This window comes from Nocardia jejuensis NBRC 103114 (genome assembly GCF_001613145.1).
GTDB lineage: Bacteria > Actinomycetota > Actinomycetes > Mycobacteriales > Mycobacteriaceae > Nocardia > Nocardia jejuensis.
Genome location: NZ_BDBU01000021.1, coordinates 1 through 163610, shown reverse-complemented (window position 1 = coordinate 163610; position 163610 = coordinate 1). Strand labels below are relative to the sequence as shown.

The window sequence follows — 163610 nt, the reverse complement described above, 5'->3', positions numbered from 1 at the left end:
CATGGGCTGACCGTTCGGGCCGCGCGGGGGCATACCGCCCTGCGCCGGACCACCCGGCTGCCCCGGACGACCGGGCTGGCGTTGCCCCGGAGGCGGGCCGGCCGGTCGGGGCGGCGGGTAGCCGCCGGGCCCGGATTGCGAACCGCCACGGGGGCGGCCGGCGTGCGGTCCGTCGTCATAGGGCGAATTCACAGCCTGGATCTCCAATAGCTACTCGAAAATACGGTCCTGGTGCCCGGGTGGCGCTCGGTGGTCGGGCTCGATGCGGCAGGGAGCCGCGGCGGGCACGCGTGTGCCCGTATTTCAGCAGTCGACGTGGCCTTTCACTCGGCCGCGGTGCGACGCGTGCCCGAACGGCGGCGTCCTGTCGGCGCCGGGGCCACGCCCAGCACATACGACTGCACCAGATGATTCCAACTGCAGGTACGGCATACCTCGACCACATGCACCGAGAACTCCTCGCGAGTCTCGGCCAGCCGGGTCAACTCTTCCGGGGTGCGAGCCGAGCCGGAGGCGGACCCCAGCCCGTCACCGTAGACCCACGATACGAGAGTCAACTGCTCTTTCCTGCAGATCGGGCATGTGACCTCGCTCCCGCGCCCGTGGAATTTCGCCGCACGCAGTAGATACGGGTTCGCATCGCACACCTCGGCGACGTCGACCCGCCCCGCATAGACATCGGCCAGCAGCGACCGGCGCCGAAGCGCATAGTCCACTACCTGCCGCTGAATTCGCACGGACCCCAGAGTACTTGCGGTGCCTACCCCCTCGCACTCCCCGGATCGACTCTCAGGGTTCCGTCAGGGATCCGCCGGGGGTGCAATCCGGCCGTGCCGAGCCGTCGAGGCCGCGCGAATGCGCGCAAACTATATCGGCGCGATATAGTTTGTAATCGCATCCATCGGTTAGGTCTGCAGACAAGTCAGGGGGTGAGGCCCGATGCTCGAGATGGCAATCCTCGGGCTTCTCCTGGAATCGCCCATGCACGGCTACGAGCTGCGCAAGCGGCTCACCGGCCTGCTGGGACCGTTCCGCGCCTTCTCCTACGGGTCGCTCTATCCGACCCTGCGGCGCATGCAGGCGGACGGCCTGCTCGCGGAGGAGAGCCCGACGGGGCTGGCCACGCGGCGAGCCCGGCGGGTCTACCACCTGACGGATGTCGGACGGACCAGGTTCGCCGAACTTCTGGCGGATACGGGACCACAGAACTACACCGACGACGGCTTCGGCGTTCATCTGGCCTTTTTCAGCCGCACCCCCGCGGAAGCGAGGATGCGAATCCTGGAGGGTCGGCGGCGGCAGGTCGAGGAGCGCCGAGAGGGACTGCGGGAGGCGATCAAACGAGCCAGCGGGCAGCTGGATCGCTATACCCGCCAGCTCCATCAACTCGGTCTCGAATCAAGCGAGCGTGAAGTGCGCTGGCTCAATGAGTTGATTGCCGCAGAGCAATCGACGAAGGCGGCACCACAGAAAGAGGGAAATGTCGGCCATGAGTGACATCAACAAGGCTGAGGGCACTGACGTTCGCGTAGCCATCGTAGGCGTGGGTAACTGCGCGTCGTCCCTGGTTCAGGGCGTGCAGTACTACAAGGACGCGGACGAGAACGCCACCGTTCCCGGGCTCATGCACGTCAAGTTCGGTCGCTACCACGTCCGCGATGTGAAGTTCGTCGCCGCGTTCGACGTCGACGCCAAGAAGGTCGGCTTCGACCTGTCCGACGCGATCTTCGCGAGCGAGAACAACACCATCAAGATCTCCGACGTGCCGCCGAGCGACGTCCAGGTGCAGCGTGGCCCGACCCTCGACGGCATCGGCAAGTACTACGCGGAGACCATCGAGCTCTCCGCCGCCGACCCGGTCGACGTGGTCGCCGCGCTGAAGGCCGCCAAGGTCGATGTCGTGGTGTCCTACCTCCCGGTGGGCTCCGAAGAGGCCGACAAGTTCTACGCGCAGTGCGCCATCGACGCGGGCGCGGCCTTCGTCAACGCGCTGCCCGTGTTCATCGCCTCGGACCCGGTGTGGGCGCAGAAGTTCGTCGACGCGGGCATCCCGATCGTCGGCGACGACATCAAGTCCCAGGTCGGCGCGACCATCACGCACCGCGTGATGGCCAAGCTGTTCGAGGATCGCGGTGTGCAGCTGGACCGCACCATGCAGCTGAACGTCGGCGGCAACATGGACTTCAAGAACATGCTCGAGCGTGAGCGCCTGGAGTCCAAGAAGATCTCCAAGACCCAGGCCGTCACCAGCAACCTGAAGAAGGAACTGGGCGCGGGCAACGTGCACATCGGCCCGTCCGATCACGTCGGCTGGCTGGACGACCGCAAGTGGGCGTACGTGCGCCTCGAGGGTCGCGCCTTCGGTGACGTGCCGCTGAACCTGGAGTACAAGCTCGAGGTGTGGGACTCCCCGAACTCGGCCGGCATCATCATCGACGCCGTGCGTGCGGCGAAGATCGCGCTGGACCGCGGCATCGGCGGACCGGTCATCCCGGCCTCGGCCTACCTGATGAAGTCGCCGCCCAAGCAGCTCGCCGACGACGTCGCGCGCGAGCAGCTCGAAGCGTTCATCATCGGCGCCGAGTAATTCGGATCGTCCGGTAAACCGGACAGCCTCAGGTGAGGGAAGCCCGGCCGGAAGAACTCCGGCCGGGCTTTCACGTGTCCCGGGCGCTCGCACACCGGCCGCCCGATTCCGCCCGGAACCGCGATGCCCGTGAGCGCGGAGCGGCCCCGCGATTCGAATCGCGGGGCCGCTCTGGGTCTTTCGCCGTTTCCGGCGGGTTCGTTCAGTCGAGTGAGACGTAGACCTCGACCGATGTCGGCCCGGTGTAGCGCTCGATCTCCGCGGTGTGCGACCGCGTGATGGTGCCCGCGTTCTCGGCCTTGGCCACCTTCGCCCAGGCGGTGCGCAGCAGATCGTAGGGCTTGTCCGACACCACGAACTTGGCGTAGCGGCCGGTCGGCACCAGGGTCAGCACATCGCCGATGTCCAGCTCGTCCAGACCGGCGAGCTCGTAGCCCAGCACCGCGACGGCGTGATCGTTCTGTCCGATGTACGCCGCCACCCGCCCGATGTTCTTCTCCCGCGCGAGGTAGCGATCCCAGGTGAAGTTGACCAGGTCCAGATCTCGTGCGGTCACCTCGCGCCCTGTCAGCGGGATGGTCAGCCCGCCGACGAGGAACGACTCGAGGGTGATGATTTCGAAGTCCACTTGGCCCCTACCCCTCCGCGCTCGTATTCAGCGCGACGAAAACCTCCACAGTCCGGGAATCCGGATACCGCTCGAAATCCCCGGTGTAGGCGCGCAGCAGCGAGCCCGATGCCTCCAGGTCCCAGACCGTCCGCCAGATGGAGGCGATGAGATCGCCCACGTTGTCCCCGCTGCGGGTGAAACGCGCGAACGTTCCGGCGGGCACCCGCGCGAGCACGTCGCCGGGCAGCAGATCCTCCAGCGTGCGGCAGCGGTAGCCGACGATATGGGTCAGATACGAACCGATCTCGGGAGCGTGATCGACATACGCGGTCGCGGGCGGCCCGGGCAGGCTGCGGCTGAGGTTGCGTTTCCAGGCCTCCTCGACCTTCGCGCGGCGTGGTCCTTCGACGGCGAGGGCCGGGCTGCGTAGCACCGTTCCGGCCACCAACGTTTCGTGGCGTTCAACGATAGTGAAATCCACCGGCGTAGCCCCTAAGTCTCGTGCTGTCTCCGACCCCACCCTGCTCCCAACCCGCATCCTGCCACCGTCATCCGGAGTCGCTGGCACCGGTGGCCGTTTCCACAATATCCGCGGCCGGCCGTGGATGGGTGCGGTAGCTGCTTTTCATGATCGTTTATCCCGGAACCGGGATGCTGAGACCGGGAAAGATCTCGACCTCGCGCGGCGGAGGTGCGGGCGGAATGATCACCATCGGCTCCTGTCGGTCGCCATTGCCCGGGTTGAGGATGTCGTAGTTGTTGGCGGGCGCGGAGCCGGGAAGCGGCTCCCCCATGGGGAATTGCTCGACGGGTGCGCCGTCCAGCGCGCCGTCCATGGTCTGCTTCCAGATATCGGACGGCAACCCCGATCCGTAGATGGCCGCGCCGCGCGCGGTCCGAATCGGTTGCGACTGTTCGGTTCCCACCCAGACCGCGGTGCTCAGCGACGGAGTGAATCCGACCATCCAGGCGTCCTTGTTCGCACCGGTGTCGCCCAGCTGGGTGGTGCCGGTCTTGGCGGCCGAGGGTCGCCCGCCCGCCAGATTGTGGCCGTTGGAGTAACCCGCGATCGGCAGCATGGCCTGAGATACGGTGTCGGCCACCGAAGCCTGGATGCGCTGTTCGGATTTCTGCGGGTTCGCCTCGCGATCCAGCAGCACCCGGCCGTCGCCGGTGATCACCTTCTGCACGAAGTAGGGCGCGCGATACGCGCCCGACGCCGCGAGGGTCGCGTAGGCGGAGGCCATGTCGATCGGCCGCACCGAATACGCGCCGAGCACGATCGACGGCAGCGGCGGTCCGTCCTCCTCGGTGAGCGTCTTACCCGCCACGCCCGCAATCTGCTCGGGGATACCGGCCTGGTGCGCGGCGTTCGCGATCGCCTTCGGACCCTCGAACAGTGCCTGGGTGAGCCGGTAGAAGCTGGTGTTGAGAGATCGCTTGAACGCCTCGCTGAGCGGACAGGTGCCGCAGGATTCGCCGGAGACGTTCTGGATCTTCTCGCCGTTCACCGTGACCGGTGCGCTGTCGAGCTGATAGGTCATCGGGATTCCCTGCTGCAGCGCGGCCAGCACCGCGAAAGTCTTGAAGGCCGAACCGGTTTGCAAGGGGGCTTGCGCGAAATCGAACCCGATCCCGTCCGGTCCGCCGTAATAGGCGCGCACCGCGCCGCTGCGCGGGTCGATCGACACCACGGCGCCGCGCAGCTCGCTCGGCTGCCCGCCCAGGACATTGCCGACCGAGTTCAGCGCGGCCTCCTGGGCGCGTGCGTCGATGGTCGTGAAGATCTGCAGCGCACCGGTATCGAGCTCGGCCTCGCTGATTCCCGAGGCGCGCAGCTCGCGCAGCACCTGGGTGCGGATGAGCCCCTCGGGGCCGTGCGGGGTGCTGTCGTCGAGTTCGGTGACGGGCACGATCACCGGGAATCCGAGGGCGGCGCGATCGGCCTGCTTCAGCACCCCCATCTCTACCATGCCGTCCAGTACGTAGGCCCAGCGGGCGCGCAGCTGGTCGAGATGGGTCTCCGGATCCAGGATCGAGGGGGTGCGGATCACCGACGCCAGCACCGCGCCCTCGGCCAGCGAGAGTTCCTGTGGCGCCTTGCCGAAGTACGCCTTGGCCGCCGCCGAGATCCCGTACGCGCCACGGCCGTAATAGATGGTGTTGAGGTACGCGGCGAGGATGTCGTCCTTGCTCCACTGGCGCGCCATCTTGGCGGAGATGATGAGCTCGCGCATCTTGCGGCTCATGGTCCGTTCCGAACTCAGGAAGGCGTTCTTCACGTACTGCTGTGTGATCGTGGAGCCACCGCCCGCGTCCTCACGGCCGAGCAGATTGTCCCGGGCGGCGCGGATGAACGCCGAGGTCGAGTAGCCGGGGTTGGTGTAGAAGTTGCGATCCTCGGCCGAGAGCACGGCCTGGCGCACCGGTTCGGGTACATCGCTCAGCGGTACCGGGATCCGATTGCCTTCCGGCGGAACGACCTTCGCGATCACCGTCGCGCCGTCGGAGGTGAGGATGGTCGCGATCTGATTGGTGGGCACCGCGCTCGGGTCCGGGATCTCCGCACTCCAGTACGCGAGCCCGAGCAGCAGGGACGGCATCACGAACAGGATCAGGAACAGCGCCAGTATCAGTCGCCGGATGCGCTGCCCGCGCGAACGAGGCGGGCGCGGCGGCGCGTTCTCCGGCTTGGGTGGTCTGGCGCGCCGTTGCGGGCGGCTGTGCCCCGGTGGCCGCGGGCGTCGAGCGGTGACCGATTCGAGCTCGTTCCATCCTGCCAGGGTGGCGTACGGCGCGGGTTCTTCGCGGCGCCGCTTTCGGGACGAGCTCACGATCATCTCCTTCAGGAGCGTCGATGAAGCCTGCGTTCACTGCATACCGCGAATCCTGCGGCGCGACCCATGCTAATGGAACGAGCGGACAGGTCGGCAGAATTGGGCGGGGTGACGCCGCCGCCGCAAACGAGAGCGAGCCCCGGACAGGCGCCCGGGGCTCGCTCTCGATACTCGGGGAGCCTCAGCTCTTGACGCCGCCCGCGGTCAGACCGGAGATGATGCGGCGCTGGAACAGCAGCACCATGATCACCAGCGGAACGGTGACGATCGTGCCCGCCGCCATGATCGCGGTGTAGGGCTGCACCAGCGGGTTGTTGCCGGAGAAGCGGGCGACCGCGACGGTCACCGGTTCGGTGGAATCGCTGGAAAGCAGTCGGGCCAGCAGGTATTCGTTCACCGCCGCGATGAAAGCCAGGATGGCGGTGGTGAAAACGGCGGGCGCGGCCAGCGGCAGCATGATCAGCCGGAACGCCTGGAAGCGCGAGGCGCCGTCGATGCGCGCGGCTTCCTCCAGCTCCCAGGGCAATTCGGTGAAGAACGAGGCCAGGATGTAGACCGTCATGGGCAGCACGAACGAGATGTTCGGGATGATCATGGCCTGGTAGTGCCCGATCCAGCCGATATCGGTGAACAGCTGGAACAGCGGCGTCACCAGCACCACGACCGGGAACATCGAGGCGCTCAGGATGAGGCCCGACACCACGTACTGACCGCGGAAGGTGAGCCGCGCCAGCGCGTACGCCGCCATGATGCCGATCAGCAGTGCGACGACCGTGGTGGCCGCACCGATGATCACGCTGTTGCCCAGGGCGCGCCCGAAGTCGTTGCCGCGGCTGGTGTCGAACGCGTCGCGGAAGTTGTCGAACGTGACGTGGGTGGGCCACGGGGTGTTGTCGAAGGTATAGGCCGGATCGCGCAGGGCGGTCACGACCATCCAGTAGAACGGGCCCAGGCCCCACACCAGCACGATGAGCGCGCCCAGGTAGACCCGGCCCGAGGCCAGTCGCTTGGTCCACGGAACGTGCTGCGCCACGGCCTGTCTCGGCTCGCCGGTGTGATCCGGTTCGGCAGTCTTGGTGAAGTCAACGCTCATCAGTTCGCCTTCCGCTGATCTTCCTGAGTGCGAACCGCGTTGGCGCCGAGCACCTTCACCAGCATGAAGGCGACCGCGAAGATCAGCAGGAAGGTGATGACCGACAATGCCGAGGCGTTGTTGGGGCCCTGGCGCACCTGATCGACCACCAGCATCGAGATGGTGCGGGTGGCGGGGTTGTTCTGGGTCATGATCGCGGGCAGGTCGTACATGCGCAGCGCGTCCATGGTGCGGAACAGGATCGCCACCAGCAGTGCGGGTTTCAGCAGCGGCAGGGTGATGTTGGTGAAGCGCTGCCAGGCCGACGCGCCGTCCACCTTGGCGGCCTCGTACACATCGCCCGGAATGACCTGCAGCCCAGCCAGAATCAGCAGCGCCATGAACGGCGTGGTCTTCCACACGTCCGCGGCGATGACCGCGAAGCGGGCCGGCCACGCGTCGGCGGTCCACAGGATGTGGGTGCCCAGCACCCGGTTCACGACGCCGTCGTACTGGAACATGAACTCCCACAGGCGCGCGGTGACCGCGGTGGGGATGGCCCACGGGATCAGCACGGCGGCGCGCAGCAGGGCGCGGCCCTTGAAGGTCTTGCCCATGATGACCGCCATGCCCAGGCCGATGGTGGCCTCGAGCGCCACGGTGACCACCGTGAACAGCAGGGTGATGCCGATGGCGGTCCAGAACTGGGAACCCAGATTGCCGGTCGGGCAGGAGACCGTCTCGCCCAAACCGTTGGTGCACTGCTGCAGCAGCCAGTGCGTGTAGTTGTCGAAGCCGGCGCTGCCGCCCGCGTTGAACATGCCGGTGGCGGGGTCGAGGCCGTCGTCCTTCTGGAAGGACATCCACAGCGCCCGCACCACCGGGTAGCCGATGACGACGGCCAGGGCCAGCAGCACCGGGGTGACGAACAGCCACGCCTTGGCCGATCCGCCGAATGCGGATCGGCGCTTGGACTGTGCCGGTGCGGGTTTCACGGACTGCTCGATCGGGTCGGGCGACGCGACCTCGGTCGCTCCCGAAGGACGTGACACCTTTTCTTCTCTCCTACGGGCTGTGCGTGCTGGAGCGCTGCGCGATCACGACGCGGCGGTCTCGATGCCCTTCTGCATGCCGACGATGGCGTCGTCGACAGACTTCGTTCCGGTCAGGGCAGCATATGCGTTGTCCTGGATGGCCTTCGACACCGCCGGGTAGAACGGGGTCACCGGACGCGGCACCGCCGAGGCGATGGATTCCTTGAGCGCCGGCAGGTACGGCATCTTGGCGATCAGCGCCGGGTCGTCGTACACCGAGGCCCGCACCGGCGGCAGCGCGCCGGAGGCCACGATGTGCTGCGCGTCCTCGCTGATCAGGAAGCGCAGGAAGTCCAGCGCGGTGGCCTTGTTCTTGGAGTACGAGCTGATGGCCGCGTTGTAACCACCCAGGGTGGAGGCGCCGACGCCGTCCTTGCCGGGCAGCGGCGCGACACCGAACTTGTCCTTCACCGAGGAGGCGTCGGAACCGGCGTCACCGAAGGAGGACGGCCAGCCGCGCATGAACATGAGCTTGCCGCTGACGAAGGCGTTCTGGCTCTCGGGCTCCTTGAAGGAAATCGCTTCCTTCGGGATGTCGCCGTCCTTGTACGAGTCCACCAGGGTCTGCAGGCCGGCGCGGGCCTGCGCGGAGTTCACCGTCGGGTTCTTGCCGTCCGGGCCCACGAAGCTGCCGCCGAAGGCGTTGATGACCTCGGCGGTGTTCACGGTCAGACCCTCGTAGGGCGCGAACTGCCCGGCGTAGCAGCCGATTCCGGCTTCCTTGGCCTTCGGGCACTGGTTCAGCAGTTCGGTCCAGGTCTTGGGCGGCTCGGGCGCCAGATCCTTGCGATAGAACAGCAGACCGCCGTTGGTGTTTCGCGGCGCGGCGTACAGCGTGCCGTTGTAGGTGGCCGAGGCCACCGGCGGGGACAGCAGCGTCGAGGTGTCGATCGCGAAGGAGTCCTTGAGCGGCTGGATCCAGCCCTTGGCGGCGAACTCGGCGGTCCACGGCACGTCCAGGGCGACCACGTCGTAGTCGGACTGCTTGGCCGTCAGATGCTGCTTGAGGTCGTCGTACTGCTGGGACGCGTCGTTCGACTGCTCCTTGAACGTCACCTTCTCGTCCGGGTGCGCGGAGTTCCAGCGTTCGATGAGCTGCTTGACCGCACCGGTTTCGGTGGTGTCCTTGCCCTCGACGTAGGTGATCGGCCCGCGCCCGGTCAGGTTCTGCGAGGTGGCGTTGCTACCACTGTCGCTGGAGCAGCCACTGGCGAACGTCGCCGCCAGCAGAGCCGTCGAGGTCACGGCCAGAACGGCACGCGGCACGAGCGACGATCGTAGGGTCGACACCTTCTTCAAAGCCATCGCAGATACTCCACAGGGGTCGGGACGTGAGCGGCAGCACACTCGGCCGGTTGCACAAGGGAAGATACATGGTGGGTGTCCGCTGTGCCCGGACTACCTCATGCTTCGCACCCGTAACAGCGTGCATCGGCACAGCTAGGCTGGGTGCCGATGTCTTCTCAGGACAAAATGCTCACGAGAATCGGTGGACTGCTCCGCCAGGCCGAATCCACCGACAACGAGCACGAAGCCGAAGCGTTCCTGGCCGCCGCCCAGAAGCTGGCGACCAGGTCCGCGATCGACCTGGCGGTGGCGCGGTCGCATGTCGCGAACCGGGAGCGGCGCCCGACGCCGCTGCAACGGGTGATCCCGATCGGGGAGCCCGGCAAGAAGGGGCTGCGCACCTACGTGCAGTTGTTCGTGGCCATCGCGGCCGCCAACGATGTGCGCTGTGATGTCGCCCGCTCCTCGACGACGGTCTACGCCTACGGGTTCGACACCGACCTGGACACCTGCGAGGCGCTGTACGCCAGCCTGCTGGTGCAGATGGTGCGGGCCTCGGATCAGTACATCAAGTCCGGGGCCTACCGCTCGGCGACCACCGAGAAGGTGGTGGCGGTCCCGGGTCGCTTCGGCCGCACGGTGCGGCGCACGGTGCGGACCCCGGTGGCCGGCGTCACCGCGCGCCTGAATTTCCAGATGGCCTTCGGCGCCCGGATCGGCAAGCGGCTGGCCGAGGTCAAGGCGGATGTGGAGACCGAGGCGCTGAAGGCCGAGGCGAACGAAACCGTGCCCACCGGAACCGCGTTGGCGCTGCGGAACAAGGAACTCGAGCTCACGGATTTCTACTCCCGCACCTCCGAGGCGCGGGGCACCTGGCGCGGCCCGCAGGCCTCGGCCGGATACTCCGCGGCCGCGCGCCGGGCCGGGGACCGGGCGGGCAAGGCGGCGCGATTGGGCAGCGCGCCCGAATTGGACGCCGCCCGAGGACAACTCGGGCGTGGCTCCGGGACGTGATGGCCGCCCGGGATTCGCAGCGCGCCCAGGTCTACGACGCGGAGGGGCTGGTGCGCGGCATGTTCGAGCGGGCCGACGAATTCGGCGCGCGGACGATCGAGGTGCACGGTTCGCAGCTGACGCTGCCGGTGGAGCGGCGCTTCGCCTCGGTCGAGTCGGTCCAGTCGTACGCCGATCGGGTGCTGGCGCTCAATTGGGTTCGGGCGCAATGGGATCGCGCCTCGACACCGATCACCGTGCGCGCGCGGGCCGGGGCGCGGGCCGCGCACTACGAGTCCGAGACGGCGGTGCTCGCGGTGCCGCTGCACGTACGCGGAACCGCGTGGGCGCTGCGCGAATTGGTGATCCTGCACGAGCTCGCGCATCACCTCGATCCGGATTTCGAGGACACCGCGCCCCACGGTCCGGAATTCTGTGCCCGCTATGTGGAACTGGTGGACGGTGTCATCGGTCCGGAAGCCGCGCTGTTGCTGCGCACCACCATGTATTCCTGTGCCGTCCGGATCGCGTGACGATGTGATGAAAATGATTTGCCAGATTCCGATTTCGATGTCATGATCGGAAACATGATCTCCTTCAACGGAAAGGCGGCCACCGCCTCGAAGCGGTGACCGCGGTCGCCTCCCAGCGCCCCTTCGGTGCGCGTGGGATTCCCCTGACAGAACGTATCGACGCCGCATGCCGACTGCGTGACCAGTGGTTACGAGTGGGTCTGTCCACCGAACCGGTGGATCGTGATGCCGCACAGAACGTCGTCACTCATTTGTATCGATCGGTCGGCGAATCGCCGCCGGAATTCATCTGGGTACCCTCGCCCGCCGATGCGGCACACTACCTGCGAGAAAATCCCGGTGCGTCGTCACCCGGTCTGTCCGTGCCGAATACGGATATCCTATTCCGGCGTTGGCCTTTCATACAAAGGCTCACCGCCACCAAACACGTGATGCGATTACGCCTGCTCGATAAAGTCGAGCCCACCCGGCTACCCAAAAAGAATGGCGTACGCCCGGTTCTGGGACAATCCTGGGGCACTATGTCGGTGCGCGAATTGGTCCGGGAGAAGGTCTCCGCGGCGGACCTGCTCCACGTCATGGTGCATCGCCCCCTGCGAGAGTCGCTGCGCGACAACATCTACCGGCCACTGCGCACCGAACTGCTCGGCCCGGACGGCTGCCGCACCGATATCGCCGGATTCGAGCAGTACGACCTGTGGACCATGGCCTTTCTCGATATCTGCCGGTCCACGGGCTTTCGGGATCATCTCCAGGGTGAGGATCGCCAGCTCGATCACTGGTTGACGCTGGTCCGCGCCGCGAGCTGGTGGTGGCCCGAACAGCACCGCTGCGTGCTGACCGAACGGCCGATCTCCGTGCACACCGAACCCGTGCCCGGCGCGAAGTACGGCCAGGTGCGTCTGCATCGCGACGATGGCCCCGCCGTCGAATTCGCCGGCGGCGCAACGCTGCCCGCCGTGCACGGCGTTACCGGGGCGACAGATCCCGCACGCGGCCCAGCCGCGAGTGCCACCACTCGGTCCGCTCCGGGTCGGGGTGGCGGTAGCGGCGCAGCAGGTCGGGGTCGAGCACCGCAGTGGCGCGGGGGACGGTGAGGTAACCGTCGACCGGCCGCAGCGGGTCGGCGACCACATCGCCGGTGAGCAGGGACAACGTGTCCAGGCCACAGGCGAAGTCGAGGTGAGGCAGAGCCCCGGCCAGGGCGACCTGGGCTGCCAGGCCGACGCTGGTCTCCAGAGCGGAGGAGACCAGGCACGGGAGCCCGGCGGCCGCGGCGACCTCCAGTGCGCGCCGAACTCCGCCCAGCGGAGTGCATTTGAGGACGGCGACATCCGCCGCGCCCGCCACCGCGACCCGCATCGGGTCCTCGGCGCGGCGGATGGACTCGTCGGCGGCGATGCGCACGTCCACGCCCCGGCGCACCTCCGCGAGCTCCTCGATGGTGCGGCAGGGTTGTTCGACGTACTCCAATCCGCCTGCGGCACGGTCGATCTGCTTGATCCGGTCGATCGCGGTCTCCACATCCCACAGACCGTTGGCGTCGATGCGCACCGCGCCACCGGGGCCGAGGGCCTCGCGCGCCGCCGCGACCCGGGCCAGGTCCTCCGCGAGCGAGTCCGGATGATCGGCCACCTTCACCTTGGCGGTGCGGCAGCCGGACGCGGCGACGATCTCGCGGGCACGCTCGGGCCCGACGGCCGGAACGATGCAGTTGACCGGCACCCGGTCCCGGACCGGTTCCGGCCAGCCGACGGTGGCCTGTTCCACGGCGGTGGCCAGCCACGGGGCCGCCTCCCGGTCGTCGTACTCGGGGAACGGGCAGAACTCACCCCATCCCGCGGGTCCGGGGATCAGCATTCCCTCGCGCACGGTGATTCCGCGGAACCGGGTGCGCATGGGAATCGCATAGACGATCGCGGAGTCGTAGTCCGGGGCACCGACGCGCTCGCTCACCTCCGGCAGCCTACTCACGGTGCTCGCCGGAATCAGGGTGGCGGCGCGCAGCGGCGGGGGTCAGAATGCCCAGAGAAGGCAGATCGACAGGGGGAGCCCGAATCATGAACCCGCACGAGGACCACAGACGGCCCGGTCCGAACCCTCCTCGATCGAATCAACCGCCCGCAGCCCCGCCCGGTTCGCCGGACCTGCCCGGCGCAACCCAGGCCCAGGGTCCGGGCGGGCAGCCGCCGCGACCACCCGGCGCCCCTCGGGATTCCGGCGGTGCCGGATATCAGGGGCCCGGTGGCCCACCGCCGCAGGGTGGTCGCAGCGGCCCACCCCCGCCGCCGGGGCCCGGTTCGTCGCGCGCCGCAGGTGGATCGCGCCCGCAGATTCCCGGCGGAGCAGGACCGCGACAGATTCCCGGTAGTCAAGGGCCGCAGCAGAATCCGGGTGGTCAGGGGCCGCAGCAGAATCCCGGTGCTCAGGGGTCCCGCCAGAATTCTGGTGGTGCGGGACAGCAGCCGAATCCGAACCGATCAGGGTCGCAGCAGAACCCGGGCGGGCAAGGGGCGCAGCGCGGTTCGGGTAATCGTGGACCGACTCGAGGACCGGGAGGTTCGGCACAGCCGCAGGGTGCGGGTGGTGCCTCGCAACCGCACACCGGAGGTAGTCCGGCGGTGCCGCAACCCGGCGGGCCGGGATATCCACAGGGGCCGGTCCAGTCGTGGGGTCCACCGGACACGAGTTATCCACAGGAGTCCGATGATTCGGTGGAGACCGTGCGCAGGCCGGTATCCGCCCCGATTCCCGAAGCTCCCGGGGCGGATGGCCCGACGTCGAAGCTCGGCAAACTGGGGCGATTCAGGAAATCCGGAGGGTCCGGTAAGGCGGCGGAATCCGGGACCTTCGGAAGAGCGGAGTCCTTCCCTGATCCGGGTCGGTTCACGGAGCCCGGGAAGTACGGCGAGCCCGGGCAATTCGGAGAAACCCGCGCATTCGGCGAGACCGGAACATCTGACGAAGCGGGCACGTCTCGGCGATTCGGGACGCCCGCGGGGCCTGGTGGGCCCGTCGACAGAGTCGGCGCACAGCCGTTGCGTCGCAAGGACATTCTGATCGCGGCCCTGGTTTACGTCGTGGACATCGGTGTGGTCGCGTTCTTCTCGTACGACCTGTTCGGAAAGTTGTTCCAGCTGGTCCACAACAAATGCACCCTCAAATCGGTGTCCTCGGTCCAGTGCGACCTGATCCGCCCACCGGCTTCGGCACTGACCGGCTTGCTGGTCGCCTTCGGCGGAATGACATTGGCCCTGTTGATCGCACTGGTGATCGCCGCGGCAGCGGCGGTGACCCGGCGCTCGGCGTGGATCTGGACGACCGCCGCCCTACCCGTGATCCTGATCGCGGGGGTGGCGGGCCACGTGCTGGTGACCAGCGCGATCGCGTGATCGCAGGTTCGGCGGGGGCGCGTGCTGGTTCCTGCCGCCATCGCCGCAGTGGCCGGACACCTCCGGTGGCAGGCGCCATTGCCTGACAGCGGGGTTGTGCGAACGGCTCGATCCGCTCCGCGAGCCCAGCGTTGTGGATGGTTGTGAGCGACAGTGCGCCTGCGGGATTCGGTCCGCCGGTGCAATGCCCAACTGTGCTCGTATAGCCGGGTTACCGGGCGCGGACCGGGTGCTGTTCGGTGCATCGAACCCGGCTGTGGACGAGTGTGAACAACCGTGCGCCCGATCGAGTCTGGTCGTCGAGCGTGCGCCGGATACGACGCGGGCGCGGGTTCGCTTCCGGACATCCTCCTCACCGAACCTCTGTGTAGGGTCGTACCGCCGCGGGCATGCTGAACGGGTGCCCGATTTATGGCGGCCGCCGGTGAACTGGCTGGATGTGGCTGTCGCAGTGACCGTCTACGTACTGGCGTGCGTCGCCGCCTGGCTGGTGGCGGGATTCGTGCTGGACTACGACCTCGTGGCGCGCGATACCGGCCGTACCGGGCATCTTCCGTACGCGTACGCCGTGGGCTGGCTGGGGATCGCGGTGACGGTGATGATCGTCCCGCTCTGGATGCTGCGCGCGGTGCGGCTGCGGCAACCGGCGTGGCCCACGGCGTTGCTGGCGTTCCCGATGCTGGCATTGGCCTGGGTGCTCGGCCTGCTGACCGCGATCTTCGCGGCCTGACGTCGCCGGACTCAGCCTGTAGCAGGCAGTTTCATGACCTGCTGCGCCTCGTGATCGGTGACGTACACCGCGCCCTCGTAGTCGACCGCGACCGCGTCCGGGTCCTGCAGATCGGTGAACGGCAGGACGGTCGACGCGTCAGCGCCCGCGGCCAGCTTCATCACCTGCTTGTTGCCGGTGCCGACAACGAACACGTCACCGCTGCCGCTGACCGCCACGCCGTCGGGATCCAGCAGTCCGCTGAACGGCAACTCGGTGGGAGTGCTGGTGCCCGCGGCCAGCTTCCAGATCCGCCCCGTCCGGTCGGCCACACCGTCGCGCGCCCGATCGGCGACGTAGATGTCGCCCGCCGAATCCGCGGCGATTCCCCACGGCCTGCGGATATTCGGGAACTTCAGCTCGACGGGCGCACCACCGGCGGCGGGCAGCCTGTAGACCTTCTCGGCATTGGGATCGGTGACATAGACATTGCCCGCGCCGTCCACCGCGACGCTGTCCGGGTGCGGGAGCAGCCCGTCCGTACGCAGCTCGACCGGGGTGTCGGTGCCCGCAGGCAACTTCAGCACCCGCTTGTTCTCCGCATCGGTGACGAAGATATCGCCGGACTCGGACACCGCCAGTCCATACGGACCGGTGAGTCCGGCGAAGGGCAACTGGGTCGGCGTGGTCTCGCCCGCACCGAGTTTCAGGATTCGCTTGGTCCGCGCGTCGGACACGATGACGTCCCCGACCAGGCTCACCGCCACCGCACGGATATCCGCCAACCCGGCGAAGCCCTCCACCGGAGCGGGAACCGCCGGCGTCTCCTCGCCGGAAGTCGCCTCCGACTCCGAGGAGGAAGCGGGAGAAGCGGAGCCGGCGTCGGACGCCTTGTCCGCCCCGCGGCCGCTGATCCACAGCACCAGCGGAACCGTCACCAACACGATCACCGCGAGCGCGAGCAGCACCAGCGTGCGCCGGCGCGGCCCCCGCGAATCATCCACAGGCGGTGCGGAATCCGCGGCGAAGCGGCCCGCACCCCCGTCGTCTGCGCCACCGCCCGCGTGCCACGCCCCTGGATGACCCGGAGCCCGCGCGGTAGGAATCCGCGACTCCCCGGAGGTGCCCGGCCCCCCATGTGAAAACTGTTCGTGCCCAGCCGGTATCGGCGTGCCACCTGCGGGAGTCGGCGCCCGTCCCCCCGTTCCCTGCCCGGGCCCGGTCGAAAACTTCTCGCGCTCAGCCGGTATCGGCATACCTCGCGCCGGAGTCGGTGGCCGCCCGCCCGCCCGCTCGGTCGGAATCTGTCCCTGTTCCGCTCTGCGTTCGGCGGGGCCCCGCTCGGACCGGCCGGGCGCGCGTTCGGTGGGGATCTGTCCCTGCCCGGACCGTCCCGGCGCCCGCTCGGTGGGTGCCTGTCCTCGGCCGGTTCGGCCGGGCGTCCGGTCGGGTGGAAACCTTTCGGGTTCAGCGGGATTGCCCGGTGGAGGAACCGGGGTGCGCCCAGGTGTGTTCGGTGCGAGGCCCGTCGGAATCTGTGCCTGATCGATCGGCCCCGGAGTGCGCCCGAGTGGGCCCGGTGTCCGGTCCCGTCCCGGTGCGCGCAGAGTGGAATCCGGCGCGGGGTCCTTGTCCGGCGCCTGGATCGTGGGTTCGTCCGATTCGGGGTCGGTGTAGGTATTGCGCGCGCGGTCGGTGCGGGGCGGGTTGAGGGCCTGGCGGGCGGCGACGGCGAGTTCACCGCAGGTGCGGTAGCGATCGTCCCGGTTCTTGGCGAGGGCTTTGGCGAAGACGGCGTCCAGAGCGACCGGCAGCCCCGGGCGCTCCCGGCTGACCAGCGGGATCGGTGCCTGCGTATGCCCCTGCCAGATCTGCGCGAGACCTGTTCCGGGATAGGGCACGTGCCCGGTGAGCAACTCGAACAGCGTGCAGCCCAGCGCGTACACGTCATAGCGCGAGTCCACCTCGGCGGTGTCGAAGCGCTCGGGCGCGGCATAGTGCAGGCTCGCGACCATCATGCCGGTGACGGTCAGCTGCTGCGAGACCTCGGCCAGCGCCTTGGAGATGCCGAAGTCGCTGAGCAGGATGCGCCCGGGATCACCGGGGGTGGAGTCCTCGATCAGGATGTTCGACGGCTTCACATCGCGGTGCAGCACGTGTTTGGAGTGCGCGAAGTCCAGCGCCTTGGCCACCTCGGCGATGATCTGCACCGCCCGCCGCGGTTCCACCGGACCCTGTTTCAGCAACGCCTGCGCATCGATGCTCGGCACGTACTGCATGGCGATCCACAGTCGATCGCCCACCCGTCCGCGATCGAGCACGCCGATGATGTTCGGATGATCGAGCCGGGCCGCGTTCTCAGCCTCGGATTCGAACCGCCCGCGAATGTAGTCGTCCGCGGTCAGGGCGGTGTGCAACACCTTGAGCGCCACCTGTTTCGGCAGCCGGGGGTGCGTGGCCAGGTAGACCGTGCCCATCCCGCCGGTGCCCAGAACTCGGCCGACGAGATAACCCGCCAGCTCGGACCCTGGTCCCAATTCGGTCCCCACCGCACCCGCCTACCGTCGTCGACCAGTCGAACTCTATCGAATACCGGCCGGTTGCGGAGTCTCGTTCACCAGGGTGACCACGGATTTCGGGATGGCGGGTCGAACGAGCTGCCGACCCCTCGCCGCACGGACGTGAGACGCCCGCGCCTTCCTGTAGAGGCACGGGCGTCGCATCGCCTGAACTGGATTACCTGGTTCAGAGCCGCTCGTAGACGGTGGCGTTGGCCAATCCGCCTGCTTCGCACATGGTTTGCAGTCCGTACCGAGCGCCGGTCTCCTGCATGGCGTGCACCAGTGTGGTCGCCAGGCGCGCGCCGGATGCGCCGAGCGGGTGGCCGATCGCGATCGCGCCGCCGTTGACGTTCACCTTGGAAAGATCGGCCCCGGTCTCCTGCGCCCAGGCGAGCACGACCGAGGAGAACGCCTCGTTCACCTCGAACAGGTCGATGTCGGACAGTTGAAGTCCCGCGCGCTGCAACACCTTCCGGGTGGCGGGGATGACCGCGGTCAGCATGAGCAGCGGATCGTCACCGGCCACGGAGAAACTGTGCAGGCGGGCCAACGGCCGCAGCCCGAGTTCGGCAGCTCGTTCACTGGTCATGATCAGCGTGGCCGCGCTGCCGTCGTTGATCTGGCTGGCATTCGCGGCGGTGATGTTCCATCCGATCTCGGGGAACCGAGCGGCCATCTCCTCGCTGTAGTAGGCGGGTCGCAGGTTCCCGAGGGTTTCCAGGGTGCTGCCGACTCGAATGCCTTCATCGGTGGTGAGTCCGGCGACAGGCGCGAGCTGTGCGGTGAACGAGCCGTTCTTCGTTGCCCGCGCGGCCTTTTCGTGGCTGGCCAGCGCGAACTCGTCGAGCTGGGTGCGGGACAGCCCCCACCGCGCGGCGATCAGCTCGGCGCTGATTCCCTGCGGGACAAGCCCTTCGGGATAGCGCTCGGCGAACCCGGCACCCGCGATGTCCTCCGCGCCGATCATGTTGGCCCCCATCGGAACCCGGCTCATGGACTCCACTCCGGCGGCGACCACGATGTCGTACGCCCCGGCGATGACGCCCTGTGCGGCGAAGTGAATCGCCTGCTGGCTGCTGCCGCACTGCCGGTCCACGGTGGTGGCGGGCACCGACTCGGGATATCCGGCGGCGAGCACGGCCCGGCGGGTGAGGTTGCTGCCCTGCTCGCCGACGGCGGTGACGACGCCGCCGATCACGTCGTCGATGAGTACCGGATCGACGCCGCTACGCTGGACGACCTCGCGCAGGCTGTGTGCGAGCAGGTCGGAGGGGTGCACGCCGTGCAGGGCGCCGGTGGGCTTGCCCTTGCCGACCGGAGTGCGGACCGCTTCGACGATGACTGCGTCTCTCATGACTGGACCCTTCCGAGTACCTAGCTTCGTTGCTCTATAGCCAGAGTAGAACCTGGCAATAGTTGGGGCAAGTCAGCATCTGTATGATGTACGCCATGTCCGAGACCCCCGCCGTCGTCCTGGAAGGCCCGCTCGCCGATCTGAGCGCGTGGCGGCCCGAGGGCTGCTCTATTGCCAAGGCCCTGGATATCGTCGGCACCCGCTCGGCGATCCTGATCCTGCGCGAGGCCTACTACGGCACCCGGCGGTTCGACGGTTTCGCCACCCGCGTCGGCATCACCGACGCCGCGGCCTCGACCGCGCTGCGCAAACTCACCGACGCGGGACTCCTGGAGAAGCGGCCCTACCGGGAGGAGGGCAAGCGCACGCGCAACGAATACGTGCTGACCCGAATGGGTGTGGACCTGCTGCCCGCGGTGGTGGCGCTGTGGCAGTGGGGTGACGAATACCTGCAGGACGGCAACGCGCCGCTGGAACGCGTCGAGGACTCGACCGGCGATCCGGTGCGCGTGCAGGTGCGCAGTGCCTCGGGAAGCGAAGTGCCGCTGGAGAATTTGCGGGTGCGCGTCAACAAGAAGTGGCGACGTCCCGGCAAGTGAAGGCTGCCGATCAGCGGAAAGCGCGGCAGCACAACGACAAACGACACCGGCGTCGTCTCCTGGAGAGACGACGCCGGTCGATGCTTCGCCGAAATCAGTTCAGGCGACGGCCGTCCGCCGGATCGAAGAAGTACGTGTGCTCCGGATCGGAGTTCAGCGTCAGGCGTGCGCCCTTGGTCGGCGGATTGCGCCAATCCGCGCGCGCCACAATGGTTTCCCCGAACCCGTCGCCCAGCGTGCGGCCGTAGATGTAGGCGTCCGAGCCCAGCTCCTCCACCACGTCGACCTCCATGCCGACGCCCGCGCCGTCACCGGTGAGTTCGAAATGCTCCGGCCGGATGCCGACCACCACGCTCGCACCGGCGGTGCCCGCGACCGAACGCGGCAGCGCCAGCCTGAACCCGCCGAGGGTGACCGCGCCGTCCTGCACGGGCAGCGTGAACAGGTTCATCGCGGGTGAGCCCATGAACCCGGCCACGAACAGATTCGCCGGATTCCGGTACAGATCGCGCGGCGAGGCGCACTGCTGCAGCAGCCCGTCCTTGAGCACGGCCACTCGATCGCCCATGGTCATGGCCTCGACCTGGTCGTGCGTGACGTACACCGTGGTGGTGCCGAGCCGGCGCTGCAACTGCGCGATCTGGGTGCGGGTCTGCACGCGCAGCTTCGCGTCCAGGTTCGAGAGCGGCTCGTCCATCAGGAACACCTGCGGCTGCCGCACGATCGCGCGGCCCATGGCCACGCGCTGGCGCTGACCGCCGGACAGCGCCTTGGGCTTGCGGTCCAGGTACTGCTCGAGATCCAGCAGTTTCGCGGCCTCGAGCACCCGCTGCTGCCGCTCCTCCTTGGCCACTTTCGCCATCTTCAGCGCGAAGCCCATGTTCTCCGCGACGCTCATGTGCGGGTACAGCGCGTAGTTCTGGAACACCATCGCGATATCGCGTTCCTTGGGCTCGGCATGCGTCACATCCCGCTCGCCGATCAGAATCCGCCCGTCACTGACCTCCTCCAGCCCCGCCAGCATCCGCAGCGACGTGGACTTCCCACACCCCGAAGGCCCGACCAGCACCAGAAACTCGCCATCGGCGATCTCCAGCTCCAACTGATCCACAGCGGGTGTGGGGTTCCCCGGGTAGAGCCGGGTGGCCTTCTCGAAAGTGACCGTAGCCATGCTGAATCAACAATCCCTTCACCGGCAGGAACGTGCCGGACGATCCGTAGTAGAGGGGGTTTCCGCGTCGATCCTAGGGAGTGCCGCTCACCCGCGCGCGACAAGCCTCCCCAGCTCGAAGGCAACGATCCCCACGGCCCGGTTGCTACGTCGAAAGTCGCAGTGCGGCCGGGAGGGCGGCGAATGCTTCGTGCAGGCGCTCGAGGAGGTCGGGGCGGCCGGCGGTTCCGTCGGTGGCTACCCAGCCGCGGCCCGCGATGCTCCAGGCGGTGGTGGTCAGTTCGGCGAGGATGCGGGGGCGGAGGTCGCCGTCGGGGAGGGCGAGTTTGGTGGTGAGTTGTTGGGCGACTTGGGTTTCCACGCCGGAGCGGGTGTAGTCGACGTGGCCCAGGAGGCTGGGGGCGGTGAGGATGAGCCGGCGGGTGGCGATGTAGCGCTGGTCCCAGTCCGGCGGTAGTGCGGTGGCGGTGTCGGTGAGGATGTCGCGCAGCGCGGTGAGGACGGGGCCGGTGAGTTCGCGGTCGGTCAGGGCGTCGAGATAGCCCGTCCAGAGCTCGTTTTCGGCCTCGACGGCGACGGCTTCCTTGGTGGGGAAGGTCCGGAAGAAGGTGCTGCGGGAGACCTCGGCCGCGTCGACCAGTTCCTCGATGGTGGTGGCGGCGAAACCCTTCTCGGTGAACAGCCGCAACGCCGCGTCGGCGAGGGTGCGCCGGGTGCGGAGCCGTTTGCGTTCGCGCAGCGGCACGGCGCGGTCGTCGATGGACATACCGGGATCCTAGCGGGAATCGAACCTCAGTCACGAAAGGAACTGAGTTCCAAATAGTACTTGCGCACGAATGAAACGGAGTGTCATAGTTGTGCACAGCAGACGGACACCAGCTCGAGGAGATCGACATGAGCACCACCGCCCCCACCACCCTGAACCCGGCGATCATCGGCCAGGCCGAGAAGCACCACACCGCGATCCTGGCCCGCGCGCTGGCGGGCACCATGCTCGACGAGAAGCAGTGGATCACCCTGAACCAGACTCTGGCCGCGGGTGATTCGGTCGAGCGGACCGCCCACATCGCTCGCATCGCGGCGATGACCCAGTGGAAAACCGCCGACGTCGACACCGCCCTGGCCGCCCTGCTCGACGGCGGCCTGCTGCGCACCGCGCCCGGCGATCAGGTCGAGGTCACCGAAGCGGGCAGGACCCTGGCGGGCAAGGTCCGCGCCGAATCCGGGGTGATCCTGCAGGCCGCCTACGGTGCGGTCGCCCCTGACGATCTGGCCACCGCGGCCCGCGTGCTCGCCACCATCACCGCCCGCATGGCGCAGGAACTGGCCCACGCCTGAACCGGATGCGCGGGGGGCACGTCGGCCGAGCGCGCCCGCCTGCCGGGCACGCTCGGCCGCGAGCCGCGCGTTTCGGTAGCCTCGATTCGGACTGTGCCCGCCGAAGGCCGCACGTGGGCCCGCGACGGGATTCCCCGACACCAGGAGCTGTCACATGAGCCGTCCGGTTCGCATCGGAGTGCAACTTCAACCGCAGCACGCCCCCAAATACGGCCTGATCAGGGATGCTGTGCGCCGGGCCGAGGACGCCGGCGTGGATATCGTCTTCAACTGGGACCACTTCTACCCGCTGTACGGGGATCCCGAGGGTGCGCACTTCGAGTGCTGGACCATGCTCGCGGCCGTCGCCGAGCAGACCGAGCGGGTGGAGTTGGGCGCGCTGGTCACCGGCGGCGGGTACCGCAATCCCGATCTGCTGGCGGATATGGCCCGCACGGTCGATCAGATCAGCGACGGGCGGTTGATCCTCGGGATCGGGGCGGGCTGGTTCCAGAAGGACTACGACCAGTACGGCTACGAATTCGGCACTGCGGGAAGCCGTCTCGCACTGCTGAAGGAGACCCTCGCGCGGATCACCGATCGGCTGCCGAAGCTGAATCCGCAACCGGTGCGCGACATTCCGATCCTGATCGGTGGCGGCGGCGAGAAGAAGACGCTGCGCCTGGTCGCCGAATACGCGAACATCTGGCACAGCTTCGCCGACCTCGAGGTGCTCACCCGCAAGTCCGGGATTCTGGCCGAGCACTGCGCGGCGGTGGGCACCGATCCGGCGACCATCGAGAGGTCGGTGGATTGGCCGGGGCCGGATCAGGCCGCGAAGTTCGTCGAGCAGGGCGCGACCCTGTTCACCGTCGGCACCGGCGGACCCGATTACGACCTGTCCGGCGTCGAGGAGGCCATCCGCTGGCGCGACGAGTACGCCAAGAGCACGGTCTGACGGACGCCTTCGCGCGGCGGTGGCGTGGACCGTGTTCCGGCGAGTTAGCCGGTCGGACGCTCCCGGCCTGGGCTCGAGTCGAGTGCAAGTCTGGTTTTGCCGACTGATCCCACTAGGGTGATTCGTCATGGTTTGCTTGCGCACGACCACGCCCCGGCGACCCGGTCGGCGATCCCGGATGTTCGCGGTCGCGGGAGCGTTGCTGGTCACACTGGCGGGGACCGCCGCCCTCGGTGCGGGACCCGTCACCGCCGCACCCGCGAACGGGGATCTGTGTTCGCCGCCCGGCATTTCCGCCGCCAGCGCCGCGCCCACGAATCTCGCGACCGGGCAGTCCGCGCCGAACGCGGATCGCTTCACCACCGCGACCACGACGTCGCTGGACAAGATCGACGTCAGCAAGCTCGGCCTCCTCACGCCGGGCAAGCTGAGCGTCGGCACGCTCTCGGACGCGCCGCCGAGCATCTGCGTGAACTCGCACGGTGATTTCACCGGCATGGACAACGAGCTGCTGCGGGCGATCGGCGCGAAGCTCGGCCTGCAGGTCGAGTTCAGCGGCACCGAGTTCGCGGGTCTGCTGGCTCAGGTCTCCAACCGCCGCTTCGACGTCGGCTCGTCCAACATCACCACCACCGATGCCCGCCGCAATCTGGTCGGCTTCACCAACGGCTACGACTTCGGCTACTTCTCGCTGGTCGTCGCCAACGGCGGTGGCATCGGGAGCTTCGACGATCTGAACAAGAGCAAGCGCATCGGCGTGGTGCAGGGCACCGTGCAGGACGAGTTCGTGGTGAACGAATTGCACCTGGATCCGGTGAAGTTCCCGGATTACAACACCGCGTACGCGAACCTCAAGACCGGTCAGATCGATGCCTGGGTCGCGCCGTCCGCGCAGGCCGTCGGCGCGATCAAGCCCGGTGATCCCACCACGATCGCGCAGAACACCTTCAGCCTCAACAACTTCGTCGGTTACGCGGTGCGCAAGGACAATCAGCCGCTGATCGACGCGCTCAACTCCGGGCTGGACGCGGTGATCGCGGACGGCACCTACGCCAAACTGTACGAGGACTGGGTGCCGCGCGAGCTGCCGCCGGGCTGGAAACCCGGTTCGAAAGCCGTTGCCGCGCCGGTGATGCCGGACTTCGCCGCACTCGCGGCCCAGAACGGCGGCGGCACGTCCAATGCCGGTGTGCAGCCGAAATCCACACTGTCGCAATTGAAGGACACGTTCTTCGATTGGTCGCTGTATCGCAAGGCGTTCCCGGATCTGATCAAGACCGGTCTGCCGAACACCCTGATCCTGGCGCTGACCTCCGGAGCGCTGGGCACGGTGATCGGCATGCTGCTGGCGGTCGCGGGTATTTCCAGGACTCGCTGGTTGCGCTGGCCCGCAAGGATTTACACCGATATCTTCCGTGGCCTGCCCGCCGTCGTGATCATTCTGATCATCGGTCTGGGCATCGGACCGGTGGTGAAGAACCTGACCGGGAACAATCCGTACTGGCTGGGCGTGGTGGCGCTGGGACTGCTGTCCTCGGCCTACATCGGTGAGATCTTCCGCTCCGGCATCCAATCGGTGGAGGCCGGACAGCTCGAGGCCGCACGCGCCATCGGGTTCGGCTATCGGCAGGCCATGACGCTGGTGGTGATCCCGCAGGGCGTGCGCCGCGTGCTGCCCGCGTTGATGAACCAGTTCATCGCCCTGATCAAGGACTCCTCCCTGATCTACTTCCTCGGGCTGCTGGCCACCCAGCGTGAGTTGTTCGCGGTGGGCCGAGACCTCAACGCGCAGACCGGAAATCTCTCGCCGCTGGTGGCGGCGGGTCTGATGTATCTGGTCCTGACGATCCCGCTGACCCACCTGGTCAACTACATCGACAACCGCATGCGCACCGGCCGCGCCGAGAAGGTCGTGAGCCCGGTCGAGCAGGCCGTCATCACCGAAGGACGTGGAGCATGAGCGCTTCCCTCACCGGCACCGGCCTGCATGTCACGCTGGGCGGCAACGAGATTCTGCGCGGCGTGGACATCCAGGTCGACGCGGGCAAGACCACCACCGTCATCGGACCGTCGGGTTCGGGCAAGTCCACCCTGCTGCGTGTGCTGAACCGGCTGCACGAGCCGTCCAAGGGCGACATCCTCGTGGACGGCAAGTCCGTCCTGAAGGACAACCCCGACGAGCTGCGCCGCCGAATCGGCATGGTGTTCCAGCACTTCAACCTGTTCCCGCACAAGACCGTCGCGGAGAACATCGCCCTGGGGCCACGGAAACTCCACGGCCTCTCCAAGGAACAGGCCCGGACCCTGGCGCTGGAACAACTGACCGCCGTCGGCCTGGAGGGTAAGGCCGACTCCCGTCCCGCCAACCTCTCCGGCGGTCAGCAGCAGCGCGTCGCCATCGCCCGAGCCCTGGCCATGAAGCCGCAGCTCATGTTCTTCGACGAGGCCACCTCGGCCCTGGACCCGGAACTGGTGAAGGGCATCCTCGCCCTGATGGCGGACCTGGCCAAGGGCGGCATGTCCATGATCGTCGTCACCCACGAAATGGGCTTCGCCCGTTCGGTGTCCGACCAGGTCGTCTTCATGGACCACGGCCAGGTAGTCGAAACGGGCACCCCCGCAGCCCTTTTCGACAACGCCGAAACCCCGCGCCTGCGGCAGTTCCTGTCCCAGGTTCTCTGAACCTGGTGAGCTCAGGTCAGGCCCTGACCACCACGGTCCCCGCGATCTTGTCGGCCAGGGTCTGGCTCTTGTCGTCCCAGATCGGCCAGAACCAGCCGAGGTGGCAGGCGAGGTTGTCGACCACGTGCAGGAGTTGGCGGCCGATGGCGAGGCCGAAACCTACCGGCTGCCCGGTGGATTCGCGGATCAGGCGAATGCCCACCACGCGCTTGCCCGGGCCCTGTCCGGTGGTGCCCTCGACGTAGGCGAGGTACAGGGCGATGGCGATGTAGCTGACTACGGCCAGCAGCACGAATATGCCGCCCGCGGTGTTGAGTACGGTGTCCGACTCACAGCTCTTGGAGTCGTAACTGGAGTAATCGCGCGCTGAATAGCGAGAGCAGGCGACAGTATCGCTGCCGACCGTGCTTGCCAGCACGAACAGCAGAAACGCCGGTCCCATCACGACCAGCATGTCGATGAGCCGGGCGCCGATCCGTAATCCCCAGTGCGCGTAGTTCGATGGAGGTACGCCGAAGGGCGAGTATCCGCCGGACCCCGGGTAGGCGGCCTGTGGGTAACCGAATCCCGGTTGTGGGCCTTGGGGATAACCGGGACCGCCCGGTTGCTGTGGGTAGCCCGCGCCGTACGGGTTCTGCGGATAACCACCGGGTTCAGCATGCTGGGGATAGCCACCGGGGTCGGCATGCGGGGGATAGCCGCTCGCGTCGGTCTGCGGGGGATAACCGGCAGTCTCGGGATGCTGGGGATCGCCGAAGCCGTTGGGCTGCTTGGTGTAGTCGTATTCGGGCTGCCCGGGCGGCGGTTGCGTCGGGTATGGGCTGTTCGGGTAGCTCATGTACTTCCTTGCACGTGGAACATGGTCGGTCGGTGAAAGTAAGCGGGGCGCGGTCAGGAGCCGCCGATCGGGCGGCTCCTGACGGTGCGATCAATCCCGTCGGGACGATTCCGGACGCGCGGCGGCGGCGATACCGCCCACGACCAGGCTCACCATGCCGATGGTGAGGAGGCCGTAGCCCACTCGCTGCATCCAGACCGATGCCGCCTCGGCGTCGGAGGCGCGCTCGGCGGTGCTTTGTGCACCGGAGCGCGAGGAGACGCAGGTGTCGCCGGCGCTCATCGAGTGGCCGTCACATCGCGGGTTCTCCGCGTCCCTCGCCGCGAACGTCGAAATCCCCAGGATGATCAGGCCGATCACCACCCCGGTAATCCCCAGCCCCACCCAGTTCGTTCTCTTCTGAGGTCCCGTCATGACCGATCAATCCTCCCCGATTCGAAACGCGACCAGATCAAGTCGCTGGTCCGAACTCTAGAGGGCTGATTCCTTCGGCATGAGGGGTGGCGTCCGGCTCCTCGTCGCCGGGAAGCGCGGAATTCTCGGATCACGCTGTCGCGCAGTTACTTCGGGCTGACAACCAGTATCAGCTATCGAAGACGTTCTGCTGGAACGGATTCACCCTGGAGGCCCGCTATGACGCGGAGCAATCGAGCTTGCCCCGTGTGATTGCACCGGTGAATACGTCCCAGTCCGCAGGTGCGAACACGAGGGCCGGTCCAGTGGGGTCCTTCGAGTCGCGCACGCCTACTGCGCTTTCCGTCAACCAGGCGACCTCGACACATTCAGTTTGGCCGCTGCTGTAGCTGCTCTTGAACCAGCTCACGAACGTTTCCCTTCTTGGCAGGGGCATCGAGTTGGACCCGTGTGAGGGCCGCGGTGAATGCATCCCAGGCGGCTGGTGCGAACACGAGTGCTGGACCGGTCTGGTTCTTGGAGTCGCGGACTCCGACTGCGCCGTCCGGAAGCCACGCGACTTCTACGCAAGCGCCGCTACTTTCGCTGTAGCTGCTCTTGAACCAACCGGCTCTGGATAGCTCGTCCATCACTGCTGATAACTCCTTGCTGCCTGTCTGAGCAGAGCTCGTGTGCGGTCCGCATCGAGAGCCGAAGCCCGAAGGGTCGCAGCCAATTCATGGTAACGCTGCAGGTCGGCAGGCTTCTCGAGATAGACGTCGTTACTCATTTGGATCTCGTGATAGACGACGGATGGTTCAATCGGTTTGCCTCGTGTATCCGTCCCGAAGTCGAGTATTACGAACGGCCCGTGCAGAAGTCCCCACGTGCAGCCAGCGGAGAAGGGATGAATACGCAACGTCACGTTCGGCAGTTTGCTGATTTCGGCGAGGTGCCTCAGCTGGGTTGCCATCGTCGGACGGTCGCCGATGACGCGGTGAAGAGCCGATTCATGAAGGAGCACATCGAGGTTCAGGGGTCGCGACTTGCGAGTGACGATTGCCTGACGCTTCATCCGCAGTTCAACTCGTCGACCGATGTCTTCGGGACTATCGTCGCGGTAGAAAGCGGCTATGAGCGAACGGGCGTAGTCAGCGGTCTGCAGTAGTCCCGGGACATGTTCGTGGTAGGTAATCAGCTGGCGCGCAGAGGCTTCCAATCCGACATACATGTTGAAGGTGTCGTTGAATAGACCGCCGAATGCGTGGTACCAGCTGGTCACCTTTGCTTGCTCGGCGAGATCCACAGCCCGCTGGGTGTTCTCGGCGCTGATCTCATAGATCTCGCACAGCGCCCGCACATCCCTGACGCGAACCTTCTTCACTCGGCCAGCTTCGATGCGCTGTAGTCCAGGTTCGCTGAGCTCGACCATCTCGGCCGCAACCTTTTGTGTCAGTCCTAGCGCTTCTCGGGCTTCGCGAAGGAACCGACCCAGCTGGCGACGGGGCAGAGTTGAGGGCTGATTGTCCTGGTCACTCATGGGGACTCCCTGGAAGTGAAGATGACAGCACTCGAAAAGTGAAGCCGTACGCGAGGCAAAATTGCCAGGCGTCCTGGCATTTTGAAGCGACTCAATCTGAAGCTTCAGTTCTCATCATATTTCCAGGCAGTCGGTGGTGTCCTGGAATCCGGGCACAACCGAGGAGGTCAGAAAATGTCCAGAACGAACCAATATTCGGTGCAAGCGATCATCGAACGTCTCGACCAGGAGAGACGGTCGGACACCGCTCTTGAAGGAGTGGCACGGCAGGCTCGCATCGCCGGATATGGGGCGCGGGAGTTGTGGTCTTGCTCTGCTGATCCCGGGGAATTGACTGTGGCGCAGGCGCATCGGGGGATGCAGTTGCATCGGGGGTGTGGGGTGGGGAGTTGTGAGGTTCGGCGGCGGGCTCGGGCGGTGTTGGTCGATGACGGGCGGATGGTGCTGGACTCGCGGACTGCGCGGGTGCCGGTGCGGGCCGCGCTGCGCGAGCTGGTGGGGGACATGGTCAGTGCCTGGCGGGCTTGGGGTTCGGGAGGTCGGCATGCCCATCGATGATCGGGACGAGGTCGAGATCCAAGTGATCGTGGATGTGCTGGGGATCGTGGAGGCGCGGCTTCGGGAGTGGGAGGGGTGCGGGTGGCGGCTGGTGGTTCCCCGGGCGCGGGTGTACGCGGTGGTGTTGCACGCGGTGATCGCGAGTGCGCGGGCTGGGCAGCGGTATCCGGCGACGTTGGACGGGGCGGACATTCTCGATGTGATTCTGGAGGGGACGGAGCCGGCCGGGGGCGGCGTGGGCGGGCAGGTGGTGAGGGATGCGATTCGCAGGCATACCGTGCCGGTCAATTGATCGATCTGTGCAGTTCAGGGGAGTGTTTCGGGTGGGAGTGAGGCGTCAGACAGACCCCGAGGGTTTTGCTATGTGAGATAGCGATCTAAGATAGCAATTATGCGCGATGATCAGGTTCGGGCTTTCCGGGAGCAGATGCGACTGCTGCAGCGGCGGCTGCGGCGTGAGGTGTGGCCCGCACCGGGGGCGTCGAGCGCGATGTCGCGGCCGGTCATGCAGGTGTTGTTCACGGCGGCGCGATGCCGCGAGGTGAGTCCCCGGGAGATCGGCGACGAGCTGCGGATGACCAGCTCCAATGTGGCTGCGGCGCTGCGGGAATTGGATGACGCGGGATTGGTGCGGCGCGAGCCGGATCCGGTCGACGGGCGGCGGGTGCGGGTCAGTGTGACGCCTGAGGGGGCGGCGTTCGTCGCGCAGTTCCGAGGCGAGCGGGACAGCTGGCTGGGGCAGGCGATGCGCGCGAAGTTGACAGCCGAGGAACAGCAATTGCTGTTCCGCGCAGGCGAATTGATGGCGCGGCTCGCCGAATTCGAGATCCCCGGAGGGCCGCAGCGCGAAAAGCTGGACGGCATCGAGCGCGGGAGCGATTCGTGAGAGCCCCGGAACTGGTAACCCAGGCGGCACCGATGCCCCAGCCGAGCAGAATGGACCGGATCGGATCCTCGCTGCGGGTGCGGAACTATCGGCTGTACTTCATCGGGCAGTCGATCTCAGTGGCCGGAACCTGGATGCAGACCCTGGCCCTGGCGTTCCTGGTGCTCGACTTGACCGGCAGCGGTGCGGATCTCGGCCTCACGACCGCGGCCCGATTCCTGCCGTTCCTGCTGCTCGCTCCGATCGGCGGCGTCATCGCGGACCGGGCGAACAAGCGCCGCCTGCTGTACTTCACCCAGACCGCTTCTGCCGCAGTGGCGATCGCGTTCACGGTGATGTGCGCGACCGGAACCGCCACGGTGCCTTTGGTAATCGTCCTGTCGCTCGCCGCCGGTGGACTGATGGTGTTCGACAATCCCGCTCGGCAGGCCTTGATTCCGGAGATGGTTCCACGCAGGCACCTGCTCAACGCGGTCACACTGGGTTCGGTGTCGATCAATATCGCGCGCGTGTTCGGCGCGGCCCTCGGTGGCACGATCGTCGCGACAGTCGGATTGACCTGGGCCTTCGCCATCAACGCGGTGTCGTTCATCGCTGTCCTGATCAGCCTGGCCATGATGCGCGCCGCCGAAATGCAACCCTCGGAGCGCGCGCCCCGGGCGAAAGGCCAGATCCGCGAGGGACTTTCCTACGCCCGGCACACTCCGGCCCTGTTCCTGCCGCTGATCATGCTCACCATCACCGGCACCCTGGCCTTCGAATTCCCGATCACCCTGCCGCTGGTGGCGCGGGGCGCGTTCCACGGCGGTGCGGGCACCTACGGTGCGATGTCGGCGGTGATGGCCTCCGGCGCGATCGTCGGCGGCCTCGTCGCCGCCGGGCGGCAGAGCCCCCGCCGCGCGACCGCGCTCGCCGTCGCCGCGATCGGCTGGGGCACAGCGATTCTCGCCACCGCGCTGGCCCCCAATCTCGTCCTGGCCTTCGTCGCCCTGGTGTTCGTCGGCTACGGCTCCATCACCTTCAACTCCTACGCCAAGACGACCCTGCAACTGGCCTCGGAACCCTCCATGCGCGGCCGGGTGATGGCGCTGTGGGCGCTGGCCTGGGGTGGCACCACCGTGGTCGGCGGCCCGCTGGTCGGCTGGGTCGCCGAAGAACTCGGCAGCCGCTGGTCCCTGGTCATCGGCGGCGTCCCCACCATCATCCTCGGCCTGCTCATGTACCCGGCTCTGCGCCGGATCGACCACTCGTCCAGCCGGAGTGTTTCCGCTGCGGCGTGAATTCGGTGCCAGGGCAACGGCTTCGGCTCGATAACGGACACGGCACGGGCATCGGGTTCGCCGTCGCCGCGCGCCTCACCGCGGGGTCGGTGGTGAACTCGGCGACGAGGCGGGCTCGGGTTGCGTCGTCCTCGAATCCCGCCGCGCCGTCCCCGTCTACTGCACGGACCAGGTAACCGGAAGTTCGTGCACACCATAGATGTTCATGTCCGTGCGCAGCTTCACCTCATCCGCGGGCACCGCCAACTCCAGCCCCGGGAACCGGCGCAGCAATCCCGCGAATCCCGCACGCATCTCGATCCGCGCCAGCTGTTGCCCGAGGCAGGTGTGGATGCCGTGCCCGAAGGACAGGTGCCCGCGAGCCGTGCGGTGCAGATCGATGGTGTCGGGGTTCTCGTACCGGGCGGGGTCGTGGTTGGCGGCCAGCAGCGACACCACGACGGTCGATCCCTCGGGAATCCGCTCACCGTCCACTTCGATGTCCTCGGTGGCGTAGCGGTAGAAGATGTCCGCGACCGACAGAAAGCGCAGCAGCTCCTCCACCGCCTCGGGCATCAGCTCCGGATCGGCGCGCAACTCCGCCAGCTGCTCGGGGTGTTCGAGCAGCGCGAAAGTGCCGAGCCCCAACATGTTCGCGGTGGTCTCGTGTCCGGCGAGCAGCAGCAGGAACGCGATGCCGACCAGCTCTTCGACGCTCAGATCCTCGTCGCGAGCCAGATCGGACAGGATGTCCTCGGTCGGCTCGGCGCGCTTGCCGACGACCAGTTCGGCCAGGAACGAGGTCATCGCGCCGTAGGCGGCCATCTTCTCCTCCAGCGCCTGATCCTTGATCAGGAATTTGAGGGTATTGACCTGGAAGGTCTCGCGATCCGCGTAGGGGACGCCGAGCAACTCGCAGATCACCAGCGAGGGAATCGGCAGCGCGAACTCCTTGACCAGGTCGATCGGCGGAGTCAGTCGCGACATCGCGTCCAGATGCTGCTCGGTGATTTCGACGATGTGGTCTTCGAGGGCCTTCATACGCCGGACGGTGAACGCGCCGGTGATCTTGCGCCGCAGCCGGGTGTGGTCGGGCGGATCCATCGCGATGAACAGGCCGGGGATCTGCGGGGACGGTTCGGTGGCGACCGGCATGCCCGGGGTCTCGTACGGCACATGCATCACGCCGAGGTCCTGGCGTGAGCTGAACCGGGTGTCGCCCATGACCTTTCGGACCGCCTCATGACCGGTGACCAGCCAGCCCTCGTGGCCGTCGGGGAAGATCAGCGGACTGACCGGGCGGGCATCACGCAGTTCGGTGATTCGGCTGGGCGGATTGAACGGTCCCGCGTCGCGGTTCATCGGGAGGCCGTGCGGGACGGGGACGGTGGTGCTCATCGAGATGCCTTTCGAGATGGCTGTGAACAGCGGAAGAGTCAGTGGCCGAGGGTGATTGCGCCCGACGGGCACAACTGGACGGCTTCGCGGACGGCCTGCTCCCATTCGGGCGCGGGGGTGATGCTCAGGGGAACCACCCGGCCGTCCGCGTCGTCCTGGTCGAATACTCCGGGGGCGCTCAGCGCGCACATACCCGCGCCGATGCAGCGATCCCGATCGACGATGAGCTTCATCGCTCGCTCCTTCCGGCGAAGGGCTCAGGCCGCGACCGCGTGGCGAACGATGATGTTGCCGAACGAGTTCCGCGCGTGGACCCGCACGACCTCGGCGTCCTTGCCGACCGGCTGCATGAGGTTCTGCACCGCGCCCTGCTTGACGTTGGTCTCCAGCGATGCCGCGCTGCCCGGGCGGATGCCGACCTCGAGCTCGCCGTACGAGGTCTCCAGTCGCAGCTCTCCGTTCGAGGCGTCGCTGACGCGGATGTCGCCCTTGGCGACCTTCGCGGACACCGCGCCGCGCGGGCTCTCCACGACGATGTCACCGGCGGCGACCTCCAGCGTGGTGCTGCCGAACTCGCCGACGCTCACCAGCTTGCCGACGCCGGCGGTGCTCTCGAGCAGCGATCCGACCGGCACCTCGATGAGGATCTCGATCGACGGGTTGCCGCCGAACGGGGTGTAGGTCCGCCAGTTCTTGGGAGTCGTCACGGTCAGCGCGCCGGCGGTGAAATCGACCAGGGTCTGCGCGGCGGCGCGCACGTCGGCTTTCTTGGCCGCATCGGCCGGGCGGATCTCGACCACGGAGTCGGTGCGCTCGGAGGCGATCACGGTGACGCTCGCGGAGAGCACGTCGACGGTGACGGTGATCGGGTTCGGGGTCTGCAAGACGGTCATGATGAGCTCCTGGGTGTGTGGATTCGGTGGTCGCCGTACCTGGTTCGCGTCCTGTGGTTCGCGGTACCGGTGCGGTTGATGTCACTACTGTGGGCGTCGCGGCTGATACGACCCTGACACTGACCTGATATGGCCACTGATGCGATGTATTGCCTGCTCAGGTCGGGTAACCGCGCTCTGTCGAGGGTTTGCGGGCAGAGGGTGGCCCCCTGCCCCTGACAGCTCACGGCACAATGGCCGGGTGCAGATCGGGATACTTGGACCACTGGAGATCCGCGAAGCGGGCGGCGGATCGATCGAGGTTCCGGGTGCCCGGTTGCGGGCGCTGCTGATCGCGCTCGCGCTCGAACCGGGCCGCGCGGTCCAGAAGTCGACGCTGGTCGATTGGATCTGGGGTGAACAACCGCCCGCCGACGCGGCGAACGCGCTACAGGCGCTGGTGTCGCGGCTGCGCAGGCTGCTGCCGGACGGATCGCTGGACGGCCAGGCGGGCGGCTACCGGCTCATCGTCGAACCCCGCGACGTGGACGCCGTGCGCTTCGAACAGCTCCTCGACCAGGCCCGCGGCGGTGACGACGCCCAACAGGCCGCGCTCCTGCGCGAAGCCCTCGAACTGTGGCGCGGTGCGCTGATGCAGGACATCGGCGTGCAGGACAGTGAGGCGTTCGACGCGGTGGTCACCAGGCTCGACATGCTGCGCCTGGCCGCCACCGAGGACCTCTACGAAGCGGAGATGCGGCTCGGACGAGGCCCGGACCTGGTGACCGAGCTGACCGAGCTGGTCGCGTCGAACCCGACGCGGGAACGGCTCGTCGCCGCGCTCATGCGCGCGCTGGGCAGCGCGGGCCGCAGCGCCGAAGCGCTCGGCGTTTATCAGCGCGCCCGCGAGGCGCTCGCCGACGAACTCGGTGTGGACCCCTCGGCGGAGCTGTCCGAACTGCACGTCGCGCTGCTGCGCGGTGAGGTCGGCGTGCGCGACCCCGATCGCAAGACCAACCTCCGAGCCGAATTGACCAGGTACGTAGGCAAATTCGCCGATATCGCGGTCGTGCGCGAACTCATCGCGGACCATCGGCTCACCACTCTGACCGGTCCCGGCGGCTCGGGCAAGACCCGGCTCGCGCTGGAGACCGCGCAGACCATGCTCGAGGATCTGCCGGACGGGGCCTGGTTGGTGGAGCTGGCGTCCGTCGGTGACAGCGGTGACATCGCGCAGTCGGTGCTGACCGCGCTCGGGCTCCGGGACGCATTGCTGGGCGGCACGTCCAACGCGGAACCGATGGACCGACTGGTCGCGGCCGTCCGTGACCGCGAAACCCTGCTGATCCTGGACAATTGCGAGCACGTGATCGAGGCCGCCGCGACCTTCGCGCACCGTCTGCTCGGCGAATGCCGGACGCTTCGCATTCTGGCCACCAGCCGCGAACCGCTCGGCATCACCGGTGAGGCGCTGTGGCAGGTCGGTCCGCTGGCCCTGCCGAGCGAGCACGCGAGCCCGCAGGAGATCGAATCCGCTGCGGCCGTGCAACTTCTGCGCGATCGAGCGGGCGCGGTCCGCAAGGACCTCGGCACCGATGCACGCACCCTGGCGACCATGGCGCGGGTGTGCCGCGCGCTGGACGGCATCCCGCTCGCGATCGAATTGGCCGCGGCCCGGTTGCGCACCATGTCTCTGGAACAACTGGCCAATCGCCTCGACGATCGCTTCCGCCTGCTGACCGGCGGCAGCCGCACCGCCATGCCGCAGCACCGCACCCTGCGCGCGGTGGTCGACTGGAGCTGGGAACTGCTCAGCGATGCCGAGCGAGCCGTGCTGCGCAGGCTCGCCGTATTCTCCGGCGGGGCGAGTCTCGAAGCGGCGGAACAGGTATGCGCCGGCAACTCCGACGAGCAGGGGTCAGGGTCGCACGGCGCCGAGCGTGCGGCCGGAGCGAGCGCCGCGGTCGAGCAATGGGAGGTGCTCGAGTTGCTCACCGCGCTGACCGAGAAATCGTTGCTGCTCACCACTTCCGTCGATCGCGTGCACGGTGGCGGGGACACCGTCGCCGACGGCGAACCGCGCTACCGAATGCTCGGCACGATCGCGCAGTATGCCCGGGACCGGCTCGCGGAATCGGGCGAGGCCGAAGCCGCGCGACGTGCGCACCTCGCGTACTTCACCGGTCTGGCCGCCACCGCCGAACCGCATCTACGCCGGGCGGAACAACTGGAATGGCTCGCCGTCCTCGAGGCCGAGCACGACAATATCGCCGTCGCCATGCGCGGGGCGCTGGCCGGCGGTGACGCGGCCGGGGCACTGCGGCTCGCGGCCGCCGCCGGGTGGTACTGGTGGCTCGGCGGGCACAAGGCCGAAGGCCAGGAGTTGATCCTCGCGGTCGCGGACCTGCCCGGCGAGATCGACGACGAGACCCGCGCCACGGTGTACGGGCTGGCGGTGCATTTCCTGAGCTCCGGGCGCAATGACGAGCACCAGGTGCAGGAGTGGATCCACAAGGGCTACAAGTTCAGTCGTGACATCACGCACGGCCATCCGGCGCTGGCCTTCGCCGCCGTCCTCGAACACATGCTGGCTGGACCGGACGCGCTGCTGAACGCCTTCGAACCGCTGCTGGTGGACGACGACCCCTGGGTGCGCGCGCTGGCCCGGCTGCAGATGGGCAAGATGCGGATCGTGCTCGGCCGCGACGGCCGGGAGGCGGACGAGTATCTCGAGACGGCGCTCGCCGAGTTCCGGGTCCTCGGCGAGCGGTGGGGCATGTCCTTCGCGCTCACCGAGGTGGCCGATCGGATGGCCATGCGCGGCGAATTCGCCGGCGCCTGTGCGCTGTACGAGGAGGCGAGCGCGGTGGTCACCGAGGTCGGTGCGATCGAGGACATCGTGCGCATGCGCTCGCGGCAGGCGCAGCTGTACTGGTTGCTGGGTGACCCCGAGTCGAGTGCGGCCGCCATCGACGAGGCGCAGCGCTACGCGGATCAGGCCGCCTGGCCGATCTCGCTGTTCGAGGTGGCGCTGTCGAAGGCGGAGTTGGCGCGCTGGAACGGCGACACCGAACAGGCACACCGGCAGATCGACATCGCCACAACGGCTTTGGGCAGCGAGGCGGAACAGGCGTACAACAGCGCGATGATCCATCTGCTGCGCGGCTATCTCGCGGACGACCACGAGGTGGCCCGGGCCGAGCACACGGCGGCCTTCGACGCCGCGGCCGATCTGGGCCACGCGGCGCTGACCGCCGGGGTGCTGGTCGCGCTCGCGGATCTCGCGCTGCGCTCGGATCGGAACGAGCAGGCCGCCCGCCTGCTCGCGGCGAGCGTCGGCGTGCGCGGGCTGCCCGATCGTTCCCTGCCGGACGCGGACCGCATCGAGCGGACAGCGAAAAGTCGCCTCGGTGAAGCGAGCTTCACCGAGGCGACGAGGGAAGGGACACAGGCGGATTGGCGTGAGCTGGCCGCGGCTACGCTCGCTTCGTGAATGTCGAGCGGGACCACACGTACCCGACGATGGCGAACCCGGCGCACCAGGCCAGCGCCGCCGCGGTGTAGCCCGCGGACGGGTTTCCGGTGAGAAACCCGCGCAGCGATTCGATGATCGGCGTGAAGGGCTGGTACTGCGCGAACTGCCGCACACCCTGGCCCATCTGATCAGCGGGCACGATCGCGCTGCTCAGGAAGGGCAGCATGATCAGCGGCACCACGGTCATGCCCGCGGCCTCCGGGGTCTTGGCGGCCATGCCCAGGGCGACGGTCAGCCACGACGCGGCGAACGAGGTCGCCAGCATGACGCCGATCGCGCCGAGCCATTCCAGCGCGCTCGCCGAGGTCCGAAAGCCCAGTGCGAAGGCCACTCCCAGCACGGCGGTGATGGCGACGGCATTGGTCAGGATGGTGGCCGCGACGTGGCCGGTCAGGACCGCGCCCCGCGAGACGTCCATGACCTTGAAGCGATTGATGATGCCCTTGGCCATATCGGAACTCACCGAGACGGCGGTGCCCGAGAGGCCGTAGCTCACGGCCAGCAGGATCATGCCGGGCGTCGCGTAGTTGATGTAGTCCCCGCCCCCGACGTCGAAGGCGCTGCCGAACACGTACACGAAGATCAGCATCATCATGACGGGCATCAGCGCGGCGTTGAACACCGTGACCGGAGTGCGGGCGATGTGTTTGAAGTTGCGGCGCAACATGATCGAGGCGTCGGTCAGGGGTGCGGTGATGGTGCTCATGGTGCGACAACCTCCGTGGTGGCGTGTCCGGTCAGGGAAAGGAAGACATCATCGAGATCAGGGGTGTGGACGGAGACCTCGTCCGCGTCCAGGGCGTGCTCGTCGAGCCGATCCAGCAGGCGGCGAATGGATTTCGAGCCGGCGTCGCCGGGCACTCGCAGCGTCAGGGCCTCGTCGTCGCGGGTGGATTCGGGCAGGACGCGCGCCGCGGCGTCGAGATCGGTCGCGGTCGTGAACCGGAGCCGGATATGGCTGCCGGGCACCTGGCGCTTGAGCTCCTCGGCGGTGCCCTCGGCCACGATGCGACCCCCGTCGAGCACCGCGATCCGGTCCGCCAGCTGATCGGCTTCCTCGAGATACTGGGTGGTGAGGAAGATGGTGACGCCGTCGGACGTCAACTCCCGCACGATCTCCCACATGGTGCGGCGGCTGCGCGGATCCAGACCGGTGGTCGGCTCGTCCAGGAAGACGATGCGCGGCTTGGTCACCAGCGTCATCGCCAGATCCAGTTTGCGGCGCATACCGCCGGAGTAGGTCGCGGCCCGCTTGCCCGCGGACTCGAGCAGATCGAAGCGCTCGAGCAGCCCGCCGATCACCCGTTTGCCCTCGGCCCCGCGCAACCGGTGGATGTCCGCCATCAGCTGCAGGTTCTCCGCACCCGTCAGCAGATCGTCCACCGCCGCGAACTGACCGGTCACTCCGATCGCCGCCCGCACCGCCTTGGTGTCCGCGGCGATATCGTGCCCCGCCACACTCGCCGTGCCGCCGTCGGCCTTCAGCAGCGTGGTCAGCACGTTCACCGTCGTGGTCTTACCGGCCCCGTTCGGGCCGAGCAGGGAAAAGATCGTCCCCGTACCGATATTCAGGTCGATGCCATCGAGAACCGTCTTGTCCCCGTACGCCTTCCGCAGTCCGGAAGCCGCGATTGCTGTGCTGTTCATGGGGACTACTGTCGCGGGCGCCGCTGATACCGCCCTGATACCGACCTGACGCCCGCTGACACAGCTCCGGAGTTGGTGTCGGGGCTGCTCAGCGGGGATGTCGAGCTGTCTGCCGACCGAGAATCAGTGGCAGACCACGGCGTTCGCACCACCGATCGGAACGGCTCCGATGAGCACTGACGGGAGGGCCGGTTGGCCGAAGCCGAAGGTGGCAACGGCCCTCGTTGTGAGTCAGCGTCTCGTGAAGGCGTCGGCGAAGTGTTCGGCGAGGTCGAGGTCCTCGGCCTGATCGGGAGTCACCCAGGCGTGGTCGTCGTGCTCGTCGGGGTTGAGAGTGACTGCGCGGCAGTCATATTCGGTGACATCGAAGATGCGCGCGTGGATCCGCAGGGGCCGTCCGGCGACATCCATCCAGGAGTACACGGACCGCTCGGCGATGACCTCGATCGAGAGCCCGGTTTCCTCGGCGACCTCGCGCACCGCGGCCTGCTCCGGCCGCTCACCGGGCTCGATGCCACCGCCCGGCAGTTCCCAGCGCCCGGCCAGGAAGACGCCGGGCGCGCGGCGCACCAGCAGGACCGCGCCATCGCGCTCGATTCGGCAGTAGACCAGGTGCTTGTCGCTCATCGAATGATCATGCGTGGCGCGCAACCGCTCGTGCCAGTGGCGGTGCGGTCCGGTGTGGCGCTGTTCCGAGCAATGGCGGCAAACCGGCGGACTGTCGAAACGCCGCCCGGTGGCCGCGCCCCGGACGATGCGGATAGCGAGGGCCATGATCGTGGTATGTCGATGACCGACCGCTTCCCGCTGCGCTTTCCCGTGGTCGCCCTGGTGACCTCCGCCGGAGGCCTGGACGCGCTCACGCAGGTGCTGGCACCCCTGCCCGCGGACCTGGGCGCAGCGGTGCTGGTGGCACAGCACATGAGCCCGGAATACCCGAGCGGACTCGCGGCCATCCTCGATCGGCGTACCGCGCTGCCGGTACGCGACGCCCAGGACGGTGACCTGCTGGTCGCCGGCACCGTGCTGATCGCCCCGAACGCGCGGCATCTGCTGGTCACCTCCGAGGCCCGGGTCGGGCTCATCGACAGCGGTCGCCTGCCCCCGGCACGGCCCTCGGCCGATCTGCTCCTGGCCACCCTCGCGGTGACCTGCGGGCCCCGAGCTCTGGCGGTCGTACTCACCGGCAGGGGCACCGACGCGCAAGCCGGGATCCGCGCCATCTCCCACTGCGAGGGCACCGTCTACGCCCAGGACGCGGCCACCTCCGCTCATTACGGGATGCCGGGGGCCGCGATCGACACCACGCTGGTCGATCGGGTGCTGGCACTGCCCGACATCGCCGCCGCCGTGCTGGCCCACATAGCCACACACTCCTGACCGGCACGCGTGCCGTCTCGAGTTCGAGCCGGTCCCGATGCCGGGCCTATGGGTGCGGTGGTGACCGGCGTGGACGTGCTCGGATCGCCAGGAGCGCGGTGTCGTCACTGGCGAAACCACCGTGGTACTCGGCCAGGACCGCGGCGATGTGTTCGATAGTCGCGCCCGCGTCGAGACCGTGACTGTCCCCGAGGGCGCGGGCCAGGTCGTCCTCGTCGAAGATCGGTTTGCGCGGCGACGGGCCGGCCGGGTCGGGGCGTGCCTCGCAGGCGCCATCGGTGTAGAGCAGCAGCAGGTCCCCGGGGCCGAGCCGGAAACGCACGTCGCTCAGACGGGCGTCGGCGAACACCCCCAGCAATGTCCCTGTTTTCCCGACCTGCTGGACTCGGCCGTCGGCCCGGCGTACCAACGCGGGGAGATGCCCGGCCAGACACAACCGGCCCGCCACCCCGGCCTCGGTGGTGCGGAAGGTGGCCTGCACCGCGGTGAGGAACCGGGGCGCGTTCTGGGTCAGCATCGCGGTGTTGAGCCGGTCGAGCACCACCGCCGGGGACAGGTGCTCCCCGGCGTCCGCGCGCACCGTGTAGCGCGCCAGCGCTGTCACTTTCGCCGCCTCGGTGCCTTTGCCGCACACATCTCCCAGCACCGCGGTCCACCACTGCCCGCGGGCCTGGAACAGATCATAGAAATCACCCATCACCGCCGCCCCGCCGGAGGCGGGCAGGTAGCGCGCGGCGCTGTCCACACCCGGGACCGGCCGCAATACCGGTGGCAGCAGGCTCTCCTGCAGACTGCGGGCCAGCTCCGCGGATTCGGCCAGCGCGTCCTGGGCGACTTGCAGTGCGACGCGGGTGGTTTCGAGCGAGACCCGATGATTGACCTCGTTGGACACCGCCCGGGTCAGGAGCGCGAGGGTGTCGAGATCCTCGGCTTTCCACGAACGTGGCCGCTCGTCGATCACGCACATGCTTCCGATCGGGAGCCCGTCGGGACTATGGATCGGAAATCCCGCCCACGCCCCCACTCCCCACGGCCCGATCGCGGGATGCCCTGCGGTGCGCGGATCCTCGGCCGCGTCCTCGACGATGAACGGCCCGTTCACCCCGACCGGGTAATAGCAGAAACTGTCCCCGACCGCGTTCTGCCACTGCTCGAACCCGCCGAACGGCAAGTGCGGCACCGATTTCCAGTAGGTGTGAGTGTCCCCGACGAACGTGATCGCGGCGATCGCGCACCCGGTCACCGACGCGGCCAGGCGCGCCAGATCATCGAAAACCTGCTCGGGCCCACTACCGATCTGGCCGCTGGCCGCCAACGCCGCCAGCCGAGCCGGATCCGACAACACTGCCGGTAGCCCGTCGGCCCGCACACCATCGGGGTACACACCACTCCATCCGCTTCAACCCACATCCTCGAGCGACTCACTGTACGCAGGACGGGTATCCCGGGAGACCTGAGCAGAGGCACGGGCAACGCCCGCAAGGTCACCTCGGCCGGGCCGGACGAACCACCCGGCGGTATCCCTCGGAAGGCCTGCTCTGTCGCCGCGCTGTGGTCGATACAGGCGGGCAGCTCGCCTGTCAGCGACGGGTCAGCTCTTCCGCCCGATGCATCGGCGGGCGTGCGCCGGGTAGTGCCGACAGATCCGATGGCAGCTGGTGCGGAGGATGTCGGAGCTGGTCAGGTTCGAGTGATCGGGGCGACGCGATAGTTCTGCTCCAGCACCGCCTCGGCGGGTTCGTACATTCGCAGCACGGGCCGGAATTCTCCGTCGGGTGCGGGCAGCCAGTTCGCGCGGGAGACCGGGTCGACAGGGGCGGTGTGGCTGATCGTGAGTGTGAGGGAGCCGTCGGTGTCGTAGACGATGCCGGGTGTGCGGTCCCCGATCGAATAGCGGTCGATCGGGTTCTCGACCAGATAGAAGTCCGGGACGGAATACATGGTGACCGACCAGAACGCACCGACGGGTGGGGTGGGATCCAGGCGCAAGGTGTAAGTACGGGCCCCGGTGAGCTGTTCACCCCGATCATCGACATAGGTCATGATGTAGGCGGCCTCATAGGCGTGATTGCCCCAGAGGCCGCCCTTGGCCGCGGCGGCGCGTTCGATGAGCCGCCGCGTGGGGTCGGTGATCTGGAATCGAGGGTCGTCGAGTGCCCCGACCTCGAAGTAGTCCAGGTTGTAATCGAAGGCGTGCAGGGTGAGCTTCCAGCCGTTGACTTCGGGGCTCGACCCGTGGGTCAGCGCGGTATCGAGGTTCTCCTCCCCGGCCCGCAACCCCTCGCGCAGCGCTGCGGCCGTCGGCTCGTCCGGCGCGGTGTAGGGCGAGTCCTTGTCACCGATCCCGATCGGGGCGAACGATTCCTGGAGTTCCCGGTCGCGCGGCGCGGGTGGAAACGCTTGCGACCACAGCCGCAGTTTCTCCCAGAACAGCAGGCTCGCCTCGACGCCAGGGTCCGGGCTGGGCAGACCGACCGGGCGTGCGCCGGGATCCAGCGGTGTCAACGTCGTCGCATCCTGCAAGGCATGCACCGCGGGCAGGTCCGCGGCGCCGGAGCAAGCCCACCTGCCCACGATCGAGGCGATCGTGGTGGGAAAGGTGATGACGGTGAACCCGTCGGGAGCCTGACCGGTCCACCCCGGTGGTACGAGCAGGAAGTCACCCGCAGCGGTGCCGGTGGCGCGATGCCCGACGTAGGCGAAGTTGTCGGTCCAGGCATCGACGAATTGCAGCACGTAGTACCGGCCCGCCGTGTCAGGAACGTGCAGGGCGACCGGCCCGACCGACAGGTCGATCTGGCCCATCGAATACAGGGTGTCGTTGTTGATCGTGACGAACGTGTCGGCCGGACCGGCCAGCGTCCGGGCATGGGAGAAGGTGTTGAACGGTGCCGCCGGATTCGCCCCGACTCCTTCGCGCACATAGCGATCGACCTGGTCGAGGTTGAACACGAGCGGGAATCCGTACAGGTAGGCGTGCGCGACGAGTGATAGTTCATCGTTGGTCATCGGTTTCTCCCTGTCTCGTCGGGCATGTCCAGCGGAACCGATCCCCGAGGCGACCGGCCAGGACACCACCGTCGGTCACCGCAGGGTGTGGGCGGCTCACCCGAAGAGGGTGAAATCGGGAGACCGCCGCCGTGAACTTCGCGGGACGGGTGTCGGCCGCCCATCCCCGAGCGGCACTCGGTATCGGTCGCGTCGGTCGGCGGAACCTCCACACCGCCGGCCGGCGCGGTCCCGAATCAGGCGCGCTGGGCCGTCCGGACCCGCGGCGGCGAGGTGATGAGATGCCGGGTGCGAAGGTCTTCGGCACCCCGGGGAAGATCGGGTGTCGTGAGCCTTGCCCCGGCATCCCCCCGGGGACAGCGGCCGGTGATCAGCCGCTGCCCAGGCTTCCGGCGTCAACGGCCGAGGCGCTGCTGCCGAAGTTGGGCATATTGGCGAAGCGGCCGAAATCGCCTTGGGCTCCGCTGTATACGTTGAGATCCGTGCCGCCCGCGATGCCGGGGATCGCACCGGAATCGGTGTATTGCCAGAAGGTCCAGGTGGGCCAGCCGCCGGGAACCTCGGGGGATTCGTTGCCGCGGTAGTCGGCGATCCAGAGCGGGTAGCGGGTGAACTCGTCGGTGTCGGCCATGGCCGTGCGCCAGAAGTTGGGATAGGTGTAGATGATCGGCGCGCGACCGGTCAGGGCCTGCACCGCATTGAGGTAGCGGTGGGTCCAGTCGATGAGCGCGCCCGGCGGCAGCCCGCCCGAATCCTCGAGGTCCAGCACCGGCGGCAGGTCCAGCGGGCCGTTCTGACCCAGGACGGCGGCCGCGTAGAGCGCGGCCTGCGGTTCGGGCGGCAGGGCCGGGCGCGCGTAGTGATAGGTGCCGCGTGCCACGCCCGCCGTGCGCATGAGCAGGCTGTCGGGGACGAAATACGGGTTGACGTAGTTCACGCCCTCGGTCGCCTTCACCATGGCGAAATGGTTGCCGGAGGCGCGGACCTCGAACCAGTTGATCAGGCGGCCGTCGATGTGCTGCCAGGACGACACGTCCGGGCCGGTCGCATCGGCCGCCGCGGGCGCGGCGCACAGTGCTGTCAGGATGCCGGCCGCCGCAAAGCTCATCAGCGCGAGACGGTTTCGTCGGGCCATGCACCGGGACGTTATGTGGGCTTTCGCACCTTGGCTATAGGACGCGGCCGCGTGTTGTCCAAGTGTTAGCTACGCCTCATATTCGACGCGTAGCCAACATTCGGCATCCCGACACCCGAATTCGCGACGTCCGGCCCACATTCGGTCGCTCGAGACGTGAGCCGATCGGCCGGGCCGGGACGACCCGGGCTCCAGCGTCGGGTCAGCCCAGCCAATCCAGAACGGATGCGGCAGTCCAGGATTGCTGCATGCTCCCCAGCGGCTCACCGGTATACGGCTCGTAGTACTCCGCGAACGTCCCGTCGCTGGCCTGCCGCAGTCCTTCGGCCCGCAGCATGAACGAGCGTTCCGCCCACCCTCGACGTGCGAAGACCCAGGAGAACAGCCAGCTCATCACCGGCCAGACCGGTCCGCGCCAGTACTCGCGCGAGCGGAAGTCCTTGGACACCGGCGAGGTGGAGGGCGGCAGCGCGTAGCGCAGATCCGGGTGACCGCACCAGCGCGGCCCTTCGAACAATCGCAGCAGCCTGCGCTCGGCATCGCGGGGGAGCCCGCCGCTCAGCAGTGGCGCGAAGGTCGCGAGGGTCTCGGTCTCGATCCACCTGTCCGCGCGCACGTCGAAGTCGCGGGCCGCGCCGGTGCGGGCATCGGTGGTCGCGACGACTCCCGCCCGGAAGTAGTCGGCCCACTCGTACAGTTCGCGCACATCCGCGAGCGGCTGCTTGTAGTCCTCGCCGATATTGGCCAGCACATCGCAGGCCAGCGAGAAGATGGCGGTCACGAACACGTCCTCGACCGCGAAGCTCATGGTCGAGGCGAGTTGGTAGTCGTCGTACCCGCAGCGGCGCATCTGCTCCACCAGCCACAGGTACCGGTCGTACTCACGATCGCTGGGCCGCTGGGTGGGGTCGCCGACCACCTGCAGATCGGCCCGCTCGTACGGCGGCAGATCCGATCCGGGAATCACGTTGGCGTAGGTGCGATCCCAGCGCGGGGAATTGTCCATCCCGGATTCCCACCCGTGGTAGAGCGTGATTCGCCCCTGCTGCTTGGTATCTCGCGCATAGGCCAGCCAGCGATGCCAGCGCATCAGATCCGGCCAGCGGCGCTGCAGGAACTCCTCGGCCACCGCGCGGGTGGACCGCCCGTGCCGACGCGAGTGATCCAGAATCCGTTGCACCGCAATGGCATGCACGGGCGGCTGGGTGATTCCGGAAGTGTCCGGCCCGTCCGGCGCGTCGGCGGCGAGTCGCCGACATTCCCAGCGTGAAGGCCCGGGGAAGTAGCCGTCGACACCGTTCGCGAACACGATGTGCGGAATCATGCCGTTGCGCCACTGCGCCGATAACAGTGTGTCCAGTTCGAGCGTCGCGCGCTCCACACTCAGCGGAGCCAGCCCGACCGCCACGAAGGCGGCGTCCCAACTCCACATGTGCGGATACAGTCTGGGCGCGGCGCTGGTCATGGTGCCCAGGTCGTTGCCGCGCAGCAGATAGGCGGCGCGGGCCGCGAGCTGGGTCGGCGTGAAACCCGGTTGTGTCATCGCCCTATTCTGCGCCGGAACCCGCAGGTATGCGCGGGCGGCGGGCTGCACGGGGTGGCGGGTGGACGGTGCCTGGTCGCCAGATTGCACTCTGTTCGCCTTCTCCTGGAAACGCGGTGGTGTGCTTCGCCCGGAGCATCGCCGCATCCGGTCCCCCGGTTACGGTTGTCGCATGGCCGATTCCGCGAAGACCAGCAATGTGCAGCCGACCGCGCTGATCACCGGAGCCAGTCGGGGACTGGGCGCGGCGATCGCACGGGAGTTGGCGCCCACGCACCGGTTGTTGCTCGGCGCGCGCACGCCGCAGGCCTTGGAGCCGATCCTGAGCGAACTGCCGGGTTCCGTCGGGTGGCCGGTGGAACTCACCGACTATCCGGCCGTGGCCCGCGCGGCGGAGTCGGTCGAACGGCTGGATGTTCTGGTGCATAACGCCGGTATCGCCGACTTGGGAACGATAGCCGATTCGTCCGTTGCACAGTGGCGGAATACCTTGGAAGCCAACCTGATAGCGGTCGCGGAACTCACCAGGCTGTTGCTGCCCGCGCTGCGGGCCGCCGGCGGTCACGTGGTGCTGATCAATTCGGGCGCGGGATTGCGCGCCAATCCCGGCTGGGGTGTGTACGCGGCGAGCAAGTTCGGCCTGCGCGCCTTCGGCGACGCGCTGCGGCTGGAGGAGCCGAGTCTGCGGGTCACCTCCATCCATCCCGGGCGCATCGACACCGATATGCAGCGCGAGATCATCGCGGGCGAGGGACGCGACTACGACCCGGGCGAATTCCTCGAGGCCACGACGGTCGCCGGGGTGGTGCGCACCGCGGTGCAGACTCCTCGCGACGCGCACCCCACCGAGATCGTGCTGCGGCCCATCGCTCGCTGAGCGCGTGGGCCGATCACTCGCTGCGCGCGGGTCGGTCCTCGGCGATCGGAATGCCGGTGCGAACGCCCCTGCGGAGATGTTCGTCGCAGTGCGTTCGAACTCACACTGAGAAGAGCCTGAACGTTTCATTTGAATTGCGATCGTTTCGCGCGGATGTCGTGCTCAGTTCACCCTGAGTCGATATAACCGGTGGAGCCGTGCCGGGGACGCACGGTCCATCCAGTGCGCCCAGCTCGTTGGGGCCGGAAAATCGGAGCGAACGACGACGATGGACAGACGACGGCTGCTCACCCTGCTGGCCGGCGGCACGGTGGCCGCGCTGGCGGGATGCACTCGGGCCCAGGGTGATCCGCTGGACACCGGGTCCACGGGTGGCGACGGCGGGTTCACGGTCCCCAACTTCCCGACCGCTCCTCGGCTGCCCGCACCGCCCACCGGCCCCAAGACGCAGATCAGCCCCGGAACGATCACCGCGCTGCCCGGGACCGGCACCAGTATGGCGCTGACCGTCGACGACGGCGCGGACCCGGCCGTGGTCGGTGCGTACATCAAGTTCGCCCGCGACACCGGCGCCCGCTTCACCTTCTTCGTCACCGCGTACTACGACTCGTGGAGCATCCACCGCGACGCCCTGCGCCCCCTGGTGGATTCCGGGCAGATCCAGCTCGGCAACCACACCTGGGACCACGCCGACCTGACCGCGATCTCGGCGTCGGCCGCCTCCTCCCAGCTGGAGCGGGCCAAGACGTTCCTGCGCAACAACTTCGGCGTCGACGGCGGCCCGTACTACCGTCCGCCCTTCGGCCGGCACAACGGCACCGTCGACAGGGTCGCGGCCGATCTCGGCTACACCGTCCCGGTCATGTGGTACGGCTCGCTCTCGGACTCGGGCGTGATCACCGAGCAATACCTGATCGAGTGCGCGCGACAGTATTTCAATCCGCAGACCATCATCATCGGCCACGCCAACGCGCCCGCCGTCACGCACTGCTACGACCAGCTCGTCGACATCATTCGCGAGCGAAACCTCAGCATGGTCACGCTGAACGATGTGCTGTTGCCGCCGCGATGAGCTGGTGACGCAGGCGGAGTAGATGTTCCGGCGTTCGCCGGTGCTCGTGATGTGAGTTGAAGTGGGTTCGACATGGACAGACGCAGGCTCCTGACCCTGCTGGCAGCGGGAACCGCCGCCACCCTGCTGGGCAACGGTGACGCGCACGGCGATCCCTTCCCGTTCGGCACCGGATCGGACGGCGGTCTGCTGCCGCCGTCGGTCCTGCCGCCCGATCCGCGAACGCCGATCGGGCCGGGCACGCTCACCTCGCTTCCGGGCGACGGAAACCACCTGGCGCTCACCATCGATGACGGCGCGAGCTCCCAGACCGTCGGAGCCCTCATCGATTTCGCGCGGAACACCGGTACGCGGTTCACCTTCTTCGTGACCGCCTACTATCCGTCGTGGACGGATCACCTGGGATCGCTACGGCCACTGGTGGATTCGGGACAGATCCAGCTCGGCAACCACAGCTGGGACCACCCCGACCTGACCAGGCTGCCGGCCGGTGCCGTGGCCGATCAGATCGACCGCGCGAAAGCGTTCCTGTGGAACACCTTCGGCACCGACGGCACGCCGTACTACCGCCCGCCCTACGGCCGCCACAACGCGATGGTCGACCAGGTCGCCGCCGATTCCGGCTACAGCGTCCCGGTCATGTGGACCGGTGATCTGAACGACGTCTCGACCGTCATCAACGAGGGCATGCTCCTGGACGCGGCCCGCCGCTGGTTCAACGGGCAGGCGATCGTCCTGGGCCACGCCAACCGCCCCACCATCGGCACCATCTACGGCCAGCTCACCGACATCGTCCGCGAACGCAACCTGACCATGGTCACGCTGAACGACGTGCTGATCCCGCCGCGCTGATCGTCTCGAACAGCGCGGGGTGCTGCGCTGCGAGGCATCGATTCGCCGGTGACAGCGCGCGTCGTGGACGGCATCGACTCTCGCACAGCGAGTTCGGGCCCGACTCGCGATCGCGTATCGGGCCCGACTCGTCTGCTCACACTCAGGCGACGATGTTCACCAGGCGGCCGGGGACGACGATGATCTTGCGAGGATCCTTGCCGCCCAGCAGTTCCGCGATCTTCTCATCGGCCAGGGCGATGGCTTGGACTGTCGCCTGATCGGCGTCGGCGGGGACGCTGATGCGGCTGCGGACCTTGCCGTTGACCTGGATGGGGTACTCCACCGAGTCCGCGACCAGCAGGGCCGGGTCGGCGGTCGGGAAGGGGCCGTGGGCCAGGGAAGCATTGTGGCCCAGGCGCTCCCACAGCTCCTCGGCGATATGCGGAGCCATCGGGGCCAGCATCAGGACCAGGGGTTCCACCACCGAGCGCGGTGCGCCCTCGGGGTAGTTCTTGGTCAGGTAGTTGGTCAGCTCGATCAGCTTCGCGCCCGCGGTGTTGTCCCGCAGGTTGGCGTAGTCGTCATCGACACCGGCGATCGTCTTGTGCAGCAGGCGCAGGACTTCGGGCGACGCCTCGGTGTCGGAGACCTTGACCTCGCCGGACTCCTCGTCTACCACCAGACGCCAGGCGCGCTGCAGGAAGCGGTGCGCGCCGACGACATCCTTGGTCGCCCACGGACGCGAGGTGTCCAGCGGACCCATCGACATCTCGTAGAAGCGGAAGGTGTCCGCGCCGTACATGTCGCACATCTCGTCGGGGGAGATGGCGTTCTTCAGCGACTTGCCGATCTTGCCGTACTCCTGGAAGACCTCGATCTCCACACCGGAGGTGTTGGTCCAGAAGAACTTTCCGTCCCGCTCCACGATCTCGGCGGCGGGCACGTACGCGCCACGCTCGTCGGTGTAGGCGAAGGCCTGGATGTAGCCCTGGTTGAACAGGCGGCGGTACGGCTCGTAGCTGGACACGTCACCCAGATCGAACAGCACCTTCTGCCAGAAGCGCGCGTACAGCAGGTGCAGCACCGCGTGCTCCACACCGCCGACGTACAGGTCCACGCCGCCGGGATCCTTCGGGCCGTGCTCCGCGGTGCGCGGGCCCAGCCAGTACCGCTCGTTCTCGGGAGCGCAGAAGGTGTCGGTGTTCGTCGGGTCGGCGTAGCGCAGCTGGTACCAGGAACTGCCCGCCCAGTTGGGCATGACATTGGTGTCGCGGCGGTACTGCTTCGGGCCGTCGCCCAGATCCAGTTCCACGTGCACCCAGTCGGTGGCCTTGGCCAGCGGCGGGGACGGCTCGGAATCGGCGTCGTCCGGATCGAAGGTGACCGGTGCGAAGTCCTCGATCTCCGGCAGCTTCACCGGCAGCATCGATTCGGGCAGCGCGTGCGGAGCGCCCTGCTCGTCGTAGACGATCGGGAACGGCTCGCCCCAGTAGCGCTGGCGCGCGAACAGCCAGTCGCGCAGCTTGAACTGGATCTTGCCGGTGCCGTGGCCGTTGGCCTCCAGCTCGGCGACCACCTTGGCCTTGGCGGCATCGATGTCCAGGCCGTCCAGGTAGCCGGAGTTCACCAGGGTGCCCTCGCCGCTGTACGCGCCCTCGGAGATGTCGCCGCCCGCGACGACCTCCACGATGGGCAGGCCGAACGCGGTCGCAAAATCCCAGTCGCGCGGATCGTGGCCGGGGACGGCCATGATCGCGCCGGTGCCGTAGCCGCTCAGCACGTAGTCGGCGATGAAGATCGGCACGCGCGCGCCGTTCACCGGGTTGGTGGCGTAGGTGCCCAGGAAGACGCCGGTCTTCTCCTTGTTCTCCTGGCGCTCCAGATCCGACTTGGCGGCGATCGACTTGCGGTAGGACGCAACGGCTTCCGCCGGGGTGTCCTCGCTGCCGAAGGTCCAGCGGGCATCGGTGCCGGACGGCCAGTTCGCGCCGGTCAGCCTGTCGACCAGTTCGTGCTCCGGGGCCAGCACCACGTAGGTGGCGCCGAACAGGGTGTCGGGGCGGGTGGTGAACACCTCGATGATGTCGCCGCCGGCCTCGAACTTCACCTGCGCGCCGCGCGAGCGCCCGATCCAGTTGCGCTGCATGGACTTGACGCTCTCGGGCCAGTCCAGCTCGTCCAGATCGTCGACCAGGCGGTCGGAGTAGGCGGTGATGCGCATCATCCACTGCCACAAGCGCTTACGGAAAACCGGGAAATTGCCGCGCTCGCTGCGGCCGTCGGCGGTGACCTCTTCGTTGGACAGCACGGTGCCCAGGCCCGGGCACCAGTTGACGATCGAATCCGTCTGGTAGACCAGGCGATACGAGTCGATCAGCGCGGTGCGCTCGGTGGGGGACAGGTCGGACCAGGAGCGGCCCTCGGCGGTGGCGCGGCGACCCTGCTCGAACTCGGCGATCAGCTCGGTGATCGGGCGGGCCTTGCGCTGCCCCTCGTCGTACCAGGCGTTGTAGATGCGCAGGAAGATCCACTGCGTCCACTTGTAGTACTCGGGATCGGTGGTCGCGAAGGAGCGGCGGCGGTCGTGGCCCAGGCCCAGCCGGTCCAGCTGACGCTGCATGGTCGCGATGTTCGACTCGGTGGTCACGCGGGGATGCGCGCCGGTCTGCACCGCGTACTGCTCGGCGGGCAGGCCGAAGGCGTCATAACCCAGGGCGTGCAGCACGTTCCGGCCGCGCATGCGGTGGAAGCGGGCGAAAACGTCGGTGGAGATGTAGCCCAGGGGGTGTCCGACGTGCAGGCCGGCGCCGGAGGGATACGGGAACATGTCCTGGATGAACAGCTTGTCCGCCGGGGTCTCGCCCTGCAGCGGGCCGACCGGGTTGGGCGCGTAGAACGTGCCGCGCTCCTGCCAGGTCTGCTGCCACTTGCGTTCGACGCGGCCGGCCAGGTCGGCGTTGTAGCGGTGTGCGGGAACGTCGCCGCCCCCCACCGCTGCGGTGGGTGTATCGGTTGCACGAGTGTCCTGCACGGTCCTGCCTTCGTCTAGCTGATCCCCGATAAGGTCGCTCACCAGGGTAAAGCGTGCGCACCCCAGGCCCCAAAAAGGGTCTGAACCTCGCACCCCCGACACGCTGCCACCTGTGACCTGCGCAATCCGGCCGCTGTGACCAGAGCGACTCGGTCCCTCGGCCTACCGGGTCGCGCCGCTGTGACTAGGGCGACGTGCTGTGGATAGTGACGCGCGCAACCTCGAGCCGGGGGTGCGGGGGAACCCGGCGCCCTGCGGAGTAGCCTCCACTGGGTGTTCGTGGTCGCGCTTCTCCTCTTCGTCCTGTCGGCGGTGGCCGTGGTCACCGGGGTGCTCGGGCTCACCGGAACCCTGCCGCCCAACCGCATCTTCGGCATTCACAGCGACCGCGCTGTCGAGACCGAGGAGAACTACCGGCTGGCCAATCGCGTCGCCGCACCCACCGGCATCGCCGCGGGCGTCCTGCTCGCCGCGGGCGGTGGAGTCGCCATGGTCGCGACCGGCGTGACCGCGTTCCTGGTTCCGGCACTGGCCGTGCTGATCGCGGTCTTCACCCTCGGTGCGGGCGCCGCGGCGGCGGAGAAGGCGCTGGTCGCCATCGCTCCCGCCGAGAAGACCGGCGGCTGCGGCAGCTCCTGCGGATCGTGCTCGCTGCGCGACACCTGCGCACCCGCGAACTGATCGGGCACCCGACGGCCGAGGCAGTCCCGCAACCTCGGCAGGTCCCGCAACGTCAGGCCGTGAGGTCCCGGCGCATCCAGATGTGCGGGATGCCCGCGTCCATTCCGATCTCCCCGTACGACTCGTAACCGAGCTTCTCGTAGAAGCCCTGCGCGTGCGTCTGCGAATGCAGCTCGACCGCTGTGAGTCCGCGTTCGCGACCACGCTCCTCGATGGCCCGGACCAGTGCCGCACCCAGTCCGGTGCCACGCGTCTCCGCCAGTACGGCCAGCCGCCCCAACACCCCCACCTCGCCGCGGACGACGAGTCGCCCGGCCCCGACCGGTTTCCCGTCGATCCGAGCCAGGAAGTGGTCGGCGGTGTCGTCCAATTCGTCGAGCTCCAGCTCCATCGGGACGTTCTGCTCGTCCACGAACACCCGGACCCGCACCTCGTACGCGTCCTTCAACTTCTGCTCATCGGCGACGGTGACGATCTCGATCATGCCCCCAGCATGCCCGATCCCGTCGGCTGCGCGGGCCGCGGCTCGACCGGGTACGTGAAGCGACGGTCGCGAGTTCGGTGTCGGCTCAGGGAGATGTGCCGAGAGCCTCGGAGGCGCCGGTGCACGGGGGCGGGGGAATGCTTTGCGAGAGCGGGCACCCCGATGGGTTGATGTAGAGGACCGTCAGCCGGACCGGCGCCGAGCCGGTGTTGCGGGCGAGGTGGGCGTGGTCGCGGCCGCTGGGTTCGCGGAAGCAGCGATAGGGGCGTTTGGTCACCGGGACACAGTCGGTGGCGGGGTGGTCGAGAGGGCCGCCGGTCACCAGGACCAGGAGGGTGCCGTCGTGGTAGTGCCAGCCGCTGTCACCGCCGGGGGCGAGGATGGTTTGGCGGAGCACGAATTCCCTTTTGCCCCAGGTGAATCGGGCCAGGACCCGGCTGGCGGTGCAGACCGCCGGGGCCGGGTTCGGGTGGAACTCACGTTTGGCGAACACCATGTCTCGAATCATTCCGCACCGGGACCTCGCAGTCCCGGTGCGGCACATGGGAAACGCCAGGGTCCGGCGTTGGAACAGCGTGTGACTCCGCGAGGGCGGGTGGCCCGCACCGGAGTCGGTAGGTCGCGTCGCCGCCGACCGGTCAGCCGATCAGTGGAACCGGGTGATCGACAGGTGTTGCGGCAGTGCGGCCGACGGAGTCGCGCAGGACCTCAGTGGTCGTCGTAGTGGCCGTCGTGCGCGGCGTGGCGGTGACCGTCGTGGAGGTAGTCGACGTGGTCGCCGTGCTGAACGGTGTCGTGGCCGCAGCCTTCGCCGTGTTCGTGGTCGTGGCCCTCGTGGGCGACATGGGAGGTGGGCTCGCACTCGTCCCAGTGGCCGTCGTGATCGCGATGCAGATGGCCGTCGTGGGCGTAGTCGACGTGATCGTCGTGGGTTACGGCAACGTGGCCGCAACTGGGGCCGTGCGCGTGGTCGTGATCAGTATGAACAGCATGTGCGGTGGTCACTAAAAGAATCCTTACCGAGGTCGGAGGGACTATCCAGCAAACTCATGCTGACATTAGCACTCACGCATCCGACCCCGAATTCGCTCCCCGGGACAGCGCCCGACGGTCCGGATCAGCGTCGGCGCAGGCGCCGGAATCAGCGTCGGCGCAGGCGCCGGAATCAGCGTCGGCGCAGGCGCCGGAATCCTCGGGGCCGACGGGATGCGGACCCCTGAGGCGGGAGGCCGACGTGCTTCGCGAACGCCGCCGCGTCGGCGGCAGTGGTGGTTTTGGGGCGGGTGGCGGCCCAGTCCATGAAGGTCGCGGTGAAGTCGGGTCCGCAGCCGTGGGCCAGCAGGGGGAAGCGGTTGGATACTTCTGCGGCCCGCTTGTGCAGCAGCGCATGCGCGGTCGCGGCGAGAGCGCCGACATCGAACCCCGGCGGCGCCGGAGCGCCTGCGACCAGCGCGCGCACCAACTCCGCCTGCTGTTCGGCCAGGGTGCCCGCGGCGGCCCTGTCCTGCTCGTCCGATCCGCGCGCGTGGTCGGTGGTCATGGGATGGCCGGGGTCGGACGGCGGGTGATGGTGGGCCGGTCGGCGGCGGTGGCTATGGCATTGAGTTCGGTGATCAGTTCTGTTGCGGGAGGGTAGTTTCCGTCGCGTTCGAGCATGAAGGGGACTCGACGCGCCGCGACCCCGGAGGCTGCGGTGAAGTCGGCCACCAGGGCGAGGACTTCGGCGGGGACCGGATGGACGTGGGTGTCGTGATAGCGGCCGCCGGATTCGTGGCCGCCCGCGATGTGGCAGTAGGCGAGTCGTTCGGTGGGGAGGGACAGCAGTTCGGTGAGGGGGTCGCGAGAACTGTTGCGGGCGTTGGCGTAGACGTTCGCGATATCCACCAAGAGGTGGACACCGGTGCGCTCGACCAGCTCGCGGAGGAACTCGGCCTCGGTGAATTCCGCGTCCGGCCACTCGAACAGGGTCGCGATGTTCTCCACCGCCAGCGGGACATCCAGTTCCCGCTGGGTGCGGGAGATGTTGCGGGTCAAGGCATCCAGGGCCTCGCGGGTCCGGGGAACCGGCAGCAGGTGCCCGGCCTCCACCCCGTTCGCGCGGACGAAGGCGATATGCTCACTCGCCAGCGGCGATCCGAGCGCCCGCGCGCACTCCGCCAAATGGATGACGCGAGACTCCTGGACGGGCTCCGCACCACCCAGGGACAGCGAGACGCCATGTGGCACAGCCGATATTCCGCGCGCGATCAAGGCGGAGAGTTCCTCGGGAACGACAACGCCGTCCTTGCCGCCGATGGCTTCCCGTTGCTCGGCCCGCTGCCGAGCGTCGAACGGCCATCCCCGCCATCCGGCCGCCCGGCGATCGCTCACTCCGCGGTCGCCGAGGCCCGGCTCGCCCTCGGTGTGGTGGCGCAGCCGGTCCGCTTCCCGCTGAGACCCGGGCCGCGCACTCGGCTGGGACGTGCGAGCGAGCGTCCCGCGCCGCCCCGTCTGCCAGGGCCGGAATCGTGCCCGCCGCTGTGAGCCGGACGCCGGGGGCAGCGCTTCCGCGATCACCTCGCAGAACCCGATGCCCTCCAATTCGGCGATGATGCCGCAGATTTCGCTGCGCCAGCCGACACCCACCGCGCCTTCCGGCAGCAAGGTCTCCCGGATCGGGCGGATAGTCGATGTCTCGTCGGCCGGTCGGCTCGATGTGCTGCCGGAGGGTGGGACAGAAGTCCCTTCGTGCGAAAGGTCCGTCGAGTCGGGCTGACTCGGTGCTCTGTCCGAGGGTGGCACCGGTGTCCTTTCCTGCCGCGAGGTCGCACGGCCCGTCGATCCGGGCGGCGTGCTCGGCGCCCGGTCGGGGCGGTGTGCGGGCGTGGTCATGAGCTACCGCAGCTACTGCTGCTGCTACTGCAACTACTGCTGCTGGAACTGCAACTGCTGCTACTGCAACTGCTGCCTCCACCACAGCTGCTACTACTACTGCCGCAGCTACTACTACTGCTCCCGCAGCTGACACCGCCACTGCCGCAACTGCTTCCGCCGGTGTAACCGCCACCGGTCCCGCCGCGAGGGCGTCGGGATCCACTCGCCCCACCGACACCGCCTGCCGTGTCCAGGGTTCCGATGGTGCGGGCGAGGCGTGGATCCACCAACCGCAGCACGTCCGGCCCGAAGAGGGCGACGCCCAAGGCTGCGCTGTCGGGTCCGTAGGCGGCATAGGCGGGGCGGTGCGCGGGAGCCAGATGGCTGTGGGTGCGGAGGGCTTCGTCGGCGGCGAGGCGGCCGCGCTGGGTCAGGCGCTGGGTGCGCAGGACGCGGCTGATGCAGATCAGCAGCACGATCGAGAAGAAGACGAGCCATCCGTACGGCTGGTCCGCGGACGCCTCCGCCGCGATCCGCGCGCAGCCGAGCAGCAGCACCGCCCACATCGGCAGCGAGGCCACCCAGAAGGCCCGTCGCTGCTTCGGTCCGATCATGTAGCCGCGCCGAATCAGCGTGTCGCGCAAGCGCTGTACATGCAGATGGGCGGCGCCGCCCAGGGCGATCAGATGCCGCCGACCGCGACTGAACAGGTAGGTCAGCAGGCTGCGCCCGACGGCTTCGAGCGAGGCCTCTTCCTCCGGACTCGGACTGCGCAGCGCCGAACCACTCGAATCGATGAGCTCACGCCCGCGCAGCAGCGCGACGGCGGCGAGCACGGGTCGGCGATCGTTGAAAAGCATCGCGGTCTCGGTCAGCGTCAGCGCGTCAGGTCCGATCGGCGCGGCACTCGTGGCGTGCACGATCTTGATCCGCCGCGTCAGGCCGTGAACGGTCGTGAGTATCGCCGCCACCACGTAGAACCCCAGGAAGAGCGGCCCCGGAATCCCCCACACATGGACTACTTCGGCGGTGTTCCCCGCGGCCCGCACCACCCCGTCGGCAAGCGTCATCCCCTTGACCATGCGATTCCCCCTCGCGAGTCGTCCCTACCCCTGGACCCTACTGGCACGGACCGCCACGCCACGGCCCGGCGAACGCGGATCACACTGAGCGGCATCGCGCGGGACCGGGGTTCGGGCGGTCCACTCACGGTCGCGGCCCGTTCCCGGCGCACCCGAGAGCGACCACTCGCAGCTGCCGTTGCCGCGTGCGGGCAGCGTCCGTCCGGCGGCTGCCGTCCATCGTCACCCGCCGCATCCGCCACCGCCGCCGCAACTGCTCCCGCAGCTACTTCCGCCACAGCTGCTCCCGCCGCTGTCCCCGCCTCCGGTGGAGCAGCTGCTGCCGGAACCGTCGGAGCCGCTGGATCCACCCGCGAGAGTGCCTGTCGCACCGGCCAATCCGGGATCGAGCGACCAGAGGGCCGCCGCGCCGAACAGCGCGATCGCGAGCGAACCGCTGTCGGGGCCGTAGCTGCTGTACGCCGGACGGTTGCCGGGGCGCAGGTGGCCGAAGCGGCGAACGGCGTCGGCGGCGGCGAGCCGGCCTCGGCGGGTGAGTCGCGACGGCCGCATCACCAGTCCGGCGAGGATCACCAGCACGATCATGGCGAGCACCAGGTACAGCACGGGCTTGTGGTTGGCGAGACCCGCGATCACCCGGATCAGTCCGAGCAACAGCACCGCACCCAGCGGCAACGCGGCGAGCAGGAACCCCCGGAGCTGACGCGCGCCGATCATGTACCCGCGTTTGGCCAGGGTGCGCCGCAGGTTCCGCACCTCGCCGCCGGTCGCCAGGGCCAGCTGCATCATGTGCCGCCGCGGGCTGGTGTGCAGGTGACCCAGCAGGCTGCGCGAGATCGGTTCGAGCGCGGCGTTTTCCGCCTCGGTCGGAGTCCGGGTGGGCGCGCCGGTCGAATCGATCAGCTGATAGCCGCGCAGCTGGGCCAGCGCGGCGAGCACCGGCCGTCGATTGTCGAACAGCATGGCGGTCTCGGCGGGGGTGAGCGCGTCCGCGGCGATCGGCGCTGCACTCGTCGCGTCGACGATCCTGGTGCGCTGGGTGAATCCGTAGGCCGCGGCCAGCAGCCCGGCGAACAGGTACAGCCACAGGAAGGTCGGGCCGGAGATGCCCCACGTGTCGGCGGCAGCCGGAACGGTCTTTCCGGCGAGGACGGTCCAAGGGACCATGGCGATTCCACCTCAGGTCATCCGATACTGATCGACATCAGTATCGCCCCGGGCCGGGTGCGGCGTTAATCCTCGAGATCCTGGGCGATTAGCCTGATTCGGTGCGATTTCTCAGCAAGTTCTATATCGACGGGTTCATTCTGTCGATCCTGGCGGTCTGCGTTCTCGCCAGCATCTTTCCCGCACGGGGTGAAGTCGCCGATGTGGTGAGCGTGCTGACGAAGGTTGCCATCGCATTGCTGTTCCTGCTGTACGGCGCGCGCCTGTCGGACCAGGAGGCGATCGCGGGCCTCAAGCACTGGCGATTGCACACCACCGTGCTGGCCTGCACCTTCATCCTGTTTCCGCTCGTCGGTCTGGCCGCGCGGGTGCTGGTGCCGAACATTCTCACCAGCGACCTCTACACCGGCGTGCTGTTCTTCTGCCTGGTCCCCTCGACCGTGCAGTCCTCGATCGCCTTCACCTCCATCGCCAAGGGCAATGTGGCCGGTGCGATCGTGAGCGCGACGGTGTCCAACCTGCTCGGCGTCTTCCTGACCCCGGCGCTGGTGATCCTGCTGATGAACACCACCGGTCAAGCGAAGGTGGACCTGTCCGCGATCGGCGACATCGTGCTGCAGCTGCTGGTGCCGTTCTTCATCGGCCAGCTGATCCGGCCCAAGATCAAGGACTGGATGGCCCGGCACGCGGAGCCGACCAAGCTGGTGGATCGCGGATCCATCCTGCTCGTGGTGTACTCCGCGTTCAGCGCGGGCATGGTCGAGGGCATCTGGCACGCGATGTCCCCGTGGCGGATCCTGCTGCTGGTCGTGGTGTGCTGCGCGATCCTGGCGCTGGTGCTCGCGGTGACCGCTTTCCTCGGCCGCGCACTGGGTTTCGAACGCGCCGACCGGATCGTGGTGGTGTTCTGCGGGTCGAAGAAGAGCCTGGCCACCGGTCTGCCGATGGCGACCGTGCTGTTCGCCGGTTCACCCGTCGGCTTGATCGTGCTGCCGCTCATGATCTTCCATCAGGTGCAGCTGATCACCTGTGCCGCGCTCGCACAACGCTGGGCTCGGACCGCACCGTGAGCGCGAGCACCCGGCTGTCCTCGTGTCGCAGCGGCCGCGCGCCCGCTCCGGCCCGAGATGCCAAGGCGCGCAGCACCGCCCGATCCGAAGCCGGATCACCGACCGCGATGCGGGCGCTCCCGTCCGGATAGCGCTTGGCCACGATCCCGGCATCGGCGAGGGCCGGTGCGATATCGCGCCCCGGTAGATACAGGAAGTTCGCGCTGCTGCGCGGCACCCGGATCCCACTGCGGCGCAGTGCCGTTCGCAGCAGTTCCCGCTCGGTCGTGATGCGCATGATCCGCTCGCCCAACTCCGACTCGGCCGCGTAGGAGGCCCGCACGGCCGCCACCGCGGTGGACGGGACGCCGAAGGGCAGCTGCAGCCGCTGCACCCGGCGCACCAGATCGGCCGACCCGAAGGCGTAGCCGATGCGCAGCCCGGCCAACCCGTACGCCTTGGAGAAGGTGCGCAGCACCAGTACGTTCGGGTGTCGTCGTACCAACTCCACGGTGTCGAGAGCGTCCGCCGCCCCGAGGAATTCGACGTACGCCTCGTCCAGGATGACCGGCACGGCGGCCGGGACCGCACACAGGAACGCCTTCAATTCGCTGGCCGGAACCACGGTTCCGGTGGGATTGTGCGGACGGCACACCGCCACCAGCCCGCTGCCCGCGTTCGTGGCGCGCGCCATCGCCCAGAGATCCTGGCGGCCGGTGGCATCGAGCGGCACCGGCGTGGCCCGCAGCCCGATCATGCCCGCCATGATCGGATACCCGTCGAAGGTCGGCGTCGCGTACACGAACGATGCCCCGGGCGCGGGCAACGCCTGCATGATCTGCATGGCCACCCCGGTCGCGCCGGAGCCCACCACCACCTCCTCCGGTCGCACGCCGATGTGCTCGGCGATGATCTCCGGCAGCCGGCGCGGCAGGAACTCCGGATAGCGATTCGCCTGCGCCAGGGTGTCGTCGAGCGCGTCCAGCACGGACGGCAGCGGCGGAAAGGGATTCTCGCTCAGGCTCAGGTCGTAGCGGACCCCGTCGAGCCGACGGTTCTCGATCAGGGTCGAATCATCGTGTCCCGCTTCCAGTTCCGCCGACCGCAGGCCGGTCGGCCAGTGCACCGGGGCGACCATCCGGGCGAGCGGGCGCGGCGCGGCCCCGACCGGCTCGGCGGGTGGCTCGTCCCCGATCGGCCTGCCGGTCATCGCGCCGCTCCCCACCGCACCGCGGCGGCCCCCGCGAAATCACCGGCGTGCGCGAACGCCGCCATCAGCACGACCGACCCCTCGGCCAATCGCCCCGCCCGGTTCTCGGCGTCGAGGGTGACGGGAATGCCCGCGGCGAAAAGGTTTCCGCAGTGGTCGAAGGTGTCGGGATGTCGCTCGGCGGGCAATTCCAGCGCGTCGTGCCAGTTGCGCAGGAACAGCCGATTGGGCTGATTGGTGACCAGGGTGTCGATATCGCTGCTCTTCACCCCGATCCGCTTGCACACCGCCTGCGCGACCTCCGGAACCAGCCGGTTTCCGCGCGAGAACACCTTGGCCACTTTGGATTCGGAGAAACTCACGCACCCCTGTCCCTCGCCGGGCTCCCAGTACTTGCGCTCGGACCCGGTGCTGAAGTCCATATCCCCGGCGAACTCCGGATAGGTGCGGCATTCGATATCGAGAATGGGCGCGCTGTTGTTCTTCACCAGGAGCCCGACCCCGCAACCGTCCCCCGGCACCGGAGCCTGGGCGAGCTTTCGGATATCGGGCTGCGTGAAGACCGGCCCGGCGCAGTTCTGCGAGCACGCGATGAGCGCGGTGCGCGCGTCGGTGGTCTGCATGATGGTGCGGGCCAGCCACATGGCGTGCACGAAGGCCGCGCACCCGCCGTTGTGCAGGTCGAAGACCCAGCGGGGCTTCATTCCCAATCGCCGTGCGACCTCGGGGCCGGAGCCCATCACCGGATTGTCCGGAAGCTGGGTGTGCGTGATCAGGATGTCGATATTCGAAAGTTCTTCGCGCCCATGACGTTCCACCAGCGGTGCGACGGCGCGCTCGACCATGTCCACCGCGGTTTCGTCGCGACTCACATGGTGGCGGCCCTTGGGCGCGCGGAACATGACGTTCTTGGCCATCCGATCGGAGCGCGAGAACTGGGTGAAGTACTCGGTGCCGACGGGATCCCCGGGCAGATAGCTCGCCACGTCGACCAAACTGACAGGCGGCGTCCGAAGGGCGGGATCGGTGAAGTCCATGGCGCACAACTCATTTCTGTTCCGGCTGGTCGAGCATCCAGCCGGGTTTGATGGGGAGGCCGTGCGCGGAGCGGTATTCGGCGATGGCCTTGAGGTTGTCCAGCTCCAGCTGATGTCCGGCGGAGAACATCTCCCAGAAGTCGCCGACCCAGACCTTGCGGCCCTCGGGCGCGGCGTCCGGGTAGGGGTTCTCGTCGTAGAACGGATGGTGGCAATTCGTCCACAGCACAACCGAACCCGGCTTGTCGAAGACCACCTGCGCGTCGACGATCCGGATCAGATAGATCATCCACAGGTGCTCGCCCTGATCCCACGCGCAGTGGTAATCCACCGTCATGGCATCGGGATTGGCCACGGTCCGGGTGAAGATGCGGGTGTTCGGGCCCAGCCGGTCGAACGACTCCCACAGCCCCGGCGTTTCGGTCTCGACGAATCCGCGCAGGCTGTAGGTCCACTCCTCCAGCGATCGGGTGTCGGCGAGGTACTCGTACAGGTCCCGGGGCGGCGCGTCGATATAGCCCTGGACCGGGCAGTACTCGCCGAAGATCTGATCGTGCGGGTACACCGATCGGAGCATGTCGAGGATGACCGGGGTGGTGGCATCACGATCGGAATTCTCGATGCGCAGCAGTCCCGGCACCCCGTCTTCGGGGATGTCGCTGAGTGCGGGCAGGGCGCTGGTGGTCACGATTACCTCCTGGGAGCCGTCAAAAACGGTGTGAACGGCGGGAATTCGTCGGGATCGCACTCGACGGCGATGAACGACGGACCGGGGCTGTCGACGCAATGCCGCAGTGCCGCATCGAGTTCGGCCGGGGTGGCGGGTGCGTGTGTGCACAATTCCGGGAACATGGCCGCCATTCCGGCGCCCGGATGCGCCGGCCGGAATCTGTTGAAGCTGTAGCGATCCCCGTAGTACACCTGCTCACGCGTGATGCACATGGCGTGCGCGTTGTTGTTGAGAATCACGAAGGTGATCGGCAGCCGATGCTCGACGGCGGTGTGAATCTCCATGCCGTGCATGAAGAACGCGCCGTCACCGGCGATGACGAAGGTGCGGCGCGAACCGCCCCCGGACCGCTCGCGCCGGGCGAACGCCGACCCGATCCCGGCCCCGAACGCGTACCCCATCCCGCCCATCCCCAGCGCGACCGTGAAGCGGCCGTCCCGGGGAAGTCGCAGGTGGTGTACCACCGCGGCGCCGGTGTTTCCGGCGTCCGCGAAGACATCGGCCTCGGGAGGGAGAGCCGCGTTCACGGCGTCTACCACCTCCCGATACCGCAGGCCCGGGCCGTCCGAGGTCGGCACGGTCAGGGGAGTGAGCGCCGCGTCGCGCATCGGAGCCGGACGCAGCGGCACGACTCGGCCGGGCGCGTCCGCGGCGGCGGCGAGTTCCTCCCGCAGTTCGGCGAGCGTGCGGGCGAGGTCGTTGCTGCGGGCGTGCGTCGAGGGCAGGAAGGGCGTCTCGGCCCCGATGCTGGCGATGGGCACGGACTCCAGGCAGGTCTCGAGTCCGGCGCGCGCGGTGACGGGCATTCTGGTGCCGATCAGCAGGCACAGCGCCGCACCGCGGATCGCATCGGTGAGTTCGGGGTGGCCCATGCTGCCCGCGACGCCGCAGAAGCCGGGATCGGCGTGGTGGTAGACGTCCTTGGCGTCCGGCGCGACGCCCACGGCGGCATCGAGCGCGGCGGCGAACCGGGCGAGTTCGTCGCGGGCGTCGTCACGGGCGATCTGATCCCCGGCGATGATCACCACCTTGCCGAGGGCGTGCGCGTCGCGCAGCGCGTGCCGCACCCGCCGCACCCCCTCGACATCACGGCGGTAGCCGCGCACCGGCTCGGTGAACGCGGGCGCGACCAGGTCGGCCTGCTGAACATCCTTGGGCAGCAACAGCACAGAGGGGCCGCCGCGCCGGGCGGCCGCGACGGCGCGTTCGAGGTGAGCGGGCAGGTCGGCGGCCGTGCCGACGCGGGCGCAGTAGCGCGTGATCGGCGAGAACAGCCGGACCGCGTCGAAGGAGCCGGCCTGCCCACTCGAATCCTGGAAGGCGCCCTTGCCCTCCAGGACGGTGGGGGGTTGCCCGACCAGGGCGAGCACCGGAACCCGGGAGGCGAAGGATTCGGCGAGTCCGGCGACCAGGTTCACCGCGCCCCCGCCGGAGGTCGCGCACACGACACCGAGTCCGGCGGTCGAACGGGCGTAGCCGTCGGCCATCGTGGCGGCCGAGAACTCATGGGCGGCCACGACGGCGGTGAGCTGTGCGCGATGATCGAAGGCGGCGTCGTACAGATCTTCTATGTTCGCGCCGCCGACCCCGAAGATATGTCGCACGCCCATCGCGGAAACCGCTCTGACCAGGTGGTCCACCACACGAGTTCGGTTGTGCATGGGCGGCTCCCTTCGGTACCCGACATGAGCTGCGCGAACTGTCGTTACCCGGGATACGACTCCGAGCGCTCGGCGGTTCAATCCGCCCGCTCGCCTCGCTCGCCGAGGCGGAGTTCGCATCGAGTCTTGCCATGTATGTATACGTCTACGTATAGTTGGCTCATGCCGAACAAGACGATCTACGTATCCGATGAGGACCTCAAGCTGTTTCAGCGCGCGCAGGAGCTGGTGGGGGGCAATCTGTCGGGCGCGATCGTGACGGCGCTGCGGCGTTTCATCGAGCTCGAGGAAGGCCGCATCGAGGGCTACGACGAGGTGGTCCTCAAGGTCGGCAAGGACGGGGTGCGGCAGGTTCGCTTCTCCGGCTCACTGCTGGCCGAATGGCACCAGATGGCCAACGAGCGCATCGAGGACATCCGGGTGTACCGCACACGCAAGGGCGCGTTCGCGGTGCACAGCCACTTCTCCAACTGGTCCGAGTTCCCGGCGGACACCAACCTGCTCAAGGACTGGCGGCAGTGGCGCCGGTTCCTCGGTGTGGGGGAACAGGATTGGGGCGATTTCTCGCTCGAGGTCTTCGATTCCGTCGGGGAGCTCGAGGGCAAGATCCCGCACCGCCTCTACGTCCGCGTCGTCGACGCGACCGAGAACCCGACCGTCGAGGATCTCGACATCTGACCCGAAGGCTTTGCCGCGCACCTGAATCGATGGACCCACCCAACTGAATCAACAGAACAGCAAGCGCTTTGACCGCACGCCTCGGCGGTCACGGCTCAGTCGACGCATGCATTCATGCGTACTCATATATGAAACAGGAAAGCCATGAACCATGCACGATGCCCGGCCATCTCGGTCGCGGGCCTCAGCAAATCCTTCGGCGAGCAGATCGTGCTCGATCGCATCGATCTCGAAGTGCCGCAGGGCAGTATCTTCGCCCTGCTCGGCCCGAACGGCGCGGGCAAGACCACCACCGTGCAGATCCTGTCCACGCTGCTGCGCGCGGACAGCGGCGAGATCAGCGTCGGCGGTTACGATCCCGGTGCGGATCCGGACGGCGTGCGCTCGGTGATCGGCGTGACCGGCCAGTTCTCCGCCGTCGACGAACTGCTCACCGGTCGTGAGAACCTGTTGCTGATGGGCGACCTGAATCATCTGCCGCGCAGCGAAAGCCTCGGTCTGGCAGAGGAATTGCTGCGCCGATTCGATCTCGCCGACGCGGCCGACAAGGTGGCGAGCGCCTACTCCGGCGGCATGACCCGCCGCCTCGATATCGCCATGACCCTGGTCGGCGATCCACGCATCATCTTCCTCGACGAGCCCACCACCGGGCTGGATCCGCGCAGCCGCCGGGTCATGTGGGACATCATTCGCGATCTCGTCGCGGGCGGCGTCACCATCTTCCTCACCACCCAGTACCTGGACGAGGCCGATCAGCTGGCCGACCGGATCGCCGTCCTGCATCAGGGCCGACTGGTCGCCGAGGGGACCGCTGATCAGCTCAAACGGCTGGTCCCCGGCGGCTACATCCGCCTCGATTTCACCGAGCGCGCCGACCTCGAGTCCGTGGCGCGGGCGTTCGGCGGGGCCGCGCAGGTCAACGGCGATCTGACGCTGGCCATCCCGAGTGACGGCGGCGTGCGCGCGGTGCGCGAGGTGCTGGACCGGCTCGACGCGGTCGGCATCGAACCCGATGGATTGTCCGTGCACACCCCCGACCTCGACGACGTCTTCCTCGCCCTCACCGGCGCACCCGATCAGGAGATCGCGCGATGACCACTTTCGCCCACACCCCCGAGCAGACCTCACGCACCCTGCATCGGCTCGCCGACGCGAAGACAATGCTGCGCCGGAACCTGTTGCACGCCAAGCGATATCCAGGTCTGGCCGGTGGCATCATCATCATGCCGGTGGTGTTGCTGCTGCTGTTCAACTACATCTTCGGCGGCGCGCTGGAGAAGGCCACCGACGGCGTGAAGTACATCGACTATCTGACCCCCGGCATGATGCTCATGATTCCGGCGTATATCACCGTGGGACTCGCGGTTCTGGTCGCCACCGATATGACCAAGGGCATCGTCAACCGGTTCCGCACCATGCACATCTCGCAGACCGCCATGCTGACCGGCCACGCCGTCGGCTCCTGGATCCAGGGCATGTTGGGCGTGACGCTCATGACCCTGGTGGCGCTGCTGCTCGGTTTCCGCTCGCATGACGCCGGCGTACTGGAATGGGTGGCCGCGTTCGGCCTGATCGGGCTGCTGGTCTTCTCGCTGAACTGGCTGGGCATCGCCTTCGGGCTGGCCGCCAAGACCCCCGAGAGCGCCTCCAACCTGCCCATGCCGATCGTCATGCTGCCCTTCCTGGGCAGCGGTCTGGTGCCGACGGGCACCATGCCGAACGGGGTGAAGCAGTTCGCCGAGTACCAGCCGTTCTCCTCCATCACCGAAACCCTGCGCGGGCTGCTCATGGGCACCGAAATCGGCCACAACGGACCGCTGGCGCTGGCCTGGTGCGTGGTGATCGCGCTGGCCGGATTCTTCTGGTCCACTTCGCTTTTCAAGCGCCGCACGCACTGATCGACGCCGCGCGACGCGACGACGGCACACCCGGACCCGGGTGTGCCGCCTTCGTGCGTTCGGGGTCGGGCGGTCAGTGCGTTCGGGTCGGGCGGTCACAGACCGGCCGAGAGCAGTACCTTGCCCGCGGAATTTCGGACCTGCACAGAGGTCAGCTGTGCCGCGTCGACGGAGGTGGTGCCGTCCGGGGTGAACTCCTGACCCGGTTTGGCCGTCCACTCCGCGAGTTTGGACTGGGTGCCGTCCTCGCGCACCACCCACAGCGACAGCTGCCAGGCGTACAGCTCGCCGTTGGGCGGGTACGTGCAGATCATGTCCACGCGCGTCTGACCGTTCACCGCCAGCACCTTGAAGGTGGCCACGATCGGGGTGTCGACCTGCGGTTGCAGCGGGCCCTCGGCCACCACCTGCTGGATCGTGGTGCTGTTCTGCCCGGCGAGCGAGGCCGTCACCGGCACCGCGATCAGGACCGCCGCCGCGGCGGCCGCCACCGCCCCGCCGACGGACCACACTCGCCCCCGCCGCCGTCGCTTCCGGGCCTGTTCGGCCAGGCGAGGCAGCAGCTGTTCCGGCGGCGGGGGCACCGCGGAGGGCGGATCCGGTTCCGCGGCAAGGGAAAGCGCGGTCTCCGGATCGACCATGGCCAGCAGCCCGGGCAGTCCGGCCAGCTTGCCGACCGCGACGCGGCACTCCTCGCATCCGGCCAGATGCTCCTCGTACTCCCTGCGGTCCTCCCGGGCGAGAGCGCCGAGCACGTAGGCCCCGTCCCAGGTCGTGTAGCCGTCGCAGAGCTCGTTGCCCGCGGTCATCTCGTCACCCCCATTTCCTGCAGCACCAAGCGCAATGCCCGCATGCCGTAGTGCATACGGGATTTGACCGTGCCTTCCGGGATCTCCAATTCCTCGGAGATCTGATGTGTGGAGAGCCCGCGGTAGTAGGCCCGCACGATCACATCGCGGTGATCGATGCTCAGCCGGGCCAGCGCGTCCGCGACCAGCCAGCCGTCCAGCGCCCGATCGGTCTTGTCGGGCTCGGACTGCTCCGGTGGATGATCGGTGCGGAACTCGCGGCGGCTGCGCGCGCTGCGATGCTCGTCCACTGCCAGGTTACGGGCCACCGTGAAGAGCCAGGCCCGCGCCGAGGTCGTGGACTGATCCAGGATGTTCGGCCGCTGCCAGGCGCGCAGCAGGGTTTCCTGCACGATGTCCTCGGCGCGGCCCGGATCTCCCACCAGGCCGTACGTGTACCGCCACAGCGCCGCCGCGTGCTCCTCGTAGAGAACCCGCAGCAGTGCCGCCTGGTCGTCAGTCATCGCCCGCTATTCGACGGGTGCGAACTGCCTGCGTGTGATCGGCCATACCGGATCCACGATTCTAGTTGCGATTCAGTTCGATCGGATGCGTGGCCAGCAGAGACAAGGGAAGGGGCTGGCGACGCAGAACATGCGCCCACAGATCGACTCGACCCGCGAGCGGGTCGCTGGGCAGCGCGGACAGGACTATCCAGTCGCCGCGATCGAGCTCGCCCTCCAACTGGCCGAAGGTCCAGCCGGAATAACCGGCGAATACCCGGACGCCTTCGACCAGTGGCGCGATCGCATCCGGATCGGAGTCCAGATCCACCAGGGCCACCCGACCGTCCACCCGCCGCAGGCCGGCGACTCCCGCGAAGGAGGTGCCCGTTTTCACGACCGCGAGACAGCGCGCGGTGTCGCGGCCCACCGGACCGCCGATGTACAGCGCACGCGGCGCGGCCGCCAGCTCCGACCAGTTCGGCAGGACGTCGTGCACCGCCGTCTCGCTGGGCCGGTTCAGGACCAGGCCCAGGCTGCCCGCGTCGTTGTGCTCGAAGATGTAGACGACGGTCCGCCGGAAAGCCGGTTCCTCGAGATCGATCGCGGACACCAGCAAAGTGCCAGGACGTATCACCTGGTCCTCGTTCCGGAACTCGCGACGAGAACGGTCGCCGTGATCCTCTGCGCGCGCCACCACGCCATCATCGCACCGTCGCAGGGGATTTGCGGTGCCAACTTCGAGCCCTGCGCATTTACGCCGCACGCGGCTAGGGTGACGACATGGAACGTCCCGAGGTGATCCTCGAGAACAGCGATGCCGTCTACGACTTCTACCGCGATCACCGGCAGAATCCGATTCAGGCCAAGGCCGCCTACTGGTTGCTGAGCAGGGGCTACCGGCCGCGCATCTCGTACGCGCCCGGAGCCCGGGAACGGCTGCGTGCGTTCATCGCCCAGGGACGTCCACTGCTCATCTCGATCAACCATCTCTCGCAGCTGGATCCGTACACGGTCGCGGCGACGGCCTGGGGCAGCGTATTGCGGCCGGTCATCGGCCGGACCCGGGTGCTGGCCAAGGACGAACTCTTCGTCGAGGACAAGCAGCGCCGGCGCATCGACATGATGGGCGGCATTCCGGTGTTCCGCGGCAAGGACCACGGCCTACGCGCGGTGAACGCCGCAGGTCAGCGCATGATCGATGTATGTGCCGAACGCATGGCGCGCGGCGACGGGGTGGCGGTGTTCCCGGAGGGCACCTGCAATCTTGTGGATCCCGCGCAGGTGCAGCAGGTCGGAACCGGCATCGGGCACATCGCCTTCCGGGCCAAGAAGCTCGGCGCGGATCCGGTGCTGGTCAGCCTGGGGCTGAGCTACGGGCCGCGCGCGGATCCCACGGTGGAACCGACCAAGGAGCAGGCCAAGTCGGCGTCCTTCTACTTCGGCGTCCCGGTGGGGGAACTGCCGACCAAGCCCGCCGAGGTCACCCGCATCGTGCGCGACGAACTGCAGACGGCGCTGACGGGAGCGGTCGCCGCGTACTGATCGGCGCTACTGCTGCGGCAGGTTGAGCCGCTGGCGCGACCACTGCGGGACCAGCGCCAGGTACTCGGGCCGCGCTTCCACGAAGTGGTGCACCATGGGGCACATCGGCAGAATTCCGAAGCCCTCGTTGCGGGTTCGGTCGAGCGCGCCTTGAACGAGCTTGCGACCGTAGCCGAGTCCCTCGAACTGCGGGTAGATCTCGGTGTGCACGAAGGCGCGTTCGTTGGCGGTGTCCTGGTAGGACGCGACACCGGCCAGTTGCCCGTCGATGTACAGCTCGAAGCGATCCAGTGCGACGTTCTTGCTGACCTCGATCGACTCGTTCGGCTCACTCGGCATGGGTTCGACGCTAGCCTTTTCGCCCGCGCCTATTTGTCCGTATTGACGATCGTGCACCTCGGCGTGTCGCAATTGTCATGTCGCGGCGCGGCCGCAGGTGCCATGCTGCGGCGCGGCCGCTGGTGACATGCCGCGCCACGGCCGCGGTGTCATGCCGCGCCACGGCGGTGTGAGCCGGACAACCGCTCCCCGACGGACTTTCCGTAACCACAGGACCCAGACTGTGTAGGTGACCGACCGCCCTCATCGAGTGATTCTCGCCCCCGACAAGTTCAAGGGATCGCTGACCGCCGCGCAGGTGGCCGCCGCGCTCGCCGCGGGAATCGGCCGTGCCGCACCCGACATCGAGATCCGGCAACTGCCGGTCGCCGACGGTGGTGACGGCACCGTCGACGCCTTCCTGGCCGCCGGCTGGGAAAGGGTGGACCTCGAGGCCCCCGGCCCGACCGGCATATCCGGACCCACCGCCTACGCGGTGCGCGAGAACACCGCCGTCATCGAACTCGCCGCCGTCGTCGGCCTCGCGAAACTGCCCGGTGGACAATTGGATCCGCTGGGCGCAAACACCTACGGCGTGGGCGTCGTGATCGCCCACGCCCTGAACCGGGGCCTGCGTGAGATCGTGCTCGGCCTCGGTGGCAGCGCCTCCACCGACGGCGGCGTCGGCATGCTGCAGGCCCTCGGATTCCGCTTCTACGACGAGCTCGATCGCGAATTCCCGGCCGGGCGAGTACTGCTCGGCGACGTGAACTGGATGGACCACAACCGCCTGCACCCGGCCCTGGCGGACACCCGCATCACCCTGGCCGGCGATGTGGACAACCCGCTGCTCGGACCCAACGGCGCGGCGGCGGTCTACGCGCCGCAGAAGGGGGCCGGGCCCGGCGAGGTCGCCACTCTGGAAGCGGCCCTGACGAATTGGGCGGGTCTGCTCGGCCAGGCCTGGGCGGACAAGCCCGGCGCGGGCGCGGCGGGCGGCACCGGTTTCGCGGCGATGGCGGTGCTCGGCGCGGTGCCGCGCCCCGGCATCGAGGTCGTGCTCGAACTCGTCGATTTCCCGGCCCAGCTGAGCGGCGCGGATCTGGTCGTGACCGGTGAGGGGTCGCTGGACGCGCAGAGCCTCAACGGCAAGGCGCCCACGGGTGTCGCGAATGCCGCACGCGGCGCGGGCATTCCGGTGGTCGCGGTCGCGGGGCGCCTGCAACTGACGCCCGAGGAACTGCGCTCGGCAGGATTCGAGTCGGCCTACGCCCTGTCCGATCTCGAACCCGATCCGGACCGCAGCATGGCCGAGGCCGCCGCGCTGCTCGAGCGAATCGGCGAACGCCTCGCCGGGGAGCACATCAACCCCTGACGCACGGAGACCGAAATACGAGGTAGGCCGCCATGATCCGCTCGCCGGTAATCAGGGCGAGGCCAACCGACCTGACTACGAACACCTGTATCCGCCGCCCTATCGGACCTGATCGACCAGCGTCGCGGGGGCCGGTGTGGTCGGGTGGCCGAGTAACTGGTGCTTGTGTCTGTCGCCCCAGGCCTCGAGCGGCCGCAGGGCGAGCGCCAGTTCCTCACCCAGCAGGGTGAGCGAGTACTCCACGCGCGGAGGGATTTCCGGATAGATCTCGCGATGGACCACGCCGTGCGCCTCGAGCTGCCGGAGGTTCTCCGCGAGCACCTTCTCGCTCACCCCGTCCAGCATCCGGCGGATCCGCCCGAACCGCTGTGGGCCCTCGCTGAGCACCCACATCAGGTGCAGCTTCCACTTCCCGCCCACCACGTCGACGGCGACGGACATGCCGCACACCTCGTGAACCGCGTCACCCTCGAGTCCCACCGCGTCCTCCTGACCAGATTTCGAACCTCCAGGTAAGCAACCCCACTCGAACGTGCGGTCTTCCCGCCGCTGCCGGGCCCGGCCACGATCGAATCCGGCGCCGACACCGACCACGCACGATTCGAAGGGCACACCATGTCTCAGCAGCAGAAATCCGTCACCGTCATCGGGCTCGGCCCGATGGGGCAGGCGATGGTCAGGTCGTTCCTGAAGGCCGGCGTCGAGGTGACCGTCTGGAACCGCAGCCCCGAGAAGGCCGAGGCCATGGCCGAACTCGGTGCGACCCGAGCCGCCACGGTCGCCGAGGCGCTGGACGCCAACGAGGTCGCGGTGCTCAGCCTCACCCACTACGCCGCCATGTACGACGTGCTCGGGCCGGTCACCGATCGGCTGCGCGGCAAGGTGATCGCGAACCTGTCCTCCGATTCCCCGGGGAAAGCGCGCGAGGGCGCGGCCTGGGTGCGCTCGCACGGCGCGGAATTCCTCTCCGGCGGCGTCATGTCGGCGGGCGACGATATCGAGCATCCGGCCTCGTACATCTTCTACAGCGGGCCGCGCGAGGTCTTCGACGAGCACGCGCGACTGCTGCTCCCGCTCAGCCCCCAGGAGTACCTGGGCGCGGATGACGGTCTGGCACAGGTCTTCTACCAGGGCCTGCTCACCATCTTCCATCCCTGGCTGCTGGCCTTCGACCAGGCGACGGCGATGATCGCGAAGTCCGGGCACGATATCGCTCGGTTCGTGCCGTTCGCGGTGCGCTCGAGCGCCGCGTTCCCCCACTTCATGCAGGAATTCTCGGTGGCGAACCAGAACGGCGGCTGGGCCGATGTGGCGAGCCTGAAGATGATGGACGCCGGTGCGCAGCACATCATCGACGCCAGCGCGGAGGTCGGAGTGGACGCCACCTTCTCGCGGACGGCACAGGAGTATTGGCGCAAAGCGGTCGCCGCCAGCGCGGACGCGGGCCGCGCGGTCTCGCCCTTCGAACTCCTGCGGGATGGATCACCCGCGAAGTGAGTACGCCTTCTCGGGCCGCGCCGCCGGAATTCTCCGGTGGCGCGGCCCGATCCGGTTGTCGTTCAGACGGTTCCCGGCAGGGTGCGCAGGCACAGGAATTCGATCGCGGCGGCGTAGCCCTGGATGCCCATCCCGGCGATCACGGCCGTGGCGATCGGGGACACGTAGGAGTGGTGCCGGAACTCCTCGCGGGCATGCACATTGCTGATGTGCACCTCGACGATCGGCACCTCGGGGATGACCAGCGCGTCGCGCAACGCCACCGAGGTATGGGTGAGACCGCCCGGATTGATGACGATCCCGGACTCGGCGCCGCGCGCCGCGTGGATGCGGTCGATCAGCGCGCCTTCGTGATTGGACTGGAACGCCACGACCTCTCGATCGAAGCGCGCCGCGGTCTTACGGCACAGCTCCACCACGTCGTCGAGGGTGTCGGAGCCGTACACCTCGGGCTGGCGGGTGCCGAGCATGTTCAGGTTCGGACCGTTGAGCACGAGGATCGGACCGGCGGGTTCAGCCATGGGGTCACTGTATCCGCCGGTCCGGGTGTTCGGTGTGTGCGTGTGCGCCGGAGATTCAGAGCCCGGCCGGGCCCTCGGAGCGCAGGTCGTCGACTTTGCGCATTGCGGAACGCAATTCCTCCAGCCACTCCTCGGCGTGCTGGCCGGCCAGCTTCACCGTCCAGGCGAGCGCGTCGGAGCGGGACCGGGCGACCCCGGCATCGACGAGGGTGTCCAGCACCTTGCGCTCGGGCTGGCGCAGTCGCGTCATGACCGGAACCGCCAGGTGGGTGAACATGATTCGCTCGCCGCCGACCAGTACGCCCCAGGCCACAGTGCGGCCGTAGCGGCCCTGGGCCTCCTGGGCGATCTGCATGCGGGCGGGCCGGGTGGATTCCCGGAAGCGGGCGATGAGCCCTTCGACGGTGGCGCGGGAAACGCCGTCCGGTGCGCCGGGCGGGCTCGAATCGGCCGGAGCCGGGTCTTTGCCGGACTCGCCGGACTCGCCGGGTTCGGTAGCGGGGAGGGGAAGTTCGCCGAGCACGACGATTTCGTCGCGATCGATTTCGAGGGTTGCGGGACCCGTGAACCAGTCGGCTGGCAATCTGCCAGCGAACCAGTCGGCGGCGTCTGCGGGGTCCGGAAGATCAGCTTGTTGCCAGCCGCCCGGACGCCCGAATCCGTGTCCGCGATGTCCGTGTCTCATATTGGTCACTCTCGCTCACTGCATGGAGTTGTAATGCTGATTACAAGATTACGTCGATTCTTCGCAGCGGGATTGCGCTCTGGGAGAACGGGGTTGGGATGAACCGGTCCACGGGGTGTCACCAGTGCGAACTACTCGGTACGGAACGACGCGAACGCGCCGGCTCCGTAACCGACCGGTGATCATGTAACTGGTCCCTCTCGACCAAAATCGGCACTATGGTGGTGCGGAGTACGAACACGCCTGGTGGAAAGGTGAGACCGCGGGGCTTCCGCACGCGGTACCGTGGTCCTGTTGCTGATGTGGCAAGAGTGAAGAGTGGGCGATATGGATGTGTGGGGATCCCGCCGCTTCCGGATACGCGGCGCCATCGTGCTCGCGGGCGTCATCGCCATCGCGATCGCGATGGGGTCATGCACTTTTCGGGAACGGACGACGGGCGCGGAAGCAGTCGTGGAACGGTTTGCCGCACTGCTCGACAAAAAGGACTACGACGGCGCAGCGGGACTGACGTCGTACCCGAGTGGTGCTTCGGCAACGCTGAAGCAAGTTTTCAGCGGACTCGATCCGGGTAAGCCCGATTACGACCTGGCCCAGTACATCGGGCTGGACGGCACCACCGGACTCTTCAGCATGACCGCCGCCTGGAACTTCGGCGAGAACCGCAACTGGAAGTACGACCTGCAGGGCACCGTGCGCAAACTCAGTGTCGGCTGGCGCATCTCCTGGGATCCGTCGATCATCATGCCGCAGCTCGACTCCAAGCGCACCGCGAAACTGGTGCGCACCTACGCCGTTCCGTCGCCGGGTGTCAACGACATCGTGGGCGCCCCGCTCATGGCCGAGCAGACCATCAATGTCATCAAGCTCGATCCGACGAAGACCGGTGATCAGGTCGGGTCCGCCAACGCGCTCGCTGACGCCATCGAACCGGTCGCCCCGCTCATCACCGGAGCGGCACTGATGCAACAGGTGTCGGCCTCCCAGGGCAAACCCGTCGTCGCGGTGAATCTGCGCGACGGCGACTTCAACATCCTCGAACCGCGCATGGCCTCGATTCCCGGTGTCGTCATGGAGAAGCAGCCGCGGCTCATCTCCACCGACCGCCGCGTGTGGTCACCCATGCTGGATTCGCTCACCAAGGTGTGGCAGGACAACCGCGAGAAGCATTCCGGCTGGGGCGTGCAGCTGTTCGAGCCCGACGGCAGCATGGTCACCCAGCTCGTCGGCGAACAGGGCCCGCCCGGACCCGATATCGCCGCGACCATGGATCAGCGTCTGCAGCGTGCCGCCGAGGACGCCGTGGTGAGCGTCGGTTCGCCCGCCTCGATCGTGGCCATCCAGCCGTCCTCGGGCGCGCTCGTCGCGGTCGCGCAGAACAGTCAGGCCAGTGCGCACGGATCGGTCGCCTTCACCGGGCTCTATCCGGTCGGCGGCATGATCGAGCTGTTCAAGAACATGGCCGCGGTCGCCAAGAACAAGGCCCCGCAGGACGTCTCGGTCAGCGATGCCGGCGAGGCGGCCAACGCGCTCGGGATCGGGATGGACTTCAAGGTGCCCGGCCTCGACGAGACCACCGGGCGCCTGCCCACCGGCAAGAACGGCGCGGAGAACGTGAGCCGCGGCAATGCGGCCGACTCGCTGCTGGCCAGCCCCTGGGGCATGGCCATCGCCGCGGCCGGCATCGCCAACGGTTCGGTGCCCAAGCCGATGATCGCGATCGGTCAGCCCGCCACCACCGAGGCCGAACTGCCCGCGCTCACGCCCGAGGTCACCGACCGGCTGCGCACGATGCTGCGTGACGGTGCGGCGGCTCCGGAGTTGGCCGGTCTCAACCGGTATCAGGGTGTGCAGGCCTTCGCCGCGACGGCGGGGCCGAACGGCTGGCTCGTCGCCACCATGGGTGACCTGGCCTTCGCCATTCACATCGACGACGTGGACAGCGCCGATATGACGGCCCGGATGGCGGCGCGACTGCTGCAGGCGCTCGCGACCCCGGACTAGCGGTCAGCGCAGCGCCTTCATGGCCACGCGCCAGCCGAGCAGGAACAGCGCCAGCACGGTCGCGGCGACGATGACGAAGCTCAGGGCCACGCCCTGACCGCTGACCGCGCGCAGCAGCATGCCGCCGATCAGGGTGGAAAGCCAGATGATCACACCGGTCGGGCGGAGTCTGCGGCCATCGAAACGCTTTGCGGCACTGGCGCCCTCGCGCCCGGCGGCGACCGCGACGGCGATCACCCAGCCCACTACCAGTCCGGTGGCGAACGGCCACACCGTGCGCAGCAGTCCCACCGCGACGGCCTCGTCGTGGCTGCGGCGCCCGATCGCGCAGAACACGATCACGAGCACGGCATCGACGACGAACGGAACCAGTTTCTTCACGCGCACACTTTAAATGCGCGCGGCCCGAGCGCTCGTGCCGGGACACCCGTCGGGCTTCACCGCGGAGAACCCGGATGAGGATTCACCGGCGCATGGGCGCGGGTCAGACGCCCGGATTCTCCTGGGCTGGTGGGGGATTGGGGCGCACCAGCGGTATGCCGCGCTGCTGCTCGAACTCCTGCTCGTACCCCGCGTCCTCGGCGTGCGGCTTGCGGAACAGGAACAGGAACACGATCCAGCCCACGATCGCCACCAGGATGAAGCTGACCAGCCGGTAGAGGAACGCGGCGGCCACGGCCTGCGCCGCGGGCAGTCCGGCCACCGCGGTCAGCGAGTAGATGAGCGTCGCGTCCACGTAGACGATGCCGCCCGGCGCCAGAGGAATGGTGCCCACGGCCTTTCCGGCCGCGAAGACCAGCATGAGCCCCGCGATCCGCGGCTCGGCCCCGACCGCGTAGCAGGCGAAACCCAGGCAGGCCACATCGGACATGCGGTGCACCACGGCCCACATCGCGACCAGCGCGCCGTCGCGTCTGCCCAGGTCCACCGACTCGAGCTGGCCCAGGATCTCGGCGACCTTGCCCATGCCCTCATCGGCGGGCCGGTGCCGAATCCGGTTGACCAGCTGCAGGATTCGCCGCAGCACGCCCTCGATGCCGCCGGGGTGGCGGGAGATGAAATTGAACGCCCAGATCAGCAGGACCACCGCGCCCAGCCACAGGATCACCTTGGTCGGGCCGATCCGGTCCCCGGCCAGCATCGCGCCGACCACGCCGAGCACCGCCAGTCCGGCGGCCGCGACCACGCCGGACATCACCAGCTGCCAGGACGCCAGGATCGGCGCCGCGCCCCACCGTCGCATCTGCCGATAGGTGAAGGCGGTCGAGAAGACCTGCCCCGCGGGCAGCGTCAGCGCCATTCCGGTCGAGCCGTAGACCACCGACACCGACTTGCGCTGGCTGACCTCCACGCCGCCGGCGTGCAGCAGTTGTTTCTGGATGCGGCCGTATCCGCTCATGGAAATCGCCTGCATCCAGACCGCGGCCACCACCCATCCCCAATGGATTTCGGTGAGGTTCTGCCAGGATTCGTGCAGTCGCGGATAGAGATATGCGCCTTCGGAAATCAGCAGCGCCACGAGCGCGACTCCGATAACCCATTTGGCCCACCAGAACCTGCCGCGGCGCGCGTTCTCCGCGGGCGGCGCTGGTTCGCCGGCCAGGTCACCATGGGCCGTCACGTCGTCAGCCTAACGAACCGATTGTGCCCTCGTCTTCATCCGCAGGGCCCATACTTTCCTTGGGCCAGGCCAGACGGGTTTTCCGCCGACGGCCGCGGAGCTGGACATCTTCACCGGTCACCCAATGGAACTGTTCGGAACGGTCCGCGAAATACAGAGCGCTCGACGATGTCAATACGCGTTCGGGACGATCTTTCGCGAGTTCGGTCAGACGTGAAGCCTCGTTGACCGGGTCGCCGATCACGGTGTATTCGAAACGATTCGCCGCACCGATATTGCCGGCCACCGCGAGCCCGGCCGAGACGCCGATGCCGATATCCAGCCCCTGCACCTCGCGCAGGGCTTCGCGCAGCTCACGGGCGGCGGCCAGGGCCGCGGTCGGTGCGTCGGGGCGGTCCAGCGGCGCACCGAAGATGGCCAGGGCGGCATCACCCATGAATTTGTTGATCAGGCCGTGATGCCGGTCGATCACATCGACCACGACGCGGAAGAACTCGTTGAGCAGGTTGACGACCTCGGTCGGCGGGCGTTCCGCCGCGGTCGCGGTGGAACCCACCATATCCACGAACAACACCGCGACGAATCGGGTTTCACCACCGAGTTCGGTGCCGTAGTCCAGCGCTCGCCGGGCAACATCCTCACCGACGTGCTGGCCGAACAATTCCTGGAGTTCACGGCGTTTGGCGGCTTCCCCCATCATTCGGTTGAAGCCGACCTGCAGCAGGCCGATTTCCGAACCGTCGAAAACTTCCACCTGAACATCCCGGGCGCCTTCCTGCACCCGGTCGATGGCCTGGCTGAGCTGGCGAATCGGATCGGAAATACTCGAACCGGTGAGCATGGAAAGAGCCAGTGCCTGCATGATCACCACACCGCAGAGCAGCAGAATCGAGACCGCCAGCGACTGCGCGGAAAATTGCACTCGCGAGGAAATCTGCGTGACGCACAGCAGCACGATGGCAATCGTCGGGGCGAAGGTGCCCATGCCCCAGGTCATGGCCATCCGGGTGCCGACACCCGGGGTCAGGGAGTGGTCGAACGCGCCCATGGTCAGCGCCTCGGCGGCGACCGGTCGCAGAATTCGCTCGCCCAGCATGTAGGTGAAGCCGAAAACGATGGTGGCGGCCATGCATTCGGTGACGATCACCGCCGCGGCCAGCTGTCGATCGCGCACGATGATCAGCGAGGCCAGCACCGCGCCGCCCACCAGCCACAGCACCAGGTGCAGGATCGCCTGCCGCAGCGGAGCGTGCAGCGCGGCCATCTGTTCCTGACGACTGGGCGGGCCGCCGCGCAATTGCCAGCGCATGACCGGCCGCAGCATGAGCGCCGAGGAGGTCACGCTCAGCACGCCGCCGACGGCGAAGACCAGTGCCGGAATCAGCAGCCCGGTCTGCCGTGTCGCACTCGTGCCACCTTCCGGAACGGGCAACCCGTACTGGATGAACGCCCACACCAGGACAGCACCGAACGCGTTGGCCGCGAGCATCGATGCGAGGTACAGCGGCCAGCGGGTTCGCATGGTCTGTTTGACCGCTTCCAAGGGCGCTGACACGATCACCAATCTAGCTGCACTCGGCTCTCGCGCTGGAACTGCGCGCATGTGGAGAACCCGGCAATGTGGGCCGGAGCCAGTAGGCTCGCAGCGTGAGCGAGGTCCAGGCAACGTCTGCACAATCCGGCAAATCGGACGGGGTGCGCCGGCCGGGTTCGAATGCCGATGCCGCGTCGGTACATCCGTTCGTGCGCAGAGCCTCCGAATGGTCATGGCGGCTGCTCATCATCCTGGCCGCCGTGCTCGCGGTGGCCTGGCTGGCGCATCGGCTGTCCACCGTCACCATTCCGCTGTCCATCGCGCTGCTTGGCGCCGCGCTGCTCGCGCCGCTGGTGGACATGATGCAGCGACTCGGGGTGCCCCGGTCCCTGGGCGTGTTCGTCGCGCTGATGGGTTCGCTCGGACTGCTCGCCGGAATCATGACCTTCGTCGTGGAACAGTTCGTGGTCGGCGTGCCGCAACTGTCCGACGAGTTCAAGGACAGCGTCCACAAGATCCAGGACTGGCTGATCAACGGGCCGCTGCACCTGAGCACCGAACAGATCCGCACCGCGGGCGACAATATCCTCAAGACCGTCGAATCGAATCAGGACTCGCTCACCAGCGGCGCGCTCACCACCGCCACCGTGATCGGCGAGTTCTTCACCGGGACGTTCCTGACCCTGTTCATCCTCATCTTCTTCCTCTACGGCGGGGATCAGATCTGGACCTTCATCACCCGGATCGTCCCGACCCCGCAGCGCGAGAAGGTGCGCACCGCAGGGCGTCTGGGCTTCGGAACGCTGACCGGATTCGTGCGCGCCACCGTGCTGGTCGCGGGCGTGGACGCCATCGGCATCGGCGCGGGCCTGGCCATCCTCAATGTGCCGCTGGCACTGCCGCTGGCCTCGCTGGTGTTCATCGGCGCGTTCATCCCGATCATCGGCTCCTTCCTGGCCGGATCGGTCGCGGTGTTCATCGCGCTCATGACCAAGGGTTTCGTCACCGCGCTCATCGTGCTGGGCATCACCGTCGCGGTCATGCAGCTGGAAGGGCATGTGCTGCAACCACTCCTGATGGGGCGCGCGGTGCGCATCCATCCGCTGGCCGTGGTGCTGGCCATCGCGGTCGGTGTGGTGCTGGCCGGAATCGCGGGCGGTCTGCTCGCGGTCCCGTTCGTGGCCGTGCTCAATACCGCTGTTCGTTCGCTGCTCGCGGATTCACCCGAGGAGCTGTACGAGGATCTGAACACCGGAGATCCGGACAAACCCATGTACAGCGCCGAACCGGACCGCGATCCGGACCCGGACAGGTTCGAGGTGCCGGTCCCGCACCGGGTGGAGCTGTACCGCAACGAGAGCGGCGATCCGCCCGACATCGCGAAGCCCGCCGGTGACACCGCCGACTGATCCGGCCCATGCCGGCTGAACCCGATCCGGACGAGGTCGCCACCGCCCCGCTGTGGCGGGCGGCGCAGGCGTTCCGGCTGGTCACCCTGCTGTACGCGGTGGGGCAGCAGATCGCGTCCGCGCCGCACTACACCAATCAGCAGCTGAGCTGGGTGCTGATCGCGCTGATGGCGGTGTGGTCGGGGGTATCGGCGGTGCTGTTGTCGCAGTGGCACTTCCGGGATCTGGCGCGGGTGCGGACCGCGGTCGTCATCGGCGATCACGTGGTGGTCATCGCGCTGATCTTCGCGACCCGGCTGATCGCGGATTACGACTGGTACCACGGACATCAGACGCTGCCCACCACGTTGTGGGCGGCCAACGCGGTGATGTCCTCCGCCATTCTGTGGGGTCCGCTCGGCGGCATCGCCTCGGGTCTGCTGATCGCCACCGCCGTCATCACCACGCGGGCGCAGTGGGAACTGGACGTGTGGCGCGACGCCACCGCGCCCGTGCTGGTTTCGGTCGGGCTGGCACTCGGGCTGGCCTCCAATACCGCGCGCCGGGCGCAGGAGCAGTTGCAGCGCGCGCTGCGGCTCACCGCCGCCACGCAGGAGCGCGAGCGTCTCGCCCGGGAAGTGCACGACGGGGTGCTCCAGGTGCTCAGCTACATCACCCGCCGAGGTAGCGAGATCGGTGGTCCCACAGCCGAATTGGCGCAACGGGCAGGTGAGCAGGAGGTGGCGCTGCGGGTGCTGATCTCCGAACAGGGGCATCGGGCCGATCACGGCGGAGCCGAGACCGACCTGCGCCCGCTGCTGACCGCGCAGGCCAGCCCCTCGGTGTTCGTCTCCACGCCGGGTGAGCGGGTTCCGATCGGGCGGTTCGAGGCCCGGGAGATCTCCGCCGCCGTGGCCGCCGCGCTCGCCAATGTCGTGCAGCACGCCGGACCGGGCGCGAAAGCCTATGTGCTGCTGGAGGATACCGGTGACGAGCTGATCGTCAGCGTTCGCGACGACGGGCCCGGCATTCGACCGGGTCGGCTCGCCGAGGCGGAAGATCAAGGGCGGATGGGGGTTTCGCGGTCCATCCTGGGGCGTATCGCCGCCATCGACGGGACCGCGCAGCTGCTTTTCGAGACCGGCGACGACGGGGCGGAATGGGAATTCCGGATACCACGCAAGCAGTGGAGGTAGCGATGTCCGACAGCGCGGAGCAGCAGACCGCCGCGAAGATCTCGATCATGGTGGTCGACGACCACCCGATCTGGCGTGACGGGGTGGCGCGCGACCTCGCCGAATCCGGGTTCGACGTGGTCGCGACCGCCGACAGCGTGGGGGCGGCCGGTCGGCGCGCGGCGGCCGTGCAGCCCACCGTCGTGCTGATGGACATGCATCTCCCCGACGGCAACGGGGCCGACGCCACCGCCGAGGTGCTGCGGGTGTCCCCGCACACCCGGGTGCTGGTGCTCTCCGCGTCCGCCGAGCGCGACGACGTGCTGGACGCCATCAAGGCCGGGGCGACCGGCTACCTGGTCAAGAGCGCCTCCGCGACCGAATTGCTCGACGCCGTCCGGGCCACCGCGGCCGGTCAGGCCGTGTTCACCCCCGGACTGGCCGGGCTCGTCCTCGGTGAATTCCGGCGCATCGCCAACACCCCCGCGGAACGCGACGAACCGCATCGCCCCGCGCTGACGGATCGGGAAACCGAGGTGCTGCGCATGGTCGCGAAAGGGCTGGCCGCCAAGCAGATCGCCACCCGGCTCGGGCTCAGCCACCGCACGGTCGAGAATCACGTGCAGTCCACGCTGCGCAAACTTCAGCTCGCCAACCGGGTGGAGCTCACCCGGTACGCGATCGAGCAGGGCTTGGAATGACGGGTGGGATCAGGGATTGCCCTGATGCGCGGGTGGGTCGTTCGTCGCTAACCTCGAAGCATGGGTGGATCTGAATCGGCGTTCCTGCACAAGACTGTCGCCTCCAGCCCAGCCGCGGTCGACAACTCCGCTGTCGTCGGCGACCGGGATCTCCGGGTGTCGGACATGGAACGCGAACATGTCGGGCGACTGCTGCAGCGCGCGGTCGGGCTCGGCATGCTGTCGCTGGGGGAGTTCACCGAACGGATGGACACCGCGCTCGCGTCCAAGACGCGCGGTGAACTGAACTCGGTGCTGGTCGACCTGCCGGGCATCCGGCTCGCCGGTCAGCCCGCGCCCTCGCACTTCGCGAACCCGCAACCGCGGTTCCCGCACGGGCAGCCGCATTTCGCTCAGGGCCAGCCGCATTTCGCTCAGGGGTCGAGTGCTCAGGGGCAACCCTATTTCGCGCACGATCGGCAACCGGTCGCCGCGGCGAATCCCGGCAACGTGATCCGCGCGCGCCTGTCCGGCGTGGAGCGCAAGGGCGTGTGGCAGGTGCCGCCCACGCTGATCCTGAACAACTACCTGGGCAGTGCGCGCCTCGACTTCACCCGGGCGATCATGACCACCCAGGTGGTGGAGATCCAGGTCAGCGACTTCTGCAGCTCGATCGAACTGATCGTGCCCGCCGCGGCCACCGTCGACATGAACGGTCTGGACCTGATCGGCGCGAGCGCCAACAACAAGGTCCGCACCGGCCCGCCCTTCGGCCCGCTGCACCTGATCGTGCACGGCACCGCGCGATTCAGTTCGATCACCGCCAAGCATCCCTTCGGCACCCACTGGAAGCGCTTCCTCAACGGGGCGTGAGAATCCGCACTCCAAAGCGCGTCGGTGACAGCCGGTTCCGCCGAGTATCGTCAGCGCATGGCGGCAGGCGGCACGGTGGACACGGCTCCGGAACCACTACACCGAGCCGGTCGCGGTGAACCGCTGCTGCTGTTGCACGGGGTCCTGCTGACCTGGCAGTCCTGGATTCCGGTGCTGGACGATCTGGAACACGACCACACCGTGCTGGCCCCCACCTTCCCCGGGCACTGGGGTGGTCCGCCCGCCGCGCATCCCGCCACCGTGACCGGCCTGGTCGACTACGTCGAACAGCTGCTCGACGAAAACGGCTGGCCCACAGTGCATATCGCCGGAAACTCGCTGGGCGGGTGGATCGCGCTGGAACTGGCCGCTCGCGGCCGGGCCCGCTCGGTGACGGCCATCGCCCCCGCCGGCCTCTGGCGCACCCCCGCCGCCGCCGATTCCCTGCTGCGCAAATTCCGCGCCTTCGGCCCCCTCATCGGCCTCAACGAGGACCGCACCCCCGCGGTCCCGTCCATGCTCCGCCCCCTGCTGGTCCCGCTCCTCGCGCACCGCCCCGCCATCGTCCCCAACCACCTGGCCAAGGCCATGGCGGCGGCCATCCCCAACTGCGACATCACCGACGAACTGGCCGAAGACCCTTTGCTCCCGACGGGTTTCCCCGGCCTGGCGGCCCTCACCGTCCCCACCACGATCCTGCTCCCCGAGCACGACCGCGTCCTTCCGCCCCATGTCTACCCCGACCTCACCCGCACCGAAACGATCGACGTCCGCCCCCTCCCCGACCTCGGCCACGTCCCGATGCTCGAGAACCCCACCCGCATCGTCACCGAAATCCGATCCACCATCGCCCGGGTGGGAAGCACATCTCACTCGGCCTGACCGGCCGGCACCACCCATCGCACGGGCTGCCCGGAACGGTCGTCCTGCGACGCGTAGGAATCGACCCCGGTGCGAGTGTTTCTACTCAAGTGGTGCGAACGGTTCCGCGCGAGCATTGCTGACATGAATACCGCCATCGATCCCCTCTTGATCGCACGGTTGTCGAATCAGTTCGGTTCGCTCAGCGAGCACATGGGCGTTCTCGGCCGTGATCTCGAACTTCTCCGCTGCCAGGTGGTCGCCGAGCGCGATCGTGGCACGGAACCCGCTGTGGCGGCCGGGTCGCCGGGTGCGGCGTCCGCTCCGGTTCAGGGCCCGGCCGCATCCGTTTCGGGCACTGCCACGTCGGATTCACCGGCCGATCCGCCGGTGCCGCCGATCGCCGGTCCGGTCCGGGTGGGGCAGGTCGCCGCAGGGAGTCCTCGGGCTCCGCAGGCAGGCGCGCCCATGGGCGGGATGGCGGGGCCGGTGCCGCCCGTGCCGGGACATGGTCCGGCGGGATCGGCGCCCGGACAGGGTTCGGTCGCAGGGGTGCAGGGGCAGGTCTTTGCCGCGGGGCAGGCGCCGCCGGTCGGTTACCCGGGTGGGACGGGGGCGTTGCCGCCGTATCCGCAGCCGCCGCGTGATCCTCGATCTGCCGGTGCCGCAGTGGGTTACGGGGCTCCGCAGTGGGCGGCGGGGAATCCGGGGTATGTGGGCGGGAATCCGCGGTACGCGGGTGGGGTTCAGCGTCCGCAGTATGCGGGGGGTGGGTGGCGGCCCGCGCCCACGCCGGTGCGGCGGGCGCCGTGGTGGCAGCGGGAAGGCGTGATCAGCCGGGTGCTGGCGGTGGCCGGGGTCGGGGTCACCCTGATCGGCGTCGTGATGCTGCTGGTGCTCGCGGCGCAGGCGGGGATATTCGGGCCGGTGCCGAGAGTGATTGCGGGAGCGGTGTTCTCGGGCGTGCTGGTGGCGCTCGCGGCTCGGGTGCACGGCCGGGCGGGTGGACATGTCGGTGCGGTCGCGCTGGCGGCGACGGGTATCGCCGGGGGATACCTGGATATCGTCGCGGTGACCTCGATGTATCACTGGTTGCCGTCGGTGGTCGGATACGTGGTGGCGCTGGGGATCGCGGCGGGCGGGGTGGCGCTGGCCATGCAGTGGCGGTCGCAGGCGCTCGCGGTGCTGGTGGTGCTCGGTGCGGCACTGTTGTCACCGGCGGTCAGCACCGAACTGGTGATGCTGCTGTCGTTCCTGATCGTGCTCCAGATCGCCGCCACGCCGGTGCAATTGGTGCGGGACTGGCCGTTCCTGCACGTGGTGCGGACGCTGCCGGCGGTGCTGGTCACCCTGCTCGCCGTCGCGGGGGCGAGTCTGGGTTCGGAATCGATCGGCCTGCGGTTGCAGGTGCTCGCCGCGGCGATCGCCATTGCCGTGACCGGTGCGATCGGCGCGGTGCTCGTCGGGCGTCGTCGCCCGGGTGACGTCACGTCGTCGCTGACCTTCGCGGCGGCCACGGTTCCACTGCTCGCCGCGCCGATGATGTTCGAGCGGACCGGGGCGACGATCATCGCCGGTGCGTTCGCCGCGGTGCTGCTCGGTCTGGCCATGGCGCCGTGGACGCCGAAACTGGGTGCGCGAGCCGGGATTCCGGGTCACCTGACCGTGGTGGCAGCTGTGGCGGGATCGTTCGCCCTGCTCGAGGCGTGTGTCGCGGTGAGCCGGGTGCAGACGCTGTCGATCGCGCTCATGCTGGTGGCGCTGACCTTCCTGGCCGTGGCCGGGCAGCGGCGCTCGACGCTCACCGCCGGACTCGGTGCGGCGTTCGCGGTGCTCGGTGCGCTGGCGTTCCTGGACGTGGCGAGTCCCGCCATGCTCTCGGGTCAGGGTGAAGCCGAAGCGCACCTTGGTGTTTCGACGGCGCTGGCCGCCGTCGCGACACTCGCGGCGCTGGCCGCTGCCCTGTGGTGCGCGCGCCGGCTCGGCCTGGTGGATCGGGAATCCGACGGGACGGCCGTCGGGGTGGTCGGTGGTCTCGCCGCTCTCTATGCCGTGACCACACTGTTCGTCTCGATCGGGGTGGCCACCGGTAGTTCCGACGGCTTCCGGGCCGGGCACGGCCTCGCCACCGTGGCGTGGATGGTGGCGGCGACGGCGAGCCTGCTTTTCGGCCTGCGTCGTCTCTCCCACACCCCGCAGCAGGCGAAAGTCGCTCTGGCAGCCGGACTTCTGGTCACCGCCGCCGCGCTGGCCAAGCTGTTCCTGTTCGACCTGGCCACCCTCGACGGTCTCCTGCGGGCCGTGGCCTTCCTGGTCGTCGGCGTCCTGCTGCTGCTGGCGGGCACCCGCTACGCCCGCGCGTTCGCCGAGGCGGCGGACCGCTCGGGTAGCGCCCCGGCGAACTAGGGCGGGAGTGTCGCGTTGCGCGGGGCTACCCAAAGCACTGTTGCTGCGCGCCACACGTGAGTACGGTCGGGTGCGTGAGCGGCGACTGGCGCGGGGATCGGATCGGAAGCGCGCTACGTGGAGAGAACCCTACGGTCATGCGGCGCCTCGACGCGGGAATCGCGGTGATCGGGGATGTGCAGTTCCTGCCGGGATATTCGGTGTTGCTGACCGACGATCCCGCCGTCGAATCGCTCTCGGAACTGCCGCGCGGACGTCGCATGGCCTTCCTGTCCGATATGGAGCGGCTCGGTGCGGCGGTCGAACAAGCCTGCCGCAAACTCGATCCCGCGTTCCGCCGGGTGAATCTCGAGATCCTGGGCAACACCACCGCCTTCCTGCACGCCCACATCTGGCCGCGCTACGACTGGGAGCCAAGCGATTTCGTCACCGGACCGGTGTGGATGTATCCGAGCGACCTGTGGAGCGACGCGCGCTACGCCCTCGGCAAGCGACACGAGGCGGTCCGCCGCGCGATCGCCGGGGAACTGATTCCGCTCGCGGACTGATCCCGCCGGAGGACGTACGAAAACGCCCGGCGGGGAAGTGATCCCGGCCGGGCGTGGTCGATATTCGCCGACTCAGTCGCGGTTCTGCCGACGGAGCAATTCGTTGACGCTGACGGTGCGGCTGGGGGTCTCGGCCCCGCCGCGGTGCTTGCCCTCGTCGTCCTCTTCTTCCTTGTCGGCGCGCCGCCGCGCCGAGCGCAGGTCCGACATCCACTGCTCGATGCTGCCGCGACCCTCACCGGTCGGCGGCTGATCCTCGACCGAGTGGTGGGTCGGATGCGGTTCCTCGGCAACGGGTTCCGGCGGCGAGGACTCGGAGGGATGCGGCTGGTACAGCTGAGCGCGGGTCGCCGGATGCGGTGCGACCTTCGCCCCCGGGGGCGGCAGCACCCGCTCGGCTCCGATCGGCGGCGACACCCGCTCGGCTCCGGCCGGAGGCGGCGTCGAATCCGCCTGCGGTGCGGGCGAAACCGGCTGCGACACCGACGGCAGCGTGCTCGAACGGTCTCCGGCCGACGGCGGAGTGAACGCGCCGTCCCGAGCCGTGCTGTCCGCCACCGGGTTCGGCGGCGGCACCGCGTCCGAACCTCGATCGGCGGGCGTGACCGGCTGCGCCACGGTGTCTTCGGCATCCGGATCGTCGAACGGCGTCGGGGTGTTCGGGGCCGCCGCCGGTTTCGCAGGGGCGCGCCAGCTCAGCGGCGCCTTCGCGGTCACGGGCGGTGCGGCGGGAGCCTCGAAACCGCTGCCGGACTGTGTGATCGGAGGATTCGGCGGATCGCCCAGCAGCGAGATGAAGTCGGTGGGCTTCCTCGGCGCAGGCGCCGGTGCAGGTACCGGTGTGGAATCCGATTCCGGAGTGTTCCCGGAACCGGTGCCCGACTTGGTGAAGGCGGGTCCGGTCGAGGTCGACGGCGTGACCCCGGTGCCCGGGCGCGCGAGATCCTCACCAGCGGTGGAACGCTGGACACTCTCCGCCGGAGGCCGTGGAGCGCTCGCGGTCCCGGTGGCGCCCTTGGCCGAATCGGTACCGGCCACATTGTCCAGACGCTGGGTCGGGGCCTCGCTGTCGATGGAGATGTTCCGCGCCGGGCGCGGTTTCCGCGACGGCCGGGCCGGCATGGAACCGTCCGCCATGATCGGAATCTGCATCGTCACCGGATCGGTGATCGGCGTGGTCTTCACCAGGTCGACCACCTCGCCGCCGCCGGGACGCTCGTCGTCCAGGATCGGCTCGCCGAGTCCGACCTTCTGCTGGATCCGCTTCATCCAGGCCGGAGCCCACCAGCAATCGTCCCCGAGCAGCTTCATGGTGGCCGGCACCAGCAGCATGCGCAGCACGGTGGCGTCGATGAACAGCGCCGCGACCATGCCGTACGCGATGTACTGCATCATCACCAGATCCGAGAACGCGAACGCGCCCGTCACCACCAGCAGGATCAGCGCGGCCGCGGTGATGATCCGCCCGGTCTGCGCGGTACCGGCCCGCACCGCCTCGGTGGTGCTCGCACCCTGGGTGCGCGCCTCCACCATGCGGGAGAGCAGGAAGACCTCGTAGTCGATGGACAGGCCGTAAATGATCGCGATGATCAGCACCAGCACCGGCGACATGATCGGCTGTGGCGTGAAATTGAGCAGGCTCGCGCCGTGACCGTCGATGAAGATCCAGGTCAGAATGCCGAGGGTGGACCCGAGGCCGAGCGCGCTCATCAGCGCCGCCTTGAGCGGCAGCACCAGTGAGCCGAAGGTCAGGAACATCAGGATCGTGGTGACCAACAGCACCAGCCCGATCATCAGCGGCATGCGGTCGAGCAGCGAATTGACGCTGTCCATCATCATGACCGGCTGACCGGTGACCATGACTTCCGTGCCGTCGGGCACGTCCATCGAGCGCAGATAGGCGACGGTGTCGTCGGCGGTGTCCTGGACCGTGGCGTCGGTGACCCACACGTTCGAGCCGTTCGGCGGTTTGGCCGGAATGCCGAACTGTGCGTTCTTCACCAGTCCGGGAGCCTGATTCGCCTGCTTGAGAATCGCGCCGATGTCCTTGGAATTATCGGTGACGATCACCAACTGGACCGGATCGGACTTGCGCAGCGGGAAGAGCTCGTCGAAGTGCTCCTGCGCCACGCGGGTCACGTTGTCCGGCGGCAGATAGGTCTCGCTGATGCCACCGAACTGCAGGTTCTTGACCGGGATGATGAGCAGCAGCAGGCCGATGGTCAGGGGTATGGCGACCTTCAGCGGGTGCTTCATCACCCACGCGGTCATCTTGCCCCAGAAACCGTTCTCGACCTCGTCGGCGGTCTTGGTCCGGCGAATCCACTTGAGGCCCAGCGCGTCCACGCGCGGACCGAGCACGGCGAGCATGGCCGGCAGCACGGTGAGCGCCGAGATCATCGCCAGCAGCACCGCGGCGATGGTGCCGTAGGCGACCGACTTGAGGAAGCCCTGCGGGAAGAGCAGCATGCCCGCGCTGGCCGCGATGATCATGGTCGCGGAGGAGGTGACGGTGCGACCCGCGGTCATGACCGAGCGGCGCACCGCGGCGCGGGTGTCGTAGCCCTCGGCCAATTCCTCACGGAATCGGCTGACGATGAACAGGCCGTAGTCGATCGCCAGACCGAGACCGATCATCGACACCACGGCGGAGACGAACGAGTTCACCTCGGTGAACTTGGTCAGTCCCATGATGATGCCGTTGGAGGCGAGAATGGTCAGGCCGCCGATGATCAGCGGCAGCGCCGCGGCGACGATACCGCCGAAAATGAAGAACAACAGCAGTGCGACAGCCGGAATCGCCAGCAATTCCATGCGTTTCACGTCGCTGGCGATGGTGTCGTTCAGCGTGAACGCGATCGGCTGCAGACCGGCGACCTCGACCTTGATACCGGGAATCCCGAAGGAGTCCTGGACTTTGCCGTAATTGCGCAGCATGTCGGTGTCGTTGTCGCCCTTGATGGCGACGGTCGCGAATCCGAACTTCTTGTCCTTGCTACCCGCGACATTCGGAATCCACTGGCCCTTATCGGTTTTCCAATAGGCGCCGTTGACTCCGGTGATCTCCGGATAAAGCTTGGGCAGGTTGTTCAGACTGTCGACGACCTTCGCGCTGAACTCCGGATCGTCGATGGTCTTGCCGTCCGGCGCCGTATAGAGCAGTACGACATCGCTGTTGTGATCGCGGCCGTAGACCGAATCCTTCAGTTCCGCAGCCTTCGTCGACTGCGACGTGGGATCGAACCAGCCGCTGGAGCTGAGATGGTCTTCCAACCCGAGCCCGAAGACTCCGAGCCCGAGCATGCCTGCCACCACCACACCGAAGACGGTGAAGCGCAGCTTGTAGACCAGGTCGCCCCAGCGGGTGAACACTAAGCGACTCCTTGAGCGGGGCGGGAGGTGAGCAGAGCGGACAGCGGCCGGAACGGCTGCAGCCAAGCACCCTCGTCGGGCAGCGAATCGAGGCTCACCCGCGGGAGCGGTTCGCGGAACACGCCCGGGATGTCCTCGAGATCGATGAACTCGAGAATATCCGACGTGACGGCCCAACTCGCGTGCTCGCGGAAACCGAGCACCTGAACAGGCACGCCGGTGGCGGCGATCGCCTCGAGCGGCGCGCGGAACGCCTGCCCGTCGGCGGAGGCCACCATGATTCCGGCCAGGCCGGCGCCGCGGCGACGGAGCTCGATATGCCCGAGCATGTCGCTGTCGACATCGGAGTCTTCGTCGATCTTGGGCTTGGCGAAGACGGCGTAGCCGACATTGCGCAGCGCTTCGACCCACGGCCGAACGACATCCGCGGTGCCGGGGGCGATATTGGTGAAGACGGTGGCTTCGGGTTCGACGCGCTGCGTGCTGCCCACCGACAACTGCGCGGTGCGCGCGAGCAGCCAGCGGCCGAGTGCGTCGAAGCGAGGGCGATAGGCCGCGGTGGGCCGTCCGCCGAGGATTGCGCCGAGACCCATATCGAGGTTAGGTGCGTCCCAGACCAACAGAACGCGACGGACATCATTTGTGGTGCCGCCGAGGGCCGGGGTGCCGGTTAGTTCCGACGAAGAGGTGCCGTGCATTATTTCGGCAACATCCGCGACCTCCGGGGCCATTTCACTGACACTCATGATTCGATCTTCCCCCAGATGAACTCCGTGATGGCGCTACCCGCGCGGAGTCCTTTGTTTTCGAACTTGGTAATCGGACGTTCGAAACCGATCGGTGCGTTTTCACGGTACTCGTCCGAGTTTCCCCCGGTGACCTCGTTGAGGCCGATGAACTGGGACTCTCCCGCGCCGACCTCGGCAATGTGCTCCGCGTAATCCGCGTGGTCGGTCGCGACATGCAGCACGCCCCCCGGGCGCAGCCGACTCGCGATGAGAGTCATGGTCGCGGGCTGCAACAGCCGTCGCTTGTGGTGGCGCGCCTTGGGCCACGGGTCCGGAAAGAACACTCGGACACCTGTCAGCGATTCGGGAGCAACCATGTTTTCGAGAACGTCGACCGCATCACCGCGCAACAACCTGATGTTCTCGATGTTCTCGCGCTCGATGCGCTGCACCAGCTGAGCCAGACCCGGTGTGTACACCTCGATGCCGACCAGATTGAAATCCGGCTCGGCCTGCGCCATGGCCGCCGTCGCAGTGCCGGTGCCACAGCCGATCTCGATGATCAGCGGCGCGGTGCGCCCGAACCAGGCGTCCGCGTCGAGGGGTTCGTCGGCGACGTCGCGGCCGATACTCGGCCACATCTTGTCCCACGAGCGCTGCTGCGTCGGCGTCAGCGCACTGCGGCGCGCACGGAAGCTGGTGACTCGCGGGTAGAGGCGGTTCCCGCCGTGGTGATCCGCATCACCGGTGGTGTCGGCGGACCGCGGTCCGGGGACTGGCTCGGCAGTGTGGTTCGCGGCGTCGTTCACGGCATCCATTGTCCAGTATCGAATGGTTAGCGCAGCAATCGACCACGTGTTACCGCACACGCCGGCACTCAGGCTGCCAGGTCGGACACCTTGCCGGCGGCAGGTCCCGGCTCATCACGCAGCGACCTGCCGAACGTGACACGCATTGCGGTAGTTGCCATTTCCACCATGCTGCGCCAGTGCGCCGGAGCCAGTGCGACCGACCAGACGGTCTTGGTGGAGGGGGCGGGCAGCGGCTTGCCGGCGATGCGATCCGCCAGCCAATCCAGACTCATCGGCGTCGCCAGCGGCAGCAGCGAGAAGTGCTCGCTGAGCCGGTCCCGCACGTACCAGACCGCGGCACCCGCGTCCCGGTACCGCGCCACCTGACCGTCGATGCCGTCCACCCCGATGATCTGGTCATGTACGGGTTGCACCACCAGCACCGGGCAATCCGGAGCGGAGTTGCCGAGCCGGATATCGTCGAACATCGGCTCCAACTGCGGCAGCACCTCCGCGAGCGGGCGCTGCAGATAGCTGTCCAGGCGCTTGCCGACCAGCAGCGGCAGCGCCGCGATCGGACCCAGGCCGGCCATCCGGGCGAGAACCTCGCGGCCCGCGTCGGTGAAATCGTTGCTGACCACCTCGGCCAGCTCCGGATAGATCTTGTGCAGGGCCGCGATCACGATCGCGGGGAATCCCGCGTACATGCCGCCGTTCAACCGGAGGAAGACCTCGCGCGGATCGCCCACGGGCGCGCCCAGCGCCGCGCCGACGATATTCAGCTCGGGCGCGTACACCGGAGCCATCTCGATGGTCCACGAACTGGCCATTCCGCCACCGGAATAACCCCACACCGCGATCTTCGTATCGGGGCGCAGACCCAGCGGGGCGAAACGCAGCGCCGCGCGCACGCCGTCCAGGGTCCGGTACCCGGGTTCGCGGGCCGCGCCGAAACCTCCGCCGAGCCCTTCGTGATCGGCGATCGAGACCGCCCAGCCGCGCCGCAGCGCGTTCGCCACCAGCAGCCATTCCAGCTGGGTCACCGAACCGGGCGCGAGAGCGCCGCGCTGTAGCGCGTAGGAGGGCGCGCAGCGATCGGTCACCGCGTCCATGGCCGACCCGAACGCCAGCAGCGGGCGCCGCGAATCGGGCGCCGCGCCCTCGGGCAGCAGGACGGTGGTCAGGGCGGCCTCGGGGCGGCCGTGCAGATCGCTACTGCGATAGAGCAATTGCCACGCCGTCACGCGCTGCGGAACCAGGCCCAGCAACGCGACCTCGACCGGGCGCTGCCGCAGGATCGTGCCCGGGGCGTGCCCGGCGAACCCGGCGGGCGGCTGGAAGAACGGGTCCAGGCTCGGCGGCAGCGGGCGCGCGGACTCCTGTGTGCGCCGGGTGACGGCGGTTCTCGCCAATCCGCCGAGCCGATTCATCCGGCCGGGCGCACTGCTCATCACGGGGGCAGGCGATCGGCCGTGCGCGGGATCCACAGCGTCGGTGCTCCCGATGACGTCCGCGGTGACGGTCATCGCTCTACTCCCTCGTCGACTCCGGCCGCCGGTCGAAGGGCACCGTCGACACCGTGCATCGGCACAAGCACCGACCGGATCGAAACCCTAGGGGAATACGGACTGTCTGTGAAGAGCAGTTGCATCGAATTGTTTTGCGGCACAGGTCGACCCGCTTCGTGTTTGTCTCACTCACCGGATACGGCGGTGGTGAGAACGGGGTTCGATCGGATCGGGCGCGGGGGCCGAGCGACTGCCGTCGTGTGCCAATTCCGCGGCGTCCCGGCACGATCCGTGCCGTCGGTCGCGGTATGCCCGTGGCAGCTTTCGCGTGCGCCCTAGGCTGCCGGGATGTCGTCGGCCGGAGTGCGTGCTCGCACCGTGGTTTTCGAAGGATCGCGCAGGTGAGCGCGCCGCGGGAGCGACACGCGCCGACACCCCGGATCCAAGTGACCGGTAGGGCGCGCGCGGGCAGGAGCACCGTTCGAAACGCGTTGTCGCTGCTGTCCGCCGAGGAAACCGCACCCGTCGACGACCCCTGCGGTCCCGTGCCGACTCTGGACGCCGATCTCATCGTCTACGTTCTGCCCGGCACCCTGCACCCGGTCGATCGCCGCCTGCTGGCCACACTCCCCGCCGACCGGACCCTTGTGGTTCTCAACAAAGCCGATGCCATCGGCACCCGCTGGTCCGACGCGGCCGCCACCGCCGAAACCCACACCGAATCCCTCGGCATGCCCACGTTCCCGTTGGTCGCGACCCTGGCAACCCGCACGCGCACAGGCACTTTCACTCCGGCCGAGTTGTCGACGCTGATCGGTCACCGCACCCGCCCCGATCCGCCCTTCACCCTCACCGGCGACCACTTCACCGCGCCGGGTCTGGCTCCCGACTCCACCGCCCGCCGAGACCTCCTGGCCGACTGGACCCTCTACGGCATCTCCTGCGCCCTCGCCGCCCTGCGCCACGACCCCGGCCTGACAGCGCGCGTTCTCCTGCAGATCCTGCACTCCGCCAGCGGCATAGATCCCCTTCACGAAGAATTCCACCGCCGCTACGAACAGGCCACCACCCGACTCCGGCGGTGATCGCTCGCGCCCGCCAAGCCGACGCCGACCTCGGAAACGAATACGCGGTACCGGTCCCCGAACCCTCTCCAGCCGATAGGCCGAACGTGCCCGATTCGCCGAGCGCCGCCGAACTACCCGGAACCGAACCCGGTCAGTCGAGTTCGTTGAGATTGCCCCCGTTGGATCGCGGTCCGTCTCCGGGGCCCGCGGCGCACGGTGCGAATCGCGTGCCCCCGACCGGAGCCGCCGTGCCCGCCGAGGTGGAATCGGCGCGGTCGTCCCTGTCCCTTCCCGAACTCGACAGATCGTCGAGCGTCACGTCGCACGGCGATCCCGAATCCGGCACACCGGCCGACATGCGTGGCACACCGCCTGTCCGCACAGCCGAAACCGGCCGCCCGCTCGCGGATTCCGGCGGCGCGATGTCCGGGCCGAGCGAGTTCCCGGGCGGCGGGCCGGCGGGGCGCGAGTCATCAGCGCGCGGTGGCGTGGTCGACGGGATCGAGTCGGCGAGAACCGGGCTCACCGTCGCGGCGGAAACGGTTGTGGCTCGCTGGAATCCGCACGGGCTGGCGCTGCTGAACGCGATGTCGGGTCAGGAGCGAACGAAATCACAGGCGGTGGCACTGATCAGCGGGGACGACGCGACGACGATGCTGTTGCGGGTCGAGCTCGCGAAGTTCGTGCCGCACATCCCATTCGGTCCGGGGCGCGATGGATTCGGTGACCCGGCGGCGGAGCCGGGAGCCGGGGCGGTGTGCCCGGTGGCGCTGGTCGTTCTGGACGCGGGGGCCGTCGTGGGGGCGGAGATGATCGGGGTGGTCGAGCGGTTGCGGGGCGAAGGGGCTCGGGTCGTGCTCGCGCTGGAGGGGATTCACGCGCACGAGGACTGGGAGGGGGTGCTGGCACGGGACGTGACGTTGCTGGGGGAGCCTGTGGTTCCGGTGTCCGGGCGGATGGCGGCGGTCGGGCGCGGGTGCGGGGACGCGGCGCTGGCGGATCGGGCGGGAGTGGGGTTGTTGCACGCGCGGCTGGTCGAGGCGATGGGGGCGGGCGCGGCGGGTGATCAGGTGGACATCGTGCGGCAGCGGGTGGTGCGGGAGACGCGGCGGCGGATCGAGGTGGAGCTCGGGAAGTTGAGGGGTGGTGAGGATGTGGCGGGTCTGCGGGAGGAGCGGGCGGCGCTGCTGGCCGTCGGAGACGGCGGCCGTGGAGTCGGGATGGGAATGCTGCGCAATCGGCTGCATCTGGCGCGGGTGGACCTGGTGCACGAGGTGGGAAGCCGGGTGCGCGGCCTGAACGCCGCACTGCGCGGGGAGATCGATCGGCTGGGAAGAACAGAACAGGAGGGGTTTCCGCAGCGATTATCGGAATCAGTGGAAAAACTCACACGTGAAATAGATCGCGCGAGTCGAGTGCGGCTCGGCGAGTTGAGCCGCCAGCTGGAGGAATCGGTCGGCGGGGCGGAATCCGAGTCGAACACGGGGGGCTCGCGAGGCGCCGACGGGTGGGCCTCGGAGATTGTGGGATCGCGGAGCGAGGCTGGTGGAGAGGGCTTTTCGTCCCTGCGGATGGCCGCCGAACCGGGTCCGCGCAGCCGGGGTGTCGAAGATCATCTGATGATCGCGCTGGGCGCGTCGGCGGGGTTCGGGCTGGGTCGATTGGTGGTGTCGCCGCTCGCCCTGCTGCAGGCCCTGGAATACGCGATCGTTCCGGTCAGTCTTCTCCTCGGTGCCGCTGTCGCCGGGTGGGTGGTGCGGGCGCGCGGGCAGCTCGCGGATCGGTCCCACCTGCAGCAATGGGTGGCCGACACGCTGGTGAACGTCAAAGCGCAATTGGAACAACGGGTCGCGACCGCCCTGGTAGAGGCCGAGGAGCGGCTGACCGATCGGATCGTCGCCGCCACCACGGCCCGCATGATCGAAACAGACCGTCGGGTAGGGGAATTGGAGGCGCAATTGCGTCAAGCGGCCCAGCGGCGACCTGCGCTTTCGTCGGCGTGTGAACGTGACCTGATCGCGCTCGAATTCGTATAGCCGCTGGTCGGAGGTTTCGACCCGGTACCGACTGGACAACCCGATTCCATACGCCGGGATATATGGCGTTAACCTCTATGGCAGGAACCTGGGCGTCCGCCTCGACCTTGTACGCCGTCCATCCGGGACGTGCTACCGGCAAGACGGGCGGGGGCCTTGCCGCAATTGGTGGCACTCGGTGTCGCGGGCTAGGTCGAACGCCCAGCTCGAGCCGCCCCGAGCCGCCCATCTCAGGAGAGTTTTCATGACCTCAGCGACCATTCCTGGTCTTCACGATGGCACCGCGCCCACCGAGCACAAGGAACTGCTTGCCTGGGTACAGGAGGTCGCAGAACTCACCCAGCCCGATCGCGTGGTCTGGGTCGACGGCTCCGAGGAAGAGGCTGTGCGGCTCTCCGAGCAGCTCGTCGCGGCCGGCACGTTCAAGAAGCTGAACGAGCAGAAGAAGCCGAACTCGTACCTGGCCCTGTCCGATCCCTCCGATGTCGCGCGTGTCGAATCCCGCACGTACATCTGTTCCCGCAACGAGTCCGACTCCGGCCCGACCAACAACTGGGTCGAGCCCTCCGAGATGCGCGCCACCATGACCGAGCTGTACCGCGGCTCGATGAAGGGCCGCACCATGTACGTGGTGCCGTTCTGCATGGGCCCGCTCGGCGCCGAGGACCCCAAACTGGGCGTGGAACTCACCGACTCCGAGTACGTCGTGGTCTCGATGCGCGTGATGACCCGCGCCGGTGCCGCCGCGCTGGAGAAGCTCGGCACCGACAAGCCGTTCGTGAAGGCGCTGCACTCGGTCGGCGCTCCGCTGGCCGAGGGCCAGGCCGACGTGCCGTGGCCGTGCAACGACACCAAGTACATCACCCACTTCCCCGAAGACCGTGAGATCTGGTCCTACGGTTCGGGTTACGGCGGCAACGCCCTGCTGGGCAAGAAGTGCTACTCGCTGCGCATCGCCTCGGCCATGGCGCACGACGAGGGCTGGCTCGCCGAGCACATGCTCATCCTCAAGCTGATCTCGCCCGAGAACAAGGCCTACTACATCGCCGCCGCGTTCCCGTCGGCCTGTGGCAAGACCAACCTCGCCATGCTGCAGCCGACCGTCCCGGGCTGGCGCGCCGAGACCCTCGGTGACGACATCGCGTGGATGCGCTTCGGCAAGGACGGGCAGCTCTACGCCGTCAACCCGGAGTTCGGTTTCTTCGGCGTCGCGCCGGGCACCAACCACTCGTCCAACCCGAACGCGATGGCGACCATCGACGCCGGCAACACGGTCTACACCAACGTGGCGCTGACCGATGACGGCGACGTGTGGTGGGAGGGCCTCGAGGGCCATCCCGACCACCTGATCGACTGGAAGGGCAACGACTGGTACGAGCGCGAGTCCGAAACCCTCGCCGCGCACCCGAACTCGCGCTACTGCACCCCGATGTCGCAGTGCCCGACCCTGGCGCCGGAATGGGACGACCCGCAGGGCGTGCCGATCTCGGCCATCCTGTTCGGCGGCCGCCGCAAGACCACCATCCCGCTGGTGACCGAGTCGTTCGACTGGCAGCACGGCGTGTTCATGGGCGCGACCCTCTCCTCGGAGCAGACCGCCGCCGCCGAGGGCAAGGTCGGCACCGTCCGCCGCGACCCGATGGCCATGATCCCGTTCCTGGGCTACCACGTCGGTGACTACCTGGGCCACTGGGTGAACCTGGGCAAGAACGCGGACGCGAACAAGCTGCCGAAGATCTTCTACGTCAACTGGTTCCGCCGTGGCGACGACGGCCGCTTCCTGTGGCCCGGATTCGGCGAGAACTCCCGCGTACTGGAGTGGATCGTCGGCCGCATCGAAGGCACCTCCGGCGCCCAGCCCACCCCGATCGGCAATGTGCCGGTCGCCGGTGACCTGGACCTCGAGGGCCTGGACGTGAACCCCGCCGACGTCGACGAGGCGCTGCGGGTCGACGCCGAGGAGTGGAAGCGCGAGATTCCGCTGATCGAGGAGTGGTTCGAGTTCGTCGGCGAGAAGCTGCCCTCGGGCGTGCGCGACGAGTTCGAGGCCCTGAAGGAGCGCCTGGCCTGAGCGCCACGCCCTGAGCTCCGAAACGGCCCGCACCTTCAAGGTGCGGGCCGTTTCGCTTCGGGGGCCAGTCGGGGGTTATTCGAGTTCCGTCCAGAACTGGTGCAGACGGTCGGCGAGTTCGATCGGCCTGCTGAGCATCACGCAGTGGCTGCCGTCGATTTCGTCGGGTGCGAAGCCGAGTCGCTCGATCACCAAGGGGCGCATGAACTCCGGCGGGAAGAAGTGGTCGTCGCGGCAGAGCAGGAAGCGGGTCGGGACATCCGGCCAGGCGTCCAAGGGGATCGGCAGCTCGGCGTTCGCCTCGGTTTGGTCGCGCCCGTGCTTCATGGAGTCGGCCGCCAATTCGGGTGGGACATCGTGCAGGAAGGCGTCGATCATCTCCTGCTCGGTGTCCATCTTGATCCCGAGCGCGCTGTGCCCGCTGCCGGACCACCAGTCGCCCGGGGCCTGTCCCGGAACCGGAATCATGGCGCTCAGCAGAATCAGGAGGTCGACGTCGGTGCGCGCGGCCACCACGGGCGCGGTGAGACCACCGAACGAATGCGCGACCACGACGACGTTCGAGGCGTCCCCGAGCCCGGCGATCACCGCGTCGGCGTACTCGGAGATGCCGGTCGACGGATCCTCGATCGGCAGATCCACCGCGATGACGCGGTGCCCGTGCTCGCGCAGCCGGGGCTCCACCAGATGCCAGTCCCACGAACTGCTGCCGCCACCGTGAATCAGGACAAAGGTCGCGCTGCCGTCGGACTTCATGCGAATGATCCTCTGCGCTCGAACGATCCGGTCACGGGCCAGCGTAACGAGGACCGCCGACAGATCCCGCCCGCTGAACAGGCGACAGGTTCACCCACGGAGCGTCCGAACACCGATCCGCGCAGCCCCGCGCGGCTGGCCGGTCCGCAAGGGGCTCGGCACACGACGCGTGAACGTCGCCTGCCCGCGTGACTCGCAGGAACCGGTATCCGTGCAAGCGGGCGGCCGCACCGAATCGGTGCGGCCGCCCGGAGTTGCGTTGCGGCGCCGAGGCCTTACGAGCCGAAGGGCATGAGCAACGACTTCTGCTCGCAGTAGGCATCCAGGCCCTCGGGGCCGTTCTCGCGGCCGATGCCGGAGGTCTTGTAGCCGCCGAAGGGCGCGCACGGATCGAAGGCGTACCAGTTGATGGCGTAGGTGCCCGTGCGCACCTTGGCCGCGACGGCGGCGCCGTGCTCGATATCGGTCGTCCAGACCGAACCGGCGAGGCCGTAGTCGCTGTCGTTGGCGATCGCGATGGCCTCCTCCTCGGTGTCGTAGGGCAGCACCGAGAGCACCGGGCCGAAGATCTCCTCGCGCGCGATGGTCATGGTGTTCGAGACATCCGCGAAGACGGTCGGCTCGAGGTAGTAGCCGGGCAGGTTGTCCGGGCGGTTGCCACCGGTCAGCAGGCGAGCGCCCTCGTCCTTGCCCTTGGCGATGTAGCCCTCGACGCGTTCGCGCTGCGCCTTGGAGATCAGCGGGCCCAATTGCGCCGCCGGATCGTCGGGCAGACCCACGGGGAAGGCGCGCACGGATTCCAGCAGGGAGTCGATGATCTCGTCATAGCGTGAGCGCGGAGCGAGGATGCGGGTCTGCGCGACGCAGGCCTGCCCGCTGTTCATCAGCCCGGCGAACGCGAGCTTGGGCATCTCGGCGATGTCCATGTCGGGCAGGAGGATCGCGGCCGATTTACCGCCGAGCTCCAGCGAGCAGCGCTTGAGCTGACTGCCCGCCAGCGCGGCGATCTTGCGGCCGACGGCGGTGCTGCCGGTGAAGGTCACCTTGTCCACGCCGGGATGCGAGACCAGATACTCCGCGACCTCGGCCTCGGCGGGCAGTACCGACAGCACGCCCTCGGGCAGCCCGGCCTCGGTGAACAGGTCGGCCAGCAGGTTGGCGGCCAGCGGCGTCAGCGGCGCGGGCTTGAGCACCACGGTGCAGCCGGCGAGCAGGGCCGGGGCGAGCTTGTTGACCGCGAGGAACAGCGGCACGTTCCAGGCGATGACGGCCGCGACCACACCGATCGGCTCGCGCGAGACCCGGCTGGTGCCGAAGATGCCGGTGCGGGTTTCGGTCCAGGGGAAGGCTTTTCCGAGTCCGGCGTAGAAATCGAGGGTGGCGCGGGCGGGCACATAGTTGAGGGTGCCCGCGGCCATGGCGGGTGCGCCCATCTCCGCGGACAGGGCCGCGGTCAGATCGCCGGAGCGCTGGTCGAGCAGGGCCACGACGCGGGCGAGCAGTTCGGCGCGCTCCTCGGGCGGGGTCGAGGGCCACGGGCCGTGATCGAAGGCCTGACGTGCGGCGGTGACCGCGGCATCGACGTCGGCACGGGTGGGGGCGGGGACGCTGCCGACGGTTTCGAGGGTGGCGGGCGAGACGACGCTGATGGTGTCGGTGCCGGCCGGCGCGGTCCAGCGGCCGCCGATGAACAGACTCTGGTACTCCATGAGAACACGTTACAGTTTTGCCTCGACGATTGTCTGTACCGTAGTCCGGACCAGCGTCCCGCTGAGTGGGATTTCTTCGGAGGCACAGTCGATTCCGGCGAATGGGTCGTCGCGTGCCGCCTGATTCGAATCGCGACGCGCGCAGGGCGCGGCGCGCCGAACGGAGTATTCGGCGTGCGGTTCGCAATTCGGTTCGCGCGGCGGTGGCTTATGCTCTGCGTGGCTTTCGCTTTCCCGCCGATCTGGTCGGTTGCTAAAAATTAGCTCTTGGTACGCTTGTTGCCGCGACCTTTCTCCACTCTCTTGTTCCGCGGTGACCGCTGTTTCGTTACTCGAAGGGTGGCCGAATGAGCATGACCAATGTGGACATCGATGCTTTCAGTTTCTCCGGGATAACTGAAGTCGATTCGATGCCTGTCAGTACGCCGATGCAGCGGGCTGCGAGCCAGTTGCAAAGGGTGCTGCCGCCGGGTTGGCGAGTGGAGGTCGCGGAGGTTCCCCCGCCGTCGGACCGCCTCGGCCAGCCGGTGTTGCGTTTGGTCCCGTCTCAACTCCGGTAGTCGCCGGAAATACTGCGCCGCAATAGTTCCCGCACACTCTTGGCTATCGCCTGGCATCCTGAATAATCGAATTCCAACCTGTCGGTTCGCTTTTCGTGAAACGCACTATTGCATTCGGCACCTGTAGCGAGCATGCTTTATAGCTATCGTGGATAGCTCGCTCAGATGTGAACCGTTATCGCACAGGGGAGTCCGAGTCATGGCATTGCAAGTTGTCGGTCGATCGCTGATGACCAGTGATCTCACCCCGCACCAGGCGAAAAGCGTCGGCATCGGAGGTTGGGTGGTCTCGTTCCTGCCCGGGCGCACGCTCACCACGGCGCAGGCGACCGCCGCGCTACAGGCGGCCGAGGCGGTAGCTGCGGTGAACGCGCTGGCGTGCCAGGTCGGTCTGACCGCGATGGAGACGGTCGGGCTGGCTACCCAGGAGTCACCGTGGGGCGAACAGGAACGGCACGACGGTTTACGCCGATTCTGGCGCCGCGGCAGATTCGAGCGCTGAGACCGATTCGCCCGGAGTCGTATTCGATTCGGTCGCAGTGTCTTTCGCTCGCTTGGTGGCCACCACCACCAGATTGCTGACCAGCACCTCACGCAGGCCCGGCACCCGCACCATCCACCACGCCCAGCGCGGATGGTAGCGGGGAAATACCGCGAGCACCTCGACGTCGTCCGGAGTCGCGTCCGCCCAGCGCAAGCCCTCGGCCGCGCGCACCGCGAACAGCGACTTCCCGAATCTGTTCTTCGGCTCGCGCCCCCGGGTGCGCAGATATCGCCGGGCCGCGTATTCACCGCCCAGGTAATGCCACGGTCCGGTTTCGTGGCCGCCGAACGGACCCAGCCAGACGGTGTACGAGAAAACCATCAGACCGCCCGGCTTGGTCACCCGCAGCATTTCATCGGCCATTACCCACGGCTGGGGCACATGCTCGGCCACATTCGAGGAAATGCAGACATCGACCGCGTCATCGCGGAAAGGCAGCGCCATTCCCGAACCGCGCACCGAACCGGCGACGCGCAGACCGGCCGCGTGCATTTCCGACGGATCCGGTTCTACCGGGACATAGCGGGCACCTTCGCGGTCGAATTCGTCCGCGAAATAGCCCGGCCCGCCGCCCACGTCCAGCACGATGGTGCCGCGCAGCGAACGTCCGGCGAGATCACGGTAGAAGTCGCTCACCAACTCGGCCGTATCCACGGCCACGCCACCGTAGAAGCGGGCCGGATCGGTCTGCTCGAACCGGAAACTGCCGAGCAACCGTAGCGACCTGCGCAGCGTCGCCCGGCGGGCGAAACGCGGGCGTCTCACGGCGCGGCGCAATCCGGCGTGCTCGGCTCGAAGCATGGCGGCCAGTCTGACACAGCCGCGCGGTGCCCCCGCGCCTGCCGTACCCGGCCGGGAAGCCGCAGAACCCCCGGTGGACGGCCGGGCTCGGGCGGGATGGGGTGTTACATCGCCGGGCGCTGCGCCGATGGGCATATCAGGTCCGCTGAACGCTGGTGGTCCGGCAATCGAACTCGGCCTATATTGTGGAGCCCGTTGTCTGTCCGTCCCCCGAAAAGTGACCTTGGAGATCTGCCCGTGCGTGAAGTGCTGCTGCTGTGCTGGCGCGACACCGGGCATCCGCAGGGCGGGGGCAGTGAACGGTACCTGGAGCAGGTCGGGGCGCAATTGGCGGCTCGTGGCGTGAAGGTCACCCTGCGTACCGCCCGGTATCCGGGCGCGGTCAAGCGGGAACGGATCGACGGCATCGAGATCAGTCGCGGCGGCGGGCCGTACACCGTGTACCCGCGCGCGCTGGCCGCCATCGCGTTCGGCCGGATCGGGCTCGGACCACTCCGGGGTCTGCGCCCGGACGCGGTGATCGACACCCAGAACGGCATTCCCTTCTTCGCCCGCGCCGCGGCCCCCGCACCGACCGTGGTGCTCGTGCATCACGGGCACCGCGAGCAGTGGCCCGTCGCCGGCCGATTGATCGGCCGGATCGGCTGGTGGATCGAATCCCGGCTCTCGCCGCGCGTGCATCGCGACAATCAATATCTGACGGTGTCGCTGCCGTCGGCGGAGGAGCTCACCGCGCTCGGGGTGGCCGGAACGCGAATCGCGGTGGTGCGCAACGGCGCCGAGCCCGTTCCCGCGCGCGTGCCCGCCGGGAGCGACGCCACCCGCACCGCGCATCCGAGCATCGTGGTGCTGTCGCGGCTGGTGCCGCACAAGCAGATCGAGGACGCCATGGCGGTGGTCGCGGGCCTGCGCGCCCGCGTGCCCGGGCTGCACCTGGACGTGATCGGCGACGGCTGGTGGGCGGACAACCTGCGCACGCACGCCCGTGACCTGGGCATCGCCGATGCCGTCACGTTCCACGGCCACGTCGAGGAAGACCGCAAACACGAACTCCTCGCCCGCGCCTGGGTGCACGTCCTGCCCTCCCGCAAGGAGGGCTGGGGCCTGGCGGTCATCGAGGCCGCCCAGCACGGCGTCCCCACCGTCGGCTACCGCAGCTCGCGCGGCCTCACCGATTCCATCGTGGACGGGGTCACCGGCCTGCTGGTCGATGACGCCGCCCAGCTCACCGAGGCCGTGGGTGACCTCCTGGACAACCGGGAAGCGCGCACCGTCCTGGGGGAGAAGGCCCGCGCCCGGGCGCGCGAATTCTCCTGGGAGCAAACCGGAAACGGTGTCTTCGACGTGCTGTCCGCCGTCGCCCGCGGTGAGCGGGTATCGGGACTGGTGGCGGTCACCCCCTCGACCGTGTAGGTCGCATCGTTCGGCGTGCGGGCCATCGCGCGCGCCGACCTCACGACGTGCGAGGATCAGCGCTCGCGAACCGCCGTGTTCCCCGAGGGGCCGGTGCGCCGGAGGCGGACCGCGGTGATCATGGACTGCGGTCCCGTTCAGCCGCGCGGATTACGGGACGCGCCGGTCGGTGCTCGCTTACACTATGCCGCAGCAGTTTTCATGCTCGAGGGCTAGCGCGCCGGCCGGATCGCTTGTCCCACATCGGTTTCGGCCGCCCGCCGACTCCACGCTCGCCCGAAGGCCGCCGCGAGGCCGGACAGCAGCAGCGCGCCCCACACCAGGTGGGCGATGCCCGAACCCCACCGGGCCGCAGCCGACGCGTCGTGGTCGGCGATGTCACCGGGTACGCGATACAGCCGCAGATCGCGATCCGAGTACACCGGCTTCAGCTGTTCCAGTGTATTTTTCGACTCTCCCAGCGGGCCCGGCGTCCCGGCTTCCACCAGGACCCATCCGACTCCTAGCCGCCCCAGCTCGGTCGCCGATCCGCCGCGAAGCAGCAGCTGCTCGACATCCCGGGCCCGACCACCCTCTCCCGCAACACTTCCCCCGCGCACCGGCAGCTCACCCGTCTGCAACACGTCGTTCGGCAACGTCCGAGGAGCCGGATCCAGCACCGGCGCGCTCCCGGAATACCGGAACTTCCGGAACATCCCGCCGGGCAGCACCGCCACATCCCCGGGACCGTCCACGGCGGCCGCCGCGTGCTCCCATCCGGCCGGATATCGCACCGCCCGCATCGCACCGCCCACCCCGAACCCCAAGTCCGGCAGCGCGATCGACAACAGCACCACGAACACCGCCGCGACGGCACCGACCCGCGCCGCATCCGGCCCCGATCCGGTCCGTCGGGCCGCCACCCACTGCGCCACCGCCCGGCTTCCCGCCGCCGCGCACAACGCGTATGCCGGAACAGCCAGCGCCACATACTTCTGCGTATCGCGAAGCAGCCCGGCCCCCGGCACCTTCGTCACCAGCAGCTCCCCGACCGATATCCCCCACCCGGTGGCCCCGAGCGCGGGCAGCAGCACCGCCGCCACGGCCAACCCCACCAGCACCCGCCCGACCCTGCGCGAATCCTCCGAACTCACTGTCCTCGAGCCGAAGTCGGATCGCACGTCGCCGGTGCCGGCATCCCCGCCGACTTCGCCGCGTGGCTCGCGATCATCGCCGCGCGCGACGATATCGCCGCCATCCCCTCGACCGAGCCGGTGATCGCGGACCTCGTCGCCCCGGCCGATGTCGTGACCGGACGCTGTGCCCGAACGGGATTCGAGGTGGTGACCAGCGTGATCCGGGCTCTCGGGTTCGTCGTGCGGATCGCTGGAGGCAGGTCGGGCCGTCCCTGCGTCGACGCTGGAGAAAGGGGGAACAGTTCGGGGTGCGGCACCGACGTCGCTGGTGTTTGCGGTGGAGGCGGTGGTGCGCGGGCACAGGACGGTGCGGAGGCCGGTGGCGACCAGGGAGAGGAGGAGGGCGGTGCCGATGACGGCGTAGCAGGTGGTGCGGGAGTCGGGGACCGCTGTGCTGTTCCAGATGCCGCCGAGGCCGGCGAGGCTGCCGAGGGTGCCGAGGCAGGGTTCGGCCCGGGCGGCGAAGGCGGCTACGCCGGCCGGGTCGGAGGGTTCGGCTCCTGCTCCGGAGAGCGCGGTCGCCGCCAGCCAGGGCGCGGATGCGGCGATCCACAATGCGATGGTGCCCAACAGGTTCCGGCGTCCGACCAGTAGCAGGGCCACGCATCCGGCGAGGAGAGAACCGGTCGGCGTCAGCCCGGCCGCGGCGAGGCATCCCGCGAGCGCGGCCCAGGTCAGCCATTTCCGCTGGGAGTCAGGGGAATTGACACCGATCTCGTCCGCCGACTGTGAAGATCGCGGATGGATCTGCGTGGGGCTGCCGGACTGCGGAGGCTGGGGATGGATTCGTGTGGGGCTGCCCGAGCGTGAGGATCGGGGATCGATCTTTCCGGTCCCGACCGACTGTGAGGCCTGTGGGTCGATCCGCATGTGCTCGTCCGACCGCGATTCCGATGAGGCCGGGTGTGGCCGCCCGGTTCGGGGTGCGGATCGAGGGTCGGCGCGTAAGCGGTTGGCCAGCAGGGCCGTCCACGGGAGGGCGGCGTAGCCGGTGAGCAGACTCCAGTGGCCCTGCAGGAGGCGTTCGGCGACATAGGGGTTCCAGATGGCGAGCGTGGCGGCCACCAGTTGCGGGGCGAGGGTGACCCCCAGGATTTCGCGGGCGAGAGCGGCAGCACCCCAGCCCGCGAACCAGATCGCGGCTACCAGAATCGTTTTCACGAGCAGGCCGCCGTCGATGACAGGGGAGAGGGCGGCGATCAGAGCGTCCTGGGGCACGGCGCGGGGAGCCGCATCGCCGAGGCCGAGGGCCGAGTCGGTGAGGTAGGAGCGGGGCGTGCTCACCGCGTCACGGAGCAGGAGATAGCCGGGGCGGAGCAGGGGACCGGCCACCAGCAGGGCCAGCAGCAGGCTGTAACCGGCGGGGATCAGCCGGCCTCGACGCTCCGCGTTCACAACCGGCACCCTACGTTCCGCTCGCTCCGAAACCGGGAACCCGCGAAGCGCTTCCGGTCTCCACGTGTGCGGTGCGCAGCGCGAGCGCGGTGATGACCACCGTGGTGACCGCGACCGTCACCGTCGCGATGGTGATCAGCGAGGTCACCGAATGCGCGCAGGTGAGCATGATCCCCACGCCGACAGCGAGACCGATCCAGGTGATCGCGGCGGGAGCGGTGCGATCCGCCGCGATGGCGGACAGCAGCGCGGCCTGCAGGATCGCCAGCAGTGCGCCGTCGAGCGCGAACACCCACAGCACGCCCTGGACCGGCGCGTAGTCCTGACCGGCGAACAGCGGAGCCAGCGGAGCCGCGACCGCCGCCCCCGCCACGGCCACCGCGCCCACCGCCATCAACACCGCGAGCGCCGACCGCACCGCCCGCGCGGAATGCTGCGGCTGCGCCATTCTCGGATAGAGCACCACCCCGACCGCCTGCGGCAGCCAGAACGCGATCTTCGCGGCGATCGCCCCGAGCGAATAGCGCCCGGCATCGTTCTCGTCCAACACGATTCGAGCCACGATCAGATCCGCCGAGGACAACGCCATCAACGCCGCCTGCACCTGCGCCGCCCGGAACACCGGCAGCACCCCCGCGCCATCGATCCGCGAGCGCACCCGCTCCCACCCAGAACCGGAGCTGAGCTCGGCCGGTGCGGATGCCTCATGGTCCGAACCGGTTCGCGACGATTCCTGCAGGTCGACCGCGCGCCGTGCCGCGAGGGCGGCGATCGCGATTCCGGCCGCGGCGGCCCCGAGGGCCGCGGTGGTTCCACCGCCCAGTCCCAGCACGATGAGCGCCGGGGTCACCCGGGCGATGCCCGCACCGCCGAGGACGAGGGCCAGTTCGCGGAAGTGGATGCGCCCCTGCAGGATTCCCTGCTCACCCGACAGCAGCACCAGGATCGGCGCGGCGACCAATGCCGCGATCGAGGCGGTGATGCTCACCTTCAGCACCGCGCTCACGATCGGCGCCAGCGGCACCGCCACCACCGCGACGATTCCCGCGCACCGCAGCGCCAGCGCCCGGGCCGACTCGACACTCGCGCCCCGCACGACCTCCCGGGCCACCACGTTCTGCAGGGCCAGCGCGGGCACCGCACACAGCAGCTGCACCGCCAGCAGACTCGCGAACGGGCTGTACCCCGCGACCCCCAGCCACCGCCCGGCGAGCAACTGCAGCAGATATCCGGCGACATTCGCCGTCATCGCCCCCGCCGTCACCAACGTCAAATCCGCGACCACAGGCAGACGGCGTACAACGGACACGCCCGCAATGCTCCCACCCCCTCCCGCACCTCATCTCCGCACCCCACGGGTATCCCGCCCTCGGCTCGATGCAAGGCCGGGCGCGCAACGAGAAGCGGCCCCGCACCTTCGAAAGGTGCGGGGCCGCTGCGCTGAACAGGGAACGACTAGGGGTTCTTCTTGCCCATGTCGATCTGCTGGGTCTTGCCGATGTCGAACTGCTCCGTGGGGGCGTCGAAGCCACCCGTGCCCGGTCCACCCGGGGTCGGGCCGCCGGCCGGCGCGGGGGCCGCACGACGAACCGGGGGCCGGCCGTTGCCGTTTCCGGAGCCGCCGAGCAGGCCGATCACGATGCCGGCGATCAGGGAGATCACGCCGATGACGCCGAGGATGATCGGCAGGGTGCGCCCGTACAGCGACAGCTTGTCGATGTTCTCCTTGGCCACGGAGATCTGCGACTCGATGGTGTTCTCGTCGAAGACCAGGTGCGACTCGAGGACGTTCACCTCGGGCTTGTCGGCGTTGCGCGCGTAGTACTGGTGCAGCTGCTCGCCACCCTTGATGACGGTGCCGGTGTCCGGCTCGATCCACAGATCGCGCACGTTGGTGTACCAGCGGACCATGGTGACCGGGGTTTCACCGCCCTCGACGCCCCACTTGTCGGCGGGCAGCGACAGCTTGTTGGTCGGCGAGTTCACGACGGTGGAGAGGTCGACGGCCGGGATCGTCTGCTGAAAGTGGTACACCTTCATGCTGTTGATCTCGGTCTCTTCGACGAAGTTGATGTCGTAGGTCTTGCGGGCGTTGAGATCGAAGTACGGGTACGTCTTCTTCTCGGTGCCGATCGGGAAGCGGTACTGCAGACCGGTGTGCTGCACGGCGTCCATGACGGTCTGGCCGCTCTTGTCCACGGTCGAGCCGATGGAGCCGTTGGGGCCGCCGTCGACCTCGTCGACCGGCATGCCGGTCTTGCGGTCCAGGGTCACGCGGTCGATGCTCGCGGTGAGCAGGCCGGTGTCACCCTGCTTGTCGATGCGGCGCAGGGTCTGACCCGCCTGAACTGTCAGTTCCTGGGCGTCCGCGGGATCTTCCACGGTGAGGAACCGCTGCGAGACGAGCTGAACGTTCTGATCCACCTTGGCCGCGCCCGTGGGCGAGGTCAGCGACTTGGCGTCCAGCACCTCGCTCTTGGAGTTCGGATCGCTGGTCGCGATCGTGGTGATCTCCAGGTCCAACGGTGTCTTGGCAAGGCGGCTCACCGTGTAGGTGGGGATCAGGATCGCGGCGACGAGCAGCATCGCACCCAGCCCCACGAGCAGGCAGGCCACCGTCCTTCTGGTACCGGCACTCAGTGCCATGCAGGTTCTCCTCGTCGTCCGAACAGGTCGTTCCAAACAGTGCTGCGGTCGCCGCGCAGCACTCGTGAGCCCCGACACTAACAGTCCGAGGCCTGGCTGGGTCCTCCCGAGGCCGGAAAACATCGCGAAACGACCCCAAGTCAAACGCGAGGTGCTCACATGGCACCCCACAGGGCAGACTGGTCCGGATGACCACCACCCGCGACCCGCTCTCCGACCCGGTTCCACCGGCGCCGGTGAACGCGCCTTCCGACGGTGGTGAGAGCGCCGCGCAGCCCGCCGCCGCGCCGAAAGCGGACACGCTCGACGCTCGGTCGATCCGCCGCCCCGGTGTGTTCGTTCCCGCGCTCGAGGGCATGCGCGCCCTGGCCGCGCTCGGCGTCGTCCTGACCCACGTCGCCTTCCAGACCGGCGCGAGCTGGCACCCCGTACTCGGGCGGGTCTGGGAGCGATTCGATATGACTGTCGCGATCTTCTTCGCCCTGTCGGGATTCCTGCTGTGGCGTCCGCATGCCGCCGCGGCGCGCGGTCTCGGCGATTCGCCGAGCGCCGCCCGGTATCTCCTGCATCGGGCCGCACGCATCCTGCCCGCCTACTGGGCGGTTGTCTGCGCGGTGCTGATCCTGTTGCCCAGCGCGGCGCATACCGCCGGGTTCCGGGTGTGGGTCGCGAATCTCGGTCTGCTGCAGGTGTTCGTGCCCCTGACCCTCACCGACGGCCTCACCCAGATGTGGAGTCTCTCGGTGGAGGTTGCCTTCTATATAGCGCTGCCGCTGATCGCCCTCGGACTGAAATGGTTGCGCGGGCAGCGGGCGCCCCGGCGCGTGCCGGTGCTGCTCGGCATCGGGCTGGTGTTCCTGGGCTGGAACTTCATTCCGATCCCCACACCCGACGCGATACACGCCGACAACTGGCTGCCCGCCTACATCCCGTGGTTCGTCATGGGCATGGTGCTGGCCGAGCTCGTCGACGGCGCCGCCGCCGCGCTCCCGCTCGCGGAGCAGCCGCGCCTGCGCCGGATCGCGGGCGACATCCGGGTGATGTGGCCGGTGGCCGCGGTCGCGTTCCTGCTCTCGGCGACGGATCTCGGCGGTCCCGAGGGGCTCACTCACGGTGCGCCCTGGCAGTACGTCACGAAGATGGCGTTGGGGGCCGTGATCGGCTTTTCGCTGTTGGCTCCGCTGGTTCTGCGTCCCGGCGTCCGGCACCGCTGGCTGGAGGGTCGAGTCGCCGCCACACTCGGCCGCTGGTCGTTCGGAATCTTCATCTGGCACCTGGCGGTGCTGTCGATCATCTTCCCGGTCTTCGGAATCGTCCCGTTCCGAGGCCATTTCATCCTCGTCTACTGCCTGACCGTGGCCTTCACCCTTCCGCTGGCGGCCGCCAGCTACGCCCTGATCGAAGAGCCCCTGCGCCTCTGGACCCGTCGCCACGTCGGCTGACGGACTTCACCCGCGGCGACTTGCACTGCCCGCGAACCGGATTCAGCGGCGGCGCGAGGGGAGGGCCGCTATGCCCACGGCCACGATGGCGACCAAGGCGGGGAACTGGGACCACAGCGATGCGCCCATATAACCCATCGGCGAGCGCCAGGGTCCGGTGGACAGGGCCGCCGCGCACAGGGCGGTGCCGCCCCCGGCCAAGGCGACCAGGATGCGGGGCCACGCGCGCGGCCGGAGCCGATCGGCGACGAGACCGACTGCGGCGAGCCCGATTCCGACCGGACCGGCGATGAGACCGGCTGCGGCGGTGATGCCCAGGGCGCCGGCTGTACAGCTGTGCCAAGGGCGCGGGGGAGCGTCGTCGGCCGGAGTACGGCTGGCGGGCCACCACCGGGTCAGCGACCCCCGGAAGGCGAACGCGGCCAACGGGATCAACAGGAGCAGGCCGCCGAAGATGGACAGGCGGTACCAGCGGTCGGCGGGGAAGCCGATGGTGATCGGCCCCTCGGTGCCGGGCGGGAGCAGCCAGGCCTGCTGCCAGCCGTTGATGACGACGGGCTTCAGTGCGTGGCCGTCGGCGGCCTCGGCCTGCCAGCCGACGTTCGTGCTCAGCGGCAGGACCAGCAGCCGGGTCCCGGCGGGAGCCTGAATCGAGGGCAGGGCGAGAGGTGCGGGGTCCGGCGTGAGGACCGGTGCGGCCGCACCCGAGAGCGGGGTGTGGTCGAGGCGCAGTTCGTCGACGGTGAACAGGTCGGTGGGGGCAACGGTGACATCAACCCGGCCGGTGGGCAGATCGATGCCGAAATCGGCCGGGTCCTCGGAGTATCGGCCGGTGTCGGTGGCGGTCGCCTCGTCGGTGGTGGCGACCGAATCGACGGCGGGCATGTCCTCCGCGGCGCAGACCCGGGCGGGCATCGGTGCGCCGGAACGGAATTCGGCGGCGGTGCCGGTGACGGTGGTGTGCAGGGTGCGGCCGGCGGCGGCGACGGTGGGCCCGTGGGCGCAGTCGATGGTCAGGAGGCGGTCGGGGGAGGCCGGGGCCGGGTAGTCGGGGCCGAGGATGTCGACCTCGGCGAGTCCGGCGGGTTGCTCCTGCGCGAAACCCAGTGCGGTGCGGTCGAGTACGCCGTCCCAGGTCTGAATGCTGATCTCGATGCGGTCGGTGACCCGCGGGTGCAGATCCTCGATGCGGGTGGGGCGTCCGGAGTCCGGATCCACCTCGCGCACCTGGGGTCCGTCGCCCAGGTTCACGGCGATCGAGGTGGGGTGGGCGGGCAGATCGCCGAGTGCGGGCAGTACCTCGAGGCCGGTCACCAGCGCGGGTTCGGGCAGGTCGATGGTGAGGGTGGGTTTCATCCCGGTGGGGTTGCGGACCGTGGTCTCGGGTGCGGTCCAGGTGGTGCGGGGATCCCCGTCGGTGGCCGCCAGTGCGGAGCCGCGCGGGTCGGTGACGTCGGCCTGACCGTGTGCGACAGGCCGGTTCGGGTCGCGGAGCAGGTCTTCCAGCGCGGGTCCGGGCCGGGCGCGCACGAGCAGATCGGAGTTCACGGTGAGCTGCTGCGGCACCTGCAGGGTGCGTTCGAACAGCCCGGGTTCCTCGGCGGCCAAGGCCAGCGCCTTGCTGCAGCGCACCCGGTCCGGGGAGTCGAAACAGGAACTGCGGCCGGGGAATTCCTGCCCGAGTTGCCAACCCTGCACCGGGACGCCGGCCGGTGTCGGCGGCAGTACCGTCCGATGCCGGATGTCGACGGGCTTGGGGTTCTCGCGGTCGGCGTAATCGGTGAGAGTCAGCTCGCTGATGCCGAATTGTCCTCCACCGCTGCCGTTCTCGGTGCGTGCGGCAGTGATCTTGATCCAGTCGGTTTTACCCGGCGGCAGCGAAATCGACACCGGCGCGCCGGGTTCGGTGATCCGCGCCGCCACCGTGCCCTTGGAGGTGGCGACCTCCAGCCACTTCACCGGACTGCCGATGACGGCGGCGCTGCTGGTCACCTGCAGGACCGCCGAGGTCACCGGCATGTCGAGATCGAGCCGGAGCCATTGCCCCACCGCGTGTTCGATGCCGTTGCTGATCCAGCCGGTCGCCGGATCACCGTCCACCACGCCCGCGGTCGAATTGCCGGGCGCGGCGCCGCCGAGCTGAGTGGCGTCCGCCGCGGAGCTCGAGACCGTGATGGTGGCCCCGGACCATTCGCCCTCCACCAGCTGTGCGCCGGGCACCGGATAGTCCGGCACCAGGTTGTGTGTGCGCCGGTCCTCGCCGGGCGCGCGCAGGGCCGAGTTGTGGTTGTCCACGCGGCCGAAGTCGGTCTCGCGATCCATCGGAGTGTCGGTGACCGTCACGGAGTTCGGGCGTAGGCCGGCCCGCGTGGCGTCGGAGTCCAGCAGCACCGGCCCCTCGGGCATGGCCGGGTTGCGCCGCAACCGTTCCAGGGCTTCGGCGCCGCCCTGCACGACCGACACGCTGTCCAGCGGAACCGTGTAGGCGCCGGGGAACGATCCGGGAGCGCCCGCGCCACTGCGTACTTCGGCCGGTGTGCCCGGCGTCGAGGCGTCGACCCGATAGATCTCGATCGCCGGATAGTCGGGCCGCAGATCCTCGTCCGCGACCAGGCCCTCGACCTTTCCGGCCTCGACCGGATCGCCGAATTGCTCGACCTTGCGCAGCCCCGGCGATCCGTCGATGGCGCGGTGCGCCAGCATCGGCCGGGTGGAACGCGAGGTGACCGGGTCGAGATCGTTGCGCAGCACCAGGATTCCGATGCCCTGATTCGCGAGCGTCGTCGCCAGCCCCGCCGACGGCCGCCCGTCGGCGATGAGCCGCTGCACCGAATCCATGGCCCGGATCGCGCCGGGCGGATTGAGCGGCACCGAATCGCGCACCGCCCAGGGCGTGCTCGCCAGCGCCTGGATCGGCTCGTCGCGGGTCAGCCCCCACACCTGACTGCCGAAGGGCGCACCGGGAACGATCAGGGCGCGGGTGTCGGAAGCGTTGTGCGCCAGCCACTCCGCGGTCTGCTGCCAATACCCGGGCACCCGGTCGTAGCTACCGGTCGGGGCGAGCTTGCCCGTCCAGGCCAGCGAGGTGGACAGCGTCAGCGCGGTGAGGATCAGCGCGCCGACCGCCACCATCCGGTCGCGCTCGGGATGCGCGAAGGCCGTGCGCCACACCGGCATCGGTGCCGAGGCGGGCAGCGGCACCCGGCCGAGCAGATGTGCCAGCCCGAGGACCAGCGGCAACCGGATGAGCGGTTCCAGCTTGTGCACGTTCCGCAGCGGCGCGCCACCGGAGTCGAGGAACAGTCGTACCTGCTCCGCGAACGGCCCGCCCAGCTGCCCGGCGTATCCGGCGCAGATCCCGACCAGCCCGACGCACAGGATCAGGACCAGCCGTCCCCGTACGGGATTGGAGCGCATGGCGAGCCCGGCCAGCCCCGCCGCCGCCAGCATTCCGGTGGCCAGTACCGCGGCGGGCTGCGTGACCAGCACCGCGCCCGCGATCCGCTCCGGGGAGACGAACGGCGTCCAACTGTCGGTGCCCCGCAGGACTTCCGCGAGCGATGCCCACTGCGTGGTCACGCCGGAGGATTCGATGAAGTCCAGGAACGGCGGACTCACCTTGCCCAGCAACAGCAGTGGCACCACCCACCAGAGCGTCCCGAGTACCAGCAGCGGAATCCACGCGCGAGTGAATCGCCACCACAGTCGATTCGGCCGGTACGACATCCACCACAGGGCCGCGGGCAGGAACGCCGCCGCCGTCGCGACCGCGTTGACCGACCCCATCAGCGCCAGCGCCATCGCGCTGCCCGCGGGCGAGGCCGCACCCCGCCATATCGAGCGGCCGGGAGAGTCGGTGGCCGAGGCGAATTCGGGACCTGACGAATCCCGTGGGCTTCCCGGCGTCTCGGTCGTACCGGGTGCGTTCGTATCGGCCCGGTATGCGGTCTTGCGGCGGTGCATCGCCACGCCCAGGGCCGCCGGGGCCAGCAGGACCCACGGGGCCAGCACCATCGGCAGGGTCTCCGAGGAGATCGAGCCGAGGGTGGTCAGGACGCGCGGGGAGAGGGCGTAGGCGACGGCGGCGAGGATCCGGCTGCCGCGACTGCCGAGGCCGAGGGTTTCGCAGAGGCGCACGATGCCCCAGAAACCGGCGAGCAGCAGCAGCGCCCACCAGATGCGCTGGGTGATCCAGGCGGGCAGGCCGAGGAGGTGTCCGAGGGAGAAGAACGCGCCGTGCGGGAAGAAGTAGCCGTACGCCTGGTTCTGCACCTGGCCCATCGAGGACTGGCTACTCCACAGGTGCGACGCGCGGTCGAGGAATCCGAGCGGATTCTGAGCCAGGTCGTACTTGGTGTCGGCGACGGTACGGCCCGGAGCCTGCAGGAACGTCAGCAGGAATGCGGTGAGGATGCTGCCGAGCAGCCAGCGGCGGCCCAGCGGTGCGGTGTTCGGCGACCAGTCCTTTGCCGGACCGGTCGCGACGGTCCGCGAGTGCTCGGGTTGGCGCGGGTCGGGGGTCAGCCGATCAGCGGGCGCCGTACTCAACGTTGTTGAGTAGCGACGAACCGGCGTCGCCGCCGCGGTCGATGTCGGGGCGCTTGTCCTGCGAAGCAGCCATCGTGATGACCAGGACCGCCGCCAGCCCGACGAGGGCCCCACCGACAGCGCTCGCTGCACCAGGAACGGCAAACTTCATCGCGGAACTCCCATACATCGACGCATGCGTAACTCGAGCCAACCTAGCAGGTCGATCACCGATTGGCCGACAAGTGTGCACCGGATGCCCGGTCGCCTCCGGGCGAGGGCCGGGCAAAGCCCCCGGTGGATGACGGTGGACACCGTGGGCGGGCACCCGGCGGGAGAGCGGGCCCGGCAGTCGAAGTAGGTCCGAATGGACTCTTGAAAAATCCGAACGGCCCGGAAAAAGGTCAGTCCGGGATGGTGCAGTGCAGGCCGCCGAGGAAGGTGCGGAGTTTGGCCGTGGTCTCGTCGAGTTCCGAGCGGGGGTCCGAGGCCGCCACGATCCCGCCACCGCCGAAGGCCCGCAGCGAGCGGCCGTCGGCGGAGAGTTCGGCGCAGCGGATGGCGACCACCCATTCGCCGTCACCGCGCTCGTCGCACCAGCCGACCGCGCCGCCGTAGAAACCGCGATCACCCTCGAGGTCGACGATGGTGTCGAGCGCGAGGTCGGTGGGCGTGCCGCAGACCGCGGGCGTGGGGTGCAGAAGCACCGCGAGTTCCAGGGCGGTGGGGGCCGGATCGGCCAGGACGCCGGTGATCGGCGTGGCCAGATGCCAGACCTCGGGGGTCTGCAGCAGTTCCGGTCCGTCCGGGACGCTGAACTCGGTGCACAGGGGTGCGAGCTGCGCGCGGATCCAGTCGATCACGTACGCGTGCTCTTCCCGATTCTTGCTGCTGGCCAGCAGTTCTCGCGCCTGTTCGGCGTCGGCCTCCGGGTCGGGGCGGCGGGGTGAGGTGCCGGCCAGCGGTCGCAGGGTGACGGTGCGGCCGTGCCGCGCGACGAGCACCTCGGGCGTCGCGCCGATCAGGGTGTCGCCCGGTCTGCCCGCCGCCGACAGGTCCACGGCGAACACATTGGCGCGCGGATGCCGGGTGACCAGGTGCGCGGCGACCACCTCCGGTTCCAGCGGCGTCGCGGCCTCGGCGAAGAGCGAGCGCGCGGCGACCACCTTGCGCAGCGGCTGATCGGGATCCCCGAGTTGCTCGACCAGTTTGGTCACCCGGGCGATATGTTCAGCGGCACTGGGCATTTCGGAGACGACGCGCACCTGGGGCAGTGTGGGCAGCGCGGCGGGCCGCCACGATCCGGCGGTGTGCAGGGCCTGTTCGGGGGCCACCAGCGCGGCCGGTCGGCGCGGATCGAACGGCAGTGCCCCGACGATCAGGTCCGCCGCGCCGTCCCGCAGCGCGGCCGAAGCGGCGCCCGCGGTGTCGTACGCCGCGCGGGTGCCTGTCGTGCGGACGACCCCCGAGGGCGTCGCGAGCAGAAATCCGTCCATGTCGTTCGAACCTAGTCTTCCCGCCGTCCACCGGAACCGGGGAGCGACGCAACTCTCAGTGGTGTCGTCTCACCTGGGCGCGAGCGGCCGATTGAGCTGGGCGCGAGCGGCCGATTGAGCTGGGCGCGAGCGGCCGATCGAGCTGGGCGCGAGCGGCCGATTGAGCTGAACGCGAGCGGCCGGGTCACCTCGGCGCGGCCGTCGATCGGATGTCCGTCCGCGGTCAGTGTTTCGGTTCGGGCTCGCGTCCGGGCGGCACCATGAGCACGGGCCGGTGGCAGTGTTTGAGCACGGCGTCCGCGACGCTCGAGTGCATGAGCGCCCGGATTCCGGTCGCCCCGCGCGTGCCGGCCACGATGATGTCCACATCGAGTTCGTCCGCCACCTCCACGATGGCGGTCCAGACGGTCGTGGTGCATTCGACCGTGCGCGCCTCGGCGTTGAGTCCCGCGAGCTTGGCGAGCCGGACGCCCTCGGTATTGATGTTCCTGGCGTCCGCGAACGCGATGTCCTCGATGTCGTCGTCGAGTTGCCATTCCGGCTGCATGACCCCGGACAGCCCGGACAGTCGTGCGGCTTGGCGGACCATCGGCTCCCAGGCCGTCAGCACCACCGCGCGGTCGGCGGCGAGGAACCGCCCGGCGTATTCCACAGCCCGGCGCGCGTTCTCGGACCCGTCGTAGGCGATCAGCATCACATCGCACGGCATGACGAACCTCCTGGTAGGAACGTCTGTCTTCCCCCTCGAGGTTACCCCGGAATCCGGCCGATACGCGGACCCGCCGTCCTCGGCCCTGTCGCGGCTTCTCCACAGTTTGCGAACGATTCACCCAAACCGGTGGTGCGATGGGCGGTACCGGTTTTCACTGAGAAACGTCGGCTGTGACCGATGATCGACATCGCCGTCGTGAAGCTGGGCCCGAACGAGGGGTGGAGTGTGCGGTTGGACGAGTCGACGACGCCACAGGAGTGGGCGCAACTCTATCGCTCGCTTTTCGGTCTGCCCTACGTGCACGTCACCACGCCGGGCTTCGTGGTGCTGCCGTTGCTGGACACGGTCGCGGCCTTGAACACGCCGGAATCGTTGGGGGCCTTGATACTCGACGAGATGAAATCTCGGGGAATTCCAGGTCCGGTGCTGGTACGCGACCGCCCCCCGCGGCGTACTTTTCTAGTGGTGTTCGACGGCTTCCCCGACACCGACTGCCTGGAAAATCTGGAGCGCAACAGCGTGGACATCGGCCCGCACCGCAGTAATGTCATCCTGCCCACCGGATTCGGGCGACATACGCACGAAGGTCGCTGGTGGGCGCGCCCACCGCAACGCGACGAATCGCTACCTTTGCTCTCGGAAGTCGTGGACGCGACCAGAGCGGTGATGTGAGTCCCGGTGCAATCGATCGAGGCCGCCTTCTTCGGCCATCACGAAGCCGATGCCCGCGCCCTGCTGTACTACGAATGGTGCCAGCGCGACGAATCCGGTTACGCGGTAGCGGAGTTCGCCGAGGAAGTGCGCGATCTCACGCACACCGACCGGCCGCTGGAGGCCGCCTGCTGGCGTCTGCTGGATCGGATCGAAGCCGCGCCGCGGTTGCCCGACTGGTCGTATCTGGAGTGGGCGGACTCGAACAGCGCGGGTGCGCTGTTCGAGTCGAGTGGGCCAGATTCGAGCGCGTCTGATTCGAGCGCGCCGGGGCTGGTCGCCGTGCCGGTGCTCTCGGCGGATGTGCTGGCGGACAAGATCCACGGGGGCTGGCTGGGCCGCAGCGCCGGATGCACGCTGGGAAAGCCGCTGGAGAACGGTTTCCTCTGGACACCGGCGCGGATTCGCGAGTATCTGGAACCGGTCGGAAGCTATCCGCTGCACGACTACGTCCCGGTCCGTGCGCCGATGCCCGAGGATCTCCGATTGCATTCGGACTGGCGCACATCCACGCTCGGCGGCATCGACGGCTGTCCCCGCGACGACGATCTCGACTACACGATTCTGGGTTTGCACCTGCTCGAGCAGCACGGTCCCGCCTTCACCCCCGAGAACATCGCGGCGCTGTGGCTGGAGCGACTGCCGTTCCTGCAGACGTTCACCGCCGAGCGGGTCGCCTATCGCAATCTCATCGACGGCTTCGCCCCGCCGGACACCGCGAGCTTCCGAAATCCCTACCGCGAGTGGATCGGTGCGCTCACCCGCGCCGATATCTACGGCTACACGAACCCGGGTGATTGCGTCCGGGCCGCGGAGCTGGCGACGCGTGACGCCACGATTTCCCATGTGGGCAACGGACTCTGGGCCGCCGGATGGGCTGCCGCACTGGTGTCGGCCGCCTTCACCGCCTCTGGTCCGCGCGCCGCGCTGATCGCCTCCCAGGCGGTCGTTCCCGCGCGCTCCCGGCTGGCGGCCGCGCTGGCCGAGGTGCTCGACCAGCACCGCGAGGGTATGACGTGGGATCGGGCCGTCGCGGCGATCCACGACCGGCACGAGCACTACAGCTGGGTGCACTCGGTCGGCAACGCCTGCCTGATCGCCGCCGGATTGCTCTGGGGTGAGGGCGATTTCACCCGCACGCTGGCCCTGACCGTCCAGGGCGGCTGGGACACCGACTCCAACGCAGCCACCGCGGGATCGGTCGCCGGAGTGTTCGCCGGAGCTGCCGCGATCCCCGCCCAGTGGACGAACCCATTGCACGACACCCTGCGCAGCGCGGTCGCGGGCTACGACAGCAGCAGCATCTCCGACCTGGCGGCCCGCACCCTCGCCCTGGTGGAACGCCGATAGCCCCGGTGGAACGCCGAGATGGCCCTGGTGGACCATCGATAGTCATGGAGGCGGGATTCGAACCCGCGGCCTCCGCTGTGCATGCGGATGCTCTACCAGCTGAGCTACTCCATGAGCAGGTGGCCACGGGGCGGGGATCGAACCCGCGACCCCCCCACTGCGGGTAAGGTGCTCTACCTACTGAGCTACACCGTGGCCATCGAAAAACCTAGCAGCACAGGCGAACCGAGGCGATCGAATTTCGGCGCCTCGATCTGGGAGGGTGCCTGAGTTCCGCCGATCCACCGAATTCTGCGCCGGTGGATACGACGAAGGCGGTGCCCGGTCCGTGGACCGGGCACCGCCCCTATGTCATCTCCGCCGCTTCGTCGGCGTGAAAGGTGTTGCGTGACCGAGTCTCTAGCGCTCGACGATCGCTACGACACCCTGGCCGCCCGCGGCACAGATGGAGACCAGTGCGCGGCCGCCGCCGTTCTCGGCCAGCAGCTTCGCGGTAGCCGCGATGATCCGGCCGCCGGTCGCGGCGAACGGGTGGCCCGCGGCGAGCGAGGAACCGTTGACGTTGAGCTTGCTGCGGTCGATCGGGCCCAGGGCCGCGTCCAGGCCGAGGCGCTCCTTGCAGTACTGATCCGACTCCCAGCCCTGCAGGGTGGCGAGCACGACGGAGGCGAACGCCTCGTGGATCTCGTAGTAGTCGAAGTCCTGCAGCGTCAGGCCGTTACGGGCCAGCATGCGCGGCACCGCGTAGGTCGGGGCCATCAGCAGGCCGTCGGGACCGTGGATGTAATCCACGGCGGCGACCTCGGAGTCGACCAGGTACGCCAGCGGCGAGAGGTTGCGCGAGGCGGCCCACTCGTCACTGCCCAGCAGCACCGCGGACGCGCCGTCGGTGAGCGGGGTGGAGTTACCGGCGGTCATGGTGGCATCGCCCAGCTTGACGCCGAAGACCGGCTTCAGGGTGGACAGCTTCTCCACGGTCGAGCCGGGACGCAGGTTGTCGTCACGGGTCAGGCCGAGGAACGGGGTGATCAGGTCGTCGAAGAAGCCGCGGTCGTAGGCGGCGGCCATGTTCTTGTGCGACAGGTAGGCCAGCTCGTCCTGCGCCTCACGCGGGACGGCCATCTCCTTGGCGGTGATGGCGGCGTGCTCGCCCATCGAGAGTCCGGTGCGCGGTTCGGCATTGCGCGGGATCTCGATGCCGACCATGGACGGGCGCAGGCGGCCGACCAGCTTGGCGTAGTCCTTGTTGTTCTTGGCGCGGTTCGCGTCGAGCATCCACTCGCGCATCGACTCGCTGACGCCGATGGGCGCGTCGGAGGTGGTGTCGGTGCCGCCGCCGATGCCGTTCTCGAGCCGGCCCAGCGCGATGCCGTCCGCCACGGTCACGATGGACTGCAGGCCGGTGCCGCAGGCGAGCTGCAGATCGTGGGCCGGGGTGTAGGGGGAGAGGGTCGAGCCGAGCACGCTCTCGCGGATCATGCCGTGCTCGCCGACACGCTTGAGCACCGCGCCGCCGACGACCATGCCCAGGCGCTCGCCCTGCAGGCCGAAGCGGCTGACCAGGCCGTCCAGCGCGGCGGTGAACATGTCCTGGTTGGAGGCGTGCGCGTACTTGCCGTCGGAGCGGGCGAAAGGAATCCGGTTGCCGCCGAGAATCGCGACGGGACGGGCCTGCTTGGTGCTCTTGGCCGCTGTCTTCGCCGAACGGGCTTTGGTGGTCACTCGAGTCTCCAGTGTCTCGTCGGGGATGGCCGGCACGCTCGATCCGGCGGGACCGGCGGTGGTCGGTTTACATTAAACTTACTCTGGAGTAAGTTCATTTGTCGACACCGTACCCCGCAGATGTGCGCAACGCCGCCCTCGGGGCCGAGACCAGAGAAGGTAGGAACAGTGGCAGCCAGCAAGAGCAAGGGCGCTCCGAACCTGTACGGCTCTTTCATTCACTCCGCCCCCGGTGCTTTCCTGGCCGGCAAGCTCGGCCTGCCGCAGCCGGAGAACCTGCGCCGCTACGTCGCCGGACAGCCCGCCCTGCCGGGCCCGGTGCTGGTGGGCGGCAAGGGTCGCGTCGCCGATGCGCTGCGTAACCTGTTGCCGGACTACACCTTCGCCGATTCCGTCACCCAGGGCTCCAAGGTCGGCGCGCTCGTGTTCGACGCCACCGGCCTGCGCACCATCGAAGAGCTGCAGCAGCTTTTCGAGTTCTTCCAGCCCGCCATGCGCAGCCTCGCCGCGTCCGGTCGCATCCTGGTCATCGGCACCACCCCCGAGCTGACCGCGTCCGTCGACGAGCAGATCGCCCAGCGCGCGCTCGAGGGCTTCAGCCGCTCGGTCGCCAAGGAGCTGCTGCGCGGCGCCACCGGCAACCTGGTGTACCTGCACCCCGAAGCCGCCGCGGCCGCCTCCGGCCTGGAATCGACTCTGCGCTTCATCCTTTCGGGCAAGTCGGCCTTCGTCGACGGCCAGGTGTTCCGGGTCGGCAAGGACGACTCGACCGCCCCGGCCAGCTGGGACAAGCCGCTCGCCGGCAAGGTCGCCGTGGTCACCGGCGCCGCTCGCGGCATCGGCGCGACGATCGCCGAGGTCTTCGCCCGTGACGGCGCGACGGTCATCGTCGCGGACATCCCGGCCGCCGGTGAGGCGCTGTCCGCGACCGCCAACAAGGTCGGCGGCACCGCGCTCGCGCTGGACGTCACCTCGCCCGACGCCGCGGAGAAGCTGGCCGCGTTCGCGACCGAGCGCTTCGGCGGCATCGACATCGTCGTGCACAACGCCGGCATCACCCGCGACAAGCTGCTCGCCAACATGGACGAGGGCCGCTGGAACTCGGTCATCAACGTGAACCTGGCCGCGCCGCACCGCATCACCGAGGGCCTGGTCGCCAAGGGTGCGCTGAAGGAGGGTGGCCGCGTCATCGACGTGTCCTCCATCGCGGGCATCGCGGGTAACCGTGGTCAGACCAACTACGGCGCCTCCAAGGCCGGTGTCATCGGCATGGTGAACGCCGAGGCCCCGAAGCTGGCCGAGAAGGGCATCACCATCAACGCGGTGGCCCCCGGCTTCATCGAGACCGCCATGACCGCGGCCATCCCGCTGACCACCCGTGAGGCCGGTCGCCTGATGAGCTCGCTGCTGCAGGGCGGTCAGACCGTCGACGTCGCCGAGACCATCGCCTACTTCGCCTCCCCGGCGTCGAACGCGGTGTCCGGCAACATCGTTCGCGTCTGCGGCCAGTCCCTGATCGGAGCATGATGAGCCAGACCATCACGCTCGGCGAGGTGCCGAAGAACTCGGGCCTGTTCGTCAAGGCCGCGCTCGGCGCGCTGCCGGTGCCCGGTCTGTCCGCGCGCAAGTCGGTCATTCCGGATCGGGTCGTCCGGCTCGAGGGCTTCAAGGTCGACCCGAATCACCTCGCGGCCTACTGCAAGGCCACCGGGCTGCGCTTCAACGACTCGCTGCCGCTGACCTACCCGTTCGTGCTGAGCTTCCCGCTCGCCATGCAACTGGTCGTCGCTCGCGACTTCCCGTTCGTGGCGGTCGGCGCGGTGCACGCGGAGAACGTGATCGAGCGGACCCGGGCGATCTCGGTCGCCGAGCCGCTGGATTTCCAGACGCACGTGGAAAACCTGCGTGAGCACCCCAAGGGCCTGCTCGTGGACGCGATCACCGAGGTGAACGTGGGCCGGGAACTGGTGTGGCGTCAGGTCACCACCTTCCTGCACCAGCAGCGCACCTCGCTCTCGGGCGGCCCCAAGCCCGAGCCCAAGCCGGACGAGGTGCCCCCGCCGCCGATGCGCCAGCTGCGGGTGGATCAGAAGACGATCACCCGGTACGCCTCCGCGTCCGGTGACCACAACCCGATCCACACCTCGGGTCTGGGCGCCAAGGCCTTCGGCTTCCCCAAGCCGATCGCGCACGGCATGTGGTCCGCGGCCAACATCCTGAGCAATATCGAGGGGCGGGTGCCCGACAAGGCCACCTACGCGGTCAAATTCGGCAAGCCGATCTTCCTGCCGTCCACGGTCAACGTGTACGCCGACCAGGTCGAGGGCGGCTGGGATCTGGCCCTGAAGAACCCGAAGAAGGGCTTCCCGCACCTCACCGCGACCATCCGCTGAAGTCGTGCGCCGGGCTCGTGTTCACCCCGGCGCACCTTCCACAAAGCAGGGACCGAAAGTGCCATAGTTCGCCCGAACCATGGCACACGCGGACAGCGAACAGTACTGTTTGCAGCTTCGGCCCCCACCGGGGCGGGAACCGAGAGCCGCGCACCGATCCACCGCCGTATGTCGCCACGCAGGGGTTTCGACATCCGGCTCCGGATAGGTGCGCGGCTCTCGGGTATCCGGGCTCAGCAGTCGCAACCGCACCCGTCGCAGCAGCAGCCGTCGCAGCAATCGCAGCCGTCGCAGCAGTTGCAGTCACAGTCGCAGGCGTTCTCGCAGCCGTCGCAGTCGCAGCCGAGGCGTTGTGCCCAGGGGCCCTTGCGCTCGCCGCTGCACGGCCGGGTGTGCTCGGCACAGCAGGCGTAGCCGGTGCAGTACTGGGTCAGGATGATCCCGATGCCCTCCACGATGCCGGGGCCGCGGGACGGTGTCCGCGGGGGCTCCGTGCCGTGCACGGCGGTGACAGCCGTCGTGATGCCGGCGATCCGGACGGCGTCGAGTGGGACGAACGACCTGAAGCCGTGCGCGGGGGTCGCGCTGCCGATGACTCGGCGCGTGCTCGCTCCCGCACCCTTGCCGAAATCCGGACTCGCATCGGTGCCCGTGCCGAGGCTGATGCCGACATCCGGGGCGTTTCGAACACCGACGGTGGCCACGATGTCCCTGGTGTCGGCGGTGTCGAGGTGTGACATGGGGAGATCGGTTGCGGGGCGGTGCGATCCACAGGCATGGGTTGTACAACTGTGGACAACTCCGGCGGCTCGCCCCAGCTTGCGGACCACGGCGTTCAGCGGGTCCAGGAGCATCCAGCGGACGGTGGCCGCGCGCTGGAGGCCGACGCGGATCAGGGCCGCGCGCAGCATCGAATTCGATTCGCGCAGTACGGAATGCGCTTCCTCGACGGTCGTGCCGGTGACCGTGAGCGGGTTGAACTTTCCTGCCGCGCGGTCCTGGTCGAGATCCTCGATGGCGTCGGCCAGATGGGCGATGCGGCCGAAGTGCCAGCCGGCCTCACGCAGGGCGGCCGCGTTCTCGGGACGATCGGCCAGGATGGCGGTGTGCGCGAACAACTCCGCCGCGCACACCTGAGTCGGCGCGGTCAACGAGTCCAGGAGTGCTCGGCGCTGTGCGGCATCGTCCCCGGGGAGCCCGCGTGCCGAGGTCGAGTGCGCGAGTGTGGCTTCGGCAGAGCGGAATTCGTCCGCAACCGCTGTCGGCGCCGAGGGCAGTTCGAGAGCCCCTGGCCGAGACGGGACGGTGACGCTGCTCGCGGTGGCGGCGCCGAGGCTGCCCGCCAGGGCCGCGCGTTCGAGGGCGACCTGGGATTCGATGGCCGCGATGAGGGGCTCGATGTCCAGGCCGATGGGGCCTGCCGCGGCGCGGGCGCGGGTGTACCAGCGCGTGGAGACGCGGGCGAGGGGGCGGCGGGCCATCCGGGAGGTATCGCCGTCGTCGAGGTGGTCGCGAATCTTCGCCGCGCCCAGCAGAAGCGAGGCGGTGGCGGCGAGCTGGACGCCGGGGGAGTTCGCGGGAGCGACGGAAGCCCGGCGCATTCCCCGCAGCGGGCAGGGCGCGGCGGTATCGCGGGCGGCGGGTCCGGACTGCTGTGCCTCGGTGAGGACGCCCAGCAGAAGCGCATCGGTATTGGTTGCGGCGCGGGCGGTTTGGCCGTGGCCGTCGCGCAATCCGAGGCAGAGACCGCACATATGGGTCTGCCAGGTGGCGGGATCGATTCCGTACGAGGCGGCGCTGTGCGAACACGGCTTCAGTAATCCGAACAAGAGAGCCCCTGGGTCCCGGCCGAGACACCCGGCCGCTCCTACAACATCATTCGAGCGAACTGTTGCAGGTCAGCGAGCTCGGAGCAAGCCGGACGGCGGTGAGGGCCGACTCGCTCGCCGCGCCGCGAGACGTCGCGAGATCGAGATCGTGCCGGTTGTCCTCCGCGAGACGCGACTTGCGCGGGGCGGCAGGCGAATCGCCCACCGCGTCGCTCAGCTCTGCTCGGCCTTCTTCTTGCCCGACAGACCGCGCCAGGCGAGATCGTCGAGCAGGTCGACGGCCTCGGCCATATCGATCTGCCCGCTGGCGACGCGGTCGGCGATGGCCTCGCCCGCACCGATCACGGCGACCGAGACCACCGCGAAGTTGGTGCCGGGTTCGGCGTACTTGGCGCTGGATTCGAGCAGTTTGGCGGTGAGCTCGATGACCCGGTCACGACTGTTGGAGATCTCCGAGGCGAAGGGTTGCTGGACGAGTGCCTGCCGGTAGAGGACCTGCCAGGACAGCCGATTGTGGTCGACGTAGGACAGGAAGGCCTCGAGGCCGGCGCGCAGCTGTTCGTGCGGGGTGAGCTTGGGATTTCCCGCGACCGCGACGGCCTCGATGAACCGCATGCTCTCCCGGTGGATGCACGCCCGGAAGAGCTCGTCCTTGGAGCCGTAGTACAGGTAGAGCATGGGTTTGGAGATCTTCGCCTCGGCGGCGATCGCGTCCATCGAGGTGTCGTGATATCCCTTGCGCGAGAAGACCTCCACGGCGGCGTCGAGCATCTGCTGCTCGCGCACCGCGCGAGGAAGCCGTTTCGTTCCGCCAGCCATTCACTCTCCTAGGGCATGTCCGAACTCCCTATCTTACTGCAAGGTAAGTTCGGTGAGTGCGAATTGCCGGTCATTCGCTCAGGTGCGCGCGACCGGCGTGCTCAGCGGGGTGAACCCGACTGCTCGGCGTGCTCAGCACTGTGGTGCGGTGCCCTTGAACTTTGCCATGCGCATCACCGAGGCATCCACCTGGCTTCCCGGTAGCCGGCCATCGGTCACCGCCTGAACCAGCCGATCGAGCACGGTGGGCACCGCGTCCGTGGTGATCCACAGGGCGTTGTCGGCCCCCGCGACCAGCGCCGCCTCCACCGCGTCCTCGATGCTCATGCGAGCCGTGATGGCCGCCATGCCGCCCAGATCGTCGGTGAAGATGACGCCGTCGAAGGGCGCCGCGTCGTAGCCGTTGCCCTGCCGCAGCAGCGACATCACCTGCGGGCTGATGCTGGCGGGCACACCCTGGGTGGTCAGGCCCGGCACGTCCAGGTGTCCGACCATGACCGCCGAACCGGTGCCGATCAGCTTGCGGAACGGAACCAGGTCCTTGTTCTGCAGCTGAGCCAGCGGCGGCGTCTGCACCGCGCCGGTGTGCGAATCACCGGAGCCGGAACCGTGGCCCGGGAAGTGCTTGATCACCGTGCCCACCCCGGCCTCCTGCAATCCGCGGATGGCCGCACCCGCGTACTCCACCACCACGTCCGGATCATCGGAGAAGGAACGGTCGCCGATCACCGAATCGTCCGGCTGGCTGCTGACATCCACATCGGGCGCGAAATCGACCGTGATCCCGAGCAGCCGCATCTTCTGCGCCCGATCGAGGCTGAACCGATAGAACTCCTCCGCGCTCATCTGCTGCACGGTCTGCCTGGCCGAGGGTGCGACGCCGATCAGGTCCTTCACCCGTGACACCCGGCCGCCCTCTTCGTCGATGGTGACCATCAACGGGGTCCGCGACGCGGCCTTGACCTTGTCGATCTGATGTTGCGCCAGTAAGGCCTTGTCGGTCCAGCCGCCGACGAAGATCCCGCCGACCTGTTCGGTCCGCACCACGTTCTCGGCATCGGCCTCGCCTGTCACGCCGACCGTCAGCAACTGGGCCAGCTTCTGCCGCAACGTGAACTGCGACAGATACCCGGCCTTGCAATCCTGTTGCGCCGCTGTGGAGGTGGGTGGCGTCGTGGCGCCGGTGCTGGATTCCGTAGTGCTGGGCGCTGATTCGTTCGTCGAGCCGCCGCCGGAGCAGGCGGTCAGCACGACGGCTGTCATTGCGAGCACGATTCCCGGAAGTGTGCGCATGGAACCCGACGGTACTGGGGTTCCGCGCGCCGGTGGTAGCTGACACCCGTGTGGAGCTGCCGCTTCGGCCGTCGCGCACGGTGCTTCGCACGGAGTGTCACACCTCCCGAGATGTGTGAACCGAATCACGTACGCCCCGGCGATCACCTGCGAAACGGCAATTCGCGAATTGCGTGGCGGCTGTGAGATACCCGGCCTTTGCGCTGCATTTATATCAACGATGCATTCGATGTGATCCAACTCATTGTTTGAATTACGAAAGTGACATTCACGGTTTCGGGAGTTGATCGAAAATCCGCAACCATCAGGCAATTCGTTGCGCCGGTGCGTCATTCGATCTTGTCAAGCGCGTTGCTCGAGCTGATATGCCACCTACATCGTCCAGTGGTCACTGTCTGTAACGTGCCTCCACGTTAAATCGGTATTAAGGCAATTGATCGGCAATCTGAATTGTCTCGTCTCGTTCGACCGATAGCGAAGAACGAAAGGCTCACGACATCATGCGAATAGGCGCACTGTTGCGCGGCGGGGGACTGGTCCTTGCGGCCCTGGTGGGAATCGGTCTCGTCGCGATGCCTCCCGCCGCGACCGCGGCGGGAGGCATAGACCGCTACCTGGACCTGCCCCTGGTCAATCGCGATGCGGCGCAGGGACCCGGCGGAGTCAACCCCGCACTGCCCTACGACCACGCGGAACTCGGCGGCCTGCTGGATCAGGCCCGGGCAGCGGGCGTACCGCCCACCCGGTACGCCGCGCTGCTCTACCAGTACTGGCTGGTCGACGCGACCGGGAAGGCGGGCATCGACCTGCGCTCCTGGGATCCGCGCACCGGAGTGCAGGCCAACCGCGCCAACCTGGTCAAGTCCTACCGCTACTACGAGGATCTGCAGCTCGGACACCGGGAACTGCAGTGGGCCGGTATGGGCGGACAGGTCGGGGCCGACTTCGGCGGCGGCCTCATCGATTTCGAGCTGATGGGCTCGGACATCTACGGCCTGCCCGGGCTTTCCGACGCCGCGCGCTCGGTACTGGGTGCGGTGCAGCAGGCCGCGGGACCGCAGGCGGTCGCGCTGCTGCCCAACGGTTTGCGCGCACTGGCCTCGGCCGCCCCGAACATCACGCCGGAGGATGTGCGCTACGTCATCGGGATGATCCTGGTGATGCAGAAGAACATCTTCTCGGACCTGATGCCCATGCACGACGCCTACGTCACCGCGGGATTGCCTGCGCTGGAGGAGTTTCAGGCGGCCGGCCTGTTCGGGGACGACATCATGACCGCGTGGCGGGACGTCGCCTCGGGCGACGGTGAGCGCATCGCCACCGGCAACCGGGCGCTGCTGCGCCGCGAACAATCCTGGGCCATCGCCCGGCAGTGGGACGAAGTGCGTTCGTACAAGGGCGATGTCGGTGAGGCGATCACCTATCTCAGTGGCGCGGCGGGATCGCCGTCGGTCGCGGGCGTGGTTCCGCCGCGCGCGTTCCGGCCGATCCGGATTCCGTTCACCGCCGCCGACGGTCAGGCGTCCCTGTTGACTCTGCCGCTGCCGGAATGGAATTGGTCGGTCCTGGACGACCGGTGGGACTACATCACCGGTGAACTGCTGCCCAAATATCGCGATCAGGTCGAGAACAACTGGCCGGCTCTGGAGGCCACCATGCGCACACCCTACGAGACGCAGATGGAGTCGCACCGCCCGCTGCTGAACATCCCGCAGCTGCTGGACTCGGCCGCCCGCCAGCTCCAGGTGACCTCCGCGACTTCGGCGACGGCGGTGCGGTGATGCCGCGCTGGAAACTGCCCGCGACCCTGCTGAGCGCGGCCCTGTTGCTCACCGGCGCGTCCGTCGCCGCCGCGGAGCCCGCCACCCCGTCGAATCCGGCCCCGTCGGCTCCGGAGCCGACGCGGCCCGCGCCGGTGAACCCGGTGCCCGGCATCGACCGGGTGTTCAACGGATTCGTGGTCGGCACCCTGAACAGCGCCGAAAACGCTTCCCCGGAGGAGAAATTCGAGGCCCTGCTCGCGAATGACCCCTTCTACCAGGAGCCCCCGCTCACCGGGGCCGAAAAGCCCGGCACCATCCTGAAATCCAAGCCGGTGGACGTGATGTTCCTCGGCGTGAAGCCGACGACCGTCGACGCGCACAAGCTGATGTACGTGACCACCGCCCCGGACGGCGTCACGCCCGTGATCAGCACCGGCATCCTGATGATCCCGAAGGACGGCAAGCCCGCCGCCGAGCGTCGGCTCATCTCCTACCAGGAGGCCAACGACAGCGTCGGCTGGTCGTGTCATCCCAGTACCCAGTGGACCGGCGGCGCACCGCTGGACGGCTCCTCGTGGTCGGCGCTGGGCCCGCTGGCGATGATGTTCGACAAGGGCTACGCGGTGATGATCTCCGACGTCGGCAACGACGCGGACCGCAATCCGCACGGCGTCTTCGTCGGCACCTACTCCGGGCACGCCCAATTGGACGGCGCGCGTGCGGCGCTGCGGCTGCCGGCGTCGGGTTTGAGCGACGCCACCCAGATCGCCCTGTTCGGGATCGCCGGCGGCGGTGTCGGCGCGGCGTTCTCGGCGGAGATGGCTCCGGCGTACGCGCCGGAACTGGACATCAAGTCGACGCTGCTCGAGGGCATGGTGGTCGATCCGGCCAATTTCATGCGGGTCACCAGCGGTTCGATCGGTTCGGGCTTCGCGCTCGCCACGCTGCTCGGGCTCGAACCGTGGTACCCGGAGATGCAGGTCAACGCCAAGCTGAACCCGGCCGGACAGGCGCTGGCGAACTTCTACCGCACCCAGTGCCAGGTGCCCGCCTACTTCGGGCTGCCGTTCGTGCCGATGGAAGCGCTGTTCGACTCGGGTCTGAACCCGGCCGACGAGCCGGACTTCCAGCGCGCCTTCCAGAACAATGTGCTGGGCCGCAACGGAACCCCGAAGTCGAAGATCATGATCTCGTCCTGCGCCAAGGACGATTCGCCCATGTCGCTGGTGCCCGCCAAGGACGCTCGCGATCTGGCCGACACCTATCGCGCGCAGGGGGCGGAGGTCACCTACGCGCCGACCGACTGCAGCATGGAGCGCTTCATCACCGATATGTACGGCTGGGGCGTGGACCTGTTCGGTATGCAGACCATCGACTGGATAGACAGCAACTTCGATTGAAAGGTGGTGTCCCATGGTGGCACTCGTGGACGGATTGATCTACCTGCTCACCTTCGGACCGCTCGCGGTCGCGAAGATGGCAGCCCAGGCGCTGGGTTTCTGACGCCCTGAACGACACGTTGCTCCCGGCCGAAGCGGTCGGGAGCAACTGTTGTGCAAGCACTTTCGGCCCGAAATCGGCCGAATACCGGTCCGGAATCTACTGTTTCGGCAACTCGTGGTGACCGCCGAAGGCCTGGCGCATGGCCGAGAGCACCTTGTCCGCGTACAGCGACTCCCCGCGAGAGGCGAAGCGCTGGAACAGCGCCGAGGACAGTACGGGGGCCGGGACGCCCTCGTCGATGGCGGCGTCGAGGGTCCAGCGGCCCTCGCCCGAATCGGAGACGCGGCCGCCGAAGGAATCCAGGTTGGGGTCCGCGTACAGCGCGGCGGCGGTGAGGTCGAGCAGCCAGGAGGCCACCACCGACCCGCGCCGCCATACCTCGGTGACCTCCGGGATGTCGATGTCGTATTGGTAGAACTCGGGATGCTCCAGCGGCGTGACCTCGGCCGAATGCTCGGTGTCCTGCTGGTTTCCGATGTTCGCCCTGTGCAGGATGTTCATGCCCTCGGAGTAGGCGGCCATCGCGCCGTACTCGATTCCGTTGTGCACCATCTTCACGAAGTGCCCGGCGCCGGCCGGGCCGCAGTGCAGATAGCCCTGCTCGGCGGTGGAGGGCGCACCGGTGCGCCCGGGGGTGCGCGGGGCGGCCTCGACGCCGGGGGCGATGGACTTCAGCAGCGGGTCCAGGTACTCGACCTGCGGCGTCTCGCCGCCGATCATCAGGCAGAAGCCGCGTTCGAGGCCGAAGACGCCGCCCGAGGTGCCGATGTCGAGATAGTGAATGCCCTTGGGGCGCAGCGACTGCGCCCGCGCGATGTCCTCGTGGTAGCGGCTGTTCCCGCCGTCGATGACGATATCGCCGGGTTCGAGCAGTTCGGCCAGCTGATCGATCACCGCGCCGGTCGCCCCGGCGGGGATCATCACCCACACCACGCGGGGTGTGTCGAGCATGGCCACGAATTTCGGCAGCTCGGTGGTGCCGGCGAAGCTGTCGCCGAGCTCGGCGCTCAATTCGTCGATGTGCGGGCTGTGCCGTTCGAAGCCGATCGCGGTGTGCCCGTGCGCGACGATGCGACGCACGATGTTCGCGCCCATCCGGCCGAGTCCGATCATTCCGAGCTGCATAGACATCTCCTCGAATCGTTCGACTTGATTGTCCCAATTGTGCCCGTCCGGAAATTTTTCCGACCGCATCGAGATCATGTGTAACGCCGCCGAGCGGTACTCGATAGACGGGGTGGCTCCGTGCTGTTGCCAGACCCCCGACCCGGCAACCGCACGGAGCCGTTTCATATTCGGGTTCGGGTCAATCATGACCGGTTGCACAAAGTTTGCTGCGAACTCGAGCGGGCTGCACGTGTCGGAGCCGCCCACTATGGTGGGGCGGGCTCTCGCGCGGTGCGGGATTGCCTTCGACCACTGGGAGGACGGTCAGTGACCAGCGGAAGTCCCGGACGCCACACACGCGCGCCGCAGCCCCCCGAGGAACCGGCACCCGGACGGCAATTCCTGAACTCCGCCACGGCGCGCCGCGCCGGGATCGCGGTGGGTGTGCTGATGGCCGCCGGAGGTGTGGCCTTCGCGCTGGACTGGTCGCTGTCGTCCGGGCAGGTGCCCCGCGGCGTGCAGGTAGCCGGAATCGATATCGGCGGCATGGACCGCGCCGCCGCGCGGAACGAGCTGGAATCGGAACTCGACACCCGGATCGGCCGGCCGCTCACCGTGCAGGTCGGGGATTTCACCACGGATCTGGTGCCGCGTGACGCCGGTCTCGCCGTGGACTGGGACGCCACCTGGGACCGCATCGGCTCACAGCCGGTGAATCCCTTCACACGCCTCGCGTCCGTGTTCGTGGACCGGGACATCGAGCCCGTCTCCACCGTCGAGTCCACCGCGATGGACCGCCAGTTGCAGGCCCTGCGCGCCCACGATCGCCAGCCCGTGGAGGGCACCGTGGTGTTCGATCAGGGTAAACCCGTGCCGGTGCGGCCGGTGCCCGGTCGAGTACTCGACGCGACGACCGCCCGCGCTGTCCTGACCGAACACTGGGCCGACGGTTCGGTGCTGGAACTGCCCGCCGTCGAAACCGAGGCCACGGTGAGCTCGCAGGCGGTGGACCGGGCGCTGAAGGAGATCGCACAGCCCGCGGTCGCCGCACCGGTCACGTTCACCGGCAAGGGCGGCAACGGGGTGCTGGATCCGGCGCAGCTCGCCGGCGCCCTGTCCTTCCGCCCGGACGGGCAAGGCGGACTTGCCCTTTCGTACAACTCGGAGGCCCTCGTCGCGGTGCTCGGCCCGCAGCTGAAGCCCACCGAGGTGGAGCCCAAGGACGCGACCTTCACCTTCAGCGGCAGTCGTGCGACGCTGGTCCCCGCGGTCGTCGGCGACACCGTCGACTGGGACAAGACCTTCGAAGGGCTTGCCACCCTGCTGGTTTCGCGTGGCGAGCGGTCCAGGACCGTCGTCTACGGGCAGGTGCAACCGAAGCTGACCACCCCCGACGCCGAGAAGCTCGGCGTCAAGCAGGTGATCGGCTCCTTCACCACCGGCGGTTTCAGCGGTCCCTCCGGCGTGAACATCCGGACCGTCGCGGCGAAGGTGAACGGCGCGGTGGTGCGGCCGGGAGATACCTTCTCGCTCAACGACTTCACCGGCACCCGGGGCGTCGAACAGGGGTACGTGGAGTCCGGCATCATCGACCACGGCCGCCCGAGCACGGCGGTCGGCGGCGGTATCAGCCAGTTCGCGACCACCCTCTACAACGCGGCCTACTTCTCGGGTCTCGAGGACGCCGGGCACACCGAGCACAGCTACTACATCTCGCGCTATCCGGCGGCGCGTGAGGCGACGGTGTTCGACGGCGCGATCGATCTGAAGTTCCGCAACAACACCCCGTACGGCATCGTCATCGAGACCACGGCCGACTCCTCCGAGGTCACGGTGCGCATGTGGAGCACCAAGGCCGTGGAGGTGGAGTCGATCACGGGGGAGCGGAACAAGCCCACCGAGCCGAATACGGTCACCCTCCCCAAGGGCAAGGACTGCATCGCCTCGGACGGCGCACCCGGTTTCACCACCTCCGACACCCGTGTCATCCGGGATGCGGCCACCGGCAAGGAAATCTCGCGGCACACCAGGACGGTGAAGTACGACCCTATCCCGGTCGTGAAGTGCGAGTAGGACTTCGCGCAATCGCTCGCACATCTCCGGCAGGCGGTCACCCTCGACCCCGGGTACGGCTCGGGAGATCGATTCGCCCGCGGAGTGTCGTGCATCACTCCCGGGAGCGTCCGGGGTCGCTGACCGTGCGAGCGCCCATCGTCGATGAACCGAGGTCGGCGGGGACGCGGCGGGTTGCCTAGACTTGGCGGACGCGAAGTTCCCGGATAGTTCGGTGATCGACAGGACCTGAAAAAAGGATCCACGTTGGATACGAGCGGAAGTCCCGGACGAGACAGGCGTGCCTTGGTGCGCGCCTGGTGGCGCGACCATGTCGACTACCGCTGGCTGGTGCGGACGCTGCGGGCCAGCGGGGCGCTGGGGCCGATCAAGGCCGTGGTGGGGGCGGGCGGCGCGCTCATCTTCGTGATCACGGTGCTGAACTGGATATCGCCGACCGGGCCCACCGGCGCGCTCGGCAACACGATCTACGCGCTGGACGTGCTGGCCGCCGGACTGTGGGCCCTGTTCTGGTGGTTCGCGCCGTGGCCGAGCGAACGCGTCTCGCTGCTGCTGCTCGCGACCGCGGACGTGCTCATCACCGCCGGATGCCTGTCCGACAGCGATCGCCTGTTCGCCGCCATGACCGCCATGATGCTCATCGTCACGGGCGCCTATCTGACGCTGTTCCACGGCTCGCGAATCCTGGTTCTGCACACGCTGTGGGCGGTGCTGACGGTGTTCATGCTGGCGGTGCTCATGGTGGTCATCGACGGCGGCGCGCTCGCGCCCTCGATCGCGGTGGTCCTGACCATGGCCGCGGCGACCGTCGGAGTGCTTCCGCCGCTGCACTTCTGCTACTGGCTGCTGCGCATGGACGCGCTCTCGGACCCGCTGACCGGCCTGCTGAACCGACGCGGCCTGGACTACTACCTCTCGGGCTGGTTCGACCGTTGCGACCGCACCACGCCGATCTGCGTCATGACCGTGGACCTGGACCGGTTCAAGACGGTGAACGACACCCTCGGCCATTCCGCCGGCGACCAGGTGCTGATCCGGATCGCCGCCTGCCTGCGCGCGGCGGCCTTGCCGGGGGCCATCGTCGCGCGCAGCGGCGGTGAGGAATTCGTGGTGGTCGAACGATTGGCGGCCGAGGCGGCGGCCGCCGAGGCCGAACGGCTGTGCCGCGCCATCGCGGCGTCCGACGCGGGCCGGACCCCGGTCACCGCCAGCATCGGCGTCGTCGTGCTGGAGGGCGATTCCCGGCGGTTCCGCCCGGACTACCTGCTGCGCGGGGCCGACGAGGCCATGTACCGGGCGAAGCGCTCGGGCGGCAACACCGTGGTCATGGCCGGCCCGGACGAGAACGTCCCGGTCTCGCCGCGGTCCTCGCACGGGTGACGGCGGCGATCATCGCTCGGCTGAGGTGCCGGCCCGTTCGTGAGTCCGCTCGGGTGGTGCGGGGTTCGCCACGCCCCCAACATTATTCACAGCCTGTGGATGAAACTGTGTGTATCTGTGGATGATTCGCGCAAGCGGTCGTCACACGGGCGAACTGCCAGCGGAAACAGCACTGCGGCCCGGGGAGAACCCCGGGCCGCAGTGTGTGTTCACGCTGTGGAAAGCGTTGTGCGCGTTATCAGAACGCCGCTTCGTCCAGCTCCATGATGTCGTTGTCGAGGTTCGACAGCACGGTGCGGGTGGCGGTCAGCTCCGGCAGCACGTTGCGAGCGAAGAACTGCGCGGTGGCAACCTTGCCGGTGTAGAAGACCTCGGTCGAACCGTTGTCCAGGGCCTTGATCGCGACCTCGGCCTGCGCCAGCAGCAGCCAGCCGATGACCAGGTCACCGACGGCCATCAGGAAGCGGACCGAACCCAGGCCGACCTTGTAGAGCTCCTTCGGATCCTGCTGGGCGCCCATCAGGTGCCCGGTCAGGGTGGCGGCCATGCCCTGCACGTCCTCCAGCGCGGTGGCGAGCAGCTTGCGCTCGTTCTTCAGGCGGCCGTTGCCGCCCTCGCGCTCGATGAACTTCTGGATCTGGCCGGCCACGTGCGCCAGGGCCACACCGCGATCGCGAGCGATCTTGCGGAAGAAGAAGTCCTGCGCCTGGATGGCGGTGGTGCCCTCGTACAGCGAGTCGATCTTGGCGTCGCGGATGTACTGCTCGATCGGGTAGTCCTGCAGGAAGCCGGAGCCACCGAAGGTCTGCAGCGAATCGGTCAGGTACTGGTAGGCGCGCTCGGATCCGACACCCTTGACGATCGGCAGCAGCAGATCGTTGACGCGGAACGCGAGATCCTTGTCGGCGCCCGAAACCAGCTGCGCGACATCCTCGTTCTGGTGCGCGGCGGTGTAGAGGTACACCGCGCGCAGGCCCTCGGCGTACGCCTTCTGGGTGGCCAGCGAACGACGCACGTCCGGGTGGTGGGTGATGGTGACGCGGGGAGCGGCCTTGTCGGCCATCTGGGTCAGGTCCGCGCCCTGCACGCGAATCTTGGCGTACTCCAGCGCGTTCAGGTAACCGGTCGACAGGGTGGCGATGGCCTTGGTGCCCACCATCATTCGAGCGTTCTCGATGACGTCGAACATCTGCGCGATGCCGTTGTGGACCTCGCCGACCAGCCAGCCCTTGGCGGGCACGCCGTGGCCGCCGAAGGTGACCTCACAGGTGGCCGAGACCTTGATGCCCATCTTGTGCTCGACGTTCGTCACGAAGACGCCGTTGCGCTCACCGAGGGTGTTGGTCTCGAAGTCGAAGTGGAACTTCGGTACGTAGAACAGGGACAGGCCCTTGGTGCCCGGTCCGGCGCCCTCGGGGCGAGCCAGCACCAGGTGCATGATGTTCTCGAAGAGGTCGTCCGAGTCACCCGAGGTGATGAAGCGCTTCACGCCCTCGATGTGCCAGGAGCCGTCTTCCTGCTGCACGGCCTTGCTGCGGCCCGCGCCGACGTCCGAACCGGCGTCCGGCTCGGTGAGGACCATGGTGGCGCCCCAGTTGCGCTCGGCGATCGTCTGAGCCCACTTCTTCTGCTCATCGGTGCCGTTGTTGTAGAAGACCTGCGCGAAACCCGCACCGGCGGCGTACATCTGAGCCGGCGGGTTGGCGCCGAGGATCATCTCGCCGAGGGCCCAGGTGAGGGCGCTCGGCGCGCCGAGGCCGCCCAGCTCCTCACGGACGCCGACCTTGGCCCACTCGCCGTCTTCCAGCGCGCGGTAGGACTTCTTGAAGGACTCGGGGAGGGTGACGGTATGAGTCTCGGGATCGAAGGTCGGCGGATTGCGGTCGCCGTCGACGAACGAGTCTGCCAGCGGGCCTTCGGCCAGACGCTTGACCTCCGCGAGCATTTCCTTCGCGGTGTCGGTGTCGAGGTCGCCGTAGGCGCCGCTGTCCAGGAGCGAACCCAGTCCGAGGAACTCGAACAGGTTGAACTCGAGGTCGCGGATATTGCTCTTGTAGTGACCCATGGTCCTTCACTCTCCATTGAGATCGGTGCGGTTCGGTTCGCCGTTCCCGCCCTTTTCAGTCCACCGGGTAGACACCGTAAAGCAGCACCTACTGGCGGGTAACTTAGACGCCATGTTACCGGCCGGTAGAACCCCGGCCAAGATGATCAGGGCCGAATGTGATGAGAAGCACGCGGGTCAGCGCCCGGATCCTGGCGTTTGCCGTTTCGCGGCCCGGTCCGGTGATCCGATCGCCATAGGATCGGCCGATGACCTTCACCGCGCGCACGGTGCGTATCGAGACGGGTGCGGGGCCCGCGGACGTCGAGATCTTCCGGAGCAAGGGCGGAAAACCCGCTTTCCTGCTGGTCCTGACGCACGGTTCCGGCGGTGGGAACGATGCGAAAGACATTCTCGCAGTCCGGGATTCGGCTCTGGAGCTGGGTGGCGCGGTAGCGCTGGCGCTGCAGCCGTACCGGGTCGCCGGACGTCGTGCGCCCGGGAAGGCCGAGGCGCAGGACGATGCCTGGCTGGAGATCATCGCCGCCCTGCGCCGGAAGTTCCGGGGACTGCCGCTGGTGCAGGGCGGGCGCAGCAACGGCGCGCGAGTGGCGTGCCGCACGGCGCGGGAGGTGAGGGCGCGCGGGGTGATCGCACTGTCGTTCCCGCTGCATCCGCCGGGTAAGCCGGAGAAATCGCGACGCGAGGAACTGCTGGCGGCGGGCGACATCCCGGTGGTGGTGGTGAACGGCGCGCGCGATCCGTTCGGGATTCCGGACGCCGCCGACGCGGCCGAGGTCCGGGTGATCCCCGGGCAGGCGCACTCGTATCGAGCGGGGTTCGAGGAGATCGCGGCGACCGTGACGCCGTGGCTGGCGCGATGGATCGCGCCCTAGATATCGAGTTGCCCCTAGATATCGAGTTGCTCGGTGCTGCTCGAGTTTTCGGCGGCCCCGAGGGCGGGCGCGGTCGTCTCCGGTTCCGGTGCGGATCTGGTCACGACGATCAGGGCGTCGATGGCGTCCCGGGCCTCGGTCGGCCGGTGCACGCGGTCGGCCACCCGGATCGTGATGTGGGCGCGGGCGGCGGCGAGATCGTCGATCAGGTCCTGCGGGGTGAACAGCAGTTCGGGATCCTGTTCGCCGCCATAGCCTTCGGTGAGGTTCAGGGTGTCGTTGCCGATCACCAGGAGCGTGCCCTCCGGTGCGAGTATGTCGACGCTGCGCAGCAGCAGCGCGCGCCGGGCGGGGGCGGGCAGGTGCAGGAACGACATCACGATCAGCTCGTAGGGCCCGACCAGGTGTGCCGAGTCGAGCCGGGTCACGTCCGACCAGAGCCACCGGATGCGACCGCGTACGGACCGCGACAGCCGGGAGGCCACCGTTCGGCCCTTGTCGATGCCCGCTTGGGAATAGTCGACCGCGTCCACCTGCCAGCCGTGGGTGGCCAGCCACAGCGCGTTGCGGCCCTCGCCGCAGCCGAGGTCCAGCACCCGCGGCAGCTCCGGGCGTATCTCGCTGATCCCGGGCGCCCGCCGCTCGAGGCCGAACACCTGCTCCACCACGGTGTCGTTCGGCGGTGCACCCCACACCAGCTCGGTGCGTGAGTAGTGCTCGTCCCAGGCCGCGGCATCCATGCGACCGAGTTTAGAGGCGATCCCACACGCGAAACGGCCGCGAGCACCCGGAGGTGGTCGCGGCCGTCGGCAGGTTGTCGAGCGCTACCGGATTGTCGAGCGCTACAGCGTGGTGTGCATCAGGACCACGTTGTACTGACTGTGGATCGTGGTGAGGAAGTACAGGTCACGACCGGTCTGGTACGGGAAGATCGACGGCGCGTAGGCGGACGGGAGCTCGCGCGTGTCGATCAGCACCTCGGGCCCGCTCCACGGTCCCTCCGGACTGGGGGAGCGGTACATGACCACGGAGTTCCACGGGTCGGTGGTCATCATGATGTATTGCCCGAGGTAGTCGTTCCACTGCACCGACATCTCGGACACGCCGCCGCCGATGACCGGCTGGGCGGCATTCGGGTCGTCCTTCTTCCAGGCCCCGCCGTCCCAGTACTCGTAGGCGGCGAGATCCCCGATCGCGGCCTCGGGAACGCGCGCGACGTAGGCGGCGTGATTGCGCCCGGACGGCGTGCCGTACTCGTAGACGAATCCGCCGTTCTTGACGAACGAGTTCATCTGGAAGTTGCCGTTGCCGCCCTCGTCGGGCCGGCGGGTGGCGGGCAGTTCGGCCCAGTTCTCGCCGTTGTCGCCGGAGACGGCGAGGCCGGAGAAGTTGGTGGTCCACTCGCCCGGCTCGTCCCAGGTCTTGACCGACATCAGGCTCATGTACTGGACGCCGCCGACCGAGATGGCCGCGGTGGGAATGCGGCTGATCTCCAGGAACGGGATCTTCGGGCTGGGGATCAGATCGCGCGCCTGACCGAAGATGTCCCGCACGACGCTGTCGAAATAGATGCCGTTGGACGGGTTCTGGGTGTGCGAGCGCACCAGGATGTTCGAGCGCCACGCCCAGGTGCTGCCGACCAGCAGGTTGGGGAAGCCGAGTCCGGCGGTGTCACCGAAGGTGGTGAGCATTTCACCGTTGCCGTTGTCCCACATGATGCCCAGGTCGGTGCCCAGCACGTTGTAGGACTGGGTGTTGTTGGGGCTCGCCATGCCGGTGACCTGGAAGATCGCCTTGCTTCGGCCGGGCAGCTGGGGTAGCCCGTTGGTGCCGTTGAGCACCGGAATCGGATTGATGGCATTGGGGTTGGCGGCGGCCGGGCTGGTCATCGCTAGGAGCAAGGCCGAAGCAGCTGCGACTGCGGACAGCAGTATGGGGGCGGTCCTGGTCAATGCGTGCGTCCTCCGGTTCTCGCCGAATAATGAACGGACCACACGGTATGTGACAGGCCGCACAAACAGTTCGGCTCGCTGGCAAAGTGTGAAAATGCTAACAGCGGAACGACGTCTCGTGGGGCTCCGAGTCGGATAGGCGGCCGTACGTGGGCTTACGGTCGATCATTCGTACCACGGCCGAGCGCCTGCCTGATGATCAGCGGCAGCTGTGTCGCGCGTTCGATGGCAAGAGTTCTCCGAACCGAGGCCTGCCAGGTGCGATCGAACAGCTGCTTGGCGCTCGCCACCGCCTGCGGGGATCGGGTCGCGATGCGATCGGCCAGCTTCTCGGCCGCGGCGCGCGGATCCGCGCTGACCTCGGTGACCAGTCCGATCCGTTCGGCGTACACGGCATCGACCGGGTCGGCGGTCATGGTCAGCAGCAGCGCCTGATCGATGCCGATGAGCCGGGACAGCGTCGCCGCGCCGGTCATGTCCGGGATGAGACCGTGCTTGGCCTCCATGACCGAGAACTCCGAATCCGGGGTGACGAACCGGAAGTCCGCCGCCAGCGCGAGCTGCAGTCCGCCGCCGTAGCAGCGGCCGTGCACCACCGCGATCACCGGCTGCGGCAGTCGCCGCCACGCCCAGCACGCCTCCTGGAAGGTGTTGGTGCCCTTCCAGGGCAGCGGCACGAAGCCCCGCACCACGGCCAGTGGATCGCTCATGGTCTTGGCCACGTCCAGGCCCGAGGAGAAGCTCGGGCCGTTGCCGGACAGGATGACCGCGCGGATGTCGCTGCGTCGCTTAATGATTCCGGCGGTCTTGATGAGCTCGCGCATCATGTCGATGGTCAGGCCGTTGTGCTTGTCGGGCCGGTCCAGCGTGACGTAGGCGCGGTTGCCCTCGAAGGTGAGGTCGACATGGTTGGTGCTCACTGCGTGTCCTCTATCGGAGTTGGTCCAACAGGAGCCGGGCGCAGCCGGCTGGGTCGTCGTAGAACGGGGTGTGCCCGCTGCCCCGCAGCGTCACGTGCCGCGCGCCGGGCAGCACCTCGCGGGCGCGCCGGGATTGCGTGGCATAGGTGAGCAGAATGTCACGATTGCCCCAGGCGATGGTGATCGGGATATCCGCGAGGGCGGTCCGGTCGGGGAGCCGGAATTCGCTGAACGAGGCCAGCGCGGCATCGAAACCGCCCGCGCCGAGCATGCCCTCGACGGTCTCGATCGCGATCTGCGGATCGAGTGCCCACGGCTTGCCGATCACCAGGCTGAGCAGGGCCGATCGCGCCGCGGTATTGCCGAGCAGGGCCGGGGCGGCCGGACGCAGCAGCCTGGTGAGGTTCTTGGCGCGGGCCAGGGACTGCTGACACCAGATCCGGCCGGGGGTGTCCCAGAACGCGATGGGGGAGTACGCGGTGACCGATCGGGCCAGTCCGCGCGCGGCCAGGTCCAGGACGATGCCGCCGCCCATGGAATTGCCTGCCAGATGCGGTCTTTCGATGCCCTCGGCGGCGAGGAACTCGACCAGCGCGTCGGCGAGGGTGGAGACGCTGGTGTTCGGGAGGGTGTCGCTGCCGCCGAAGCCGGGCAGATCCACGGCGATCACCTCGAAGGACTCCGCGAGGGCGTCGAGGATCGGTTCCCACACCTGCCAGTGGCTGCCGACCCCGTGCACCAGGACGAGGGGTGCGCCCGTGCCGGTCCGGTAGTGGTTCAACTTCGTCATTCCGGGCTCCCCTGGACGATGCGGCGAACTTCGACCCTAGCAGTTGTTGACGTGCCGCCAATTGAGCTTTTCGGCCCTCGGGACGGCCTCCGGTCGACGCTTGTCGACGGAACGGTGCGCAGCGTTTCGACGCAGCACTGCCCGCGACGCGCGATCTGTGAGAAAGTGCCTCCGGCATACCCCACGCCGAGAATTGAGGAACCCGTGCGCATTTCCCTGATCGCCGCCGCGCTCGTCGCCCTGCCGCTGCTGACCGCGTGCGGTGGCGGCGACGACAAGCCCGCGTCGGTCTCGCAGGCGGAGGTCTCCAAGGCACTGCAGAACGGTGGCCTCGGGGACGCGAAGCTGGCCGACTGTGCGGCGAAGATCTTTGTGGACGAAGGCATTTCGCAGGACGGTCTGCGCCTGATGATCAAGAACGACACCAAGACCGCCGCCGCCGCCGATATCGAGGCCCTCGGAATGACCAAGGACGACGCCGACAAGGCGCGCGCGGCCACCAACAAGATCGTCAGCGACTGCCTCAAATGAACCGCCCGCCCGAAGTGGTGCGGGCGGCCCCGGAATGTTGTTAAGTCTCTTGGGAGGGATGGCGTTTCGTCCCGGTGAGAGATCTGAGGACTGCGATGAGGAAATCCGCGATCGCGGTGGCGCTGCTGGCGCTTGCCCTGCTGGCCGGATGCGGCAGCGATGACACGAGCTCCGCTCCGACCACTTCGGTTGCGGCGACATCGATTTCGGTGTCCGGCAAGCCCGGCGCCACCACTCCGGGCGCTTCCACGCCCCCCGGCGGCGCGAGTCCGACCTCCGGCGCGACCCCGTCCGGCGGTGCGCTGAGCGCCGCGGAAATCTCGAAGAACCTGCAGGACAAGGGTCAGATGGACGCCCAGACGGCCGATTGCATCGCGAAGATCTACGTCGAGGAGAACCTCTCGCAGAACGCGCTGCGCAAGATTCTCGAGACCGATTCGGCGGGAAATCCGCTGATCACCGGCTTGACCGCGGACGACCTGCGCAAGGCGGGCACCGCGGCCAAGCGGGTCGTGCTCGAGTGCCACAAATAGCCGACGGACGAAGCACGCCCACGGACAAGGCCCCCGGTCGATGACCGAGGGCCTTGTCTGTTGAGCCGATGACGGGAATCGAACCCGCGCCATCTGCTTGGGAAGCAGAAGTTCTACCATTGAACTACATCGGCACGCTCGTCCGTGCAGGTCGAGATGCGTTCGCGACTCTATCAGATGCCGACTGACCCGATGCAACTCTTTACCCGTCGTGGCTGCTCGTGCCGGGTTTCCGAGATCTTCCGCGCTGATCTTCGCTGCGTGTCGGGACGGCGCGCCGAAGATCGAGGAGTTCTTTCGCCGAAGCAGCGAAGTTCAGCTACGCGCGGTCGTAGACTGTCGCGCAGGGTCGAAAGCCTGTCCACCACAGTAACTTTGGATGCGCTGAACATTAGCTGGTGTCGGTGAGCGCTGTGTCTCCACACCGCGGCTGCGTGCTCGGCGGCCGAGGAGGACGCCATGACCGCGGTGCCCGCACGCGAAGTCCCGCAGCTCGAGCCTGCACGCCCGTTTCCACGGCGAATGGGGCCCAAGGGTTCCTATCTGTGGAAGGCGATCACCACCACCGATCCCAAGATGCTCGGGAACATGTATCTGTTCACGGCCATCGCGTTCTTCCTGATCGGCGGCCTGATGGCGCTGCTCATGCGCGCCGAGCTGGCCCGCCCGGGCATGCAGTTCCTCACCCCCGAGCAGTACAACCAGCTCTTCACCATGCACGGCACGATCATGCTGCTGTTCTATGCGACGCCGATCGTTTTCGGATTCGCCAACGCGGTGCTGCCCCTGCAGATCGGCGCACCGGACGTGGCGTTCCCGCGGCTCAACGCGCTGAGCTACTGGCTGTATCTGTTCGGCGCGACAATGGCCACGGCCGGCTTCGTCACCCCGGGCGGCGCGGCCGACTTCGGCTGGACCGCGTACACCCCGCTGAGCATGGCCGAGCACGCCCCCGGCGTGGGCGCGGACCTGTGGATCATGGGTGTGGCGGTCTCGGGCGTCGGCACCATCCTGGGCGGCGTCAACATGATCACCACGGTGATCTGCCTGCGCTGCCCCGGCATGACCATGTGGCGGATGCCCATCTTCACCTGGAACATCCTGGTGACGAGTGTGCTTGTGCTGATTGCCTTTCCGATCCTGACCGCGGCCCTGATGGGCATGGAGGTGGACAGGCATCTGGGCGGGCACGTGTACGACTCCGCCAACGGCGGGGCCATTCTCTTCCAGCATCTGTTCTGGTTCTTCGGCCATCCCGAGGTCTATATCGTCGCGCTGCCGTTCTTCGGGATCGTGACCGAGATCTTCCCGGTCTTCAGTCGCAAGCCGCTGTTCGGCTACACCACGCTGGTCTACGCGACGCTGGCCATCGGAGCGCTGTCGATCGCGGTGTGGGCGCATCACATGTACGCGACGGGATCGGTTCTGCTGCCGTTCTTCTCGTTCATGACGTTCCTGATCGCGGTGCCGACGGGCGTGAAGTTCTTCAACTGGATCGGCACCATGTGGCGCGGGCAGCTCACCTTCGAGACGCCCATGCTGTGGTCGCTCGGCTTCCTGGTGACCTTCCTCTTCGGCGGCCTGTCCGGAGTGATCCTGGCGTCGCCGCCGCTGGACTTCCACGTCTCGGATTCGTATTTCGTGGTGGCGCACTTCCACTACGTGCTGTTCGGGACCATCGTGTTCGCGACGTTCGCGGGCATCTATTTCTGGTTCCCCAAGATGACCGGCCGCCTGCTCGACGAGCGGCTGGGCAAACTGCATTTCTGGACCACGTTCTTCGGATTCCACCTGACCTTCCTGGTGCAGCACTGGCTGGGCAACGAGGGCATGCCGCGCCGCTATGCCGACTATCTGCCCCAAGACGGATTCACCGCCCTGAACACCATTTCCACGGTCGGCTCGTTCGTGCTCGGGTTGTCGATGGTGACCTTCGTGTGGAACGTCTTCAAGAGCTACCGATTCGGTGAGGTGGTGACGGTCGACGATCCGTGGGGGTACGGCAATTCGCTGGAGTGGGCCACCAGTTGCCCGCCGCCGCGGCACAACTTCTACGAATTGCCGAGGGTGCGATCCGAGCGTCCCGCGTTCGAACTGCACTATCCGCACATGGTCGAGCGAATGCGCGCCGAGGCGCACTCGTCCTGGCCGCTGCGCGGTGCGAAGTCGGGCGACGCCGCGGAGTCACCCGCGGAGTCCCCGGTGATCCCGCCCGCCGCCGGACCGTCGGATTCCGCCACGGGCGTCTCCGATTCGGCCGCCGGACCGACCGATTCGGCGACGGGAGAGCCCGAGTCCTGACTCTGGCGCGAATACCGGTCGCGACTCGGCTGAGGCAGTGCCCGCGCAAGCTCGCACGTCAACTACTCTCTTCGCCGTGCTGCTTTCCGATCGCGACATCCGCAAGGAGCTCGCCAATGGGCGTCTCGGGCTCGACCCGTTCGACGACAAGCTGGTGCAGCCGTCGAGTATCGATGTGCGGCTGGACGGTTTGTTCCGGGTGTTCAACAACACCCGCTACACGCATATCGATCCGGCGCAGCGACAGGACGAACTGACCACCCTGGTCGAACCCGCTCCCGGTGAGCCGTTCGTGCTGCACCCGGGTGAGTTCGTGCTGGGCTCCACGCTCGAGCTGTGCACGCTGCCCGATGATCTGGCCGGCCGGCTGGAGGGCAAGTCGAGCCTGGGCCGGTTGGGATTGCTCACCCATTCCACCGCGGGCTTCATCGATCCCGGATTCAGCGGGCACATCACGCTCGAACTCTCGAATGTGGCGAATCTTCCGATCACGCTGTGGCCGGGGATGAAGATCGGTCAGTTGTGTCTGCTGCGGCTCACCAGTCCCGCCGAGAATCCGTACGGTTCCGCGGCCGCGGGCTCGAAATACCAGGGACAGCGCGGTCCGACGCCGTCGCGCGCCTACCTGAACTTTCCGGTCGAGAACCGATAACCGATTCCCGCTGTGCCCCCGGCATTCTCGAATTTCCGCCGATGCCATGACCGTTGGGCGGCCGTTGTGCGAACTCACGGGTGTACGTACGGCTTGCCACGTCGTAAGGTGGCGGCGACGGGTACAGTGACCCCACCGTAATAATTGTGACGCGCGCTGGCCTGGTACAGGCGGCGATGCTTGTTCACACGTCGGTGAGTGTGGAAACGAGATGGGCAGCAGATGAGTTCGGTACTGGGAGTTTCCGTGGGGGCGGGTGCGGTTCGCATCGCACGTCCACACGCCGGGAATTCCGCCGAGCCCAGATCCACCGCGTTCGGCGCCAAGGGTTTCACCGGTTTCCGGGGCGCCCCCGACGAGTTCGATGTGCAGGCCGTTCCGATCGACGAACGCCGCGTGGAGGAATTGGTCGCCGACGCGATCGGCGCGGTGCTCGCGGCGGACCCCTCGGTCGTCGCCACCGCGATCTCCTATCGCGACGAACACCACGCGCGCGCCATTCGCGCCGAACTGGCTCGCCGCCAGTTCACCAATTACGAGCTGGTCCCGGACGTCATCACGGCGCTGGAGTTCTTCGAATACTCCGGTGAGCTGCAGGGTTTCAGCAATGTCGCACTCTACGATCTGGGCGCTTCGGGTCTGTCGGTCAGCATTGTGGACGCGAGCACACGGCAGGTGTCCTCCAGTGAGCGCACCAGCGATATCAGTGGCGACTATCTGGATTCGCTGATCCGCGAACAGCAGATCGCCTCCGGCCGAATCGCCCATCCCGAGGATCACGCGGGTCTGGTGGCGCTGGATGCGCTGTGCCGTCAGGCGAAAGAGCAACTCTCCACCAGCAGCGCCGTCGCGCTGCCCTCGCCCGAGGGCCTGGTGCTGTTGTCGCAGGAGAACTTCGAAGCCCTGATCATGCTGGCGGTGGAATCCTCCGCGCGGATGATCCGAGATGTGATCCTGCGCTCCGAGCAGCAGGTACAGGCGGTCGCAGTCGTCGGCGGCTGCGCCCAGATTCCGCTGGTGGCACGGGTTCTGCGTCGCTGGCTCGGCGTTCCGGTGATCGTGGCCGGGGACCCGGCGTCCATCGTGACGCGCGGTGCGGCCATGCTGGCGCGCCCGGTCGCCAAACGTCCGGCGCCCGCGCCCTTCCCGTCCGGCCCCGAGGACACCTCGGCGCTCTCACCGGCGCAGTCCTCGTCCTGGCTGTCGGGGGCGGGCGCGGTCGAGCGTTTCAGCCGTCGCCGCGAGGTCAGCATCGCCGGGGTGGCGGCCGGCTCGCTCGTGGTGGTCGCCGCCATCGGGGTCTCGCTGGGCTGGGGACCGCAAGTCCTGGAACATGACTCGCAGAGCTCGGACGCCGCGACCACGTCGGCGCCGGTGAGTACCACGTCGCGACCCGCGGCCACCTCCACCGTGGTTCCCACCACGACCGATGCCACCAACGAATCGCTGGCCGCGCCGCCGCCGCGCCGGGAGACGACCACGTCCGAGGCGCCGCCGACGGACAACGGCTACAGCACGATCACCATCATTCCGGGATTGCCCGCGGTCGTGGTGCCCACGTTGCCGCCGCTGTTCCCGCCGCCGCCCGCGCCGTGATCGCTTGATCCTGGTGCGCGCGGACTGATTTCACGCGCGCGCAGGCAGGGCCGGTGAGTTCGCACCCGCCGCGTTTCGTACCCGCAGTGTTTCGTACCCGCAGCGTTTCATACCCGCCGAGTCCGCCCCGTCGACTGCCAGGAATGGGGCGGACTCGGTGGGCCCGGCGCGGGTGCGCCGGTGCGAGGGACCGGCTGCGTTCAGTCCTCGCCGCCCGCCCCCACCGCGAGTGCGGTCGTGATGATCGCCGACAGCGGTGGGAGCTCGAGTTCTCGGGCGGGTGGTTTGACCCAGTGACAGCCCTCCCTGGTCCACCGGCCGAGACCGGTGGGGAGCATGACGGCGCTGCCGATGGCGGGAATGCCGATGTCCATGCGGTTCAGCACATCCATGACCTGTTCGCCCGGACGGGAATCGGGCGCGGTGAGAAAGCTCCAGCGAATCTGCCGGGCCAGCATCGGGCCCGATTTGTGCTGCTGTTGCAGCACGGTCCGGACCTTCTCGGCACGAGCGACGGGCAGGTGGATCACACCGACCCGGCTGGTGACCGGAAGCATGACGAAGCCGCCGCGTTCGGCGACCGGGAGCCCGAATTCGTGCCGGTAGAAGGTAACCCAGTCTTCGATGGTTCTCAGCTTGTCCGCGTTCACTTCCCCGCTCCTGCCTCCCGACTCCAGGGTCGCGCCCGTGCGGGCCGGGTGGACATGCCCGCACACCCTCCTTGCGCTGCCCTTTCACTGCCTCTATTACCGATGCGTATAAAGCCTGGTACCAGGTCGGTTTCGGCTGTGGCCGAGGCCACTTCACACTCGTACCCTGGATAACGGAGTTCGTTTCGGAAGGGATGACATCGTGGTCCGGCAGTGGTCAGGTAAAGAGGCCCGTGCCCTTCGCGATGCCAAAAGGATGAGTATCCGGGAGTTCGCGGCACATCTGGGTGTGCACGAGCGCCTGGTCTCGAAGTGGGAAGCCGGGGGGGATCGGGTTCATCCCCGTCCCGTCAATCAGGCCGCCCTCGATACCTCACTCGCCAGGTCCGACGATGTTGTGCGGGCACGGTTCGCGGCTTTGATCGAAGAGCCTTCGACCGACCGCCCCGTGCCCGGTTTCGATGCGCGCCACAGTGGTTCGGCGCAAGCCAGTTATTCCAGCGACGCGGAACTGCTGGCACTCGTCGACGCAGGTGCGATGAGAGGTGATGCGTTAGCGGCGATTTCGGAGAGGGATCTGATCATGGCGGCTGCCCATGAAGCAAGCGAGCACGCGGGGAGGGCCGAGAGCACCAATGTGGGAGCAACCACGCTGGAACAGCTCGACGCCGATGTCACGCGCATTGCGAACGAGTACGTGCACGTGCCGCCCGTACCCATGATGGTGGAGATGCTGCGGGTGCGCCGCCGCGTCTACCGCCTGCTCGAAGGCCATCAGAGACCCGCCGACACCGGTCATCTGTACCTGCTCGCGGGCACGCTGTCCGGGCTGCTGGCCAATGCCAGCACCGATCTGGGCTACGTCGACGCCGCGGGCGAGCAGGCCCGAGCCGCCTGGGCGTACGCGGAATTGTGCGGGCACAACGGTTTACGGTCCTGGACTCGCGGTATGCAGGCGCTGATCGAGTACTGGTCCGAGCGTCCGCGCCGCGCAGTGCTGCTGGCGCAGAGCGGGCAGCAGTACGCGGATTCGGCGACGGCCCGGGTGCGGCTGCTGAACATCGAGGCGCGCATCTGGTCCCGGCTCGGCAGTACGCAGGACACCGAGCGCTGTATCCGAGCGGCCGACAGCGCGCGCGAGGGCAATTCGCTGGACTCCCTGCACGACGAGGTCGGCGGCGTCTTCGGTTTCGATCAGCCCAAGAGCCACTATTACGCGGGCGCGACCTATATCCATCTGGGGCAGGCCCAGCCCGCCCTGGAGGCCACCAGCCGAGCCATCGACCTGTACGCCAACGGGCCGATCGAGCAGCGCTCGTACGGCGCGGAATCGCTGGCCCGGGTGGACAGCGCCGCGGCGCACCTGATCAACGGCAGTCTGGACGGGGCGGCGGAGGCGTTGCAGCCCGTGCTGCGCCTGGACGAGGAGAAACGGATCGCGCAGTTGGAGGAGCGGCTCACCAATCTGCGCCAGCGGCTCACCCGGCCGCAGTTCCGCGATGTCGTCGAGGCCAGGGCGCTGGACGAGACGCTCGAGGAGTTCTGCGGAAACACCGCCGCCAAGGGCATGCTGCCCCCGGATACGCAGCGGTGAGCAAACCCGATTGCGCACAGATGGCACCATTGGTCGGGTGAGCCCTTCCAGTCACCTACCGCCTCGGTCCCCGCGCATCCTGGAGCAGTCGACCAAGCTCCAGAACGTGCTGTACGAAATTCGGGGTCCGGTGCACGCGCACGCGGCACGGCTGGAGGCCGAAGGGCACCGCATCCTGAAGCTCAATATCGGCAATCCCGCGCCGTTCGGCTTCGACGCGCCCGACGTGATCATGCGCGACATGATCGCCGCGCTGCCGTACGCGCAGGGCTACTCCGAGTCCAAGGGCATACTGCCGGCGCGGCGGGCCATCGTGACCAGGTACGAACTGGTGCCGGGCTTTCCGGAGTTCGACGTGGACGACGTGTACCTCGGCAACGGCGTGTCCGAGCTGATCACCATCACCATGCAGGCGCTGCTGAACAACGGCGACGAGGTGCTCATCCCCGCGCCGGACTATCCGCTGTGGACGGCCATGACCAGCCTCGCGGGCGGCACGCCGGTGCACTACCTGTCGGACGAGGCCAACGGCTGGCAGCCGGACATCGCCGATATGGAAGCCAAGATCACCGACAAGACCAAAGCCATCGTGGTGATCAACCCGAACAATCCGACCGGCGCGGTGTACTCGACCGAGGTGCTGGCGCAGGTCGTGGATCTGGCCCGCAAGCACAATCTGCTGCTGCTGGCCGACGAGATCTACGACAAGATCCTCTACGACGATGCCAAGCACGTCTCGCTCGCGACGCTCGCCCCGGATCTGCTGTGCCTGACCTTCAACGGTCTGTCCAAGGCGTACCGGGTGGCGGGCTACCGCTCCGGCTGGCTGGTGATCACGGGACCGAGGGATCACGCGGCGGGGTTCATCGAGGGCATCGACCTGCTGGCCTCCACCCGGCTGTGCCCGAATGTGCCTGCGCAGCATGCGATTCAGGTGGCGCTGGGCGGACACCAGAGCATCGACGATCTGGTGCTGCCGGGTGGGCGGCTGCTCGAGCAGCGCGATGTGGCGTGGGAGAAGCTCAACACGATTCCCGGCGTCTCGTGTGTGAAGCCGACCGGCGCGCTGTACGCGTTCCCGCGACTGGATCCGAACGTGCACGAGATCCGTGACGACTCGAAGCTCGTGCTCGATCTGCTGCTGCAGGAGAAGATCCTGATGGTGCAGGGAACCGGCTTCAACTGGCCGCATCACGATCATCTCAGGATCGTCACGCTGCCCTGGGCGCGCGACTTGTCGGTGGCTATCGAGCGCTTCGGCAACTTCTTGGCAAGTTATCGCCAGTAGTCGATTTCGGCCTCGTTCGCCCGGGTGGTTCGGCCGCCCGGGCTCACTAGCTCCCCCGATAGGGGATTCGGGGGTGTCGACTCGTCCAAATCGCCAAGTGGACGCTTGGTTGCTGACCGGTTTCCCGGTGCTCACCTGCGGGTCTATGGCGCTTTTGGGTCGGTGGCTAAAACAAACCGCTAGTTCGAAAAAGGTGGGTTTTTAGAGACTTAGCTAGCGCAAAGAACCGTCTTTTGTGTACAGTGGGACTCGGCACTTAAGTGCCCGGCCGGACCGCCTACCCCCCCTGGGCCGTCCGGTCCTGGTTCAGCCGGCCCACCCCCCCTGGGCTGCTGAGCCCCGGGCGGCGGAGACATCCCCCTGCTCTCCGCCGCCCCCTCAGCCTTCGCGATTTCTGTGCAAATTCCGGAAATCCGCTATTCCAGACCTCCGGTCGAGCCCCGTTCACTTCGAGAACGGTTTTCGTTTAGGCTCGCCCGAGTGAGCGATCACCATCACCACCATGACCATTCGGGACCCATTGCGATCGGCGCTACCGCCGCCCGGGTGGTCATCGGACTGCTCACCGCCTTCGGTGTACTCGTGCTGGCGGGCACGGTCTGGCTGTGGCCCAGCAGCCACCACGTCGACATCCCGCTGCCCTTCCAGAGCCAGGGCGGCGGGGCGGTGCAGACCGAGGCGGGCACCATCGTCATGCAGGACCGCGGCGCGTGCGGCAGCGCTTCCAGCGGACGGGTTTTCACCGAGCAGCCGCAATCGCCGCGGGCGGCGGGCTACGACTGCAAGCGCAGCGTGATCGCCATCGACTCGGGACCGGACAAGGGCGGTCGCACCCTGCTGGAGATCCCGGACGGGCCGGGACAACCCCAGCTGGCCGTGGACGACCACATCCGTCTGGTGCGCGCTGCCGATCCCAACGGCGCCACCATGTACGCGTTCAACGACTACGCGCGCGGAATGCCGTTGACCATCATCGTGATCGTCTTCGCGGTCGTCATCATCGCCGTCGCGCGCTGGCGCGGACTGCGCGCGCTACTGGGTCTCGGCTTCGCGTTCGCCGTGCTGGTGATGTTCATGCTGCCCGCCCTGCTCGACGGAAAACCCGCCATCCCGGTGGCGCTGGTGGCCGGCGCGCTGATTCTCTATGCCGTGCTGTATCTCGCGCACGGCGTGAACTTGCGCACCAGCTCGGCCCTGCTCGGCACCCTGACCTCGATGGGACTCGCGGCGGCGCTGTCCTGGCTGGCCTTGAAGATGACACATCTGACCGGGTTGTCGGAGGAGCAGAATACCGACGTCGCAACGTATCTGGAGCACGTCAGCATCACCGGGCTGCTGCTGGCGGGGTTCATCATCGGTTCCCTCGGTGTGCTCAACGACGTGACGATCACTCAGGCCTCGGCCGCGTTCGAGCTCGCCGCCCTGGACGAACACGCTTCGCGCCGAGGCATTTTCGCCGCCGCCATGCGGGTGGGCCGCGATCACATCGCCAGTACCGTGTACACCCTGGTGCTGGCCTACGCCGGTGGCGCACTGCCGTTGCTGCTGCTGTTCAGCGTGGCGGGGCGTTCCATCCGCGACGTACTCACCGGGGATGCGGTCGGCATCGAGATCGCCCGATCCTGTGTGGGCGGTATCGCTCTCGCGCTGTCGGTGCCGCTCACCACCGCCATCGCCGTCGTGCTGGCCCGTCCCTTCGGCGCCGCTCGCCCGCAGCCTGCGGGTAAGCCTCCGGCCCGCAAGGTCGCCGCCAAGGCGGGGACCCGATCCGGCGGACCGGCGAAAACCGCACGCCCGGGCGCGAAGTCGCCGCGCACCGGTTCGCAGCCCGCGGCGACCCGGGCCGCTTCGGAGCCCTGGCCGGGATCGCAGTCTTCGGGACCGCGTACCGGGTCACAGCCGAGCGCCTCCCGGGCCGGAGCGCAGCCGGGTGGACCTCGCACCGGCTCGCAACCGGTCGGTCCGCGGACCGGAGAACAGCCCGACAACCATCGGGACGACACCGAGAACACCGTCCCGAGAACCACTGTCGTCCCGCAGAATTCGCCCTGGAACGAGCAGCCGCCGCTGAGTCCTCCGCGTAGCGGCCCGCCGGCCGATCGGCCGAACTCCGCCCCGTCCTGGCCCGCTCAGCCGCCGAAGCAGAATCCGTCTCGCGGCGGGCGGCACTCCAAGCCCGATTCCTGAACGGATTCCCATTCGGTGGCTCCGAATCATGCAGCGGTAGAGGTTGTTTCGGCGAGAGTACGGCCACGCCGCTCTCCGGGTGTGCAGACACCCGCGTGACCGCACTCTCGCCGAGCGGGTGGTGTCCCCGAGGGGGGACACCACCCTTTTCGTCATATCCGGCGCGGTGGATACGACGAAATCAGGCGGCCTGCCAGAGGGCGGGCGCGGCGGTGGGGGTCCAGCCGGGGTCGTAGACGGTGTGCGACTGCCGGCACTTGTAGCGTTTTCCCTGGTAGGTGACTATGTCGCCGGTGTTGTAGCGGGCGCCCACCTTCCACTCGCTGCCCGAGGGCTGCTCGGTGGTCGTCTGGGGCGGGGTGGAGCCGTGACTGTGCGTGGTCGTGGGCGGTGTGGTGACGGGTGGTTCGGTGGTGGCCGGGGGAGCTGTCGTGGGTTTGCTCGTCGTGGGCGCGGTGGTCGTCGGCGGCGCGGTGGTGGGCTTGGTGGTGGTGGGAGGTGTTGTGGTGGTGGGTGTTCCGCCATCGCCGCCGATCTGCAGGTCCACGCACGAGTAGAAGGCGTTCGCGGTGTCGCCGATGTTCCAGATGGCCAGCAACTTCTGGCGACCGGTGAAATTGCCGAGGTTCACCGTGTGGGTGACCGAGCGGGGCGGCGGCTCGTTGTTGCCCTCCACGACGCCGACCCGGGTGCCGCCGATGTAGTACTCCCAGTTCAGGGTGCGATGCAGCGCTGTGAACGTCCACGTGAAATCGACTGTGCCACCGACGGATTGAGCCTTCCAGGGCTTGCTGTCGTCGTCCAGCTCGGCGAACCTGCCGATGTTCGCGCTGCAATTGCGCAGGCCCTTGGGCCCTTCCACGCTCTGTGGTTCGTACTTGATATCGCCGCAGGACACGGTGCTCTGCGCGCATTGCGCCTGCCTGCTGGGCGGGGATGCCACGTAACCGTGGGCATTGGCGATTCCGGGGGGCATGACCGCGACCAGAAATGGTGCGATTCCGGCAGCCCCGAGAATGGACAGTCTTCTGCCTACCATCTGAAACTCCTTGCGAGAGTGGGGCAGTGGCAGCCGGCATGACCGCCCCGAGACGGATCTGTGATCTGATCCGGATCAATTTGAAGCGAAATCGTGCTCTAAAAGATATGTGCCAGCAACGGTTTGGTCAAGCGTCCTATCTGGGGAATTCGAAATTGCCTATGTTCCAGCAAACTTCATGTGCACCGCAGCAAACTTGACTCACCGGTACCTGCGAAAACTCGCCGCTACCGAATTCGGTACGCGGCGAGTCGTTTTCCTGACGGACCGGTCAGGTCGCGAACGGAGAGGACGCCCCCTCCGCACGGGTGCCGCCGTGACGGCCGGTCACCGACAGCGGCAGAGCGACATCCTCGAGCGATTTCCCTTCCGCGTCCACACCCAGGAACCAGGCGATCGCACCGCCCGTGACCATGACGAGCGCGCCGAGCAGATAGCCGATCAGCAGGCGGCCGGGGTGGTCGCCCTCGCCGATCAGCGCGCCGTAGATGACCGGCCCGAGCGCACCGAAACACTGTGCGATGGCGAAGAACACGGCGATCGCCTTGGCGCGCACCTCGAGCGGGAAGATCTCGCTCACCGTCAGGTAGGCGGCACTCGCACCGGCCGAGGCGAAGAAGAAGATCACGCACCAGGCGGCGGTCTGCGTGATCGCGTTGAGCGCGCCCGCGTAGAACAGCACCGCGGTGCCCGCCAGCAGGACGCCGGACAGGATATAGGTGGTCGCGAGCATAATTCGGCGGCCGATGGTGTCGAAGAGATGCCCGATGGTGAAGGGGCCGACCAGGTTTCCGACCGCGAAGGCGATCAGGTAGATCGGCGTCGATTCCGAGGGCACGCCGTAGAACTTGCCGAGCACCAGCGTGTAGGTGAAGAAGATCGAGTTGTAGAGAAAACTCTGGCTGATCATCAGCGACGCGCCCAGGATGGCGCGGGACGGGTACTCGCGGAACAGCACTCGGGTCAGCGCCGCGTACCCGATCTGGTGCGCGGGCGTCACCTCGATGGCCTTGCTCTCGTCGACCGGCGGCAGCCGCACGCCGGAATGCTCGACCTCGTGCTCGATCCGGGTGATCGACTCCTCCGCGTCCTCGGTCCGCCCGTGCATGATCTGCCAGCGCGGGCTCTCCGGGAGATTGCGGCGCACCAGCAGGATCACCACGCCCAGCACCGGACCGATCAGGAAGCCCAGTCGCCAGCCGAGCGAGAGCTCCACATGGTTGAGCAGGATGTAGGTGCCCAGGGTGCCGAGTACCGCGCCCGCCCAATAGGTTCCGTTGACCGCTATGTCGACCCGTCCCCGATAGCGCGCCGGAATCAGTTCGTCGATGGCGGAATTGATGGCCGCGTACTCACCGCCGATGCCCATACCGGCGATGAACCGGGTCAGATACAGGAACACCACCCAGCCCGCGCCGTTGCCGAGAGTGGCCGCGGTGAGCGCACTTCCGACGAGATACACCCCCAGGGTGATCATGAACAGATTGCGCCGCCCGAGCCGGTCGGACAGATTGCCGAACACCAGCGCGCCGACCACCTCACCCGCGAGGTACACCGTCGCCAGCAGTCCGACCGCGGTCGAGGACATGTTCAGCGTCTCGGGTTTGGTCAGCGTGTCCGCGACCGCGCTCGCGACCGTGATCTCGAGTCCGTCGAGAATCCACGCCACCCCGAGCGCGATCACCAGCCGGGTGTGGAACGGCGACCACGGCAGCCGATCGATTCTGGCCGGAACGAGCGTGCGAACGCCGGACGCCGGTGTGCTGGACCCCGGCTCGGATGACCCCGTCATTCCAACCTCCTCGAAGCAGGACGTTTTCCCGGCGTACCCGCTGTAAGAGCGGGAAAACCGGACGGCGGCAACATCTGCCGCCGCCGGACGCCGCTGTCGAGCATCGCGCCGTTCGCGTCGTTCGGTGGGAGGTCGAGTCGCGCGCCGGTCAGACCGGCGAGTGCGCGGCCTCGCAGAGCGCCGCGACACCGGCGGCGTCGGTCTGGAAGTGGTCGAAGCCGTGCGGGACGCCGAATTCGGCGAAGTCGACCTCGGTGTCGGGCTGGGGCAGGCCCGGGACCGGGATCCGAACCGCTGCGTGCAGGTCCCGCACCCCGGTCAGTTCGATGACCCGGCGGGCATTGTCGGCGCGCAGGCCGCCGCAGGCCATCACCTGGATGCGGTTGTCGGAGAGGGTGACCAGGCGCGAAATCAGCGACGCGCCGTCGAGCACCGAATCCTGGCGGCCCGAGGTGAGCATCCGGGTGAAGCCCAGTTCCAGCAGCCGGTCGAATCCGGCGTACGCGTCGGCGCAGACGTCGAAGGCGCGATGAAAGGTGGTCTCGATGCCCTCGGCGGCGGACACCAGTTCCGCGTTCGCGACCGGATCGACCTGACCCTCCTCATCGAGCACGCCCACCACCACGCCGTGCGCCCCCAGCGCCCGCGCCTGCACGACGTCGCGCAGCATCACGCCCACTTCGTCGGCGCCGTAACGGAAGTCCCCGGGGCGCGGCCGGATCAGCACGTGCACCTCGGTGGCCCCGGACTCCCGCACCGCGGCCTCCACCAGGCCGGCCCCCGGCGTCAGCCCGCCCACCGACAATCCGCTGCACAGTTCCACGCGCGTTGCCCCGGCCGCACTGGCGATTCGCACCCCCTCGAGCGTCTCCACCCCGATCTCCACCCGCACCGCCCGCGCATCCGTCATACCTTGCAGTATGGCGAACCCGAGCCGAAATTGTTGCTCAGCATTAACCAACCCCGCTTAAATCCCAGGTGGCAGCGGCTCATCGTGCTGAAGTGCTGCGGCGTGCGGGAGCCGCGACGCCGACGCGGGCTCCGCCGCGGCGAGATCGGCGTCCTCGAGTGGACGACCCGCGATCGTGGCCGAATGGGGTCGCGGGGTGCAGGTGGCCTGGAGGCCGGGAGGCTGGGAGGTCGGCGACAGTCGGACACTGGATGTCCCGGAGGACGTACCCGGCGAAGTCGGTCAGGGCGCGGTCGGGCTGCGGTCGCAGCCCTTCACCAGAGGTTTCGCCGAGTTGGAGGCAAGTGGAATACCCAGGGGGCGAGAAAGTCCGGTGACGGGTCGGATCGCGGAGGCGTTCCCAGCCCGGCGAACCATAGTGGTGTGCGCGGAATGGTCGCCGAATGGAGAGGACGAGCGTGCTCCATAGGCGGCACCAGGGCTGATGGTTCGGACGGTGAGGCGCACGGGGAATCGCGTCGATCGGGCCCGCGGTGTGGTGTCCCGTACCAGCGGTGGAAGGAAATCTGCTGCGGGCGACGGTTCGGCGCGAGTCGCGAAAAATGGCGAGGGCGGCACTACCGGTCGGTAGTGCCGCCCTCGCCAATGGTGTTCGGGTGTCAGCTCTTTCGGCCCGGGGCCTTCATTCCACCCTTGAAGCCCAGTCCGCCCGGCTTGGCGGCCGGCGGGTTGGCCGCGCCGTTCCCACCGTTCGAGGTGGGCTCGGCCGGAGCGGGCTCGCTGGCCGGAGCCTCAGTGGCCGGAGCCTCAGCGGCCGGAGCCTCGGTGGCCGGAGCCTCAGCGGCCGGAGCCTCCTGATCCACCTCGGTCTCAGGATCCGCCGGAGCGGATTCGGCCGGGGCAGCGGCGGATTCGGCAGCGGGTGCCTCGGTCGCGGGCGCCGCAGCTGCCGGAGCCGAGGCGCCGGAGGCCTTGGGTCCGGGCCGCTTGAGCCCGGACTTCATGGCCAGGCCCTTGGTCGCGATGGTCGGCTTGGCCTCGGCGGCGGGAGCCGAAGTGGCCTCGGCCGCAGGGGCTTCCGTCGCCGTGGTGTCCGTGGCAGCGGCCTCCGCCGGGGCAGCGGGTGCCTCGGCTGCGGGAGTTTCGGCGGCCGGAGCCGTCGACGCCGCGGTGCCGGGAGCCTTCGGTCCGGGCCGCTTGAGCCCTGACTTCATGGCCAGACCCTTGGCCGCGACAGTCGGCTTGGCCTCCGCGGCGGGAGCCGGAGCGGCTTGCGCCGGAGCGGCTTCCGCTGCCGGAGCCGATTCCGTGGCAGCTGCCGGAGCCGCGGTGCCGGGGGCCTTGGGTCCGGGCCGCTTGAGTCCGGACTTCATGGCCAGGCCCTTGGCGGCGACGGCGGGCTTGGCTTCGGTCGAAGCGGCCTGCGCCGGAGCCGATTCCGTGGCAGTGGTCTCGGCCGGGGCAGCGTCCGCCGGAGCCGCCTTCGCGCCGGGCGCCTTCAGCCCGCCCTTCATGGCGAGACCCTTACCGCCGGGAGCCTTGGCCGGGCCCTTCATGGCAAGGCCCTTGGCCGGAGCCGCGGGAGCCGAGTCGGCCTCGGAAGCCTCTGCCGCGGGCGCGGTTTCGGCAGCCGGAGTCGCCTTCGCGCCGGGCGCCTTCAGCCCGCCCTTCATGCCCAGACCCTTGCCGCCGGGGGCCTTGAGGCCACCCTTCATGCCCAGACCGCCACCGGAGGGAGCGGCTTTCGCCTCCGCCGGAGCCTCGGCCTTCGCGGCCTCGACCGGTTCGGGCTCCGAGACCGGTTCGGGCTCTTGGATCTTGGGTTCCTGAATCACCTTCAGGTTCTCGCTCAGCTGCGCGGCCTCGACGCGGGTGATCGAGTCCAGCATCAGCTGCGCCACGTCCACGACCTCGACGCCCTGACCGACCTCGCCACTGTCCTTGCGGGCGGTGACACCGTCGGTGAGCATGACCCGGCAGAACGGGCAACCGGTCGCGATCAGCGACGGCTCGTTCCCGCCACCGAGCGTGTCCAGGGCCTCGTCGACCCGGTCGACGTTGATGCGCTTGCCGAGTTGTTCTTCCATCCACATGCGCGCGCCACCGGCGCCACAGCACATCGAGCGTTCCCCGTGGCGCGGCATTTCGACCAGGGTCGAGCCCGAGGCCTCCATCAGCTCACGCGGCGCGTTGTAGATCTTGTTGTGCCGGCCCAGGTAGCAGGGGTCGTGGTAGGTGACGTTCTTCGCGACCGGCGACACCGGCACCAGCGACTTGGCCCGCACCAGCCGGTTCAGCAGCTGGGTGTGGTGCACGACCTCGTAGGTGCCGCCGACCTGCGGGTACTCGTTGTTCAGCGCGTTGAAGCAGTGCGCACAGGTGACGACGATCTTCTTCTTGGACTGCTCCACGCCCTCGAACACCGCGTTCAAGGTTTCGATGTTCTGCATCGCGAGCTGCTGGAACAGGAACTCGTTACCCGCGCGGCGCGCCGAGTCGCCGGTGCAGGTTTCGTCCTGGCCCAGGACCATGAACTTCACGCCCGCGGTCGCGAGCAGTTCCGCGACGGCCTTGGTGGTCTTCTTGGCGCGGTCCTCGTAGGCGCCGGCGCAGCCGACCCAGAACAGGTACTCGTAGCCGTCGAAGCTGTCCGCATCCTTGCCGTAGACGGGGACGTCGAACTCGACCTCGGAGATCCAGTTCAGGCGGTCCTTGGAGTTCTGGCCCCACGGGTTGCCCTTGTTCTCCAGGTTCTTGAACAGACCCGCGAGCTCGGAGGGGAACTCCGACTCGATGAGCACCTGGTAGCGGCGCATGTCGATGATGTGGTCGACGTGTTCGATATCGACCGGGCACTGCTCCACGCACGCGCCACAGGTAGTGCAGGACCACAGCACCTCGGGATCGATGATGCCGTGCACGTCCTCGCCGCCCACGAGCGGACGCTCCGCCTCCGCACGCGCCTGCGCCGAGATCTTGCTCAGCGCGGCCTCGTTCGGCTTGCCCTCGGCGTCCACGAGCCCGATCTCGTCGCCGCCCATGTCCTTGCGGCCACCGGCCAGCAGGTAGGGGGCCTTCGCGTAACCGTGGTCACGCAGCGACATGATCAGCAGCTTGGGCGAGAGCGGCTTGCCGGTATTCCATGCGGGGCACTGGGATTGGCAGCGACCGCACTCGGTGCAGGTGGTGACGTCGAGAATGCCCTTCCAGGACAGATCCTCGAACTTGCCGACGCCGAAGGTGTCGTTGTCGGGATCCGCGGTCTCCATCTCGATCGGCTTGCCCTGCGACATCATGGGCTTGGCCGCGCCGAGGGCGACGCCGCCGTCCTGCTCGCGCTTGAAGTAGATGTTGGGGAACGCCGCGAAGCGGTGCCACGCGACACCCCAGGTGACATTGCGGCCGACCAGCAGCAGGAACAGCGCACCCGAGCAGAGCTTGATGAACGCGAAGATCGACACCATGGCGATCGACTCGGGCAGCAGCTTGGCGACCTGCTCGGTGAAGAAGTCGCTCCAGGTGTGCGATTCGCCGTACGTGGCGATCTTGCCGGCCTTCACGAAGACCATGCCCAGGCCCTCGACCAGGACGATCGCTTCGATCACGTAGGCGGGGGCGAACTTCGAACCGCTGAAGCGGGACAGTCGCTCGGGAACCCGCGGGTGGTTCAACTGGCGGATGACGATCAGCACCACGATGCCGATGACCGTTCCGATGCCCAGGAGCTCGTCCACGAGGTGGTAGATGCCCCACGAGCCGATGATGGGCCAGTGGAATTCGGGGTTGAAAATTTGGCCGTATGCCTCGAACCACAGGATGAACCCGGCGAGGAAGCCGATCATGACCAGCCAGTGCGCCCAGCCGACCGTGCGGAATTTGTTCATGCGCGTGTGCGCGAGGAATTCCACGAGCATCGTCTTGAAGCGGGGGAAGAACGGACGCCACCGATCGGGCGCGGACTGGCCCACCATGACGGTGCGTACGATGCCGCGCACGCCTCCGATGAACGATGCCCAACAGAAGACTGTGAACACCGCCCCAATCGTGCCCAGTGTCACTGTCAGGGCATTCATGTCGCGACCTCTCTTACGGGTTCTACGAGCTGGTGCGGGGCAGCCTGGTCCTGTCCCGGGTTCTCGTATCCTAACGGACAGTAAGTTACTCGCCGGTAACTTAAGTGTCCAGTGTTCCTCACACCGTAAATCCCGGCAAATCACGCAGGAAACAAAGGGCAGGCTTACTTGGAATGGGTGCGTACATGATCACGAAACACGATGCGCTCCAGTGTGAAAGGAATCTCGCATTACGACATGTGATCGATTAGGCTCACGCTGTCCGACAGCTGTGCATGTCCCCACATGCTCGGGGGCGAACCGTACGCGCGTGGCAGGCCCGAGGGAAGCCGGGCCTCGCGTGTCGGGGACAGAGCACAGCGGATTTACCTGATGACGGAATGGAAAAAAACCGAATGAAGTTTCGCAGCACCACTGCGGCGGCTGCCATGGTCATCGGCGCGTTGACCATTGGGATGACTTCTGCCCACGCCGATGCCGACCCCGCTCCCGCCCAGCCCGCGGGGATCAACTACTCCACCAAGCTGGTCGACGGCAAGACCGTCGTTTCCACGGTGCGCAACGGTTCCTTCGAGCTCACCGAGCAAGAGGGCGCCACCCCGGAGGACCCGAAGACCACCCTGGTCAATGTCAAGGACATCGCGGGTGCCACGGTCATCCAGTTCCCGCTGTCCTTCACCCTCGCGGGTGTCGAGGTTCCGGTGAAGCCGGAGCTCAAGGACGACGGCAAGGTTCTCGAACTGACGCCCGAGAAGCCCGCGGCTCAGGTCGTGGCGCAGCCGGTCGCCGTGAAGCCGATCGCCTCTCCGACGGAGAACCAGAAGGCGATGAACAACTTCTCCAGCCAGTTCGGCATGGCCACCGCGATCGGTAGCTTCGTCGGCATGGCGGCGGGCGCGGCCATCGGCTGCCTCGTGACCGTCGTCGCCGGTTGCATCCCCGGCTTGGTGGCGGGCGCCGGCATCGGCGGCATCCTCGGCACCATCGGTGTCGGTGGCCCGGCGCTGCTCGCCGCGGGCATCGAGCTCGTGCAGGTCATGCAGGCGCCGGACGGCACCACCAAGTGGGCCAACTGATCTAGGTTCCACGAGATCCGGGTCTCACACAGCGTCTGATCCAGGTCTCACACAGCGTCATTCGGCCCGCCCCGTTCGTTGGGGGCGGGCCGAATGCGTTGCAGGACCGGACGTGCGGGGACAGGGCGATTCACCTCGGAGTCCGGAGCCCGGAGTCCGGACACGGCGACGGCGCCCCCGATGATCGGGAGCGCCGCGTCGGTAGTCGTCAGGCCTTGTCGAAGCGATCGTCCACGAAGGACTTGAAGTCGACCTTGCCCGGGAGCGCCTTGGCCGCGGTGAACGCGTCGGCGATCTCCTGCTCGGAGGCGATGACCTCGTCGGTGAGCTTGATCGGCGACTTGATCGATCGGGTCCAGGTGGTCCGCGAGGCGTCCACGCTGATCTGGGTCAGTTCGGCGTACTTGGTGGACCAGACCTCGAGATTGTCCGAGGACCACTTGGTGGCGGCGGCGTAGCGTTGGAAGAAATCGGCGATGGCGGCGGACTTGCCCGCGTCCCCGACGGCTTTGTTGCCCGCGACCCAGAAGTTGTAGCCGTTGGCGGCCTGATCGGCGGAGGCGATCGACTTCGCGCCGATCTCCTTCTCGGCGATGGCGGTGTACGGATCCCAGGTGGCCCAGGCCTCGACATCGCCGCGAGTCAGCGCGGTGTAACCGTCACCGGGCGAGAGGTAGACCGGCTCGACGTCGCTGAGCGAGAGACCGGCCTTCTTCAGCTGCAGCAGCAGATTGGCATTGGCCGAGCTGCCCTTGTAGACGGCGACCTTCTTGCCCTTCAACGCGGCGACGGAGGTGACCGAGGAGTCCTTGCCGACGAGGATCGCATCGCCCTTGCCGGTCGCCGACAGCGCGCCGACGATCTTCACATCGGCATTCGCGGCCGCGCCGAAAATGACCGGGGTATTACCGGTCTGGGCGAGATCGATGCCGCCCGCGCTGGCCGCCTCGACCAGCGGCAGGCCCGCGGTGAAGGTGGAGAATTCGATCTTGTACGGCAGGTTCTCCAGCTGTCCCGACGCCTTGAGCAGCACCTCGATCGAAATAGCCTTCTGGTCACCGACTTTCAGCGTGACGGTGCTGAGGTCGACCGGCCCCGACGGCGCGGCGTCCTTGGACGCGTCGTCTCCGCAGGCGCTCAGTGAGAGCGCGGCGACGACGGCGAGGGCGAGCCCGGCCAGACGGGACTTCGGAATGCGTTTCACGGGAACTACTTTCATGCGTTGGGTAGAGCGGGTGTTCGGGCACGGGTGTGCCGGGTGGACCGTGCGTGGTGTGGACCGTGCGCGGTGTGTGGACCATGGACGTGTGGGGCGATGGGGTGGGTGTTGCGGGGGTCGGAACGCTCAGTGGGTGACGCCGAGCAGCGCGAGCAGTTGGGCGGCGTAGCCCGCGACCTCCGGCGAGCCCGCGGCGCGCGGTCGCGGCAGCTCGATGGGCACGTCGGCCGCGATGCGCCCCTCGTCCAGCACGAGCACGCGATCCGCGAGGGTGATCGCCTCGAGCACGTCGTGCGTCACCAGCAGCACTCCGAAGGCGCGCTGCTCGTGCAGCCCGAGCAGCAGCTCGTGCATCGTCATGCGGGTCAGTGCGTCCAGCGCGCCGAACGGCTCGTCCAGCAGCAGCAGGGTCGGCTCGGCCACCAGCGCCCGGGCCAGCGCCGCGCGCTGTGCCTCGCCG

Annotated in this window: 139 protein-coding genes, 3 tRNA genes and 3 pseudogenes; 61 read left to right on the top strand and 84 right to left on the bottom strand. The window is 68.1% G+C overall.

Features of this window, described 5'->3' with window-relative positions; translation table 11 throughout:
• Positions 1–192 (bottom strand): hypothetical protein (locus tag NJ1_RS40210; RefSeq protein WP_218025223.1); only part of this gene is annotated, 192 nt, incomplete at its 3' end.
• Positions 193–323: 131 nt separating this feature from the next.
• Complete coding sequence (locus NJ1_RS17450) at positions 324–737, bottom strand: DUF5318 domain-containing protein (RefSeq protein ID WP_084478429.1); 414 nt, start codon at positions 735–737, stop codon at positions 324–326.
• A gap of 202 nt (positions 738–939) precedes the next feature.
• On the opposite strand from NJ1_RS17450, the gene NJ1_RS17445 reads away from it, so the two are divergent.
• Both NJ1_RS17445 and NJ1_RS17440 read left to right on the top strand, forming a co-directional pair.
• On the top strand, positions 940–1497 hold the full coding sequence (locus NJ1_RS17445) for a PadR family transcriptional regulator (RefSeq protein ID WP_067695079.1): 558 nt from the start codon (positions 940–942) through the stop codon (positions 1495–1497).
• Entirely contained in the window at positions 1490–2587 is a 1098-nt protein-coding gene (locus tag NJ1_RS17440; protein ID WP_067695173.1) for an inositol-3-phosphate synthase, read from the top strand. The genes NJ1_RS17445 and NJ1_RS17440 overlap by 8 nt, the downstream gene beginning before the upstream one ends.
• A 202-nt stretch (positions 2588–2789) precedes the next feature.
• Here the strand turns inward: NJ1_RS17440 and NJ1_RS17435 are convergent, their stop codons facing one another.
• The 6 genes from NJ1_RS17435 to NJ1_RS17410 form a co-directional block, all read right to left on the bottom strand.
• Positions 2790–3215: a GyrI-like domain-containing protein gene (locus tag NJ1_RS17435; protein WP_067695078.1), complete on the bottom strand. Its 426-nt coding sequence runs from the start codon at positions 3213–3215 to the stop codon at positions 2790–2792.
• Positions 3216–3222: 7 nt separating this feature from the next.
• Positions 3223–3678, bottom strand: a complete 456-nt coding sequence (locus NJ1_RS17430; protein ID WP_067695077.1) for a GyrI-like domain-containing protein — start codon at positions 3676–3678, stop codon at positions 3223–3225.
• Between the two features lie 154 nt (positions 3679–3832).
• Positions 3833–6037 (bottom strand): transglycosylase domain-containing protein, encoded by a 2205-nt coding sequence (locus tag NJ1_RS17425; protein ID WP_067695076.1) that lies wholly within the window; start codon positions 6035–6037, stop codon positions 3833–3835.
• A gap of 178 nt (positions 6038–6215) precedes the next feature.
• Positions 6216–7127: a carbohydrate ABC transporter permease gene (locus tag NJ1_RS17420; protein WP_084478427.1), complete on the bottom strand. Its 912-nt coding sequence runs from the start codon at positions 7125–7127 to the stop codon at positions 6216–6218.
• Positions 7127–8101, bottom strand: coding sequence for a carbohydrate ABC transporter permease (locus NJ1_RS17415; protein ID WP_245717435.1), 975 nt, complete (start codon positions 8099–8101; stop codon positions 7127–7129). Before NJ1_RS17415 ends, NJ1_RS17420 begins: the two co-directional genes overlap by 1 nt.
• Positions 8102–8203: 102 nt before the next feature.
• Positions 8204–9505: an ABC transporter substrate-binding protein gene (locus tag NJ1_RS17410; RefSeq protein WP_067695073.1), complete on the bottom strand. Its 1302-nt coding sequence runs from the start codon at positions 9503–9505 to the stop codon at positions 8204–8206.
• 150 nt (positions 9506–9655) lie between these two features.
• Here NJ1_RS17410 and NJ1_RS17405 point away from each other — a divergent pair, with 150 nt between their 5' ends.
• The 3 genes and pseudogenes from NJ1_RS17405 to NJ1_RS41025 all read left to right on the top strand — a co-directional run.
• A complete protein-coding gene (locus NJ1_RS17405; protein WP_067695070.1) occupies positions 9656–10501 on the top strand; it encodes a DUF2786 domain-containing protein in 846 nt (281 codons plus the stop codon).
• Positions 10501–11013 carry a TIGR04338 family metallohydrolase gene (locus tag NJ1_RS17400; protein WP_067695067.1) on the top strand — a complete coding sequence of 171 codons (513 nt, stop codon included), beginning with the start codon at positions 10501–10503 and terminating at the stop codon, positions 11011–11013. The genes NJ1_RS17405 and NJ1_RS17400 overlap by 1 nt, the downstream gene beginning before the upstream one ends.
• 431 nt (positions 11014–11444) lie before the next feature.
• Positions 11445–11927, top strand: a pseudogene (locus tag NJ1_RS41025) (hypothetical protein); the annotation flags it as partial.
• A gap of 55 nt (positions 11928–11982) precedes the next feature.
• Here NJ1_RS41025 and NJ1_RS17390 read toward each other — a convergent pair.
• Positions 11983–12978 (bottom strand): o-succinylbenzoate synthase, encoded by a 996-nt coding sequence (locus NJ1_RS17390; protein ID WP_439957698.1) that lies wholly within the window; start codon positions 12976–12978, stop codon positions 11983–11985.
• Between the two features lie 1073 nt (positions 12979–14051).
• Between NJ1_RS17390 and NJ1_RS17385 the strand changes: the two genes are divergently transcribed.
• Together NJ1_RS17385 and NJ1_RS17380 are read left to right on the top strand one after the other, a co-directional pair.
• A complete protein-coding gene (locus NJ1_RS17385) occupies positions 14052–14405 on the top strand; it encodes a hypothetical protein (RefSeq protein WP_067695061.1) in 354 nt (117 codons plus the stop codon).
• A 400-nt stretch (positions 14406–14805) separates the two neighbouring features.
• Positions 14806–15135 (top strand): hypothetical protein, encoded by a 330-nt coding sequence (locus NJ1_RS17380; protein ID WP_157574058.1) that lies wholly within the window; start codon positions 14806–14808, stop codon positions 15133–15135.
• An 11-nt stretch (positions 15136–15146) separates the two neighbouring features.
• Here the strand turns inward: NJ1_RS17380 and NJ1_RS17375 are convergent, their stop codons facing one another.
• Positions 15147–17663 (bottom strand): protein kinase domain-containing protein, encoded by a 2517-nt coding sequence (locus NJ1_RS17375; RefSeq protein WP_067695056.1) that lies wholly within the window; start codon positions 17661–17663, stop codon positions 15147–15149.
• Positions 17664–17859: 196 nt separating this feature from the next.
• Positions 17860–19029 (bottom strand): thiolase family protein, encoded by a 1170-nt coding sequence (locus NJ1_RS17370; protein WP_067695053.1) that lies wholly within the window; start codon positions 19027–19029, stop codon positions 17860–17862.
• 95 nt (positions 19030–19124) lie between these two features.
• Between NJ1_RS17370 and NJ1_RS17365 the strand changes: the two genes are divergently transcribed.
• Entirely contained in the window at positions 19125–19628 is a 504-nt protein-coding gene (locus NJ1_RS17365; protein WP_067695156.1) for a winged helix-turn-helix transcriptional regulator, read from the top strand.
• Between the two features lie 94 nt (positions 19629–19722).
• On the opposite strand, the gene NJ1_RS17360 is transcribed toward NJ1_RS17365, so the two are convergent.
• Both NJ1_RS17360 and NJ1_RS17355 read right to left on the bottom strand, forming a co-directional pair.
• A complete protein-coding gene (locus tag NJ1_RS17360; RefSeq protein ID WP_067695051.1) occupies positions 19723–20799 on the bottom strand; it encodes an ABC transporter ATP-binding protein in 1077 nt (358 codons plus the stop codon).
• Between the two features lie 145 nt (positions 20800–20944).
• Positions 20945–21565, bottom strand: coding sequence for a TetR/AcrR family transcriptional regulator (locus NJ1_RS17355; protein WP_067695049.1), 621 nt, complete (start codon positions 21563–21565; stop codon positions 20945–20947).
• A 128-nt stretch (positions 21566–21693) separates the two neighbouring features.
• On the opposite strand from NJ1_RS17355, the gene NJ1_RS17350 reads away from it, so the two are divergent.
• The 4 genes from NJ1_RS17350 (at position 21694) to NJ1_RS17335 (ending at position 25756) form a co-directional block, all read left to right on the top strand.
• Positions 21694–22137 carry a hypothetical protein gene (locus tag NJ1_RS17350; protein WP_067695047.1) on the top strand — a complete coding sequence of 148 codons (444 nt, stop codon included), beginning with the start codon at positions 21694–21696 and terminating at the stop codon, positions 22135–22137.
• 154 nt (positions 22138–22291) lie between these two features.
• Positions 22292–23074, top strand: a complete 783-nt coding sequence (locus tag NJ1_RS17345; protein ID WP_067695043.1) for an LLM class F420-dependent oxidoreductase — start codon at positions 22292–22294, stop codon at positions 23072–23074.
• A 178-nt stretch (positions 23075–23252) separates the two neighbouring features.
• The gene (locus NJ1_RS17340; RefSeq protein WP_067695040.1) at positions 23253–25034 is read left to right on the top strand and encodes an ABC transporter substrate-binding protein/permease; all 1782 of its coding nucleotides are present in this window, start codon (positions 23253–23255) and stop codon (positions 25032–25034) included.
• The gene (locus NJ1_RS17335; protein ID WP_067695037.1) at positions 25031–25756 is read left to right on the top strand and encodes an amino acid ABC transporter ATP-binding protein; all 726 of its coding nucleotides are present in this window, start codon (positions 25031–25033) and stop codon (positions 25754–25756) included. The genes NJ1_RS17340 and NJ1_RS17335 overlap by 4 nt, the downstream gene beginning before the upstream one ends.
• A 16-nt stretch (positions 25757–25772) precedes the next feature.
• On the opposite strand, the gene NJ1_RS17330 is transcribed toward NJ1_RS17335, so the two are convergent.
• The 5 genes from NJ1_RS17330 to NJ1_RS17320 form a co-directional block, all read right to left on the bottom strand.
• Entirely contained in the window at positions 25773–26594 is an 822-nt protein-coding gene (locus tag NJ1_RS17330; protein ID WP_067695035.1) for an RDD family protein, read from the bottom strand.
• Positions 26595–26684: 90 nt separating this feature from the next.
• On the bottom strand, positions 26685–27008 hold the full coding sequence (locus NJ1_RS17325) for a hypothetical protein (protein ID WP_067695033.1): 324 nt from the start codon (positions 27006–27008) through the stop codon (positions 26685–26687).
• Positions 27009–27225: 217 nt separating this feature from the next.
• Complete coding sequence (locus tag NJ1_RS38205) at positions 27226–27444, bottom strand: DUF397 domain-containing protein (RefSeq protein ID WP_084478421.1); 219 nt, start codon at positions 27442–27444, stop codon at positions 27226–27228.
• Complete coding sequence (locus NJ1_RS38200; RefSeq protein ID WP_084478438.1) at positions 27377–27637, bottom strand: DUF397 domain-containing protein; 261 nt, start codon at positions 27635–27637, stop codon at positions 27377–27379. The genes NJ1_RS38205 and NJ1_RS38200 overlap by 68 nt, the downstream gene beginning before the upstream one ends.
• Positions 27637–28527, bottom strand: coding sequence for a helix-turn-helix domain-containing protein (locus NJ1_RS17320; RefSeq protein ID WP_067695031.1), 891 nt, complete (start codon positions 28525–28527; stop codon positions 27637–27639). The genes NJ1_RS38200 and NJ1_RS17320 overlap by 1 nt, the downstream gene beginning before the upstream one ends.
• Before the next feature lie 544 nt (positions 28528–29071).
• Between NJ1_RS17320 and NJ1_RS17315 the strand changes: the two genes are divergently transcribed.
• The 3 genes from NJ1_RS17315 to NJ1_RS17305 all read left to right on the top strand — a co-directional run bounded on the left by NJ1_RS17315 (position 29072) and on the right by NJ1_RS17305 (position 31251).
• Complete coding sequence (locus NJ1_RS17315; RefSeq protein ID WP_067695029.1) at positions 29072–29377, top strand: hypothetical protein; 306 nt, start codon at positions 29072–29074, stop codon at positions 29375–29377.
• A gap of 99 nt (positions 29378–29476) precedes the next feature.
• Positions 29477–29971 (top strand): MarR family winged helix-turn-helix transcriptional regulator, encoded by a 495-nt coding sequence (locus tag NJ1_RS17310; RefSeq protein WP_067695027.1) that lies wholly within the window; start codon positions 29477–29479, stop codon positions 29969–29971.
• Positions 29968–31251 carry an MFS transporter gene (locus NJ1_RS17305; protein WP_218025221.1) on the top strand — a complete coding sequence of 428 codons (1284 nt, stop codon included), beginning with the start codon at positions 29968–29970 and terminating at the stop codon, positions 31249–31251. The genes NJ1_RS17310 and NJ1_RS17305 overlap by 4 nt, the downstream gene beginning before the upstream one ends.
• Before the next feature lie 156 nt (positions 31252–31407).
• On the opposite strand, the gene NJ1_RS17300 is transcribed toward NJ1_RS17305, so the two are convergent.
• Genes NJ1_RS17300 through NJ1_RS17290 form a run of 3 tightly spaced genes read right to left on the bottom strand, consistent with a single transcriptional unit; the run spans position 31408 to position 33521 of the window.
• Complete coding sequence (locus tag NJ1_RS17300; protein WP_067695021.1) at positions 31408–32628, bottom strand: cytochrome P450; 1221 nt, start codon at positions 32626–32628, stop codon at positions 31408–31410.
• Positions 32629–32666: 38 nt separating this feature from the next.
• Positions 32667–32861, bottom strand: coding sequence for a ferredoxin (locus tag NJ1_RS17295; RefSeq protein ID WP_067695018.1), 195 nt, complete (start codon positions 32859–32861; stop codon positions 32667–32669).
• 24 nt (positions 32862–32885) lie between these two features.
• The gene (locus NJ1_RS17290; RefSeq protein WP_067695015.1) at positions 32886–33521 is read right to left on the bottom strand and encodes a DUF4097 family beta strand repeat-containing protein; all 636 of its coding nucleotides are present in this window, start codon (positions 33519–33521) and stop codon (positions 32886–32888) included.
• 241 nt (positions 33522–33762) lie between these two features.
• On the opposite strand from NJ1_RS17290, the gene NJ1_RS17285 reads away from it, so the two are divergent.
• Entirely contained in the window at positions 33763–36993 is a 3231-nt protein-coding gene (locus NJ1_RS17285; RefSeq protein WP_067695012.1) for an ATP-binding protein, read from the top strand.
• Here the strand turns inward: NJ1_RS17285 and NJ1_RS17280 are convergent.
• The 3 genes from NJ1_RS17280 to NJ1_RS17270 form a co-directional block, all read right to left on the bottom strand.
• The gene (locus NJ1_RS17280) at positions 36977–37741 is read right to left on the bottom strand and encodes an ABC transporter permease (RefSeq protein ID WP_067695009.1); all 765 of its coding nucleotides are present in this window, start codon (positions 37739–37741) and stop codon (positions 36977–36979) included. The two genes, NJ1_RS17285 and NJ1_RS17280, sit on opposite strands and share 17 nt — an antisense overlap.
• The gene (locus NJ1_RS17275) at positions 37738–38682 is read right to left on the bottom strand and encodes an ATP-binding cassette domain-containing protein (RefSeq protein WP_067695007.1); all 945 of its coding nucleotides are present in this window, start codon (positions 38680–38682) and stop codon (positions 37738–37740) included. The genes NJ1_RS17280 and NJ1_RS17275 overlap by 4 nt, the downstream gene beginning before the upstream one ends.
• 231 nt (positions 38683–38913) lie before the next feature.
• Entirely contained in the window at positions 38914–39309 is a 396-nt protein-coding gene (locus tag NJ1_RS17270) for an NUDIX domain-containing protein (protein ID WP_067695149.1), read from the bottom strand.
• Positions 39310–39465: 156 nt separating this feature from the next.
• Between NJ1_RS17270 and NJ1_RS17265 the strand changes: the two genes are divergently transcribed.
• Entirely contained in the window at positions 39466–40062 is a 597-nt protein-coding gene (locus NJ1_RS17265) for a chemotaxis protein CheB (protein ID WP_218025218.1), read from the top strand.
• Positions 40063–40108: 46 nt separating this feature from the next.
• Here NJ1_RS17265 and NJ1_RS17260 read toward each other — a convergent pair whose 3' ends face one another.
• The 4 genes from NJ1_RS17260 to ggh form a co-directional block, all read right to left on the bottom strand.
• Complete coding sequence (locus NJ1_RS17260) at positions 40109–41446, bottom strand: SpoIIE family protein phosphatase (protein ID WP_067695005.1); 1338 nt, start codon at positions 41444–41446, stop codon at positions 40109–40111.
• 296 nt (positions 41447–41742) lie between these two features.
• Entirely contained in the window at positions 41743–43071 is a 1329-nt protein-coding gene (locus NJ1_RS17255) for a DUF1254 domain-containing protein (protein ID WP_067695002.1), read from the bottom strand.
• A 370-nt stretch (positions 43072–43441) separates the two neighbouring features.
• A complete protein-coding gene (locus tag NJ1_RS17250; protein WP_067694999.1) occupies positions 43442–44206 on the bottom strand; it encodes a glycoside hydrolase family 25 protein in 765 nt (254 codons plus the stop codon).
• Between the two features lie 202 nt (positions 44207–44408).
• The gene (gene ggh / locus NJ1_RS17245) at positions 44409–45749 is read right to left on the bottom strand and encodes a glucosylglycerate hydrolase (RefSeq protein ID WP_067694996.1); all 1341 of its coding nucleotides are present in this window, start codon (positions 45747–45749) and stop codon (positions 44409–44411) included.
• Positions 45750–45921: 172 nt separating this feature from the next.
• On the opposite strand from ggh, the gene NJ1_RS17240 reads away from it, so the two are divergent.
• The 3 genes from NJ1_RS17240 (at position 45922) to NJ1_RS17230 (ending at position 48550) form a co-directional block, all read left to right on the top strand.
• Positions 45922–46626, top strand: coding sequence for an SDR family oxidoreductase (locus tag NJ1_RS17240; RefSeq protein WP_067694993.1), 705 nt, complete (start codon positions 45922–45924; stop codon positions 46624–46626).
• A 268-nt stretch (positions 46627–46894) separates the two neighbouring features.
• The gene (locus NJ1_RS17235; RefSeq protein ID WP_067694990.1) at positions 46895–47698 is read left to right on the top strand and encodes a polysaccharide deacetylase family protein; all 804 of its coding nucleotides are present in this window, start codon (positions 46895–46897) and stop codon (positions 47696–47698) included.
• Between the two features lie 72 nt (positions 47699–47770).
• Positions 47771–48550 (top strand): polysaccharide deacetylase family protein, encoded by a 780-nt coding sequence (locus NJ1_RS17230; RefSeq protein ID WP_067694987.1) that lies wholly within the window; start codon positions 47771–47773, stop codon positions 48548–48550.
• Positions 48551–48692: 142 nt separating this feature from the next.
• Here the strand turns inward: NJ1_RS17230 and leuS are convergent, their stop codons facing one another.
• Positions 48693–51563, bottom strand: a complete 2871-nt coding sequence (leuS, locus tag NJ1_RS17225; RefSeq protein ID WP_067694985.1) for a leucine--tRNA ligase — start codon at positions 51561–51563, stop codon at positions 48693–48695.
• A gap of 279 nt (positions 51564–51842) precedes the next feature.
• Between leuS and NJ1_RS17220 the strand changes: the two genes are divergently transcribed.
• Positions 51843–52244: an SdpI family protein gene (locus tag NJ1_RS17220; RefSeq protein WP_245717430.1), complete on the top strand. Its 402-nt coding sequence runs from the start codon at positions 51843–51845 to the stop codon at positions 52242–52244.
• Between the two features lie 52 nt (positions 52245–52296).
• Here NJ1_RS17220 and NJ1_RS17215 read toward each other — a convergent pair whose 3' ends face one another.
• The 7 genes from NJ1_RS17215 to NJ1_RS17185 all read right to left on the bottom strand — a co-directional run bounded on the left by NJ1_RS17215 (position 52297) and on the right by NJ1_RS17185 (position 57830).
• Positions 52297–52728, bottom strand: coding sequence for a GNAT family N-acetyltransferase (locus NJ1_RS17215; RefSeq protein WP_067694981.1), 432 nt, complete (start codon positions 52726–52728; stop codon positions 52297–52299).
• 85 nt (positions 52729–52813) lie between these two features.
• Positions 52814–53224 (bottom strand): cupin domain-containing protein, encoded by a 411-nt coding sequence (locus NJ1_RS17210; RefSeq protein WP_157574057.1) that lies wholly within the window; start codon positions 53222–53224, stop codon positions 52814–52816.
• A gap of 212 nt (positions 53225–53436) precedes the next feature.
• Positions 53437–53733: a hypothetical protein gene (locus NJ1_RS40545; RefSeq protein WP_084478420.1), complete on the bottom strand. Its 297-nt coding sequence runs from the start codon at positions 53731–53733 to the stop codon at positions 53437–53439.
• 160 nt (positions 53734–53893) lie between these two features.
• Entirely contained in the window at positions 53894–54268 is a 375-nt protein-coding gene (locus tag NJ1_RS17200) for an SCO6045 C-terminal-like domain-containing protein (RefSeq protein WP_067694975.1), read from the bottom strand.
• On the bottom strand, positions 54265–55353 hold the full coding sequence (locus NJ1_RS39205) for an MbnB/TglH/ChrH family RiPP precursor modification enzyme (RefSeq protein WP_245717429.1): 1089 nt from the start codon (positions 55351–55353) through the stop codon (positions 54265–54267). The genes NJ1_RS17200 and NJ1_RS39205 overlap by 4 nt, the downstream gene beginning before the upstream one ends.
• A 242-nt stretch (positions 55354–55595) precedes the next feature.
• Entirely contained in the window at positions 55596–56651 is a 1056-nt protein-coding gene (locus tag NJ1_RS17190) for a TIGR04222 domain-containing membrane protein (protein WP_067694973.1), read from the bottom strand.
• Positions 56652–56885: 234 nt separating this feature from the next.
• Entirely contained in the window at positions 56886–57830 is a 945-nt protein-coding gene (locus tag NJ1_RS17185; RefSeq protein ID WP_067694970.1) for a TIGR04222 domain-containing membrane protein, read from the bottom strand.
• A 101-nt stretch (positions 57831–57931) separates the two neighbouring features.
• Between NJ1_RS17185 and NJ1_RS17180 the strand changes: the two genes are divergently transcribed.
• A complete protein-coding gene (locus NJ1_RS17180; RefSeq protein WP_067694967.1) occupies positions 57932–58900 on the top strand; it encodes a bile acid:sodium symporter family protein in 969 nt (322 codons plus the stop codon).
• Here NJ1_RS17180 and NJ1_RS17175 read toward each other — a convergent pair.
• The 4 genes from NJ1_RS17175 to NJ1_RS17160 are packed head-to-tail and all read right to left on the bottom strand — an operon-like array spanning position 58854 to position 63517.
• Entirely contained in the window at positions 58854–60089 is a 1236-nt protein-coding gene (locus tag NJ1_RS17175) for an aminotransferase class I/II-fold pyridoxal phosphate-dependent enzyme (protein WP_245717428.1), read from the bottom strand. The genes NJ1_RS17180 and NJ1_RS17175 overlap by 47 nt on opposite strands.
• Complete coding sequence (locus tag NJ1_RS17170; protein WP_067694965.1) at positions 60086–61126, bottom strand: 3-oxoacyl-ACP synthase III family protein; 1041 nt, start codon at positions 61124–61126, stop codon at positions 60086–60088. The genes NJ1_RS17175 and NJ1_RS17170 overlap by 4 nt, the downstream gene beginning before the upstream one ends.
• Positions 61127–61136: 10 nt before the next feature.
• Positions 61137–61814 carry a hypothetical protein gene (locus NJ1_RS17165; protein WP_067694963.1) on the bottom strand — a complete coding sequence of 226 codons (678 nt, stop codon included), beginning with the start codon at positions 61812–61814 and terminating at the stop codon, positions 61137–61139.
• 2 nt (positions 61815–61816) lie between these two features.
• The gene (locus NJ1_RS17160; protein ID WP_067694960.1) at positions 61817–63517 is read right to left on the bottom strand and encodes a thiamine pyrophosphate-binding protein; all 1701 of its coding nucleotides are present in this window, start codon (positions 63515–63517) and stop codon (positions 61817–61819) included.
• Positions 63518–63679: 162 nt separating this feature from the next.
• Between NJ1_RS17160 and NJ1_RS17155 the strand changes: the two genes are divergently transcribed.
• From NJ1_RS17155 to NJ1_RS17145, 3 genes are all read left to right on the top strand, one after another.
• Complete coding sequence (locus NJ1_RS17155; protein WP_067694957.1) at positions 63680–64195, top strand: EXLDI protein; 516 nt, start codon at positions 63680–63682, stop codon at positions 64193–64195.
• A gap of 144 nt (positions 64196–64339) precedes the next feature.
• Positions 64340–65290, top strand: a complete 951-nt coding sequence (locus NJ1_RS17150) for an ATP-binding cassette domain-containing protein (protein WP_067694954.1) — start codon at positions 64340–64342, stop codon at positions 65288–65290.
• A complete protein-coding gene (locus tag NJ1_RS17145) occupies positions 65287–66093 on the top strand; it encodes an ABC transporter permease (protein WP_067694951.1) in 807 nt (268 codons plus the stop codon). Before NJ1_RS17150 ends, NJ1_RS17145 begins: the two co-directional genes overlap by 4 nt.
• A 95-nt stretch (positions 66094–66188) precedes the next feature.
• On the opposite strand, the gene NJ1_RS17140 is transcribed toward NJ1_RS17145, so the two are convergent.
• The 3 genes from NJ1_RS17140 to NJ1_RS17130 form a co-directional block, all read right to left on the bottom strand.
• The gene (locus NJ1_RS17140) at positions 66189–66902 is read right to left on the bottom strand and encodes a zf-HC2 domain-containing protein (RefSeq protein WP_067694948.1); all 714 of its coding nucleotides are present in this window, start codon (positions 66900–66902) and stop codon (positions 66189–66191) included.
• On the bottom strand, positions 66899–67405 hold the full coding sequence (locus NJ1_RS17135; protein ID WP_067694945.1) for a sigma-70 family RNA polymerase sigma factor: 507 nt from the start codon (positions 67403–67405) through the stop codon (positions 66899–66901). The genes NJ1_RS17140 and NJ1_RS17135 overlap by 4 nt, the downstream gene beginning before the upstream one ends.
• 61 nt (positions 67406–67466) lie before the next feature.
• On the bottom strand, positions 67467–68081 hold the full coding sequence (locus tag NJ1_RS17130; protein ID WP_067695138.1) for a YqgE/AlgH family protein: 615 nt from the start codon (positions 68079–68081) through the stop codon (positions 67467–67469).
• Positions 68082–68167: 86 nt separating this feature from the next.
• On the opposite strand from NJ1_RS17130, the gene NJ1_RS17125 reads away from it, so the two are divergent.
• Positions 68168–68929: a lysophospholipid acyltransferase family protein gene (locus NJ1_RS17125; protein ID WP_067694942.1), complete on the top strand. Its 762-nt coding sequence runs from the start codon at positions 68168–68170 to the stop codon at positions 68927–68929.
• Positions 68930–68935: 6 nt separating this feature from the next.
• On the opposite strand, the gene NJ1_RS17120 is transcribed toward NJ1_RS17125, so the two are convergent.
• Positions 68936–69268 carry a GNAT family N-acetyltransferase gene (locus NJ1_RS17120; RefSeq protein WP_067694939.1) on the bottom strand — a complete coding sequence of 111 codons (333 nt, stop codon included), beginning with the start codon at positions 69266–69268 and terminating at the stop codon, positions 68936–68938.
• 229 nt (positions 69269–69497) lie between these two features.
• Between NJ1_RS17120 and NJ1_RS17115 the strand changes: the two genes are divergently transcribed.
• A complete protein-coding gene (locus NJ1_RS17115) occupies positions 69498–70622 on the top strand; it encodes a glycerate kinase (RefSeq protein WP_067694937.1) in 1125 nt (374 codons plus the stop codon).
• 99 nt (positions 70623–70721) lie between these two features.
• Here the strand turns inward: NJ1_RS17115 and NJ1_RS17110 are convergent, their stop codons facing one another.
• Positions 70722–71063 carry a winged helix-turn-helix transcriptional regulator gene (locus NJ1_RS17110; protein ID WP_067695131.1) on the bottom strand — a complete coding sequence of 114 codons (342 nt, stop codon included), beginning with the start codon at positions 71061–71063 and terminating at the stop codon, positions 70722–70724.
• A 174-nt stretch (positions 71064–71237) separates the two neighbouring features.
• Between NJ1_RS17110 and NJ1_RS17105 the strand changes: the two genes are divergently transcribed.
• Positions 71238–72119 carry an NAD(P)-dependent oxidoreductase gene (locus tag NJ1_RS17105; protein WP_067694934.1) on the top strand — a complete coding sequence of 294 codons (882 nt, stop codon included), beginning with the start codon at positions 71238–71240 and terminating at the stop codon, positions 72117–72119.
• A gap of 62 nt (positions 72120–72181) precedes the next feature.
• Here NJ1_RS17105 and aroQ read toward each other — a convergent pair whose 3' ends face one another.
• Both aroQ and abmR read right to left on the bottom strand, forming a co-directional pair.
• Positions 72182–72640: a type II 3-dehydroquinate dehydratase gene (gene aroQ, locus NJ1_RS17100; RefSeq protein ID WP_067694930.1), complete on the bottom strand. Its 459-nt coding sequence runs from the start codon at positions 72638–72640 to the stop codon at positions 72182–72184.
• Positions 72641–72695: 55 nt separating this feature from the next.
• The gene (abmR, locus tag NJ1_RS17095; protein ID WP_067695129.1) at positions 72696–73325 is read right to left on the bottom strand and encodes an ATP-binding transcription factor AbmR; all 630 of its coding nucleotides are present in this window, start codon (positions 73323–73325) and stop codon (positions 72696–72698) included.
• Between the two features lie 327 nt (positions 73326–73652).
• On the opposite strand from abmR, the gene NJ1_RS17090 reads away from it, so the two are divergent.
• Entirely contained in the window at positions 73653–75329 is a 1677-nt protein-coding gene (locus NJ1_RS17090) for an NTF2-like N-terminal transpeptidase domain-containing protein (protein WP_067695128.1), read from the top strand.
• Positions 75330–75332: 3 nt separating this feature from the next.
• Here the strand turns inward: NJ1_RS17090 and NJ1_RS17085 are convergent, their stop codons facing one another.
• The 3 genes from NJ1_RS17085 to NJ1_RS17075 all read right to left on the bottom strand — a co-directional run bounded on the left by NJ1_RS17085 (position 75333) and on the right by NJ1_RS17075 (position 78472).
• Positions 75333–75710 carry a DUF3054 domain-containing protein gene (locus NJ1_RS17085; protein WP_067694927.1) on the bottom strand — a complete coding sequence of 126 codons (378 nt, stop codon included), beginning with the start codon at positions 75708–75710 and terminating at the stop codon, positions 75333–75335.
• 103 nt (positions 75711–75813) lie between these two features.
• Positions 75814–76950: a lysylphosphatidylglycerol synthase transmembrane domain-containing protein gene (locus tag NJ1_RS17080; protein ID WP_067694924.1), complete on the bottom strand. Its 1137-nt coding sequence runs from the start codon at positions 76948–76950 to the stop codon at positions 75814–75816.
• A gap of 4 nt (positions 76951–76954) precedes the next feature.
• Positions 76955–78472 carry an adenylate/guanylate cyclase domain-containing protein gene (locus NJ1_RS17075; RefSeq protein WP_067695127.1) on the bottom strand — a complete coding sequence of 506 codons (1518 nt, stop codon included), beginning with the start codon at positions 78470–78472 and terminating at the stop codon, positions 76955–76957.
• Between the two features lie 173 nt (positions 78473–78645).
• On the opposite strand from NJ1_RS17075, the gene NJ1_RS17070 reads away from it, so the two are divergent.
• The 7 genes from NJ1_RS17070 to NJ1_RS17040 all read left to right on the top strand — a co-directional run bounded on the left by NJ1_RS17070 (position 78646) and on the right by NJ1_RS17040 (position 86415).
• Positions 78646–79893 (top strand): AI-2E family transporter, encoded by a 1248-nt coding sequence (locus NJ1_RS17070; protein WP_067694921.1) that lies wholly within the window; start codon positions 78646–78648, stop codon positions 79891–79893.
• A gap of 8 nt (positions 79894–79901) precedes the next feature.
• Positions 79902–81068 carry a MacS family sensor histidine kinase gene (gene macS / locus NJ1_RS17065; RefSeq protein ID WP_067694918.1) on the top strand — a complete coding sequence of 389 codons (1167 nt, stop codon included), beginning with the start codon at positions 79902–79904 and terminating at the stop codon, positions 81066–81068.
• Between the two features lie 2 nt (positions 81069–81070).
• Entirely contained in the window at positions 81071–81748 is a 678-nt protein-coding gene (locus tag NJ1_RS17060) for a response regulator (protein WP_067694915.1), read from the top strand.
• Between the two features lie 60 nt (positions 81749–81808).
• Positions 81809–82600: a DUF1707 SHOCT-like domain-containing protein gene (locus NJ1_RS17055; protein ID WP_084478412.1), complete on the top strand. Its 792-nt coding sequence runs from the start codon at positions 81809–81811 to the stop codon at positions 82598–82600.
• Between the two features lie 57 nt (positions 82601–82657).
• Positions 82658–83482 (top strand): alpha/beta fold hydrolase, encoded by an 825-nt coding sequence (locus NJ1_RS17050; protein WP_067694911.1) that lies wholly within the window; start codon positions 82658–82660, stop codon positions 83480–83482.
• 123 nt (positions 83483–83605) lie between these two features.
• Positions 83606–85867, top strand: coding sequence for a DUF2339 domain-containing protein (locus NJ1_RS17045; RefSeq protein ID WP_245717427.1), 2262 nt, complete (start codon positions 83606–83608; stop codon positions 85865–85867).
• Positions 85868–86004: 137 nt separating this feature from the next.
• Positions 86005–86415, top strand: a complete 411-nt coding sequence (locus NJ1_RS17040; RefSeq protein ID WP_245717426.1) for an HIT family protein — start codon at positions 86005–86007, stop codon at positions 86413–86415.
• Positions 86416–86487: 72 nt separating this feature from the next.
• Here the strand turns inward: NJ1_RS17040 and NJ1_RS17035 are convergent, their stop codons facing one another.
• From NJ1_RS17035 to NJ1_RS17020, 4 genes are read right to left on the bottom strand one after another with little or no spacing between them, the layout of a single operon-like run.
• Entirely contained in the window at positions 86488–89787 is a 3300-nt protein-coding gene (locus tag NJ1_RS17035; RefSeq protein WP_067694905.1) for an MMPL family transporter, read from the bottom strand.
• Positions 89787–90533, bottom strand: a complete 747-nt coding sequence (locus tag NJ1_RS17030) for an NYN domain-containing protein (RefSeq protein WP_067694902.1) — start codon at positions 90531–90533, stop codon at positions 89787–89789. The genes NJ1_RS17035 and NJ1_RS17030 overlap by 1 nt, the downstream gene beginning before the upstream one ends.
• Positions 90530–91333 carry a tRNA (guanosine(46)-N7)-methyltransferase TrmB gene (gene trmB, locus NJ1_RS17025; RefSeq protein WP_067694899.1) on the bottom strand — a complete coding sequence of 268 codons (804 nt, stop codon included), beginning with the start codon at positions 91331–91333 and terminating at the stop codon, positions 90530–90532. The genes NJ1_RS17030 and trmB overlap by 4 nt, the downstream gene beginning before the upstream one ends.
• A 59-nt stretch (positions 91334–91392) precedes the next feature.
• Positions 91393–92832, bottom strand: a complete 1440-nt coding sequence (locus tag NJ1_RS17020) for a lipase family protein (RefSeq protein WP_245717425.1) — start codon at positions 92830–92832, stop codon at positions 91393–91395.
• Between the two features lie 383 nt (positions 92833–93215).
• On the opposite strand from NJ1_RS17020, the gene NJ1_RS17015 reads away from it, so the two are divergent.
• The 3 genes from NJ1_RS17015 (at position 93216) to NJ1_RS17005 (ending at position 97988) form a co-directional block, all read left to right on the top strand.
• Positions 93216–93899, top strand: a complete 684-nt coding sequence (locus NJ1_RS17015; protein WP_157574056.1) for a P-loop NTPase family protein — start codon at positions 93216–93218, stop codon at positions 93897–93899.
• Between the two features lie 209 nt (positions 93900–94108).
• Positions 94109–95917, top strand: coding sequence for a hypothetical protein (locus NJ1_RS39195; RefSeq protein WP_157574055.1), 1809 nt, complete (start codon positions 94109–94111; stop codon positions 95915–95917).
• Positions 95918–96161: 244 nt separating this feature from the next.
• Positions 96162–97988, top strand: coding sequence for a phosphoenolpyruvate carboxykinase (GTP) (locus NJ1_RS17005; RefSeq protein WP_067694893.1), 1827 nt, complete (start codon positions 96162–96164; stop codon positions 97986–97988).
• A 75-nt stretch (positions 97989–98063) separates the two neighbouring features.
• Here the strand turns inward: NJ1_RS17005 and NJ1_RS17000 are convergent, their stop codons facing one another.
• Together NJ1_RS17000 and NJ1_RS16995 are read right to left on the bottom strand one after the other, a co-directional pair.
• Positions 98064–98744, bottom strand: a complete 681-nt coding sequence (locus tag NJ1_RS17000; protein WP_067694888.1) for an alpha/beta fold hydrolase — start codon at positions 98742–98744, stop codon at positions 98064–98066.
• Positions 98745–99019: 275 nt separating this feature from the next.
• Positions 99020–100453, bottom strand: coding sequence for an aldehyde dehydrogenase (locus NJ1_RS16995; protein WP_067694885.1), 1434 nt, complete (start codon positions 100451–100453; stop codon positions 99020–99022).
• 347 nt (positions 100454–100800) lie between these two features.
• Here NJ1_RS16995 and NJ1_RS16990 point away from each other — a divergent pair, with 347 nt between their 5' ends.
• Positions 100801–101013: a hypothetical protein gene (locus tag NJ1_RS16990; RefSeq protein WP_067694882.1), complete on the top strand. Its 213-nt coding sequence runs from the start codon at positions 100801–100803 to the stop codon at positions 101011–101013.
• Positions 101014–101212: 199 nt separating this feature from the next.
• On the top strand, positions 101213–101515 hold the full coding sequence (locus NJ1_RS16985; protein WP_067694879.1) for a hypothetical protein: 303 nt from the start codon (positions 101213–101215) through the stop codon (positions 101513–101515).
• Here the strand turns inward: NJ1_RS16985 and NJ1_RS16980 are convergent.
• On the bottom strand, positions 101477–102358 hold the full coding sequence (locus tag NJ1_RS16980) for a class I SAM-dependent methyltransferase (RefSeq protein ID WP_067694877.1): 882 nt from the start codon (positions 102356–102358) through the stop codon (positions 101477–101479). The genes NJ1_RS16985 and NJ1_RS16980 overlap by 39 nt on opposite strands.
• 237 nt (positions 102359–102595) lie before the next feature.
• Here NJ1_RS16980 and NJ1_RS16975 point away from each other — a divergent pair, with 237 nt between their 5' ends.
• A complete protein-coding gene (locus NJ1_RS16975; RefSeq protein WP_067694874.1) occupies positions 102596–103771 on the top strand; it encodes a glycosyltransferase family 4 protein in 1176 nt (391 codons plus the stop codon).
• A gap of 212 nt (positions 103772–103983) precedes the next feature.
• Here NJ1_RS16975 and NJ1_RS40540 read toward each other — a convergent pair whose 3' ends face one another.
• From NJ1_RS40540 to pgfA, 3 genes are all read right to left on the bottom strand, one after another.
• Positions 103984–106341: an MmpA family trehalose lipid delivery protein gene (locus NJ1_RS40540; RefSeq protein WP_245717424.1), complete on the bottom strand. Its 2358-nt coding sequence runs from the start codon at positions 106339–106341 to the stop codon at positions 103984–103986.
• 10 nt (positions 106342–106351) lie between these two features.
• Positions 106352–107590, bottom strand: coding sequence for a polysaccharide biosynthesis protein (locus NJ1_RS16960; protein WP_245717433.1), 1239 nt, complete (start codon positions 107588–107590; stop codon positions 106352–106354).
• 206 nt (positions 107591–107796) lie between these two features.
• Positions 107797–108987 (bottom strand): cell envelope lipid trafficking protein PgfA, encoded by a 1191-nt coding sequence (gene pgfA / locus NJ1_RS16955; RefSeq protein ID WP_067694862.1) that lies wholly within the window; start codon positions 108985–108987, stop codon positions 107797–107799.
• Between the two features lie 188 nt (positions 108988–109175).
• Here pgfA and NJ1_RS16950 point away from each other — a divergent pair, with 188 nt between their 5' ends.
• Complete coding sequence (locus tag NJ1_RS16950; RefSeq protein ID WP_084478406.1) at positions 109176–110429, top strand: acyltransferase family protein; 1254 nt, start codon at positions 109176–109178, stop codon at positions 110427–110429.
• A gap of 42 nt (positions 110430–110471) precedes the next feature.
• Here NJ1_RS16950 and NJ1_RS16945 read toward each other — a convergent pair whose 3' ends face one another.
• The 4 genes from NJ1_RS16945 to NJ1_RS16930 form a co-directional block, all read right to left on the bottom strand.
• Positions 110472–114869, bottom strand: coding sequence for an alpha-(1->3)-arabinofuranosyltransferase (locus tag NJ1_RS16945; RefSeq protein ID WP_245717431.1), 4398 nt, complete (start codon positions 114867–114869; stop codon positions 110472–110474).
• Positions 114870–114957: 88 nt separating this feature from the next.
• The gene (locus NJ1_RS16940; protein WP_084478432.1) at positions 114958–115128 is read right to left on the bottom strand and encodes a DUF2613 domain-containing protein; all 171 of its coding nucleotides are present in this window, start codon (positions 115126–115128) and stop codon (positions 114958–114960) included.
• Positions 115129–115360: 232 nt separating this feature from the next.
• Entirely contained in the window at positions 115361–116452 is a 1092-nt protein-coding gene (locus NJ1_RS16935) for an isochorismate synthase (RefSeq protein WP_067694856.1), read from the bottom strand.
• Between the two features lie 223 nt (positions 116453–116675).
• Positions 116676–117161 (bottom strand): universal stress protein, encoded by a 486-nt coding sequence (locus NJ1_RS16930; RefSeq protein WP_067694853.1) that lies wholly within the window; start codon positions 117159–117161, stop codon positions 116676–116678.
• A gap of 180 nt (positions 117162–117341) precedes the next feature.
• On the opposite strand from NJ1_RS16930, the gene NJ1_RS16925 reads away from it, so the two are divergent.
• Both NJ1_RS16925 and NJ1_RS16920 read left to right on the top strand, forming a co-directional pair.
• Positions 117342–117836 carry a hypothetical protein gene (locus NJ1_RS16925; RefSeq protein ID WP_067694851.1) on the top strand — a complete coding sequence of 165 codons (495 nt, stop codon included), beginning with the start codon at positions 117342–117344 and terminating at the stop codon, positions 117834–117836.
• Positions 117837–117842: 6 nt separating this feature from the next.
• Positions 117843–119225, top strand: coding sequence for an ADP-ribosylglycohydrolase family protein (locus NJ1_RS16920; RefSeq protein WP_218025217.1), 1383 nt, complete (start codon positions 117843–117845; stop codon positions 119223–119225).
• Positions 119226–119267: 42 nt separating this feature from the next.
• On the opposite strand, the gene NJ1_RS16915 is transcribed toward NJ1_RS16920, so the two are convergent.
• From NJ1_RS16915 to NJ1_RS16905, 3 genes are all read right to left on the bottom strand, one after another.
• A tRNA-Cys gene (locus NJ1_RS16915) sits at positions 119268–119339 on the bottom strand.
• Between the two features lie 7 nt (positions 119340–119346).
• Positions 119347–119422, bottom strand: a tRNA-Ala gene (locus NJ1_RS16910).
• Positions 119423–119624: 202 nt separating this feature from the next.
• A complete protein-coding gene (locus NJ1_RS16905) occupies positions 119625–120947 on the bottom strand; it encodes an acetyl-CoA C-acetyltransferase (protein ID WP_067695093.1) in 1323 nt (440 codons plus the stop codon).
• 120 nt (positions 120948–121067) lie between these two features.
• Here NJ1_RS16905 and NJ1_RS16900 point away from each other — a divergent pair, with 120 nt between their 5' ends.
• Positions 121068–122474, top strand: coding sequence for a 3-oxoacyl-ACP reductase (locus NJ1_RS16900; RefSeq protein WP_067694848.1), 1407 nt, complete (start codon positions 121068–121070; stop codon positions 122472–122474).
• A complete protein-coding gene (locus tag NJ1_RS16895; protein WP_084478431.1) occupies positions 122474–123340 on the top strand; it encodes a MaoC family dehydratase in 867 nt (288 codons plus the stop codon). Before NJ1_RS16900 ends, NJ1_RS16895 begins: the two co-directional genes overlap by 1 nt.
• 233 nt (positions 123341–123573) lie before the next feature.
• On the opposite strand, the gene NJ1_RS16890 is transcribed toward NJ1_RS16895, so the two are convergent.
• The 3 genes from NJ1_RS16890 to NJ1_RS16880 all read right to left on the bottom strand — a co-directional run bounded on the left by NJ1_RS16890 (position 123574) and on the right by NJ1_RS16880 (position 127281).
• Positions 123574–125169, bottom strand: a complete 1596-nt coding sequence (locus NJ1_RS16890) for a DUF5685 family protein (RefSeq protein WP_067694842.1) — start codon at positions 125167–125169, stop codon at positions 123574–123576.
• Positions 125170–125382: 213 nt separating this feature from the next.
• Entirely contained in the window at positions 125383–125988 is a 606-nt protein-coding gene (locus NJ1_RS16885; protein ID WP_067694839.1) for a TetR/AcrR family transcriptional regulator, read from the bottom strand.
• A gap of 132 nt (positions 125989–126120) precedes the next feature.
• Positions 126121–127281 (bottom strand): glycoside hydrolase family 3 N-terminal domain-containing protein, encoded by a 1161-nt coding sequence (locus NJ1_RS16880; protein WP_067694836.1) that lies wholly within the window; start codon positions 127279–127281, stop codon positions 126121–126123.
• A gap of 500 nt (positions 127282–127781) precedes the next feature.
• Between NJ1_RS16880 and NJ1_RS16875 the strand changes: the two genes are divergently transcribed.
• Both NJ1_RS16875 and NJ1_RS16870 read left to right on the top strand, forming a co-directional pair.
• Positions 127782–129062 carry a hypothetical protein gene (locus NJ1_RS16875; protein WP_067694832.1) on the top strand — a complete coding sequence of 427 codons (1281 nt, stop codon included), beginning with the start codon at positions 127782–127784 and terminating at the stop codon, positions 129060–129062.
• Positions 129062–130444: a lipase family protein gene (locus NJ1_RS16870; protein WP_067694829.1), complete on the top strand. Its 1383-nt coding sequence runs from the start codon at positions 129062–129064 to the stop codon at positions 130442–130444. Before NJ1_RS16875 ends, NJ1_RS16870 begins: the two co-directional genes overlap by 1 nt.
• 199 nt (positions 130445–130643) lie before the next feature.
• On the opposite strand, the gene gnd is transcribed toward NJ1_RS16870, so the two are convergent.
• A complete protein-coding gene (gene gnd, locus NJ1_RS16865; protein WP_067695090.1) occupies positions 130644–131672 on the bottom strand; it encodes a phosphogluconate dehydrogenase (NAD(+)-dependent, decarboxylating) in 1029 nt (342 codons plus the stop codon).
• A gap of 309 nt (positions 131673–131981) precedes the next feature.
• Here gnd and NJ1_RS16855 point away from each other — a divergent pair, with 309 nt between their 5' ends.
• Both NJ1_RS16855 and NJ1_RS16850 read left to right on the top strand, forming a co-directional pair.
• Complete coding sequence (locus NJ1_RS16855; RefSeq protein ID WP_067694823.1) at positions 131982–133727, top strand: VanW family protein; 1746 nt, start codon at positions 131982–131984, stop codon at positions 133725–133727.
• Between the two features lie 246 nt (positions 133728–133973).
• Positions 133974–135107 carry a GGDEF domain-containing protein gene (locus NJ1_RS16850; RefSeq protein ID WP_084478404.1) on the top strand — a complete coding sequence of 378 codons (1134 nt, stop codon included), beginning with the start codon at positions 133974–133976 and terminating at the stop codon, positions 135105–135107.
• A 238-nt stretch (positions 135108–135345) separates the two neighbouring features.
• Here the strand turns inward: NJ1_RS16850 and NJ1_RS16845 are convergent, their stop codons facing one another.
• A complete protein-coding gene (locus tag NJ1_RS16845; protein ID WP_067694817.1) occupies positions 135346–137172 on the bottom strand; it encodes an acyl-CoA dehydrogenase in 1827 nt (608 codons plus the stop codon).
• Between the two features lie 248 nt (positions 137173–137420).
• On the opposite strand from NJ1_RS16845, the gene NJ1_RS16840 reads away from it, so the two are divergent.
• Positions 137421–138047 (top strand): alpha/beta hydrolase family protein, encoded by a 627-nt coding sequence (locus tag NJ1_RS16840; RefSeq protein ID WP_339380967.1) that lies wholly within the window; start codon positions 137421–137423, stop codon positions 138045–138047.
• 14 nt (positions 138048–138061) lie between these two features.
• Here the strand turns inward: NJ1_RS16840 and NJ1_RS16835 are convergent, their stop codons facing one another.
• From NJ1_RS16835 to NJ1_RS16820, 4 genes are all read right to left on the bottom strand, one after another.
• On the bottom strand, positions 138062–138787 hold the full coding sequence (locus NJ1_RS16835; protein WP_067694814.1) for a class I SAM-dependent methyltransferase: 726 nt from the start codon (positions 138785–138787) through the stop codon (positions 138062–138064).
• A 102-nt stretch (positions 138788–138889) separates the two neighbouring features.
• Positions 138890–139999, bottom strand: a complete 1110-nt coding sequence (locus tag NJ1_RS16830) for a glycoside hydrolase family 183 protein (protein ID WP_067694811.1) — start codon at positions 139997–139999, stop codon at positions 138890–138892.
• Between the two features lie 155 nt (positions 140000–140154).
• Entirely contained in the window at positions 140155–140919 is a 765-nt protein-coding gene (locus tag NJ1_RS16825) for a crotonase/enoyl-CoA hydratase family protein (protein ID WP_067694808.1), read from the bottom strand.
• 10 nt (positions 140920–140929) lie between these two features.
• On the bottom strand, positions 140930–141709 hold the full coding sequence (locus NJ1_RS16820; RefSeq protein ID WP_067694805.1) for an alpha/beta fold hydrolase: 780 nt from the start codon (positions 141707–141709) through the stop codon (positions 140930–140932).
• Positions 141710–141913: 204 nt separating this feature from the next.
• Here NJ1_RS16820 and NJ1_RS16815 point away from each other — a divergent pair, with 204 nt between their 5' ends.
• Together NJ1_RS16815 and NJ1_RS16810 are read left to right on the top strand one after the other, a co-directional pair.
• Positions 141914–142240, top strand: a complete 327-nt coding sequence (locus NJ1_RS16815) for a hypothetical protein (protein WP_067694802.1) — start codon at positions 141914–141916, stop codon at positions 142238–142240.
• Between the two features lie 95 nt (positions 142241–142335).
• A complete protein-coding gene (locus NJ1_RS16810) occupies positions 142336–142773 on the top strand; it encodes a hypothetical protein (protein ID WP_067694799.1) in 438 nt (145 codons plus the stop codon).
• A 63-nt stretch (positions 142774–142836) separates the two neighbouring features.
• On the opposite strand, the gene NJ1_RS16805 is transcribed toward NJ1_RS16810, so the two are convergent.
• Positions 142837–142907 (bottom strand) — tRNA-Gly (locus tag NJ1_RS16805).
• 325 nt (positions 142908–143232) lie between these two features.
• Between NJ1_RS16805 and ctaD the strand changes: the two genes are divergently transcribed.
• From ctaD to NJ1_RS16790, 3 genes are all read left to right on the top strand, one after another.
• A complete protein-coding gene (gene ctaD, locus NJ1_RS16800) occupies positions 143233–145074 on the top strand; it encodes an aa3-type cytochrome oxidase subunit I (protein WP_084478402.1) in 1842 nt (613 codons plus the stop codon).
• Positions 145075–145150: 76 nt separating this feature from the next.
• A complete protein-coding gene (gene dcd / locus NJ1_RS16795) occupies positions 145151–145726 on the top strand; it encodes a dCTP deaminase (protein ID WP_067694796.1) in 576 nt (191 codons plus the stop codon).
• A gap of 222 nt (positions 145727–145948) precedes the next feature.
• Entirely contained in the window at positions 145949–147322 is a 1374-nt protein-coding gene (locus tag NJ1_RS16790; protein ID WP_067694793.1) for an Hsp70 family protein, read from the top strand.
• A 200-nt stretch (positions 147323–147522) separates the two neighbouring features.
• On the opposite strand, the gene NJ1_RS16785 is transcribed toward NJ1_RS16790, so the two are convergent.
• Complete coding sequence (locus NJ1_RS16785; protein ID WP_067694790.1) at positions 147523–147972, bottom strand: hypothetical protein; 450 nt, start codon at positions 147970–147972, stop codon at positions 147523–147525.
• A gap of 256 nt (positions 147973–148228) precedes the next feature.
• On the opposite strand from NJ1_RS16785, the gene NJ1_RS16780 reads away from it, so the two are divergent.
• The 3 genes and pseudogenes from NJ1_RS16780 to NJ1_RS16770 form a co-directional block, all read left to right on the top strand.
• Positions 148229–149566 carry an NsdA family TPR-like regulatory protein gene (locus NJ1_RS16780; protein ID WP_084478396.1) on the top strand — a complete coding sequence of 446 codons (1338 nt, stop codon included), beginning with the start codon at positions 148229–148231 and terminating at the stop codon, positions 149564–149566.
• Positions 149567–149594: 28 nt separating this feature from the next.
• The gene (locus tag NJ1_RS16775) at positions 149595–150854 is read left to right on the top strand and encodes a pyridoxal phosphate-dependent aminotransferase (protein WP_067695084.1); all 1260 of its coding nucleotides are present in this window, start codon (positions 149595–149597) and stop codon (positions 150852–150854) included.
• 480 nt (positions 150855–151334) lie between these two features.
• Positions 151335–152594, top strand: a pseudogene (locus tag NJ1_RS16770) (YibE/F family protein); the annotation flags it as partial.
• Positions 152595–153222: 628 nt separating this feature from the next.
• Here NJ1_RS16770 and NJ1_RS16765 read toward each other — a convergent pair.
• The 4 genes from NJ1_RS16765 to NJ1_RS16750 all read right to left on the bottom strand — a co-directional run bounded on the left by NJ1_RS16765 (position 153223) and on the right by NJ1_RS16750 (position 160855).
• Positions 153223–154080, bottom strand: a complete 858-nt coding sequence (locus NJ1_RS16765; protein WP_067694784.1) for a lytic polysaccharide monooxygenase — start codon at positions 154078–154080, stop codon at positions 153223–153225.
• 271 nt (positions 154081–154351) lie between these two features.
• On the bottom strand, positions 154352–155872 hold the full coding sequence (locus NJ1_RS16760; protein ID WP_067694781.1) for an MFS transporter: 1521 nt from the start codon (positions 155870–155872) through the stop codon (positions 154352–154354).
• Positions 155873–156020: 148 nt separating this feature from the next.
• Positions 156021–156782 carry a copper homeostasis protein CutC gene (locus NJ1_RS16755; protein ID WP_067694778.1) on the bottom strand — a complete coding sequence of 254 codons (762 nt, stop codon included), beginning with the start codon at positions 156780–156782 and terminating at the stop codon, positions 156021–156023.
• Between the two features lie 659 nt (positions 156783–157441).
• Positions 157442–160855 carry a (Fe-S)-binding protein gene (locus NJ1_RS16750; RefSeq protein WP_067694775.1) on the bottom strand — a complete coding sequence of 1138 codons (3414 nt, stop codon included), beginning with the start codon at positions 160853–160855 and terminating at the stop codon, positions 157442–157444.
• Positions 160856–161250: 395 nt separating this feature from the next.
• Between NJ1_RS16750 and NJ1_RS16745 the strand changes: the two genes are divergently transcribed.
• Positions 161251–161931, top strand: a complete 681-nt coding sequence (locus NJ1_RS16745) for a DUF8020 domain-containing protein (protein ID WP_067694772.1) — start codon at positions 161251–161253, stop codon at positions 161929–161931.
• A 208-nt stretch (positions 161932–162139) separates the two neighbouring features.
• Here NJ1_RS16745 and NJ1_RS16740 read toward each other — a convergent pair whose 3' ends face one another.
• Both NJ1_RS16740 and NJ1_RS16735 read right to left on the bottom strand, forming a co-directional pair.
• Complete coding sequence (locus NJ1_RS16740; protein WP_067694769.1) at positions 162140–163150, bottom strand: ABC transporter substrate-binding protein; 1011 nt, start codon at positions 163148–163150, stop codon at positions 162140–162142.
• Between the two features lie 126 nt (positions 163151–163276).
• Positions 163277–163610, bottom strand: a pseudogene (locus NJ1_RS16735) (sulfonate ABC transporter ATP-binding protein); the annotation flags it as partial.

What these genes read in the sequence shown, in the direction of transcription:
- NJ1_RS17295 (WP_067695018.1), bottom strand. Translation starts at nt 32,861, where the DNA reads ATGAAGCTCATCGTCGATCGGGATCGCTGCATCGGCGCGGGTATGTGC.
- NJ1_RS16835 (WP_067694814.1), bottom strand. Translation starts at nt 138,787, where the DNA reads ATGGATGCCGCGGCCTGGGACGAGCACTACTCACGCACCGAGCTGGTG.
- NJ1_RS17215 (WP_067694981.1), bottom strand. Translation starts at nt 52,728, where the DNA reads ATGATCGAGATCGTCACCGTCGCCGATGAGCAGAAGTTGAAGGACGCG.
- NJ1_RS17345 (WP_067695043.1), top strand. Translation starts at nt 22,292, where the DNA reads ATGAGCCGTCCGGTTCGCATCGGAGTGCAACTTCAACCGCAGCACGCC.
- NJ1_RS16895 (WP_084478431.1), top strand. Translation starts at nt 122,474, where the DNA reads ATGAGCCAGACCATCACGCTCGGCGAGGTGCCGAAGAACTCGGGCCTG.
- NJ1_RS17365 (WP_067695156.1), top strand. Translation starts at nt 19,125, where the DNA reads ATGTCCGAGACCCCCGCCGTCGTCCTGGAAGGCCCGCTCGCCGATCTG.
- NJ1_RS16985 (WP_067694879.1), top strand. Translation starts at nt 101,213, where the DNA reads ATGGCATTGCAAGTTGTCGGTCGATCGCTGATGACCAGTGATCTCACC.
- NJ1_RS17420 (WP_084478427.1), bottom strand. Translation starts at nt 7,127, where the DNA reads ATGAGCGTTGACTTCACCAAGACTGCCGAACCGGATCACACCGGCGAG.
- NJ1_RS16960 (WP_245717433.1), bottom strand. Translation starts at nt 107,590, where the DNA reads ATGACGGCGAATGTCGCCGGATATCTGCTGCAGTTGCTCGCCGGGCGG.
- NJ1_RS17275 (WP_067695007.1), bottom strand. Translation starts at nt 38,682, where the DNA reads ATGAACAGCACAGCAATCGCGGCTTCCGGACTGCGGAAGGCGTACGGG.
- NJ1_RS17250 (WP_067694999.1), bottom strand. Translation starts at nt 44,206, where the DNA reads ATGGCCCGACGAAACCGTCTCGCGCTGATGAGCTTTGCGGCGGCCGGC.
- NJ1_RS17240 (WP_067694993.1), top strand. Translation starts at nt 45,922, where the DNA reads ATGGCCGATTCCGCGAAGACCAGCAATGTGCAGCCGACCGCGCTGATC.
- NJ1_RS16765 (WP_067694784.1), bottom strand. Translation starts at nt 154,080, where the DNA reads ATGGTAGGCAGAAGACTGTCCATTCTCGGGGCTGCCGGAATCGCACCA.
- NJ1_RS17210 (WP_157574057.1), bottom strand. Translation starts at nt 53,224, where the DNA reads ATGGTGTTCGCCAAACGTGAGTTCCACCCGAACCCGGCCCCGGCGGTC.
- NJ1_RS17270 (WP_067695149.1), bottom strand. Translation starts at nt 39,309, where the DNA reads ATGAGCGACAAGCACCTGGTCTACTGCCGAATCGAGCGCGATGGCGCG.
- NJ1_RS16980 (WP_067694877.1), bottom strand. Translation starts at nt 102,358, where the DNA reads ATGCTTCGAGCCGAGCACGCCGGATTGCGCCGCGCCGTGAGACGCCCG.
- NJ1_RS16810 (WP_067694799.1), top strand. Translation starts at nt 142,336, where the DNA reads ATGAGGAAATCCGCGATCGCGGTGGCGCTGCTGGCGCTTGCCCTGCTG.
- NJ1_RS17405 (WP_067695070.1), top strand. Translation starts at nt 9,656, where the DNA reads ATGTCTTCTCAGGACAAAATGCTCACGAGAATCGGTGGACTGCTCCGC.
- NJ1_RS17060 (WP_067694915.1), top strand. Translation starts at nt 81,071, where the DNA reads ATGTCCGACAGCGCGGAGCAGCAGACCGCCGCGAAGATCTCGATCATG.
- NJ1_RS38205 (WP_084478421.1), bottom strand. Translation starts at nt 27,444, where the DNA reads ATGCCCCTGCCAAGAAGGGAAACGTTCGTGAGCTGGTTCAAGAGCAGC.
- NJ1_RS16870 (WP_067694829.1), top strand. Translation starts at nt 129,062, where the DNA reads ATGCCGCGCTGGAAACTGCCCGCGACCCTGCTGAGCGCGGCCCTGTTG.
- gnd (WP_067695090.1), bottom strand. Translation starts at nt 131,672, where the DNA reads ATGCAGCTCGGAATGATCGGACTCGGCCGGATGGGCGCGAACATCGTG.
- NJ1_RS17310 (WP_067695027.1), top strand. Translation starts at nt 29,477, where the DNA reads ATGCGCGATGATCAGGTTCGGGCTTTCCGGGAGCAGATGCGACTGCTG.
- NJ1_RS17020 (WP_245717425.1), bottom strand. Translation starts at nt 92,832, where the DNA reads ATGACCGTCACCGCGGACGTCATCGGGAGCACCGACGCTGTGGATCCC.
- abmR (WP_067695129.1), bottom strand. Translation starts at nt 73,325, where the DNA reads ATGAGACACGGACATCGCGGACACGGATTCGGGCGTCCGGGCGGCTGG.
- pgfA (WP_067694862.1), bottom strand. Translation starts at nt 108,987, where the DNA reads ATGGCACTGAGTGCCGGTACCAGAAGGACGGTGGCCTGCCTGCTCGTG.
- NJ1_RS16940 (WP_084478432.1), bottom strand. Translation starts at nt 115,128, where the DNA reads ATGAAGTTTGCCGTTCCTGGTGCAGCGAGCGCTGTCGGTGGGGCCCTC.
- NJ1_RS17175 (WP_245717428.1), bottom strand. Translation starts at nt 60,089, where the DNA reads ATGACCGGCAGGCCGATCGGGGACGAGCCACCCGCCGAGCCGGTCGGG.
- NJ1_RS17150 (WP_067694954.1), top strand. Translation starts at nt 64,340, where the DNA reads ATGAACCATGCACGATGCCCGGCCATCTCGGTCGCGGGCCTCAGCAAA.
- NJ1_RS16925 (WP_067694851.1), top strand. Translation starts at nt 117,342, where the DNA reads ATGATCGACATCGCCGTCGTGAAGCTGGGCCCGAACGAGGGGTGGAGT.
- NJ1_RS16930 (WP_067694853.1), bottom strand. Translation starts at nt 117,161, where the DNA reads ATGCCGTGCGATGTGATGCTGATCGCCTACGACGGGTCCGAGAACGCG.
- NJ1_RS16875 (WP_067694832.1), top strand. Translation starts at nt 127,782, where the DNA reads ATGCGAATAGGCGCACTGTTGCGCGGCGGGGGACTGGTCCTTGCGGCC.
- NJ1_RS16845 (WP_067694817.1), bottom strand. Translation starts at nt 137,172, where the DNA reads ATGGGTCACTACAAGAGCAATATCCGCGACCTCGAGTTCAACCTGTTC.
- NJ1_RS17050 (WP_067694911.1), top strand. Translation starts at nt 82,658, where the DNA reads ATGGCGGCAGGCGGCACGGTGGACACGGCTCCGGAACCACTACACCGA.
- NJ1_RS16740 (WP_067694769.1), bottom strand. Translation starts at nt 163,150, where the DNA reads ATGAAAGTAGTTCCCGTGAAACGCATTCCGAAGTCCCGTCTGGCCGGG.
- NJ1_RS17000 (WP_067694888.1), bottom strand. Translation starts at nt 98,744, where the DNA reads ATGAAGTCCGACGGCAGCGCGACCTTTGTCCTGATTCACGGTGGCGGC.
- NJ1_RS17030 (WP_067694902.1), bottom strand. Translation starts at nt 90,533, where the DNA reads ATGAGTGTCAGTGAAATGGCCCCGGAGGTCGCGGATGTTGCCGAAATA.
- NJ1_RS17425 (WP_067695076.1), bottom strand. Translation starts at nt 6,037, where the DNA reads ATGATCGTGAGCTCGTCCCGAAAGCGGCGCCGCGAAGAACCCGCGCCG.
- NJ1_RS16900 (WP_067694848.1), top strand. Translation starts at nt 121,068, where the DNA reads ATGTGCGCAACGCCGCCCTCGGGGCCGAGACCAGAGAAGGTAGGAACA.
- NJ1_RS17090 (WP_067695128.1), top strand. Translation starts at nt 73,653, where the DNA reads ATGGATGTGTGGGGATCCCGCCGCTTCCGGATACGCGGCGCCATCGTG.
- NJ1_RS17235 (WP_067694990.1), top strand. Translation starts at nt 46,895, where the DNA reads ATGGACAGACGACGGCTGCTCACCCTGCTGGCCGGCGGCACGGTGGCC.
- NJ1_RS17355 (WP_067695049.1), bottom strand. Translation starts at nt 21,565, where the DNA reads ATGTCCATCGACGACCGCGCCGTGCCGCTGCGCGAACGCAAACGGCTC.
- ctaD (WP_084478402.1), top strand. Translation starts at nt 143,233, where the DNA reads ATGACCGCGGTGCCCGCACGCGAAGTCCCGCAGCTCGAGCCTGCACGC.
- NJ1_RS17350 (WP_067695047.1), top strand. Translation starts at nt 21,694, where the DNA reads ATGAGCACCACCGCCCCCACCACCCTGAACCCGGCGATCATCGGCCAG.
- NJ1_RS17440 (WP_067695173.1), top strand. Translation starts at nt 1,490, where the DNA reads ATGAGTGACATCAACAAGGCTGAGGGCACTGACGTTCGCGTAGCCATC.
- NJ1_RS17255 (WP_067695002.1), bottom strand. Translation starts at nt 43,071, where the DNA reads ATGACCAACGATGAACTATCACTCGTCGCGCACGCCTACCTGTACGGA.
- NJ1_RS17155 (WP_067694957.1), top strand. Translation starts at nt 63,680, where the DNA reads ATGCCGAACAAGACGATCTACGTATCCGATGAGGACCTCAAGCTGTTT.
- NJ1_RS17055 (WP_084478412.1), top strand. Translation starts at nt 81,809, where the DNA reads ATGGGTGGATCTGAATCGGCGTTCCTGCACAAGACTGTCGCCTCCAGC.
- NJ1_RS17335 (WP_067695037.1), top strand. Translation starts at nt 25,031, where the DNA reads ATGAGCGCTTCCCTCACCGGCACCGGCCTGCATGTCACGCTGGGCGGC.
- trmB (WP_067694899.1), bottom strand. Translation starts at nt 91,333, where the DNA reads ATGGATGCCGTGAACGACGCCGCGAACCACACTGCCGAGCCAGTCCCC.
- NJ1_RS17125 (WP_067694942.1), top strand. Translation starts at nt 68,168, where the DNA reads ATGGAACGTCCCGAGGTGATCCTCGAGAACAGCGATGCCGTCTACGAC.
- NJ1_RS17340 (WP_067695040.1), top strand. Translation starts at nt 23,253, where the DNA reads ATGTTCGCGGTCGCGGGAGCGTTGCTGGTCACACTGGCGGGGACCGCC.
- NJ1_RS17045 (WP_245717427.1), top strand. Translation starts at nt 83,606, where the DNA reads ATGAATACCGCCATCGATCCCCTCTTGATCGCACGGTTGTCGAATCAG.
- NJ1_RS17160 (WP_067694960.1), bottom strand. Translation starts at nt 63,517, where the DNA reads ATGCACAACCGAACTCGTGTGGTGGACCACCTGGTCAGAGCGGTTTCC.
- NJ1_RS17410 (WP_067695073.1), bottom strand. Translation starts at nt 9,505, where the DNA reads ATGGCTTTGAAGAAGGTGTCGACCCTACGATCGTCGCTCGTGCCGCGT.
- NJ1_RS16880 (WP_067694836.1), bottom strand. Translation starts at nt 127,281, where the DNA reads ATGCGCACACTTCCGGGAATCGTGCTCGCAATGACAGCCGTCGTGCTG.
- NJ1_RS17265 (WP_218025218.1), top strand. Translation starts at nt 39,466, where the DNA reads ATGTCGATGACCGACCGCTTCCCGCTGCGCTTTCCCGTGGTCGCCCTG.
- NJ1_RS16820 (WP_067694805.1), bottom strand. Translation starts at nt 141,709, where the DNA reads ATGACGAAGTTGAACCACTACCGGACCGGCACGGGCGCACCCCTCGTC.
- NJ1_RS17120 (WP_067694939.1), bottom strand. Translation starts at nt 69,268, where the DNA reads ATGCCGAGTGAGCCGAACGAGTCGATCGAGGTCAGCAAGAACGTCGCA.
- NJ1_RS17320 (WP_067695031.1), bottom strand. Translation starts at nt 28,527, where the DNA reads ATGAGTGACCAGGACAATCAGCCCTCAACTCTGCCCCGTCGCCAGCTG.
- NJ1_RS17040 (WP_245717426.1), top strand. Translation starts at nt 86,005, where the DNA reads ATGCGGCGCCTCGACGCGGGAATCGCGGTGATCGGGGATGTGCAGTTC.
- NJ1_RS17400 (WP_067695067.1), top strand. Translation starts at nt 10,501, where the DNA reads ATGGCCGCCCGGGATTCGCAGCGCGCCCAGGTCTACGACGCGGAGGGG.
- NJ1_RS17230 (WP_067694987.1), top strand. Translation starts at nt 47,771, where the DNA reads ATGGACAGACGCAGGCTCCTGACCCTGCTGGCAGCGGGAACCGCCGCC.
- NJ1_RS17370 (WP_067695053.1), bottom strand. Translation starts at nt 19,029, where the DNA reads ATGAGAGACGCAGTCATCGTCGAAGCGGTCCGCACTCCGGTCGGCAAG.
- NJ1_RS17200 (WP_067694975.1), bottom strand. Translation starts at nt 54,268, where the DNA reads ATGACCACCGACCACGCGCGCGGATCGGACGAGCAGGACAGGGCCGCC.
- NJ1_RS17135 (WP_067694945.1), bottom strand. Translation starts at nt 67,405, where the DNA reads ATGACTGACGACCAGGCGGCACTGCTGCGGGTTCTCTACGAGGAGCAC.
- NJ1_RS17290 (WP_067695015.1), bottom strand. Translation starts at nt 33,521, where the DNA reads ATGACCGTCTTGCAGACCCCGAACCCGATCACCGTCACCGTCGACGTG.
- macS (WP_067694918.1), top strand. Translation starts at nt 79,902, where the DNA reads ATGCCGGCTGAACCCGATCCGGACGAGGTCGCCACCGCCCCGCTGTGG.
- NJ1_RS38200 (WP_084478438.1), bottom strand. Translation starts at nt 27,637, where the DNA reads ATGGACGAGCTATCCAGAGCCGGTTGGTTCAAGAGCAGCTACAGCGAA.
- NJ1_RS17315 (WP_067695029.1), top strand. Translation starts at nt 29,072, where the DNA reads ATGCCCATCGATGATCGGGACGAGGTCGAGATCCAAGTGATCGTGGAT.
- ggh (WP_067694996.1), bottom strand. Translation starts at nt 45,749, where the DNA reads ATGACACAACCGGGTTTCACGCCGACCCAGCTCGCGGCCCGCGCCGCC.
- NJ1_RS17005 (WP_067694893.1), top strand. Translation starts at nt 96,162, where the DNA reads ATGACCTCAGCGACCATTCCTGGTCTTCACGATGGCACCGCGCCCACC.
- NJ1_RS17170 (WP_067694965.1), bottom strand. Translation starts at nt 61,126, where the DNA reads ATGGACTTCACCGATCCCGCCCTTCGGACGCCGCCTGTCAGTTTGGTC.
- NJ1_RS17185 (WP_067694970.1), bottom strand. Translation starts at nt 57,830, where the DNA reads ATGGTCCCTTGGACCGTCCTCGCCGGAAAGACCGTTCCGGCTGCCGCC.
- NJ1_RS16760 (WP_067694781.1), bottom strand. Translation starts at nt 155,872, where the DNA reads ATGACGGGGTCATCCGAGCCGGGGTCCAGCACACCGGCGTCCGGCGTT.
- NJ1_RS16755 (WP_067694778.1), bottom strand. Translation starts at nt 156,782, where the DNA reads ATGACGGATGCGCGGGCGGTGCGGGTGGAGATCGGGGTGGAGACGCTC.
- NJ1_RS17445 (WP_067695079.1), top strand. Translation starts at nt 940, where the DNA reads ATGCTCGAGATGGCAATCCTCGGGCTTCTCCTGGAATCGCCCATGCAC.
- NJ1_RS17145 (WP_067694951.1), top strand. Translation starts at nt 65,287, where the DNA reads ATGACCACTTTCGCCCACACCCCCGAGCAGACCTCACGCACCCTGCAT.
- NJ1_RS17325 (WP_067695033.1), bottom strand. Translation starts at nt 27,008, where the DNA reads ATGACGGGACCTCAGAAGAGAACGAACTGGGTGGGGCTGGGGATTACC.
- NJ1_RS16885 (WP_067694839.1), bottom strand. Translation starts at nt 125,988, where the DNA reads ATGGCTGGCGGAACGAAACGGCTTCCTCGCGCGGTGCGCGAGCAGCAG.
- NJ1_RS17280 (WP_067695009.1), bottom strand. Translation starts at nt 37,741, where the DNA reads ATGAGCACCATCACCGCACCCCTGACCGACGCCTCGATCATGTTGCGC.
- NJ1_RS17360 (WP_067695051.1), bottom strand. Translation starts at nt 20,799, where the DNA reads ATGGCTACGGTCACTTTCGAGAAGGCCACCCGGCTCTACCCGGGGAAC.
- NJ1_RS16990 (WP_067694882.1), top strand. Translation starts at nt 100,801, where the DNA reads ATGAGCATGACCAATGTGGACATCGATGCTTTCAGTTTCTCCGGGATA.
- NJ1_RS16750 (WP_067694775.1), bottom strand. Translation starts at nt 160,855, where the DNA reads ATGAATGCCCTGACAGTGACACTGGGCACGATTGGGGCGGTGTTCACA.
- NJ1_RS17105 (WP_067694934.1), top strand. Translation starts at nt 71,238, where the DNA reads ATGTCTCAGCAGCAGAAATCCGTCACCGTCATCGGGCTCGGCCCGATG.
- NJ1_RS16995 (WP_067694885.1), bottom strand. Translation starts at nt 100,453, where the DNA reads ATGGAGTACCAGAGTCTGTTCATCGGCGGCCGCTGGACCGCGCCGGCC.
- NJ1_RS16950 (WP_084478406.1), top strand. Translation starts at nt 109,176, where the DNA reads ATGACCACCACCCGCGACCCGCTCTCCGACCCGGTTCCACCGGCGCCG.
- NJ1_RS16780 (WP_084478396.1), top strand. Translation starts at nt 148,229, where the DNA reads ATGAGTATCCGGGAGTTCGCGGCACATCTGGGTGTGCACGAGCGCCTG.
- NJ1_RS17140 (WP_067694948.1), bottom strand. Translation starts at nt 66,902, where the DNA reads ATGACCGCGGGCAACGAGCTCTGCGACGGCTACACGACCTGGGACGGG.
- NJ1_RS17110 (WP_067695131.1), bottom strand. Translation starts at nt 71,063, where the DNA reads ATGTCCGTCGCCGTCGACGTGGTGGGCGGGAAGTGGAAGCTGCACCTG.
- NJ1_RS17300 (WP_067695021.1), bottom strand. Translation starts at nt 32,628, where the DNA reads ATGAGCACCACCGTCCCCGTCCCGCACGGCCTCCCGATGAACCGCGAC.
- aroQ (WP_067694930.1), bottom strand. Translation starts at nt 72,640, where the DNA reads ATGGCTGAACCCGCCGGTCCGATCCTCGTGCTCAACGGTCCGAACCTG.
- NJ1_RS17075 (WP_067695127.1), bottom strand. Translation starts at nt 78,472, where the DNA reads ATGCGAACCCGCTGGCCGCTGTACCTCGCATCGATGCTCGCGGCCAAC.
- NJ1_RS16790 (WP_067694793.1), top strand. Translation starts at nt 145,949, where the DNA reads ATGAGTTCGGTACTGGGAGTTTCCGTGGGGGCGGGTGCGGTTCGCATC.
- NJ1_RS16745 (WP_067694772.1), top strand. Translation starts at nt 161,251, where the DNA reads ATGAAGTTTCGCAGCACCACTGCGGCGGCTGCCATGGTCATCGGCGCG.
- NJ1_RS16935 (WP_067694856.1), bottom strand. Translation starts at nt 116,452, where the DNA reads ATGGACGGATTTCTGCTCGCGACGCCCTCGGGGGTCGTCCGCACGACA.
- NJ1_RS17330 (WP_067695035.1), bottom strand. Translation starts at nt 26,594, where the DNA reads ATGAGCTACCCGAACAGCCCATACCCGACGCAACCGCCGCCCGGGCAG.
- NJ1_RS17190 (WP_067694973.1), bottom strand. Translation starts at nt 56,651, where the DNA reads ATGACGCTTGCCGACGGGGTGGTGCGGGCCGCGGGGAACACCGCCGAA.
- NJ1_RS16840 (WP_339380967.1), top strand. Translation starts at nt 137,421, where the DNA reads ATGACCTTCACCGCGCGCACGGTGCGTATCGAGACGGGTGCGGGGCCC.